This is a genomic window from Streptosporangium becharense (assembly GCF_014204985.1).
In the GTDB taxonomy this organism is placed as follows: Bacteria; Actinomycetota; Actinomycetes; order Streptosporangiales; family Streptosporangiaceae; genus Streptosporangium; species Streptosporangium becharense.
The window spans coordinates 5,273,630-5,504,315 of sequence record NZ_JACHMP010000001.1 but is presented as its reverse complement, the minus strand read 5'-3'; the positions used below and the strand labels follow the sequence as shown (position 1 = coordinate 5,504,315).

The window sequence follows — 230,686 nt, the reverse complement described above, 5'->3', positions numbered from 1 at the left end:
CGATCCTCTCCGACGAGCTGGGCATCGACCCGGGCCCGGCGCTGCGCAAGCTGGAATCCGACATCCTGGCGCAGGACCCGGGGTTGGAACTGGCCGCCCCGCCGCCCGCGCGGCTCCGGCCACCGGTGGCCGCCGACTCCTGGCCGCCCCGGCCCACGGTGGCCCCGGTGGAGCTGCCCCCGCTGGAGCCGGAGCCGTTCGTCGGCCGCGACACCGAGCTGGCCAGGCTGACCTCGGCCGCGTCCAGGGCCGGCCGGTTCACCGTCGCGGTCGTCAGCGGCGACGCGGGCGCGGGCAAGACCACCCTGCTCCGCCGGCTCATCCGGCAGCTGTCCGAGGAGGGCTGGAGCGTCTCCTGCGGCGCCTGCCCCGACAGCAGCGCCACACCGCCCGGCTGGGCGTGGGTGGAGATCCTCCGCACCCTGGTCAGCGCCGTCGGGCCCGGCGAGTACGCCCAGTTGCTCGCCCCGCTCCTCGACGACACGGCCCCCGAGCCTGACGACGAGGTCTCCGGCGGGTTCCGGCTGCACCGGGCGGTGGGCGGCTATCTGGCGGCCGTCGCCAAGGAGACGCCGATCCTGCTGACCCTGGAGGACCTGCACTGGGCCGACGACCAGACCCTGGCGCTGCTGCGCGCGCTGCCCAGCCTGCTGGCCACCAGCCGGGTGCTGCTGGTGGTGACCTGCCGTGACAGCGAGCTGAGCGACCAGCAGGCCGACGTGCTGGCCGCGCTGGCCAGGCTCGGTCCCGTCCGGGTGGGCCTCACCGGCCTCGACACCAAGGCGGTGGCCGAGCTGGTCCGGGCGACCTGCGTGCGCGAGGTCGACGAGGACGCGGTCAACACCATCGTGGAGCGGACCGGCGGCAACCCCTTCTTCATCCGCGAGACCGTGCGCCTGCTCGACGCCGAGGCGGTCAGCGACCGCGCCACGGCCGCCGAGGTGATCTCCGGTGTGCCGTCCGGGGTCCGCGACGTACTGCGCCGGCGGATCGCCCGGCTGCCCGGACCGGCCCAGCAGATCCTGCTGCAGGCCGCGGTGATCGGCCGCGACGTCGACGTCGACGTGCTGGTCGACGTGTCCGGCGACGAGGACGCCGTCGTCGACGCGGTGGAGGCCGCGCTGCTGGCCGGCCTGGTCACCGAGCCCGGCCCCGGCATGCTCCGCTTCGACCATGACCTGGTCCGCGACACGCTGTACTCCGACGCCTCGCGCCTGCGCCGCTCACGCCTGCACGCCGCGGTGGCGTCGGTGATCGAGCACCGGAACCCCGGTGACGTGGCCGCGCTGGCCCACCACTACGACGCGGCGGGCACCGCCGACACCGCGGCCAAGGCGGTGCACTACGCCGGGCTCGCCGCCGAGCAGGCCGAACGGCGCTTCGCCCACCGTGAGGCCGCCACGCTGTGGGAGCAGGCGATCGCCGCCTTCGACCGTTCCGGCGTCACGCACACGCCGGAGCGGACGAGGGAACGGCTGCTGCTGACGCTGCGGCTGATCAAGTCGCTGGCGCTCTGCGGTGACATGGCGGCGGCCCGCAGGCGGCGGCGGGAGGCGATGGACGCGGCGCTGCCGCTGGGCAACCTGGAGCTCACCGCCCGGGTGGCGGCTTCACTGGCCGTGCCGCACAAGGGCATGGCCCGTGACTTCACCCGCACCGCCTGGGAGATCGTCGACGTCGCCGAGCAGGCGCTGGTCGAGCTGCCTCCGAGCGAGCAGTCACTGCGGGCGAGCCTGCTGGCCACGCTTGCGCTGGAACTGGAGGGATCGGCCACCCCGCGGGGCGAGCAGGCTTCGCTGGAGGCGGAGGAGCTGGCCCGGCGGAGCGGTGACCCCGCGCTGCTGGCGACCGCGCTGAGCGGTCGGCTGCGCCAGTCGTACGGCATCACGCCGGTCGGTGAGCGCGAGGTCATCGGCCGGGAGCTGCTGGAGGTCGGCAGGACGACCGGGCAGGTCGCGGTGCAGGCGCTGGCGCACCTGGTGCTGATGGAGTGCGCCGCCGCCTCCGGTGCGTTCGCCGACGCCGACGCGCACGTGGCCGCCGCCGAGAAGCTGGCCAAGCAGTACGGCCTGTCGGCGCCGGCCGCGGTGGTCGCCTGGTACGCCGGGCAACGGCTGATGATCGCCGGAGACTTCGCGGGGGCGGAGCGCGCCTACCGCGACGCCGCCCGGGTGACCGCCAAGGCGGGCATGCTGGAGGGCCGCCAGGACCTGCCGCTGATCACCGCGTTCTGCCTGCACCTGGTCAACGGCCGGTCCGCCGAGATGGTGGAGCCGCTGGCCGAAGCCCACCAGCGCGGCGCCAAGTGGACGACCGACGCCTACGCGGTGGCCCTGGCCTCGGCGGGTCACCCGCGCGACGCGAAGGCGGTCATCGCGGTGAAGACCCCGGTGCGTCCCGACTTCCTGTACGAGCTGGCGATGGTCTGGCGGGCCCTGGCCGGGATGCTCCTGGACGACCGGGAACGGATGACCGAGGCGTACGACACGCTGAAGCCGTTCGCGGACCGGATCGCGGGGGCGGGCACGGGTGTGGTGGCGTTGTGGCCGATCTCGCTGACCCTGGGCGACCTGGCGCTGCGGCTGGGGTTCGCCGACGCGGTCAAACCGCACTACGAGAACGCCCTGGCGGTCGCGGAGCGGGTCGGCGTCCCCCGGTGGGTGGAGGCGGCGCGGCGTTCCCTCGGCGACTGACCGCCGCCCGGCCGGGCGGCGGCGGGGTCAGCAGGTGACGCGGAACTTCTCGCTGCGCAGCGGGTCGCGCTCGCCGGAGACCGTCAGCACCGCCCGGTACCAGCCGGGGTTGTCGACGATCCGCGGCTGCCACTCGACGGTCTGACTGCCACCGGTGAAGCCGGAGCTCGCGGTCAGGTAGGTCCGCCAGGCGCGGCTGGCCGGGCTCCAGCGCTCCAGGCGCCAGTCGTAGGAGACCGCGGCCTTGGGGTCGGCGTCGCCGACCACGCTCTGGATCCGGTACGGCCGGTCGCACGAGCCGGAGACGGTGAGCTCGCTGACGGTCACCACGCCCTTCGCCGGGACCTGCGCGGCCCGGCCCGCCACCACCTGCTCGGCGGCCTGCTCGACGGCGACCTGCTCGGCGGGCGTCGACTCCGACGACAGGGCCACCGTGTGCACCGGGGCCCGGGCTGCCGAGATCTGGGCCGCCGGGGCTCGCTCGCTCCGCTCGGAGGCGCCGTAGGTGCTCTCCACTCCCAGGTAGGCTCCGGTGAAGGCGAGCGTGGCGACGAGCAGCTTGACGACGCTCGTGGTCCCACTCGCCACCATCGGCGTCACCCTGTTACGCGGATTCATGTCAGACACCTTCCTTCGTCGCATACAGGTGTACGCCGCAGTTCTTGATCTCTGGTTGACGTCCGCTTGCAGCCGATGGAAGCCCGCTTCGGGCTCCCGCCGTCCAGGGTGAGGTAAGGCGGCCCTAATATCGGGACAGGACAGGCGGAACGACCGTGGCGGTGATGTTCGGAATGCGACCTGTTGCGTCGGCGGCCCCCGACCCCGGATCCACGTCCTTTCTGGGGATATCCGCGTGGCTCTGGCCGATGATCCTCGGCGGCATCGGCCTGTTCGCCGCCTTCCAGGCCTACTACTGGATCGGCCACCGGCTCGGCCCGAAGATCTACGCCTCCCGCCTGGGGCGGAAGATCCCCGAAGACAAGATCCTCAAGGTCGAGGCCGCCGTCCGGAAGTGGGGGGCGCTCGCCGTCTACGCCTGCTTCTGGGTGCCGGGTGTGCGCCACACGCTGCCCTGGGTGGCCGGTGTGCTGCGGATCTCCTATCCCTGGTACGTCGTGGCCAGCGCGCTCGGCTGCCTGACCTGGGTTCCGGTGACGTATCTGGGCCTCTACGCGGTGATCTGGGGCTGGCTGGAACTGGCCGCGCAGTCGCCGCTGCTGGCGGTCCTGGCGGCCCTGGTGGTGCTGGCCGTGGTCGCCGGCTTCGTGCGCCGGCGCCGCCGCAGGGCCGCCGCCCGCCGGGATTCCGAAAAGCTCACGACGCCCTGAGCGCCTCCCGGGGCGACCGTCCGCCCCGGGCACCGGTCCGGATGGGGGTGCCTTGTCCGTGCTCCTGGCCATAAGACCACTGCTGCCATCTTTCGGGCGGCCAAAACCTCAGAGTCGACATATCGCCGGTGGATTCTGTCACCATGGCTCCCATGCAAACCGGGGGAATCCACCTGATGACCTGCGCCGCAGTGGCCGCGGCGATCACCTTTCCCGCGTCGTCCCTCCAGACCTCCGCACCCGCTCCGACCGTTCCGCGCGCCGCACCCGCCGTGCCCGTGCTCACCGCGTCCGTCGTGCCCGCGCCGACCGCCGCACTCACCGCGTCCGCCGCACTCACCGTGCCTGCCGCGTCCGCCGCACCCGCTGTGTCCGCTGTGCCCGTTTCCGCCGGGCGGCCGGCCCCGGCGGTCCCGGTCGCCGGACCGGCCGTTCCCGTCTCGGCGTGGGACGCCCGGGACTCCGCGCCGGCGGCACCGGGACGGGCCGTTTTCCTGTACGAGCCGGGTACCGGAACGGTCCATCTCAGTAAGCAGGCGGCGCGCCGGATGCCGGTGGCCAGCCTCACCAAGGTCATGGCGGCGTACGTCGTGCTGCGCGAGGCCCGGCTGGACGACACGGTCACGATCACCGCGGCCGACGTCAAGCACGCCGCGCGCAACGGCGCGACCCACGCCTCGCTGCGCGCCGGGGAGCGCCTGACCGTCCGGGACCTCCTCTACGGGGTCATGCTCCCCTCGGGAGCCGACGCCTCGCACGCCCTGGCCCGCGTCTACGGTCCGGGCAACGCCAGGTTCGTGGCGAAGATGAACACCATGGCCCGTTCCCTGGGGCTGACCGACACCTCCTACGCCAACGCCGACGGGCTGCCCAAGCCGAAACCCGGCTACTCCACCGCCACCGACCAGGCGAAGCTGGCCGAGATCGCCCTACGCGACCCGACGATGCGGATCATCTCCGCCACCAGGCGGCACGTCGTCCCGAAGACCAAGCTGCACCGGGCCCACGTCTGGACCAACAGCAACAAGCTTCTCGGCAAGACCCCCGGCGCGCTGGGTGTCAAGACCGGTTACACCGACGCCGCCGGTTACTGCCTGTCGTTCGCCGCCGATCGCGACGGCCGCCGGATCGTCGGGGTGATCCTTGGCGAGTCCAAGTCCGAGCGGCGTTTCCAGACCGCCACGCGCCTGCTCGACTGGGCCGAGGAGCTGGCTCCAGTCCCGGCCGTCTGACCTCGGGCACCGGCGGGGAGAGGGACCGCACCGTCCCGTGTCACGGCCACCGTGTCACGGCCACCGTGTCACGGGCGGCGTCCCCGCCGGAGCCGCGTCCGCCGTTCCGTCCCGTGTCACGGGCACGTCCCCGCCAGGGCCCCGCATCAGGCCCGTTCCGTCCCCTCTCCTCCGGCCTCGCAGCGGCAGCGGGGCTCGAAGCGGTGGGCCAGGCGGATCTTGATGTCGTCGTTCCTGAACTGGTACAGCACGCCCTCCCTGCGCAGGATCTCCCGCGCGCACAGCCGGTCGGCGAACCGGATGAACCTCCAGGGCAGCTTCCGGGTCGTCGCAAACCACGTCAGCGACATGAAGTAGGCGATGCACGCCGAGTTGAAGCTCGCCACAACCACTCCGATCGTCAGGCCGAACAGCAGCCCGTCCTCGATCCCCAGCCGCAGCCGCGAGACGCGCACGACCACGTCGAGCAGGCAGGACATCGGCCCGAGGAGCGCGGCCAGGGCGAGCGTCGCGGCCAGGCCGACCCCCGCCACGCTGACCGCGAACGTCGTGACGTCGTCGCGGAGGAGACTGCGGGGGCTGGCGACGGCGACCGCCTGCCCGCGCCGGGGACCGCTTCCCGTGACGCCCGCCCAGCTGACGAGACCTCCCACGATCCCGACCGGGACGCCCGCCGTGAGCCCGAAGGAGAAGGCCAGGGCCACGCCGTAGGCCAGGTCGTGCCGGAACGCGCCGGTGATCCCGCCGGCGAGGCCGACCGGCGTCGCCGCGACGACGCCGGCGACGATCCTTCGCGGCCCGTGGACGCCCCGGCGGAGCCGGAAGCCCACCCGGGCCGGGGAGAGCGCCGCACGTCCCGGGATCAGCAGGCGGGCCGCCAGCACCGCGACGCCGATCCCCAGGGTGACCGCCAGCAGCACCCCGGTGAACCGGCGGTCGACGTGGCCGTCCGCCACCAGCCACCGTTGCGTGACGACGGTGGCCGCGGCGGAGAGCGTACCCGCGGACGCGACGAGCAGCACCGGCCGCACCACTCCCTCCAGGACCTTCGCCTTGCCGAAGGCGACGATCGCGATCGCGGTGCCGCACTGGACGGCGTCCGCGACCGCGACCCCGGCGGGCAGCACCCCGCGACCCAGCAGGAAGACCACGAGACCCGACACCAGGCCCATGGTCGCGGCAGGCCCCGCCCCGAAGACCGTGCCGCGGGTGGCACCGAGGATCACCGCCGTCGTCGTGCCGATGGCGAAACCCCGGGTGAGCCCGTCGGGCATCCGCAGCGCCAGCTCGTAGGCGGGGCCGACGGCCAGTCCGAAGAGCGTCGCGATCCAGGCGGGTGGGACGGCCTCGTGGACGCGCCACCAGGTGAAACCGCTCAGGCCCCGCGCGTGGAGCTGGTAGGCGAGGAACCCGAGATGGCGGCCGTCCCTGCTGTGCAGCAGTTCCCCGTCGACGGAGAGTGCGCTCTCCACGTGGCGGTCGATGAGGAAGTCGCGTAGTTCGTGCGGCGAGGAGTCGGCCGGGGCCAGGAACTCCTCGGGCCGCGCCGTCCCCGAGGCGACCAGCCGCCGGAACAGGCTCAGGTAGAGGGGGGTGCTCAGCACCCGCGCCTGGTTGGAGCCCGGATCGACCCGCACCCCGCCCGTGGTGGACAGGGCCAGGTAGCGGTGGATCGTCTCGGTGGTGAGGGGCAGGATGTCGTAACCGGCCCAGTTCTCCGGCCCGGGGAACTGCCCGATGCGCCGGCGCGATCCGCAGAGCACGATCACCGTCACGTGGGAGGGTATCCGCTCGGCGATCTGCCGCATCGCCTCACCGGCCGTGCCGCGGGGGAGCTCGTCGAGCCCGTCGAACACGAAGACCGGTTCGGTGGTGAAGACGAGCTGGTCGAGCAGCCGCGTGACGTCCTCGACGCCCCGGACGCTCTCGTAGGCGTTCCTGAGCTGCCTGCCGAGCCAGGAGTCGAGCGGTTCGGCCGGGTCCCAGGAGGCCAGGGAGAGCGGGACGGGCAACCGGGCGGGGTCGTCCAGCAGCCCGCGCGCCATCAGCAGGGCGAGGGTGGTCTTCCCGCCGCCGGTGGTCCCGTAGACGACGGCCCGGCGCAGGGCACCCGCGGTGACGAGCGCGGCGGCGGTGGCGCCGAACTCCCCGGCGGTGACCGGGGTGCCGTCGGCGGGGCCGATGTGCAGGTCGGGGTGCCGCCCGCCGTCCCTGCTTCTGAGCACCACCGGCAGGATCCGGGAACCGAGCAGCCGCCGCCGGTGCGCCTCCCTGCCCAGGATCACCCGCATCTCGGTCCGCAGCGGACCGGTGATCTGGGCGATGTCACCCGTCGTCCGGCGCGGGGGTGCGAAGAAGCCGAAGGTGGCGAGCAGGGTGACCAGGGCGGTCAGGATGCTGGATACCTCGTCGGCGTCGTTCTGCGATCTGAGGAGCAGGACGTATCCCAGGTAGCAGAGCCCCGTCAGGGCGATCACCGCGGAGACCACCCGTTGCGTCCGCCGCCCGCTCACCGGCCTTCTCCCGGCGGCCGGGGGGAGGATCCCCACGCACGGAAGGAGGGGAGGAGGAGCACTGCCGACGTTGATGTGACGCTCACATTGGAATCGACGCGCTCTCCATAAACGCGGTTCACCATTTCCGGAGGATTTTACGATAAGAATCGTCGTGCATTTAATACTTTTTTTCGGTGCATTATCGGCGATGTGATGATGCTGATAATCGAGCTGCCGCCTGCGGAGACGATCGGTAGCCTCTGTCAGCATGGATGATGATCTGTCGGAAATCCGGGCACTCGTGGAGGCCGGAGACGTCTCCGAGGTCGTGCGGCGCCTGCGGTTCAGCGCCGAGGAACTGCCCCTCACCGAGGTGGCCCGCCTCGCAGGCTGGGCGGCCACCGAGACGGGGTTCGAGGACCTGGCCGACGCGTCGGCGAGGGTCGTCGCCGACCCGCTGGACCCGAAGGCCCTGTTCGACTTCGGCTACGCGTGCATCGAGCGCGGGGTGTCCGCCCTCGCCGTCCCGGTGTTCCGGGAGGTGCTGCGGCTCGCACCGGCCTCGTCGCTGGTCCTGGGTGAGCTGGTGACCGCGCTGGAGGACGAGGGGCGTCACGGTGAGGCGGTGGAGGTCCTGGAGCGGCACGAGGCGACCCTCCACGACTGGCCCGACCGCTACCTGCTGGTCTACAACTCCATCATGAGCGGGGACCTGGAGCGGGCCGGGCGGAACTACGCCCGCCTCTCCGAGCCGGACGACCCGCGCTGGCTGCCCGCCTGGGCCCGGGGCGGACGCATGCTCGCCCGGGCGGAATCGGCGCGGCGGGTCGCGCCGCTGGACTGGCAGGACCTGCGCGGCTGGCACTTCACCCTGACCGGCGGCGTACTGGGCACGCTGTCGCCGTACGGCTTCGTCACGAGCATGAACGGCCGCTACGCGTACTTGCAGGACGACATCGGCGGCTGCCTGCGGGGGCTCCTCCGGCTCCGGCTGATCATCGACGCGGCCGGGCTGCGGCCGCGGACGGTCTCGCTGCTGCCCGACCGGTCCAGCCGGATCCTGGGCCTGGCCGCGGCCGAGGTCCTCGGTGTCCCGGCCGAGCCGTTCACGCCGGACCGGCCCGACACCGTGGTCGTCGCCTACAGCCTGGACGAAGTGGACGGCGACGTCCTGGCGGACCTGTGGAACCGCGTCCCCGGCCAGGTGCTCTACGAGCACGCCACCTGCTGGACCGATCCGCCCGCGCTGTCCGCCGACGTGAGCACCCTGCTCCGCCAGCACGGCGCCTCCCCGTGGGGAGGCAAGCGCATGTGGTTCAAGACGGACGGCTCGCCCGCACAGATCTCCCTGGAGGACGCGTGGTTCGAGATGGACGGCTTCTCCCCGGCCGACAGGCCCGCCGAGGACGTGGCGGCCGAGATCGTCCGGGCCGACCCCACGCCCGACCCCGGCGACGGCGAGACACCGGCGGACCCCGACGAGGGCCTCGCCGCCTTCGTCGCGGGCATCCGCGACCGGTGGCTGGACGGCCCCCGGGAACGGGTCAGGGCATCGGGCCCCGTGCTCTCCTTCCGTTTCGCGTGACGGGAGCAGGAGTGAGGCGCGCTCACCGGTCGCGGGCGGCCAGTTCGTAGCAGGCGATGGAGGCCGCGGCCACCACGTTGAGGGAGTCGACGCCGCGGGCGGTGGCGCGCGGGTCCATGCCGATCCGCACGGCCTCGTCCGCCTCGTGCAGCCAGCGCGACGACAGGCCGTCGCCCTCGGTGCCGAGCATGAGGGCACACCGCTCCCCCAGGTCGACCTGGCCGAGGGGGGTGGCGTGCTCAGCGGGGGTGAGCGCGAGGAGACGGTGACCGGCGGCCCTGATCTCGGCGAGGCCGCCGTACCAGTCGGTCATCCGGGCGTACGGGACGCTGAAGACCGCCCCCATCGAGACCTTGACCGACCGCCGGTACAGCGGATCCGCGCAGCGCGGCGAGAGGATCACCGCGTCGACCCCGAGTGCCGCGGCGCACCTGAAGATCGCCCCGACGTTGCCGTGGTCGACCAGATCCTCCAGGACGAGCAACCGGCGCGGGCGGGAGGCGTCCCGGGCCGGCGTCCCGGCGTCCCGGCGTCCCGGCCCGGCGTTCTGGGCGTCCCGGGCCGGCGTCCCGGCGTCCGGGCACGGCGTCCCGGCGGTCCGCTCCGGCGTCCCGGCGTCCCGACCCGGCGTTCCGGCGATCCGGTGGCCGGCGGGCTTCTCCGGCGCCGTGCCGGACAGGATCTGCCCCACCGTGGGCGTGGGGAGCCGTTCCATCGCGGCGAGCGCGCCGCGGTGCACGGGGAAGCCCGTGATCTGCTCGACGGCGGCGTCGTCGAGCAGGTGGACGCGGTCTGCGAGCCCTTCGAGGAGGTCGGCGAGCGACTCGGCCCAGCGGGGGGTGAGCAGGACGGAACGCACCGGGTAGCCCGCCGCGACGGCCCGGCGGATCACCTTCTCCCCCTCGGCGATGAACAGGCCGTGCTCGGCCTCCATGCTCTTGCGCAGCTCGACGTCTCGCAGGTTGGCGTAGTCGGCGAGGCGGGGATCGGTGAGTTCAGGCACCTTCGAATACTGCCATGGCCCGCCTGAGCTGCCATATCAGCGCGTACCCGAACAGCAGCGCGCAGCAGCCGACGAACACCCCCGCACCCACCCTGGTCACCAGCTGGGCGGCGGTCTGCGCCGGGAACGCCATCGGCCAGGCGACGGCGCCGAGCAGGACCGACACGACGGTAGCGATGAGCACGGCGGCGCGTTCCCCGGCCGGCAGGGCCAGCCGCTCCGGCAGCTCGCGCGCCTCCATCCTGGACAGGCCGCGCAGCACCCACCAGACGACGATCACCAGGCCGGCCACCGTGGAGACGTACTGCAGCAGGCGGAACAGGGAGACGACCCCGGCCACCCGGGTGTCCAGCCACGGCCAGCCCCACATCGCGGAGCTGTAGGAGTGGGTGAAGGAGTCCCAGACCTTGTGGGTGAGCGCTCCCACCACACCCCCGGCGACGACGGCCGGCAGCCTCCGCAGGCCGTACATGCCGGGGCTCACCGCAGCGGCCCGCCCGGCCAGCGAGGGGGGCAGCAGCGCGGTCAGCGGGTCGCGGAGCACCAGGTGGAAGACCGCGAGGAGGACGACGACGGCGAGCGGGTCGATCGTCAGGACGCCCCGCAACGAGTGCCAGACCCTGTAGTCGGGCAGGAAGGGGAAGAAGATCGGCAGGTCGGGCACCATGGCGCCCAGGGCCAGTGCCCAGGGGTCGAGCACCGCGCGGATCCGCCGCGAGGAGATCAGCGGCAGCACCGCGGCGACATGGCTGGGCGTGAACGGCACGGATTCCCCCCGGTTCGACGACATCTGCATCTGGCGGCACGTCCGCCTCGCGAGACTACGCCCCTGTTGCGGCCCGGGTTTCACAGCTTTCCGGCTCGACCGCATTCCGTCACCGGTAGATTACCCAACGATGTCGACGGGATCGGGAGGCACGGTGGCCGAGCGGACTTCGACCGCGGTACCGCCGCGGGCGGCGAGCGCCGCGTGGCTGCGTGACGCCCGCAGGGCACGCCTCCTCTCCCTGGCCACCCTGGTCTGGCTGGGGGCGGAGAGTCTGGCCGGGGTCGCGGCGGGGCTGGCGGCGCACTCGGTCGCCCTCATCGGCTGGGGCGTGTCGGCCCTGGTGGAGGCGGCGGCCAGCCTCATCGTGGTCTGGCGGTTCACCGGGGCCCGCACCCTCTCCGCCGACGCCGAGGAGAAGGCGCGCAGGGCGGTGGCGGTCAGTTTCTGGCTGCTCGCGCCTTATCTGGCGCTCCATGTGGCGCATGACCTGGACGCCGGCCACCGGGCCGCGCCGAGCATGCTGGGGATCGCGGTGACGGCGGTCAGCGTGGTCAGCATGCCGGCTCTGGGGCTGGCCAAACGGCGGTTGGGGGCCCGGCTGCACTCACCGGCGACCGCGGGCGAGGGCACCCAGAACCTGATGTGCGCGCTGCTCGCCGCGGGGGTGCTGGCCGGTCTGGCACTGAACGGAATCGGCTGGTGGTGGGTCGATCCGGCCATGGCGCTCCTGGTGGCGGCGGTGGCCGTCCGGGAGGGCCGCCGGGCGTGGCGCGGGCGTCTCTGCTGCCACTGAGAGGGTTTCCCGCCCGCTCTGATCAGGGGAACGCGACGCTTCGACGCATTTACTCTCGGTGATAACAGCAGCAAAAGGGGTGTTTTCCCGAAATAACCGCACACAGTACAGTTCACGAGAATTGCGGCGGTCCCCGGCACGACGGCCCGCCGGCTCCCCTGGCATCGACACCGAAGAGGGCATCGTGGGCGGACGGCACCGGACGGATGATCTCGAGGACGACTATCCCCCGCGCCGGCAACCGCCCCAGCGACGGCGCGGGGGGCGAGGCGCGGTGCTGGCGCCGCTGGCCGGATCCGTCGCCCTCGCGGTGCTGCTCGGCGTCGCCGCCTTCGTGGTCGTCAACCGCGACCGCGGATGCTCGGGGGACGCGCTCCCGCTGCGGGTGACGGCCGCACCGGACATCCAGCCCGTCCTGTCGCGGATCGCCGCGCGTTTCAACGAGGCGGCCCACGAGGTCGACGGCAGGTGTGCGGTCGTCACGGTGACCAAGGCCCTTCCGGCGATCGTGACCTCGTCCCTGGCCGGTGTCGGCGGCAAGACCTCGCCCATGCACGTGTGGATCCCCGATTCCAGCCTGTGGCTCTCCAGCCTGCGGGCGGACAGGGCGGACGTGCCGACGGAGGGCACCTCGGTGGCCCGGTCGCCGATCGTGCTGGCGGCCTCCGGCTCGGTGGTCCCGAACCTGAAGAAGAGCCTGGGCGAGATCCGGTGGAGAGGCGTGGTCGGCGCGGCGAACGTGGCCAACGTCGACGGGCCGGGCCGCAAGGTGCGCGTGCTCATGCTGGACCCCTCGCTGAACGCCACCGGGCTCGGTGCCCTGCTGTCCGCCTCCGCGGCGGTCGGGCCCGGCGGCGCCGGGCAGGAGCAACTGGTGGGTGCGCTCAAGAGCCTGTCGGGGTCGAGTGCGACGCTCCGCGACCAGGAGGCGCTGCTGTCCAGCCTCGGCGTCAAGGGTGCCAAGGCCCCGGTGGGCGTCGCCTCCGAGCAGAGCGTCTGGGCCTTCAACACGACCAGGAAGCCCGAGGTGCCCGTCGTACCGCTGTATCCGGCCGAGGGGACGCTCAGCCTCGACTACCCGATGGTGGTCGTCACCGAGCAGGCCGCGGAGCGCGCCGCCGCCGAGGCGTTCCGGAAGGAACTGGAGGGCGAGGCGTCCCGCGAGGCCCTGCGAAGCGCGGGGTTCCGCACCCCGGACGGCAGGGGCGGCAAGGCGATCTCCGACTCCGGCGGCTTCCGGGCCCAGGCCCCGCAGGCGCTGAAGACGCCGGACGCCAGGACCGTGGCGGGGATGATCCAGACCTGGTCCCGGATCAAGCTCGGCAGCAGGCTCGTCACGCTCCTGGACGTCTCGGGGACGATGGCCCTGCCGGTGCCCGGCACCCGACTGACCCGGATGCAGGCGATCAGCAGGATCGCCATCGAGGGCATGAGGCTGTTCCCCCTCAAGAGCGAGATGGGCCTGTGGGAGTTCTCCACCCACCTCGACGGCCGGGGCGTCGACTATCGCGAGACGGTCCCGGTCGGCCCGCTCACCGAGAACCTGGACGGGGTCCTGCGCCGGGATCTGCTCAACCGGAAGCTGGCCGGCGCCCGGGCCAAGGAGACCGGTGACACCGGGCTCAACGACGCCCTCGCCGCCGCCTACGAGCGGATGACCGAGGAGTACCAGAGCGACAAGATCAACACGGTGCTGGTCCTCACCGACGGGGCGGGCAACGACGATCCCGACGGAGGGATCTCCAACCGGGAGATCCTCACCAGGCTCAAGGAGCAGTACGACTCGGAGAAGCCGGTCAGCGTGCTGATCATCGCCTTCGGTCCCGACGCTCCCCGGGGCCGGCGCCAGATGGAGGCCCTGGCCAAGGCGACGGGCGGCGAGGCCTACATCGCCAAGGACGTGCTGGAGGTCCGCAAGTTCTTCCTGGAGGGCATGAAGCGTCGCCTCTGCGCACCCAACTGCTGACCCTTCCGGCATCTTCTTCCCCGCTGATGGCCGCTGTCACATCAGCATCAACCATCACTTTTACCCCAATTCATGCCGTATCGGCATGGGGTACGGCTTTCCGTCAACCGGGTGCGGAGGGGTGACGTCCTACGCGTGCGGGGCCTGGAACGGGCGGTGGTGACGCCCGTGAACGAGTCCGTCCTGCGGGGAGGAATGTCCGTGCCCGGATGGCCGGCCGTCGGCCGAACCGACGACCAACAGCTCGTCGCGGCACTGCGGCGTGCCGACGTGACGGCGCCTGCGGGGCTGTACGACTTCTATGCCGAACGCCTCAACGACTACGCCTACTCGCTGCTGGGCGACCGGGACGCCGCCGCCGAGGCCGTGCACGACGCCCTGGTGACGGCCCGGGACCACGTGGACCGGCTGCGCGAACCCGCGCGGCTGCGCGCCTGGCTGTACGCGCTCACCCGCTTCCGGTGCGGGACCGGGACCCGCGGCCCGCGCGGACCCGAGCCGGGGCTCGGGCCGGACGCGTACGGCGACCCGGGGGAACGCGAACTGGCCGCGCTGGTCCACGAGACGCTGGCGGAGCTGGCCGCGAGGGAGCGGGAGATCCTGGAGCTGGCGCTCCGTCACGGCCTCGGCGCCGGCGAGGTGGGCACGGTGGTCGGGCTGGGCTCCCGGCAGGTCGCGGCCAGGCTCGGCCGGGCCCGCGACCACCTGGAGAACGCGGCCGGCGCCGTGGTGCTCGCCAGGGTCGGCCGCGCGCACTGCCCCGAGCTCTCGGCGATGGTGGACTCGTGGGAAGGCCCGCTCAGCCCGGCGCTGCGCGGGCGGCTCGCCGCGCACATCGGGCGTTGCGAGGTCTGCGTCGAGCGCAGGAACCTGCACGTGCCGGCCGGACGGCTGCTCGATCTGGTGCCGATCGCCTTCCCGCCGCTCTCGCTGCGCCGCCGGGTGATCGAGACCTGCCTGACCCCGGACCCGCGCGGCACCCGCGCCGCCGGAGGCACCGTCCGCCTCGACCGGGCGGGATTCCCCCCGGTGATGGGATCGCGCACGCGAGGGCGTCCCGTACGGGAGACCGCGGTCCTGCCCGCGCGACGCGGACGGCGCGGCCGCGGTCCGATCGTCGCGGATGATCGTGCCGTCCTGCCCGCACCGCGCGGACGGCGCCGCGCGGACGAAGGCTCAGCGCCGGAGACCGCGGTCCTGCCCGCACCGCGCGGGCGGCGCCGCGCGCGCAGGGGGCCCGTGGTGCTGGCGGCAGTGTGCGTGCTCGCGGCTACCGGGGCCGCGGCCGTGGTGGGGGGCCGGGAACTGGCCGGAGGCGAGCGGGGGGACCTCCGGGGGGCGCCCGGCACCGGCACCGCTCCGACCGCGCTGGAATCCGGCCTCGGCCGGGACCCGTCGCCCCGACCTCCGGCCGGCCCGGACCCGGACCCCGGCACGGATCCCGACCCGAACCCGGCCCCCGGCATGGACCCGGACCCGGACCGCGGCGTCGGCACCGGCGCGGACCCGGCGGCCGGGCCCGCGCCGGACCCGGCCCCCACCCGCGGGAGACCCCTCGATCCCCCCGCGTCCGTCCCCACCGCCACGGCCCGGCCCTCGGCCCGGCCCTCGGTCCGGCCCACGGCGACCAGGCGGCCCGGGACCGCCCGGCCCCGCCCCACCCGCGAGACGACCCCGGCACCCGCGACCGGGAGGCTGACCGTCTCGTGCCCCCCGGAGATCGGGGAGGACGCCGGCCGGATCCGGCTCACCGCGAGCGGAACCCCGATCTCGTGGTCGGCGACCGCCTCCGCAGGGCTGGAGGTCCGCCCCCGGAGCGGACGGCTCAAGGCCGGGGCGAGCGGCGTGATCTGGGTCACTGCGACCGATCCCACGGAGGGCGGGGCGGGACGGGTCGCGTTCAGGTCCGCCGGGGGTGACCCCAGCTGTGCCATCCGATGGGAAAGCCCTGCACCCGAGGCTTCCGACCCCCCGGAGGACCCGCCGCCGGAGCCGGATCCGACCCTCTCCGCGGCCCCCGGGACGGAGGCCGACGAGAGCTGACTCTTGCCTCCGTTTTACCCGACACGAAGACTTCTCTCAGGGATCCGGTAAACCATGGACTGGTGCCAAGCGTCGGCATTGACGTCCATGCTGAGTGATTGGTCACATGAAGGCCCGATCAATCACCCCATTACCAACCCGGGAGTTCGGAGATGTCGATCAATCGCAGGGTGCTCACATGGGCGCTCACCTTCGCATGTATCGCGGGGGCTGTGATCGCGTTACTCGACATCGACACCCCGCTACGCCTGATTCTCACCCCAATGTTCCTTTTGGTAGTCCCTGGGGTCGCGGTGGTAGGACTGTTGCGTGATCGTGACCCTGTTGCGGCACTATCAGTTGGGGCAGCGGCAAGCCTGGTCGTGAACGTTCTCCTGGCCGCTGCCATGCTGACTTTTGACGCATGGTCGCCTCGCGCCGGAGTCGCGACGGTCGCGGTGCTCGGCGGCTTCATATACGTACTACGCGTGTTGTACCGGGGGAACGCAAACATGCAGACTGAACAGGGGGTCAGGTCAAGGTGAACATCGTCGTTGTTCGCCCGGGGGACCTCGGGGAGTCCGAGATCTCCCGATGGCGGGAGTTGCAGGTGGCCGACAAGTCCCTGGACAACCCCTTCCTCTCCGTGGAGTTCGCCCTGGCCATGGGCCGTCTGCGCAGCTATGTGCGGGTCGCGGTCATCCAGGACGGCGGAAAGATCGTGGGCTTCTTCCCGCACGAGCGCCACAACTTCGGCATCGGCAAGCCGCTGGGCGGCTTCCTGACCACCTGCCACGGCCTGATCTCGGTCCCCGGCCTCAGGCTGGACGTACGTGAGCTGCTGCGCGCCTGCAAGCTGTCGGTCTTCGACTTCGACCACCTGGTCCCCGGCCAGCCCACATTCTCCCCGTACGAGTCGGACGTCCGCCCGGCGCCGATCATGGACTTCAGCGGCGGGTTCGACGCCTACATCGCGCAGGTCAAGGCCAACTCCCCGAAGAACCTCAAGACCGTGCGCTACAAGGAGCGCAAGCTCGGCCGCGAGCAGGGCGAGCTGCGCTTCGACTGGGCCTCGGCCGACCCCGCCACGCTCCGCACGCTCACGAACTGGAAGTCCAACCAGTACCAGCGGACGGGCCGGGTCGACCGGTTCGCCCAGCCGTGGATCGTCCGGCTGATCGAGGAGATGCACGCCGCGGACTCCGAGAGCTTCGCGGGGATCCTCACCATGGTCTACGCCGGGGACACCCCCGTCGCCGGGCACTTCGGCCTGCGCACCGCGACCACCCTGGTCGGCTGGTTCCCCGCCTACGATCCCGAGTTCGCACGATACTCACCCGGCATCGTGCACCACCTGCTCATGGCGGAGCGCGCCGCGGCCGCCGGGTTGCAGCAGGTGGACATGGGCAAGGGCGGACGTGAGTACAAGAGCTGGCTGAAGAACGGTGACCTGTTCGTCGCCGAGGGCCGCGTCTCGCGTCCCTCCCCCGCTGCCGCGGTGCACTGGATGGGCCGCACGCCCGTCAACAAGGCCCGCACGCTCGTCACCGACAGCCCGAACCTGTACCGGATCGCCGACCGCGTGCTGAAAGGTTTCGGCCGCATGCGCTCCACCGCGCAGAACCAGTCGGAGGCGCCGGTCGCGAAGGAACCATGGGGAGTGGGTTAGGCCGCTCCCGTCACCGCACACCATCTGCCAGGACCCTTGCATGCATCCCTCAACGCATTCGCCATTTCCCCCGATCGTCCCGATCACCAATGGCTCCGGGTCCGTCCGCCAGTCACCTTTGACGACCGACCGCCCGGAAGGACATCCGACATCATGAGTCCCGACATCATCAAGCAGTTCAGCAACAAGCACTTCAACGGCAAGCCACCCTTGCGCGCGGTTCCGCCGATCGAGCGTTTCACCCCGATCACCCCGCACATGGCGATCTCGCCCACCGTCAGCGTGGTGGTTCCGGCCATGAACGAGGCGGAGAACCTCCCGCACGTCTTCGCGACGCTGCCGCAGTGGATCGACGAGATCGTGCTGGTCGACGGCAACTCGGTGGACGACACCGTCGCCGTGGCCAAGAAGCTGCGTCCCAACGTCCGCGTGGTGACCCAGACCGGCAAGGGCAAGGGTGACGCGCTGGCCGCGGGCTTCGCCGCCTGCACGAGCGACATCATCGTGATGATCGACGCCGACGGGTCCACCGACGGCCGCGAGATCATCCAGTTCGTGGGTGCGCTGGTCACCGGGGCCGACTTCGTCAAGGGCTCGCGCTACGCCTCCGGCGGCGGCAGCGACGACCTGACCTTCAACCGCAAGTTCGGCAACAAGGTGCTGACCACGCTGGTCAACAAGATGTACGGCACCAGCTACACCGATCTCTGCTACGGCTACAACGCCTTCTGGACGCGGCACCTGGACGTGCTCAACCTCGACTGCGACGGGTTCGAGGTCGAGACGCTGATGAACATCCGGGCCGCCAAGGCCGGGCTCAAGGTTCACGAGGTCCCCAGCCACGAGCGCTGCCGCATCCACGGTGAGAGCAACCTGCACGCGGTCCGTGACGGCCTCCGGGTGCTGCGCACGATCATCCGCGAGTGGCGCAGCAAGCCCGTCCAGGTCGTCCGCGAGGCCGCCAAGACCACCCGTGCGGCCGACCAGGGCGCCGCGTAGCCATGAAGAGCAGTGTCGTCATCTGCGTCTACACCGAGGAACGCTGGGAGGACATCCGCGCAGCCGTCGAGTCGGTCGAGAACCAGCGGCGCAAGCCACACGAGATCATCCTGGTCGTCGACTACAACCCGGATCTCCACCTGAGGCTCAAGCGGGAGTACCCCCACGCGGTCGTGGTGGAGAACACCCAGGAGAAGGGGCTGTCCGGCGGCAAGAACACCGGTGCGGCGATCGCCACCGGCGACATCGTGGCGTACCTGGACGACGACGCTGTGGCCGAGCCGGGCTGGCTGGAGGCGCTGGAGGAGGGCTTCCAGGACCCGTCCGTCGTCGGGGTGGGCGGGCTGACCAGGCCGCTGTGGGCGAGCGGGCGCCGTCCCGGCTGGTACCCGCACGAGTTCGACTGGACCGTGGGCTGCACCTACCGGGGCATGCCCACCAAGCGGGCGCCGATCCGCAACGTCATGGGCGGCAACGCGGCCTTCCGGCGGCAGCTCGTCGGCGACGTGGGCGGGTTCCACACCGGTATCGGTCGCAGCGTCCAGGGACGCAAGCCTCGCCCGCTGGGCTGTGAGGAGACCGAGTTCTGCATCCGGCTGTCGCAGCGGATGCCGGGCTCGATCATGCTGTTCGAACCGCGCGCGGTGATCGGCCACAAGGTGCCGGCCGTCCGCGCCACGTTCGCGTACTTCCGCTCCCGGTGTTACGCCGAGGGCCTGTCCAAGGCGCTGGTCACGCAGAGCGTGGGAGCCGGCGACGGGTTGGCGAGCGAGCGGGCGCACGCGCTGAAGGCGTTGCCGCTGGGTGCGCTGCGCGGTGTCGGGGACGCCCTGCGGGGCGACCCGTCGGGTCTGGGCAGGGCCGGCGCGATCGTCGTCGGCCTGGCCTGGACCACCTGGGGTTATGTCGTCGGTTCCCTCCGTCTGAAGCGGGTGCGTTCATGATCCGCGTGCCGATCCTGATGTACCACTCGGTCTCCGCCCGGCCCAACGCCGAGACGAAGCCGCTGGCGGTGCACCCCTCGGCCTTCGCCGACCAGCTGGCCTACCTGGCGGACCGGGGTTTCACCCCGCTCACGGTGGCCGACCTGGTGGCCACGCTGCACAAGAACAACGACCGCTCCCTTCCGGAGCGGCCGATCGTGCTGACCTTCGACGACGGCTACGCCGACTTCCACAGCGAGGCGCTGCCGGTGCTGGAGCGCCACGGTTTCCCCTCCACGGTCTTCCTGACCAGCGGGTGGGTGAGCGACGCCGGCAAGGACGCGGCGGGACGGCCCCTCGACACGATGTTGTCGTGGGCCCAGGCCCGTGAGGCGGTCTCGTGCGGGGTGGAGATCGGCGGGCACAGCCACAGCCACCCCCAGCTCGACCAGCTGCGCGACGACGAGCTCCGCCAGGAGCTGCGCCGCAACAAGGCGCTGCTGGAGGACAAGATCGGGTCGCTGGTCTCGACGATGGCCTACCCGTACGGTTACTCCAGCGCGCGGGTGCGCCGCGAGGTGCGCAGGGCGGGCTACTGGGCGGCCTGCGCGGTGAACAACGCCATCGCCGCCGACCGGCACGACGTGCTCGCGCTGCCGCGCCTGACGGTGGCGCAGGGCACGTCGATGAAGATGTTCAGCCGGGCCGTCGAGGGCAACCAGATCCCGCTGATCTACGCGAGGGAACGCGCTCTGACGAAGGGTTACGCCGTCGTCCGGCGCACCAGGTACGGTCTGCGCAGGGTTCGCGGGCTGGCCTGACGGGCATCGCGGCCGCCTCCCGGGCCTGACCGGTCCGGGAGGCGGCCGGTGCTCTCCGTCCCGGTCCGCGGGTTCACCCGCGCCCGGGACGGCCGGTTCCGGCGGGCCGGAAAGAGGCGCGGACGGGTCGTCTCCCGGCCGCCGGCCCGTCCGCCGCGTGCCCGGCGCCGCCCGGCACGTGTTCCCCGGCGGAGGCGCCGTCGTTCCCCGGCGGAGGCACCGGGCACCGTCTCCCCCGCGGGAACGGTGCCGCCGCGACGGACGGCACCGCTTCGGCGGGAACGGAGAACGGCGGTCGTACGCCGCCGGTGAGCGGCTCTCCGGCCGCCGTATCGATTTTCACCGGTCTGCGCGGGACGCCTGATCGTGGCGAATCCGAACGTTCGTCTGTCACGCTCACGTCCGCGTAGCCGCCATGATGTTAGACGTGAGGCAACGGGCAGGTAATGACGTGACAACCGAGGCGGCGAGCACCGCCGAGGTCGGGGATACCGACTCCACCACCCCCGTGCCTTCGGACGGTACACGGGCCGGGTCCGCTGACAACACGGCCGCCCCGACGCCCTCCGAGGCACGCTCCGGGGTGCCTTCCGAAGCGTCCTCCACGGCGCCGGAAGGCCCGTCCGGCGAGGCGTCCGGCGACGGCGACCCCGAGCGGACCGCCGCCATCCGGATCCCCGGCAAGGCGGGCGGTCCCGGCAAGGCGGGCAGCGCCGACGAGAAGGGGGCTCCCGGCAAGGCGGACGCCTCTCCCGAGGACGGCACCGCCGGGAAGGGCACCCCCCGTGACGGGGGCGACCCGGATGCGGGCGACGCCCACGTCACGGGCGGCGACGCCGGCGCGGACGACTCCCGTGACGCCGCCGACGGGGACGACGGGGACGACACCGCCGACGGGGACGACACCTCGGCCGCGGTCTCCGGGGCGGCCTCCGCCGGGGCGACCGGCGAGACGTACGAGACCACGGTGCGGCTGCGCCTTCCCGCGGCGCCGCCGAAGCCCGACCGGAAGATCGCCGGTCCGGGCATGGCGAAGGCCCCCGGATCCGGCGCCGGACCGGGCAAGCGTCCGGACACCGGGCCCGGGGCCGGTGACGGTGCGGTCCCAGGCGGCCCGGAGAAGGCCGTACGGGCCCCGGCGACCCCACTGGCCGCACCTGTACCGCCCGCCGCCTACGGAGGCTCACCGGCCGGTTCGAGACCGCAGGGAGTGGTCGCACCGGCTCCGGCCCCGGCCAGGCAGTCCCGCCGGGCGACGCTGATGCAGTCGGCCGCCACGTGGCTGCCGCCGCTGCTGACGATCGAGGGCCTGGTCATGTACGTGCTGGCGCTGCGTGCGGCACCGGGACCGCTGCGCGGCGTCGACCTGACGGAGATCGACGGCCTGGGGCTGATCTCGGCTCTGCCGGTCACCGCGTTCGCCGCGATCATCCTGATGCTCGTCGCGTTCTTCGTCACGGTCGCGCAGAACACCGACCGCAAGTTCCTGCTGTTGTTCCAGATCGCCGCGATCACCTTCGCCCTGCACGGGGCCGCGGCCCTGATCGAGGACGAGGCCCGCTTCCCCACGGCCTACGTGCACGCGGGCTTCGTGGAGTACATCAACCGCACCGGTGAGGCGTCCCCGATCCTCGACGCCCGCTTCGCCTGGCCGGGGTTCTTCGCGCTGGTGGCCTTCGTGACGAAGGCGGCCGGGGTCACCGACCTGTCGCTTCTGATGAAGTGGACCCCGCTGCTGTCCAACCTGCTCTACCTGCTGCCGTTCGTGGTGATCCTGCGCCAGGTGGTCGCCACCACCCGGGCCCGCTGGTTCGCCGCGCTGCTGTTCGTCATCGTGCAGTGGATCGGCCAGGACTACCTCTCCTCGCAGGGCTTCACCTACGCGATCTACCTGGCCTTCGTGGCGATCGTGCTGCGCTGGTTCGGCAAGGTCGAGCCGCGTGACAAGCCCATGCCGGCCAAGGGCCGCATCCGGAGGCTGCTGGCCAGGCTGGACGGGCTGACCCCGGGCGAACTGCCGCACGCGACCGGCGTCTACGACCGGTCGATCATGCTGATCGTGCTGATCGGCCTGTTCGTCACCGCGACGGCCTCGCACCAGATCACGCCGTTCATGATGCTCGGCGCGCTGACCGGGCTGATCCTGCTGCGACGCTCCTCGGTGAGCTGGGCGTTGCCGTTCTTCCTCGGCCTGGTGGTGCTGTCGTGGATCAGCTACCAGACGGTCACCTTCTGGAGCGGGCACATCGACCAGCTCTTCGGCGGCCTGGGCCGGATCCTGGAGAACCTGCAGAGCAACACCGGCGACCGGATCGACGGCAGCGACCCCAAGCACGCGCTCGTCCTGTCGGCCCGGCTCGGCATCCTCGTCGCCATCCTGTCGCTGGCCGCCGTGGGCCTGCTGCGCCGCCTGCGGCGCGGCGTCGGCGACCGGGCGGCGCTGCTCCTGCTGTGCATCCCCGTCCTCGCCCTCGGCCTGCAGAGCTACGGCGGCGAGATCGGCCTGCGGATCTACCTGTTCGCGTTGCCGGGCGCCTGCATCCTGGCCGCGTACGCCTTCTTCCCCAACCTCCCGGCGGGCACGGAGGACGCCTCGGAGGAGACGGTTCCGATCCGCAGGCGCAACATCCGCTTCAACCCGCAGCTGACCCGCCGGATCTCACTGCTGCTGGCCTCCGGGTGCGCCGTGGTGCTGGCGATGGCCTTCCTGGTGGCGCGCTACGGCAACGAGCAGTTCGAGCGGGTCTCGGCCAGCGAGGTCGCGGCGATGCACTACGTCTACGACCACGACGACCCGAGCGCCCGCATCCTCTACCTGGTCCCGCTGATCGGCCCGGAGGTCACGCCGATCATCCCGTGGGGTGAGCGCGACTTCGACAAGATCTCCTACGAGCAGGTGCTGGTCGACAAGAACCCGGAGCAGCTCTCCTCGGTGATCGACAAGCTGCGCGTCTCACCGCCGAACACCTTCCTGGTGACCACCCGCGGGCAGGCGGCCTACCTCCAGCTCAACCACGGTTACCCGGCGGACTGGGCACAGCGGTTCCGCGCCGCCCTCGACGCCCACAAGGAGCTCAAGCGGGTCTTCACCGGTGATGAGGCCGCGGTCTACACGCTGAAGACCTATCCGAAGAACGCGGAGATCCCCGAACGGGGGTCGCCGACCGGCGGCAACGACCCGACGTCCCCGTGGACGCCGGTCGGCCTGGCCGCCCTGGCGGTGACGTGGATCGCGCTGTTCACCTACGAGGCGTTCCACCTGCGGGGGGCCGAGCGGACGGTCAGAGCGCGGCGGCGCGTCCTCTACCTGGCGGTACCCGCGTTCCTGGTGGCCGTGGGCGTGATCGCCGAACGGTTCATCGTCATCGGCTACCAGATCCAGTAGCCGCCCCGGCGACGACGAAGTCCCCCCGGTGATCCCCGGCTTCACGCCATACTCTTCACCGTTCACCGGGGGGACGCACGCCTCCGGCAACGGGTCCGAAGGACGGTCAGATGCGCAGAGGCGAACCCCGCGACGTCGAGGAGACGTCGGCTCCCGCACTTTCCACGCCCCCGGGGCGGCTCGCCGCCGTCGACGCCCTGCGCGGGTTCGCCCTGCTGGGCATCCTGGTGGTGAACATCACCTACTACGCCTCCGGCTACCGGATGGCGGGCCTGGCCACCCCCTGGTTCACCTCCCTGCTCGACTGGGAGGTGCGCGCGGTCGTCGCGGTGCTCTTCGAGAACAAGTTCTACCTGCTCTTCGCCTTCCTGTTCGGTTACAGCTTCACCCTCCAGGTCGACTCGGCCCAGCGGGCGGGGGCGTCGTTCGTCCCCAGGTTCCTGCGCCGCCTGGCGGGGCTGTTCCTGCTGGGCATGGCGCACGCGATCTTCCTGTTCCCCGGCGACATCCTGGCCACGTACGCGATGGTCGGGCTGGCGCTGCTGGTGCTGCGCGGGCTCACCCCCCGAGCCGCGATGATCCTGGCCGTCGCGCTGACCGCGGCGCTCGCCGCGGGCATGCTGCTGCTGGCCGGTCTGGCGATGGCGGGCGGCGGAGACGCCTTCGGGGCGGTGGCCGAAAGCGCCGCGCAGGCCGAGCAGGCCGACCGCGCGTTGCACGGCTCGGCGGGGATGATCATCAGCGAGCACGTGCACAAGCTCGGCAGGATCTTCCTGCTCCGGGTGTTCGTCCAGTGCCCCACGGTCCTGGCCGCGTGCCTGGTCGGGCTGGCCGTGGGCAACAGACGGCTGCTCTGTGACGACCCATCGGAGCACCTGGCCGTCCTGCGCCGGCTGCAGTGGGCGGGCTTCACCGTCGGCCTGGCCGGGGCGGGGGTCTACGCGCACGCGACCTGGTCGGGCGGCGGCGGCGCCTACCACATGCTCGGGCAGTCGGTGAACCTGGTCACCTCGCCGCTGCTGGCCGCGGCGTACGCCGCCACGCTGCTGCGCGTGCTGCCGGCGGTGCCGCGCCTGGCCGCGCTGTTCGCGCCTCCCGGACGGATGGCGTTGACCAACTACCTGGCCCAGTCGCTGATCTGCTCGCTGATCTTCACCGGCTACGGGCTGAGCCTCGTGGAGACGCTCAGCCCGCTGCCCGTGGTGTCGATCGGGTTCCTCCTGTTCGCGGCACAGGCCGCCTACAGCCGCCTGTGGCTCGCCCGGTACCGCTACGGGCCCGTGGAGTGGTGGCTGCGCTGGCTCACCAACGGACGCAGGCCCGCCTTCGTCCGCCCTCCGCGCCACACGGCGCTCCCCGGCGTCAGGCGCCGCCGCGCGCGCTCCACTTGACCTCGTACGCCTTGAGCTGGAACTGCTTGCCGTCCACCGTGGTGGTCACGGCCGTGTCGGCGGTGTTGACCATCACGAGCTGGCGCGCCTGGGCGAGGACCTTGACCCTGGTGTCGGAGGAGGTGACCGTCTCCAGCGCGACGTCGGCGGGGAACCACTTGGTGAAGCCGCTCATGATGCCCGCCATGGGCAGCTCGGCGCCGGTCTCGGGGTTCCACAGGCAGCCCTGGCACTCGTCGGCGTCCTTGCGCTGCGGGCTCCAGTAGAGCGAGGTGGCGGCGCCGCTGGCGGCGAACTCCATCATCGCGGCCGTCTGGACGGCGATGCGACGGTCTTCGGCCCAGTCTCTGCTGTTCGGCTCGACGTACCACTCGGCCCACCAGACCGGCAGGCCGCCGCTCTTCTCCCTGAGCCAGGTGGTGAGAGCGCTGAACTTGCCGAGGGCGGTGAACTCGTCGGGGTAGGCGCCGGCCTCCTTGGTGACCGAGGCGCCGTCGACGATGATGAAGTCGGCACCCTTCTTGTTCTTGATCCAGTAGGAGACGGCGTCGAGGTCACGCTGGTCGACGACTCCCCAGGCGCCCTTGACCTCGGAGGTCCTGCCCTCCGCCGGGGGGCTGCTGCCGACCGAGACGTACGGCCCGCCGACCTTGATGTCCTTGTTCACGGCCTTGAGAGCGGTGTAGACCTTGTTGTACAGCTCGGTGTAGCCCTCGATGTCCCACCGGTTCTGGGCGGTGTTCCAGAAGCCCTTGAGCTCGTTCCAGACCATGTAGTGCTTGACGGTGGGGTAGCGCTTGGCGACCGTCGCGGCGAGCTTGGCGTAGGCGTCGAAGTGCTCGCGGCGAGGCGCGGTCTCCAGCTCCGCCCAGTCGGTCCGGCCCGAGGTGCCGCCCTTCATCCAGTCGGGTGCGCAGCAGAGCGTGATGATGGGAACGGCCTTGGCCTGCGCCATGAACTGGAGGCGGCTGTCGAGGTCGCGGAAGTTGTACTTGCCCGCCACGGGTTCGGGGTTGTCCGCACCCCAGCCCATGATGTGCTGGTTCTGCAGCATCGGGACCCGGCCGAGGACGTGCGCGGCGGCCCCGCTGACCTCGCTGGTGGCGTTGTCGGCGCTGAACTCGGTGTGGGTGATGCCCCAGCGCGGCCAGGCGTCGACGACGGGCGGTGCCTCCAGCACGGGTGCCGGCTGCGGCGGGGGAATCGTCACGACCTGTCCGCGAGGAATGTCCGGTCTGCCGGCGAAGACGATGATTCCCACCAGGAGAACCACCGTCACAGCCGTCGCCGCGAGGGCGATCGGCCAGGCCGGGCGTCGCCGCTGGTGCCGTCCGTTAGTGGGTATCACCGGGTTCCTCAATCTTCGCAGGTCATCCAATGTAGCGTTCCACAGTAACGGCGCCGGATACCGTGCCCGGGGCACGGTTCACAGGCAAGTGTTACCCGCCGCGCGTTCCAGCCTAGGAAGGGCGACTTGCAGATCGCTTGAAACTTCTACCGCAGTTTTCGGCCTGCTTCGCACCCCTTCCTACCCCTGCCGCCGGGGCCGCCCGGCTTCCCGCCCGGTGGTGGTTCGCGGTGGTCCGCACTGGTTCGCACTGGTTCGGGCAGACCGCCACTGTTCAAGCGGACCGCAGTGGTCCGGGCGGTCTCCGGTGGTCCGGGCGGTCTGCGGCGGGCCGCGGTGGTTCGGGCGGTCCGCAGTGGTCCGCGGCGGGCCGCTCAGCCGTCGAGCACCCGGTGAGCCCGCTCGACGAGGGTGGGAACCGCCGCGCCGATGTCCTCGAACCCCTCCCCCACGGTCTTGCCCTGCTTGAACCTGGCGTGGATGCCCTCGATGATCACCGCGAGCTTGAAGTTCCCGAACGCCAGGTAGAAGTCCAGGTCGGACAGGTCGGCGCCGGAGATCTCGGCGTAGTGGGCGGCGAACTCCCGGGCCGTGAGGAACCCGGGGGTGACGGTGACGCCCGCCGCGACCGGGATCGAGGCGCGTTCCAGGTCGCCGGGGTCCTGCCAGTAGGTGAGGGTCAGGCCCAGGTCGGCGAGCGGGTCGCCGAGGGTGGACATCTCCCAGTCGACGACGGCGAGGATGTCCGGGGCGGCGGAGATCTCGACCAGCGTGTTGTCCAGCCGGTAGTCCCCGTGGACCAGCGTGGCCGCGGACCGGGCGGGCAGCCGCTCGCGCAGCCGGGCCGCCAGCCGGTCGTACTCGGGCAGCTCGGCGGTCTTCGACCGCTCCCACTGCTGGCCCCAGCGTTCCAACTGGCGGGCCAGGTACCCCTCCGGACGCCCGAAGCCGCCCAGCCCGGCCGCCTCGTAGTCGACCGCGTGGATCGCGGCGAGCACCTCGGCCAGGCGCTCGGAGAGCCTGCGGGCCTGCTCGGGGGAGAGCCGCGCGGCGTCCTGCCGGCTCCGCACCGCGACGCCGTCCACGTGCGCCATGAGGTAGAACGGTGCCCCGATGACGTCCGGGTCACCGCAGAAGGCGACGGGCTCGGGGACGGGAACCGGGGTGGGTGCGAGGGCTGAGATCACCCGCCATTCACGCCCCATGTCGTGGGCGGTCGGCAGCACGTGGCCCAGCGGCGGGCGGCGGAGCACCAGGCGGCGCTCCGGGGTCTCCACGACGTAGGTGAGATTGGACCTGCCGCCCGCGATCAGGGAGACGCCGGTCGGCTCCCCGGCGTCGGGGACGTTGGCGGCCATCCATGCGGTCAGGCGGACCCGGTCGATCCCAGGGATGCTCATGGCCACCAATTAGAACGCCACTCGGGTTTGGGGCGCCAGCAGGAGTGGCAGGAGCGGATGAAGATGGGAAAGGTATGGGTTAAGGGAGACATACCGCTAATGACGGAACATGGCCGGACGTGGCCGCGAAACTTTACGCCGACTCCGGGCTCTGGCCCTTCCCCTTCCTTTATCGTTACATTACGTGTCTCCCAGCATGCTTGGGCTTACGGTGTCCCTCCCCGTCCGGGGCGTCGTAGGGGAAGCCGCACACCCCAGTAGGAGCTCATGCGCGTCTCAATCGTTCAACCCCGAGACCTCGGCAAGACCGACATCGACCGGTGGAGGGCACTGCAGGCTTCCAACCCCGTCTTCGACAGTCCGTTCCTGTCGCCCGAGTTCACGACCACCGTTGGCGCGCTCCAAGAACGCGTCCGGGTGGCGGTGCTGCACGATGGGCCGGACACCGTAGGGTTCTTCCCGTTCGAACGGCATCCGATGGGCATCGGCATGCCGGTGGCGGCGGGGTTGACCGACGCGCAGGGGCTCGTCCACGCCAAGGACGTGGAGATCGACCCGCACTGGTTGATCAAGGCCTGTGGTCTGGCAGTCTTCGAGTTCGACCACCTGGCTCCCGGCCAGCCGCTGCTCCAGGCGGGGCACAGCCGGCACCCCTCACCGATCATCGACCTGCGTGACGGCTTCGAGTCCTACATCGAGACGGTCAAGGTCAACTCCGGCAAGACCTACCGCTCGACGGCGTACAAGAGCCGCAAGCTGCAGCGTGACGTCGGCCCCGTCCGGCACGAGTACGGCATCAAGGACCTGGCGCCGCTGCGCACCCTCCTGGGCTGGAAGACCGAGCAGTACCGCCGCACCGGCCGGACCGACCGTTTCGCCCGGCCGTGGATCGTGAAGCTGGTCGAGCGGCTGCTCGCCACCGACAACGAGCACTTCGGCGGGGTCCTCGACATGCTCTACGTCGACGACCGGCCCGTCGCCGGCCACTTCGGGCTGCGCACCGGCACCACGCTCGCGGGCTGGTTCCCCGCCTACGACACCGCGTACGCCAAGTACTCCCCCGGCCTGATCCACCACCTGGCCATGGCCGAGAAGGCCGCCGCGACCGGCATCCAGGTCATCGACATGGGCCGCGGCGAGAAGGAGTACAAGGAGAAGCTCAAGAACGGCGAGTACGAGGTGGCCGAGGGCCGCGTCGCCCGGCCCAGCGCCGGCGCCGGGGTGCACTGGATGCTCCGGGTCCCGGTCCGCAAGGCGCGCGGCACGGTCCTCGCCCATCCGATGCTGCGGACCACCGCCGACCGGGCCCTGAAGACGTACGGCCGCCTGCGCACAACGATCATGTCCTGAGCGGGGGCGACGGCCGGCCGATCAGCCCGGCGACCGTCGCGACCCCGCGTCTGAGGTCCGCCAGCGAGGCGGAGCCGTAGCCGAGCACGAGGCCGTGCCTGCGCTGCGGCCCGTGGTGGTGGCGGGCCAGCGAGTCCAGCAGCACCCCGCGCCGCCGGGCGGCCTCGACCAGGGGCCCGACCTCGTGCTCGGGAAGCTCCACCATGACGTGCAGCCCGGCGGTGTCGCCGGTGACCCGGTCCCCGAGGATGTCGACGACCGCGGCGCGGCGTCTGGCGTACTCCAACCTCATGCGGCGCAGATGCCGGTCCAGATCCCCCCGTTCCAGCAGCACGGCGACCGCCTGCTGAGCAGGGCCACTCGTCCGGTCGGCCAGATCGTCCCTGGTCAGGGCGACGGCGGCGAGCAGGCTCGGCGGGGCCACCAGCCAGCCGACGCCGATGTCGGGCGTCAGGGCCTTGCTCAGGCTGCCCAGCAGCACGACCCGCCCGGGGTCGATGCCGTACAGGGCGGGCAGCGGGGCCACGTCGTAGCGGAACTCGGCGTCGTAGTCGTCCTCCACGACGACCGCCCCGGTGGCACGGGCCCAGGCCAGGAGCCGCTCCCGCCGCGGGACCGGCAGGCGCCCGCCCAGGGGGAACTGGTGCGCGGGGGTGGTGTACAGCAGGCGCAGGTCAGCGGGGAGGTCGTCGACGACGACACCGTCCTCGTCGACCGGACAGGGCACGACCTGCGCACCGCGTCCGGCGAAGGCGTTCCTGGCGACGCGGTAACCGGGCTCCTCCACGCCCGCCCGGTCGCCGGGCCGCAGGAGGGTGGCGGCGACGAGGTCGAGGCCGTTCCCGGTCCCCCGAGTGATCATGACGTTCTCGGGCCCGACGGGGATCGCCCTGGTTCTGCGGAGATGTTCGGCCAGGGCCGTCCGCAGCCGCGGAAGGCCGTAGGGGTCGGGGTCCGCCGCCGGCGGCAGGTCCGCAGCACCGCGCCAGGCCCTGCGCCAGGCCGCCCGGTCGTAGTCGAGGACCCACGGCTGCCCTGGACGCAGGTCGACCACTCCCTCCGCCCCCCGCACGGCCTCCACCGGCCGGGACCGCGCGGAGGTCCGGACTCCGCCGGCACCACCCGGCGCCGCGTCCCCGCCGGGACGGGACACCGGGCACCCGTCCGCGGATCCGTCCCGGCCCCCCGGCGAGAGGGCGGCCGCCCCGGGAGCCGGTCCGGGAGGCGACCCGGAAGCCGGTCCGAAAGCCACCCCGGGAGCCGGTCCGGTCGGCGGCAGGTGGACCACCATGTCGGCCACGTAGGTGCCGGAACCGTGCCGGCCGTCGAGCCAGCCCTCCGCGTACAGCTGCTGGTACGCCTCCGTGACGACGGTACGGCTGACCGCCAGCTGGCGGGCGAGTGCCCTGGTGGAGGGCAACCGCTCCCCCGGCTTGAGGGTGCCGTCACGCATGGCCGTCCGCAGGCGGTCGCCGAGCTGGACGCACAGGGCCGTACCGGCCGCACGGTCCACCGACAGCGGGAGGTCGACGGAGTGGCGCGACAAAGTGGTCTCCTGAAACAGGTTGAAAGTGGCCGTGTATTAAGTATCCACTTCTTTTCTACGTTATGGACCATGCTCTCTACGACTCCCCGCACCACGCTCGGCCGTTCCAAGCACCGGGCCCTCAGCCGCCGCGAGGACCTGTACGCGGTGCTGGACGCCGGGATGGTCTGCCATCTGGGCGTCGTGGCGGACGGCTCTCCCATGGTCGTGCCCACCTGCTACGGCCGGATCGACGACACCCTCTACCTGCACGGCTCCACCGGCGCCGCCTCCCTGCGGAACACGGGCGAGGTCTGCGTCACGGTGACGCACCTGGACGGGATCGTGCTGGCCAGGTCGGTCTTCAGTCACTCGCTCAACTACCGCTCAGCCATGATCTACGGCCGGCCGCGCCGGGTGGAGGACCCCGAGGAGTGCCTGGCCGGTCTGCGGGCGATCACCGAACAGCTCGCCCCCGGCCAGTGGGACGTCGCCCGCAAGCCGACCCGCAAGGAGCTCGCCGCGACCACCGTGCTCGCCCTGTCGCTCGCCGAGGCGTCGGTGAAGGTGCGCCAGGGTCCTCCGAACGACGACGAGGAGGACCGCGCGCTGCCGATCTGGGCCGGTGTCCTCCCGCTCCACCAGGTGTGGGGGGCTCCGGAACCCGACCCCACCATGACGGCGGAGCTGCCGGTGCCCGCGCACATCGCGTCGCGGACCGCGCCGGCGCGATAGGACCCCTCCGGTGACCGACCTCACACACGAGACCAATTTGTGATTAATGAGCGGAATTTAATGATCTATCGCTAAGCTACGGTCCGTCTTTCGCGGGTGGGGGCCCAGACAAGAGGAGACCGTTATGCACGGCACGTCATCCGCCTGGCGGGTCCCCGGTTACAGCGAGGTCCGCGAGCTGGGCGCCGGCGCGGCCGGACGGGTGGTGATGGCGCGGCACGACGCCGACGGCGTCCTGGTGGCGATCAAGTATCTGTCCGACGAGCTGCGGAGCGACGTCGGGTTCGTCGCGCGCTTCCGGCACGAGGCGCGGCTGCTGCACACGCTGAGCGGCCCGCATACCGTGCAGCTGTACGACTACGTCGAGTCGGGCGCCGGCGCCGCCATCGTGATGGAACTGGTCAACGGCGTCGCCCTGCGGTCGCTGCTGCGCTCGGAGGGGCCGACCGGCCCCGAGGCGGCGCTGGCCGTGCTGAAGGGCTCGCTGCTGGGGCTGGCCGCCGCGCACGCGGCCGGCGTCGTGCACCGCGACTTCAAGCCCGAGAACGTGATGGTGGACGCCGACGGGACGAGCAAGCTCGTCGACTTCGGCATCGCGTTGCGCTCCGGTGACGGCGACGCCCCCGCGGGCACCCCGCCGTACATGGCCCCCGAGCAGTGGCTGGGCGGCCCGGCCGGCCCGGCCACCGACGTCTACGCCGCGACCGTCGTCTTCTTCGAGTGCCTGACGGGCACCCGCCCCTTCCGCGCCACGAACATCGCCGCGCTGACCCGCCAGCACCAGAGCATGCCGCCGCCCGTCGAGGAGGTGCCGCCGGCGCTCCAGGGGCTGATCGAGCGCGGCCTGGCCAAGCATCCCGCGGACCGGCCGCCGACCGCCACCGCCTTCCTCACCGAACTGGAGGCCGTCGCCGCCGACGCCTACGGGCCCGACTGGCAACGCCGGGGCCTGCGCCGCCTGGCCTCGATGGCCACGCTGCTGGCGCCGTTCTTCCCGCTGGACTCGCCCGCTCCGCGGGCCGACACCTCACTCGCCCGGACCGACCTCGGCTCCGGCACCCGCTCGGACACACGATCCGGCACCCGCTCGGACACGCAATCCGACCTGGACCTGGACCTCGACGACAGGGACCCACCGTTCGGCAGGCTGGGCATCAAGATCCTCGCCGCCATCGGCTGCATCGCGGTGATCGGCGGCGTGACCGCGGCCCTGATCAATGTCGGCGGCGCCACGGAGGCCCGGTCGCAGAGCTCCGTCAGCACGCAGGATCCCACCCCGTCGGAGATCCTGCTGGACGACCCGGCCCTCCCCGTGGACGAGACCGAGGAACCCGAGGAGACACCGTCGGCGGAGGACACCCCCACCAAGAGCCCCACCGAGAGCCCCTCGACCACCGCCCCCGCCACCGTCCCCACGGTCGCGCCGACCGCGGCCAGGTCCACCCCGACGCCCACGGCCTCGCGCACACCCACCAAGAAGCCCACCACGCGACCGACCACCCGGCCGACCGCCCGTCCGACGACGCGGCCCACTGCCGAGCCGTCGCCCACCCCCTCGTCGGAGGACAGTTCCGTCATCGACCGACCGGACTCCCCGGCAGACAGCCCGTCGTCCGCGCCGACGGCGGCGCCCACCAGGACGGCGAACGAGCCGACGACGGCGCCCACCGTGCCCGGCGACCCTCCCACCTCCGACCGCCCCGAGCCGACGCAGGGCACCCCCCAGGAGCCGCGCCTGACCATCGGCCCGGCCACGCCCCCCGTGGAGACGGCCCCCGCCACGCTCCTCGCGCTGGGGCTGGTGACGAGCGGTACCGTACCGTTCACACTGGCCGTCAAGCGCGGCGTGACGGGACGGCACCGCAGACGGCGGTAGACGGAGGAACGAGGCCACGATGAGCGTTGGGCGGCAGGACGTGGCCGGATTCCGGCTGGCGGGCCGCGTGTGGGCCGACGACCTGGGCACCTGGTCCTCCGCCGTGACGCCCGGCGGGCAGCCGGGCGGCGTGCTGAGGTTCGAGCCGGGGCTGGTCACCGACGCCGCGGCGCGCGAGCGGCTGGTCGCCGCCGTGCTCACCGACCGCGGGCTCGCCCGGGACGGCCTGACCGGCCTGCTCCCCGTCGCCGACCTGGTCACGGCCCAGGGTGAGGTGTGGCTGCTCACCGCCGCGCCGGCCGGGCCGACCGTGGGCGACCTGCTGTCCGGCGTCCCCGGGTCCGACGGACCCGGCGCGGACGGCGCGGCCGCCGTCCTGATGGAGACCGCACGGACGCTGCTGGCCGTGCACGCCGCCGGGCTGACCCACGGGGAGCTGCATCCCGGCAATGTGGTGATCGCCGCGGACGGGTCGGCGCTGCTCGCCAAGCGGGGCCTGACCGACGCGCTGTTCGGCCGCCCGCCGGCGCCGGAGCGTGACGTGGCGGCCTGGGCGTCGCTGGCCCGCGGCCTGGCAGCGACCTGGGCCGCCGGCGAACCACAGACCGCCGCCCTGTTCGAGCGGGTGGCGGCGACGGCCTCCCTGCACGGCCTCGCCACGGCCCGCGACACCCTGCTCTCCGGACTGGACCGGCAGCCGCCCGGCCTCACCGGGCACGCCGGCCTCGCCGAGACCGTGCGCCTGTGGTCGGCGTACGCCACCCCCGGTGCGGCGAACCCGGCGGCCTCCCCGCCCGCCTGGGCGAACCCGACGGTCTCCACGCCCGCCCGGACGAGTCCGGCTGCCTCCGCCTCCGGCTGGACGAGCCCGGCGGCCTCCACGCCGTCGGGCCGTGACGAGGGTGAGGTCGTCACGATGCTCCGTGTCCCCGCGGCCGGCGAGCCCCGCGCCGAGGACGTGGCACTGCGCTTCGGCCCCGGGGTGCCGCCGGACACCACCGCCGCCCAGGTGTGGCGGGCCGGCCGGGGACAGCAGGAGACCGAACTGGCCGGTGACCGGCTCAGGAGAGCCGCCGCCCGCCCACCCTCCCTCTCTCCCGCCCGCCGCCGCGGCCGTACGGCCCTCTCCGCGGTGATCCTGTCGCTGATGGTCGTGGCCGGGGTGGCGGTGTGGTTGTTCCGTGATCCCGCCGCGTCGCTGGAGGTGACGAAGGTCGACGCGCGCGCGCCGAAGAAGACCCAGGGATGCGACACGACCGTCAAGATCACCGGCGTGTTCTCAACGAACGGTTCCGCGGGCGAGATCCGCTACCGGTGGAGGCGGAGCGACCGCGAGGAGCCGATCGAGCAGAGTGACCGGATCCCGCCCGGAACGACCTCGCACCGGGTGACCCTGGAGTGGACGGTCAAGGGCGAGGGGAGCTTCCGGGGCACCGCCACCCTGGAACTGGTCTCCCCGCTGCCCGTGGGGAAGAAGCTCCAGGACAGGACGAGCTTCACCTACCGGTGTTCATGACGTCCCGCCGGCCCCGCGATGCACCGCCAGGCGGTTCTCACTACTCTGACGGCCATGACCACGCAGACCCCATCCGGCTGGTATCCCGACCCCTACGGCTCACCACATCTGCGGTGGTGGGACGGGAGCCAGTGGACCGATGCCACCCACGCGATGGAATCCCTCGCGGGGCAGACGGCGTCCCAGGGGCCGCAGACGGGCTCCGTCCTCCTCCAACCGCAGCCTGCGGAGACCGCCCCTCAGCAGGCGGATCCGATTCCGGGATCCGGCGGCCCGGCCGCACCCGGCGGCTCGACGGCCCCCGGTAACCAGGCGGGGTTCGACGATCCGGCCGCACCCGGCGACCCTGCGGCGGGGGGTGACGGGCCCGCCGTCCGGCACGGGGACTCAGACGCGGAGCAGCCGCAGGAGAGCGGCCCGCAGGGGCCCGGCACGGAACAACCCCGGTGGACCGGCCCGCAGGGTTCGGATGCGGAGCAGCCCCGGTGGACCGGCCCGCAGAACTCAGGCCCCGGTGGCGGACCCCAGGAGCCGGGTGCCGGTCAGCCACAGTGGGCCAGCCCACAGGACCCGGGCCCCGGTGGCGGACCCCAGGAGCCGGGTGCCGGTCAGCCACAGTGGGCCAGCCCACAGGACCCGGGCCCCGGTGGCGGACCCCAGGAGCCGGGTGCCGGTCAGCCACAGTGGGCCAGCCCACAGGACCCGGGCCCCGGTGGTGGGCCGCAGGGCCAGGGTGCCGGTCAGCCACAGTGGAGCGGCCCGCCCCCGCACGGTGCTCAGCCACAGTGGGGTGCCGGGCAGGGCGGCGTCACCATGCAGTTGCCCTCCCCGCAGTTCGGCGGTTACCCCGCCGGCCCCCCGCCCCGCAGGAACAGCCCGCTGCCGTGGATCCTGGGCGGCAGCGGTGCGCTGGTCCTGGCCGTCGTGGTCCTGATCGGCGTGATCTACCTGGTCGACGTCAACCGTACGGACAACGCGGGCGGCCCCACCGGGTTGCCCGCCCCTGTTCCCACGCTGAGCCGCCGGCCCTCGGCGCCGCCGACCCCGGAGGGGACTCCCTCGCAGCAGCCGAGTTCCGGCGCGGCGCCCCAGCCGCAGGACGGTCGCGTCACCGACCCGGTGACCGGGCTGTCCTTCGAGGTCCCCGGCGGCTCGTGGCGGGTTCCGGCGAATCTCGGCGGCTCGCTCGGCATCAAGTGGACCAGCGGGGTCGTGGCCGTCGCGCAGAGCGACTTCGACGGCCAGGGCAACGACTGGCTGGGCAACGTCTTCACCGGTGAACTGCCGACCGCGTACGGCTACAACGGCCCCGCGAGCATGCGTTCGACCGCCGCGACGTTGCTGCAGGTGGTCGAACCCGCCTTCTACAGCCCGCCGCACCAGCGGAAGATCGTCGAGGACAAGGCCATCAAGGTGGGCGGCAGAGACGCCTGGCTCCTCATGATCGATCTCGACTTCTCCGAGCAGTCCGCGGCCAACGGCTGGAAGTGGAAGCGGGAACGAGCGGCGTTCGTGATCGTGGACCGCGGCGCGGGAGCCACCCCGGCGCTGGCCTACGTCTCCGTACCGGACAATCTGGGCCTGTCGGTCGCCGACCAGGTCATCAAGTCCCTGAAGCTCTCCTGAGGAGGAGGACTACCCTGAAGGCTATGAGTGACCTGCTGGTCTGGATCGACTGTGAGATGACCGGGCTCGACCTCGGCCGTGACGCCCTCGTCGAGGTGGCCTGCGTGGTCACCGACGGCGAGCTGAACCAGCTTGACGAGGGCGTGGACGTGGTGATCAAGCCTCCGCCCGAGTCGCTGGAGCAGATGTCGGACGTGGTGCGTGAGATGCACACCGCCTCCGGCCTGCTGGAGGCGCTGGCCGCAGGCGTGACGCTGGCCGAGGCCGAGTCGATGGTCCTGGGCTACATCAGCCGTCACATCCCGGAACCGAAGCGGGCCCCGTTGTGCGGCAACTCCATCGCCACGGACCGTTCGTTCCTCTCACGCGACATGCCCGCAGTGGACGCGTTCCTGCACTACCGGATGATCGACGTGTCGTCGGTCAAGGAACTGGCCCGGCGGTGGTACCCGCGGGTCTACTTCGCCTCGCCCGAGAAGCAGGGGGGTCACCGGGCGCTGGCCGACATCGTCGAGAGCATCCGTGAGCTGCGCTACTACCGTGCGGCGATCTTCGTACCCCAGCCGGGCCCCGACTCCGTCACCGCCCGGGGCATCGCCGAGAGTGTGATTACCGGCACAGTGTGAGCGGCTCGCCGAAAACCAGGTGCGAAACGACTCCCAAAGCCCGCTACACTTTTCATGTGCTGCTGCGGCGGCGATGGTGGGTGTAGCTCAGTTGGCAGAGCGCCAGGTTGTGGTCCTGGATGTCGAGGGTTCAAGTCCCTTCACTCACCCCACGGGAACGGCCGGTCCTCACGGACCGGCCGTTCTGCGTTGTCACCTCATCCACCAAAAACGGATATCGCGGGTTATGCTCGCAGCTATCGCTACGCCGTGAGCTCGGGGGTTCGGCGACCTGACCGTGTTGCAACCACGGAGGCCGGATGAGAGTCGACGACGTCCCGTTCGACGCGGACCCGAAAGTCGTGGCCCGCCTGAGCAGGCGGGAGACCGAAGTCATGGAGTTGATCGCGGCCGGTCGTTCCAACGGGCAGATAGCCCAGCACCTGTTCCTGAGCGAGAAGACCGTGAAGAACCACGTCAACCGCATCTACGCCAAGCTTGGCGCCGACTGCCGGGGCACCGCGATCGGCGTGTGGCTGAAGCGGGTGTCCGGGGAGAAACCACCCGACCACCGACCCTGCGCCTGACCCCGGTCACGGGCCGGCGAGGCGGACCGGAACCGGGGCCTGGACGCGGAGACCAGGGCGGGGCCGGCGAGGCGGCGCCTGGACGCGGCGGCCGAGCCGGACGCCCGGACCGGGACCTGGACGCGGAAGTCAGGGATGACTGCCCGAACCGGGGCGGGGCCGGGGTGCGGCGGCTAGGCCGAAAGGCGCAGGTCGCGGAATGCCGTCAGGACGCGGCCGATGGCGGCGACGCCCTCCGACAGTTCGTCGGAGGTGACCGACAGCGCGGGACGCAGCCGTACCGACCGCTCGCCGCACGGTAGGGCCAGCACGCCCTCATCCTCCCTGAGCCGGGCCACCAGCAGATCACGCTCGACGGCGTCCGGCAGGTCGAAGGCGCACATCAGGCCGCGTCCCCGGGCGTTCTCCACCAGGTCGGGGAAGCGCTCCTGAAGCCCCAGCAGACCGGTGAGAAGCTCGGTGCCGAGCCTGCCCGCCCGCGGGATCAGGCCGTCGCGCTCCACGATCTCCAACATCCGGCGTGAGCGGACCATGTCGACCAGCCCGCCTCCCCAGGTGGAGTTGATCCTGCCGCTGACCTGGAAGACGTTGCCGGGCACCTCGTCGACTCTGCGTCCGGCCATCACCCCGCCGACCTGGATCTTCTTGGCGAAGGCCACGATGTCGGGGTGCAGGCCCAGCTGCTGGTACGCCCAGGGGGTGCCGGTGGTCCCGCCGCCGGTCTGCACCTCGTCCATGACGACAAGCGCGTCGTGCTCGTGGCAGAGCCGCTCCATCGCGAGCAGGAACTCGGCCCGCATGTGGTTGTCACCCCCCTCCCCCTGGATGGGCTCGGCGATGAAGCAGGCGATGTCGTGCGGGTGGCGTTCGAAGGCCGCCCGTGCGGCGGCCAGGGCCCGCTCCTCGGCGGCCTCGACGTCGCCGAAGTGGATCGCCGGAACCTCGATCCTGGGCCAGTCGAACTTCGGGAAGCGGTCGGTCTTGACCGGGTCGGTGTTGGTCAGCGAGAGGGTGTAACCGCTACGCCCGTGGAAGGCACGGGTGAGGTGGAGCACCCGGGTGCCCAGCTCCGGCGAGCGGCCGGCCGCGGCGTTGCGGCGGCTCTTCCAGTCGAAGGCGCACTTCAGCGCGTTCTCCACGGCCAGTGCGCCGCCCTCCACGAAGAACAGGTGCGGCAGCTCGGGATCACCCAGCACCCGGACGAACGTCTCGACGAACTCGGCCAGGTGGCCGGTGTAGAGGTCGGAGTTGGCCGGCTTGTTGGCGGCGACCCGGCCGAGCAGCGCCAGGAACTCCGGGTCGTCGTCGAACGGGTTCACGCCGAGCGGCGCGGAGGCGAAGAAGGTGTAGAAGTCCAGATAGCTCCGGCCGGTGTGGGCGTCGACGAGCCGGGAGCCCCGGCTCCGATCGAGGTCCAGCACCAGCCGGTAACCGTCGACGAGCAGATGACGAGCGAGACGGCCGTGCACGTCCATGTCCCCTCCACAGCGAGTCGGGCAGATGATCCCCCGTCTTTCGCGTGCTAACACGGAGACATTACGCTTTAAGTCCAGTTATTGTGAATATTTTCCTGCGATAGATGTCCGACACGCACATGCGGGACCACCCGGCCCATGGTCACGGGCCGGGCGTCGGAACCCGCACGGCGCGAGACCGCGGGAAGCCGGGCGTCAGTCGCGCATACGACGCGACGCGGATGCCAGGCACCCGCACAAGGCGGACATCCGGCACCCGCACGAGGCGAGAGTCGGGCTCTCAGGCCGCCCGGGGCGTACGGCCGGGGGCGCCGGGGCTCCGCATGCCGAGGCCCCGCAGCCGGAACGCCAGCATCAGCAGGGCAACGCCGTAGACGATGGCCATCGTGCCGATGAGCCAGATCATGGCGAGCGCGCCGGCCGCCGGCCAGGCCAGCAGCAGAAGGCCGAACAGCACCGACAGCACACCGCTGACGATGAAGGTCCACTCACCCTCCATGACCTTGCGCAGCCGGACCGCCGCCACGATCTCCAGGATGCCGACGGCGATGGCCCAGGCCGCGATGAGGACCAGCAGGGACAGCGCGGTGATCCCCGGCCAGAGGAGGACCGCGACACCGGCCAGGATGCCCACGACACCGGCCAGGATCATCCAGGCCCGAGATCCTCCCCGCCCGGCGTTGAACAGCGAGAAGACCCCGTTGACGACGGCGAAGGCGCCGAAGACGACGACCAGGGCGTAGAGCGTGATGTCCGGCCAGACGACGGCCAGCAGGCCGAACAGGATCGCGCACGCACCCCGGACCAGATACACCCACCAGGTGCGGGATAGCTCGTCCACTTCCGCCCCCCTTCTTTGTCGCTTGACTGTCTCCTTTCCGTAGGACCCCCTACCGGACACCACAAAAGGGTCAAATCGGACTAGCTTTCGACGCGTCATGGAGTGCCGTGAACGCCCCGGCGCGTCCTGGAGCCCCGCGCGCTCCGGAGCGTCAGGCCGCCGTGTAGACGACCAGGGACACCGCCACGTACTGGGCCACGTAGGCCGCGATGGTGAAGGCGTGGAAGACCTCGTGGAAGCCGAACCAGCGGGGGGCGGGGTCGGGACGGCGCATGGCGTAGACGATCCCCCCGGCGGTGTACAGGACGCCGCCGACGAAGACCAGCGCCACCGCTGCCACGCCCGCCCCCGCCACCAGCTGGGGCAGGACGAAGACCGCCGTCCAGCCCAGGACGATGTAGAGCGCGGTCGACAGCCACCTGGGCGCCCCGGTCCACACCACCCGGAACAGCACCCCGGCGATCGCGCCGGCCCACACCACCCCGAGGACCGCCGCGCGGGCCGTCCCCTCCAGGGCGAGCAACGCGAAAGGGGTGTAGGTGCCCGCGATGATCAGATAGATGTTGGCGTGGTCGAGGCGGCGCAGAACCGCCTCCTGCCGCGGGGAGAGCGTGCTCCGATGGTAGGTGGCGGAGATGCCGAAGAGCAGGCCGGACGTGATCGCGTAGACCGCGGCGGCGAGCCGGGCCTGCAGGGTCGGGCCCAGCGCGACGAGGACGAAACCCGCAACGAGCGCCACGGGCAGCGCTCCGGCGTGCAACCAGCCGCGGAGACGGGGTTTGACGGTCTCCGCGAGCCTGTCGGTGACGGTCGAGGTCATGAACCTACGGTATCGTAACTTACTGGATCGTAGGTTGTGACCCTTCCTACACCACCGCCACCGAGGCCGCGGAAGGAGACACGACCGCCGGCCTCGGGGCCGGCGACAGGAGCGGTGAGCACCCGGCTGCGCATACGGTTTGTTCCGGGGGTTTCCCCGGGGTGGGTCAGCGGAGAGAAGAGGATCAGGGCGATGGCCAGGCGGGAACCGCGGGAACCGATGCCGGGCCGATACCCGGTCACCTTCGGCGAGGTCGACCTGTTGCAGGACCTCGACCGCTCCTCCGGCTGGGTGATCTCCAAAGACGGCGTCCCGCAGTCGTACGTGGACCTCGACGACCCCACCTACCTCGACTTCGAGTACGTACGGCTGATGGCCGACGTCGTCGACCTCCTCGACGAGGGGCCGCTGGACGCCGTGCACGTGGGCGGCTGCGCCTGCACGCTGCCCCGTTACGTGGCGGCGACCCGCCCCGGCTCCCGGCAGGTCGTCGCCGAGCCCGACGGCGGCCTGGTCCAGCTCGTCAGGGACCAGCTTCGGCTGAAGTCCGTGCCCAGGCTCAAGGTGAAGATCCTCGACGGCCGCGCCGCCACCGCCGAGCTCGCCGACGCCTCGGCCGACCTGCTCGTGCTGGACGCCTTCAGCGGTGCCACGATGCCGATCGAGCTGGCCACCACCGAGTACATGGGAGACGTCGCCCGTGTGCTGCGTCCGGCGGGAACCCTGCTGGTCAACGTCGCCGACGGCAAGGGCCTCGCCTTCGCCCGCAGGGTGCTCGCCACCGTCGGCGGGGTCTTCCCCCGGGTGGCGCTGCTGGCCGAGCCCGGCGTGCTGCGGGGCCGCCGTTTCGGCAACCTCATCGTCATCGCCTCCCGCGCGGCGCTGCCGCTGCCCGCGCTGACCCGCAGGGCCGCGGGCGGTCTCACCCAGGCCCGCTGCGTGCACGGCGAGGACCTCGTCAAGTTCGTCGCCGGTGCCCGGCCGCTGAACGACGGCGACGCGGTGGTGGTCCCCGTCCCGCCCCCGGCGGTCTTCGGCTAGGTTCTGTCCGGCGGATCAAGGCGTCATACACTCCAGAACATGCACAGCACCCTGACGGAGCACGCCCGGTGTCTCTACGGAGACGAGTACCGACCTACGCCAGAGTGCGACCTCGACCATCAGGAGCGCTACTTCCTCGAGGAACTGACCTTTGCCGGCGCGGATTCGATCCTGGCCATGCTGCGTGAGCTCTGCCCGCACGTGGTCGACGGCCATCTGCCGGTCTGGGCCTGCAACTTGTCCTATCGGCTGGTGCTTTTGCAGCGACCGGACGAGCCGGCGCTGATGCGAAAGGCCGCCGAGAACCTGTGGTTGCACGGACCGGACTGGGACGACATCGCAGCAGACCTGACGCGGCGGGCAGACGCTCTAGAGGCGGGCTGATCATGGCTTGAGCCAGAGGCGGGTCGAGGCCACGGTGACGGTGCCATGGAAGACGTAAGCGCGTTTGTCATACCGCGTGGCCACGACCCTCGAGTGTTTGAGCCGGTTGATCGTGCGCTCAACTTCGTTCCGGCGCTTGTACAACTCCTTGTCGAAACCGACGGGCCGTCCGCCCCGGCTGCCCCGGCGCCGGCGGTTGGCCCGCTGATCCCTCGGCTCGGGGATGGTGCGCTTAATCTGCCGTCCGCGCAGGTAGCGACGATTGCGGCGGGAGCTGTAAGCCTTATCGCCACCCAGGTGATCGGGGCGCGTGCGCGGACGGCCACCGCCCGGTCGCTTGACCCGGATGCGTTCAAGCACCGGGATCAGCTGCGGACTGTCGCCCCACTGGCCAGGCGTGACCAGCAGGGCCAGCGGCCGACAACCGCCCTCCCCGGCAAGGTGGATCTTGCAGGTCAGACCACCCCGGGAGCGTCCGAGTCCTTCGTCGGAGCGGTGCTGCGAGGTGTCGATCTCCTCTTCGGAAGCCGCGGTGCTCTGCGCGGCGCCCCGGCCGCATGCTGGTGGGCCCGGCACGAGGTGGAGTCGACGCTCACCATGCCCCAGTCCACCCGCCCTTGGGTATCGGCATCGGCTTGGACCGCCTGGAGGATCCTGTCCCGGGTGCCGTCCGCGGACCACCGACGGTGGCGCTCATAGATGGTCTTCCAGCTCCCGAACCGCTCCGGCAGATCCCGCCACGGGATGTCCGTGCGGATCCGGAACAGAATCCCGTTGACCACCTTGCGGTGGTCGCTCCAAGGACCACCCCGGCGCCCGGACTTCGGCAGGTGCGGCGCAAGTCGCGCCCACTCGTCATGTGTCAGATCGCCCCGCCCCACGACCGGAATAATGACCCCAAGGCAAGACGGTCACATGATCCGCCGGACAGAACCTAGCCCGGCCACCGCCGGAGGCGGCCGTGGCGCCGTGTCCAGTGAATCGGGAGCGGTCGTGGCGCCGTGCGCGACGGGCCGGGAGCGGTCGTGGCGCCGTGTCCGGTCAATCGGAAGCAGTCGTGGCGCCGCATCCGGCGGGCCGGGAGCGGTCGTGGCAGCGCGCGTACGACCAGAACCGCCCGGCGGCCCTTCCGGAAGCGGCTTCCGGTTTCGGATCATGGTCATCGGAAAGGTAGTCAGTCCTCCGTGAAACCTTGAGATCCCTCGTGTGAAGGAGAGCCCATGCGGTTGCCGTTACGACCCAGGCACCTGCTCACCCTCGCCCTGGCTGCCGCGGCGGTCCCCGCGGCAGCGGTTCCCGCGGTGGCGCTCACCGCCCCGGACGCCGCCACGGCAGTGGAGGTGTCGGCCGTCCCGGAGATCCCCGACAGCCCCGCCGGGCGGCAGCTGCGCTGGTTCCTGGAGGCCCTGTCGCGGACCCCGATCGCGGAGAGCGAGCTGCGCGAGCACTTCAACGCCGACGCGCTGGCGTCACTGACGGTCGAGGGCTTCAACGACTTCGCGAAGCAGGTGGCCGGGTACCAGCTGGAGAAGCTCACCACGGTGACGCCCACCGCGCTGGAGGGCACCGGGACCCTCGGCGGGCAGCGGTTCACCCTTCAGCTCGGCGTGGACGGCGAAGGAAAGATCAATTCGATCGCCATCAGATCCCCGCAGCCGCAGATCCCGGCCGCGCCGAAGAGCTGGAAGGAGCTCGACGCCCGGCTGCGCGAGGTGGCGTCCAACGTGGGCTTCCTGGCCGCCGAGATCGACGCGGACGGCCGGTGCAGGGTGGCGCACACGGTCGCGCCGGACAAGGTCCAGCCGCTGGGCTCGATCTTCAAGGTCTACGTGCTGGGCGCCGTGGCCGAGAAGATCCGCGCCGGTGAGCTGAGCTGGAACACCGAGCTCACGATCAAGCCGGAGTGGCGGAGCCTGGGTGCGGGCGGGCTGAACGGCAGGCCCGACAACAGCACCACCACGGTCCGCGAGGCGGCCCGGCTGATGATCTCCATCAGCGACAACACCGCCACCGACCTGCTGATCCGCACCGTCGGCCGCGAGGCCGTGGAGACCACGATGCGCCGCTGGTCCAAGCACGACAAGCGGAACATCCCCTTCCTCACCACCCGGGAGATGTTCCTGCTGAAGGGCGTGAACTACCCGGATCAGGCCCGGACCTACCTGGACGTCGACGTCGCCGACAAGCGCGCCTACCTGGAGGAGACCCTCGCCAAGCAGACGCTGGAGAGCTTCTCCATGTGGGACAGGCCCCGCGAGATCAACACGGTGGAGTGGTTCGGCTCGCCGCGCGACGTCTGCCGTGCCTACGCCGGGCTGGCCACGCTCGACGGTGAGCAGGTGGACGAGGCCATGTCGGTCAACGACCTGAGCATCGGCCTGGACCGTGAGAAGTGGCCGACGGTGTGGGCCAAGGGCGGCTCCGAGCCCGGGGTCCTGAACCTGTCGTACTTCGCCCGTTCCGCCAAGGGCAGGACGTACGTGGTCACCGTGCTGGCGAACGACCCGGCCAGGGCGTTCGACGAGTCGAAGGTCGTCTCCGAGCTGATCTCGCTGAGCCGGGGCGGGTTCACGCTGGCCACCGGGAAGTAGGGCAGCAGGCCCGTCCCCTCCCCGGTGACCGGCCCCGTCCCTGTCCCTGGTGGCCCCGTCTCCCCGATGGCCCCCGGCGGTGGAACCGGGCAGGCCCGCCCGGTCGCGGCCTCAGCGTTCGGCCAGGGTGACGCACGCGACGCGGGGGCCCGCGTCACCGGCCCTCGCGCCCGAGGCCCGGGTGGCCTCGGCGTGGATCACCAGGGAACGGGGCGGCCGGCCGGGGAGGAACGCCCAGTCATGGCTGGTGGTGGCGGTGGCCCCGCCCCGCGCGTCGGTGGTGACGTCCAGCCACACCTCGGTCTGCGCGCTCGCGTGGGAGTGGGAGTGGGACTGCCGGTAGTGCGGCCCGGCGTCGTCCGGCCGGAAGCCGCACGGGTTGACGTGCAGGTGCGCTCCGTACGTGCGATGGGGGAGCATGCCGCTGACCGTGAGCGTGGAGGTGGCGAGGACCGCCCCGGACTCGGCCGTGACCCGGACCGCCGCACCGGCGGGCACCAGCGCGGTGTCGTAGACGACGGCGGAGGCGCGAGGTGCGGGCGGGGTGAGCGTGCCGCCTCCGACGAGGCGAACCTCCGGGGGGAGCGACGAGGCGGCAGCGTGCCCTGCGGGATGCGGGGCGGCGCTCTGCTGGCCGCACCCCGTGCCGAGCAGGACGACGGCTGCGGTGAGAGCTCCCAGGGTGCTGCGCATCGGCGATCTCCTCGGCCGGGCCGGACAAGAGCAGCGCCACCATAGCGAGTAATCGTATGATCACGCATGGTGTTCACCGCTTCCGGCAGGACGCACGGAACGTCCCGCGTCCCGCGTCGAGACACCCCGCAGGTCACGGGACCGGTGGCCGTCACCCGCGCACCGGCGGCACCCGCTCGCCGGCCCTCTGGGGGCTCCCGCCACCGACGGCAGGAGTTCCCCGAACGCCACCGGCGCGTGCTTCGCACGCGCCGGTGGCGGATCTCCTCCGTGTCGTCAGTGGGCGGCGGCGATCTCGTCGATCCGGGAGGCCAGCCTGAAGTCCATCTCGGTCAGGCCGCCGGCGTCGTGCGTGGTGAGCGCCAGGTGCAGCCTCCGCCAGCGGATGTCGATGTCGGGGTGGTGGTTGAGCTTCTCGGCCTCGACCGCGATCTCGTCCACGATGCGGATCGCGGTCGGGAAGTCGGAGGCGGTTATCGTCCGGCGGATCTCGTCGCCCTCGCGCCGCCACTCGGGCACGGCGGCGAGCTTCTGCTCCACCGCGGAGTCGTCAAGCAGGTCCATCGGACCAGGAGAGCATGTTCCCGGCGAAGACGCCAAGCCCCTGCAGGTTTCCCGCGCGGCGAGCCATGGCCAGGACGCCGCGGGCCATCGACGTGGCGTGGCCGCCCTCCTCCAGCAGCGGTTCCAGCTCCGGTAACAGCTCAGGCAACCGGCCCAGGCTCCAGTCGTGCCAGGCCGACAGGCGGGTGCCGCCGCCGTCGGGGTCTTCGGCCCGGTAGGCGGCCAGGACCGGGCACTCCCGGTGGATGTCCAGCAGCCACGACTCGATGGCGGCGTTGAGCGCAGCGACCCGTGAGGGGGCGGCGTACAGCCATCCGTCGTCGCCGATCCGGTCGTTCTCCCCCGCGGCGAGGGGGTAGGTGCGCACCAGCGCGCCGTGCAGGAACAGGCCGCTGGCCACCATGAGCTGGCGTCCCCCGCACCAGCTGACCGATCCGCGCAGCGGGGGCGGGACGGTGTCCTCGATGACCGCGCGCTGGGAGGTGGTGGGCTGCCGGCCGAAGCGCACGTGCACCTCGGCCCACATGTAGTAACCGGCCTCCCCCGCCCCGAAGAACGGGAAGGGGAAAGCCTCGTCGGGGTGGGCCATGAATCGGGTCTCCGTGGGAGGGGGGCGGGAGTCGTTTCCGAATATGAACGACTCCCCGCACCCCTCCCGGGATTACGCGCCGAGCCCCGAGGTTTGGCCGGATGCGGTCACTTGACGGCGCCGGAGGTGAGACCCGACTGGATCTGGCGCTGGAAGACGATGTAAACGATCATTACCGGGACGATGGCCATGCTCAGCGCGGCGAACAGGCCTGGCCAGTTGGCCTCGTGCCCGGCGCTGACGGAGATGTTGGCGATGCCCTGGGTGATCAGCCACCTGTCCTCGACGTTTCCGGTCAGCAGCACGAGCGGCAGCAGGTACTGGTTCCACTGGCCCAGCACGTTGAAGATCGTGATGCTGATCAGGCCGGGCTTGGCCATCGGCATCATGACCTGGAAGAACGTCCGGGTGTGCGAGCAGCCGTCCATCATCGCCGCCTCGGCCACCGAGGTGGGCAGCGTCCTGAAGAACGCCGTGAGGAAGAAGACGGTGAACGGCAGCGAGTAGGCGATGTAGACCAGGATCACGCCGAGGTGGGTGTCGATCAGGCCGAGGTTGCGCACCACGAGGAACAGCGGGACCAGCGCGAGGAAGACCGGGAAGGTCATGCCCGAGACGAACAGGAGGTAGATCGCCCGGTTGCCGGGGAAGCTGTAGCGGGCCAGCACGTAGGCGGCCATCGACCCCAGCAGCATGGTCCCGGCCGTGCTGCACGCCACCACGAAGACGGTGTTCAGCATGTACCGCCCGATGCGAGCCTTCTCCCAGGCCCACCCCCAGGCGTCCCAGCCGAAGGAGGCGGGCAGCGTGATGGGGTCGCCGAAGATCTCGGTGTTGGTCTTGAAGGAGGCGAGGAACGTCCACAGGATCGGGCCGATGATCAGGATCGCCCAGACCAGCAGCGCGAGGTGGGACAGGGTGCCGAAGACCCCCGGCGTGTTCCCCGTCCCGGCGCGCGGGCCGCGTGCGGGGGCCGGGGCCCGGACGGCGGCCTTGGGTTCGGTGTCCGTGGCCATCAGAACTCGATCCTCTCGCGCCGGGTCACGCGCAGGGTGAGCGCCGCGAACGTGATGGTCATGAAGAACAGCGCCACGCCCATCGCCGACGCGTAGCCGAACCTGAAGGGGCCGAACGCGGTGCGCCAGATCTCCAGCGGCAGCACCGTGGTGGCGTTGTCGGGGCCGCCGAGGTTGACGGAGAGCACCTGGACCAGGGCGAATCCATCGAAGGCGGCGATGCCCAGGTAGACCCAGGCGACCTGCAGGGTGTCCCACAGCAGCGGCAGGGTGATCCGGAAGAACAGGGTGAACCGGCCCGCGCCGTCGAGCGCGGCGGCTTCGAAGACGTCCTTGGGGATGGACGACATGCCCGCGGAGAAGAGCACGACGTAGAAGCCCACGCCCTGCCAGACCATCACGCCGATGATCGACCAGAGGGCGAGATCCGGATCGATCAGCCAGCCGACCGGTTCGATCCCGGCCTTGGCCAGCAGCCCGTTGACGACGCCGGTCTCGTCCGGGCGGTAGATCGCCTGGAAGAGCGCGCCGACCACGGCCACGGCCAGGACCTGGGGCATGAAGAAGATCACGCGGTAGACCTTCGAACCCCAGATCCCGGTCATCCGGCCGCCCCGCTGCCCGCCGCCCACGTTGAGGAGGAAGGCGAACAGCAGCGCGATCACGATGGTCGCCGGCGGCATGGCGAGCAGCAGGACACCGTGGTGACGCACCGCGGCCCAGAATGCCTCGTTGTCGAGGAGCCTGGTGAAGTTCTCCAGGCCGACGAACCGCGGGGTCGCCGACAGGCCCTTCCAGTCGGTCAGCGCGATGTAGAACGCCTGGAGGTACGGGCTGATCACGAAGACCACGTAGAGGAGCACCGGCGCGGCGAGAAAGCCGACGACGAACGGATACCTGCCGTGCCGCATGGTCGGCTACACCGTCCGGTTCTGCTTGGTGATGGAGGAGTCGGCCTTGGTCTTGTCCGCGGCGGCCTGCATCTTGGCGCAGAACTCGTCGGCGGAGATGCGGCCGAACATCAGCGCGTTGGTCTGCTTGCGCAGCTCGGTCTCGAACTCCTTGTACCAGTTCTCGAAGCTGCTGTAGGTGACGATGTTCTCGCCGGCCGCGCTCTGCGCGGCGTTGACGCTCGCGTTGCCGGGCGACAGCTCCAGGCCGTCGGCGGCGCCGGTCACCACGGTGATGTTGCCGGACTTCTCGGTGAAGCCGCGCGCACCCTCCTTGGAGAGCATGATGCGCAGGTACTCCAGGCCGCCCTTGGGGTTCTTGCCCTTGGCCGGGACGATGTACGCCTCCCCGGCGGTGGCGCGGATGGCCTCGTACGGCATCTTGTCGGCCGCGGTGACGCTGGGGGTTGGCGCCAGGGCGTACTTGAAGCCCTCGGGCGTCTGGCTCTTCTGCTCGTTCTCCAGCCAGGAGCCCGACGGGTAGAGGGCGACCTTGCCCTGGTTCTGCCGGAGCTGCACCTCGGTGTGGATCAACCCCTCGAAGGACTTGTCCATGTATTTGCCGATCTCGGCCCAGGCGGCGGCGGACTGCTTCATCGACTCGCGCTGCCAGACGCCGTCGGCCAGGTTGTCGACGTCGATCAGGAGCTGGTTGCCTTCGATCTTCGCGGCGGAGATGAGGATCATCCAGTACGCGTAGTAGGCGGCGTTCTTGCCCGCGTACGCGAACGGGGTGATCCCGGCGGCCTTGGCGGTCTCGGCGAAGGTCTTGAACTCGGCGAAGGTCTTCGGCGGGGTCCAGCCCTTCTCCTGGAAGAGCGCGGAGTCGTACCAGAGCCCGTACGCGGAGAAGACGTAGTTCATCAGGTACGGCTTGCCGTCGATGTAGCCCGACTCGACGGTGCCCGGCGCGACCGTGTCGCGCACCTTCTTGCTCGGGTCGTCGACGGAGGGGGCGTCCCACAGCTCGGTGAGGTCGAGGAGCTGGCCCTCCTGCTGGAGCGCGCCGTTGTCCATGAGGTTGGTGCCGGAGTTGGCGATCATGTCGGGGACGTCGCCGCCGGCGAAGCGCGGTTGCAGGGTCTGGGCGATCTGCTGGGTGGCGACGTGCTTGATCTTCGCCTGCGGGAACTTCTTGTTGTACAGCGGCTCGTGCACCTCCAGGGCGTAGCCGTCACCGAGACCGCCCTTGAAGATGACGACCTCCAGCGGCGCGTCCGCGGCGACGCCGAACGGGTTCGCCGCGGAGACCGCACCGCCCGAGGCGGTGGCCGTAGGGGCGGCCGAAGACGCGGAGGGGCCTCCGACGGCGCAGGCGCTGAGCAGCCCGGCCCCGGGACCGGCGGCCAGGACGGTCATGCCGAGCCGGCGGAGCATCTGCCGCCGAGTGATGTCTCCGGGCGTACGAGCCGAGTTGGACATGCAACCCTCCTGGGCCGGAAATCAATTAGGAAAGTTTCCTAAACGTGCGCCCGAACGTACGTATCCCCAGATTCGTCGTCAAGAGGTTGCGACCGGTCTAGACCGAGCCGTGATGTCCCCGCGACACTTCCGGTAGCAACCCCGCGACGAGAAGCAGAATGACGCGGTGGAAGGGGATGAATTACCCCGTTCTTCCCGCTGACCGTTGACATCACGGCCCCACCGGGATCGGGGAATCACACCCTCCGGCCCCCAGGAGATGCGGGGCGGTCTAGACCAGATAATGAAGTTTGCCGCCCGATACCGCAACCCCCTACTTTTGACGTCATGTTGCTGGCGGAACAACGTCGCATGTTGTGCGATTACGGTCATCGGGCCGCGGCGCTCGGACTGGTCGTCGGGACCGCGGGCAACCTGAGCGTACGCTCAGGCGACCTGGTCGCTGTCACGCCCAGCGGCGTCTCCCTGGAGCGGCTGGAGCCCGAGGCGTGCCCGGTCGTCGACGTCGGCGGCCACCTCGTCGAGGGCGACCTTCAACCCTCGTCCGAAACCCCCATGCACCTGGCGATCTACGCGGCCACCACCGCGGGCGCCGTCGTGCACACCCACTCGACCTTCGGCACCGTGGTCGCCACGACGATGACCGAGCTGCCGCCGATCCACTACACCGCGCTGCTGCTGGGCGGGGCCGTCCGGGTGGCCGAGTACGCCACCTACGGCACCCCCGAGCTCGCCGCCTCCGTACGGGCCGCGCTCAAGGACAGGCGCGCGGCGCTGCTCGCCAACCACGGCGGGATCACGATCGGCCACGACCTGGACGCCGCGTTCGAGGCGACCAGGCTGCTGGAGTGGCTCTGCGAGGTCTACGTGCGCGCCAAGGGCGTCGGTGAGCCCAGGGTGCTCACCGAGGAACAGCTCGCCGCCGTCGTCCAGCGCGCCTTCGACCCGCCCACGTTCCCCCGTCGTGAGGACTGACCCGATGCCCCTGCAGCTCACCGGCACCCCGAGCGACCCGGACCTCATCCGCCTCCCCTGGGACGTCCCCCTGGAGCAGTGGCCGGAGCACCGCCTGGTCTCCCTGCCCAGGGGCATCTCCCGGCACGTGGTGCGCTTCGCCCGGCTCTCCGGCAGGGTCTACGCGATCAAGGAGATCAGCGAGTACTACGCAAAGCGGGAGTATCGCCTGCTGTGGGACCTGAGCCGGCTGGACACCCCCTCCGTCGAACCGGTGGCCGTGGTGACCGGCCGGACCGACGCCTCCGGCGAGCCGCTCGACTCCGCGCTGATCACCCAGCATCTGCAGTTCTCCCTGCCCTACCGGGCGGTCATGTCGGGGACGGTCCGGCCCGAGACCCTCAACCGGCTGCTCGACGCGCTGGCCGTGCTGCTGGTCCGGTTGCACCTGACCGGGTTCTACTGGGGCGACTGCTCGCTGTCGAACGTCCTGTTCCGCCGGGACGCGGGCTCCTTCGCCGCGTACCTGGTCGACGCGGAGACCGGTGAGCTGCACCCCATGATCAGTGACGGTCAGCGGTTGCACGACATCGACGTGGCGCACACCAACCTCTTCGGCGAGATGCTCGACCTGGAGGCGGGCGGGCTGCTGCACCCCTCCATCGATCCCGAGCAGGTCGCCGACTCCGTCTGCGCGCGCTACCACCGGCTCTGGAACGAGCTCACCTCCGACGACATCATCGAGGAGGTCGACTGGCACATCATCGACCAGCGGATCCGCCGGCTGAACTCACTCGGCTTCGACGTCGCCGAGATGATGGTCCGCCGCAAGGCGGGCACCGGGCGGCTGATCGTGCGGCCCAAGGTCGTGGACGCCGGGCACCACCAGCGCAGGCTGCTCCGCCTGACCGGCCTGGACGTGGAGGAGAACCAGGCCAGGCGCCTGCTGAACGACCTCGACTCCTTCCGGGTCTCGCGCGGGCTGCGGCACGAGGACGAGGCGATCGTCGCCCACCACTGGCTGGCGGAGGTCTTCCAGCCGACCGTGGAGGCGGTCCCGGAGGAGCTGCGGGGCAAGCTGGAGCCCGCCCAGTTCTTCCATGAGGTGCTCGACCACCGCTGGTTCATGTCGGAGCAGGCCGGGCAGGACGTCGGACTGCCCGCCGCAGTGGAATCGTATGTGAAGAATGTCCTTGTTTTTAAGCCGGATGAAAAGGCGCTTATAGCCGAGGAATAATAGAAATCTCTCCACCTGGGGTGCACATTCTTCTACCCGGTAGATGAAACCTCTTCCGGTTTTCACCGGAAGCATGGTGAAGACAATGGATTTCTGAGGGTTTTCCCTACGCTTGCCCAGCGACGCGTTGGAAGTCGGCGGCGAGGGAGAGCCCGTGCTCGGAATCGAAGACTGCCTCACTGCGGTGATGGCCATCCCCGGCGCGCTGGACGCGATCCTCATCGATCAGACCAGCGGGACGGCCGTGGCGACCGGTGGCGGAAGCCGCCGGCCGGATGCGGAGAAGTCGGCCGCCGGCCTGAGCGAGACCCTCCGCGCCACCCTGGACGCAATCGCCGTCGCCTCCCCCGGAGGAACGGTCCGCCTCAACGACATGATCATCACAACGGACGGCGGCTACCATTTACTGAAACCGCTGGAGACCGTTTTCAACGGCCCGCTGGTGATTTATGTCCGGCTCGACCTCGAACGCTCGAACCTGGCGCTGGCCCGGCACCGCCTGCAGGCACTCTCCGGCGATCCGATGACGACGTGAGCCCATGTCGAGCGTCGAGGCCATCCTCAACGAACTCGCCGGCGGCCACGCCACCGGGTCACTGCGTCTCGGCGAGGCCGGGACCTTCTACCTCGTCGACGGCCGCGTGACCCACGCCGAGAGCGCGGTCGCCCCCCGGGTGGAGGACCTGCTGGTCACCGGCCTCGGGCTCCCCGCCCCGACGGTGCACCGGGCCAGGCAGGAGTCCACCGCGGAGGCGTGCGGCGGCGAGCTGCTGGTCCGCCGGGGTGCGCTCACCAGGGGCGAACTGGAGCTCTGCGCGCTGACCGCGGTGCTCGACGCCGCGTTCTTCCTACTCGGCCCCGGGCCGGGTCCGGGAACCGGAACGGGGCCGAGAACCGGGACGGGGTCTGGTCCGGGAACCGGGACGGGGTCTGGTCCGGGAACCGGCTCCGGGATGGCTCCGGGTTCCGGATCGGGGGCCGACCTGAGGCCCGGTTCCGGAACCGGCTTGAGCGGGCGCCGGCCCCGGTTCCGGCCGGGAGAGCGGCACTGGCTCGGAGCGCAGCGGTACGTCGAGGTGACCGGGTTGTTCCGGGAGTGCGCACGCAGGAGAACCCAGCTGGAACAGGCCTGGCCGCACACGGACCTGGACACCTCCCCCGTCGTCCCGGTACGGCGCGTCACCGCCCAGCGGGTGGTGCTGACCTCGCTCCAGTGGGAGGTGCTGATCGGCGCCGACTCCTCGGCCACCCCTCTCGACCTGGCCCGGAAGCTGGGCCGCCCCGCGTATTCGGTGCTGCTCGCCGTACGCCGCCTCGCGTCGTCCGGCCTGCTCCGCACCCCGGACCCAGCCCCCCTGGGCGGAGGCCACCCCGCACCCGGAGGCGCTCTCACCCCGCGCGACGCAGGTGCCCCGCCCTCCGAGGGCCCGCGCGCCGCAGGCGCCCCCGCGTCGCAGGACCCACCCGAGCCGCGTGCAGAAAAGACGGTGCCCCCCTCGGTGCCCCCCTCGGTGCCCCCCTCGGTGCCCCCTTCGGTGACCGCCTCCTCTGCCGTGCCCACCATGCCCACCGTGCCCACCATGCCCACCGTTCTCGCCGCGCTCGTCATGACCGCGGCACCCCCCGTGGCGAGCACCGCGGCACTCAGCGGGTCCGCCGGTGGGTCCGCCGCAGTGTCCTCCATGGAGCCCGCCGCACCTGCCGTGGCGGATCCGCTGCCCAGACGGGCGAGGGGGGCCACGGAGATCCCGGCAGCCGGGACGGGCTCTCCGGTACGGGCGACGGACCGGCTTCCCCGGGCGACCGGGGACCCGACCGACGTGAGCCTGCTCATCCGGCTCAGGAACGCATTGGAGGCACTGACGTGACCCTGGTCCGATGCCGATAAGGCTGCGGACGCTGAAGCTGATCGGAAGGAGGACGCCGGTGGAGTTGCGCGAGGAGGTGCTCCGCGAGATGGCGCTGCTGCGGGAGCGCATGCCCGACGTGAACGGGAGCATCGCGTGCAGCGTCGACGGCCTGACGATAGCCAGCGACCTGGAAGGTGACAGCGAGCAGACCGGCGCCCTCTCCTCCGCGCTGCTGGCCCTCAGCCGCCGGATGACGGACATGGCCGGCAAGGGCGCCTTCGAGGAGACGCTGATCTCCGGAACCAACGGTTACGCGGCCTGCTACGCCGCCGGCCCCAAGATCGTCCTCACAGTCCTCGCACGCCCCGGGACGAACCTGGGCCTGCTCCGGCTGGAGGGCCGTAAGACGGCGGCGCGGCTGGCCGCCGTCGCATCCCGTATATCGCTGACGCACTGATCGGAGACACCAATGGGCAACATGGACATCTCTCTCAAGGAGATGTTGGCGATCGACGGCTCCATCGGGGCGGTCGTCGTCGACTACAACAGCGGGATGGCGCTGGGTGCGCTCGGCGGCTCCAAGGATCTCGACCTTCAGGTGGCCGCCGCCGGCAACACCGAGGTCGTCAAGGCCAAGATGCGGACCATGGAGTCACTCGGCCTCAAGGACGGCATCGAGGACATCCTCATCACGCTCGGCACCCAGTACCACATCATCCGTCCCATCAGCGGCCGCGGCGGCAAGGGGCTCTTCCTCTACCTCGCGCTCGACCGGAACCGGGCCAACCTCGCACTGGCACGCCACACCCTGCGCGCCATCGAGGAGCGGCTCGAAATCTGATCCTCCGGTACGGCCCGCACCCCGGGAGGCGCGGGCCGTACCGGAGCTCACCGCTCGGCGGCGGCGGTGAGCGCGTCGATCTCCTCGACGAACCTCGGCCAGAGGGCACGGGGAAGGTCGTGTCCCATACCGGGGAAGGTGACCAGCCTGGCGCCGGGAATCGCATCGGCGGTGGCGATCCCCCCGGAGAGCGGGACGAGCTGGTCGTCCTCGCCGTGCAACACGAGCGCGGGGATCCTGAGCTCCTTGAGCCCCGGAGCGCGGTCGGCGGAGGCGAGGATGGCGGCCAGCTGCCGGGAGGTACCCGCCGGGTCGTAGGAGCGGTCGTAGCTCAGCCCGGCCACCCGCTCGATCCGCTCGTGGTCGAACGGGTAGCCGGGTGAGCCGATGACCTTCCAGGTCTCCAGGGCCCGCCGGATCGCGGTCTCCCGGTCGGGCGACGGCGGCGACATCAGGGCCGCCATCGCCGCGTCGGTCGGCGGGGCGGCCTGCGGACTCGGCGTGGACATGATCGAGGTGAGGCTGCGCACGCGGTGCGGGTGGCGGATCGCCAGCGACTGGGCGATCATGCCGCCCATCGAGACGCCGACCACGTGGGCCGCGTCCCAGCCCAGCACGTCGAGCAGCCCGGCGGTGTCGTCGGCCATGTCGTCCAGCAGGTACGGCACCCGGCCGCCGCCGCCCAGGACGGGGGCCCCGGCCTCGTGCAGGTGGGTGCTCTCGCCGATGTCGCGGTTGTCGAAACGCACCACGTGGTGCCCGCGGCCGGCGAGGAGGCCGCAGAACTCCTCATCCCAGTGGATCATCTGGGAGCCCAGCCCCATGACCAGCAGAAGCGGGCGTCCCCCGGGGGAGCCGAAGGTGTCGTAGGCGATCTCGATGCCGTTCGCCGAGGCTCGCAGAGTCATGTCCCTCCCACTGTGCGGATCTCGCAGAACAGAATCTCATTCTGTAGAGAGGGGGGCAAGCTCGGAGGTCATCCGGCCGAGGGGGAACCGGTCAGCCGGGCGGGGGACGGCATCCGCGGAGGGACGGCCTAACCTTGCGGCACGCCCTCGTCGCCTCGGCACGTGTCCGGGCATGAAGGTACGAAGGAAGGTCCCGTGTTCGCGTTCCCCGCCCCTCGCCCGTCCCACCGGTCACCACGTCCGCGCGCCGCCTCCCGGAGGCGCCGAGCCGCCGCGGCGGTGGCCGCGCTCGTCCTGGGTACGGTGCCGGCGTGCACGTCCGGCACACCTGACACACCCGGCGCGGGCGGCGCCCCGGACACGGCTCCCGCCGGGAACGTCCACCGCCTGACGATCCCCCCGGCGCAGAAGGCGGGAAGCGTGCGCCTCGACGGCATGTGGCCCTTCCTCACCCGCGAGGAACTGATGGAGCGACGCCCCCACGTCCCCGACCTCGCCGTGCAGAACGCGGTCCAGATACGGTACGAGGAGATCAAGAAGGCCAAGGGCCAAGACTGGACCCGGAACCTCATCTTCACCGGCTACGACGTGACCATCCGCGCCGACCAGCAGGCGCCGGTCGTCGACCGCATCCTCGACGACTTCGTCGAGGGCGAACCCGACCGGGAGTTCACCGTCCCCACCGGCTCGTTCGGCGGTCACGCCCGCTGCGTGGGGGAGGAGATCTCCCTCAGCGAGACCGGGATGTGCGTCTGGGCGGACGACGGCACCGTGGGGGTGGTGCTCGGCGCCATCTTCACCGCCGCCGAGCTGACGAAGCTGCTCCCCGGCTTCCGCGCCGCCGTCGAACGCCGACCGTGAGGGCGGTCGGCGTTCGGCGCGACGTGGCAGCGCGGGGTGGCACGGGGCGACACCGTACGACACGTGGCGACACCGTACGACGCGCGGCGTAGCGGCAGCGGCAGCGGCAGCGGCAGCGGCACAGTACGACGCTCGGGGTGGCGCGGCGTGGTGCAGCGCGGCCAGCGCGCGGCGTGGCGCAGGTGCGGCGTGGTGCAGCGCGGCCGGCGCGCGGCGTGACGGAGGTGCGGCGCCGGACCGTGGAACGTGTCAGATACCCCGGCGGCCGGTGGAGCGGCGCAGGCGGCCGGTGACCAGGTAGGCGCCACCGCCCACGACGGCCAGGCCGGCCAGGACCACCGCTACGGCACCGGTCGAGTCGGAGGGGGAGGTGGCGGCGGCGTTGGCGGTGCCGGCCAGGTTCCGGGCGTCCTTCTCGGCCGCCTCGGCACCGGTGGCGGGCACGACGTTCGCGGACGCGCCGGCCTCCGGCGCGGCGACGGGCTCGGTGGAGGACTTCGCGGCGGGCTTCGCGGCGGACTCGGTCTCGGCCTCGGGCCTGACGGCCTGCTTCGGCTCCGCGACCACCTTGGGCTCCTGCGCCTTCTTGGGGGCGGGCTTGGCGACGAGCGGCTTCGGCGGGGTGGCCGGGTTACGGTCCTTGCGGCCCCAGGCACCGGTGGAGAAGGCCACCGGGTGGTTCTTCCTGCCCACGCCGTCGCCCCACTTGGTGATGACGTACTGGACCTTGATGTGGCCCATGCCGCCGTTGCCGTTGACCATGAGCGTGCGGGAGTTGAACGTGCCGCCGGTCAGGTCGGCGAAGGTCTTGGCGTCGAGGTCGAGCATGATGCCCCGGTTGGAGGGCTCGCCCGGACCGCGGTCGCCGACGAAGAACTTGGCCTTCTTGCCCTTGTAGATGACGTAGCCCTCGGTGAACAGGGGCCAGCTCGGGCTCGCGGCCATGCCCTTCTGCATCGGCTTGCCACTGGCGGGCAGACCGGTGTCGCCGGCGCGGCCGGAGGAGTCGTCCCAGAAGTAGGAGGCCGTGGTCGATCCCTGGAGCATGACCCTCTCACCGGCGGCCTCGGGCGTGTCGGCCACCGGGGCGGTGTGCACGGCCGGGACGGCGGGGGCGAGGACCGGGGTGGCGGCGGAGGCGGGGAGCACGGAGGTGACACCGGCGGCCGTCAGCGCGCTCGCACCGACGAGGACTGCCGCCGCGAGGCGGTTGCGGTACGGGCCGAAGGAGAAACGCATGGGAGAAGGGGCTCTTTCGCGAGGGAACAGGGCGGCCTCGTGCGGCACACGGCGGAGGCACGGGCGAGTACGCGCTCGACGAGAAAGGCGTAGCGGGATCTACCGGGAGCTACGCGGAGCGCGGGTGGGAGCACACCGCGATCGGACGCGGTGAAAGAGGTCTGGTGAGCTGACGACGGCGGCCCGGGGAACCGGCACGCGAAGGGCCACGGGGGCGGGACGTGCGGGGTCCGGGACGGAACGCGCGGGTCTACGGGACCGGTACGGCCACGGAACGCGCCGACACGGTGACGCGGTGATCCATGGGGATCTCCTCTCCATCTCGTCTACCGGGTTAGCTGACGGGTTCGGGCGGTGGAGTTGCCCTACCGCCGCGGGGTCGCGGCGGATTCACCCCGGGAAGGTGGGTCCCCGGCTCCCGGGGCCTGGCGGCCCTCGGGACTCGACGTCGGCCGGCCGCTCCTTCTTCTGCCGAAGGGCAGGTCACCGACCGATAACAACCAGGACACTACCCAGTGCAATCGGACAAAGCAAAGCAAACCCCACGAAAAGCCCAGAAGATCTACCTACTACCTTCAAGAAACCCTTACCCCGGGACGCTCCCCGGGAGGCCGGAACGGCTGTCACACGGCCGTCCCGGCGTCCCGTCCCGAACCTGTTCCCGAGCCCGTCCCGGCGTCCCGTCCCGAGCCCGTCCCGAGCCCGTCCCGACGTCCCGTCCCGAACCTGTTCCCGAGCCCGTCCCGCCGTCAGTCCCACCAGAACGACCAGGCGTTCCTGCCCTTGATCTGCTCGGCGTAGTCGATGAGGGTTCCGGCACCCTGGATGATGCTGTCGGGGCAGAACGTCCAGTGCTCGGCCGCGACGTGCAGGGCGTGTTCCGAGGTCGTCGGCGGCGCGGCGACGCTCAGGTCGAGGGTGTTGAACCCCATGCCGACCACCCTCGCCCCGAACCTGTCCTCCCAGCTGCGCACCACGGCGGCCAGCGGGACCATCCACTCGTTGTGGTTCAGCGCACCCTGCCAGCCCATGACGGCGAGCGCGTCGGCGCCCCGTTCGACCGCGACCAGACCGAGCGGGGTCCTGCGCTCGGCCACCAGGCCGGCGTACCAGTCGGCGACCACACCCGGGTCGGCGACCAGCCTCCCCGGCGGCGCGGGCCCGGGGCATTGCGGGCCGAAGGGGTCGAGCAGGTCGATCTGGTCGGCGTGGGCCTTCGCCACCCAGTCGGACCAGACCTCGGTCATGAACGCGGCGGCGTGGTAGTTGTCGATCTCGGTAGGGGCGTCCGGAGCGATCTGCCCGGCCGCCCAGGGCTGGACGGAGTCTTCCAGCAGCACCGGCCAGAGGCCGGAGTGCTCGTGCTGGGCACGCAGCAGGGCCCAGTACTCCCCGGACACCGTCACCTCACTGAGCCAGAAAGCCGGTCGGACGCGGATCGACAGCTGCGAATAACCCGGGTCGGGCCAGACCACGTCACCGGGCGGCAGCTCCACGGGGAGCCACCGGCCTTCGCCCCCGTCGGCGAACAGCTGGCCCAGAAGTGGCGGAAGGTGCCCCCGCTCGCAATCGTCCATCTCTACCGATCCGATCCTGACCACGGATCAATTTTGGCCTGTCAAGCGTCCCAAGGGACAGTTCTGCCCTGGCACCGGCAAAAATTATCGGTACAGAAGAGTACGAAACCGGGCGGGGGGCCGCCTCCTCACGTCGCACGCCGGACACCTCCCGCTCCGGGCCCGGACACCTTCCACTCCAGACCCGGACGCCTCCCGCTCCGGGCTCGGGCACCCGGAGTTCCACCCCCGGACGCGCCGGAATCGGCCCGCGCCGGGACCGGTCCGCGCCGCCCCGCGCTCGCCGGTCGCCGGAGACCGGCCGGCGGACCTTCACAGTTCGTCTCCCTGTCGGCCGCGGCCCCCGGAAAGCACCCGATCGCAGCCGGGAGGACAGGATGGCCGTGTTGTGCAATGCACAACCTTGTGCTGCAGATGTCCACAAAGCATCTGCTCTCCCCTACCTTGATCTGTGTGTTCGAGCAATCAGATCGTCGCGGAACACCACGATGAACGACTCCGCCCCGGGACGTGACCGGCCCACGGACCTGGACCGCTCCCTGGAACCGAACCCGTCTACCGGCCCGGACCGCTCCCCGGAACCGGACTCGTCCGCCGACCTGGACCGCTCCCGGGAACCGGACTCGTCCGCGGAACCGAACCGGCCCACGGAACCGAACCCGTCCGCCGACCTGGACCGCTCCCCGGAACCGGACCCGTCCGCGGAACCGGAACGGCCCGCGGAACGCAACCAGTCGGCTTCGCTGCGGCGAGCCCTCGCCGTGCTGGAGTACGTACGCGACCACGCGGGCCCGGGTCACGGGCTGCCGCTCACCCGGCTGGCCGAGGCGCTCGGCCTGTCCAAGAGCACGGTGCTCCGGCTGACCGTTCCCCTCGTCGAGTCCAGGCTCCTGGAGCGCGACCGCCGAACCGGGGCCTACCGCCTGGGCAACGGTGCCCTGCGGCTGGGCCAGGCGTACCTGGCCACGCTCGACCTGCGGACGGTGGCCGCCGAGGAGTCCCACCGGCTGATGTCGCAGGTGCGGGAGACCGTCCACCTCGTGGTGTACGACCCGCCGGACGTGGTCTACATCGACAAGGTGGAGAACGAGACCAACGTCCGCATGGCCTCGCGGATCGGCAGCCGGGCGCCGCTCCACTGCACGGCGGTGGGCAAGGCCATCCTCGCCTGGCAGCCGGACGAGTCCGTCGAGGAGGTCGTGGCCGCCGGGATGCCGCCCGTCACCCGGCACACCATCACCGACGCCGCCCGCCTACGCGCCGAGCTGCGCCGCGTCCGGCAGCGGGGCTACGCGGTCGACGACCGGGAGAACGAGCCCGAGGTGCGCTGCGTCGCCGCGCCGATCTTCAACCACGGTGACGCCGTGGTCGCGGCGATCTCCGTGTCCGGTCTCACCTCGCGGATCACCGCGGCCCGCGTCCGCGACCTGGGGCCGTTGGTGACGGAGACCGCACTGCGGATCTCCAGGAAGCTCGGCTCGACCCGGTGACCGACCGCATGACCCCGATCCCGGCCCCGGTGACCGACCCATGACCTCGATCCCGGCTCGGGCGACCGACCGCATGACCCCGGCGGCCGACCGCCCGAGCCCGATCCCTATTCCGGCGGCCGACCGCCCGAGCCCGACAAGGAGCTGTTTTCAATGATCGATCTGGTAACGCTCGGCGAGAGCATGGCGTTGTTCACCGCGCGGCGCACCGGTCTGCTCAGGCACGCCCGCGACTTCGGCCTCGGCGTGGGCGGCGCGGAGTCGAACGTGGCGATCGGCGTCGTCCGCCTCGGTGCGAGCGCCGCCTGGATCGGCAGGGTCGGCGCCGACGAATTCGGGGAGCTGCTGCGCTCGACGCTCTCCGGCGAAGGCGTGGACGTCCGGGGGATGCGGGTCGACCCGGAGGCACCCACCGGCCTGATGGTCAAGAGCAGGCGCACGGCCGAGGTCGTCGACGTGCGCTACTACCGCTCCGCGAGCGCCGGGTCCCGACTCCGCCCCGCCGACCTCGACGTCACGCTGATCCGCTCGGCGCGCGTGCTGCACGTCACGGGGATCACTCTCGCGCTGTCGGCGTCCGCCGCCGACGCGGTGCACGCCGCCGTCGCCGAGGCCCGCGCCGCGGGCGTGACCGTGTCGATGGACGTCAACTACCGGCGTGCCCTGTGGACGCCTGAGCGGGCGTCCGCCGCGCTTCGCGAGATCGTCCCCGCCGTGGACGTGCTGTTCGCGACCGAGGCCGAGGCCCGCCTGGTCGTCGACGGTGACGACCCGGTCGCCCTGGCCCGTGCCCTGTCGGACCTGGGCCCCTGCCACGTCCTCATCAAGCGCGGCGCGCTCGGCGCCGTCGAGGTGTCCGACGGCACCGTACGGCACGCGGAGCCGTACCCGGTCACCGAACTCGACCCGGTGGGCGCCGGCGACGCCTTCGCCGCCGGATGGCTGGCCGAGACGATCGCGGGGGCGGACCCCGAGCGGCGCCTGGCCACCGCCTGCGCCGCGGGAGCCTTCGCGGTCACCGCCGAAGGCGACTGGGAGAGCCTGCCCCGCCGGTGCGACCTGGACCTCCTCAGCCCGGCGGACGCGGTCAGCCGCTGACCGCTCCGCGAAGCCTCCGGCCCGCCCCGAATCCGCCACCGGAGCCCGGGGCGGAACCTGCGGAGCCCGGGACGGGCCCGCCAAAGCCCGGGGCGGGTCCGGCGACGTCGACGACGGAGGTCTGTCACCGGGCCCGCGTCCGGCACCGGCGACGGGCCCCGTCACGGTTCCGGGTCGAACAGCACCAGTGGATGCCGGCGGGCCAGCTCCAGCACCGCACGGCACACCTCCCCGGCCCGCGGGAAGACCGCGTTCATCAGCACGAAGTCCTCGCTCACGGTCAGCGGCTCGGACCACGGCGAGGTCCCGTAGTTCTCCGCGGTGAGATCGGGAAAGACCGAGGTCAGCTCGTCGTAGAAGGCCGCCGTCTCCGGGCTCGGCTCGCCTGGGACGGCGTCGCCGTCACTCCACGCGGCATACCTGCGGAAGGCCTCGTCCGCCGTGATCGGTCCGGCCCCGACCCAGACCCCGAGATCAAAACTCACGTCGCGTCCTCGCATTCACCCCGGCTGCCCGGCTGTCGGATTTTATGTGTGTGGCGGACGTCCGCGGCCGTTCTTTCCGCCGGCAGATGATGCCGGCTTCAGGGCCTCCACGAAAGCCGGCGCGGTTCATCCTCGGGTGACAGACGCAGCGCCGCCACTCCCGGACGCCAGGCCGGAGTCACCGCTCCCTGCCGGCAAGCCCGATCGCGCACTCCCGGAGAGGAAGCTCCAACGAGGCCCCTCCCCCTCCCCTGCACAGAACATCGTTCCGAACCTTCGACATGTTCGTTCAAACCTGCTAGATGTTAGAAAGTCGATCGATCAAGAGCATCGTGATCGTTGATGGATGAGAGGGCTCATCGCCGACCAGTCGGGGGCACGTGTGAAGTGGGTCGTCGTTGACTACGCCGGAGTCGTCAGCCTGGCACCGCCCGAGCAGGCGGGCGCCCTGCTGCCGCGTGCTCTCGGCGTCGCGTCGCACGAGTTCTGGCCGGTCTACCAGCGGGAGCGGCGACCCTACGACGTCGGCGAGGTGGAGGCGTCCCGTTTCTGGAGCGCCGTGGGCGGGCGGCTGGGCAGAACCGTCGACCCCGATCTCCTTGAGGTCCTGGTCACCCTGGATCTCCGGGCCTGGACGCACCCCAACGAGGAGACCCTGGCGCTCCTGCGGGAACCGACCGGTTCCGGCGCCGCGCTGGCCCTGCTCTCGAACGCCCCGGCGGAACTGGCCCAGTTGATCGACGACCAGCCCTGGGCACGCCTGTTCCGGCACCGGTTCTTCAGCGCCGACCTGGGCCGGGCCCAGCCCGATCCACAGGTGTTCTCGCAGGTGTGCGCGAGGCTCGGCGCACGCCCGGACGACCTGCTGTTCGTCGGCGGCAGGCGGGAGAACGTCGCCGCGGCCCAGGCCCTCGGCATCGAAGCGGTGCTGTTCACCGGCGTTTCCCAGCTCCGCTCGGACCTCACCGGGACGGGCGTGAGCGCCGGGGCGGCGGGCGTGCGCGGAACACCGCCGGTCCGCCGCACCCCGCCGGTCCGGCGGAAGGCTCCGGAAGCCGTGCTCCCCCGGTGACGACTCCGGGTGCCTCCGATCTCGCCCCGACGCCCTCGGGCGAGGGCCGATCGCCGTGCGGCCGATCGTGGATCACGGCGCGTGCTCAGCGGCCCGGATCCGTCACACCGAGGGCTTCCGGGGTGAACAGGTAGCGCTTGAACCAGTGGTGCATCCGGTGTCGCAGAGCCCGATCCCCGTGCACCCGCACTCCCGGCTGCCGCAGCAGTTGCTCCCAGGACAGGTCACCGAGCCACCACCCGGTCACCGCCGCGGTCGGCGCGGTGAGCCAGACGTCGACGGGCGCCCCGGTGTCCTGCCGGCACAGGTTGACGCTCGCCCGGGACAGGTGCAGCCAGTAGTTGCCGTCGGACGGCATACGGTCGGTGAACTCGATCGCGAGCACGACCGTGCGCTCGGGCAGCGCGCCGACGTCGACGCGGCGTCGCATGTCCCAGGTCAGCGCGGCGGTGTCGAGATGGTCATCGGTCAAGGCGGCGCTGTCCGTGGCGACGGCCCAGCGGGCCAGTTCCCGCACCACCGGGGCCAGCGCGGTGCCCGCCTCGGTGAGCCGGTAACCGTCGTCGACGATGCCCGCGGCGCGCAGTGTGCGCAGCCGCGCGGACAAGGTCGCCCGTGGGATGCGGGGCAGGCCGTGGCAGATGTCGGTGAAGGTCGCCGCGCCGAGCAGCAGTTCCCGCACGATCAGCAGTGTCCACCGCTCACCCAGGACGTCCAGAGCCCGCGCCACCGCGCAGAACTGCCCGTATCCGCTCACCGGTGCATGGTACGCGGAGGTGGGCGGCTACGCCGGTTCAAAAGTTGAACTGGTGACGGCGGTGCGACCGGTCGACGATCGAAGCGTGGACAAGGGCATCGAAAGAACCGGTCAGATCATGGACATGGGTGACGGCGTGCTGACGGCGATCGGAAACACGCCGCTGGTCAGGCTACGCAGGGTCGTGCCGGCCGGGTGCGCGGAGATATTCGTCAAGGTCGAGGGCCAGAACCCGACCGGCAGCATGAAGGACCGCATGGCGCAGGCGATGATCGCCAGGGCCGAGGGCGACGGGCGGCTGAGGCCCGGTGACACCGTCGTCGAGTACACGGGCGGCAGCACCGGTGCTTCCCTCGCCCTGGTCTGCGCGGTGAAGGGATACCGCCTCCGGATCGTCAGCTCGGACGCGTTCAGCGAGGACAAACTACTCCAGATGGCGGCGTTCGGCGCGGAGCTCAGCCTCGTCCCGAGCGAGGGAGGAATGATCACGAAAGCGCTCATCCGGCGCATGATCGAGACGGCCGAGGGGTTCAGCCGGCAGCCGGGCACCTACTGGACCAACCAGCTCGACAACACCGACAGCGTCGCCGGTTACCACCCGATGGGCGAGGAGATCTGGGAGCAGACAGGCGGGCGGGTCGACGTGTTCGTCCAGTCGGTCGGCACGGCGGCCTCGCTGCGCGGAGCGACGACCGCTCTCAAGCGTCACCGTCCAGAGCTCCGGGTCGTCGCGGTCGAACCGGCCGAGTCCGCGGTGCTGTCCGGCGGCCGGCCCGGCGCCCACCGCATCGAAGGCATCGGCATCGGTTACCCGCCGCCGATGTGGGACCCCGCCCTCGCGGACGAGATCGTTCCGATCGCCACCGCCGACGCCGAGGAGATGGCCCGGCGCCTGGCCCGGGAGGAAGGGTTGTTCGCCGGGACATCGTCCGGTGCGAACGTCCTCGCCGCGATCCGGGTCGGGCAGCGCCTCGGCCCGGCCACCAGGATCGCCACCCTGCTGGTGGACTCGGGGCTGAAGTATCTCAGTACCGACGTGTACCGATGCTGATCACTGACCATGCGCTCCGAGGCCGGAGCCGGAACGGAGATCGCCCGGCGCAGGCGACGACGCGCGTCGTCCGCCCGCCCGGCGCGGCAGCGGAGGCGGGTCGTCTACCCGGATGAGGACCCGGCACGGCGGAGTCGTCCGGCCCGGTCAGACGCGCTGCCGGTACGTGTCGAGCCTGGCGAGTCTGGGGAGGTCCTTCAGCGGTTCGGGCAGGTCGGCGAACCGGTTGCCGCTCAGGTCGAGCCTGGTGAGGTTGACGAGGTCACGCACCGACTCGGGCAGGGCGGCCAGTTCGTTGTCGCTCAGGTCGAGCCAGGCGAGCTTGGTCAGGTCACCCAGCGACTCCGGCAGGGCGGTCAGCCGGTTGCGGCTCAGGTCGAGCCTGGTGAGCTTGACGAGATCGCCCAGCGACTCGGGCAGGGAGGTCAACTCGTTGTCGCTCAGGTCGAGCCTGGCGAGCTTGGGGAGGTGGCCCAGCCAGTCAGGCAGGGCGGTCAACCGGTTGCCGTTCACATCGAGCCTGGCGAGCTTGGCCATGTCCCCCAGCCAGCCGGGCAGGGCACCCAGCCGGTTGGAGGACACCTGGAGCCGGTTGAGCTTGGGGAGGCGTGCCAGCGACTCCGGCAACAACGTCAGCCGGTTGCGGCTCAGGTCGAGTTTGGTGAGGTTGACGAGGTCGCCCAGCGACTCCGGCAGGGACATCAACTCGTTGTCGCTCACGTCGAGCGCGGGCAGGGCGGTGAGGTCGCCCAGCGACTCGGGCAGGGAGGTCAGCCGGTTGCCCCTCACCTCGAGGTCGACGAGGTTGACGAGGCCGCCCAGCGACTCCGGCAGGGAGGTCAACCGGTTCTGGCTCACGTAGAGCCTGGTGAGGTTGACGAGGCCGCCCAGCGACTCGGGCAGGGCGGTCAGCTGGTTGTTCTCCAGGAAGAGCGCCTCCAGGGCGGTGAGACCGCCCAACGACTCCGGCAGGGAGGTCAGCCGGTTGTGGCTCGCGTTGAGCCAGGCGAGGTCGGGTAGGTCGCCCAGCGAGTCCGGAAGTCGGGTCAGCTGGTTGTCGGCCAGGTAGATCCAGGTGACGCCACGGAGGTCGCCCAGCGACTCCGGCAAAGAGGTCAATCGGTTCTTGCCCGCCATGAGCATGGTGAGCTCGGTGAGGTTCACCAACGACTCCGGCAAAGCGGCCAACTGGTTGTGGAACAGGTCGAGGGCGGTGAGGTTGACGAGGTCGCCCAGTGACTCGGGCAGGGAGGTCAACCGGTTGTGGAACAGGTTGAGCGCGGTGAGCCTGGTGAGGTTCCCCACCGACTCGGGCAGCGAGGTCAACCGGTTGGCCCGCAGGTCGAGCTCGGTGAGGTTGACGAGGTCGCCCAGTGACTCCGGCAGGGTCGTCAGCCGCTGGTTCTGGCTCACGTCGAGCTTGGTGAGGTTGACGAGGTTGCCCAGCGACTCCGGCAGAGCGATCAGTGATGGGCTGAAGTGCACGCGGAGCTCGGTCAGGTGGGTGAGGTCGCCGATCGATTCGGGCAACGTCTTCTGCCCGGTCAGGGAGAGACTGAGCGTGGTCGACCCGTCGCGCAGGCACCTGTCGATCTGTTCCTCGACATGCTTGTGGTCGTTCCAGGTCATGATCTCTCCTCAGCGTCGCCCACCTGCCCGTGCCCGCACCTCGCACTCCGGGCACCGGAGCCGCGCACGATGCTAGGGGCCGATACTTGGGAGCGGCTTGCAGGTCGGTGAGACGCCCCGCGCGGCCGGCCGCCCTCCGCCGCCGGGTGGTCACGCCCCTCTTCGGCGCCGGATGGTCACGCACCGGAGCCGAGCCGGAGGCTCCGCCGCCGGGTGCGCCGCCCGCTCAGGTGAGGGTGTGACGGCGCCGCCCTCAGGTGAGGGTGTAGCGGATCGGCAGGTGCTTGAGGCCGCCGACGAAGGTCGTGGCGCTCAGCTCCGGGTCGCCGGCGAGCTCGATCGAGTCCAGCCGGGGCAGCAGCTCGGCGAAGAACGCGCGGGTCTCCATCCGGGCGAGCGCGGCGCCGAGGCAGAAGTGGACGCCGAACCCGAAGGCCAGGTGCCGGTTGGGGTCGCGGCCGACGTCGAAGCGGAACGGGTCGGCGAAGACGTCCTCGTCGCGGTTGGCCGACGGGTACGACAGCAGCACGGACTCGCCCTCGGCGATCGGCACCCCGGCGATGTGGGTGTCGGCGGTGGCGGTGCGCATGAACCCCTTGACCGGGGTGACCCAGCGGATCATCTCCTCCGCCGCGGCCGGCAGCAGGCCGGGGTCGTCCCGCAGCCGGTCGAGCTGGTCGGGGTGGTCGATCAGGGCGTGCAGCCCTCCGGCGATGGTCGCGCTGGTGGTGTCGTGCCCGGCGGTGGCGATGATCACGTAGTAGGAGGCGGTGTCGACGTCCGACAGCGGTTCGCCGTCGACGCGGGCGTTGGCGATGGCCGAGGCCAGGTCGTCGGTGGGGGTGGCCCGGCGCGACTCGGTCAGCGCGCGGAAGTAGGCGAAGAAGTCCATGAGTGTGGCGATCTGCTCCTGCACCCCCGCACCGCGGCGCAACTCCTCGTCGGCGCCGCCGAACAGCTCCTGGGTGAGCTTGAGCATGCGCGGGAAGTCGGACTCGGGCAGCCCGAGCAGCGACAGGATCACATACAGCGGGTAGTGCACCCCGATCTGGGTGACGAAGTCGCACGCGCCGCCGTGCTCGACCATCCGGTCGACGTATCTCCTGGCCAGCTCCCGCACCCGCGGTTCCAGTGCGCGCATCGCCTTGGGCCGGAACCAGTCGGCGCCGATCGCCCGCACCACCCGGTGCTGCGGGTCGTCCATGTGGACGAGGGTACGCAGTTCCCTCCCCGTCGCCCGCTGCTCCCGCCGGATGGCGTCGAACTCCGCCGTCGTCAGCAGGGGGCGGGGGGCGTTGACGAACAGCGTGTTGTCCCGTTCGACCTCCATGACGTCGGCGTGCCGGGTGATCGCCCAGAAGGGGTTGTAACCGGGTGACTCGACCCGGTGCACCGGGGCTTCGCGGCGCAGCAGCGCCAGGGCCGCGTGCAGCCGGGCGTCGTCGGCGTAGGCGGCCGGGTCGGCCAGCGCGCGGCCGGCCTCGTCGACGGACAGGCTCATGCTCATGCTCACCGGATCGACTCCTCAAGCGGCGTGGTGGGGCCGGTCAGCCCGCCGGGTGTGCGCGTGTGTCCATGCCGCCGACCGTAACCTTTCCCGCGGCGCGATGCACGATCCGTACCGGATACGGATCGTCTGGGGCAGGCGAGAGCGCTTCCGGTATACGGCACCTTCAGATGTAGCAATTCGCACATGCCGGAATTCGGCCTCCCGTTGCGCGATTCGCCTACCTCCCGGGTTGGGAACGCATCTTCCGATCAATGGACATATTCTTTATCCAATACCCTTCTTGCGCTTCCCCGTAGACCACCCGGCGAGTCGCCGGGAAAGTGGGCCGAATGACAGGAAAGTCAGATCGAATGTCCCATTTAAGGGACATGGTGTGGTTTATCCCAGCGTGCATCGCGACCTGTTTCTTGGGAATCGCCTTGCTCGCTCAGGGTGCCAAGGGCGCCGAGATCTCCCAGACCCTGTCGTTCGTGATCGCCACCGTCGCGATGCTGATCGCGGTCCTCTTCCGCCCCCGGGAGCCCCAGCCGCACGTGCGGGGGTGGCGGCTCTCGCTGGCGCTGTCGATCGCGATAGCCCTCAGCCTCGGTCTCGGTCTGGCGACGACGTGGTGGTTCCTCTTCCACAAACCCGACCTGAGGGTCACGGACCTGGTCGGGGTCTCCGGCGGCCGTGACATGCGCGATGGAAACCAGGCCGTCCTGCACGTCCCCGGCCGGCCGCCCGCACGCGAGAACCTCGCCCTCACCCTCACCCTGGTCAACCAGGGGCCGACCGGAAACTGCGTCCTGCCGGCCGCGCTCGACGTCGTACCCGTGATCGACGGCGGCCGGGGCACCCCGGTCGAGACCCGGTCCGGCAGAGAGATCCGGCTGCCCCTGACCGGCGCCGAACGCCAGGCACTCCTCCTGGTCACCCTCAGCGTGAACGACCCGGCTTGCGAGCTCACGCTGGACGTCTCCGAGGCCGTCCTCTACAACTAGGAAGCCCCCGTGAACCGAACCCTGCGGCAGGCCGTTCTCGCCGCCTGCCTGTTCACCACCGCCTGCCAGCCGGCCGCCTCCCCGGCGTCCACGGCCAAGGCGACCCCACGCCCCGCCTCCCTCGTCTCCGGTGAGGTGGTCTACGTCGGCGTCACCACCGACCACCCCGCCTGGTCGACCCACGAGGAGGGCACCAACGTACGCACCGGATTCGACATCGAACTCGTCGACTGGCTCAGCAGCAAACTGAACGTCAGGCGGCAGTACGTGGACGTGACACTCAGGGAGCGGATGGCGGCGCTCGAGGAGAAACGCGTCGACCTGGTGGCCGCCACCCTTTCCATCACCGACAAGCGCCGGGAGACAGTGGATTTCGCCGGGCCGTACATGATCACCCGCCAGGGAGTCATGGTCCGGGACGGCGACGACCGGATCAGAAAATACGACGACCTGGTGAACGGAGGAAGAAACGTCTGCGTGGCGGACCACACGACGTCCCATGAACAGCTCAAGGAGAAAGACCCGAGAAAACTCACGCTCACCGTCGAGACCGCGCTGAAAGACTGCGTCCGGCGGCTGCTCGACGAACAGGTCGACGCCGTCTCGACCGACCAGCTCGTCCTGTACGGCTTCGCGCGGGCCAACCCCGGCGTCCACGTGCTGCCCGATCTGACCTTCGGCGCGGAGGAGCAGTACGGCATCGGTCTTCCCGACAACTCCGGCGCCGACTGCCGGATCCTCACCGGAAAGCTGCGCGAGTTCCTCGCCGAGGGAGACTGGGCCGAGTTCTTCGCCCGGCACTTCCCCGGCGTCGTCCCGGACCGGCACAAGCCCACCGACCTCGACAAGTGCGAGGACGACACCTGAGCCCGGCCCCCGTTCCCCTCGGCGGGGAGCCGCCCGGTTCGTCCCTCGGCGGCGGACACGGCAGGGGCGGTGAGGCCGGGAGAGACACGGCTGCGCGGGACGCGGCTCAGTTGTCCCAGATGGCGTGCTTCAGGATCCTGTCGAGGCCGGGTGTGGCCCACTGGTCGACGATGAGGATCTTCTGTTCCGGCAGGTACCACTCGCGCTGGTTGAACGTCGACTTCTGCGTGCCGTCGTCGTACGTCACACACCGGCCCGGCCACACCCGGTACTGCGCCGGGTGCGCCACGCCGACGCCACGGTTGCCGACGGCGATCGCCTTGCCGAGGACCTGGCCGTACTTGGGGTTCCGCGCGCACGGCATCACGTCGACCGCCGGGTAGAAGGGGCCACGGTTCGGGTTGTAGGGCGTGAACCCCTCACCGCCGGCCTTGAGAGCCTTCGGCCCTATCACCCAGAAGCTGTCGCACCGGGGCTCGGAGTAGGGGCCCTTCGGCCGCTTGCAGGAGCCGGTCACCACCCGGAGCTGGTCCTCGGTACCGTACACCCGCCACGAGTTCGGGATCTCCAGGGTCAGCCCGTGGCGCAGACGCAGCAACGCGATGTCGGACGCCCCAGAGGGCGTGAGGAGGCCGGCGGCCGCGGGAAGGGCCGGGACAGCGGGAAGGGCTGAGGCCGCAGGAAGAGCCGAGGCCGCGGCGGACACGGGGGCCGGGGAGACCTCCGACGCTGCAGACGCCGGTACCGGCGTGATCAGTGCGGCGGCCCCGGCCGCGACCGTCAGAGCGATCAATCTTCTCGTCACGGCGGCGATCCTAGCCACCCGCCCCGAGGCCCGGAGACCGGCGGGCAGACCGCGCGGCCGTTCCCCCACGGCCGTTCCCCCACGGTCCGGAAACGGATCGACGGACGGCGACGGCCGAGGCCGCGAGTCACGCACGGGTCACGGCGCACGGATCACGGCGTACGGGTCACGCGGACCCTTCCCGGAAACGGAACGGGCACCCTCACCTGAGGTGAGGGTGCCCGTCTCATCGGCCTGAGCCATGGTGCGCCGCCAGGGACTCGAACCCCGGACCCGCTGATTAAGAGTCAGCTGCTCTAACCAACTGAGCTAGCGGCGCGTGAAGCCCTTGAAGAATAGCGCACATCGGACGGGACTTCGAATTAACGGACGGCCAACGGCTAGGCTAGAACAACATTCGGTAATGATTGGGAGCACACATGTGGTTCGCCTCGCCCGCCGACGTCCGCGAACGGCTCGGCGCCGTCGACTACCTCTCCGACGACTCCATCGCGACCTCGGTCTTCCTGGCGGGAGCGCTCGGCAAGCCGCTGCTGGCGGAGGGGCCCGCCGGAGTGGGCAAGACCCAGCTGGCCAAGGCCGTGGCGACGGCGACCGGGGCACGGCTGATCAGGCTGCAGTGCTACGAGGGCCTGGACGAGGCCAGGGCCCTGTACGAGTGGAACTACAAGAAGCAGCTGCTGCGCATCCAGGCCGGGCAGGGCGAGAGCTGGGACGCCACCCACGACGACATCTTCACCGAGGAGTTCCTGCTGGAGCGGCCCCTACTGGCCGCCATCCGGTCCGAGACCCCGGTGGTGCTCCTCATCGACGAGACCGACAAGGCCGACGTGGAGGTCGAAGGGCTGCTGCTGGAGATCCTGTCCGACTACCAGGTGACGATCCCCGAGCTGGGCACGATCGCCGCTGTGCGCAGGCCGTACGTGGTGCTGACCTCCAACGCGACACGCGAGCTGTCCGAGGCGCTGAAGCGGCGCTGCCTCTACCTGCACCTGGAGTATCCGACGCCGGAGCGCGAACGCGACATCGTGCTCGCCCGGGTGCCGGGCATCGAGGCGGACCTGGCCGAGCAGCTCGCCCGGACGGTCGCCACGATGCGCTCCCTGGAGCTGAAGAAGGCCCCCTCGGTCGCCGAGACGGTCGACTGGGCCAACACCCTGATCGCGCTGGGCCGGACCGAGCTGGACGAGGAGGCGATCGGCGCCACCCTCGGGGTGGTGCTCAAACATGCCTCCGACCAGACCCGGGCACGCAAGGAGCTGGGTCTGTGAGCCTGCTCGACCGGCACGTGGGGTTCGTGCACGCGCTGCGTGAGGCCGGGCTGCCGGTGTCCCCGGCCGAGGGGCTGGACGCGGTCGAGGCCCTGCGGGTGATCGATCTGACCGAACGGGAGTCGCTGCGCGCCGCGTACGCGGCCACGCTGGTCAAACGGCCCTCGTACCGGCCGGGCTTCGACATCCTCTTCGACCTGTGGTTCCCGGCCACGACGAGTGACCCGGGAGCCGGCCGCGGTACCGCTCCGGCGGACGGGGAGAACGAGCAGGGCGGGGAGAACAGGCCGGACGGGGGGAACGCGGGCGGCGGGGCGGGCGGGCCGGATCTGGAGAACGCCGCGGTCCCCGAGCTGCGCGACCGGCTGGCGGAACTGCTGCTCGGCGCCGACGGGATGGACGGGTTCGCGCGGGCGATGGTGGAACGCTTCGGGCGCCTGCCCGCGGGTACCGGCAGGCAGAAGTGGTTCTCCTTCCCGGTGATGCGGACGCTCTCCCCGGAGACGCTGATGGCCCGGCTGCTCGCGGAGGTTCTGGGCGGGCGAGAACGTGGCGGGCTGGCCGAGAAGGTCGCCCGGCAGCGGATCGGTGAGAACATCAGGCGGTTCGAGGACGCGGTCGGCACCGACGTCCGCCGCCGGATCGCCGAAGAGTCCGGTATCGAGCCGATAGCCCGCTCCTCGGTGCGTCCGCCGCTGGAACAGCTCGACTTCCTGCGGATCACCCGGACCGACCTGGCCAGGCTGCGCCGGGAGGTGCACCCCCTCGCCCGCCGCCTGGCCTCCCGGCTGACCGTCAAGCACTGCCTCGGCCACCGCGGCAGGCTGGACTTCCGCCGGACCGTACGGGCCTCGCTGTCCAGCGGCGGGGTGCCGCTGACCACCTTCAACCGGCCGCGCCGGCCGCACAGGCCCGAGCTGGTGGTGCTCTGCGACGTCAGCGACTCGGTCGCCTCCTTCGCCCACTTCACCCTGCTGCTGACCTACGCGCTACGCGAGCAGTTCGCCAGGGTCCGCGCGTTCGGGTTCGTGGACACCGTGGACGAGATCACCCGCTTCTTCGCGCCGGGTGCCGACGTGGTCGAGGCCATGACCCGGCTGACGAAGGAGGCCGACATGGTGCGGTTCGGGCGGACCAACTACGGCTACGCGCTGGAGCGGTTCGCCGAACGCTACGGCGACGCCGTCGGACCGAAGACGTCCCTGCTGATCCTGGGTGACGCGCGGTCCAACTACCAGCCGCCCGCGCTGGAGACACTCGGGCGCCTGGCCGGGGCCGCCCGGCACGCGTACTGGCTCAACCCGGAGCCGGTCGCCCAGTGGGACACCGGCGACTCGCTGGCGACGGCGTACGGCGGGGTCGTCCCGATGCGGGAGTGCCGCAACGTCACGCAGTTGGCCGCCTTCGTCGAGGACCTCGCCTGAGCCCTGGGCCCGGCACCGGATCAGGACCTCGCCTGAGCCCCGGGCCCTCGCCCGGGCCCGACACCGGATCAGCTCATCCGGCGCAACACCCGGGCGGCGGTCCGGGCCAGCAGTTCCACCTGGGCGTCGTCGTACTCGGCCCGCGGCCCGTTCAGGATCCAGCGCGCCACCAGGCGGGGCTTGAGGAGCGTGATGCCCTCCGCAGTGACCGACCGCCTCAGCTCGCCGCCGTGCACGGCGAGCAACGGCTCGATGGTGACGGGGACGCCGGACTCGCGGGAGAGCACCTCGGCCAGCGACTCGGAGACGTCGACGAGCGCCTTGGCCACCTTCGAGCCGTATTTCTCCCCCAGGAACAGCCGATCGCCGTACCGGGCGATCTCGGTCTCCGGGTCCCACGCCTCGTTGTCGACCACCCAGACACCGCCGGGGCCGATGACGAGGTGGTCGACGGACGCCTTGCCCGGAACAGCCCGGCCGTCGAGGATCTGATAGCCCCGTCTGGTGAGCCTGCGGCGGAGCAGCTTGCGGGTGATGTTCTCGCCGCGACGCCGGCCACGCCAGACCGCCGTGGCCTCGTACGACCGCCAGGCCCAGATCGCGTCCCCGGCGGCGACGAGCGCGGCGCCGACGATCGCCATGATCGGCACGGACAGCCCGAACCGGTAGGCCAGCGCGACGCCCACGGCCAGGCCGCCCACGGCCTTGACCGCGCGCATCTTCCTGCGCTCACCGGCCTCTTTGATCCAGAACTGCTCGTACATGACCTGCGGCGACAGGCCGTGGACCTGGTCGTCTGGCGTCACGTAAATGGATCCGCCTGGCACAGCGCACCCCCGGAGGCTCGGACGGTCGGACAAGGAACGAAGGGGGATCTGCCTCGCTGAAGATCCTTAGACTATGAAATACCCAACCAAGGATCCCGGGTATCTTCTCCCGGCGAAGGTGATGCAAGTAACACATATCCGCCAGTACCCCTGGTTCACCCCTGACCGTCGTCGACGCGACCGACCAGTCGGTATGCTTTCCCCACCACACCTTGGGGGAATGATGACTCAGGACCAGGAGCCGGTACGCCAGCGCCTGCTCAGCGAGGCCACGCGGCTGTTCGCCGAGCGGGGCTTCGAGAGCACGTCGGTGCAAGAGGTCGTCTCGGCCGCGGGCGTCACCAAGGGCGCCATGTACCACTACTTCGACTCCAAGGACGACCTGCTCCACGAGATCTACGGACGCGTGCTGCGCATGCAGATGGAGCGCCTCAACCACTTCGCCGACGGTCCGGGCACGGTGACCGAACGGCTGCACGCCGCCGCCGCCGACGTCGTGACCACCACGGCGGCCAACCTGGACGACTCCAAGATCTTCTTCCGCTCGATGCACCTGCTCGCACCCGACACCCGCAAGAGCGTCCGCGTCGAACGGCGCCGTTACCACGAGCGCTTCCGCGACCTGGTCGCCGAGGGGCAACGCGAGGGCACCTTCAGGTCCGACATCCCCGCCGACATCGTCGTCGACTTCTTCTTCGGCTCGGTCCACCACCTGGGCAGCTGGTACAAGCCGGAGGGTGCGCTCTCCGGGCCGGAGATCGGCAGGCACTTCGCCGACCTGCTCCTCGCCTCCCTCCGCCCCGCTTAGGAGCCCCCCTCATACGGGACCCGCGCGGCATGGGCTCCACGCGGCATGGGCTCCACGCCGCACGGGCCCCACGCGGCATGGGCTCCACGCCGCACGGGACCCATGCGAAAGCCCCGTCCACTCAGGCCGGTCCTCCGAACCCGGTCCTCCTCCGAACCCGGTGCCCCCGATCGGGCAGGGGGACGGTCAGGCGACCGGGCCCGGCAGGTCGGCGAGGACCGCCACCGCGTCCCGGTGCACGCCCGGCGTGCCGAGTGCGATCTCACCGGCCTTGGCACGCTTGAGATAGAGATGCACCGGGTGCTCCCAGGTCATCCCGATGCCGCCGTGAAGCTGCACGCTCTCCTCGGCGACGCGCAGCGCCACCTCCGAGCACCAGGACTTGGCCACCGCCACCGCCAGCTCGGTGTCCCTGCCGTCCTGCCCGTCCCGGCCGTCCCGCTCGTCCTGCCCGTCCCGCTCGTCGCCTCCGACTGCCGGGCCGGTCGCCCCGGCCAGCAGGTGAGCCGCGTTCCTCGCGGCGGCGCGAGCGCGTACGACGTCCAGCCAGAGATCGGCCATCCGGTGCTTGATCGCCTGGAAGGATCCGACCGGCCGGGCGAACTGGTGACGCTCCTTGATGTAGGCGAGCGTCGTGTTCAGGCACCATTCGGCGACGCCGAGCTGCTCGGACGCGAGCAGACCCGCACCGGTGAGCAGAGCCCGCCGCACGTCACCGCCGTCCGCACCCTCGATCCGCCGGCCCGGGGCCGACGACAGCGTCACGGTCGCGATCGGCCGGGTCAGGTCCAGTGACGGGACGACCTCCACCGTCGCGTCCGCCGCGTCCACCGCGTACAGCCCACCGCCCGCGGGCACCAGCAGCACGTCGGCGACGTCGGCGCCGGCGACGGCGCGCACCTGCCCGCTCAGCACGCCGTCCCGTACGGTCGCGGTCTCGGCGAACCGATACGGCGAGACCGCGAACGGCACCACCAGCGCCGCCGTGGCCTCCCCCGCCGCCAGCGCGCCGAGCAGCCCGTCGCCGGAGCCGAGCAGCGCCGAGACGGCGAGCACCGAGCTGGTGAGGAACGGCAGCGGCGCCACCGCCCGCCCCAGCTCCTCCAGCACCACCGCGGTCTCCCGCGCCGACGCCCCGGCACCGCCGTGCTCCTCCGGCACGAGCAGGCCGGCCACCCCGATCTCCTGGGCCAACGTCTTCCACAGCTCCGCGTCGTACGGGGTCGCGGACTCGACCCGCCTCAGCACGACGCCGGGCCCGCAGCGGTCCGCGAGCAGATCCCGGACGGAGGCCCGGAGATCCTCCTCGATCTCGGTGTAAAGCAGCGTCATCGGTCGCTCACCACTCCTCGTTCACTACGCGGACCGCTCGTCCCTCACGACCCACTCCGCTCACCGCGTCGGCCTCGCTCCGCGTCATCGGTCGCTCACCACTCCTCGTTCACTACGCGGACCGCTCGTCCCTCACGACCCACTCCGCTCACTGCGTCGGCCTCGCTCCGCGTCATCGGGGGAGTTCCTTCCAGGGGACGTCCTTGTCGACGCGGGGCTCGGAGGGCAGGCCGAGCACGCGCTCGGCGACGATGTTGCGCAGGATCTCCGAGGTGCCGCCCTCGATGGAGTTGCCCTTGGCCCGCAGGTAGCGGTAACCGGGACCGCGGCCGAAGAAGTCGACGGCGTCGGAACGGCGGAAGGTCCAGTCGTCGTAGGCCAGGCCCTCCTCACCGCGCATCTCCACGTCGAGCCCGGACAGGGCCTGGTTGAGCGAGGCGAAGGACAGCTTCATCCCGGAGCCCTCCGGGCCGGGCTGCCCGGCGGCCAGCTGCTCGCGGAGCCGGGAGCCGGCCAGCCGGGTGACCTCGGCCTCCACCCACAGGCGCAGCAGCCGTCCGTGCAGGTCGTGGGTGCGCAGCTCCGGCCGGGCCCGCCAGGTGTCGGCGACCAGGCCGATCATGCCGCCGCCCCGCCGGACCGGCCCGCCGCCGATCGCCACCCGCTCGTTCATGAGCGTGGTCTGGGCGACCCGCCAGCCGTCGCCGACCTCCCCCAGCCGCAGGTCGTCGCCGAGCCGCACCCCGGTGAGGAAGACCTCGTTGAACTCGGCCTCACCGGTGATCTGCCGCAGCGGCCTGACCTCGACCCCGGGGGCGTGCATGTCGCACACGAAGTAGGTGAGCCCCCGGTGCTTGGGGACGTCGGGGTCGGTCCTGGCGACCAGGATGCCCCATCTGGAGTGGTGGGCCCCGGAGGTCCACACCTTCTGCCCGTCCACGATCCACTCCTCGCCGTCCCTGACCGCGCGGGTGGCGAGGGTGGCCAGGTCGGATCCGGCGCCCGGCTCGCTGAAGAGCTGGCACCAGATCTCCTCACCCGTCCACAGCGGACGCAGGAACCGCCCGCGCTGCTCGTCGGTGCCGAACGCCAGGATCGTCGGCGCCGCCATGCCCAGGCCGATCGTCTGCAACCCGTGGTTGATCTGCGGGGTGCCGGTGAACTCCCGCTCCACGACGTTCTGCAGCTCGCGGGGGGCACCCAGCCCGCCGAGCCCCTCGGGAAAGTGCACCCAGGCCAGCCCGGCGTCGAACCGGGCCCGCAGGAACTCCAGCCGGTCACCCGCCGGGTCGTGCCCGGCCAGGAACGCGGCCACCCGCTCCCTGACCGTCTCTTCGTCCAGCGCCACGAACGCTCCCTTCGTCGATGCCTCGTGCCGGCGCGATCCGCGGGCCGGTCACATGTGCTTCTTGAGCTCCCGGTGCGCCAGGGAGCGCTTGCGGACCTCGTCGGGCCCGTCGGCGAGCCGCAAGGACCGGGCGGCCGCCCACAGGCCGGCCAGCGGGAAGTCCTGGCTGACACCTCCGGCGCCGTGGCACTGGATGGCCTTGTCGAGGATCCACTCCACCTCGCGGGGGGTGGCGATCTTGATCGCCTGGATCTCGGTGTGGGCGCCCCGGTTGCCCACGGTGTCCATCAGCCAGGCGGTCTTCAGCACGAGCAGGCGGAGCTGCTCGATCTTCACGCGCGACTCGGCGATCCAGTCCTGGACCACGCCCTGGCGGGCGAGGGGCTTGCCGAACGCCGTCCGCGACAGCGCGCGGACGCACATCAGCTCGACGGCCCGCTCGGCCATCCCGATGAGCCGCATGCAGTGGTGAATCCGCCCGGGTCCGAGCCGGGCCTGGGCGATGGCGAAGCCGCCGCCCTCCTCACCGATCAGGTTGTCCGCCGGCACCCGGGCGTCCTCGAACACGATCTCGGCGTGGCCGCCGTGGTCGGCGTCGGAGTAGCCGAACACGTGCATGCCCCGCTTGACGTGCACGCCGGGCGTCTCGCGCGGCACCAGGACCATCGACTGCTGCCGGTGCGAGGACGCCTCGGGGGCGGTCTTGCCCATCACGATGAAGATCTTGCAGGCGGGGTTCATCGCACCGGAGGCGAACCACTTGCGTCCGTTGATCACGTATTCGGCGCCGTCCCTGATGATCGACAGGGTGATGTTGGCGGCGTCGGAGGACGCGACGTCGGGCTCGGTCATCGCGAACGCCGACCGGATCTCGCCGCGGAGCAGCGGCTCCAGCCACTCCTTGCGCTGCCGGTCGCTGCCGAACATGGAGAGGACCTCCATGTTGCCGGTGTCCGGGGCGGCGCAGTTGGTCGCCGTGGGGGCGATCCGCGGTGAGCGGCCCATGATCTCGGCCAGTGGCGCGTACTGCAGGTTGGTCAGTCCCGCGCCGTGCTCGCCGGGCAGGAACAGGTTCCACAGGCCGCGCCTGCGCGCCTCCTCCTTGAGAGCCTCCAGCAGCGGCGGGCCGGCCCACCCGCTCTCCGCGACCTGAGCCTCGAAGGCCTCCTCCGCCGGGTAGACGCACTCGTCCATGAAGGCGAGCAGCCGCCCGCGCAGTTCCTCGGTCCGGGCGTCGAACGCGAAATCCACCGGCCCCTCCTCACGGTCCTCCAGGAGCGTACCGACCGGACGGTATGAGTGTCGACACGCCTTCTATGCTCGACCCATGGATCCCACCTATTTCGTCACCCCGGAAGAGTTCCGCACCTGGCTGGAAGAGCATCACACCATCGCGACGGAACTACTGGTCGGGTTCCACAAGAAGGGCACCGGCCGTCCGAGCATCACCTGGTCGGAATCGGTCGACCAGGCCCTGTGCTTCGGCTGGATCGACGGCGTCCGCCGCAGTCTCGGCGCCGAGAGCTACTGCATCCGCTTCACCCCACGCAGACCGGGCAGCACCTGGAGCGCGGTGAACATCGCCAAGGTCGCCGAGCTGACCGATCGGGGCCTGATGCACCCCGCGGGGCTGCGGGCCTTCGAGAAGCGCACCGACGCCAACTCCGCCATCTACTCGCACGAGCGGCGCGATGACCCCGTGCTGGACGAGGAGCAGCGGCGGCGTTTCCAGGCGGAGCCGGACGCCTGGGAGTGGTTCCAGGCTCAGCCGCCCGGCTACCGGAAGACCGTCGTGCACTGGGTGACGAGCGCCAAGAGGCCGGAGACGAGGGAGAAGCGCCTCGCGCAACTGATCACGGAGTCGGCGCGTGGACGCAGGCTCTCCTGATCCGGCCGCCGAGTGGTCTCCCCGAAGACCCCCTGAGTGGACCTTGGGCCAGGTCCACTCGGGCCCGTAGGGTCACCGGCATGACCACGCGCATGCCCGCCCCCGCCGTCCTGCACGGCGACGTCGTCCGCCTGGAGCCGCTCGACCCCGGCCACGTCCCCGACCTGTTCCTGGCCGGCGGCGGCGACGAGGAGGTATGGCGCTGGCTGCCCGCCCCGGCTCCGCGGACCGAGGGCGAACTGGAGGCGCTCGCGAAGGGCCTGATCGACGACCCCGACCACGTGCCGCACGCGGTGATCCTGCGGGAGACCGGCCGCGCGGTCGGCTGGACCTGCTACCTCGACACCCCCGGTTACGCCGACAGCATCGAGATCGGCTGGACCTGGTACGGCCGGGCCGTGTGGCGCTCGGCGGTGAACACCGAGTGCAAGATCCTGCTGATCGATCACGCCTTCGACAAGCTCGGCGTGAACCGGGTGCAGCTCAAGACCGACATCCTCAACACCCGCTCGCAGACCGCGATCCGGCGCATCGGCGGCGTCTCCGAGGGCGTCCTGCGCCGCCAGCGCCGCCGCCCGGACGGCACCTGGCGGGACACCGCCTACTTCAGCATCCTGGACGACGAGTGGCCCGCCCACCGGGCCCGGCTCACGAGCCTTCCCCGCTGAGCACGAACCGGGCCCGGCTCACGAGCCTTCGCTGAGCACGAACCGGACCCGCCGCCTCACAGCCCCTCCCCGCTGAGCACGCGCCGGGTCCACCTCACGGACTCTCCTGCTTGAACACGCCACCGTGCCCGCCTCACGGGCTCTCCCCGCCGAGCATGCCGCGCAGGAACTCCCTGACGCCGAGGCGGAGGTCGTCGAGCGTCGGTTCGACGCCGGCCCCCACCCCGGCGTCGAACATCACTCCCTCGCAGAAGGCGACGACCTGGCGGGCGTGCCGGACGGGGTCGGAAGACCCCGCGGCGGAGAGGATCGCGACCGCCGGCTCACGGAAGCGCTCACCCGACCGGTCGTAGATCCTGCGCAGCTCGGGACGGCGGGTCGCCTCCAGCGCCAGCTCGTAACGGGCGATCGTGTGGCGACGGCCGACGGTCAGCTGGAGGTGGAGCACCTGGGCGGCCATCTCGGCGAGGGCGTCGAGGTCGCCGGGCCGGGCGATGTCGAGGATCGGCTGGAAGGCGGCCGCCTCCAGCTGGGTGAGCCGGGCGAGCGCCAGCTCCAGCAGGGCGGACCGGGTGCGGGCCAGGTTGGACGTGGAGCCGGCCGGCAGACCGGCCACCTCGTCCACCGCCCGGTGGGTCAGACCGCGCATCCCCCGCTCCACCAGCAGGCCGATGGCGGTGTCGGCGACGAGCTCGGCACGTTGGGACTTCACCCTTTAATACTACATTTGTAGTTAAACCGCATACGCGCTAGCATCCCACTACATCTGTAGTGAGGAGTGGCCATGACGCGGGCAGTGGTGATCGGGGCGGGCATCGGCGGCCTGACGGCGGCGGTGGCGCTGCAACGGTGGGGGTGGGAGGTGACGGTGCTGGAGAGGGCGGCGTCCCTGGAGCCGGTCGGCTCCGGGCTCGCGGTCGCCGCCAACGCGCTCAGGGCACTCGACACGATCGGGGTCGGCGACGAGATCCGCGCGCTCTCGGCGATCCGCGGCGAGGGCGGCATCCGGCGTTCCGACGGCAGGTGGCTGGTGCGGACCACCGAGGAGGCCGCCTCCGCCCGGTACGGCGACTCCGTGGTGCTGCTGCGTCGCGCGAATCTGGTCGACGCGCTCTCTTCCCGCCTCGCCCCCGGGACGGTCCGGCTGAACACCGCGGTCACCGGCGTCGACCCGGAGACCGGCCGGGTGGCCTTCACCCACCGGGGCCCTTCCGGAGACGGCGGAAGCGTCAGCGATCCCCCCGGCGCCGGCGGCGGCTCCGCAGTCGGCGGAAGCGGTGACGGTTCCTCCTCGGGGCCCGGCACGTCCCCCTCGGGGACCGATACAGAAGGGGCCGGTACGGAGGTGTCGGAGCCCGGTACGGAGGGGACCGGCACGTCCTTTTCAGGGCCCGGCACGTCCTCCTCGGGGCCCGGCACGGAGGGGTCGGTGGAGGCGCTCCTGGTGGTGGCCGCCGACGGCATCCACTCCCCCACCCGGGCCACGCTGTTCCCCGGCCACCCCGGCCCCCGCTACGCCGGGATCACCAGCTGGCGGGTGCTCGTCCCCGGCGGGGGCGTCCCCGGCCGGACGTACGAGAGCTGGGGCCACGGAAAGGTCTTCGGGGTGATGCCGCTCGCCGAAGGCGTGGCCTACTGCTACGGCACCGACACCGTCCCAGCGGGCGGCGGGGGCGGCGACCGGCGGGCCGAGCTGCTGCGGCGGTTCGGCGACTGGCACGACCCGATCCCCGCGCTGCTCGCCGCCGCCGCGCCGGAGAACGTGCTGCGCAACGACGTCTACCATCTTCGGACCCCGCTGCCCGCGATGCACCGGGGCAGGGTCGCCCTGCTGGGCGACGCCGCGCACGCGATGACCCCCAACCTGGGGCAGGGGGCCTGCCAGGCGATCGAGGACGCCGTGGTGCTGGCCCACACGACCTCGACGGCCCTGTCGGCACCGACCGGCAGGTTCCCGGCACACCCCGACACCGGCGTACGGGCCGGGCTGGCCGCCTACACCGCCGCCCGCCTGGGACGGACCTCCAGGATCGTGGCCAGGTCGGCCGCGGTCTGCCAGGCCACCCGGTTGCGCAACCCGCTGGCCGCGGGGCTGCGCGACACGCTGATGAGCCTCGGCTGGCGGCTCGCCCCGGCCCGCACGACCGCCGCCATGGACGAGGTCCTCGGCTGGACGCCCCCGGACCTGGTCGAAGGGGCCCTCCACCGCTGAACGGCCCTTCGCCGGATGACCGGCCGCCCACCGGATGAACAGGCGTTATGACCAGGCACTCACCGGGTGACCGGCCGCCGCCGCACCCGGGGAGCGACTACGACGCGACGGGGGTCTTCACCTGCTCCCGGATCTCGGCGGGGACGCCCTTGTCGGGGGCGAGACGGGCGAGAGTGATCGTTCCCCAGATCAGCACGGCCGCCGCGAAGAGGGCGGGCACCACGTTCGACCAGCCGCTCGGCATCGCCTCGTCGAGCAGGAGCGCACCGGCGAGGATCGACGTGATCGGGTCGACCACCTGGACGGCGGCGTAGGCGATTCCGAAGTAACCCACCTCGTACGACTTCTGCAGCAGCACGACCGCGCAGATGAGCAGGATCGGGACGGCGAGCGAGAACCAGGTCAGCAGGTTGGCGAAGTCGCCGTGGAAGTTGCCGCCCACCACGCGCACGAACGTGGAGACGCTGGCCGTCACCGCCCCGGCGGCGACCGACAGCAGCAGGACCTTGGGAATGCCGGTCGCCTTCCGCCCGGCCAGGTGGGCCAGCAGCACGACCGCCCCGACGGTGCCGAGGAAGGCGAACGCCTCCGGGTTCGTCATGTGCGGGGTCACCGAGTGCGTCGGGACCAGCAGGAGCAGGCCGAGCAGACCGGCGGCGACCGCGATCGACCCGACGAGCTCACCCCGGTGCGGGCGCCTGCCGTGCAGCAACGCCGCCAGCGGCACGGCGAACACCAGCGTCAGCACGCTGATGGGCTGGATCGCGACCAGAGGCGCGAAGCTGAGGGCGACGGCGTGCAGGGACGCGCCGGTGAACCCGATGACGCCGCCTATCCACCACCGGGGCCGCCGCATCAGTTTGAGCGAGGCCCCCTCCGAGACCGCCTCGAACTGCTGGAGCGCGGCCCCCAGGGCGTAGCCCAGCGCGCCGACCAGGGCGATCGAGACACCGATCCAGGTCATCACCACCCACCCGGGGGGACGGGACGGTCGATGTGCAGCGATTCTCTGGTCATCTTGCAAGCTTAGAGCGCCGGACAAACGGGTAGGCACTGATGTTCGCCCGCAAGCGTGAATTGCACCCGTCCACAACGTGTACGACGGGCCCCGGCCGGATCGCCCGTCCACAATGTGTACGGCGGACCCGGTCGGATCGCCGCTCCGATCCCCCGTCCGGTGACGCGCCGGGTATCGGTCAGTCGCGGGCCGGGCAGACGCAGAACAGGTGGCCCTCCGGGTCGGCGAGCACGACCCAGGCGCCGTTCCCCGGCTGGAACTCGGGCTTGGTGGCGCCGAGCTCCAGGTAGTCACGGACGGCCGTCTCGACGTCGGGGACGCGGACGTCGAGGTGGAACTGCTTGTCGGGGCCGGGCCAGGCGGCGGGCTTGCGGTCGTGGTTCTGCTGGAAGTAGATGGTCATCGTGCCGTCGCCGATGCCGGCGTAGGTCTCCTCGGCGTACTGGATCTCGTAGCCGAAGACTGCGGCGTAGAACTCGGCCAGGCGGCGGGGCTCGGCGCAGTCGATGTTCACGGCGAGGAACGTTGCGATCGTCGTCATGGGTGCCAGCATTCCGCCCGTACCTGTCAGGTGCTGTCATGATTGCCGAACACGGTGATCCGATGCCCGGACAAGTGCTGGCATACGGGATCTTCTTCGTCGTCCTCGCCACGGTCCGGGCCACGACGGCATCGGCGGTCTCCCCCGCAGGGCCGCGCGGCACCTCCCTCCGGGCCACACCCTGTCCGCGCCACACCCTGTCCGCGCCACACCCCGTCCGTGCGGCACCTCTGGCCGGGCGGCACCTTGGCCGGTACGCGCCGGCGACTGACCGCCGACCGGCCGCGACTGCGAATTACCCTAGGTAATTCGTATTAGCGTGTTGACCAATCACTTGCTCGTCACCAATCTTTGTGATCACCGCCGCATCGCACGAGGTGTGAGACACGAAGGGACAGAGCATGTCCGAACCGGTCCTCAACCGCCGCACCCTCCTCCGCACGGCCCTCGGCACCGGTCTCACGGTGGCCGTCGGCGGCCACGTGATCACCACGACCCGGCTGGCCACCTCCGCCGACGGCATCGACTTCACCTACCACGGCGTGGTGCTCGACACCTCGATGGTGCCGGGGCTCTCCGAGGCCTCCTACGCCCGCGTCTTCGACCACTCGATCCCCGCGCTGGGCAGCCGGTACGTGATGGTCTTCATGGGCTACCACGGAGGCAAGCGGAAGATCTTCTGGGGCTGGTCCTCCGACGCGCTGACGTGGCGGTTCGACCCCTCGCCCCTCGTCTCCCCCGCCGGCGACGGGCTGAACGACATCAGCGGGCCGCACGTGCTCCGGCGCAACGGGACGACCTACGTCGTCTACCACGGCGGCGACGGCAGGATGTACCTCACCGAGGTCGGGAACGCCTTCGACAGGGAGGTGCATCTCGGCGTCTTCCACGCGTCGCTGCGCGGCGCGCCGGACAACGGGAGGTCCGCGGCGCCCGCTTTCGGCACCGACCGCGGGGTGGAGTACATGTTCTACGAAGCCGGCCAGCGGGGGTCCACCACCATCGCCGTCGCCCGCGTGACACCCTGATCCGGCGCGGACGCTCAGTCGAACAGGTTGGGCTCGGTGGCGACGATCTGGTCGTGGAGGGGCTGGAAGTTGATCCAGCCCACCAGGTCGTTGCCGATCTGGCCGTGGGTGAGCTTGGCGTTCTCGTGGCTGATCGGCACGGTCGGGCCGGCGGCCTTGGCCAGGAGCTGGGCCTGGCAGGAGCGCTCCATCGTGATGAACCACCAGGCGGCGGCGTCGACGCTGTCGCCGACGGTCAGCAGTCCGTGGTTGCGCAGGATGACGGCCTTGTGGGAGCCGAGGGCCTGGGCGATCCGGCGGCCCTCCTCGGTCTCCACGACCACGCCGGTGTAGTCGTCGAAGAGGCCGTGGTCCTCGTAGAAAGCGCACGCGTCCTGGGTGAGCGGCTCCAGCAGGGTGCCGAGCGACGACAGGGCCTTGCCGTGAACCGAGTGGCTGTGCGCGGCGGCGACCACGTCCGGCCGGGCCTGGTGGACCATCGAGTGGATCGCGAACGCGGCCTGGTTGACGTGGTACCTGCCCTCGACCACCTGGCCGTCGTGGTTGACGAGGATCAGGTCGCTCACCCTGATCCGCTTGAAGGACATCCCGAACGGGTTGACCCAGAAGTGGTCGGTGTGCTCGGGGTCGCGGACGGTGATGTGACCGGCCACGCCCTCCTCGAAGCCGAACCTGCCGAACAGCCGCAGTGCGGCGGCCAGGCGTTCCAGACGGTGGCGGCGCTCCTGCTCCACGGTCTCGAACTTCTCCGGGAGCCGGAAGGTGAGCCGATCGGCGGGGACCGGCTGCAGGTCGGACAGGCTCATCGTGCCTCCAGGGCGGTGGTCGCACGCGCGGGACGGCCGCCGCCCGCACGTCGTGCGGGACCTCGGCCGGACCCGGCCGATGCCCGTACGCCGTCCGGCGTCCGGTCAGGCGTCCGCACCCGTCCGGAGCCCCGCCGCCGCCCACGCCTGCTTCTGGAATCGAATTCTGTTTACTGACTGGTAACACGATAACCCGGCGACCTTCCCTTTCCCAGGGCCCGCGCACGTGTCCGGACCCGTACACCGGCCGCTCTTTCCACCACAATGTGCGGCAGGAACGGAACGCGGGCCTGGAAACGGGCGTTGGAGGGAACGTGGGCTCGATAACTCAGCGGATCAGGCGGTTTCTCGAACGCCCCGGCACCCTCGACCTGTCGCGGTTCGAGCGGACCGTGGCGGAGGCGGGGGCCCGCGAGGAGCGGATCCGCGGGCTCGACGAGCTGCCCGTGCCCCCGTCTCCGGCCGACGACGCCGCCGAGTTCTGCGCGGTCGCCCGGGAGGCGGCCCACCGCACGCTGGGGCTGCGTCCGTACGACGTGCAGCTGGTCGGCACGCTGGCGATGCTGTCGGGCAGCGTCGCGGAGATGGCCACCGGGGAGGGCAAGACCCTGTCCGGGGCGATGGCCGCCGCCGGGTACGCCCTGCAGGGCAAGCGCGTCCACGTGATCTCGGTCAACGACTACCTGGCCCGGCGCGACGCCGAGTGGATGGCCCCGCTGTACGAGGCGCTCGGCGTCTCGGTCGGCTGGATCGGCCAGAGCTCCACGCCCGGCGAACGCCGCGCGGCCTACGCCCGGGACGTGACGTACGGCTCGGTCAGCGAGATCGGTTTCGACGTGCTGCGCGACCGGCTCGTCACCGACGTGGCCGACCTCGTCGTGCCGCCGCCGAACGTGGCGCTGGTCGACGAGGCCGACTCGGTGCTGGTCGACGAGGCGCGGGTGCCGCTGGTGCTGGCCGGGGCGAGCGACCCGGGCGGCGCGGTGCCGGAAACGGCCGCGCTGGTCCGGCAGCTGGTCAAGGGATACCACTACGAGATCGACGACCAGGCGCGCAACGTCCACCTGACCACCAAGGGCATCGACACCGTCGAGAAGGCGCTCGGCGTCGCCCTCTACGACACGCCGGAGACGCTGACCGAGGTCAGCCTCGCCCTGCACGCCCACGCCCTGCTGACCAAGGACGTCGACTACATCGTCCGGGACGGCAGGGTTCACCTGATCAACCCGTCCCGGGGCCGGGTGGCGCTGCTGCAACGCTGGCCGGACGGCCTGCAGGCCGCGGTGGAGGCCAAGGAGGCGCTGCCCGCGTCGGAGACCGGCGAGGTCCTCGACTCGATCACCGTCCAGGGGCTGATCACCCGCTATCCCGAGAAGTGCGGGATGACCGGCACCGCGGTCGCGGTCGGCGACCAGCTGCGGGAGTTCTACGACCTCAAGGTGGCGGTGGTCCCGCCCAACCGGCCGTGCGTGCGCGTCGACGAGCCGGACCGGCTGTTCGAGTTCCGGCTGGAGAAGGACCTGGCGCTCGCCGACGAGATCGCCGAGGTGCACGCCACCGGGCGGCCGATCCTGATCGGCACCCTCGACGTGGCCGAGTCCGAGCGCCTGGCCCTCACCCTGAGCGGCCGGGGGCTGGAGTGCGTGGTGCTCAACGCCAAGAACGACGCGGAGGAGGCGGAGATCATCTCCCGGGCCGGTGAGCGCGGCGCGATCACCGTCTCCACCCAGATGGCCGGGCGCGGCACGGACATCCGCCTCGGCGAGGGCGTCGAGGAGCTCGGCGGACTCTACGTCATCGGCTCCGGCCGGCACGCCGGCAGCCGCCTGGACGACCAGCTCCGCGGGCGTGCCGGCCGGCAGGGCGACCCCGGCGGCTCGGTCTTCTTCGTCAGCGGCGAGGACGAGCTGATCGCCCACTACGTCGCCGACGAGTACGCCAAGGGTGTGCCCGAGCGGTCCCTGGTGGGGCACGCGCAGCGGGTCGCCGAGGGCGTCGACATGGAGATCCACCGCAACACCTGGCGCTACACCCGGCTGCTGGAGCGCCAGCGCTCCCAGGTGCTGGAGCGGCGCGACCGGGTCCTGCGCGGCCGGGTGGCCGGGGACGCCCTGGCCGCCGCGGTACCGGAGCGGTGGGCGGAACTGGTCGACGACGTCGGCGAGGAGACGCTGCACGAGGCCGCCCGCCAGATCGTCCTGTTCCACCTCGACCGCTGCTGGGCCGAGCACCTGGCCTACCTGGCCGAACTGCGGGAGGGCATCCACCTGCGCGCGCTCGGCCGTCTCAACCCGATCGACGAGTTCCACAAGGACGCCGTCCCCGCCTACGAGCGGCTGCTCGCCGAGATCGAGTCGCGTTCGGTGGAGTCCTTCCGGACCGCCGCCGTCACCGCCGACGGCCTCGACCTCGACGGCTCGGGCCTCAAGCGTCCCACCGCGACCTGGACGTACCTGGTGCAGGACAACCCCTTCGGCACCGAGTGGGACCGCATCCTCAACCGCCTGTCCACCAAGCTCCGCCGCCGCTGACCGCACCGCGCCGCGCCGGGTGGGCTCCCCCGCGGCCCCGCCGGGCCCTCCCGGCCGTCCCCGCTCCGGCGTGGGGGGCTCCGGTGCGGGGGGCTCCGGTGCGGGGGGCATCGTGGCCGCCGGGGCGGCGCTGAGGTCGGCGTCAGGCGGGAACCGGCGTCAGGCGGGGTAGGCGTGCGTCTCGGTGGCCTTGAGCGCGGCCCAGACACGCTCGCCGGGACGCAGGTCCAGCTCGGCGACCGCGGCGGCGGTGACGTCTGCGGAGGCTTCGAGCGGGCCGCCGAGCAGCACCCGCGCGTGGTCGCCGTGCCGCTCGACACCGCCGATCACCGCCTCCCACAGGTTCCTCGGGGTGCCGTCGGGCCGGGTGCGGTAGAGGGCGACGGCGGTCGGCGGGAAGGCGAGGAAGACCGGGCCGCGGTGCGACTCGGCCGTGTTGAGGGTGATGCCCTCCAACCGCACGGCGTGCCCGTCGGCCTCCCCCCGGTAGAGGTTGAGGCCGACCAGCCGCGCGACGTACTCGGTGCGGGGGTGACGGGCGACGGCCGGCGGCGGCCCCTGCTGGACGACGGCGCCGTCCTCCACGACGACGAGCCGGTCGGCCAGGACCATGGCGTCCAGCGGGTCGTGGGTGACCAGGACGGCGGCGCCGTCGAAGTCACGCAGGTGATGGTGGAGCCGGGCCCGGATGTCGAGGCGGGTGTGGGCGTCGAGCGCGGCCAGCGGCTCGTCGAGCAGGAGCATCCGGGGCCGTACGGCGAGAGCGCGGGCCAGGGCGACGCGCTGGGCCTGGCCGCCGGAGAGCTCGTGGGGCCGGGCGGCGGCGTACCCCGCGAGGCCGACCCGCTCCAGCCATTCGGCGGCGAGCAGACGGGCCCGCCTCTTCGGGGTGCCGTGGCAGCGCGGCCCGAAGGCCACGTTGTCCAGCGCCGACAGGTGCGGGAACAGCAGGTAGTCCTGGAAGACCATGCCGACGGGACGCCGGTCGGCGGGGGTGTCGTGGATCGGTTCCCCGTCCAGGCGGATGTGCCCGCCGGTGACGGGCACCAGCCCGGCCAGGGCACGCAGCGCGGTGGTCTTGCCCGCGCCGTTCGGGCCGAGCAGCGCGACGACCTCGCCCGCGGCGACGTCCAGTTCGACGTCGAGGCGGAACCCGGGGCGTTCGACGACCAGCCTGCTCTCGATCACGACGTGCCCGCCCAGCGTTCGCGGAGACTGGCCAGGACGAGCACGGAGACCGCCAGCAGCACCAGGCTCAGTACGATCGCGGCCTCCGGGTCGGTCTCCAGCGCCAGGTAGACGGCCAGCGGCATGGTCTGGGTCTGACCCGGGAAGTTGCCCGCGAAGGTGATCGTGGCCCCGAACTCGCCCAGGGCCCGTGCCCAGCACAGCACGGCACCCGCCGAGACGCCCGGCGCGACCATCGGCAGGGTGACCCGGGTGAAGACCCGCCACCGGGACGCCCCCAGGGTCGCCGCGGCCTCCTCGAACCGCTGGTCGGCACCCTTGAGCGCGCCTTCCACGCTGATCACCAGGAACGGCATGGCCACGAACGCCTCGGCGACCACGACACCGGCCGTGGTGAACGGCAACGACACCCCGAACGTCTCGTACAGCCACCGTCCGGCCAGCCCGTTACGGCCGAGCACCAGCAGCAGCGCGACGCCCCCCACCACCGGCGGCAGCACCAGCGGCACCGTCACCAGGGCCCGGACCAGCCGCCGCCCGGGGAGGTTCCCCCGGGCCAGCAGCCAGGCGAGCGGCACGCCGAACAGCAGGCAGACGGCGGTCGCGACGGTGGCGGTGACCAGGGAGAGACGCAGCGCCTCCAGCACCAGGGGCTCGGCCAGCCGCTCGCCCATCGTGGACCACGGTGCCCGCACCAGCAGCCCGGCCAGGGGCAGCACCAGGAAGACCAGGCCGGCGACCGCGGGGACCGTCAACGCCCAGGGCATCCGCCCCTTCACGGCGTTTCGAACCCCGCCCCGGTCAGCACGACCCTGCCCTGCGGGGAGGTGACGAGGGCGACGAAGCGGCCGGCCAGGTCACCGGACGGGGCCTTGGCCAGCGCGGCGATCGGGTAGTCGTTGACGGCCTGGGCCGCCTCGGGGAAGGGCAGTCCCTGCACCTTGCCCACCGCCGCGAGGACGTCGGTCCGGTAGACCAGGGCCGCGTCGACCTCGCCGAGGGTGACCTTGGTGAGGGTCGCCTTGACGTCCTGCTCCAGGGTGACGGGGACGATCTTCAGGCCCGCCGCGGCCAGGGCCTTGGCGGCTGCGGCCCCGCAGGGCACCTGCGGAGCGCACAGGGCGACCTTCACCCCGGGGCCGGCGAGGTCCGCGAGGTCGTCGATCTTCGCCGGGTTGCCCGCGGGCAGGGCGATCTCCAGCCGGTTGCGGGCGAAGACGACGGGGTTCGCCGCCAGGGAGGCGTCGGCGACGGTCTTCATGGTCGCCGGGCTGGCCGCGGCGAAGACGTCGGCGGGGGCACCCTGCACGATCTGCTGGGCCAGGGTGGCGCTGGAGCCGAAGTTGAACCTGACGTCCACGCCCGGGTTGGCGGCCTCGAAGTCGGCGCCGAGCCGGGTGAAGGACTCGGTCAGCGAGGCGGCGGCGAACACCGTCACCGTGCGGGCCGCTCCCCCGCCGGCACCGGCCGGGCGCCCGCCCTCGGCTCCGGCGCCCGCACCGCATCCGGTCACGGCCAGCAGGGCGGCCAACGCCACCGTCGGGAACAGGCCACGCACCACCCGGCGGGACTCCCGCGCCGCGGTGATCGAGCGTGAGATGAGTCGCAAATCCAGCCTCCAGGCTCAGGAGTTGTCGGGAACGCTCAGGAGTTGTCGGGAACGCTCAGGGGTTGTCGGGAACCTCGACGACGACCGTGGTGGACTTCACGACGGCGACCGCGACCACGCCCGGTTCGAGACCCAGCTCGTCGGCGGACCGGCGGCTCATCAGCGACACCACCCGGAACGGCCCCGCCGCTATCTCCACCTGAGCCATCACCGTGTCCTTGACCACCTCGGTGACGATCCCCCGGAAGCGGTTGCGCGCCGAGGACATGCTGCCGTGCTCGTCACGCGCCGACTGAGAACGCGCGAACGCGGCCAGCTCGGCCCCGGAGATCAGACGATGACCGTGGTCGTCGCGCCGGGCGGGCAGCCGACCGGTGTCGACCCAGCGGCGCACGGTGTCGGCGCTGACCCCCAGCAGCGATGCCGCCTCACTGATCCGGAACGTCGTCACGAACCATCACCATACCTCTCGCTTATTCCACCCTCTAAGGGGGATAGGTCTTGCTGTTGCCAGTGGGAAAATCCGATGCGGGTCGCATGAGCGACGCCGATCCCTCGGACCGGACATCACGCCACGCGCTACGCGCACGGTAATGGTTTTGGCAAAACACCCCCGTTATCGTGGTGTCCGTGACCTCCACCAGCGCATCCCGTCCGGTAGGCGAGCTCCTGCGCCAGTGGCGGGAGCGCCGGCGAATGAGTCAGATGGACCTCGCGATCCAGGCCGACATCTCCACCCGGCACCTGAGCTTCGTGGAGACCGGCAGGTCGAAGCCGAGCAGGGAGATGATCCTGCACCTGGCCGAGGAGCTGGACCTCCCCCTGCGCGAGCGCAACCACCTGCTGCTCTCCGGGGGTTTCGCGCCGCTCTACTCGGAGACGCCGCTCAACTCCCCGCACATGGCGTCCGTGCGGGAGGCGCTGGGGCAGGTGCTGAGCGGGCACGAGCCGTACCCGGCGGTGGTCGTCGACCAGCGCTGGAACCTCGTCGACCGCAACTCCGCCACCGGGCTGCTGCTGCGCGGGGTCGCGCCGGAGCTGCTGGAACCGCCGGTCAACGTGCTCCGGCTCAGCCTGCACCCCCGGGGCATGGCGCAGCGGATCATCAACCTGGGCGAGTGGCGGGCACACCTGCTGCACCGGGTCCGCCGCCAGATGAGCCTGACCGCCGACCCCGAGCTGACCTCGCTCTGGCACGAGCTGGAGGGCTACCCCTGCGACCAGCCCGAACCCGAGATCGAACGCCCCGGGCCGGGCGACATCGTCGTGCCGCTCCGGATCCGCCGCGGCTACCGGGAGCTCGCCTTCTTCAGCACGATGGCCACCTTCGGCACCCCGCTGGACATCACCGTGGCCGAGCTGGCCATCGAGGCGTACTTCCCCGCCAACCCGGAGACCGCCGCCTACCTGCAACACCAGCACCACCCCGACTGAGGCGGCACCCGCCGCCCCTTTCGCCATCGGACTCCAAGTGGGAGACAAGCGGGACACCCGACCATGGGGGCCCGTACCCGAGACTCACGGGGGTCCTCACATGGGCGTCACCGACTTCCTTTCGGCCAGGCGGCTGCGCACCGGGCACGCGCTGCTGCTCGGCTACCGGCCCGATCCGGCGCTGCTGCTGGAGACCGTGCGGCGGTGCAGCCCGGTGGCGCGCGCGGACCGCAAGGGGATCCGGGTGACCCGGAAGATGCGGCTGCGCGGCCCGATCGACATCACGCCGGCCATCGAGTCGCGGGCGGGCCTGCCGACGGGGTGGCGTACCGCCTACGTGCTGGAGGAGACCGGACGCGACATCGGCGGGCCGTACTGTGCCCCCTGGAACGTGGTCGAGGGGCTGGCCCGGCTGCTCAACGGGGCCGCGCACCCGGAGCCGGGCCCCCGGGACGCCCTCGCCTCGGTGGTCGGCTGCCGGGAGGAGATGTCCCCCGACCGTCTCGTGGAACTCCTGGCCGGGGTGATCCCGGATCTGCGAGTCCACGAGTGGGCCGACGACGAGACGCTGGTGTTCCGGAACGGGACGAGCCCGATCCGCGTACTCGCCATCCGATACCACAGCGAACGCGAGGGCAGGACGAACATCGAGTACGAGATGGACGTCGAGGATCCGGCCTCGCGCACGCCCGACCTGTTCATGACAGGCGAGCTGGCGGCCCGGCTGATCGCCGGGGAGACGGGCGGCGTCGCGCAGGATCGTGACGGTTTCCGCCTTCCGGACCGGGACACCCCGCCGCACACCCCGGATCTGTGACGTCTCCCCGGTCGTCCCACCCCCGGTGCGGTGACCCGGCGGCCCCGCCCGCCGTGCGCCGGGTGGGAATCGGGGCGGTGATAGCCTGCCGGGAATCCCCCTTTTTCGAGGGTGGAGGCACGAATGGGGGAATGGTTCGCGACGGAGATCGTGGCGGCGGGCAAGCTCCGGCTGTTCTGCTTCTTCGTCTTCTTCATCGGCACGTTCGTCTTCATCCGGATCAGCGTCCGGCTGATCCGTGCCCGGGTGAGATGGTGGCCGGGGAACGTCACCTCCGGCGGGCTGCACATCCACCACGTCGTGTTCGGCGTGGTCTTCATGTGCGTGGGCGGCGTCAGCGGGCTCGCCGTGCAGGACGTCGCCTCCGCGGCGGCCGGGCTGCTCGCCGGGCTGTTCGGTGCCGGCACCGCGCTCGTGCTGGACGAGTTCGCGCTGGTGGTCCTGCTGGACGACGTCTACTGGAAGGAGCAGGGCCGCCTGTCGGTGGACGCCGTCTTCGTGGCCGCCGCGATGTGCGGGCTGGCGCTGCTGGGTGCGAGCCCGCTGGAGCTCGACGACGTCCTCAACCCCGGACCCGACGACGACCTGCTGTCCACCGGGCAGATCGCGTTCGTCGTGGGCACCAACCTGGCGTTGTCGGTGGTCGCCCTGGGCAAGGGGAAGATCTGGACCGGCCTGATCGGGATCTACATCACCCCGCTGGCGCTGGTCGGCGCGATCCGGCTGGCCCGGCCCGGCTCCCCGTGGGCACGGCGGCGCTACAAGCCGGGATCGCGGAGTCTGCGCAGGGCCGAGTGGCGGGAGCACAGGATCCACCAGCCGATCGAGCGGTTCGTCGACGGGCTCCAGAACCTGGTGGCCGGGCGCCCGTCGCCGAAGGCGTGACCGGCGCCGGCCACGGAAGCGGGAGGCGGGCCACAGGGAGCCGGGCCACGGCCTGACCGGCGCCGGAGCGCGGACGGGCCGCACGGCGTGTGCCCGCGTCCCGGCCCTCTCAGCCGGGTACGCCGACCCTCGGCCGCCTCATCCGGGCACCCTCGGCCGCCTCATCCGGGCACGCCGGTCCCGGGCCTCCTCGCGCGGGCCGCGGCGATCCTCGCCGACACGACGTCGACCAGTAGGAAGGCGGCCAGCGAGACGCCGAGCAACGGCAGGAACACCCCCAGCGCGATCACCACGGCGGCCACGGGCGGCACCACCGCCCAGGGCAGGCGCCGCAGGCCGCCGCGTCCGTACGGGGTGCCGAAGCCCCGGGTCGGGCGGCGCAGCCACCACATGCGGTACCCCCACACGATGAGGCAGATCAGCGCGACGGCCAGGGCACCGAGGAGGATCTGGTTGGGCAGTCCGAACAGCAGGCCCATGTGCCCGTCGATGCCCCAGCGGGTCAGCTTGGCGGCGAGGGGGTAGTCGTCGAAGCGCAGCTCGGCGGTGACCCGCCCGCTCGCCGGGTCGACCGCGACCTGGTCGTTGCGCTGCGGCCAGAGGCGGTCCATCTCCTTGACGACGTACGGATCCCCGGGGCCGGCCGGCCAGACGATCTCCAGGGGGCCGGACAGCCCCGCGCCGGTCGCCGCCCGCACCACCTGGTCGACGTCGACGGGAGCGGAGGCACCGTGTTGCCCGTGTCCCCCGTGTTGCCCATGGCCTTCGGATCCCTCGCCGCTCCCGGTCCCGCTCCCGCTCCCGGTTCCGTGGGTGCCGTGGCCGCTCGCGGCCGAAGAGATCGACGGAGTGGACCAGCCGAGCGACGACTGGAGCACGTCGACGTTCGCTCCCGCGTACTTCGACCAGGTCAGGCCGGTCGCCGACAGGAAGAGCAGACCGGCCAGCACCCACAGGCCGACCGAGCCGTGCCATGAGAGGGTCCGCCGCAGGCCACGGGTGCCGCGCTCCGGCGCGACGGCCAGCCGCAGCTGCCGTCCGGCCCGGCGCCGACGGGTCAGCCAGAGCACCACACCGCCCAGCGCGACCACCCACAGCCAACTGGCAGCCAGCTCGCTGTAGAGACGCCCCGGCTCCCCCAGGTGCAGGTGCCGGTGGAACTGGGAGATCCACGTCCGCACGGGCAGGGCCCCCGAACTGCCGTAACTCTCCAGGGCGCCCCGGACCTCGCCGGTGTGGGGGTCGACGAAGACCGCGAGCCGGGTGCTCTCCGCCAATCCCGGGACGTCGAGCAGCACCCGGGTCGTCCGGCCGGGCTCGACAGCGGTCCGCACGGCGCCGACGGTCCCCTCAGGGTGCGCGGCGGTCGCGGCGGCGACCTGCCGCGCCAGCGGCAACCCGAACTGACCGGGCTGACCAGGCTGCGCTGACCGGCCGGTCGGGACGGGGGCGGTCAGCTCATGGGAGTGGACGATCTCCTCCAACTGGAACGAGGCGGCGTACAGCAGGCCGGTCGTCGCGGCCACCAGCAGGAACGGGGCGACGAGGATTCCGGCGTAGAAATGCAGGCGGAGCAGGAGCGCGCGCAGCGTCGCCCGGGTCGAGGGGACGGGTGGCACGGCGGGTCCGGTCTCGGGCCGGACACCGGTCTCGGATGTCATGGGGTTCTCCGTTCACGGGGACGCGCACGGCTGGGTGCGCGTCACCTCGGGGGTCGTGTGAAAGAGCGCCGGTGGCAGGGCGGCACGGAGGGCCACCGTGGCGAGCGGTGCACAAGGCCGCCGTGGCGAGCGGTGCACAAGGCCGCCGTGGCGGAGGCGGCGCGGAGGACCGCCGTGGCGGCACGGCAGCACCGGGCCCGCCGAGGGCAGGCCGGTACGCGGGCGCGACGGCCCGATCGGGTGGATTCAGACGACGGAGAACGGAACCGGCGGACCGCGCCGGGAGACGGTGGCGGCGAGGAGCCGGGTGACGAGCGGAACACGCTCACAACGGGCGGGGACGGCCGTCCGGCGGGCCGTGACGGGGAGCCGCCACAGCAGCACGGTCAGGATCGAGGCGACGAGCAGGCGCAGGAGCAGGGCCAGGCCCGACTCCCCGCGCTCCAGCCAGTACGCCGACAGCAGTGCCGTCGCGGCGTGCACGAGGAGCATGAAAAGGCCGGCGGACAGGCCACCCGCGTGCGGGTGCCCCTGCGCCGGAGGCGGTTCCGCGCCTGCGGAGAACCACAGGTGCAGGCCGTACTGGGTGACGAAACCCGCACCCAGCAGCATGCCGAACCCTCGCCTGCGGCGGGCCAGCAGGAAGGCCCCGGCCGTCACCGGCAGGGCTGCCGGGACCAGGACGTCCGGCCCCACCGGGGAGCCTCCGGCCAGCACGTGCATGGCCAGCGACGCCGTCACGCACGCGACCGCGAACACGGCGGCGCGGAGAAGGCGAAGGGCATGCATGAGGAAATGGTGACAGAAAACAGGGGAGCCGCCACCCCCAGTCCGTTGCCGGGTGCAAAGCGACGGGGGCGGAAACGCCGGAGGGAGACGGCGCGGGCGGGGGGCGCCGTACCGGACGGCAACCGGAGTGAGGGAGGCGGACCGGACGACGACCGAGGTGAGGGAGGCGGACCGGACGACGACCGGGCGGGGAGAGCGGACCGGACGACGACCGGGCGGGGAGAGCGGACCGGACGACGACCGGGCGGGGAGAGCGGACCGGACGACGGCGGGGGGCGGGGAACGCCGTTCCCCGCTCCCCGCCGCGCGGTTACCGCTCGACCAGCTTCGCGATCTCCGGGTCCACCGCGTCGGCGACGGTGATCTTCCGGTCGATGAGGCCGTTGGCGTGGAAGAGGTCGGCGGCGCGCTGCTGTTCGGCGACGAACTCCTCGGTGACCGGGTGGAGCCCGAAGGGACGCTTGCGCAGCGCGTTCTCCCAGTGGTCGACGTCACCGCCGTCGTCGGCCGCGAACAGCTCGGCCGCGGCGCGGTGGTTCTCCTGGATCCAGGCGTCGGACTCCTGGAGCGCGGCGACGATCACGGCCAGCTGTTCCGGCTGCTTCTCGGCGAAGTCGCGGCGGGTGAACCAGAGCGAGCGGTGGCTGAACAGCCCGTCGGTGGCGACCAGCTCACGGACCTCCGTGGCCGCCTCGACCTTGCTGAGCGCCGGGTACGAGCCGACCCAGGCGTCCACCTCGCCGCTGAGGAACAGCTCGGAGGCGTCCACCCCGGCGTCGACCGGTTCGATGTCCTTCCAGCTCAGCCCCACCTTGTCGAGGGCGAACAGCAGCAGCGTGGTCTGCCACGAGCCGTGCCCGAGCGCGACCCGCCCGCCCTTCAGGTCTTCGAGGGAGGTGATCGGCGAGTCGCCGCGCACGACCAGCCTGCCGTTCTCGTGCCGGGGGCCGGAGATCGCGACGTAGACGATGTCGTGTCCCTTGCCCTGGGCCGTCACCGGCGGCGTGGAGCCGGTGCCGATGAAGTCGTACCCGCCGTCGAAGAGGTGGTCGCCGTGGAGCGAGGGCAGCCCCTCGGTCGCGGCGGGCCGCACACCGGAGGGCAGCGAGCGCAGGTCCACCCACTCGACGTCGGAGATCGCGCGCTCCAGGATGCCTCGGTGACGCAGCACCCACAGGGAGTTGTTGCTGGGGAAATAGCCGACGCGGAGGCTCATGAGAGGGTTCCTTCCAGTAGAGGGGATTCGATACGGAGGTCGTGGCCGCGGAGCAGCGGGAGCACCCGCTCGCCGACGCGGTAGGCCTCCTCCAGGTGCGGGACGCCCGCGAGGATGAAGGCGCCGACGCCGAGGCCGATGAGTTCGTCGAGTCGCTGCGCGACCTGCTCGTAGCTGCCGACCAGGCCGAACGCGGGCCCGCCGCGCAGCAGGTGGAAGCCGCCCCAGACGTTGGGCGTGACCTCCAGGTCACGGTGGTCGGTGATCCGCCCGGTGACGAACGACCGGCTGCGCTGCCAGCCGATGGAGTCGCCGGTGGCGTCCCGGAGGACGGAGGGGTCGATGTTCTCCCAGCCGCGGCGGATCTCGTCCCAGGCCTCCTCCTCGGTCTCCCGGGCGAGCACGTCGATCCTGACGGCGAACCTGGGGTCGCGGTCACTGGCCGCTCTGACCCGTTCGAACTTCTCGGCCAGCGCGTGGAAGGGCTCCAGCCACGACAGGTAGTAGTCGGCGTGCCGTCCGGCCGCCTCGATCGCCGCGCCGGACGAACCGGAGAAGTAGATCTCGGGGAACGGCTGCCCCCTCAGCGCCGGGGGCAGTCCCGCTCTCTCGACCTGGTAGAAGCGGCCGTCGAAGTCGAACGGTCCACCGTCCCAGACGCCCCTGAGCACGTCGAGGAACTCCGAGGTACGCGCGTAGCGGTCGTCGTGGTCGACCCTGTCGCCCCACCAGAGCTGGTCGGGTCCGCCCCCGCCGGAGATGACGTTGTAGACGACACGCCCCCCGGTGGCCCGTTGCAGGCTCGCCGTCATGCGGGCGGCCTGCACCGGGTGGAGGAACCCCGGCTGGAAGGCGATCATGAACCGGTAGGTGGTCGTCTCCCCGGCCAGGGTCGCCGCGGTCGCCCACGGGTCGTCGGTGTTGGGGAACGACGGCAGCAGCCCGCCGACGAACCCGGAGATCTCCGAGGCACGGGCGACGTCGCCCATGTGCTCGACGTAGCTGTAGCCGTCCCGTTCCCCGTCGCGGACGCCGGGTGCCAGGCTGCCGGGCACCACGGGTGCCCACCCCCCACGGCTGGCCGTCCTGCGCCGGAGCGAGGGCTGGTCGCCGTGCGTCCCGATCCGCCAGTAGATGTCAACGGACATGGGTCCTCTCCTTTGCCAGCAGCGGCAGCAGCCGCTCGCCCAGGCGGTAGGTCTCCTCGATGTACGGCGTCGCCTCCAGGAAGAAGACGCCGACACCCCGGTCGATGTAGTCGCGGATCCCGGCGGCGACGGTCTCGAACGACCCGACCAGGCCGGGCCCGTACGACCGGCTCCGGCCGCCGGGACCGTCCGCAGCCCGCCGGGGGAACCCGTGCCACAGGCGGGTCCGCGGGTCGGGGTCCGGCAGCGTCCCGGCCGCCTGGCCGCCCGCCGTCCACAGGCGGCGGGCCGCCTCCCACGCCTCGCTCTCGTCGTCCCGGGCCAGGACCGGCAGCCGCACCCCGTACGCGACCCCGGGCAGCGGCGCCGCCTCGATGTCGTCGTCGGGGTCGAAGACGTGCACGTCGGCGTGGCGGGCGGAGAGCGCGTACGCCTCGGGTGAGGTGCCCGACAGGTGGACCGCCGGGAACCTGTGCCCGGACAGCGGCGGCGTGAAGCCGCCCGCGAGGACCTGGTAGAAGCGTCCCTCGTAGGTGTAACCCTCCTCGGACCAGACCCCCTTGGCGACGGTGAGGAACTCCTCGGCCCGCGCGTACCGGTCCGCCCCCTGTAGGAAGTCGCCCTGCGCGCGGGCCACGGCCGGGTCGAGGTCGACGTCGAGCCACCAGTCGAGGCGGTCGGCGGAAAAACGCTGCAGGGAGGCGGTGACCTTGGCCGCGTAGACGGGTGTGGCGACGCCCGGGTGGAACCCGGCCGTCAGCCGTGTCCAGCGGCTCCGCCGCAGCAGTCCCGCCGCGACGACCAGCGACTCCTCGCCCTCCGGGTCGAACGGGACGAACGCCCCGCCGAACCCGGCGATCTCCGCGGCCCTGCCCGCCTGGGCGAGGTGGTCGGACGGCCCGAAGGCCCGCCGCAGGTCGGTGACGAACCCCGGAAAGTCCGGCCGGGGGCCCCGCCCGCCGTCTCCCCCGATGGGCAGTGTGATCAGGAACCTGGCCATCAGAGCACCGCCGTCCGGGCCGCGGCGAGCCGCTCCCCGGTTCCCGCGGTCTCCGCGGCTTCCCCGGTTCCCGTGAGCTCCCCGGTCTCCCCGGTCCCGGCGTTCTGGGCGTTCTTCGTGTTCTCGGCGGCGAGCCGGGCACGGGCCGTCGCGAGCGGCTCGTGCGCCGCCCACGCCTCGACGTCGACGTCCGCCGCGAGGAAGCCGTGCAGCAGCAGGAAGTCCTTCTGCACCCGGAGCAGGTCCAGCCGTTCCGCCGACAGGTCGGGGTGGAGATGACGGTGGAAGTCGCCCCGGTAGGCGGTGGCGACGCCCTCCGCACCGGAGCCGGTCTCGGCGGCCAGCACGTCGCGCACGGCCTCCAGGTTGCCCGCCGCCCAGTCGGCGGCGCGCAGGGTCCGGACGAGGAAGGCGACCACGAGGTCCGGGTGCTCGGCGAGCAGGTCCTCGTGCACGGTGATCGGCCGCGGGGTGCCGTTGTTGACGCGGGTGCGGCGGTCGGGGTGGGCGTCCAGGTCGACCGCGACGACCGCGCCGAGCTCCCGGGCCTGCTCGGCGGAGCGGGCGCCTTTGACGTAGACCGCGTCGACCACGCCGTCCGCGAGTTCCCTGAGCCCCGGCCAGGTGCGCGAGCGGCCGGACGCGTCCCGTCCGACCCCGGTCTCGGGCTGCTCCACCTCGACGAACGTCACGTCGTCGAGGGTGAGCCCGGCCTGGGCGAGCGCCCCCTTGACCCCGTGCAGGGCCATCGCCCGGGGGAAGCTCCTGGCTCGGGTGCCGGCCCAGCGCGGCAGGGCGACCCGCGCGCCGCGCAACCCGGCCGCGTCGGTGACGCCCGACTCCGGGCGGACCAGGATCGACTGCCACTCCTCGATCCAGGTCAGCCCGATCAGCCGGGTCCGCGCGCCTTCCGAGCGCGCGACCAGCGCGGGAACGTTCCCGCCCTCGCGGAACAGGCCCGGCAGCCGGTGGTCGAAATGTCGCCCGGCCAGCTCGGGACCGGCGTCCTGGAGGACCCCGACCTCGCCGAACTCCTCGTCCAGCCAGCCCAGGCTGAGGGCCAGCCCGCTGGCGGTGGGCACCGGGCAGCGGGTGAACCAGATCTTCTCAACGGTGGACACGTGACTCCTTGTCAGCGTTCGTCGGTCGTCGTCATGGGGTGTGCCGGTACCACTCGTCGGGGCCGTCGTCATGGGGTGTGCCGGTACTCGCCGGCGGACCCCGCGGTGACACCCGACCCCGCGGTGACACCTGACCTCGGGGTGACACCCGACCCCGGGGTGACGCCCAGGTGGGACAGCAGCAGGCTCCGGTGGGCGATGAAGGCGGGGTCGTCGCGGTCGCGCGGGGCGGGGAGGTCGATCGGCTGCTCGACGGCGAAGGACCCCTCGCGCAGCACCACGACCCGGTCGGCCAGCCGCACGGCCTCGTCCACGTCGTGCGTGACGAGCACCACGGCCGGACGGTGCCGCGCGCACAGCTCGGCGACCATCTCCTGCATCTGCAACCTGGTCAGCGCGTCGAGGGCGGCGAACGGCTCGTCGAGCAGGAGCAGTTCCGGGTCTCGGACGAGCGCTCTGGCCAGGGCGACCCGCTGTGCTTCTCCGCCGGAGAGCGTGGCCGGCCACGCGGTGCCGTACCCCTCCAGCCCCACCTCGGCCAGCGCGGCGAGACCCGCGTCCCCGGCGCTCCGGGGCAGGCCGAGGGTGACGTTGGCGAGCACCCGGCGGGCCTGGACCAGGCGCGGCTCCTGGTAGACGGTCGTGCGGCGCGGCGGGGCGAGGACGGTGCCCGCGTCGGGGAGTTCCAGCCCGGCGAGGATCCGCAGCAGGGTCGTCTTGCCGGTGCCGCTCGGTCCGAGCAGGGCGAAGAACTCCCCGCGCCGGATCTCCAGGTCGATCCCGTCCAGCACGGTCTTGGCCCCGAACGCCTTGCGCAGCCCTTCGATCCGCACCGCGGTCACCGGGCCGCCACCTGCCCGCGCCACGGCATCGCCAGCCGCTCCACGCCCCGGATCAGCAGGTCGATGACCAGCCCGAGCACCGCGTAGATCAGGATGCACAGGACCATGTAGTCGCTGCGGTAGTACTGCTGGGCGAGGGTGACGAGGTAACCGATGCCCTCGGTGGCGCCGATCTGCTCGGCGGCGATCAGGCCGGTGAGCGAGACCGACAGGCAGATGCGCAGCGCCATCAGGATGTTCGGCAGCGCCGTCGGAATGATCACCTCGGCGGCCAGCCGCGCACCGCGCAGCCCGAACCCCCGGGCCGCCTCGACCGTCTTGCGGTCCACGCCGCGGACGCCGAGATAGGAGTACGCGTACATCGGACCGACGGCGGCGACCGCGATCAACACGACCTTGAACGTCTCCTCCACGCCGAACCAGGAGATGAACAGCGGCACCAGGGCCAGGAAGGGCACGGCCCGCTTCATCTGCATGGTCGGGTCGATGAGCTCCTCGCCGAGGGCCGACAGCCCGGCCACCACCCCGAGAAGCAGCCCGAGCCCGCCGCCGACCAGCACCCCGAGCCCGGCCCGGCGGGCCGACGCCAGCAGATACTCGCCGAGCTGCCCGGTGGCGACCAGCTCGCCGAACGCCCCGGCCACCGCGCCGGGCCCGGCGAGCACGTCGGGGGGTACGGCCCCGCTGTCCGTGCCGTACCACCACGCGGCGAGCAGGAGCAGCGGGACCAGGACGCGGACGGCCGCGGAGACGGCCGGGCGCCGGCGCCGGGTGCCCAGGTAGCGGGGCGTCTCCAGAGCCGGGGACGCCGACGGTGCCTTCGGAGCCGGTGCCTGTGATGACGGTGTCTGCGGTGCCGGTGTCTGCGGCGAGAGTGTCTTCGGTGTCGGCGCCTTCGATGACGGCGCCTCCGGTGCCGGTGTTATCGATGGGGGCGTCAGCGGTGACTGCGGCGCCTCCGGAGCGGCGGCGGGAGGCCGGGCCACGGACTCTGCGACCTTCTCCATGGTCATGACGCGGGCTTCAGCTCGAAGATGACGTCACCCGGGTCCACCTTCACCGAGGCGGGCAGCACCCCGTACTTCTCGAAGACGGCCGCCACGTCGGTCACGAACGCCCCGTCGGCGGCGGTGGCCGGACGCGGTACGTTGGCGTACTTCGTCTTGGCGATCTCCTCGGCCAGTCGCGGTCCGGAGACGGCGGTGGGCCCCTGGCTGAGGAAGACGTTCTGGAACTTCTCGGGGTTCCTCTTCGCCTCCTCGGTGAGCTCCCGCAGGACCTCCAGGTAGACGCGGACCGCCTCGGGGTGCTCCTCCAGCAGTTCGGTACGGGCGGCCTGCATGGTCAGGTCCTGGTCCTTCAGGTCCCGGCCGTTGACGAGGACCCTCGCTCCCTTGGCCACCGCCTCCGGATACGCCCTGACGATCGCCCACCAGGCGTCGACCTTGCCGGTGGCGAAGGCCGAGGCGCCCTGGTCGGGGTTGAGGTAGACCCGCTTGACCTGGTCGACCGGGACACCGGCTTCCTGGAGCGCGAGCAGCAGCAGGTACTCGCCCCGCCCGCCCTTGTTCACCGCGACCTGCTTGCCGGCCAGGTCCTTGACGCTCTTGATCGGGCTGTCGGGCCGGACGACGAGGCCGTCGGTCTCGGGGGCCGCCGGGTCGGTCACCCGGTCGGTGAACGAGAAGATCTTGATGTCCCTGCCGTTGGCCAGGTAGCCCAGGACGGGCGAGATGGCACCCTCCAGCACGTTCACCGACCCGGAGCGGACCGCGTCGATCGTGGCGGTGAACGAGGCGTACGTCCCGCCCCACTCGACCTTCGCCCCGACCTCGGCCAGGCGTTTCTCCAGGATCCCCTCCTTCTTCGCCACCGCCAGGGGCCCCGCGTTCCCCGGGTCCTTGATCTTGAGTACGGCCCCGCCGCCCTCACGCCCCGCCGCCGCGGCGGCCTTACCGGTCTCGGCGCCGCCGCAGGCGGCGGTGAGCGCCGTCAGCGAGAGCAGCGCGGTCACGACCGCGGCGCGCGTCCGCCGGCCGGATCGACCCGGTCGCCCTGGTCGCCCTGGTCGCCCTGGTTGACGAGATGTCCACATGGTGAATCGGTCCCTTAGCAGGTCGGAGAGGTGGAGAGACGCGCACGCCACAGGGCTGCGCGGTGGCACCGGCGGCGCATGCGGTCACGTGGTCGCGTGACCATGTGATCGCGCGGTCGCGTGACCACTTGGCCGTTTGGCCGTTTGGCCGTGTGATCGTTTAGCTGCCCGGTCACGTGGTCACGTGACCGCTCGGTCACGTGGCGGAGCGCGGAGGAGGAATCCGGGAACCTCCCGGTTCCGGGCAGATGAGAGCAGACGAGAGGAGGGGGAGTCGGAAGGGCGGCGCCGTGGGGAGACGGCACCACGGGAGGCGATGGCTCGGCGCGGTCGCGACGAGGCACGCCCTCACGAACAGAGACTGCCGTCCAGGCGCATGTAGTCGACGACCCGCCGGAGGGTCAGGGGGACATGCGGCATATTCCCCATATTTCAGGTAGGTTTAAGTCAAGTCAAGTCCGGATCGCGTGCCGAGACACCAGAACCCCGGCGCCACGGCCACCCGCCCGCCTTCCCCGGCGGGCCCCCGAAGTAGTACAAAGGTCGGCGTACACCGGCATACGGCGGAAGCAGGAGAAGCGTGACGGCAGGCCCTCCCCCCGGCGGCGTACCGGGCGACCACGGACACGTGCGGGGCGGTCAGGGGCACGCACCCGACCAGCACGGACAGGCGCCAGGCCAACACGGACAGGCGCCAGGCCAACACGGACAGGCGCCGGACCAACACGGGCGGACACCGGATCACCGCGGGTGGACCGCGGATCACCGCGGGCGTGTGCGGGGCTGTCTCCTGGGCGGTGCCCTCGGCGACGCGCTGGGAGCCCCGGTCGAGTTCGACTCGATCGACCGGATCCGCACGGAGTACGGCCCAGAGGGACTGACCGGGCTCGTCCCCGACCCGCACGGTGAGATCGGCCTGATCACCGACGACACGCAGATGACCCTGTTCACCGTCGAGGGCCTGCTCCGCGGCGGCGACGTCACCGCCGTCCACCACGCCTACCTGCGCTGGCTGGACACCCAGCAGCACCCCTCCCCCGTCGCGGCGACCGGAGCGTTCCGTACCGGCCGGCTCCGCGAGCAGCGGTGGCTGTACTCCAGGCGGGCCCCGGGCAACGCCTGCCTGTCCGGCCTGCGCCACCGCGGTACCCTCGTCCCCGCCCCGCCCGGACTCCCCGGCCCGGTCAACCCCGGCTCCAAGGGCTGCGGGACGGTCATGCGCTCGGCCCCCTTCGGCCTGCGCGCGCCAAGCCCCCGCCACGCCTTCGAGCTGGCCGCCGCGTGTGCCCAGACCACCCACGGCCACCCCACCGGTGCCCTCGCCGCCGGTGCCCTCGCCGCCCTCGTCCACTTCCTGGTGGGGGGCGGCCCGCTGGACGAGGCCGTACGAAGGTCGATGGCCCTGCTGGCGGCCTACCCCTCCCACGAGGAGACCTCCCAGGCCCTGGAAGCCGCCGTGTCCCTCGCGGCCGAGGGCGGGCCGTCCCCGGAGAAGGTCGAGTCGCTCGGCGGCGCCTGGGTCGCCGAGGAGGCCCTCGCCATCGCGGTCTACTGTGCCCTCACCCACCCGGAACCAGACGGGTTCCGGGCGGCCCTGCTGCTCGCCGTCAACCACTCCGGCGACAGCGACTCCACCGGCGCCGTCTGCGGCAACCTGCTGGGGACGCTCCACGGGGAGGCGGTGCTGCCGCGCGACTGGCTGAGACACCTGGAGGGCCGCGAGGCCATCGCGGAACTGGCCGACGACTTCGCGGCCCAGCCGGACGGGGACCGATAGGTCACCGCCGCCCGCCCGCTTCCCGGGCCGCGACCCGGGTACGCACAGCGGATGGGGGAAGTCATCATCAGCCGGGTGTACGACGCGGAACCCGCCGAGGGAGCGGTGTTCCTCGTCGACGGGATGTGGCCCCGGGGCGTCCGCAAAGACGGTCTCACGCTCGACGGGTGGGCACGCGATGTCGCACCATCCCCGGAGCTGCGGCGCTGGTTCGGCCACCGCCCGGAGCGTTTCGCCGAGTTCCGCACCCGCTACCGGCGGGAACTGGACCGGAACCCGGACGCCGTGCGTCCGCTGCTGGACGCCGCACGTGCCGGGACGGTCACCCTTCTCTACGCGGCGAAGGACACCGAGCACAACAACGCCGTCGTGCTGAGGGAGTACCTGAGGGACTACCTGCGCGACCGCCTCACGACACCCGCATGACGGCGGCGGACCCGCCCGCCACCTCGTCCGTTGACATGTGCGCCGTATGTCGAAATGATCACGCGTCCCAGAGGGATGAAACGGTCATCCCGATCGCCGAATGATGCCCGGCACTATCAGGAGAGGACGCTGGTTGACGGTGACGGACCAGGAGCTTGTCAGCGAGCTTCGCGAGCTTGCCGATCACCGCCATCTGGCGGCCCGCCGGGACCAGCTCCACGACCTCGCCGACGCGATCACCGACCCGGCCGAGGCCGAGCGCTGGTGTGAGATCGATCTCTTCGCGGCCTTCTCCCCCGACGACACCATCCTGGTGGACGGGGAACCGGCCGAGACCGCGCGCCGGGCCGGGAGGCCGGGGCGGCGCCGGGGCCTCAGCGCCGCCATCGGCCCCGCCCTCGTCTTCGTGCCGATCTTCGTCACCTGGCTGGGCCTGATGATGGCCACCGGCGCCTACGGCGACGTCCTCGACGCGGGCGGGCTGGAGGCGGCCCGGCGGCCCTTCCTGGAGATGTGGCAGCAGGGCTTCGACGGCCGGCTGCCCGCGTTCTTCAAGTTCGACAACATCGCGCTCTGCACGCTCGGGGCCATCTTCTGCCTCATCGTCTGGACGGTGTACGAGAACGTCACGCGGGACACCCGGGAGGACACCGAGGAACGGGAGCTGGCGGCCCTCCGGGTCCGGCTCCGCGCGGCGCTGACCGAGGCCAGCCTGGTGCTCGGCCAGGTCCGCCTCTCCTCCCCCGAACGGTTCGGGGCCGAGCTCAGCAAGGCGGCGGCCGACATCGGCTTCGTCGGCACCACGGCGCGCAAGGTGCACACCGAGCTGGTCGAGGTGCTCACCCTGACCCTGGAGGCCACCCGCAAGGCCACGGACGCGCTGGCGGGCAGCGCGATCGACGTACGCGACGCCGTCGACCTCCTCGGCGAGCACCTGACGGCCATCAACAACACCTGTGACGACCTCGCCGGGGCGGTGGCGCGGGCCTCGGCCGTGATCGACAACGCCGGTGCCGCGACCGGCCGGGCCGTCACCAGCGTCGGCGACCGGCTGTCGACGACGATCTCCCAGACCACCCTGGACATGCGGCGCGCGTTCAACGACGAGCTCGTCCGGTCCATGAAGTCGGTGCAGGGCACGGTCTCCGGCCTGGACATCCGGATCGGCGAGCTGGTCGGCGCGACCGCGGGCATCGGCCACGCCGTCGACCGCGCGGCCGTCTCGATCGACGCGGTCGGCTCGTCGACGGAGAAGGCCGTCGACCTGCTCGGCGAACGGGTCGCCGACACCCTCACCGGTGCGACCAGGGAGTTCCACCGGACCCTCGGAAGCACCGGTACGGAGATCCGGGAAGCCCTCGGCGAGTGGTCGGCCACCGCCGGGGCCCACGTCTCCCTGGTCGAGTTCGTCTCCGACACCTCGGGGAAGACGGTCGTCCTGCTGGAGGAGACCCGGGAGACGCTCGACCGGCTCCCCGCGGCGCTCGCGGACGTGCTGGCCGACCTGCCGGTCCGGGTACGGGAGCTCGCGGGCGGCGAGGTCGCGGAGCTGCGGCAGGCGATCACCCGGCTCCAGCTCGCGGTCGACCGGGCGGCCGACGTCCTCAGGGCACCCGCCTCCCGTGGCGGCGACGCTCCCGAGAACGGCGGCGGCGCGGAGAACAGCGACGGCACGCAGAGCGACGGCGGCACGGAGCACCGCCACGGCACGGAGAAGAGTGACGGCACGGAGAACGGCCACGGAACGCAGAGCGGTGACCGTGCGGGCGACCGTGAGGGCGGGGGTGACCGTGAGAGCGACCACGACCACGACCGCGACCGCGACCGTGAAGGTGACCGTGAGAGCGACCACGACCGTGAGAGCGACCACGACCGTGAGAGCGATCCGGACCTCCCGCAGAGGACCTCACGGTGACCGCCCGCCGCAGAACACCCGCCTCGACCCTGCTGGCCGGCTGGCTCTTCGCGGACCTGCTGCTCGGGCTCACGATCATCATGCTGGGGGCTCAGGCACCGCCGCCCGTCCCCACCCCGTCTCCCGTGGAGGCCGTCCGGCTTCCGCCCGGTGCCACCGGGGCTCCGGACGACGGCGGCCGGCCCGTGCCGGACACCGTCCCCTCCCTGCCGGGCGTCCCCCTGCCGTCACCCGCCCCGGCCCGCCCCTTGACGGAGGACGAGAGCCCGTCGCGTTCCCCGGAGGACGACGAGGACCCGGCGAACTCCCCGGAGCAGGACGACGACCCGGCCCCCGCCCGGTCCGGCCCCTCCCCGGCCCCGTCCCCCTGTGCCGGCCGCGTCGGGGGTGTCCGGGCGAAACCGATCACGATCGCCTTCCGGGTCACCCCCGGCGCCACCGACGACGTCCTGGCCGCCCAGGTCCGGCAGGAGGTGGGCAGGCACCGGGACCGCCTGGCCGGGCAGCACGCGGGCATGGTCCTGACCTTCGGCGCCGACGCCGGCACCGGTAACGGCGTCCACCTGGCCACCCGGGTCAACGAGGCCGTCCGCGAGGCGTACCCGGGTATCTTCGGCACGGCCGTCACCCGTAACTTCCACGATCTCGCCGCCCCCAGCGGCTCGATCTCCATGGAGATCTACCCTGTGACCTACGGTTGCTCCCCCACGCCCGAGGCACCCGGCGAGTGAACGGACGTTCCCGCCCGGACCGCGTGGCAGGACCACACCGCGTCCGGCCGGCCCGCCGGGCGTACGTTCACGGCGGGCAGAGGCGTTCCCGGTGAGCAGGGGGTATTCACGGCGGGCAGGGGGCGTTCACGGCGGGCAGGGGGCGTTCACGGCGGGCAGGAGGTGTTCCCGGTGGGGAAGCGGAAGGCGGTGCGGGCCGGGGCACCCACCAGGTTCTCCCAGAACCTGCGCGGGGTCAGCGGAGCCCTCGTGGCGTCCAGCAACTCCCGGAACCGGCCGCCGGCCAGCTCGCCCCTGACCCGCTCCACCTCGGCCCGGAGCCGGTCGTCGGCCAGGTGAGCTCCCGGGGCCATGTAGTCGGCGAGGACGTACTCGTCGGGAAGCGGTTTCTCGTGCCCGGCCCGCTGCCCGCAGGCCAGTGCCATGTGGCTGCCCAGGGCGTTGGCCAGGCCGAGCTGGTCGACGACGAGGACGTCCAGCGGGAACGGCGCGCTCACCGTGCCCAGCACCCGGCCCGCCACGGCCAGGCGGGCGGGCAGGTCGGCGCGGAGCGGCACCGGTTCCAGGCCGGGCAGGTGCAGGCCGGTGGCGCCGCCCGTGCTCAGCGGGTCCGGACTGGATCGGGCGTAGGACTCGGCGGTGACCGGATGCGGATCACCGGTCCGCAGCACGTAGAAGCCGCGCTCGTCGGCGATCCCGTCCGGCCCGACGGCCTGTGCGTACGGCACTCTCAGCGCCACGGCGCACACCACGGCCCACAGTCCCACGGTCGCGCAGGCGACCGCGGTGACGGCGTGCAGTGGCAGGACCATGGCGGGCAGCAGCAGGAGCAGCAGGGCCGGCAGCATCATCCGGCCGTGCATGAAGTCACCGCCGACCCGCAGGACGTACAGCAGCATCAGCACCCCGGCGGCGAGCGGGGCCGCCGCCACGAGGAGGTCACGGCGTCCGCGGCAGGCCCACAGCGACAGCGGGACCACCGCCAGCATGGGGCCGATGAGCTGGTAGGTCAGCATCGTGTCCCCGGCGTAGAGCAGGCCGCGTGCCCACCGGCTGTCACCGGCCTCCTTGGCGAGGGCGGTGTTGGGCACGAGCAACCCGTAGTAGCCCATCCGGAAGACCTGGTAGGCAACCGGCAGAGCCGCCGACAGCGCGACCCAGCGGGCGGCGGCACGCCACCCCGGCCACCGCAGCATGAGCAGCACGCCGAAGAAGACCGGGTAGACCAGGGCCAGCTCCGGCCGGACCAGCGGCGCCAGGCCGAGGACGAACACCAGGGGCAGCACCGGCCCCTCCCGGGCCGCCCGGACCAGCAGCCACCACGACAGGCCGATCCACAGGAACGTCAGCCCGGTCTCCAGGCCGGAGGTGGCGAAGTCCCAGAACGGCGGCAGCGCGAGGACCACCGCCACCCCGGCGGGCAGGAGCAGGCGTGGACCGCCGTGCAGCCGCACGGCGCCGGTCACCGCGAACACCACCGCGCCGACCGTGCACGCCAGACCGAGCAGCACCGCGACGTAGGCCACGTCCCCCCGGCTCAGCCAGGAGACCGCGGCGACCAGGTAGGTCCACGCCGTGCTGGTGTTGGCCTCGACCCGCTCACCGGCGTTGAAGACCGGCCCGTTGCCCGCGAGCAACTGCCGGACGGTCCGCACCGCGATCAGGCCGTCGTCGCTGATCCACCGGTTCCGCCACCCGGCGAAGGCCGTCACGGCCGCGGCGGCCACCGTGACCGCGTGGTTCCAGATCCGCGTCCGCCGCGGTGATCGCACGGCGACGGGAACCCGATCGACGTGCACGAGCGCTGCCACGGCGTCCTCCATACTGATCGCGTCGTGCTCGCCGCCGCCCCGGGTACCGGCCGTGCTCGCCGCCGCCCCGGCCGCCGGAGGGGGAGCACCCGCGGTTGCGGGCGGAACCAGGCTACCGAGTCCGCGCCATCCCTTGATCATCTGGGCGACCGCGGCGCGGGAGGCGAGCTGGGCGATCCAGGTGGACGTGGGCGGACGTCAGTTGCGCGGTCAGCCGGCCGTCTCCCGCTCGTGTCTCCCGCCCGGCGCTCGCGCGGTCAGCCAGCCGTCTCCCGTCCGGCGCTCGCGCGGGCCGCCCGGCCGGAGCGCAGCACGTCGAGCGCCAGGCCGGCGAGTTCCTCGTTCAGGTGTGCCCGGGACCGGATCAGCGGCAGCCGTACCAGATCGTTGATCAGGGTGAGCGCGCCGTGCACCAGCGCCAGAGCCTCGGGCTCGGACAGCTCCGGTCGCTCGGCCCGCAGCAGGCGGGTCCATTCGGCGACGTACCGGTGCTGCTTGCGGCGGTTGGCGTGCCGTTCCTCCGGCGGGAGGTAGGTGATCTCGGTGATCAGCACGCCGATGAGATCAGGATGGCCGGCCGCGAAGTCCACGTACGAGGCCACGACGGCGGACAGGGCACCCGCCTGGTCGGACGCGTGCGCGAGCGCCCGGTCGAGCGCGAGCTGGAGCGCCTCCTCGCCGCGGTTGAGCGCGGTGAGGAGGATCTCGGTCTTGCTGGCGAAGTGTTTGTACACGGTGGGCCCGGTGACGCCGGTCGCCGCGCCGATGTCGTCGTTGGACACCGCCGCGAAACCGTTCCGGCTGAACAGGCGGGTGGCCGCCGCGAGGATGGCCTCCCTCCTGGAGGCGCGGGTGGCCGACGCCTCCGGGGGGACCGGCACGGGCGGCGCGGCGATCAGGCTGGTGCTGTGGGCCACCGCCGCGACCATGGCCCGCAGCAGCCCCGGGTAGCCGGCCGGTGCCGCCCGGTGGTGGGACGGGCTGCTCACGAGCGCGGTGATCCCCCACGAGAGCAGCAGCGCGTCGCGCTCCCCCAGCTCGGGACGGGCCCGGCGGAGCAGCTCCGCGTCGCGTTCCGCGTTGCGCCGCAGCCGGTGGCGGAACTCGGCCCGTTCCGGTTCGTTGAGGTTGCGCGACTCCCGCTGCCACAGCACGCCGAGCTCACGCCGCTCCAGCGCCAGCGCCACCATGGCGTCGAGCAGTTCCTCCAGGTCGCCCGCCGTCACCGACTCGAACCCGGCCATCCCGCTGTCGATGGCGTGCCAGAGCAGATCGTGTTTGCCGCGGAAGTGCTTGTAGAGCGCGGGGCCGGAGATGCCGACCACCGCGGCGATCTCGCCGACGCCCACGCCGTGGTAGCCGCGCTCGTGGAAGAGACCGGCGGCGGTGCGAAGGATCTGCGCTCTGCGATCGCGTGGCCTGGCTCGCACCGTCGCCTTCCCGTTCACCCGAGCCATACTAGACGGCGGTTCATCTGACGCGACGATCTGCTTCCTCCCAGTACGGCCTGCGCAGCTCGCGTTTGAGGATCTTTCCGGCGGCCGACATCGGAAGCTGCTCGACGAACTCGCAACTGCGCGGCGCCTTGTAGCCCGCGATGAGCGACTTGCAGTGTTCCCGGATCTCCTCGGGCGACGCGGTGGCTCCGGGCTGGAGCACGATGACCGCGTGCACCCGTTCGCCCCAGTCGGGGTCAGGGACGCCGATGACGGCGCACTGGGCCACGGCGGGGTGGGCGGCCAAGACGTTCTCGACCTCGGCGGAGTAGACGTTCTCACCACCTGTGATGATCATGTCTTTGATCCGGTCGACGATGTAGAGATACCCGTCCTCGTCCATGTAGCCGCCGTCGCCGGTGTGCATCCACCCGTCGCGCAGCGCCGCGGCCGTCTCCTCCGGCTTGTTCCAGTAGCCGAGCATGACGTTTCCGCCGCGGACCACGACCTCGCCCACCTCCCCGCGCGTGAGCTCCCGGCCGTCGTGGCCGACGACGGCCACCTCGGTGTGCGCCGCGGCCCGGCCGGCCGAGCGCAGCCGCGTGCCCTCCTCGTGGTCGCGCGGGGTCAGCATGGTGGCGATCGGTGCGAGCTCCGTCATCCCGTACGCCTGGACGAAGCCCCCTCGGGGGAACACCTTCATGGCCCGGCGGAGCAGGGTCTCGCTGATCGGCGACGCGCCGTAGACCACGCTCCGCACGCAGGACAGGTCGTGCTCGGCGGCGAGCGGGTGGTCGAGCACCATCTGGATCATCGTGGGCACCAGCATGATGTAGCTCACCCGGTGCCGGGCGATCGTCTCGATGACCTCACCTGGGTCGAAGTACGGGGTGATCACATGTGTGCCGCCCACGGCGAGCTGCGTGTACCAGGCGGCCAGCGCGGCCATGTGGAACATCGGCGCGGCCAGGAGCGTCCTGCCGCCCGGCAGCCCGGACGGGGTGACGGCCTGCGCGCCGAGCGTGGCGACGCACAGGTTCGCGTGGCTGATCATCGCCCCCTTGGGGAAGCCCGTGGTGCCGCCGGTGTAGAAGACTCCGAGCAGGGCGTCACCGCCCCTGCGCGCGTCGGGGATCGGCTCGTGCGCGGCGATCAGGTCCTCGTAACCGAGCATGCCGTCCGGTGCCGGCCCGTCACCGAGGTGGATGACGGTCTTCAGGCCCGGGTGGCCCTGCGCCAGCGCGGGAACGTACGGGGCGAACCGGTCGTCCACCATCAGGATGCCGGTCTGACACTCGGCCAGGGAGTAGGCGATCTCCGCCGTGCTCCAGCGGATGTTGACGGGGTTGAGCACGCCGTCGGCCCACGGCACGGCCAGCAGGGCCTCGGCGTATCGGTCGGAGTTGAGGGCGAGGATACCGACGCGCTCCCCGTCGGTGACGCCCAGCGCGCGGAGCGCCGCGGCCAGGCGGGACACCCGGCCGGCCTGCTCGCGGAAGCTTCGCACCCGCTCACCGAAGATCGTGGCCGGGGCGTCGGGGTTCTGCTGCAGTGAACGGTGCAGCCCTTGGGTCAGGTACACGGCACTCCTAACGGGCTTACAGGGATCGAGCGATGAGCTCCTTCATGACTTCGTTCGCGCCGCCGTAGATCTTCTGAGCGCGCGCGTCGGCGTACATGCGGGCGATCGGGAACTCCCGCATGTAGCCGTATCCCCCGAACAACTGCAGGCAGCGGTCGACGACCTGGCACTGCACCTCGCTCAGCCACCACTTGGCCATCGACGCGGTGGCCGAGTCGAGTTCACCCCGCAGGTGCCGCTCGACACACGAGTCGGCGAAAACCCGTCCGGCATGGGTGAGCGTGGCGCACTCGGCCAGTTCGAACCGGGTGTTCTGCTTGTTGAACAGCGGCTCGCCGAAGACGTGCCGCTCCTTGACGTAACGGACGGTCTGCTCCAGCGCCTGCTCCGCGGCGGTCACCGCCATGACGGCGATGATCAGCCGCTCCTGGGGAAGCTGGCGCATGAGCTGGACGAAGCCCTGGCCCTCGACGCCACCGAGCAGCGCGCCGACCGGCACGCGGACCTCGTCGAAGAACAGCTCCGCGGTGTCGGCGCCGTGTTGCCCGATCTTGTCCAGGACGCGTCCCCTGCGGAAACCGGGAGTGTCCGCGTCCACGAGGAACAGCGAGATCCCGCGGGCACGCCGTGGCGGGTCCGTGCTGGCGACCACGACCACCAGATCGCACGAGCCGCCGTTCGTGATGAACGTCTTGGCGCCGTCGATCACATACTCGTCGCCGTCCCGCACCGCCCTCGTGGTGATCGACTGCAGGTCCGAACCGGCCCCGGGCTCGCTCATGGCGATGGCCGCGACCACCTCGCCGGACGCCATGCCGGGCAGCCAGCGCAGCTTCTGCTCCTCGGTGCCGAAGGACGCCAGGTAGTGCGCGACGATGCCGCTGTGCACGGGGTTGCCGAAGCCGTGCTCCAGCGCTCTGGCCTGTTCCTGCAGGATGACCAGGTCGTGGGCGAAGGTGCCGCCACCGCCGCCGTACGTTTCGGGGACGCCGGCGCACAGCAGCCCGATCTCGCCGGCCTCGCGCCAGAAGCCGCGGTCGACGCACCGCCGGGCCTCCCATTCGGGCTGTCTCGGTACGGCCTCGGCGGCCAGGAAGCGCCTGGCGGTCTCGCCCAGCAGGGCGACGTCGCCGATGATCCAGGGGGACGCGTAGCTCATGATCTTCCTACACCGACAGGCCGCCGCCGCAGACGACCACCTGGCCGCTGATGTAGTCGGACTCCGGCAGGCAGAGCAGGTACACCGCACCCGCCGCCTCCGCCGGGCTGCCGGCCCGGCCCAGCGGGATCATCGCCGTGGAGGCGGCGAGGAAGTCGGTGCTGATGCCGACCTTGATCTGCCGGCCCTCGACCTCGATGGTCTCCGCACCCGACACGGCCACGGTGAGCCGGGTCTCGATGAGCCCGAACGCGACCGCGTTGACGTTGACCTTCAGCCGGCCCCATTCCTTGCTCAGCGCCTTGGTCAGCCCGATGACGGCGGCCTTGGCGCTGGAGTAGTTGGCCTGGCCGGGATGGCCGCCGATGCCGGACACCGAGGAGATGTTCACCACCTTGCGGTGGTGGTCGACGGGATTGGCCCTGATGTACGGCTGCGCCGCGCGGAGGACGCGGAACGGCGCCTTGACGTGGACGTCGTGCATCGCGTCCCACTGTTCGTCGGCCATCTTCTGGATGACGTTGTCCCAGGTGTATCCGGCGTTGTTGACGATGATGTCCAGCCCGCCGAAGCCGTCGACCGCCTCGGCGACGAAGCGTTCGGCGAAGCCGTCGTCGGTGACGCTGCCCACGCAGGCCAGTGCCTCGCCCCCCGCCGCCTCGATGGCGGCCACCGTCTCCGCCGCGGGCTCCCTGTCGAGGTCGTTGACCACGACCCGGGCGCCCTCGGCGGCGAGCTTGACGGCGATCTCCCGTCCGATGCCGCGTCCGGAGCCGGAGACGATCGCGACCTTGCCTTCGAGTTTCACAGCTCTCCTTCGATGATCGCTTGCCCCTGGAGGGTGACCGTGCCGTCGTCCAGGGTCATGGTCAGGTCGAGATGGGTGAGGCCGTCCTCCACCCTGCCCCTGACCGCCGTGCAGGTCGGCCGGGCGTGCACGGGGGTGACGGCGGTGAACCGCACGCCGTAGGAGCGGATGCGCTCCTGCGGGACCAGGTCGGTCAGCAGCCTGGCCAGGTACCCCATGGAGAGCATGCCGTGGGCGAACACGTCCTCCAGTCCGGCCGAGCGGGCGACGTCCAGGTCGATGTGGATCGGGTTGTGATCGCCGGAGGCGCCCGCGTAGAGCGCCAGCGTGGTCCGGCTGATCGGCGGGATCTCCAGCTTCATGAGGTCATCACGATCGTGCTGTTTCATGAGGTCACCACGATCGTGCTGCTGAGGTCGGCGACGGGCGTGCCGGCGCGGGTCACCCGCGTCGTGCGGATGAGGAAGGTGAGCTTTCCGCCCTTCTTCCGGTACGCGTCGGTGATCCGGGAGGCGAAGGTCAGCGTGTCACCCGCGTACGCCATGCCGCGGTAGTCGAACCGCTGCTCCCCGTGGAGCACCTTGCGCAGGTCGACGCCGAGGTCGCGGATGTAGGCCAGCGGGTCGCCCGGCTGTTCCATCTCCAGGCAGAACAGGAACGTCGGCGGTACCGGCAGGTCGCGGTGGCCCGCCCGGGCGGCGGCGTCGACGTCGACGTAGACGGGGTCCTCCTGGCCGGTCACCTTCGCGAAGAGCCGCAGCCTGCCGCGCTCCACCACCACGTCGTGCGGGGGGAAAACGACGCCCAGCGCGTCCTGGAGTCTCATGACACCTTCTCGTAGAGCGTGACGACGCAGGCACCGCCGAGCCCCAGGTTGTGCTGGAGCGCGAGCCGCGCACCCTCCACCTGGCGGGCCTCGGCCCGCCCGCGCAGCTGCCAGACCAGCTCGGCGCACTGCGCCAGCCCGGTGGCCCCCAGCGGGTGGCCCTTGGACAGCAGGCCGCCCGACGGGTTGGTGACCACCCGGCCTCCGTAGGTGTTGTCACCGTCGAGCACGAACTTCTCCGCCGTGCCCTCGGGGGTCAGTCCCAGCGCCTCATAGGTGATCAGCTCGTTGGCGGTGAAACAGTCGTGCAGTTCCACCACGGGGATGTCCCCGGGGCCGATCCCCGACGCCTCGTACACCTGCCGGGCGGCCTCGCGCGTCATGTCGTAGCCGACGACACGCGTCATGTCGCCCGACGCGAACGTGCTCGGGGTGTCGGTGGTCAGCGCCTGGGCCCGGATCGCCACGTCCGCGCTGAGGCCGTGCCGCCGGGCGAACTCCTCGCTGCACAGTACGGCCGCCGCCGCCCCGCAGGTCGGGGGGCAGCACTGGAGCCTGGTCAGCGGCCCGTAGACGTGCGGTGAGGCCAGCACCTCCTCCTCCGTCACCGGATCGCGGAACACCGCGTACGGGTTGTGCGCCGCGTGCCTGCGCGCCTTGACGGAGATCTTGGCGAACGTCTCCTTCGCCGTGCCGTACCTCGCCATGTACGCGGCGCCGGCTCCGCCGAAGAGCTGCGCGGCGAGCGGGGCGTCGGCGGGCTCCTGCGCACCGGCCATCGCCTCGGTGAAGCGGTCGAACACCAGGGGCCTGTCGTTCCACACGTTCTGCAACGCGCCGGGCTTCATCTGCTCGAAGCCCACCACGAGCACGCACTCGGCGGCCCCGTGCTCGACGGCCTGGCGGGCCAGCCAGAGCGCGGAGGACCCGGTGGAACAGTTGTTGTTGACATTGACGACGGGAATCCCGGACAGACCCACCCCGTACAGGGCCTTCTGGCCGCTGGTCGAGTCCCCGTAGACGTAGCCCACGTAGGCCTGCCGGACCAGCTCGTACCCGATGCCGGCGTCCTCCAGCGCGGCCCGTACGGCCCGCTCTCCCATGGAGTCATAGGTGTCACCCGCACTGGGTTTCGTGAACGGAATCATCCCGACCCCTGCGACGCGTACCCGGCGTTCCACGGCTCTCCTCCTCCGCCACGGCCCGCTGGGGACCCCGCGGGCATCTACCCTCAGGAAGTTATTCCATGTTAACTTAAAGGCGCAAGACCTCGTCTTGAGCGGTAAGTATCGAGTCAAGATGGTTGTTGACGATTAACCGACGGGATCGGTGAGTAGGACGGAGTCCGGCATGAGAGTGGGCCTGCTGCTTGACGCGCCGAACAGGACGAACGCGCTCGACGAGCTGCACGCGAAGGTGGACCGCGCCGCCGAGGACGGCTTCGCGTCCGTGTGGATGCCGCACATCCTCGCGCTGGACGCGCTGACCGCGCTGACCGTCGTGGGGAGCCGGGTGCCCGGGATCGAACTGGGCACCGCCGTGGTCCCGACCTACCCCCGGCACCCGGCGGCACTGGCACAGCAGGCGCTGACAGTGAACGCCGCACTCGGCGGGCGGCTGACCCTGGGCATCGGCCTGTCCCATCGAGTGATCATCGAGGACAAGTTCGGTTACAGCTACGACCGGCCGGCCCGGCACATGCGGGAGTTCCTGTCCGTGCTGATGCCGCTGGCGAGGGGCGAGAAGGCCGACTTCGACGGGGAGACCATCAGGGCCCACCTGAACCTCACGACACCCCGCGTGGACGACCTGCCCGTGCTCGTCGCCGCGCTGGCCCCGCGGATGCTCCGGTTGGCCGGCGAGATGGCGGACGGCACCGTGCTCTGGATGACCGGCCCCAGGACCGTCGCCGACTACGCGGTCCCCACGATCACCGCGGCCGCGCAGGGACGCCCGCGACCACGGGTGGTGTGCGCTCTCCCGGTGTGCGTCACCGACGACGTCGCAGCCGGCCGTGCCCGCGCCGCCAAGGTGTACGAGGTGTACGGCAGGATGCCGTCCTACCGGGCGATGCTCGACCGCGAGCAGGCCGGCGGACCCGCCGACGTCGCCCTGGTGGGCGACGAGAAGGAGGTGGCCGCGCAGATCCGGCTCCTGGCCGACGCGGGCGTGACGGACTTCGTCGCCTCCGAGTACGCCACCGGCGACGACGCCGTACGCACCAGGGAGTTCCTCAAGACCCTGCTGTGACCATCCGCGCATCGGTCAGCACAGGCGGGGGTGGGCGTCGGAATGGGACACCGGCCGACGCTCGCCTCGCCCTCGACGGCCAGATGGAGGGGCGTGCCGAGCGACCACAGGTTTGACGGCGACCCGGCGATCTCCAAGTGGAACCACTCAGACGCGACGTGACCGGGCGAGCCGACCAAACTCCTTGTCGTCGCTTCCGCGCCGGGGTGGGGCAATGCCCAAGTCCGTGAGCATCACAGCCGTCCGCGTCGAGGAGGACGGCGGCCGGATTGACGTTACGGTGCAGGATCACGTGGACATGCGCCGCCGTTGGAGCGGCCCACACTGCCCGACTGATCCGGGTGACCCACCGAGTGGACAGCGATGTTCGAGGCCGGCACCGATCCCGGCCACCCGGATGGGCGACTGCGAGCCGCCGGCCCGTCACCAGGACCGCGGCCGTGCAGCCGCTCCATGACGATCCGCGGCCTGCCATCCTCCGTCAGCACGTCGTGCGCGGTGACGATCATTGGGTGACGCAGCCGCGCCATGATGTCGGCCTCCCGCATAACCCTGGCGATCAGCTCGGCGCAGCCCTGCTCGCCGATGTTTCCGAGGATGCGCATTCCCTTGACGGACGGCCTCACCACCGAGCGTCTCCTCCTTCACCAGCCACACGGTTCCCATGCCACTGGCACCGAATGGACAAAAAAGATAGCAAAAAGTCAGCTTCGCCTACAGCGGATCGGTCTTTGCGCAAGAAGAGACATCTGTACGACATTTTTCCCGCCCAGCTTGAGGCCGTAGGAAACGGTCAGGATTCGCGCCGCCGTGACGCACCGGCATTCCATCCCACCAGTCCGTATCGGCCAGTGAGGCGCACCCAGGGGTCAGCCGGGCGGGGTTCCGGATATGGATCTGACCGGAAATCCGGACGAAAATCCCGCCTGGAAGACGGTCGGAGATCCGGCCGGAAAGACGGCCGACGACCGGCGCCAGGCCGAGTCAGTGCGCGGCACGCATACACAGGATGATGTCCGCGACCTATCGCCATGGACGTCCCCACAGGCAGGCCGACACGAGGAGACGACGACTGCACACCCACGAAAATCACCCAAAAAGGAAAAATACGTCAATAGCCAATAAATCAATTATGGTGTTGTGTCGTCGATTCACGCCATGGTTCACTGACCTCCTTAAATTCGCTTGACGGCCGCCGTCGCATTTTCCCGAATTCCCCCGAAAGTGAGCTTTGTCGTGTACGAAAACCAGCCACCACAGCCCGGCCAGCCCCATCCCGACCCCTCCCAGCCCGGCTACCAGCAGTCCGGCCAACCTCAGCCCGGTCACCCGCAGGCGGCGCCGGTGCAGAAGAAGCGTGGTGGCTGCCTGCGCATGTTCCTCGCGGGCACGGCCGCACTGGTGGCCCTGGTGGTCATCGCCGTCATCCTCAGCGGAGGAGATGAAACCTCCGGCACCCCGGACGGCACGACCGCACCCGGCACCTCGGCCCCGTCCAGCGGGCGGGACGATCAGAGCGAGCGGAAGCCGCCAGGGATCGGCGACGTGGTCAAGGACGGCAAGTTCTCCTTCGAGATCACCAAGATCGAGAAGGGCCTCGCCCAGGTAGGCCAGGGCTTCGCCGCCTCCAAGGCCCAAGGCCAGTACGTCCTCGTACACGTCACCGTGCGAAACATCGGCGACGAGGCTCAGCTGTTCGACGGATCGGCACAGAAGCTCATCGACAGCGAGGGCAGGCAGTACGACACCGACTCGGGCGCCGCCCTCGGCCTGGAGGGCTCCAACGCTTTCCTCAACAACATCAACCCCGGCAATTCGGTGAGCGGGATCCTCCTGTTCGACGTCCCCAAGGACTTCAAGCCCAAGGCGATCCAGCTCCACGACTCCATGTTCTCCGGCGGGGTGGAGGTCAGACTGCGGTGACCGCCCGGCTCACATACCGGGCGTGCAGCTGTGAAGGTGGCCGTAGCACTTCTGGGTGATCCGCATCAGCTCGCTCATGTCCCTGATCTTCCCTTCCCGGACCTCCGCTCTCCCTCGTTGCCGATTGTGACGATCACCGCCAGCCGGAGCATCCGGCGAGCACGGAAAGCGCGTGGGCCCTGGCTGCCGCCGCGGAGTCGTCAGAGCGTCTCGGCGAGGGTGACGAGCCGGTCATGCGCCGTACCCCAGCCCTCGCCGAAGCCCGTGTCCACGTGCCGCTTGTTGTCCTGCGGCGTCTGGCGCATGCTGCACGAACGCCCTACCAGAACCGTCATCCTTGAGAAGGCGGAAGATCTCCACTGCCGGGATTCACAGGCCCTCCTGTCGGGCGACTGTGATCCCAGGCAGTGTTGAAGAGAAGTAGTGCGTAGTCGTACATCAGCCCAGGACGGCGCGCGACCATACACGGCGAGTTACGGCCGTGCTGTGTCTGTCGGTAGATGGTGAGGTAGGCGACCTTGTCGGTGATGATGACGCGGTGCATGTTGGGCAGGTCGTAGAACCGCAGTGAGACGGCGTGACGGTGCCGGGCGACCTCGTTCACATAGGCGGCGTTGACCCGCACCTGTTCGGCGAGCAGACCGGAGGAGAAGCCCAGATCCACCCGGCGCATCTCCTCCTCCCGCATGGAGAGCCATGAGCCAGGGCCGAGGTCCGCGTCGGGCAGGAGGACCTGCACGAACTCCAGGCGCCTGCCCGCGGCCTCCCAGACGGCGGCGAACCCATCGCGCGTCAGCTCGTTCCCACGCCCGGCGAGAACACGCACCCAGCGCGCACGTGCCAGTTCGACGGCCAGTTCCGAAGAGGCCAGGTGCTGCCGGGCGAACACACGACGGACTCCCAGCCCCGTCAACCGGGAGAGCAACGCGACCGGCCACTGGCGGGAACGCATGGAGAAGAGCCAGCCCCCGGCGACGGTGAGGGCGGTGGCGAGGAGAGAGCTCACCACGCCGAGCACGAACGCGTCCACGTCTCATCCCCTTCGTCGAAGACCACGGGAAGCTGGGATGTCAGGTCCTGCCGATCACCAGATAGGGGAGGATGCTGCGCAGGACAGTCGCCGCATGCCAGGCGGCGGTGTCGTGATGGGCGTCGTTCTTGTCCCAGTCGGCGTCGTCGGAGATGCCCCGTACGACGACCCAGCCGCGGACGACCTGGGGGCCGTCCTGCTCGTGGAACGCCTGGGTCAGACCACCGGCTTCCATGTCCACGGCGAGGATCTTGTCATTGAAGCCCTTCAGGTATCGGATGATCTCTGATTCCGCATCCGCGATCACCGCTTCGCCGGAGCCGATCGGACCGGTGAGCACCCGGTAGTCACGTATGACACCGTCGGTGCCGACGGTGGAGACTTTGGCCGGCTCGCCGTGATCGGTGAAGAAGGACTGGACGGCACGGCCGATCACCGCTGGCGTTTCCCGCTCGTCTCCTCTGCGTCGCCGCCCGTCAGCGGTTTCCTTACGGAGGTCGTAGTAGACGACCTGGGTGGCCACGACGACGTCGTCGATCGCGACGTCCCTGTGGATGCCACCGCCGATCCCGGCGAGGACGACGACGGCGGGGTTGTAGTGCCGGCGGAGGTTCTCGAAGGCCATCACGGTCGATCTCTGCCCCTGGGACAGGGCACGGACCGCGGCGACCCTCGCGTCCACGCCCCGGACGCTCACAGTTCCCTCGAAGAAAGGAATCTCACCGCTCCGGACACGTTCCAGACCGAGCGCCTTGTGAACCGCCCTGGCCTCCTCAGAAAGGATGGTGACCACCCCGACATCGGCGCGTCTGGCGTGTTCTGCTTTTTCTGCTTCCTTCTCCCGGGCGGCGGACACGTTGACCGTCGCGCCGTGCCCGAACGCGGACTGGCTGATCTCCATGGACCCTCCATAGCTCACGACGCCACTGTTACCGTTCATGATTTCCTCCTCATTCCGCCGGTGAGTCTCCGTGGTTTCCGTCGGGCTCTCGGACGTCGACGCGCACATGCGCTTTGGCACCGACCGCCGTCTGATTCATATCTATCTTTCCGCCCATGTTGAGCACACCCATGTTGACGATGCTGGTCGCCTTCTTATTGAAGGCCGAGACGTCGATTTTCTTTGAATTAAGGAATTCCTCGGTCGCTTTCAGAAGCCGCTGCTCGATGAGCTTCATGTAGTCATAGATGGTGGTCCTGTCCAGCTGCGCCTGATTCCAGGGAGTCGACTTCTCCTCCCTGACGCTCAACTGAGCGCCGATGACCGCTCCACGGCGGCGGACGAGCAGACGGTTCTTCCGCGCTTTCACGGCACCGGCCAGAAGCACGGGAGCCTCGGCCATACATCGCACCCCCGCCAGCTCAGCCGGGAGGTTGACCAGTCCGCGCAGTGCGGAACGCAGCACCGCACCCGCGCCGTCCTCGCCGAAAGCGTCGAGCAGGTGATACTCGACGGGCGTGCGGGTCAGCGCGCAGGCGGCGAAATCGAGGCTGAGAGCCCGCCCTTTGACGCTCACCCGCAGGAAAACCGTGGTCACCACCTCTCCGGTGACGCTCGCCCGGATCTCCAGGAAGTGATGGACGATTCCGTGAGGGTCGTCGATCACCTCGTCGATGCCGTATCGGCCGGGTCGCTCCCGCAACCAGTCAGGGCCGGGCCGGACGTCGGTCTCCGCGATGTAGAGCCGATCGTTTCTCTCGAAACCTCGCAGCCTGGTCGGATCGTTGACGTCCCCCATCGGCTCCATCGCCTTCTTCAGATGCGCCACGAGTTCGCACGCCCTGAACGGCGAGGCCAGCCGCTCGCGCTCCTCCATCGAGCCGTCCGCCCTTTCGGTGCTCAGAAGCTGGATGGTGAGCGGGGGTTGCCAGCGGTGCACGAGTTTTCCGCTCCCTATGAACGGGCTCGTCTCGCTGTCCAGCAGATCGAAATCAAGCTCCCCCGGCTTCTCCTCGGTTTCCCTGGGTGAAGGTCTGCGATACACCACATAGGGGTGGAACTGCTGATCGTTGATCGCCTGCTCACGCCTGGTCAGCTTTGACGGCGATAGCGAGTCGGCCCTGTACATGCGGTTGAGGCACAGCTGATGAACCGCACCCCTTCCGGCCACTGCGAGGACGACGAGCGACGCGAGGAGCATCGCCGTCGCCGCCATCTCACCCAGCGGCACCCGGGAGATCTCCGCCAGCAGCGGCGGTGCCACGATGAGGACACCGCACCCCATGCCACTGAGGCGGAGAAGACGTTCCTGTTCCCGTAACTTGTCCACCTCGCTTCGCCACCGCGTCCGCCACAACCACCTGTCCACCACCTTTTTGGCTCGGAGCGGGAGCACCACCCGGGCACTCCTGATCACCAGGCGGGACAGGCACCACAGTCCGATCCCGCTGACGACGGTGAGAGCGGCCGGCGGGTTGACCCAGAAGCCGGTCACGAACACCGCCAGAACGCACACGTGCTGGCCCGTCTCCAGGGCCCACGCCTTCCAGGCGTGCCTGACGACCGGAACGAGATCGAATCCGTAGGACGGGGCGACCATGCGTTTCGTGTCGTTGTGCACCTGACGGAGGACGATGCGCCGGAAGGCGGGGTCGAGGTACACACCCGCGCAGAGGTGCCGGGTGGCCATGTCCTGCCTCAGGGACTCGCGGTGTTCCCCTTCGCCTCGTGTTGCCTCGGATCGGGCCATGCCACGCTTCCTCCGCCTTCCCTTTAGGTCCACTTGACCATAAGTCGCCGGACGGTTTGAGTCAAGGTGACCTTTAGTTAAAGTGTTCACGTGATGGAAAGATCCGGCCGGAGCCGAGCGTCGGTCACCGTGACGGTCGATCTAGTGATCTTCACTGTCCGGCGGAGCCGGCTACAGGTCTTGCTGATCGAACGCGGCAACCAGCCGTACCTGGGACAGCCGGCGTTGCCGGGGGGGTTCATCCGCGACGGGGAGACCCTGGACGAGGCCGCCCTGCGGGAGTTGAGTGAGGAGACCGGGCTTGACGGCCGCACACTGCATCTGGAGCAGTTGCGCGCCTACAGCGACCCGGACCGCGATCCACGGGGCAGAGTCATCACGGTGGCCTATCTCGCACTCGGCCCCGATCTGCCGCTGCCCGTCGCGGGTACGGATGCCGCGGCGGCACACTGGGAACCGGTCTCCTCGGCTCTCGCCGACGACACGTCACTCGCCTTCGACCATGCCGCGATACTGCGTGACGGGCTGGAACGGGCGAGATCGCAGCTTGAGCACACGACGGTGGCCGCGGCGTTCTGCCCCGAGCCTTTCACCGTCGGCGACCTGCGCCGCATCTATGAGGCCGTGTGGGGCTTCAGCCTCGACCCCAGCAATTTCCGCAGGAAGGTGACACGGACGGAGGGGTTTCTCAACCCCACGGGTGAGCGCCGCTCCTCCGAAACCGGCAGGCCCGCGGCCCTCTACCGGCGGGGGGCCGCGTCGCTGCTGATCCCGCCGTTGCTGCGATCAGGTGAGGTGTCCTCCTGACCCGGAGCGTGCGGCGGGTTCCGTTTGCGGGGGCTCGGGATCCGGGCCGAGCGGGATGTGCCCGCGCAGCCCGGACCCGTCACAGCCCCGGTCACCAGCCGCGAATCTTGCGACCGTGCTCGGTGTCGGGATGCAGCAGGGCGTCGGCGACGCGTCCGCCGGAGTCCTTGGCCCCGCCGCCGAAGTTGAGAGTCCCCTGGGCGTTCGCACTGGCGGCGACACCGTCCCAGTAGCGGGCCTCACGCTCCCAGCGCACCGAGTCCAGCAGCTCGGTCAGCTCGTCCTCGGTCAGCGGCCGACCCGAGGTGGCCCAGCCGGTGGCCTGGTGCGCGGCGATGCCGATCCCGGCGAGGACGGCCGGCGCGGAGACGGCACCACGTGCGGCGAAGTGGGGGTAGAGCCGCGCGACCAGCGCCGACAGCAGGGGGACGAGCCGGCGCTCGGACTGCTCCGCGGTGACCCCGTCGGGCAGGTCGCCCTCGTGCACGGTCGTGGAGGACAGGGCGAGACCGGCCCGCCCGTGCAGCGCGGTGATCACCAGCACTCGCAGGGCGGAGAGGGTGACGAGCTCGGGATCGGTCTTGGTGAGCTGGCGCTTGCGCGACTGCACCAGCTTGGCGAACGGCATGATCTTCCCGTCGTGGTCGACCTTGACCGCACCGGCGACACGGTGGGCGAGCTGAGTGCCGATGTCGCGCTGGTCCATGGACATCGCCAGGTTCTTGGCGACCGGCACCCCCTCGACGTTGCGGTCGTAGAAGATCTGCCGGGCGTCCTCGACGCTCAGCCCGAAGTACAGCTCGAACGGCACCCGCACCCTGCCCAGCCGGTCGTACGTGGTCCCGAAACGCTCCGGGTCGTCGTACAGCTCGTGCCAGGCGGCGACCTGGGTCTCCCCGTCGATGGCCACCACGGGCGTGCCCGGAGTCATCGTGACGGTTCGGATGCCACTGCCGGGGATCAGCTCGTCGCCGACCGCGCCGAGCTGCCCGTCCAGCCATAACGTGATCGGCGGGGTGGACCAGCCGGCGCCGTACTCCCCGTTCACGGCAGAGGCGATGTAGGAGGCGTACGAGGTGACGTTCCGCCCCTTCTGAGTGGACTTCAGCATCCGCTGCACGAGACTGCGGACCTCGGCGTGCCGGCGCAGAGCACCGGGGGCGTACTTCAGTGCCCGCTTGTCCTCCTCCGTCTTCGGGGAGGGCACGAGCTGGAGCAGCGTCGACAGCCCCATCGTCCCGATCACCGCGTCCGGGCGGAACGGGGTCACGGTCAGCTGGATTCCTTCGACGGTCGTGGTCGGCATGGTCAGAGTCATGGTCCGGGGGCTCCTTCTCGACACGGAACGGCCGGGACGGCGGGGATTCGCGAGGCCCGGCGCACTGCTGTGATGTTGCGAGTCGAGAGTGACCTCTTTCACTCTCCCAAGCAATCGCAAAGTTGATAACCCGGGTTATCAAGATTTCTTCAATGTCGATGCCTGAGTGTGCGTAGAGTGCGGTGCACCGCGATTGGGCGGCGATTCCGAGGAAGGAGAGCCGGCGGATGTCACACCTCCGGTCCACGCCTCCCGGAACGCCCGACCTCTGCCCGGCTCCCCTGGTCTCCATGGCCGAGATAGCCGCGATGGCCCAGGTCAGGCGGCCCGTGGTCTCCACCTGGCGCCGCCGGTACGACGACTTCCCCGCCGCGGTGCCCGGAAGCGCCGGACGGCCGCGGTTCCACAGCCGGGAGGTGGTCGACTGGCTGATCACCTCGGGCCTGGGCAACACCGACCCGGCCCGCCTCCGGGCCGAGCCCGCCCTCCACTCCATCGCCGCCCACGCGGACCGGTTCGGCCCGCGCCGGCTCGTCGAGATCGTCGGCAGCCTGCTCTGCCTGCGTCACCTCGACGAGAAGCCGCTGCTCCCCGGCGCCTCGGACGACCCGCGCGGAGACGCGCACCTGGACCCGGACGAGACGTGGGCCGCCCTCCGGCGCCGCGCCGAGCGGATGGACGCCGAGGACGAGCTCGTCCTGCGGGAGCTGCGAGCCACCGACGGCTCGGCCGTACCCCTGGCCCGTCTCGCCGAAGACCTGGTCGAGGCGGCCTACACCCCGGCAGGCGCGTACGAGCAGCTCCTGGCGGCACGGGCCCGCCTCGGCCTGGCCGAACTCACCGCCGACGCCCTCACACCCGAGCTCCTCCGGCTGCTCGTCCGGCTCGCCGACCCGCGATCCGGGGTGGAGCGGCACGGCACGGTCACCCTCGCCGATCCCCACGCCGGAGCGGGAGACCTCCTGGCGGCGCTCGTCCGCGCGGTGGAGGATCCCACGATGATCCGCGCGCTGGCCGCGGAGCCCGACGAGTGGCTCGCCCGCCTCACCCGCCGCCGGCTCCTGCTCGGCGGCGTCGACGAACTCGACCTCGACGTGCGTGTCGGCGCCGACCTGGAGGAACGACTGGCCGACCTGGATCTCATCGTCACCCGCCTCCCCTACCGGGCCGGGGAGACCCGGTCGAAGCTGGCCGCGCTGGAGGCCGTCGAGCGGGTCTGCGACCTGCTCGGCCCGGGCCGCACCGCCGTCGTGCTCGGTCCCGCCGACGCCCTCGTCGGCGCACTGCCCGACACGCAGGAGGCCCGGTTCCGCTCCACTCTCCTGCGCAGCGGCATCGTGGAGTCCGTCGTCACCCTGCCCGGCGGCGTGACCCCGTACCGCCCCGGCTACCGCTGCGCGTTGTGGACGCTCACCCGCGACCCGATCACGGCCGTGCGCGGCTTCGTCCTCCTCGCCGACCTCGGTGCCGAAGCACTGGACGAGCGCGTCCGGGCACGGCTGGCCGAGGACGTCCTGCTCTGGCGCGCGGAGGGGCGCCGCTCCGACGGGCACGACCCCCGCTACGGCCGCATCGTCCCCGTCGCGCGGCTCGACGCGGAGTTCGGCGGCCCGCTCGTCCCGATGGAGCCGCCCGTCTCCCACGTCCTGGCCCGCACGGTGACCGAGCGGCCCGCGCTGATCGCCGAGGCTGAGGGACGGCTGGAGCAGGCCGACGAGCACGCCCGGCGATACACCGGCGAGTACGGCCGCCTGCGCGGCGGCGTCGTACTGCGCACCGGCGAGCGACCGGGGCTCACCACGGTCGGCGCGCTCATCGCGGCGGGACGCGTCACGAAGGTCAGTGGGCACCGCCTCGACGCGCGGCACCTGACGGCCGAGGGCCACCACCCGGTGCTCGGCCCCGAGGAGGTCATCGGTGACCTCCCGGCCGGCGCGCGGCGCATCGACCGCGCAGTGCTCGCCGGCTACGAGTACGCCGCGTTCACCGAGCCCGGTGACCTCGTCTACACCCTCACGCCCCGGCTCGGCTTCACCGTCGACCACGAGGGCACGTGCGTGGTGGCGTTTCCCGCCCGCGTCCTGCGCGTCGCCCCCGCCTCCGAGCGTCCGCTCACACCCCGCGTCCTGGCCGCCCTGCTGAGCGCGGCCAGGAACACCGGCCGCAGCCGCGGCGCGGTACGGCCCGCGCGGCGGATCGAGGACTTCGTCCTCCCCGACCTCGACCCGGCGGACGCGGCGCGGCTCGACGCCCTGCTCGCCGAGGTCGAGCGACGGCGGGAACTGCTGCGCGCGCAGGACGACGCCCTGGAGGAGATCCGCCGCCTGACCGTCGCGGGTTTCGCCGACGGCACTCTGACCATCGACGATTCCTGATACACCACCATCTACCGCCACGATCCCCGTACGCCCCTCGCAGAAGAAACACGTCCCCCTCGCAGAGGAAAGAGGAACGATGCCTCCACGCAGACGAGCGACCCCCGGCCAGGGCGAGTTGCCCGGCGTCTCCAGCACCAAGGAGATCCAGGACATCCTGTGGAAGGCTGCGGACAAGCTCCGCGGCTCCATGGACGCCGCCCAGTACAAGGAATTCGTGCTGGGGCTGGTCTTCCTCAAATACGTCTCCGACGCCTTCACCGAGCGCCGCGACGAGCTCGCCGCGGACCCGGAGCTGGCCGAGCTCCCCGAGCACCGCCGCGCCGCCTTCCTGGAGGACAAGGACGAGTACACCGAGAAGAACGTCTTCTGGGTGCCGCCGGCCGCCCGCTGGGACCACATCGCCGCCAACGCGCAGAGCGCGGACAGCGGGGTCGGCGCGCTCCTGGACGCTGCCATGGACGCGGTGATGAAGTCCAACCCGACCCTCACCGGCGTCCTGCCGAAGATCTTCAACCGGGACAACGTCGACCAGAAGCGGCTCAAGGAACTCGTCGACCTGATCAGCGACGCTCGCTTCACCGGCCACGGCGACCGCCCCGCGCAGGACGTGCTCGGCGAGGTCTACGAGTATTTCCTGGAGAAGTTCGCCCGCGCCGAGGGCAAGCGCGCCGGGGAGTTCTACACCCCCGCGAGCGTGGTGCGGCTTCTGGTGGAGGTACTGGAGCCGTACGAGGGGCGGGTGTACGACCCGTGCTGCGGCTCGGGCGGCATGTTCGTGCAGTCCGGCAAGTTCGTCACCAACCGGCGGGGCCGCGACCACAGCCACGACATCGCGGTCTACGGGCAGGAGGCCAACGAGCGCACCTGGCGGCTGGCGAAGATGAACCTCGCCATCCACGGCATGGACCCCAAGGGCGTGGGCGACCGGTGGGCCGACACCTTCGCCGAGGACAAGCTGCCCGACCTCAGGGCCGACTTCGTCATGGCCAACCCGCCGTTCAACATGTCCGACTGGGCACGCAAGGCCGACGACCCGAAGTGGCGGTACGGCGTGCCGCCGCAGTCGAACGCCAACTACGCCTGGCTCCAGCACATCATCTCCAAGCTGGGCGATCGGGGCAGCGCGGGTGTGGTGCTGTCGAACGGGTCGATGTCGTCCAAGTCGTCGGGCGAGGGCGAGATCCGCGCGGCCATGGTCCAGGCGGACCTGGTGGCCTGCATGGTGGCACTGCCCGGCAACCTGTTCCGCACCACCGCGATCCCTGCCTGCCTGTGGTTCCTGACCAAGGACAAGACCCCGCAGGGCGGCAAGGCCCTGACCGACCGCCGCGGCGAGGTGCTGTTCATCGACGCCCGGAACCTCGGCACGATGGTCGACCGCACCGAGCGTGTTTTGACGGACGAGGACATCGTGAAGATCGCCGACACCTACCACGCCTGGCGCGGTACGAAGTCGGCGAAGGAGAAGGGGCTGACGTACGAGAACGTGCTCGGCTTCTGTCACTCGGCGGCGTTGAAGGAGATTCGCGAGCACGACTTCGTGCTCACGCCGGGGCGGTACGTCGGCGCGGTAGAGGTCGAGGAGGACCCGGACGCGGAGCCGGTGCAGGAGCGGATCGCCCGGCTGACGAAGGAATTGTTCGAGCACTTCGAGGAGTCGGCGCGACTGGAGAAGGTCGTGCGGGAGCAGTTGGGGAGGATTGATGTCTGAGTGGCCTACGGTCCGATTCGAAGAACTCGCAGCGGCAGAGAAAAGCGCATTCTCAAAGCCTTACGGGTCTGCGATCACCAAAGAGGACTACATCCCCCAAGGGATTCCAGTAGTCCGCGGAGTCAATCTCAGCAAAGGCGTGTTCCTTGATGATGAATTCGTGTTCATCAGCGGCGAGAAAGCTGATCAGATACCTGGAGCAAACTTAGCACCCGGCGATTTGGTCTTCACTCATCGGGGCACAGTAGGACAGATATCAATGATCCCTCGCACACCCCGATACCATCGGTACGTCCTTTCAACAAGCCAGGTTAAAGCCCGTCTTGACCCTAAACGGTCCCTTCCGGAGTTCTACTACTACTGGTTCTCATCCCCGGACGGCCAGCATGAGCTCCTCCAGAACGTATCAACCGTTGGCGTCCCCGGCCTGGGGCAGCCGGTAGCGACAATCAAGTCGCTTCGGGTTCCAAGCCCTCCGTTAACTATCCAGAAATCTATCGCAGCAGCGCTCGGGGCACTGGACGACAAGATCGCGGTCAACGAGCGCATCACATTGACAGCGCTTGAGTTGTCTCGTTCCATCTATAGGAATTTTTCTGCAGATGCAAGCACCTCTTCCGAACTAGGGAATTTCGTATCCCTTAAGTACGGTAAAGCACTTCGAGAGGCAGAACGCCGGGAAGGTGCTACACCCGTCTACGGATGCACCGGGCAGGTAGGTTGGCATGACACGCCACTGACATCCGGTCCGACTCCTGTGGTCGGAAGAAAGGGAGCAAATGCTGGCTGGGTTTCCTGGTCACCCAAGCCTTGCTGGGTGATTGACACAGCCTTCTTCGTGGATATCAACGCAAAGTTCATATCTCCTGAAGTTGCATTCCTCATACTGGAGACCGCAAACCTTCCCGCACTCGTGGGCGACTCAGCTGTGCCCGGGTTGAATCGAGATGCTGCACATAAGCAGCTCATCAAGGTCTTGGAACCGGCTGCGGCGGCTGAGGTGTCCGAACGCGTACGACCACTTATGACTCAAGCAACACGGGTGGAGCAGGAGTCTCGCACCCTCGCCGCCCTGCGCGACACCCTCCTCCCCCAGCTCATGTCCGGCAAGCTGCGCGTCCGGGATGCGGAGCGGATCGTCGAGGACGCCTTATGACCGGCGGCATGCACAACGGCAAGATGACCGAGGCCGTCTGGGAGAGGCTCGCCCTGGAGGAGCTCGGGAAGCTCAGCTGGGAGCCGGGAGAGGGCAAGGGGATCGCACCCGGCTCCGGTGGCCGTGTCACGTGGGACGACCTGGTCCTCCACGACGAGCTGCGGGCCGCGATCGAGCGGCTCAACCCCGAGTTGCCGCCCGCCGCCGTGCACGAGGCCCTGGGGGTCGCCACCACCCCCAAGTCCCGTGAGGCGTTCGCCGAGAACCGGCTCGCCCACGAGCATCTGATCTCCGGCATCCGGGCCGTCACCTACACCGACGAGTTCGGCGCGGAGCACACCCCGACCGTCCGCCTCGTCGACCTGCGCGACCCGAACAGGAACACCTACCGCGCCGTCAACCAGGTCACCGTCATCGACGGCGAGCATAGGCGCCGCTTCGACGTCGTCCTCTACGTCAACGGGCTGCCGTTGGCCGTCATCGAGCTGAAGAGCGCCGCCGACGAGCACGCCACCCTCAAGGACGCGCACGCCCAGCTCGGCACCTACCTCGACGAGTTCCCGCTCGCGTTCCGCTACAACGTGCTCTGCATGGTCTCCGACGGCGTCACCGCCAAGTACGGCACGCCGTTCACTCCGTACGAGCACTTCGCACCGTGGAACATTGTCGAGAACGGCGAGCGCGTCGACACCGGCGCACTCGGCTACGACGGCGAGGAGGCGATGTTCCTCGCCCTGCACGGCCTGTTCGGGCAGCGGCGCTTCCTGACCCTCGCCGAGAACTTCGTCAACTTCACGCCGACCGGCAAGCGCATCGCCAAGCCGCACCAGTATCACGCCGTCACCAGGGCCGTCGCCTCCATCGTCGAGGCGTCGCGGAGCAACGGGCAGGCCGGCGTGGTCTGGCACACCCAGGGTTCCGGCAAGTCGGAGGAGATGGTGTGCGTCAGCGCGCTGGCCTCCCGGCAGCCCGCGCTCAACAACCCGACGATCGTCGTCATCACCGACCGCAACGACCTCGACGACCAGCTGTTCGGCACCTTCACCGACAGCCAGGTCCTCCTGGGGCAGACCCCGGTCCAGGTCCAGAGCCGCGAGGAGCTCCGCGACGAGCTGACCCGCCGCCGCACCGGCGGGATCGTCTTCACCACCCTGCAGAAGTTCGGCCGTACCAAGCAGGAGAAGGAGGCGGGCATCGACCACCCGCTCCTGTCCGATCGGCGCAACATCCTGGTCATCGTGGACGAGGCGCACCGCAGCCACTACGACAGCCTCGACGGCTACGCCCGCCACCTGCGCGACGCCCTGCCGCACGCCACGCTCATCGCCTTCACCGGCACGCCCATCTCCAGGGCCGACGTCAACACGCGCGAGGTGTTCGGTGAGTACATCGACGTCTACGACCTCAAGCGGGCCGTGGACGACGAGGCGACCGTCCGGGTCTACCACGAGCCGCGGCTCATCCCGGTCTCGCTGCCTCCGGACGTAGACCCGGAGACCATCGACCAGAAGGCCGACGCGCTGACCGCCAACCTGGACGACGCCGAGCGTCGCCGGGCCATGCAGTACGCCGCCCAGATGACCAACGTCTACGGCGCACCCGACCGGATCAAGACCCTCGCCGAGGACCTGGTCGCCCACTGGGAGAAGCGGTCGGAGCTGATGCGTCCGCAGATCGGCGGGCCGGGCAAGGCGATGGTCGTCTGCGTCAGCCGGGAGGTCTGCGTCAGGCTCTACGACGCCCTCGCCGACCTGCGGCCCGACTGGGCCGACGAGGCGGTCGACAAGGGCAAGATGAAGATCGTCTTCCACGGTGATCCCAGCGATCCAAAGCACCTGCGCGAGCACGCCCTGCGTCCCTCCCAGCACAGGGCCGTCCAGGCCCGCGCCAAGGACCCCGACGACGAGCTGGAGCTGTTGATCGTCCACTCGATGCTGCTCACCGGCTACGACGCGCCGCCGATCCACACCCTCTACATGGACCGGCCCGTGCGGGGTGCGAACCTGATGCAGGCCCTGGCCCGGGTCAACCGCCGTTTCCGCGGCAAGCAGGACGGCCTGCTCGTCGGCTACGCCCCGCTCACCGAGAACCTGAAGAAGGCCCTGGCGGAGTACACCCCGAGCGACCAGCAGGACCAGACTCTGGGCAAGGACATCGACCGCGCCATCACCGAGGTCCGCAACGAGTACACGACCATCTGCGGCCAGCTCGCCGGTGTCGACTGGCGGGCGTTGCTCACCGACACCTCTCACCCCGAGCCGCGCCTGCACACCCTGCGCCGAGTGACCGAGTATCTACGCAACCCGCGCACACCCGGCAACCAGGTGGAGGGCGACGCCAAGCCGCTCTCCACCCGTTTCAAGGAGAGCGCCACCCGCCTGGAGCGCTTCCACCGGCTGTGCGCGATGAGCCGGGAGATCTCCGAGCGCTTCGAGGACCTGAAGACGTGGCGCCGAGACATCGCCTTCTTCGTCGAGGTGCGGGCCCGGATGGTGAAGCTGGACGTCGCAGACCGCGAGGCCGCCGGCAAACCGGTGGCCGACGAGGTCAACCTCTACCTGTCGCAGCTGGCCGCCTCCGTCGTCGACGCCGAGGAGATCACCGACCTGTACGCCGAGGCCGGCATCGGGCTGCTCGACATCACCCGGCTCAACGATGAGCACCTGCGCAGACTCCAGGAGTCGGAGACGCCGCACCTGGCCGCCGAGGCCCTGCGCCGGTTGATCCAGCAGAAGATGCGTGAGGTGACCCGGCACAACATCGTCCGCCGGGAGAGCTTCACCGAGCGCCTCGAAGACCTGATGATCCGGTATATGCGGCAGCAGCTCAGCAGTGCAGAGCTGATCGCCGAGCTGGTCGCCATGGCCCGGGAGGTCTCCGCGGACGCCCGGCGCGGCGAGCGCTTCGACCCCCCGCTCAACCACGCCGAACTCGCCTTCTACGACGCCGTGGCCCAGCACGGTATGGCCCGGGCCCTGATGGGCGACGACACCCTCGCCGAGATCGCCCGCGCGCTGGTCGCGGACATCCGCAAGAACCTGAGCGTCGACTGGCTCTCCCGGGAGCCCGTACGGGCCAAGCTGCGCACCCGCGTCCGGCGGCTGCTGGCGAAGTTCGACTACCCGCCGGAGGAGGAGCGCCAGGCCGTGGACCTCGTCATCAAGCAGATGGAGACCTTCGCCAACGAATGGGCACCGAAGGCGTAGCGGCGGGTGCTCATGCCTCCGTCTCCGGATGCCACCGGACTATCGTGCCCATCCGGTGGCATCCGGAGACCCGGGTCACACATCCCCGCGCTCGTCTCACCCTTCCCCACCGGCGGCGGGGAAGGGTGAGATCGCGAGCATCTGGACGATCAGGCCGGATCGGTGAAGGCACCGCCCTTGATGCCGGTGATGAAGGCGTCCCATTCGGTGGGGGTGAAGGACAGGACCGGGCCGTCGGGGTCCTTGGAGTCACGGACCAGGAAGAGGTGGTCGGCGTCGGTGGTGGGTTCGGTGGTGGTGGAGGCGGTGTCGGCGAGCATGACTTCGACGCAGTCTGGGCCGTTGCCACTTAGGGAGCTCTTACGCCAGATACCAACTTCCACGCAATTAGAACCGTTACCGCTAAGACTGCTCTTAAGCCACACGATGCGAGACACGTCCACTTTGGAGCCTAGCCTTTCCGATCAAGTAGAAGCTATTTCTCAGGAGGACTTCTCGGCCATCTCTGAGATCAACGCTCTCGACTCGTCGGGGCCGAGTGCCACCGCCCGAAGGTGGTCAAACGCGAGCGTATACCAGTACATTTCAGCATCTTTTTCTACATACAGACTACTCGTCATGCTCTCGACGTACACCACGTCAGGGTCGTAAGGCTCACGAAACTCCATGATGGCGAACGTCCCAGCGGTGGCGGGGTGAACTCCTGCGCTGAACGGCAACACCTGGATCGTGATGTTGTCTCGGCCAGCGAACTCAGCAAGCTTGGCGTACTGGCCGCGCATGGTCTCTGCTGAGCCGACCCGTCGAGCGAGGACAGCCTCATCAATCACCGTCCAGAACCGAAGAGGGTTCTCCTCGCGCAGCAGGAGGTTCTGGCGAGTCATACGAACTTCGACACGTCGATCGACCTCTGCAGGTGGAGACAGAGCCATGAGAGCCGAACGAATGACCTCCCGGGCGTAGTCCTCAGTCTGGAGCAGACCATGGACGAGCATGCCGTCGAAGCTGCGGATGAACGCGGCCTCCGCCTCAAGCTGAATGTAAGTCGCATAGTCGCTGGGCAGAGAGTCGGTGTAGGCGTCCCACCATCCCTTCGTACGCGCCGTTCTCGCCAGCGCATGCAGGACGGTCCGCTTGCCCGCGTCAAGTTCGTACAGATCGAGCAGACGAGTGAGATCTGGGGATGTGATCCCGACTCGGGCCGTCTCAATCCGCGAGACCTTCGCGGTGGACCAGCCCACACGCTCAGCAGCTTCCTCGATCGTCAGCGCTTTGCGCTCACGCAGCCTGCGTAGTTCGCTGGCCAGCCGCCGACGTCGAACAGTGGGGCCACGCCCTCCTGCCACATCAACCTCCCCAGATGACTACGGACAGTGTGCCGTTCGACACCATTCCGTCGCACTGGAACTCCAGAAAGAATCGAACGGTAACTTTGCAGAATCAGTTGCTAACTGAGCGTACTCGATGAAATATCTGGTGGTGTTGCAATGCCAACAGTCGTAGCGGCACGCAAATCAGGACGATGCGTGACCAAACACCACAGGCGGAAGGGTAGGCGAGCGGATGAAGACACGTGATCTCGAAGGGTGGGATGGACGGTTGGTGGAGCTGGCCTGGGAGTTGAGTGCTCTCGGGTTCGACTCCGTGGTCCGGTTCCCGTCCGACGAGCCACCGAGCGTGCAGATCTTCCTGTCACCGGGCCGGCCCAGGGCTACGACCGCGCAGCGGGGCCGTACCTCGGTGTTCACCTGGCCCCGGTACTGTGCCCAGCCGAATCGTGATCAATGGGGCCGTACCAAGATGCGGGTGGCGGCCGAGCGGATCCTGGAGGCGGCGCGGTGAGAGCGCTGGGATTACTGGGACAGGTCGACCTGCCCGCCGAGGTCGCGGCCGTCCCCCGTGCCCGGCGCTATGTCCGCGACCTGCTCAAGGGCGTCGACCACGCCCGCGCCGACGACGCGCTGCTGCTCGTCAGCGAACTCTTCACCAACGCCGTACGCCACTCCGACTCCGGCCGCACCCCCGGCGGGAGAGTGATCGTGGCCGTCGCCGACCATCTCGGAACGCTCCACGTCGACGTGATCGACGGCGGATCGACCGAACGTCGTCCTCACGCCCGCCCGGATGTGAGCCCCGACAGCGGCGGCGGTCGCGGGCTGTGGCTGGTCCAGGAGGTGGCCACCGCCTGGGGCTGGTACGAGACCTTGTCCGGCCGCGTGGTCTGGTTCCAACTGGCGAAGCCGTGAAGCGGTCGAGTGCGTCATCTGACCCCTGTCAGGTCACGCCGGATCACCTGACGAGGTTCCCGACGCCCGCGCAGGGCGAACCCCTCCCCTCGGCAGGCGATCCCGCGTTCGCATCACACGGAGCGCGATCACAGATACCCGGCCGCTTCGTTCGCGTTCCGGATCGAGGGTGTCAAGGCTCTCGAGCTACTCACCGGGCGTGCACTTGTGGAGCCGGCCGTAGCGCTTCTGCGCGATCCGCATCAGCTCGATCATGTCCCTGATCCCGTCCCGGCCCTTGGCGATCTGGGCGAGGTAGAGGTCGAGGATCCGCTTTTTGCCGCCACAGGAGAACCCCGCGACCACCCGGTAATGTTGGTCTTCGGCCTGAACAATCGGGAAATACGCCGCGTAACCCTCGCCGAGGTCCCCAGGCAGCTTCGTCGCCCCATACCGCGTGAAAACGGCACGCCTGTCATCCATGAGGAAGTCGATATGGTCGCGCTTCGTCTTGGCGGTTTCCTGTGTCCACGCCACTCGTAACGAGTCAGGTAGAGCATCCTGTGTCCAACAACTACCGGTCTCCTTACTACCGGTGCTCTCCTCGTTCAGTAACGTCTTTACACCACTGACCAAGCGAAGCCCCTGTTCGGGAACAAGCCCGCAAAGATAGGGGGCCGAATCGACAACCGGGATGACAGGAGCAGGCGTGGAAACGATCGCCTCATCTGGCGTACAAGCCGAGATGAGAAGCATGACAGCAGCCAGTACGCCACCTCGCCGGAGAAGCTTCACTTACCGTCTCCCTTGGAGGATGGGATCTGAAGGCTGAGATAGTCATCCACCTCGCTGGTTATACGGAATGTCCCCCTAAATCGCTCAAGCAGGTCGGCACTTCCACTGTTCTCATTAACCCACTCAAGGAATTCTTTATAGTCACCTGGACTCATCTCAGTGAAAGACTTGATCTTCGGCGGGGCTCCAACGAAGAAAGATTGACCTTCGAGTTCGACGTCATCCAGCATCCCCTTCTCCAGCATTGCCGTGGCGATCATCTGTTCCGCCAGTCTCTCCACCCCGATCCGGTCGTTCGCCAGCGTCCGGTATGACTCGTCCAGCTTCGGCGTGCCCTCCGCCGCCAGTCGTGCGGCCTGCTTGGCGCCTTCGTCGTAGGCGATCCCCCAGGTCTTCTCGTACACGTTGGTCATCAGCTTGCTGAGAGCGCCTTCGGCCTGCGCGCCGACCCACCGGGAGCCGGGAACCGGGAGCACCCCGACCGCGTCGCGCACCATGGTGCGCAGTGCCTCGGACGCCTTCTTGTCGTCCAGTCCCTCGGCGATCAACGCCTGGCGGCGGATCTCCACGATGTGTGAGAAGGGACGGGCCTCGGAGACGATCCTGTCGACGAGGAACTGCCTGACGTCGTCCTTGCCGACCTTGCCGTCGTCGTCGAAGTCGAACTTCTTCAGGTCGGCCTCGGTGAAGCCGAGTTCCTTGAGGTTCGACTTCTTCAGGCCGAGCGGGGGCACGGTGGCGAGTGCCGCCTTCATGTGCTCGGTCTGGGCCCGGACCAACGCCTCGAAGCCCTTGTCGTCCCGGGCGGCCAGGGCCAGCGCATAGGACAGGTCGGTGGCGTCGGCCTTGTCGAAGGTGCCGTGGTGGATGAGGAGTTCGGAGAACTGGTCGATGTTGGCCGCCATGGCACGGGCGAGCGGGTAGCGCAGGAAGTCGTGCCGGTCGAGTTCACCCCTGTTGGTGATCGCCAGGTTGCCGGTGTCCGCCTTGCCGAAGGACTTGCGGATCTCCCCGCCCAGGGTTTTGATCATCTCGGCGGCCAGCTTCTTGGAGGTGGCGTCCTGGTCCGTCGTGGTGTTCAGCAGCACGTTGACGAACGTCCCGTAGGAGCCGGTGTAGCGGAAGGCACGCAGCCGCGTCGTCAGCAGGTGGGTGAGCACGGAGTGCTTCCAGCCGGGCGGGGTCCGGCTCAGCAGGGCCTGGGACGACTCCTTGCTGGTCGACGCTATGTGGAGCAGATCTTCCAGTACCGCCGGCCTGACCTTCTTGGTCGCGTCTCTCCACGTCTTCTGCCCGGTGTGCAGTAGGGTGCCCAGGCCCAGCGCCGCACCCAGGTCGAACAGCGGGACCTGGCGGCCACCGCCGATCACCTCACCGAGCACGTCCTTGCTCGCCGCCCACCGGTTCTTGTACTGCTCGTGCTCGTAGGCGACCACGTCGCTGCCGACCACCTCCATGAACCGTGCGGAGAACGGCGGTTTCCCCTCGTGTGCCCGCCAGATGAGCGCCTGAGCCTGGTATCCCCCGTACTTCGTGTCACCGAAGGTGTGCTGTGCCCTGCCCTGCGCCGCGAGTTTCTTGAGGAAGTCGTCGCCCATGTACGCCTTGTTCTTCGGGTCCGTCCCCCGGGCGAGCGCCGCGCTCAGCAGGCGCAGGGCGTCCTTGCCCTGCGCGGAGAGGCGGTCCACGCTCGCCGAGTCGCCGTGGTTGAGGCGGTCGCGCAGTTGCGCCGCGAGCGAGCCGGGGAGTTCGGTGATGCCCTTGGCCCCCAGCTTCCGCAGGAACGCCTTGACGAACTCCGGGTCACCGGCCCGTTTCGCGTACTTCTGCAACTGGGCGAGTGCCTTGGCGTCGCCGCCCGCGGCCAGCAGCGCCGCGTTGGACGCCACCGTTCCGTCCAGCAGCCCCTGCGCCGCGTCGAGCCCGTCGGGCATCTCCAGGAAGGAGCCTTCGGGGCGGGAGGTCCCGAAGCTGACCTTCTGCTGCTCCATCTCGCGGATCAGCGTCTGCCGGCGCCGCAGGTCCTCGGCCTGCTTGCCGACCCGGCCGGCCAGCTCGCGGATACGCAGCGCCGGCGCGGTGTCCAGCCCGGCGCGCTGGAGTTCCGCGTACAGGGTCTGCGCCAGCCGTTCCAGTTGCCCAGCCGCCTGGGTGTGCTTGCCGGTCATCGTGTCGAACTCGGGTTGCTTGACCCCGCTGAAGCCTGAGCCGGTCATGTCGTCTTGTCCGGCAGTGACGCCAGCTTCCGCTGAGCGCTGTGCACCGCCCGGGCGAGCTGGTCGCGCAGCTCGCGCTGGTCGGCCTGGACGTCGGTGCCGAACTTGCTTCCCGTGGGCCCCATCCACGCGTTGTCCGCCATCAGGCGGCAGGAGTGGTCGAGTGCCCACCAGTGTTCGTCCGACAGCCGTTGGATCCGTTCCACCACCGCTCGCATCGCTTCGCGATCGAGGTCGGCCACGAAGATCTCCCCGTATGGCTCGCCGTACAGAAACAGATCAAGAGGCGGCCCCCCGGCCCCTGCGACAGGTTAATCATCGGCGCCTCCGCCGAACAACCCTCGACATTCCGAAATACGAGAAACACCTGATACGGTCCGAGCAGCGCCATATTAAAGAGTTCACAAAAACCGCCGGAGCGTCCCGAAAAGGTAGACCCGATCGCCTCGCACGGGATACGCGGTCATCAGACCTCACCCTTTTCGGCCCGCCTGTAAAGCGGTATCACGGAGCGAGGGATTTTCCGGGCGGGAAGCCGGACCCATCGCCCCGAATCCGGCCCCGGTCCACCACATCTTCCTGGTTTCAGGTTCCGCCGCGTCACTCCGGTTTCCGGTTACCTACCGGGTGGCGGATTCCCACTGTTGACACCACCGCCAGGTTTATCTAACTTCCAGGTGTTCTTATATGTGAAACCTTTCCGCATATGTGACACGGGAGTGTGACCATGTCGCCCCAGAGCCCGTTGTTCGGCCGGCGTCAGGTGCTGGCCGGAGCCGCGACCACGGCCCTCGGCCTCGCGCTCGTCCCGGCCACCGGAGCGGCGGCCGGAGCGGCGGCCGGGACCGCCCACCGGCGTCCCTTCGGGCGGTACGGGTCACCGCTCCGCAGGCTGAACGAGCGCACCCTGTACGTCGACGCCCAGGGCCGGGGCGACCACACCACCGTCCAGGCGGCCGTCACCGCGACGCCGGACGCCCCGGAGCAGGGCTGGACCCTGGTGATCGCGGCCGGGACCTACCGCGAGACGGTCCTGGTGCCCCAGGCCAAGACCGGCCTGACCTTCGTCGGCGCCACCCGGGACGCCCGCGACGTCGTCATCGTCTTCGACAACGCCGCCGGGACGCCCAAGCCCGGCGGCGGCACGTACGGCACCAGCGGCAGCGCCACCACCACGGTCCAGGCCGACGGCTTCACCGCCTCCCACGTGACCTTCGCCAACGACTGGCTGCGCGCCGACCACCCGGAGATCACCGGGACGCAGGCCGTCGCCGCGAAGATCATGGGTGACCGCTCCGCCTTCTGGTCCTGCCGCTTCCTGGGCCACCAGGACACGCTGTACGCCGACACCCGCGCTCTCACCTCGTTCGCCCGGCAGTACTACCGCGACTGCCACATCGAGGGCGACGTCGACTTCGTCTTCGGCCGCGCCACCGCCGTCTTCGACCGGTGCGAACTGCGCGCGCTGCCCCGGGACGTGACGTTCAGGCCCTACGGGTACGTGTTCGCGCCGAGCACCGCCGGCGCCAACCCGCACGGCTACCTGGCGAGCAGGTGCCGCGTCACCGGTGACGTCCCCGACGGCTCCTACGGCCTCGCCCGCCCCTGGCGACCGAGCAGCGACCCCACCGCCGTCCCGATGCTGACCGTACGCGAGACCCGGATCGGCCCCGCGATCGACACCGCCGCGCCGTACGTGAACATGAGCTCCGGCTACCCCTGGCAGGAGGCCAGGTTCGGCGAGTACCGCAACTCCGGTCCGGGAGCCGCGATCCCCGTCCCCGAGAACAGGCCCCAGCTGACCGCCGAGCAGGCCGCCGAGCGAACCGTCCGGACCCACCTCGGCGACTGGACGCCGTCGCCGGCCGGCACGCACCCGTTCGGGTGAGACGGCCCCAGGGGTGAGACGGGCTCCGCAGCGCGGGCCGACCGGGGCAGGTCACCCGTGCGGCGTCTCGATCCAGAGCCGGGCCGTCCCGGCGGCGTCGGCGGCGGCCAGCAGATGCCCGGCGGGATGGAAGGCCAGCGACGTGACGGCACCGGGATGCCCGATGAGGGGAGCGCCGACGGGTTCGCCGGTGGGCAGGTCCCAGAACCGTATCGTTCCGTCACCGTGGCCGGTGGCGAGCAACCGGCCGCCGGGATGGAAGACCGCCGCCTCGACGCCGCCGCACTGCCGGTCGGTGGCGAGGGTGCCGACCCGTTCACCGGTGAACGGGTCCCACAGCCGCACCTCGTCGGCGTCGCCGGTAACGGTGGCGGTGGCGGTGGCGAGCAGATGGCCGTCGGGGTGGAAGACCACCGTGCCGGGCCTGCTCCCCGGCTCGTAGCCGGTGCGGATGGGCACGCAGGCGGGTTCCCCGGTGAACGGGTCCCACAACCGCACCGTGCCGTCGTCCTCGGTGACGGCCAGCCATCGGCCGCCGGGGTGGAAGGTGATCTTTCGGATCCCCCGGCTCATGGGGAGGCCGTCGACGAGCTCACCGGTGTCCACGTCCCACAGCCACACGATGTCGATGTGATCAGCCCAGATGAGGTCGGTGGTGGCGAGCAACCGGCCGCCGGGCTGGAATGCGATCCGTACGGAGACGTGGGGAACGTGGCCGGCGAGGGGTGCTCCGATGGGCTCGCCGGTGACCAGGTCCGACAACCGCACCGTTCCACCGGTCTCGTCGCTGTAGGCGGTCGCGAGCACTCGGCCGCCGGGGTGGAAGGCCACCGCCTCGGCACGCCCGACAGGGGGCACGGTGACGGGTGCGCCGGTGGCCGGATCCCAGAGCCACACCGTGCGGCTGTCGATCACGGCGGCGAGCAGGTGGCCGTCGGGGTGGAAGGCCAGTCCGCGGACGCTCTCCCCATGGTGGACCAGTGGCGCGCCGACCGGTGCGGCGACGAGGGTCCACTGCTGCACGTCGGTGTCGAAGTGACTGCCCGTGGCCAGGACGTGGCCGCCGGGATGGAACGCCACCGTACGGACGTGGTCGGGCTGGTCGTACAGGCCCGAGTACAGGGCCTGGTGGGAGCCGGTGACCGGGTCCCACAGCTGCAACCGGTAGTTGAGGTACCGCCAGTGCTTGCCGCCGACGGCGAGCAGCCGGCCGTCGGGATGGAAGGCCATCGCCCAGATCTCCTCGCAGGGAGACTCGAACGGGTCGGCGACGGGCTCACCGCTGCCTACGTCCCACAGCCGCACCGTGCGGACCTGGTGCGGCCGGAGCGGGTCGTTGACGGCGGCGGCGAGCCAGGTGGCGTCAGGGTTGAGGGTCGCCAGGACGATCTCTCCGGCCTGTCCGGTCAAGGGACGGGTGACGGACTCGCCGGTGTCCAGGTCGTGCAGCCGCACCACCGCACCGGCACTGCCGGTGCCGTCACCGTCTTCGCCGGCGCCGTCTTCGCCATCGCCCTCGATGCCGTCGGTGGCGGTGCCGTCAGTGCCGTCGACGCCGGCGGTGACCAGCACCCGCCCGCCCGGGCGGAAGGCCAACGCCCACACCTCTTTCCTGGGACAGGCGAACGGGTCCGCGGCGAGGGCCCCGGTGGCCGGGTCCCACACCCGCACGGTGCCGTCGGAGCAGGCCGCGGCCAGCAGGTGCCCCTCGTGGTCGAAGGCGATCCGCCGGACACCACCCTCGTACAGGACGGGAACCGCACCGGCCGGGTCGCCGGTGACCGGGTTCCACAACCGGATCGTCCAGCCGTCGGCGCTGGCCAGCAGGTGGCCGTGCGGGTGGAAGGCCAGCCCGGTGACGAAGCCGCCGTGTCCGGTCAGCGCGGCGGTGACGGGTTCGCCGGTGACCGGGTCCCACAGCCACACCTCCCCCTCGTCGTTCCCGGTGGCCAGCAGGCGGTCGTCGGGGTGGTAGGCGATCGCGTAGACGGCGCCGCAATGGCGGATGTGCCTGCCGGGAAAGTACTCGTGGCCGCCGGCGTCGGGCACCCTCGGCCCGTCGGGGACCTCGTAACGGCCGATGGCCGGATCCCACAACCACAGCGCCGGGTCCCGTGAACGGTCGCCGCGGCCGGTGACCGGGTCGCCGCCCACCGGCCGGTACAGGCCCTCTGCCACCGCCCGCTCCGGGGAGACCTCGTAGGCGGCCTCCCACACCGGCCGCACCGCCTCGGCCTGCCCGCCCAGCACCCGCACCACCTGCTCCACCTGCGGCCAGCTGGGCAGGATGCGGCAGTGCAGCACCGTGTGCACCGTGGCCGGACCGACCGCGTCCTCCCCCAGGCGCTCGTTGATCCGCACCGCCAGGTCGTGCAGGCTCGGCCGGCCCGCTTCGCGGTGCAGCTCCCGCAACCAGGTGCTCAGCGCACGCAACGCGGCCTGCGCGGGCGACAGGTCCCGGCGCCGCTCGGGCAACGCGGTCAGCCGGTTGCCTTGCACGTTGAGCCAGGTCAGCCGGGGAAGCCCGCCCAACGACTCCGGCAGGGCGGTGATCTCGTTGTCCCGCAGATCGAGCTTTTCGAGGCCGGTGAGGCGACCCATCGAGCCGGGTAGCGTGGTCAACCGGTTACCACCCAGATACAGCCGGATCAGGGCGGCGAGGTTCCCCACCGACTCGGGCAGCTCCGTCAGCCGGTTGTCGTTCAAGTTCAGGTCGATGAGGGCGGTGAGGCCGCCCAACGACTCCGGCAGGGCGGCGAGCCGGTTTCCGCCCAGGTCCAGGTCGGTGAGAGCGGTGAGGCCGCCCAGCGACTCGGGCAGGGCGGTGATCTGGTTGTCCCGCAGGTCGAGCTTTGCGAGGCGGGCGAGGTCGCCCAGCGACCCGGGCAGCACGGTCAGCCGGTTGTTCCGCAGTTGCAGTGTGCTGAGATTCGTGAGGCCGCCCAGCGACTCGGGCAGGGCCGTCAACCGGTTGTCATGGAGTTCGAGCCTGTGGAGGCTGCCGAGGCCGCCCAGCGATTCGGGCAGGGCGGTCAGCCGGTTGTCCCACAGTTCGAGTCTCTTAAGACGGGTGAGATCGCCCACCGAGTCGGGCAGGGTGGTCAGCAGGTTGCGGTACAGGTAGAGCCAGGCCAGGCTCCTGAGGCCGCCCAGCGACTCGGGCAGGGCGGTCAACCGGTTGCCGTGCAGGTAGAGCGTGTCGAGGCGGTCGAGGTTGCCCAGCGACTCCGGAAGGGCGACCAGCCGGTTGTCCTGCAGATCGAGCCGCTCCAGAGCGGTGAGGTTTCCCAGCGACTCCGGCAGAGTCGTCAGCCGATTTTCCCGCAGATCGAGCTTTTCGAGGTGGGTCAGGTCGCCGATGGAGTCGGGCAGCGTCTCCAGGCCCAGCCCGCCAAGGCCGAGCTCGGTCGACCCCTCCCGCAGACACTCGGCGATCCGCGCATCAGCGGTCGCCCGACCGTTCCCCGAACCCGCCACGATCTCTCTCCTCGGCGTCTTTCATATGCTGGACCGGCCTTCCCGCCTCGCGTCGCACCGGATGTGGAGGCCGAGAACGAGGGTAGAGATCGGAACTGGCGAACGGCTTGTCGTTCGTTTGAGGGGGCTTGGTCGGTCCGACCGGCCCCTCCACAGCGGGCGGCGACGCCACGCGGCGGTCTCGTCGGCGAGTCGTATGACCCCCCTCCTCGCGAGCCGGGGGAGCACCCCGGGGAGACCGCCGCGGCCCTTTCAGCCGCCGAGCTGGCGGGTGATCGACGGGTCGGTGATCGTCGTGTCGGCGGCGAGCAGGAACGCCTTGGACAGGATGACCGACAGCATGCCGCCGTCCTCCTCGAAGGGCAGGAAGACGGACGCGGCGTCACGGTCGTGGGTCGGGACGATGCACAGGTAGGCGTCGTTGGGCTCCATCAGGATGTTGCCCGACCCCAGGTGGATCCGGTAGGTGCGCAGGTCGCCGCGGACCCGCAGGAACCGGTCGGTCAGTTCCGCCCGGCCGGCGATCCTCAGCCGGGGCAGCAGCCGGGCGAGCGCGTCGCGCCGGGTCTTTGCGGTCTCGGTGAGTTCGCCGAACCCGTAGGAGTGCCAGTAGTCCTCGTGCCCGCCGGTCGCCTGCTCGTCGAGACCGACCGAGGTGACGCCCACGGCCAGGTCGGCGTCGCGCAGCACCTCCGACAGCACCAGCGGTGGCACCTCGGTCAGCGGCACGCCCTCGCGATAGGCGTGGTCGTAGCGGCTGAGCGTGTTCCCGGCGGGGTGGAAGGCGATCTGCTCGGTGGCGCAGAAGGAGGCGGTGCCCCAGCCGTCGGTGCCCGGATCGCCGACCACGTGCATGCCCCAGCGGGCCTGCCAGCCGGACAGCTCCTTGACGGCGTCGCCCTGGTCGCCTCCGCACTCGTAGTCCCAGTGGCCGATCGACAGGTCGGTCCAGCCGCGCTGGTTCAGCAGGGCCTTGGCCTGGCCGTAGCGCAGCACGTGCCCGGCGAACCGGTTGGAGAAGGTGCCGGTGCGTTCCTCGGCGGGGGTCAGCAGGTAGACCTCGCGGAACGCCTGCTTGTACGGCTGGCGGATCCCGTGCTCCAGCAGGTGGTCGCGCCAGGCCCGCACGTCCTCGGCCGCCTCGCGGATCGGGTGCCAGAGCAGGACCGGGGTGTCGGGGGACGGCTGGATGCGGCGTCCCCGCGGGTCGGTGAGCTCCCAGCCGCCGGCGGTCCGGACGGGGATCCCGGCCGGGCCCTGGAGGATCTGCCAGATGAAGTTGCGGGCGTACCGGCCGGTGACCGGGTGGTCGAGGAAGAACTCCTCCACCTGGTGCCAGCGCCACATGCGTTCTTCGGCCAGTGCCCGCTCCAGCCGGAACCGCTCGGCCGGCAGGGCCTGCCTGAGTTCCTTGAGCGTGGTCTTGAGCTCGGCCAGCGCCGGGTCCTTGCGGATCGCCTGCGGGGCCGCCTTGACGGTCTTTCCGGCGGCGTTGACGAACCGCAGCGCGCTGCCGTCGGCACACAGCCGTACGAGGCAGTCGCCGATCCTCTCCTCCCGGACCCCGTCCGGGCCGAGCCCGAAGGTGGGCACGGTGCGGTCCAGCAGCTGCTCGCGGGTCAGGCCCGCCTGGTCGGCAACCGCGTCGAGGGTGCGCGCCACGCCCGCCAGCACGGTCTTCTTGCGGACCTTGACCTGGATCCGGGCCAGCGGCGCGACCGCGTCCAGCCCGCCGCGGCGGGCCAGGACGCCGACGGCGGCGTTGGCGAGCTTCTCGCTGCGGCAGTTGGCTCCCGACCCGCCGATCCCGACACCGCAGGTCAGGGCGACGTCACCGAGGAGCGAGGCCACCCACGGCTCATCGATCAGCTCGCACGTCCACACCATGCCGCGCACGGGTACGGCGGTGCGCTCGTGCAGGAAGACGGTCTCAGCCCAACCGTGGCCGTTCTCGACGGGCTTCTCCCGGTGGGCCGCGACCCGGGTGAGGATCTCGCGGACGAGACCGGCGGCCTCGGGCGTCAGCAGTATCCGAGCGGTCTTCAGCCACCTGTCGCTGGGCTTGGCGGACCGGGCGGTGTTCCAGTGGTGCAGCAGCGGCAGGACGGCGGGGCCGGCCAAGCGCGGGCCGTACTCCTCGGCGAGCATGCGGGCGAAGGAGTCACAGTTCCAGATCACGTTGCGGATCAGGGCGGCCGGGCCGTTCTCGGCGGGTTCGGTCAGCACCTCCTCCAACTGCTCGTGCACGGCTTCCCAGACCGGCCGGTGGTACCGGCGGAACCACTCCGGTGTCCCCTCCAGGACACGGCGGCGGTCGGCGTAGTCCAGGCGCCGGACCGCGGCGAGCGGGATCCGGTACAGCTCCGGGTAGTTGGTGTGCCTCCAGGTCATCAGCGCGTGGGCGGCCGACCAGAGGAACCTGACGTCCTGGACCGTCCAGGGGATGCCGGTCTCGGCGACGGAGCGGGTCAGGCGCAGGACACGCTCGTCGTGATCGTGGCCCCCGTCCGTGCCCAGGCTGAGCCGCATCTGTGCCCAGCGGCCGAACAACCGCAGGTCGTCGTCCTCGCCGGGGAGCCGCCGTCCCTCGGCGAAGGCCGTGTCGAAGCGGGCGAAGACGTCGCGGGCCGGCAGGTCGACCTGGCGGATGACGTGGTCGTGAGCGCATGGGAAGTCGGCGAGGACACCCATGTCAGCCCCCGACCAGCGGGACGAGCTTGATGAACGACACCACCGGGTCACCGGTCAGGTCGATCACCTCGGACAGGTCCTCGATCTGCCGCTCCCCGATCAGCAGCACGAAACCGTTGCGCTGGAACGCCCGCTCCGCGACGTCCGCCTGCTTCTCCCAGTCGATCCGCCGCCTGGCACCGCCCATCCGGTAGCCGTTCAGCTCAGCCTCGGCGTCCGACGGGCGGACCAGGCCGGTGAACCGGGAAGAGGGGTCGGCGTTGTGGCGGGCGACCTCCTCACGGACGCGAAGCCGCACCAGTTCTCGGGCGGAGATGCTCTCCGGCAGGTCGGGGAGGGTGAACTCCTCTATCGGTCTTCCCGTCGCGGTCTCGTCCCGGAAGGTGACTGTCGCCATGCCGCAGCTCCACAAATCTCGGAATCATTGTGGTGGCCATCGATATCAGCCGAGTCCGACAGAAATATGGCGCCGACCTGCAGCTTTCCTCCGAGAGCCGACCAGGCCGACCGCGGCGAGAACGATGTGGTTCGGAAACGCCACCCGCAGAGCCTCCGGTAGCCATCATCCCGAAGCGGAGGACGGCAGAACAGAGGACGGCGGTACGCATGATCGTTCGCGGACATGTCGGCGTCACGACGCCTTCACGAGAGAAGTGCCCGCGAACCGGCTCGTACAGACCCCGGAAGGGTCCGCTCTCCCCAGGACCAAGGGCACTTTTCTCGTGGGTGATCGAGTTTTCCGAGATCCGCGCGAAAAATCGAGGTCAACCGGATTCAGCGGGACGGCAGAGCGTGGCCGAGCTTTTTAAGGTCATGTTCCGGCATTGCCAGTGCGAACGACCCCCTTCCACGCCAACGGCGGACGACCACCACACCGTGCCATACCCGGTCTGCTGCCCGCCGCCATTCGAGGAGCACGGCTCCCGGGCGCCAGTCAGCGTCGAGCCACACAAGACACCGTCGGTACTGGGGACTGCTGACGTATCGCTCGGAGCACATCGGGCAGACGGCGTAAGCCTGACACGCCTGGCGGAGCTCGACGGGGACGACATCGAGATCATGCCCGAGCCTCCGGGTCAGTTCGAGCGTCCGGAGCAGAGCCTCGCACGTGAGAGAGGTGTGGAAAGCGGACTTCCGCGCACCCCCGGGGACGATGTAAGCCGTTCCCCAGGAACTGGGCCTCAGCACGTGACTGTCGTAAAGCTCCGCGTTGGGGTTCCGCGGCGCCTGGGAGTCGAACCGGCGAGTGAATTTACGCACCATCGTCACACCTTTCGTAGATGTTGCGACTTGCTTCATTCGCAGCGATGCCGCCGCCACATGCAACGGTTCGCGATGCCGAACGGTTTCGAAGAGACAGGGTGCGTCAACGTGCGGTGGCGCCGACGCGAACCGGGCTGTCAATCTGCTCTGGGAGGCGTTATGGCAGGCCATGACACGGGAAGACGATTTCGAAGGGCTGCTTTCCTCCGGGATGTCTCATCGCGCGGGCAGCTCCATGATCGCATTAAGACTATAACCCCGACCCCCAGTACTTGCGCAAGTCATTTAATGCGGTTACAGCGGGAGACAGATCTCACACAATCGGTGGCCCAAGAAGAGCACCCGGCCTGGATCGCTCTATCCTGGCAGCAGGATCGTCACCGTCCGCGCAGCGAGCAATGATTCCACCCTCAGCCGAATTGCCACGGACGAGCGGGTGGGTCTATCGATTCACAGTCCCCGGAAGGCGCTGCCCACCCGCGGCCCAGCGACCATTGTTCGTTCTACCCGACCACCCAGCGGCGCATGAGTTCTCGCGTACCCCCTGTCAATACTCGCAGGGGATGCTCACCCGACCGGTTCTTGGTGCTGGACACGACCGCCGCATGGCTCCAGCCGGCGACGCCGGTCGCTCGGGAAACGCAGCCGAGATGCTCCTGGACGAAGAGCAGAAGAAGACTGAGGAGAACGGTCTGGCTTCTCAGTGAGGGGATCGCGCCTTGTAAGCGATGAGATTGTGCGCGTGCTGTGCCCCCTTTATCGCGTAGGAGACGGGCACCACGACGTCGGCGACCCGTGACCCCGCCGGCTCCACATGCCGCTCACACGGGTGGCACCGGCTCCAGCCGGGGTTCATGCGACCTCGGCACACATGACAGACAGAAAGCGAGGGACCAAGGGGATTGCGAAGATAAAGGGCCTGCTGAGCGGCTCTGCACGAACGGAATGCCAGGGATCAGCCGGTTTCGACAAGGTAGGCGGTCTCCGGAAGCGCATCAGGGCCGGTGTGCAGATCCGAGATCGATTGCTCCACCACCGAAAGTAGCTCTTCGAGGCTGGAAGCCACGTAAACTCCGGGCTTCTCCGCATATTCTCGCGTCCAGTCGTGCTCCAGGAGCTGATCGGGCATCACGACGGAGCGGCCGTGCTCCAGAGCCAGACGGGCTTGGATACGTGCACCGCTCTTCCAAGGCGCCTCCACCACCACCGGGGCCGCCGCGTAACCGCTCATCACCGCGTTGCGCATCGGGAAGCTCTGCTTGACAGGCGGGGCATCCGGCCAGAACTGACTGATCACCGCGCCTTCGTGAGCAATCCACTGCTGCAACGTCCGGTTCTCGCCCGGGTAGAAACGGTTGATGCCCGTCCCGATGACAGCCGCGGTCCGGCCACCCGCTTCGAGTGCCGCTCTGTGCGCGGCGGTGTCAATGCCCTTGGCGAGGCCGCTGACCACGGTCACCTTGTGCAGGGCCAGTTCTCTCGCCACGATGGACGCGGTCCGAAGACCCTGCTCGCTCGCCTGCCGTGTGCCCACGACGGCTATCGCGCGGGTCCTCGATGAGGGCGCCTCGCGAGAATAGCAGCGGGGGCATCTGGTGGATGCTGCGCAACTGACTCGGGTAATCGTTGTCGAAACAGGCGTGGATGCCGATGCCCGCCACCTCCCAGGCGGCCAGGGATTCGGCGGCCCGCGCGACGGCGGACACCACGGGATCCGTCTCGGGGAACAACGCGTCCTGAGGCCGGAGTTCTCTCTCAAGCACGGTCACCGCACTACCGGTCCCAAGCACGTCGAGCGCGATGTCCTGCCACTTGGCGCCAGGACGCTGCAACAACGCCACGAGTGCGGCGCGTTCACGCAGTTCCTGGAGCATGTCCCCGATGCTATCGAGGCAGCAGGAGCATCCCCAGGGACTTGATGTATCGGATTCCAAAAATCGAACTGTTCGAATCAGTGGACACCCGGCCCGCTCCGCAAGAGGACATCGCCGGAGCCGCGAACGACACGAGCCCGGCGGCCTCGCAGGCCTTCCGAGAGCGACGACCTACGACGTGGCCGTCATGTCAAGGTGCTGGAGGAAGGCTCCGGTGTCCCGTTCGGCCAGATGCGGCACGACGAAAGCTCCTAGATTCAGCACGTCGCCGTTGCCGGTTGCCGTGATCGGGAGCAGGAAGTCATCAGGCTTGGGACGGGCAGTGAGCCTTTTTCATCCTCGTTCCACGGACGGTGATGGCCTTGCACATGTCCCGGTTTGGCCACGGCCCGACCGGTGCTCCCCCGCCGACCCAGGCGTTCGACACCATGCACCGCATGCACGAGTCGAGCATCGGAACGTGGTCCTGCGCGAGCCCCACGACCCGTGATAACGCAGCCTCCAGTTCCGCTGTCGCATTCGCCGCCACAACGCACAAGAGTTACACACGGGATATAAGGCGATCAAGATTATCCATTCGCGCCGGTTAAATATGAGATTAAGGTCGAGGCATATCATCAATCGCCGACTCCGGCTCCGGGGTGTGCGGGTCGATGAATCCGGGATACACGGGCCCATGAACCAGCTCGCCCGCGGATTCGCATAGCGGATTCGCACCACCCCTTTCTAATATGGCCGTGGGGGACGGGGTGAAAATCGAAAACAGGGGGAGGGAACAGTGGACCCGATATCTTCGGCGACAGGGCCTTCGTCACCGCACTTCACCGGAATCGATCCCGACCTGATGGACGGCTTCGTCAACGCGCTGGAGCGCGGTCGCGGCGTGATCGGCGAGCAGTCCGAGCGGATTCGGCGGTTGCTCACGTCCGCCGAGGTGTCGGCGGTGGGGCTGCAACCGATCAAGGAGATCGAGGGCTGGGTCGGCGACGAGCTCCCGACGCTGCGCAAACGCCTGCAGACGATCAACCAGGACCTTCCTCTCCTCGGGACGGGTCCCGGCCTCCCCGGGAAAGGCCCGACGTCGGCCGGCGGCGGGCTCCTCGACCCGGTCAGATGGGGGCTGCTGCCCTACGACGAGAAGACGGGGAAGTCCCCGGCGGGCAACGCCCGGAAGGGCACCGAGCTGGCCTTCGAGTTCGGCCGTCTTCCTTCCTCCCCTCTCGGCCTGCCCACCGCCGCCTACGACCGGATCCTCGGCAAGCTCGCCGACGGGCAGAAGGACCCCTACCTCACCGCCGGGTTCTTCCGGATCATCGGCCCCGAGGGCATGATCTCCATGGTCACCCGCCTGGAGAGGTACGACAAGAAAGCCGCCGAGAAGCACCGGAAGGTCATCGGCAACGCCCTGGCCACGGCGGTCGGCGCGCAGCCGGGCCTCCTGGGTTCGGCGTGGAAGGCGGGCGACATCAAGAAGGCGTCGGGGAGTGAGCTGGCGATCCTGCTCCGGCACGGCATGTTCCCCACCGCGTGGCTCACCGAGATAGCACGGAGCAGGGTGGGGAAACCGGTCGGCGGCGACGGCAGCCGCCCCCGGCGGTGGAAGACCGACCTCGTCCCGCTGCTGCCCGCCCTGGCGAACAGCCCCGACGCGGCCAGGGGCCTGTTCAACACCATGTCACGCGAAGACCTCAGGGACCTGTTCACCGAGCTCAATCGCGTGGAAACCCCCGAGCTCCCCTTCCAGCGGCCGGCGGGGATGGACTTCGACGCCGGCGCTGAGTTCGGCCGGATGCTCGCCGCCGCGGGCGGAGCCTACGAGGAGGGCCCGCACAGCCCGGAAGCCGCGAAGTTCGCCTTCAACACCATGATCATCATGGGGGACCTCAGGGACACCGACGGCACCAAGGACTCTCCGGGCACACCCATGCAGGTCGCGCCGAGGGCCAGGCCCTTCATGGCGGCGCTGGCCGGCGCCTACGCCGCCGAGATCACCGAGGGTGCGAACATCGGCGACTCCAACATGACCGAGGCGAGCACGCTGAAGCCCTTCACCTCGGCCTTCGGCACGACGGCGGCGTTCACCCTGAGCCCGAGAGACACCCTCCGCTTCCTGAAGACCTTCGCCGACTCCGCCAAGAACCTCGCCCCGTTCGACCAGGGCATGGGCCGCTTCTCCCAGAAACTCATCGCCGACGCCTCGGCGGCGGCCCGGCGCACCAAGGACATCGACCATCTGGACCGGGTGTTCACCGCCCTGGGCAACGTACGCGGCTTCGAGCTGGCCGCCGTCGAGAAGGTCCAGGGCAACCTGGACATGATCGACAAACAGCAGCAGGACGTGGTGAAGTTCCTCCGCGACGCCTCCATCGGGCTGACGGGCACGCTTTTCTCGCCGACGCTGGGGGTGGGGTTCGGCTGGCTGGCGCTGAGCACTTCCCTCTCCGCCGAGGACAACTTCGGCAAAGATGACGAAACTCGGATGGACCGGGTGAACAAGGGGGACAGGACGGAGACCCTCGGCCGCCAGCACACTTACGCCCAGGTGCTCATGGCCAACGGTTTCACCCCGAAGGTGACACCCGCCGAGTTCCAGGCCGCCCACCCCTCCGACGTGGCCATCACCGACGCCAAGGGCAACCTCAAGCCGTTCTCCGAGCTGATCAAGCACGGCAACCGGGGGCTTGAGGCATTCGAGAAGTGGGCGGTGGCCAACGGGATGGGCGGCGACGAAGAGTTCTTACTGGGAGAGCTGTCCAGCAGAACAGCACTCCGGTTCGATGGCGGCAACAAACGGGGCCGCGATCGCGCATTGGCCTATGACAGCTAGCTCACGAAACCGGAAGACACTCGGTCTCACCCCGAACCGCATACTGCCCTTCGGCCGGAGACTCCAGGATGATCACTGTCTTGTACTCGCCATTGGCGAGCCGGATAGGAGCGTTCCCTCGGTCTTCGACGATCCGGTAAGGGGCAACCGAGGAGAGCACACCAATCAGATAGGTATTAAGTCCGTCTGGATCACTCCGCTCTGCGGAGTCCCTGCCTGCGGCAGCGAAGGTCCGCTTCGCCTTACCTTCACCACAAGGGATATCACGCCCACCAGAATCAGTAATACGGACGTCTAGAACATGGCCCTCCTTCATCAACTCCGTGATGTGCGTTTTGAGAGTCTCGCCGGCTTCTGCCGCCGTAGGGCCGCTGTCGGCGCATCCGGACACCGCCAGCAATACCGCCGCGCAAACCGCCACGCCACGCCGTGCAGAACATGCCATGAATTCCTCCGGGGCTGGCCGATGTGTTGTAGACCTAATAATGTCCATTAAATCTGCCGGTGTATCCACGTCCGAAGAGGGGTTTATGAGTCCTCATCCGGAGGATCTGGTGCCCAACCCGCGGCGTCAGGTGCTGGAAGAGACGTTGGCGGAGGTCAAGACGCGGGTCGCCATCCTGGAGACCGCGCTCGACTCCGCCCACGACCAGTTCACCGGTCAGCCGGTGTGGGTGGGGCCGACGGCCCGGCGGTTCGCCGAAGACCTGAGTGCCCGCCGGGCACGGCTGCGCCAGGCGGCCAGGGCACTCGTCGACGCGCTCGAAGGGGAGCTCCGGTCCGTCCCGGAGAAGGTCCCGCCTTCCGCCGCGCGGCACTGACCCGCCCGGCCGGGGGCCGCCCCCGCGACGGCGGTCATTCCGTTCCCTCCCGGGGGGCGGCGGGGCCGCCAGGGCACACCAGACGATCTTTCCGCCCGACGCCGGCCAGTAGTAGCCCCACTCCTTCGCGATCAGGTCGACGAGGTAGAGGCCGCGTCCGCCCTCGTCGTCCGGGTCGGGGTTTCTGAGGACGGGCGGGGTGCGGCCGGCGTCCCAGACGCGCAGCACGACCGTCTCATCGGCCCGGTAGAGGTCCATCCAGATGTGGTCGGGGCTCGCGTGGGCCGTCGCCTCCGTGGCGGCGAAGAACGAGGCGTGTGCCTTGATCGCGTTGGACACCAGCTCGGAGACGACGAGCTGGGCCGTCTCGATCAGGTCGTCCCGCCGCCACCCCTCCAGCACGCGCTGGACGTGGACGCGGGCGTAATAGGGCGAGGTCGGGAAGACGGAAAGCCCCAGGTAGTGCTCGCTGGTGGTGACACCGGTCATTTTCCCTCGATCCTGGTCGACACGTGAGGCCCGCAGGACCGGCACCGTTCGCGGCCGGGGGCACCGCTCTCCCCACGGGGGACGGGGACACGGTGCCGGTCCTACGGGAGGTACGGCCGGAGGCGTGTGGGGACCGCCGCCGGCCGTACCGCTGGAGCCGGACGGACACCCGACAGGGGTGGGCCGCATCGGGAGGGAAGGTCGTCCGCCCGGCCGTCTGGGGAAATCACATGTTTTGCCTTCCAGGAGGAGTCCAACCTGGAAGGCTTACACAGAGAGCATGCACCATCACTGTAAGTAAATGCAATGCAGGAATTTACACTGCCCGCATAATTCAGAAAGGCATTAAAGATGGAGGAGAAAGAGGGTATGGGCGAAATCGCACCTCTGTCGCCGGTCAGGCGTCAACCACCTACAGTGCGCCTGCGCCGCCTGGCGGGCGAACTACGCCGCCTCCGTCAGGAAGCCGGACTTTCGCAGGCTGAGGTCACCGAGAAGACCGACGTCAACCTCGCTACGCTTCACCGAATCGAGACGGCCAAGACCAAGCCGCAGCTCCGGACACTCAATGCCCTACTCGACGCCTACGGTGTCACCGGCGACCGTCGCACTGATCTGGTGACTTTGCAGAAAGAGGCCAAACAGCGCGGCTGGCTGCACGGTCTCGAAGCAGAACTTCCCGGCCCGTACAGCACCTACATCGGCTTGGAAGCCGAGGCTCAGCAGGCCATCAACTACGAGTCACTGTTCATCCCCGGCCTACTACAGACCGAGGACTACGCTCGGGCGGTGGTCCGCGGCGTGGTACCGACCGCCACCGACGCCGAGGTCGAGAGTTTCGTCACCGCTCGGATGCGGCGTCAGGCACTGCTGGATAGCGACACGCCTCTACGGCTATGGGCGATCGTGGACCAGGCCGCGCTGTCGCGGACAGTCGGCAGCGATGCCATCATGCGTGCCCAGCTCGCACATATCGTCCAGCAAGCTCAGCGTCCGCACATCACCGTTCAGGTCATCCCGTTCTCCGCCGGAGCCCATCCGGGCATGCCCGGCAGCTTCATCGTCCTGAAGTTCGGCGCGGATGGTCCCGACGTAATTCACATTGACAGCATGGTCGGTGATCTGTTCCTTGAGAAGGAGGCGGATATCCGGCTCTACAACCACATTTGTGAGCATCTTCGCGCGATAGCGCTCAGCCCTGCCGCCACGGCCGCGCTACTCGCATCCCTACGCGAAGATCACTAGCGGAAGGAAATGGGATGCAGCAGCACGATCTCTCCAGTGCGCGGTGGCGCAAGAGCAGTCTCAGCGGTACCGGTCCGAGTTGCGTCGAAGTGGCGTTCGTCGCCGACGCCGTCGCCGTCCGCGACACCAAGAACCGTGAAGGCGGCACGCTCACGTTCCACCATGACGAGTGGACGGCCTTCATCGGCGGCATCAAGAGCGGCGGCTTCGACGACCTCACCTGACCACGAAGGCCGGCCCGCCAAGAACGGGTTCGTCCTCTGGAGGATGCGTCCTCCAGAGGACGAACCGGCGAGTAGAACGCAGATGCAGACCGCTGACTGCCGAGCCACCGTTTCCTCTTCCCACTGATCTCGCTGGAGTCAGCCCTCCTCCCTCGCTCGACGGACCGCCCGGCTTCTCCGTCCGTATCGAGTGGCCCGGCTGATGAGCGCCGACCGCATCGCGAGCACGTCCGTGCTCCTCGACCGGCACGCCGACTACGGAGCGGCCGAAGGGGAGGAGGTGGTGGGACGCATACACGGCGAATCCACCCTCAGAAGAAGTTCCTTGGTGGTGATAGTGGTGTCGAGGGCGAGGCCGAAGCCGTCGCTCGTCTCCCCAGAAAGCCGAGGCTCTCCGGACTCGAACATGTGGGCCATCGTTATCTTGTGGCCAGCCTGCTCCCAGTTGTCCCGGATTTTCTGCCCAGCTTCTGAAAGACGATCTTTGGGTAGACTCTTCAGGTAATAGGAACGGATGACGTATATCTTCCCCGTTGAGACGCTTCCTTCATTCGCAATGCACGGATGCTCGGCCAGGCTCGTGGGAAGGAGATCCAACTGTGGCTCGGGGGTGATCCCGGCGACCACTTGGCGGACCAGCTCCTCGACCCGGGCGACCGCCTCAGCCTCGGTCAACGAAGAATCATCGCTCATCTGGGCACTCTCCCCTGCGCAACCGCCGATCCCAGCGAATATCAGCAGCGCGGCGATTAGCACTGACGTCCGAAACCGTTGTGTCATCGTGCTCCTTCGAAAGCCGACCGGTCACTCCGAAGGCACCGGCTGTTGCAGGTAGTACAGAAGAGCCGGGTCCGGTTCCAGAGGTGGATTCACCTTTCCATATCCACCAGCGATAATGTGACCGATGTTACGCAAGGATTCCGATCTGTCCTTCCAATAGTTGGAGTGACCTCCGGGCGCGACCTGGAAATGCTTGGCCCCGAAGCTCGGTGCGTAAGGATTCCCTCCGAAACTCTCAAGGTCGGCGACCTGATCGTCGGGAGCCGCGCCGACCCACACACGCGACGGATCTACTCCCAGATCGCGGGCGTGCCCGACGCCGAGGCCGGGGCTGCCGACGAACACGAGGTCATCGGCCAGCTTGCCGAACGGGCGTTGCACGGCGGCCTTGGCCGTGGTCAGCGAGCCGTAGCTGTGCCCGACCATGGTCAGGTTGGCCGGAACATCGGGCTGGTGGGAGGCGCGCAGCCCATCGACGAAGGAGACCAGTTCCTTGGAGCCTTTCTCGGCGGCCTTGTCGGAGGCCACCGAATGGTCGGGCATGAAGACCTGGTTGATCTGAGGTGCGTCATAGCCGAGCCAGGCGATGGACGCGGTCCGCTTGCCGGGAGCCAACCCGTCAACCTGGTCCCAGGTGGACCGGGCACGTTTGAAGTCCTCACCGTCCCCCTCGACCGTGGTGGTGAAGCCGGGCACATAGGCGGTGACGTGGTGAGCCGTGTCCGGGTCGCCGTACGAGACCACGGCCCGGCCCTGCCCGTTCACGTCGAAGCCCAGCAGCAGCGCCGGAGGCCGGCCGTTCCGGCCCCCTTCGGCGAGGGCCGCCTTCACCGCCTCGACACGGGCGAGCATGGTGGAGTATTTCTCCAGCTCGACCTCGATACCGGGAACGGTCCCGGATCTCCCGTAGAGACCGGGCAGCCGGAGATGCTCGTCTCGTTTCTTGACCAGGTCGGCCTTCGCGTCCCGCAGCCGCTTCTCCTCAAGAGACAGGAAGGCCCGGTTCACCGAATCGCGGGTGGCGGAGGGCAGGCCGTTGAGGGAACCAACCGCACCCGGCGCCTTGTCGATCAGCCCTTGGCGGGCGGCCGGGTCCAGCATCCGCCACCAGGCGCTGACCCGCCCGGCCAGACCGGCGTCCTTGCCTTCGCGCTGCAACGCCAGCACCTTGCCCAGCGCCTCGGTGTCACCCGTCTGCGCTCGGGCCAGCAGTGCTCCGGCCCCGTTGCCGTCCGGGGCGAAGCCGCCGAACAACCCGTACCCCACCAGCCCGGCGGCGGCCAGGTCCGCACCCACGCCACCGGCTCCGCCCGTGCCGCCCGCCGCACCGGCGAAGGGGGCCGGGCCTTCCTTCTTGAGGAGCTCCATGCGTTTGCGCAGGTCTCCGGCCTGGCTGGCGGCCCAGGTGCCCGCCTCACCGACCGTGCGGCCCGCTGTCGCGGCCACGCCCACTGCCACGCATTCGGCGTTCAGCTTCGATCCCGCCTCCGGCAGCGAATGACCGGTGCGGTCCAGTTCGGCCACCAGCCGTTCCATCGCCTCGATGTCCATGCCGGCGAACGCACTGCGGGCCGCGGTGGCGACCGTGATCGGTGAGACCAGACGGGGCGGCCGGGGCGGGTTCTCGCCCTGCCTGGTGATCAGATCGGCGATCTCGGTGAGCGCCTGCTCGAAGGCCGCCTGCATCCGCTTGCGCCGTTCCATCAGCTCGTCGCCGAACCTGGGTGCGCCGCCGCCCACCCAGGCGCTCGTGGCCATCGTCCGGGCTGCTTTGTCCAGCGCGGGAGCGTGGGTCTCGGCGAGTTCGGTGACTTTGCGGTACGCGGCGAGTAACGGTGCCGCCGTGGAGGCCGTACCCGGGGTCGTCACCCGGCTATTCCAGCAAAAGGACACCAAATGATCAACGGCTGCTCATTAACGAAATGAGAGCGGCGAAGAAGGAGGGCATTTTCGGCGCTCCCTCGTTCGAGATCGCCATGTCCGAAATCGGTCCGCATATGACAACACCGCATCTCAGACGCCTAGCGCAGCACTCACATTACGAACAACCCGCGATGCCAAGTCGCTCCGGGATCGGTGAAGACCCTACGCGTTGAATCCGGCCGCACGTTGCAACCGGATTCAACACATCGAATGGCTTCGTCGGCGCGTTGCCCGTGACGGCACCGACACCGCTGGTGAAGACGTCGACTCCCGCCAGGAGCAGGCGGGCGGTATGGGAGAACGAACGCCGACTGTCAGAACAGGTCTTCCTGATCGGTATTCACCACACCCTTGGGTCTGCTCCGCACGCCTTTCCTGGGCTTCTTGTCATGGAGGCCCTTGGCGACCTCTTCCGCGTAGCGGGCGTGGTTGAGCTCCAGCAGGCGATCCACGAGTTCACGCTGAACACCGGGGCCGACCGTGTAGCGGGTCTCGCGGCCCACGTTGTGGTGGCCGTGATCGAGTCGGCCGATCAGGTCGTCCCAGCCGTAGGCACGGCAGACCGCCTCGTCGATGGCCCTGTGGATGCGGCGAAGCTCGACGATGTCCCTCTCCTGGCACGTGGGGTCGTTGACCAGGTTGTAGGTCGCGGTCAGCCCGGCCTGGCGGGAGAGCATGAGGTCTCGACGGAAGGTGTCGAGCCGGTCGCCGAGGTCTCGCATCTCCTGGGTGAGTTCGGGGAGGGGCAGTGTCTCGAAGACGTCTGACGGCGTGTAGCGGAGGTCCCCCTTCATCGTTGACGCCCGGGTGAGCGCCCACCAATAGTGCGGTGCGCTCGACAGCAGCGTCAACATCGCCGTGTCATCCGTTACGAATACGACAATCGCCTCACTTATAACTTGGCCAGTTGACACCATTGCTGGCATCACAACCTTGCTCACCCGAGTGATCGCGATGACTCGCTTCAGCCCCACGATGGCCCGGTACAGCTCAGGCCTTGAGCGCTGATACTTCCACCAATTTTCTCTGGTTCGACTCTCCCCATGAACAGCCCTAAAAGGCCTGACTAGTCGAAACACCTGACCATAAGGCCCGTCGTAGGTTCTAGCTTCCGCCTCGCCCAAATCCTTGAAATTGATAACCCAGCGACTACTGGAACAATCCGGGCGAGAGTTGAGATCTTGACCATTAAGGTAAGGGAAAAGCACATCGGCATTACGAGGATCATCTTCAATCAACGATCGAGCCGCATCGATTTCTAAAGTGAAGCCAATGCCATCTAATTTTGACCCTTGAAACGACATCCTAATATTTGACGCCAGCCGTTCAGGGTTGCCTCCAACCCTAGATTCAGCGTCAAGCGAAGGCGTGATGCCCGAAACCGCCACACCATCAGCAGTCCGCTCCGCATGCTCACCGAGCACAGAGCGGCTAGTCCAGACTGCACAATACTCCAGAACTGCACTTTTGGATGGCCAGGGACGACTCTTGACTGCTCGACGTATCGTCACACCAGTCGCAACGATTTGATCAAGGCTAACCTCTCGTGTATCACCCTGAGCAAGAGTGTTAGTAGCGATCAAACCAGCCTGACCACCACTGGTGGTAATCGCATGAGCACGTAAAACAAAATACCCGGCCAAATCGCATCGACCGCCAGCCCGCACTCCAGACGCAACCGCCTCGACTAGGTACTCCCGGTAAGCGGCCCCCAGCGGGCCCGCGATCTTCGTACCACCGAGAAATGGCGGGTTTCCGATTACAGCATCAAAGCCGCCTTGTTCGAAAACTTCAGGAAAGACTAGTGGCCAGTGGATCGGATGCCGGTCGAAGTTGCCCTCCACCTGATCGGCCGCCAGCCACTCCTTCCGCGTCTCCCGGGCCTCCAGCTCCCCCTTCCCCTCATGCACGTCGTTCGCCAGCTTCGCCGCCCGCTCCGACCCGGCCCTGAGCCCCCGTTCCCCCTTGCCCGCGTACGCCAGCGCCGCACCCGCCGTCAGGTCGGCGAACAGCCGGAGCTGGGCCGAGGCTATGCCGATCTCCTCAAGCCGGGCCCGTTTGCGGCCCAGCCCGGCCAGCTGGTCCTCCCCCAGCTCGATGTCGGCGATCGTCCGGCGGCGCGCGGCCAGTTCGGTGATCTTCTCCCGCACTCCGGACGTCCAGTCGAAGAGGTCCTCGTGGATCGCCCGGCCCTTCTCCGGGTCCATGTGCATGTATTCGAGCTGCTCGATGGACGTGATCCCCAGCAGCGAGTCTCCGGCCACCAGCCGGTCGTCCACGAAGGTGAACGGCCGGGACGGGTCCATGGAGACGAGCCAGAGGGACAGTTTGGCCATCTCCACGGCCATCGGGTTGATGTCCGCGCCGTACAGGCAGTGCTCGATGATCTGCCGGCGGGCCTCGATGACAAGCGGGTCGGCGTCCGCGTCGGCGTTCGCCCTGTGCTCCGAGGCGGTCTTCAAGTAGGCGACGGCGGCGGCGTCGCCCTCGCGGGACCAGGCGTCGACCAGGGCGTCCCCGAGGTAGCGGGCCGCGGCCACCAGGAACGCGGCCGAGCCCATGGCGATGTCGGCGACCTTGAGCGCCAGCAGTTCCTGCGACGTCTTCGGCTTCCACCGCGTCCGGTCGGCCGTCTGCAACGGGCCGACCGTGTAGATCAGCGGTTCCAGGGCTCCGGCGACGACCTCCTCGGCGAGCTTGCGCGGCGTGTAGTGGGTGCCGGTGTTCCTGCGCAGCGGCGACTCGGTGACGTACAGCGTGCCGGGCAGGATCACGACGGGCAGGCCGCGCAGGTCCTCGCGGAGGATCCCGTAGAACGGCAGCAGCCGCCGGGCCAGGTCGGCGTCGCCGTCGGTGGCGGCGAGGAGCTTCCGGGTCGCCTCCAGCTCGGCCGCCGCGTCGAGCGGGGCCAGGCGCCGGGCGAGCGCTCCGGGTGTGCCGATGCCGGTGTCCTTGTGCAGCTCGGCGAGCTTCGCCGCGAACCTGTCGCCCGCCGCACCACCGGACCCGCCGGGACCACCCGGCCCTCCGGAACCCCCGGGACCGCCGAAGCCGAACCCGAAGTCCGCAGCGAGGCGTTTGAGGTCGGCCAGCTCGACCTCCGCCTCCCGGCCGGGCTTGCCGACGAGCCCGACGACGGTGTCCGCCGCACGGAACCCCTCATACGACAGCAGGCCCTCGTAGACGTAGCCGATCTGCTCGACGTCGAGGGAGCGGAAGCTGAGCCTGCGGCGCTCGCGGTTCTTCCCGGTGCCGACCTCGACGTACTGCACGGCCTTGAGCATGTGCAGGACGGTCCGGTCGTCGATGGTCAGCGGCATCCAGGTGAAGGTGTGCGGGTCGAACAGCGACCCGTCGTGCGGGTGCATGGTCAGGCGGGGATGGTCGACGCCCTGGTAGACGGCCTCGAAGACGGCGAGCAGCCGGTGCCAGGCGCCGTAGGAGTTCTCCAGCTCCTCCTCGCTGCCCTCACGGGCCCGCCGTTCCAGCTCGGCGCAGAGCAGGCCAGCCGAGTAGGAGGTGGCGTAGACCTCGTTCCCGGCGGGCAGCAGGCCGCGTTCCTCGGCGAACAGCAAGAAGACGATGCGCATCATCACCGCGACCGAGCCCCGGTAGACCTCGTGGGCCCCGATGTCGTCGCGCACGCCCGCGCGGCCGATCGCGGTGACCAGCAGTTCGACGGCCTGGCGGACCTGGACGCCGAGGGCTTCGGTGATCTCCTCCTGGTTGTCGACGCTGGCGGCCAGCAGGGCGGGCAGCCGCTGCCCCTCCGGCACGGCGAAGAAGCGGTCGACGTCGAGCAGCGAGACGAACGCGCGGACGACGTCGCGTTCGGCGGCCTCCGGCCAGGGGACGGCGTCGAAGACGGCGACCGTGGTGGCGCCGCCCCGGGGTGCCCAGACCAGGGCCCACCAGCGGCCGTCGGTGACCAGGCCGAGCTCGACGCGGTGGTGGCGGCAGAGCCGGGTCATCCGGTCGACGGGGGTCGCGGCCCATCCGGAGGTCCGCATCCGGGCCGTGGGGTGGCCGCTGGTGATCATCCCGAGCAGACGCACGTCCTTGAGCGCGTCCGGGTCCTGCGACGCGCCGGACACGGCCCGCTCCCCCGGCTCCCCGGCGTCTCCCGGTCGGCCCAGGTCCCCGACTTCTCCCGGTCGGCCTGGTTCCCCGGGCTTCCCGTGCTCTCCCGGTCGACCCGGTTCCCCAGCCTCTCCGGGCCCCCCGGGCTCTTTCGGCACGCACAGCGCGAACGATGGGGTGAGGGAGGTGTCGTGCTCGGGCACCTCGACAGTCAGCGCGTCGAGCCCGCCGATGCGGACGGCGTCCTCCCAGCGGAGCAGTTCGCGCAGGACGTAGGAGATCCACGCTCGGCGGTCGCCGCCTGCCTGCCAGGTGGCGTGGTGGAGGCGGAGCCGGTCGCGCCGTGACCTGTCCAGCGAGTCGAGCGTCGGCCAGGTCTCGCGGAGCACCGGCAGGCTGAGGAAGGGGCCGGAGACGTCCACCAGGCTCAGCCAGCCCTGGTGGTGCCGCGCGGAGTCGTGGACCCGGCCGGAGGGCCGGCCCGGTGACCTGTGGGAGGACCTGGCGGAAGCGGTGGCGGAACCGGTGCGGCTGCTCATCGGGTCGCCTCCCGCTTCGGCACGACGAAGACCACGGCCACCGGGAACCGGTGCGGTCGCGGGTCGCGGTAGCGGGCCGCGATGGCGTCGAGCTCGCGGTCACGTTCCTCGGCGAGGCGGGACAAGCGTTCCTCCCAGGATCTGCGGTCCTTGCGGTACTGGTCGAGCTCCTCCCTGCTCCGGGTGGCCTCGATGCGGCTGAAGAGGGCGTCGTCCTCCTCGTTCTCGGCGAGCTTGGCGCGCAGCGCCGCGCCGAACTGGTCGAGGTTGGCGACGACCCTGGTCTGCTCTGCCTCCATCCGCTGGGCGAGCTTGCGTTCCAGCTGGTGGCGCTTCTGCTCCTTGCCGTCGACGCGCCAGTCGATCGACTGCACGACGGCGTCGCCGATCCTCGGCCAGAGGGCGGCCAGGCGGTGCCGTACCGGGGCGGAGGCGGAGGTGCCCTGGGCGAGAGCGCGGCCGAGGATGCCGCCGAGCGCGGTCAGGTTCTCCAGCCGCCGGAACCGGCCGGTCTCCGGCACCCAGCCCCCGGCGTGCAGGACCTCCTCGTGCAGCCGGACGCCGTCGCCGCCGACCAGGACGAAGCGGAAGAACGCCCCGACCAGGGTGGTCTCCAGGGCGGGGTCGTCGCTGACGACCGCGGCGACCCGGTGCAGGCCGATCTCGGGGTTGGAGACGGCGGCGCGCAGCAGCCGGGTGGACATGGCGACGAGCGGGTGGCCCAGGTGGGCGAGGACCACGTCGTCGCGGACCCGGCCCTCCGGGTCGAGGGTGGCCGCGGCGTCGAACGTGACCGGACGCTGCCGGGGCGGCTCGCCCGACTTCCTGAGCTTGGCGGCGAGATCGGCCGTGGCGCGTTCCCAGGAGCCGGTGAGCGGCGGCACGTCGTACAGCCCCTCGGCGAGGTGTTTCTGATCCAGGTGCGGGCGGAGCGGCTGCTGGCGGGCCAGGGCGAGCGCGGTGTCGACGACCCGTTTCACCCCGGACGGGGTGATGCCCAGCTCGCGCACGGTGTCGTCGAGGTTGGCGCGGAGCCGGCGCACCTGCTCGCCGACGTTCGTCTCGGCCTGCACGGTCCGCCGCGCCTCGCGGGTCTCGCGGGCGGCGCGCTCCACGTCGTAGTCGGGGATGTCGCCCAGCATCCGCCGCTGCACGGCGTCCGCCAGCACGGCGTTGACCGAACCGAGGTCGTCCTCCATCTGGGCGACCTTCTTCGCCACCCGGGAGAGGAACTCCAGGTCGGCCTCGAAGGAGTCGACCGCCCTGTCCCAGCCGGTGCCGACGAAGTGGCGGACGTCCGGGTTGCGTTTCTGGCCCCAGCGGTCGATGCGGCCGATCCGCTGCTCCAGTTTGTTGGGGTTGAACGGGATGTCGTAGTTGACCAGCCGGTGGCAGTGGTTCTGCAGGTCGATGCCTTCGCTGGCGGCGTCGGTGGCGAGCAGGATGCGGACGGGGTGCTCAGCCGGGTCGGTCTGGAAGGCGACCCGGAGCTGCTCGCGCTCGTCGGCGGCGATCCCGCCGTGCAGGATCGCCAGCCGGTCTCCGGCCAGTTCCTCTTGACGGAGCAGCTCGGTCAGCCACTTCTGGGTGTCGCGGTACTCGGTGAAGACCACGACCCGCTCGTTGGTCCAGTGCCCGCCGGGGCGGCATACGGCCTTGAGGTAGGTGATCAGCTCGCGGGCCTTGGCGTCGGGGGCGGCGGCGTAGTCGAGTGCCCAGCCGCGCATCCGCCGCAGCAGGGTGATCTCGGCCTCGGTGGCGGCACCCTGGAGCGGGGCGGCCATGCCGAGGGCGTCGTCCTCGGCCGCGGCGAGCGGCTCGTCGTCGAGGACGGCCGTCTGCTCCCAGTAGTCCTCCATCCACTCGGGGATCTCGTCGTCGTCCGGCGCGGCGGCCTGGGTCGCGGACGCGGCAGAGGCGGAGGTGCCGGTGGCAGTGCTGGTGCTGGTGCTGGTGACGGTGCTCAGGTAGACGCCGACCGTGTGGGCGAACGCGGCGGGGCTGGAGAACAGACGTTTCTTCAGCAGCAGCGTCACCAGGTCGGCGGCCTTGCGTCCCTTCCTGCTCCGGTTGAGCCTGGCGCGGCGAAGCCGGGCGAACTCCTTCAGCAGGTCGTGGATCTCCCGCTCGTCGTCGGGGTAGCGGACCGGCATGGCGTGGGCGGCCCGCTCCAGGAACCGCTTGGTGCCGTCGGCGTTGACGATGTGCCGTTTGAGCCGGCGCACCACCGCCTCCCCGACGGCCGAGGGGTCGGGCTCGACACCGCGGGCGAAGCGCTGGTCGTCGAGGATCTCCAGCAGCGCGGTGAAACTGGCCTGGTAGCCGTTGTGCGGGGTGGCCGACAGGAAGAGCCGGTGGGTGAAGTGCGGGGCGAGGCGGCGGATCAGCTTGGTCTGCTGGGAGTCGACCGCGTAGACCTGTTTCGGCGCGGCCGGGGCGACGTGGTGCGCCTCGTCGAGGATCAGCAGGTCGAAGCGGCGCTCCAGCCCGGAGGAGTCGAGCACCTCGTCGAGGAGGCGCTGCGCCTTCGGCCCGCGTAACCAGGGCAGGCTGACGATGGTCAGCGGGTGCACCTCGAACGGGTTGGCGGCGCTGCCGTAGGTGCGGCGCACGATCGCGCAGCGCTCGGTGTCGACGATCGTGAAGTCCAGGCCGAACTTCTCGGCCATCTCGTCACGCCACTTGAGGGTGAGCCCGGCCGGGCAGACGATCATGACGCGGCGGGCCCGGTGGCGCAGCAGCAGCTCCTGGGCGACGAGCCCGGCCTCGATGGTCTTGCCGAGGCCGACGTCGTCGGCGAGCAGCAGGTTCACCCGGGGTGCGTCGAGCGCGCGGGCCACCGGCTCCAGCTGGTAGTCCTCCACGGCCACCCCGGAGCGGAACGGCGCCTGGAGCGTCTTGACGTCGGCGCTCGCCACGGCGGACCAACGGATGGCGTCGAGGAAGGCGGCCAGCCGCTCGGGCGGGTCGAACCCCTCGGGGGTCACGTCGGGCAGCGAGCCGCTGGGCAGGACGCGGCGGCCCGGCTCGATCTCCCAGACGACGTCGAGCCGGTCGCCGTAGCGGCCGTCCTCGACGCTCTGCAGGCCCACCAGGGTGCCGGCGTTCCCGGTTTCGATCTCGCTGACCACCCAGCGCTCCCCGCGGACCGTCACCAGGGCACCGATGACCGGTTCTTCCTCTTTCAAGGAAGAAAGGTTTCTTTTGGGGGATGTCGCGCTCAGGGGGATCGCGCCCGTCACCATTCACTCCTCGCCGGCGGCTTCTCCGCAGCACCCGCACAGGGTGCGCCACTCCGTGGTCGCGGAATACGTGATCACGGAGGGAAGGCGCGATCGGACGGGGGCTGGCGGGGGTCGAAGATCTGCGAAGTCGATCGCCCCGGGCCGTTCGGCCAAGGGCGTGAATGGGACTGTATGTTATTTGGTCGTTTTAGGTCTACACAGAAAAAATATTCGCCCGCTTAGTTCGCACTTCGTGGCATATGACTTAACGCCCAGTAGGAGGTCGCGGTGACCGTCCGATCGGATTACGGAGCGGCGCCGCTCCATGCCGATCGGCCGTAAACCACGCTTCCCACCTGGGAAGGATTCGCCCCCGCCGGTCACCGGTGGGCAACGGGCCCGCGGAGAACACGAACCTCGTCCTCGTGCAGCTGTGATCGACAGGGAACAGCGCGCCGCGACCACGCGCACGACGGCGGGTGGGCCTGTCGCCCACCACTTATCGTGAAGGGCTCAGCGGTAGCGGCTGGCCAGGAAGCGGCGCCAGTCGGGGTCGGTCCGCGCGAGCGCGCGCAGCGAGGCCGGAACCCGGGGGCGGGGGTCGTTGCCGTCCAGGCGCAGCTCGGTGAGCTCGGTCAGCTCACCCAGCCACTCCGGCAGCTCGGCCAACCGGTTTTCCCGCAGCCCGAGCCTGGTCAGGGAGGTGAGAGCCCGCATCGACTCCGGTAGGGCGGTCAGCCGGTTCTTGTCCAGGTGGAGGGAGGTGAGGGCGGTGAGGTTCCCCATCGACTCCGGCAGCTCGGTCACCTGGTTGTCCCACAGGCTGAGGGAGGTGAGGGCGGTGAGGTTCCCGATCGACTCGGGCAGGGCGGTCAGGTGACCGCCCGCCAGGCCGAGGTGCGTCAGAGCGGTCAGCTCGCCCAGCCACGAAGGGAAGTCGGCAGGCTTGCCGGCCGCCCTCAGGTTGAGCCTGGTGAGGGCGGTGAGGTTGGCCATCGACGCCGGGAAGAAGCAGGCCGACCCGGCATACCACACCTTGAGCTCGGTGAGCCGGGTGAAGTTGCCGATCCACTCGGGCACCCCCTCCGAGTCATCACGGATGATGCTCAGGTTGAGTTTCCTGAGTCCGGTGAGCTCCCCCATCGAGTCGGGAAGGCGGTGCAGCCTGGTCGCCAAGGCGTCAAGGCTGGTGAGCCCGGTCAGCTCGCCGATCCACTCGGGCAGTTCGGTCAGCGTGCGGTTGTCCGCGAGGTTCAGTTCGGTCAGCTCGGGCAGGTCGGTCAGGAACCGGGGCAGCTCGGTCAGGTGGTTGCATGCCAGTTTCAGCATCCGCAGGCCGGGAATCTCGGTCACCTCCTCGGGCACCCGGACCAGCCCCAGACTCGACAGATCCAGCGTGTCCGACCCCTCACGCAGGCACTTGTTGATCCGTCGCCGAACGTTCCGCAGCACAAGGTTCGCCGCCGCCATCCTGATTTCCCCCTGCCGTCACCATGAATTGACCGGAGATCACCGTAGCGACGGGAACTTGCGATCCATTTGTGGATCATTGGCGCAGATTGTCCCGGGCATCGAGGACACCTGGCCGTGATGCCCGGCCGGTAGGGGGTACGGCCGCGCCCGAGCGAGCGCAGCGATGACGGAGTACGGTCGCCGGGGCCGGCCGACCGGCGTCCCTGGCGCGCCTTCCCTCATTCGACCATTCGACGAGCATTCCGCGACCGCGGCTCCGCGGTGTCCGCGGCCCCCAGGGCGAGCCCTCGGGCCGGCTGCCCACGTCCACGTGTCCCCCGCTACCCCCATGTTCCATCACCGGTAGGGACCGTCGGTCTCCTCACCCGCCAGGAGAAGCTCAGCGGTTGCGGCTGGCCAGGAAGCGGCGCCAGTCGGGGTCGGTCCGCGCGAGCGCGCGCAGCGAGGCCGGAACCCGGGGGCGGGGGTCGTTGCCGTCCAGGCGCAGCTCGGTGAGCTCGGTCAGTCCGCCCAGCCATTCCGGCAGCTCGGCCAACCGGTTCTCCTGCAGGTCGAGCCTGGTCAGGGAGGTGAGGGCCCGCATCGACTCCGGTAGGGCGGTCAGCCGGTTCCCGCTCAGGATGAGGGAGGTGAGGGCGGTGAGGTTCCCGATCGACTCCGGCAGCTCGGTCAGCCGGTCGCCCCACAGTCTGAGGCAGGTGAGGGCCGTGAGGTTGCCGATCGACTCCGGCAGAGTGCCCAGCGGGATGGCCCCCAGGTCGAGATATGTCAGGCCGGTCAGCCTGCCCAGCCACGGAGAGAGGTCGGCGGGCCGAGCATAGCTCGCTTCGAGCCTGGTGAGGGAGGTGAGATCACCCATCGCCTCCGGGAAGCAGCCCGGCCCCGCGTACCACATCTTGAGCCGGGCGAGCCGGGTGAGACCGCCGATCCACTCGGGCACCTCCTCCAGGTCGTGGAGGTTGCTCAAGCCGAGTGTCACCAGGCCGGTGAGCTTGCCCATCGGGTCGGGAAGGCGGCGCAGCCCGGTCACCGAGACGTCGAGGCCGGTCAGTCCGGTCAGCTCGCCGATCCACTCGGGCAGCTCGGTCAGCGTGCGGTTGCCCGTGAGGTGGAGCTCGGTCAGCTCGGGCAGGTCCGTCAGGAACTGAGGCAGCCCGGTCAGGTAGTTGGCCTTCAAGTCCAGTACCCGCAGATGGGTAAGTCCGGCCACCTCCTCAGGCACCCGGACCAGTCCCAGATTCGACAGATCCAGCGTGTCCGATTCCTCGCGCAGGAACTTGTTGATCCGCCTCCGGGCATTCCGGAGCGCGTGGTTCACCACCGTCATCGTGTTCCCTCATTCTCTTCCAACGCCGGGTTGTGATCGGTGACCACCGTAGGAGGGGGAACTTGCGGTCCGGTTGTGGGTCATCGGTACGGCAACCTCACGGCTGGTTTTCACACTCGCGTACGTGCGCCGTCCCGAGCAGCCGCACCGCGGATACGGCTCGACCATGGCATCGGTGGCAATGGCAATGGCGCCCTGGTCACTGGTCTCGACGGTGACCAGGACGCCGTTGCCGGACGGGAAGAATTACTCATTCGCCGAAGAACGGATCCTCCAGGGGTCCTCCGTCCCGACCGGGGCCTCGCCCAGGAGGGCTTCTTCACCCATGACGAGAAATGTGTCGTTCGACACCTGAACCGCATCGATGAGTGTCGCGCTGACGCTTACCATTCACGGCCATGTCCAAAGCTCCGGCTCGGCGAACGCTCACTCTCCAGATACCTCCGGCGTTCGTAGAGGCCACAAAGACCTCGGACGCCGAGGCGTGACCCGCGTCACCGGCCAAAGTCGCCTCGTGACACTGGGTCAGAATATCCAGCAGGAAGCCGCTCCATCGAGGGCTTCTTGAAGCATTGCTTGTACAAATCTTATATGCAAGTCATACGATGACGATCGTAGGCTGCGGGAGATTCGAAAGGGCGGCGTCGTTTCGCAACCATCCTTATGACTATGGAATACGCCCAGGGGGAAGAGGATCCCCCGCGAAGAATTCCGGTGTGAGCAACAGCACCCGGCGGATTGCGGCCGGCCTCGCCACCGTGATCGAGAACGCCGGCGTAACCGCGACTCTCGCGGCCGGGCCGGGATCGGCGATGCCGACCTGCATCAAGCACGGGGGTAAGACCTACGGCAAGGTCGACTGCACCGGCATGGGTAAGCGGAGGGTGTGTGGGACTGCACCCGGCACCGGACCCGGCCGACCGAGAGGCCGGGTCCGGTGCTCCGCCTTGACGGACGAGCAATGAGAGAGGTTTCACGTAATGCCTGGTCTCGAAGCCGTAGGGCTGGTGCAGAGTTATGGCTCGCGCACCGTCATCTCCGGCCTGACGATGCGAGCCGACGCCGGTGTCGTCGCACTGCTGGGACCGAACGGCGCGGGTAAGAGCACGCTGCTCAAAACACTCGCGACCGTGACGCCGCCCGGCGGCGGCGAACTGCGCCTGCTCGGCAGGAGAATCACCGGCGAAAAGGATGTGCGGGAGGTCCGGAAGAAAATCGGTTACCTTCCGCAGGAATTCGGTTATCATCCGAACTTCTCCGTCTACGAATTCGTACGCTACTGCGCCTGGTTACGCGAGGTTCCCGACCGCAAAGCACACGAGGCAACCCTGAGAGCTCTGGAGCAGGTAGGACTCGCCGACAGACGCAAGAACCGGATGCGGGAGCTGTCCGGGGGCATGTTACGCAGGGCGGGCATCGCCCAGGCGATCGTGGGCGACGTCGAATTGATACTTCTCGATGAGCCGACCGTGGGCCTCGACCCTGAACAGCGGCTCGATTTCCGGAGACTCATCAGGACCCTGGCCTCCACCGCGACCGTGGTGCTCAGCACTCACCTGGTGGAGGACGTGGCGGCGGTCTGCACGTGCCTGCACGTCATCACGGACGGCAGGATCGTCTTCTCGGGAACTCCCGCCGAGCTGGCGGCGAACGCGACCCCCGACACACCGGGTGACACGCCACTTGAGTCCGGATACATCTGGGCGTTGCGTTCGGCGGCGGTTCCGGCATGAGAACGATGTTCGGCATCGAGCTGCGCCGCTCGATAATGCTGTGGCTTCTTCCCCTGACCCTCGTCGCAGGCGCGCTGGTGGCATGGGGGTGGTCGGAGACCTGGCTGGTCTGGCCGGAGGCGAGCGCCACCACCTCGTTCGCCGCGACGCGGTTCTCGGTGGTCATCCTCGCCGGTGTCGCCGCATGGTCGGCGCAACGGGACCGACGCGCGGGACTGCAAGATCAACTCGTGGCGGCCTCCCGGCCTGCCTGGCAGGTAGAAGCCGTGCACCTGCTGGGCACGATGGCCTACGCGTGGATCGGGCTTCTGCTGACGACGGCATCGATCCAGTTCCTCGTCATGTCGAAGATCGGTACGGGCTTCCTCTGGCCCAGTTACCTGCTCCTCAGCCTGACCACGCTCACATTCAGCGTCGCTGTCGGCCACCTCGCGGGCCGGCTCTCCGGTTCGCGGCTCGTCCCGCCTCTCATGGGGACGGCCATGCTCGTGGCCGGCTTCCTCGCTCCTCCGAACTCCCCTTTCGATCTCTCGGTCGTCACAGGACCCGCCAAACTGGAACTGAGCCCTGCGGTCCTGGCAGCGAGATCGATGTTCGCTGTGGCGTGCGTGATGATGGCGATCATCATTCCCGCCACCAGGGTTTCGTCCCGCTCCACGCGGCAGGTGACGCTTCCTCTTCTCGCGGGAGTGGTCGCCCTCGGCTGGTTGGCCGTGTCAGGCCCGCTGCAGGTGCCGCGCGCTCCGGTGGCCCGGCCCCTGTGCGGGGAATCCGCAGCGGGCGTGCCGCAGGTGTGCGTGTGGCCTGAGAACCGCGCCTATCTGAACGACGCCACACGGGCGTCGCGGCTGATCGCGAGCGTCGCCGGAGGCGTGGTTCCCCTACCCGCCACCTACTACGACGAAGGGTTGACCGAGGGCAAACCGACGTTCACCGCGCTCAGCGCGATCAAACCCATGATCGCCGACATGGCGATCGCAGCCATGCCCTCGTTCCGTGGATGCGCCGACGCGTCCGAGGCTGAGGCGGAGGAACGGACGACGGTCGGAGGCAAGGTCTGGGTGTGGCTGACGGCCAGAGCGAGCGGCCTGACGTCTGTGACGAATGATCCGTCTTTCCTGCTTCCCGGCGAGGTCGGGCGTGACGTCGACGCCGCACTCGCCAAACCGCACGCCCAGCAGCTCGCCTGGGTCAAGCAGCAGGTCGCGAGAACCTGGGAGGGCTGCGGTGGATAGGCCGGCGGTCGTCCCGATCACGCGGGAAAGGACACGAACGCCGGAGGAGTTCGTGATCCGTCGCACCTTCGCCCGGGCACGCGGTCTCGCCCCGCTGGCCGCCTCGCTCGTGGTGCTGAGCGTGGCGACCGCGGCTTGGGGCCGCCTGTCGGTGAGTTTCCCGCAGGCGTGGAATCACCTGCCCACGCCGGTTCCCGTCGCGGTGCTGATGCCGATTCCGTTCGCCTGCGTCGCCGTGATGAGCCTCCACAGTCGGATGGCCGGCTTCGAGTCCGTCGCCGCACGCCCCATGGCCCGGATCGACCTCTGCCAGTTGAGCGCTTTCCTGCTCGCCGGAGCGGCCGGGCTCACCGGAGGGTTGTTCATCGGTGGAAGCTCCGAGACGGTCAGTGCCGCCCTGCGGAATCTGCTGTGGTGGGGAGGGATCGCCTGCCTGTCGGGGCGGTGGTTCGGCCGCCGGTTGGCCTGGGTGCTGCCGCTGGCGACGGCGGTCCCGATCTACGTGTTCGGGGTGGCCGACGACGAAGTGATGGTGTGGGCCATCCCGAAGCTGGACGCGGACGTCCCGCATTCGTGGACGGTGTCGGCCCTCGTCCTGGTGATCGGGGTGTCGTCGTCGATCAGGAGCGCGCGCCGGCAACGCCGGCGCATCCGCTGATGTACGCACCTGAACACCGTGGCTGGTCAGGATAGACCGGCCGGACCGGGGTCCGGCAGGTGTGCCACGACACAATGGCCCTTATGGATGCCCGTATCGCGATAGCCCCTTCCCCGGAGATGGGGGCGGCCTACGACCGTCCCAACTCCCCCGCTCTCGGCCGCCTGCGTGCCCGGGTCGAGGAGGCCGTCGCCGCCGGGGGCGGGGCCGTCGTCGCGCCGGGTGAGGCGAACGGGCTGGTGTGGCTCATCCCCGGCGAACCGGAGCCGCTGCGGTCGCTCCTGGACGACCACCCGGGGATCGGGTGGGTGCAGTTCCCCTGGGCCGGGGTGGAGAGGTTCGCGGTGACCGACGTGTTCCACCGGCCGGTGACGTTTACCTGCGCCAAGGGGTCGTTCGCCGGGCAGGTCGCCGAGCACGCGCTCATGCTGATGCTGGCCTGCCTGCGCAACCTCGCCCGGCAGGCGCGCACCCCGCGCTGGCACCCGATCGATCCCGTGTCCCTGGGCGGGCGGCGGGTGACGATCCTCGGCGGGGGCGGCATCGCCGCGGAACTCGTCCGGATCCTGCGACCGTTCGACTGCCGCCTCACCGTGGTCCGCAGGCGGCCCGAGAAGGTCGAGGGGGCCGACGAGACGCTGTCGTCCTCCGCCCTGCACTCCGTGCTCCCCGAGACCGACATCCTGGTGCTGGCCCTCGCGCTGACCGCCGAGACCAGGCACGTCGTCGGCGCCGCCGAGCTGGCGCTGCTGCCTCAGCACGCCGCCGTCGTCAACGTCGCCCGCGGCGCGCACATCGACACCGGCGCGCTCGTCGAGGCACTGCGCGCGGGAACGATCTCCGCCGCCGGGCTGGACGTGACCGACCCCGAACCACTCCCCGAGGGGCACCCGCTCTGGGACGACCCCAGGGTCCTCATCACCTCGCACTGCGCGGACTCCGCCGAGTACGTCACCCGGATGTTCTGCGAGCGGGTCGAGCGGAACGTGCGCAACCTGCGGGAGGGACGGCCCTTGGAAGGGGCGATCGACCCGGCCGCGGGGTACTGACCGCGCGGCCGGGATTCCGGCGGGTGGCGTTCCCCTTCCCGTGTCCGGGCCCGATCACGGCTCGGGCCCCCGAAGCCGATCATCACCGGTCGCGCGGCGAGCAGAGCGACCCGCGCGGCGAGCGGTGGCTCATGCGGCGAGCGGTGGCTCATGCGGCGAGCGGTGGCTCATGCGGCGAGCGACGGCTCATGCGGCGAGCGGCGACGGGCACTCCGTCACGCTCCGGTGAGGGGCACGGTGCCGGTCGCGGTGGCGACCAGGTCCTCGTAGACGTCCGGGTCGGTGGTGAAGTCGCCCAGCCCGATGGTCTTGTTGGTGCCGTGGTAGTCGCTGGAGCCGGTCACCCGCAGCCCCAGGTCGCGGGCGAGGGAACGGATGTGCGTCCGGTCGGCCTCCGCGTGGTTCATGTGGTCGGCCTCGATGCCCCACAAGCCGGCCGCCGCAAGCTCGGCGATCGCCGTGTCGGGCAGGATACGTCCCCGGCTGCTCGCCCTGGGGTGTGCCAGCACCGGCACGCCGCCGGCCTCGCGTACCAGGCGGATCGCGGCGAACGCGTCGATGTCGGCCTTGGCCAGGCGGTAGCGACGGCCCAGCCACTCGGGGGTGAACGCCTCGTCGACGGTCGCGACCAGGCCGCGCCGGATGAGCGCCCGCGCGAGGTGGGGGCGGCCGACGGTGCCACCGGCGGCGTACTCGCGCACCTCGGAGACCGTGACGTCGATGCCGTCGGCGTTCAGCAGCGCCACCATGCTCTCCGCCCGTTCCTCCCTGGACCGGCGCACCCGGCTCAGCTCGGCGGCCAGCGGCTCGTGGCCGGGGTCGAACAGGTAGGCGAGCAGGTGCATCTCGATCGCGGCCTCCTCCCCGTACCACCGGCTCGACAGTTCGGCGCCGCGCACCAGCGTCAGGCCCGGGGGCAGCGCGGCCCCGGCGGCGTCCCAACCGGTGGTCGTGTCGTGGTCGGTGAGCGCCACCGCGCCGAGCCCCGCCCAGGCCGCCTTCTTCACCAGGGCTTCGGGGGAGTCGGTGCCGTCGCTGGCCGTGGAGTGAGTGTGAAGGTCGATCCGCATGCCGCCAGCCTGCCAGTGACGCCGGGGAACGGTGGAACCGGTACCGCCTCCAGACCGGCGGGCAGCGGTGGAACCGGTGCCACCCCCAGACCGGCGGGGAACAGTGAAACCGGTGCCGCCTCCGAGCGCCGGCGCACCCGGTAGGTTCGCCCGTATGTCCGAAGATCTCCCGCGTGTGCTGGCGGGCCGGTACCGGCTGCTGTCTCCGCTCGGTGAAGGCGGCACGAGCACCGTCCGACGAGCCTGGGACGAGTCGCTCGACCGGGCGGTGGCGATCAGGGATGTGGTGCCGCCCGCCTGGATGCCCGCCGAGAGCCGTGAGTTGTGGCTGCGGCGTATCCCTCTCGAGATGCGTCCGATGACCAGGGTGAAGAGCCATTCCGGCATCGTCGCGGTCCACGACGTCGTCGAGGAGGACGGCCTGCCGTGGATCGTCATGGATCTCGTCGAAGGGCCGTCCCTGGCCCGGGTGATCGAGACCGAGGGCCGGCTGGACGAGGTCAGGGTCGCGGAGATCGGGCTACAGGTGATCACCGCGTTGGCCTGGATGAGCGAGACGTACGGCATCCTGCACCAGGATGTCAGACCTTCCAACATCCTCTTCGAGGACGGCCGGGTGATGCTGACCGGTTTCTGGATCTCCGCGGTCGTCCGCGGGGTCATCGACTGCTCATTCGAGCATCTGACCGACGTTCTCCCCTACCTCGCGCCCGAACGGATCCTCAGCCAGCGCCCCTCCACGTCCGCCGACCTGTGGGCGATGGGCGTGACGCTGTACGAGGCGGTCGAGGGCCGCAGGCCGTTCGAGGAGGAGAGCACAATGGGCACGCTCGCGGCGGTCGTTTTCCGACCGCCGGCCCCCACCCGGTACGCGGACCGGCTCCGGCCGGTGATCGAGGGCCTGCTCCGGAAGGACCCCGCCGAACGGCTGACGGTCGCCCAGGCGACGGCGCTGCTCTCCCAGGTGGCCACCGAAGCGCCACTGGACGGCCCCTCAGAGGTGGCCACCGGAGCACCACCGGACGGTCCCTCCCAGATGACCGCCGAGACCCCACCGGACCGTCCCTCCGAAGCGGCCACCGAGGCTCCAGCGGGCCGTCCGAGGAGGCTCCGGCTCGGCCGGCCGTTCTCGCGCGGTGCCGGCCGACGGCCGGGTTGGCCCTGACACTGTGGCAGGGCATAGAACAGGATCATGGACAACCGAACGCTCACCGACCGTCTCGCCCGGATCGTCGAACAGGGCCGGGTGCCCGGCCTGCATGCCGTCGTCGCCGCCCGGCACGGCGAAGTGATCCTCGAACACTACGGTGAGGGTGAGGACTTCAGGATGGGCGAGCCGCTCGGGCACGTGCGGTTCACCCCCGACACGCTCCATGACGTCCGCTCGGTCACCAAGAGCGTCGTCGGCCTGCTGTACGGGATCGCCCTGGCCGACGACCGGGTGCCGGAACCGCACGAGCCGCTGCTGCGGCACTTCCCGGAGTATCCGGACCTGGTCGGTGATCCCCGGCGTGCCGCGCTGACCATCGAGCACGCGCTCACCATGACGCTCGGCCTGGAGTGGGACGAGAGTGCCCCCTACACGAGCCCGGCCAACAGTGAGATCGCGATGGAGCTCGCCCCCGACCGCTTCCGCTACATCCTGGAGCGGCCGGTCGTGGAGGAGCCCGGCACGCGCTGGTCGTACTGCGGAGGCGCGTCGGCGCTGGTGGCGCGGCTCGTGGAGAGGGGCACCGGGCTGGTGTTGGAGGAGTTCGCGCGCGCCAGGCTGTTCGAGCCGCTGGGGATCGAGCGCTTCGAGTGGTCGACCGGCGCCGACGGGGTGGCGCTGGCCGCCTCCGGCCTGCGGCTCACCCCGCGCGGTCTCCTGGCGGTCGGGCGGCTCGTGCTCGACGGGGGCCGCGACGTCGTGCCCGCGTCCTGGCTGGCGGAGGCGCTGTACCCGCGCGTGCGGACGGACAGGGGTTCCGGCTACGGCTACCAGTGGTACGTGGGTGACACATGGGTGGGGGCGTTCGGCAACGGCGGCCAGCGGATCTACGTGGCACCCGAGCTGGACCTGGTGGTCGCCGTCACCGCGGGGCAGTACAACTTGCCCGAGCAGCCGACCGCCTCGGTGGTACTGGAGGAGGTCGTCCTGGCGGGATGCTCGGCAAGCTGATCCCGGTGGAGCGCCTGACAGGCTGATCCCGGCGGGGTGCTCGACAGGCTGACCCCGGCGGGATGCTTGCCGAGGACTCCGGCGGAGCGCTCGGCGAGCTGACCCCGGCGGGGTCCTCGGCGGGTTGCCCCGGCAGAGCACTCGGATGCTCATCGCGATCCCGTCTGATGAGTCACTTGACTTAACCGAGTCGCCTGTCTTGGATCGGGATGTCAGCTCGCGTAGGAGGCTGCGATGAGTGACTCCGTGCCCGAATATCCCTTCCGGAACCCCACCGCGCTGGAACCTCCGCCGGAGTGGGCCCGGTTGCGGGAAAGCTGCCCGGTGGCGCCGATCCGGCTGGCCAGTGGGGACGAGGCGCTGCTGCTGACCCGCTACGACGACGTCAAGCAGGTGCTGTCCGACCCGCGTTTCACCCGGCAGCTCGACGCCGGTGACGCCGCCCGGGTGACGGCCAATGAGTCCGGGGGCGTGTTCGGCGCCGACCGCATGGGGGTGGCCGCCGCCGGCGGGGAGGCGCACCAGCAGTGGCGGCGGCTGATCGGCCGGTCGTTCACCGCCAAGCGGGTGACGGCCATGCGGCCACGCATCGAGGCGATGGCCGAGCAGCTCGTCGACGCGATGACGGCGCAAGGCGCGCCCGCCGACCTGGTCGGCGCGCTGGGTTTCCCGCTCCCGGTCTGGGTGATCTGCGACCTGCTGGGCGTGCCGGACGCCGACCGCGACCGCTTCTCCTACTGGTCCGACACCATGCTCAGCCTCACCCGCTACGAACAGGCCGAGATCGACCGGTCCGAGGCCGCCTTCACCGCGTACCTCCAGGAGCACATCGCGGCCAAGCGCGAGCGGCCGGGTGACGACCTGCTCAGCGAGTTGATCACGATCGTGGACGCCGCCGACGGCCGGCTGACCGAGATGGTGATGCTGGGCACCGCCCGTGCGCTGCTGGTGGCCGGGCACGAGACCACCGCCAACATGATCGGCAAGATGACGGCGATGCTGCTGGCCGACCGTACGCGCTGGCAGGAGTTGCTGGCCGACCCGTCCCTGGTGCGTACCGCGGTGGAGGAAGTCCTGCGTTTCGACGCCAACCCCGGTTTCGGCATGCCCCGCTACCTGTCGGAGGAGATCGAGGTGGGGGGCCGCAGGCTCCCGGCGGGCACCACCGTGGTGTGCAGCATGGCCTCGGCCAACCGCGACGAGCAGACCTTCGACCGGGCCGACACCATGGACCTGCGCCGTTCGCCGAACGCCCACCTGGCCTTCGGCGTCGGCCCGTACGCCTGCCTGGGGCAGGCCCTGGCGCGCACCGAACTGCAGGCCGTGCTGGCCGTGCTGCTGCGCCGGCTGCCCGGCCTGGAGCTGGCCGTACCCCCCGGTGAGCTGCCCACCCGGGAAGGGCTCGTCGTCGGCGGGTTGCGACAGGTCCCGGTCCGGTGGTGACGATGGTCCGCACCACCACGAAACCCGAACGCGGACCCGGCCCCGAACGCGGGCACGAACCCAAGAGCGACCCCGGCCTCGAACTCGGACGCGGCACCGAACGCGAACGCGCTCTGCACGAGAGCCACGAGAACGTCACCACACCGCGAGTCACCTGGGATGACGCCGCGACCGGGCTGATCGACGCGATCGTCGGCCTTCGGGCCGCCCCGGTCACCCTCCCGCGGTGACACGCCCCGGCCCGACCGGCCCCCACGCTGACACATCCCGGCCCACCCGCTCCCGCGGTGACACACCCTCGCCCACCCGCTCCCGTGATGCACACCCTGGGCCCACCCGGTCGCCTCCCGGGGGACCCGATCTGCCCGCCCGGTCACCCTCCCCGGGTGACACCACACGATCGGAGGACGCATGCGTGGTCTGACCGGAAAACGGATCGTGATCTGCGGAGGTGCCACCGGCATCGGAGCCGCCACCGCCGTACGGCTCGCCGAGGAGGGGTGCCGTGTCCTGATCGGTGACGTCAACGTCGCGGGAGCCGAGGAGACCGCCGGGCGGATCATCGCGGCCGGCGGCACGGCCTTGGCGGCCGGGTTCGATCTGTCCGACGAGGCGTCCGTGCGCACCCTGATGGACCGGGCGGTCTCCGATCTCGGTGGGGTGAACGGCCTGTTCAACGTGGGCGCCGACCTGTCACCCGGCACCATCGGCCACGACGGCGACCTGTCGGCGATGGACGCGGCCGTCTGGCGGCGCACCCTGGAAGTGAACCTGATCGGCTACGCGCACTCCTGCCGGGCGGTGATCCCGCTGCTGCTGGAACGCGGCGGCGGGGCCATCGTGAACACCTCCTCGAACGCGGCGTTCGTGGGTGAGCCGCTGCGCCCGGCCTACGCCGCGTCCAAGGCGGGCGTGAACGCGCTGACCCGGCACGTCGCCTCCCGCTGGGGCAAGAAGGGCATCCGCTGCAACGGCGTCTCACCCGGCATGGTGCTCAGCGAGACCGGCATGACCCACATGAGCGAGGAGTTCCTGGCCGCCGGGCTGGTCGGCACCCGCAGCACCCGTCTCGGCAGGCCGTCCGACCTGGCGGCCGTGGTGGCCTTCCTGCTGTCCGACGACGCCGAGTGGATCAACGGTCAGACCTGGTCGATCGACGGCGGCGGCTCACTGCGCGACTGACGTCCGCGGAGCCGCGCCCGGGTGCTCTCCCCGGCACGGCCGGCGTCGGGAACGCAGCTCGCTCCCCGACACGGCCCGCGTCAACAACCCGGCCCACCCCCGGTACGTCCCGCATCAGGAACGCAGTTCGGCGGTGATCTCGTCGGTGCGGGCCTTGCTGCCCCAGAACCACTCCACGTGGGCGTGGCGTCGGTGCTCCTCCAGCCACTCGTCGAAGATCCGCCTCTCGACGAGCCCGCGGGTCACCCCGTCGAGCACCGCCGGTTCCACGACCAGCACGTACGCGACGCAGAAGCCGCCGTCCGGGAGCCGCACGGGCCCGAGCACCGCACCGGCCCGCGCCTCCGCCGCCGGAGCGCCGAAGAGCGCGGTCAGGTCACCCCTGCCGTTCGCCTCCATCCGGCAGGTGGCCACACCCGCCAGCACCTCCCCGGTCGCCAGCGCGACAGGGTCGGCGTCCTTGTCCACCCCGTCGGGCGGCGCGCTTCCGTCGCGCAGGAAGGCCGCGACGGCGTCGGCGCGGCCGGGGTCGGCGTACCGCAGCCTGACCACGCGCAACCGGTCGAACTCCTCGCGACGGGCGGCGAAGAAGTCCTCCACCGGCTGCTCCTCGACCACCTCACGGCGCAGGTCCGCCACCGCCGCCTCGCCCGCCACGATCTCCTCCAGGCGGGCGTGGCTCACACCGCGCTCGGCCATCCACCGCCGCGTCGCCTCGGCGGTCAGCAGCCCCCGCGCCCGGCGGAAGGCGTCCATGGCCTGCTGGAGCCGGTCGGTGGACAGGTCGGTCTGCCGGGTGGCCAGGACCTGGTCGACCAGGGCGGCGTTCACCAGCCGCCGGGCCAGGTCGGCGTCCTCCCACAGCACGTCCAGGGCCGAGACGGCCTGCCCCATGGTGATGTCGACGCCGTTGACGCGCAGCACGAGTTGCTCGCCGGAGCGCTGGCCTCCGCGCAGCGGCCAGGGGATCACCCGGTCCGGGGCGAAGGCCAGTGAGACGGTCCCCTCGGACGAGGGGAGCAGCAGGTCGTAGTGGTACTCGTCGACGGCGGCCTCGCGCTGCCACAGCAGTCGCATTCGCACCCCGGGATGCCGTTCACGCAGCTCCGGCAGCCACTCGCGGGCACGTTCCGGCGGCACGCCGTCCAGTCCGCGCAGCCATTCCAGGGCGTCGTCGAGAAGCCCGGGGGGCACCGTCTCGGACACGTCAGGCTCCTTCCAGCAGCAGGTCGCAGACCGCCTCGCTGATCGGCAGGCCGGTCAGCTCCTCGATCCACAGCCACTGCCCGTTGGGGTTGATCTCCAGGAACACGTACCGGTCGTCCGGGGTCAGGACCAGGTCGAAGGCCCCGTAGGAGAGCCCGAGACGGTCCGTCATCGCCAGGCACCGCTCGGCGACCTCGTCCGGAAGCCGGTGCACGAGGTGTGGGGTGCCTCCCAGGTCGTAGCGGCGCCAGTCCACCATCGCCCGGTTGCTGTCCTGGGAGTGGATCTCGGCCGCGAACACCCGCCGGCCGACGACGGTCACCCGCAGTTCCAGCCGCTTGGGCACGTACTCCTGCACGATGACCGGGCAGAACCGCAGCGCCTCCGCGTACGCCAGGTCGCGGGCCGAGACGAAGTCGCATTTGCGGATGACCGTGTGGCCCGCCGCGAGGTTCTCCACCCGCGGCAACCCCAGGGTCTTGGTGACGATGCGCCCGTCATGGCGGTTGTGGAAGTCCCACAGGGCGTCCGCCTGGGTCGCGATCAGCGTCTCCGGGATCTCGAACCCCAGCTCCGCGGCCAGGGTGAGCTGGGACGGCTTGTGCTCGGCCCGCTGGAACACCGACTCGCGCGCGGGCACCATGCGGCACGTCAGGTGCTCCCACAGGTCGCTGATCAGGTGCACACCCTCCCTGACCGCGTACTCGGCCACCGAGGGGTCGGTGATCGCCGGGTGGGCCTCCGGCCACCCGGGGCGCCGCCACCACAGCGCGGTCAGCGAGTCCAGGTCGAGCGTGCCGGACTCGGTGTGCAGCAACCGCCGGGCCAACCCGCGGGCTGTGTACGCCAGCTCCACGTGGGCCCGGAGGAGGTAGTCCCGATTGTCGAAGACGGTCGTGCGAGCGCCGCGCCGGTCCAGCAGGCGCCGCACGTGGTCGGCGTGCGGGTCGTCGTCACATGTGAGGACGAGAACATGCGGAGGTGACACGGATCTCCTTCGAGAGCTGGCTGCGCGGGTCCCGGGCCCGCCGCGGGGAATCCGCGGCGGGCCCGGGACGACAGGGTCACCGGACGCGGGAACGTGCGCCGTCCCCGTGTCCGGTGAGATCCGTCCCCCTCAAGCAGGGACAGCCGTCACCACGGCACCTTCGACGGAGGCTTGTCGTCCTGGCACCAGCCCGGCGGGTCGAAGTACTCCCCCGTGACGATCACGGGGCCCGCACCGCCGCTGATGGCGCCCAGCGCGCTCTCGTCCAGCTCCATACCGACCGGGGCGATGTCCCCGAGTTCCGTACGCGGTGTCGCGCTCATGAAGCCTTCCTCCTTTCCTTGTGAGAAAGTGATCTCACGGCGAATATCGCGCTCTTTCCTTGTGAACGTCTGGTGAAGCTTGAAGTCGCATGTCGTGATCGACTTCGCTGGGGCTTGTCATGCGTCAGGGAACGACCACGATGCCGGGCCCGTCAGGGGCCCACCGAGAGTTGCGCACGGACGAGACCCGCGTACAGGCCGGCCGAGTCGATCAGCGTGTCGTGCACGCCGCTCTCGACGATCCGGCCACCGTCCAGCACCAGGATCAGGTCGGCGTCCCTGATCGTGCTCAGCCGGTGGGCGATCACGATCCGCGTCTGCGGAAGGGTGCCGAGGCTCGTGCTCAGCGCCGCCTCGGTGTCGGTGTCGAGGTGACTGGTGGCCTCGTCCAGCAGCAGGAACTCCGGACGGGCCAGTATCGCCCTGGCCAGGGCGATCCGCTGGCGCTGGCCGCCGGACAGTCCCGCCCCCTCGGTGAGCGGGGTGTGGTACCCCATGGGCATGGCGGCGATGTCGTCGTGGACGCACGCCAGCCGGGCGGCCTCCTCCACCTCGTCCGGGGACGCGTCGGGACTCGCCAGCGCGATGTTGTCCGCGATCGAGCCGGTGAACAGGGCCGGCTCCTGGGTGACCACCCCGAAGCGGCGCCGCAGCCGTCCCCGATCCAGCCGGGACACCGGCACCCCGTCGTAGCGGATCTCACCCTCGACCGGTGGGAACAGCCCCAGGAGCAGCCGCGCCAGGGTGGTCTTGCCCGACCCCGACCTGCCGACCAGTGCGACCTTCTGCCCCGGGGCGATGCTCAGGTCGATCCCGCGGACGATCCACGGGCTTTCGGGCGCGTACCGGAAACCGACCCCCCTCATCTCGATTCCGCTCCCCCGCGCCGTGCCGCCGAGACAGCCGTCAGCCGGGGCCGGGGCCGGGGGGGATGTGCGCGGAGCCGCACCCTCATCACCCGTCGCACCGTCACGGACACCGCAGGAACCACCGCCGGAAACACCGCCGGAAACAGCGCCGGAACCACCGTCGGAAGCAGCGCCGGAGACGGCCTCGGGAGCGGTCTCCCAGATGTCGGCGAGCCGCTCGGCCTGGGCACGGGCGGTCTGGAGACCCCGCAGGCTGCCGGTCAACGACGCCAGCGGCGCCAACGCGGCGGCGGCCAATGCCAGTACACCGAGCATCGCACCCGCGGTGAGCCGGTGCTCCACCACCTGCCACGCGCCGACCCACAGCAGCACCAGCGGGGCGGCGAACCTCAGCGCCGCCAGGACGGTGTCCTGCATGCCCTGGGCGAACGAGCTTCGCCGCACCCGCCGCATCTGAACGTCCAGCAGGCGGGTCCACCGTCGCAGAACCTGAGGCTCCGCCCCGGCCGACTTGATCGTCTCGATGCCCTTGACGGCCTCGATGAGCTGTCCCTGCGCGTCATTGCGCGCCTCGTGCTCCCGGTGGACCAGGTCGCGGATCCGCTGCCGGGTGAGGAGGACCACGAGGAACTGGGCACCGGCGAAGAGGGCGAGCACTCCGCCGAGCAGCGGCGACCGGACGGTGACCGCGACCAGGTAGACGACGGCGAGCGGGACGTCGAGCAGGGCCGACAACACCTGGCCGGTGAGGATCTCCCGCAACAGACTGGCCCCGGTGATCCGCGCGACCAGGTCGGCCGAGCCCCGGTGGGCGAAGAAGCGGAACGGCAGGGCGAGCAACCGCCTGGCCAGATCGTCGAGCAGGACGGTGTCGGCACGGGCTCGCAGCACGACCAGTGCCCAGGCCCGCACCGCTCCCAGTGCGAGATGGGCGAGCACCGCCGCGACCCCGGCCAGCCCCAGCAGGGACAGCAGGTCGATCTCCCCGCGTCCCAGCACCCGGTCCACGATGCTCTCGGTGACGGCGGGCAGGACGAGCCCGAGCCCCTGCAGGACGAGGCTGAGCAGCACCAGCACGGCCAGGATGCCCCGGTGGTTCAGGACGCTGAACCGGATGTAGCGCGACCACCAGGAGCGCTGCTCGCCGAAACGTCCCCGCTCGAAGTCAGGGGAGGGGGCGAAGGTGAAGGCCACACCGCTGTAGTCCTTCGCGAACTCCTCCCGGGTGAGCTTGAGCCGCCCGATCCCCGGGTCGACGATCGTGATCCGTTCCCCGGCCACCCGCTCCACCACCACGAAGTGCCGGGATCGCCAGTACGCGACGGCCGGCAGGGGGATCGCGTGCACCTGCTCGGCCGGCAGGGAGAACGCGCGAGTGGTCAGCCCGCGTGCCCGTGCGACGCGCACCAGGGTGAGCGCGCTGACGCCGTCGCGGCCTATGCCCATCTCGTCGGCCAGGGCACGCATGGAGAGGTGATGCCCGTGTGCGCCGAGGATCATCGCGAGGCAGGCGGCCCCGCACTCTGCGACGCTGTGCTGAAGTACTACTGGAACCCGCATGGGGCGTCAGTGTCCACCCCTCCCCTTTGAACTTGGTTGTGATCGGTTGGCAGCCCGGTCTCCCTGCGCCGGATGACCCGCGATCCGCCGCTTTCCGGGAAGCACCGAGCGCAAGCTCACCCCCTGTGAGCAGCATGGACGTCCGCGGACGGCGGCGCCCACGCCCGCGGCGGCGGACCCCGGCGGACCACAGTGACTCACAAGCCTCCTCCAAGAAGGTTCCGCCATGATCGATCCCGGAAAGAGGTGCGGAGATTGCAGGCACTGAAGACACGGAACGCGAAGTCCGGCATCGCATGTCTGCTGGCGGCGTCCATGTGCGAGCTGGTGAGCGCGACACTGGCCCTCGGTCTCCTGATCCCGCTGCAGGTGGGGCTGGCGGTCGACGCCGACCCCGACATCGACCTGCTGGAGATCGCGGACAGCCTCCGGCACTTCGTGTGGGGCTACGCCGTGGCCGGTGCGCTCATGGCGGCGCTGGCGGCCCTGGTGTGGCGACGGGGCGGCAAGACGTGGGCCCGTATCGTCACGGCGTCGGCCCTCGCGCCGTACACGGTGTTCCACCTCGCCCTCGGGCCGGCGGACCCGCACCCCCTCGACCACCGGTACACGGGCTGGTACGTGGAGACGACCGGCTGGCTGATGGGCACAGCCGGGCTCCTCCATCTCGTGGGGACGGTCCTGGTCCTCCTGACCCCAAGCACCCGCCAGGATGGGCACACCGCCGTCGCGGAGAACAGCACCGCCGCGGAGAACACCGGCGTCACGGGGAACATCGGCGTCCCCCTACCCGAGATGACCAAGCACCACTAGGCGACGGGGACGCGTGCGCGGGCGAGCACGGACAGTTCGAACGGGCGGAGCGAGTCGGTACGTTCCCACTCCGCAGGGGGGATCGTCTCGCGTTGCCGGACGGACTCGACCGGTTGGAGCCGGTGCTCGAGCAGGAGGGTGTTCATCTGCTCGGCGCTGAGGAAGGTGCGCCAGGGCTCGCCATGCCCGGCCGCCGCGGCCATGACCAGCTCCGCGTAGGACTGGCCTGCCTCGTCGCGGAGTTCGGCCGGCAGGAGGTGCTCCACGACGAGCTCGGTGCCGGGTGCGAAGCCGCTGATGACGTCCAGGGTCTGCCCGATGGCCTCCCGGGTGAGGTACATCGTGACTCCGAGCCAGCTGACCAAGGCGGGCCTGCCTGGATCGAAGCCTGCTCGGACGAGGTGGTCGGCAAGTGATCGGGCGGACTCCTGCTCGAAGTCGACCGGGACGAAGCAGGTGGACGGTGGCACCTCTGTTCCCGTCTCAATCAGCAGTGCCTGCTTCCAGCGCTGGGTCGCGGGCTGGTCGACCTCGAACACCCGGACGCGGCCGACCGGCTTCGACCGATAGGCGAAGGAGTCCAGCCCTGCGCCGAGGATCACGTACTGGTCGACGCCCCGGCCGGCCAGCTCGGCCAGCCGATCTTCGGTGTAGCGGCTGCGGGTGACGGCCGTCGTCCGCGCACCGGACAGGACGGGGTGGCCGCCATAGGACCGGTGGTAACCAAGGAGTTCCTCGGCGCGCTCCCCCAGGAAGGTCCGCGCCAGGGTGTCGGCGAAGATCGGAGGGGCGTCATCGACAAGGAGATGTGCCGCACGCGCGGCGGCCGACATGAGAGCCGTCTGGCTCGGCTGTCCGTTGTTCACCATGACAACAGACACTATTGGCATAATTTCAGCACTGCCGACATGGTAACACAGAAATAAAAATATCGGAAGTGCTTTCAGATTGCAATTCGACAATGAATTCGAGGCCGTCGAGTGAACCGCTCCGGCTGCGGTGGAGGCTCCCGATGTTCCCCGAGTTGCGTGGAGCTCGCTTACTTGACTGTCATGCCGACTGGTTGTTCGCGTAGAGGATCTTGTATCCGATCAGGGTGCGCATCCCCAGGGCGCTATGTCGTCGTCGATTGTGGAAGGTCTCCAGGTAATCGAAGATCGCGTTGGCGGGTTCGATGCGGGTCTTCCACCGTCGGTGGTTGAGCAGCCCGGTCTGCATCCGACCCCAGAACGACTCGATGACGGCGCCTGCGAAGCAGTCGCCGACCGACCCCATCGAGGAGACCAGCCCAGAGACCTCGGCCCGATCGGTGAACGCCCACGAGGTCTACTGCACCCGTGATCGGAGTGGATCACCGCCCCGAACTGCGAGGTTCGGTTGTGAACGGCCATGCCCAGCGCGTTGGCGACCAGGGCCGCGGTCTGGGTGGGGTCGACGGACTCCTGTCGTGGCGGGACTCCCCGGCCCCCCTTGCCGTTTCCTAGTGACCTTTGAAATGCCTTGAACAGTCGTCCCACAGCACCCGAACCACAAGCGCCGTGCCACGCCGTCTCTGTTGCAGCCTCTCCGCACGTCCCAGCCTCCACGCGGCCTGCGGCGGGAGGACCGTAAGCGCCCCTTGCCGAGTCTTCGGCCGATCACAAGGCAACCCCAAGCGATCCGGATGATCCTATTCATGGATCTTCTGCCATCCGTAAATTCCTGATCCGATACAGGACGTAGGTGATGTCAGCCAGAGGTGATGGGGCCACCCGTAAGGGACCGCTTTCCGGAAAATCCTCCATAACGGATAACCACACGGAACTCAATGTGGAGCTCTCGATACGTTCTCCGCTTCGGAGGAGAGCCGACCGGATTCCTGCTTCGCGACGTCTACGAGTGGACCGTCTGCGTAGCGACCTACTCCTACTCCTACTAGACGCGACCACCAGGTCACCGAGTCCGAGACCGGACACGCCGGCGCCATCCCCGAAGGAGCCCGGGCCGGGAGACGTGACCCGGTGAAGACGAACAGTGATGGTCGCGATCGATTACCACCGTTCCGCCTGATCGGTGAACGCGGCGCGACGTCGCGCGAGACGGACCGCGGGCGAACGAGACCGGCACGGATCCAGTGAATTCGAAGATCAGCGTTATGCAAGCGACTGCCGTGTGATCGGCCTGATCGGCAGTCGGCTCTGAGAACCAAGGGAGTACATCGTGACCAGCACAACGGAACGCGCCTCGTCGTTCTCCACGGGCGACTCGAAGCGAGAGGGCGCCGGGGCCAAAGACCGGTTTCTCCAGATCATCGGTGATCCGTGGTATGCGCTGCTCACCGAGGTACAGGACCTCGTCACCCAGAACACCGTCGAGATCTTCTCGGCGGCGGGCCTTCGTAACCTGCACCTGCCGATCACGACGCACTCCATCTCCAGCCCCATGGGGTTGGGAAGCGACTCGCTGCCCGTGGAGATCGAGTTGTTCAACGTGCGAACCTATCTCGCGGATTCGATGCAGTTCATGCTCGAGTACGGATGCCGCCTCAACCAGGCGGGTGCCTACTACCTGATGCCGAGCTTCCGCGGTGAGGACGCCGACGCGACGCACCTGTGCCAGTTTTTTCACAGCGAGGCCGAGATTCCCGGCGGGATCGACGACGTCATGGCGCTTGTCGAGCGCTACCTCCGTACGATGACCGCCAACATCTTCAAGAAGCTGGGCGGCAGGATCAAGGGCGGCACCAAGCACATCACCGACTTCCTGGAGTCGGACCACATCCCGCAGATCACCATGGACGAGGCGGTGGAACTGCTGGGTGCCGACGACTCGCTGGTCCGATGGCACGAATCCGGTTTCCCCGTGCTCACCCGTGCCGGTGAGAAGGAACTGATGGGCAGGCTCGGCGGGTTCTGCTGGGTGGTCAAGCCCGACCACCTGTCGGTCCCCTTCTACCAGGCTTTCGCGGACGCCGACGGGAAGAAGGCGCTGGCGGCCGATCTCCTGATCGGGATGGGTGAGACCGTCGGCTCGGGCGAACGTCACACGACGGCCGAGGACGTTCGTCTAGCGCTCAAGCGTCACGGCGTGGACCCTGCCCCGTACGAGTGGTACATCAAGATGCGCGAGCAGTTCCCGATGCGGACGTCCGGATTCGGTCTCGGCGTCGAGCGTTACATCTGCTGGTTGCTCAACCATGCGGACATCAGGGACAGCCAGCTGCTCGAGCGGTACAACGGCGTTGTCACGATCCCCTGACGGATGGGCCCCGTTTCCAAGCCCGTACATCTTGTTAAGGAGAACACCGTGACGGACACCGACATCGACCTCCCCATCTTCCTGGGTGGGCGGCCGATCTTCCTCGCCCCCGACCGCGAGGCGCATGTCCTCAGCTACGAGACCGCGGCCCGGGCCCGGATCCCGGTCATCACGCAGGCGGAGATCGCCCAACTCGAAGCGCACGACAGGTTCGGCCTCGCGAGACTGCACATCCAGGAAATCGTCGCCTTCCTCCAGAAGGTCGGCCGGTTCTGGGCGATCGAGAACATGGATCACCCACTGTACCGACGTGCGCTCGATCAGATGTCGGCGATCTCCGGCATGAGCCGGAAGATGGCCCAGCGTGAGTTCAACCTCATCCATGTCCTGTGCACCTATGGCGCGGCCCTGTACGACATGCTGGACGCGGAGATCGGCAGCCGCTTCTACCTGGACGACTGGCTCGTGCGGAACGACGCACTGGTCCACGCGCATCCGTGGGGAAACGCGCTTCACGTGATGGTGGGGAACGTCCCGGCCTCCAGCATCATGTCGCTCATCCGGGGCATCATCACGAAGAACACGACCATCGCCAAGCTGCCGAAGCGCGACCCCATCACGGCGCTGTACTTCGCGCTCTCGATGCACGAGATCGATCCCGACCACCCGGTGACCCAGTCGATGAACGTCCTCTACTGGCCCGGCGGCGACCCCGCTGAGGAGAAGTTCATCAGGTTGGCGGACGTGGCCTGCGTCTGGGGCGGCGAGAAGCCGGTGAAGCGGGTCAAGGAACTGGTCCGCACCGGTGTCAGCGTCCTGGAGTTCGGGCCTAAGAGCAGCTTCGCCCTGATCGGCGCGGAATCCGCCGGGTCGAAGAAGGTCGCGATCGATCTCGCACACGACATCGCCATCTACAACCAGGAAGCCTGCTTCTCCCCGCAGATGGTGTTCGTCGAAGGGCGGGAGAACACGGCGGGTTTCACCGCCAACCTCATCGAAGCGCTCAACCTCTACGACCGGCTGCTGCCGAAGGGCTTCGTCTCCGACGACGCCCACGCCCTGGTGTCTCGGGCCCGGCTCGAAGCTCTCTACTCCGGAAACGACGTGCACACCTCACCCGAGGGCGGCACTGCCTGGACCGTCACGGTCGTTCCCGACCCCGGCCACATCAACGAGCATCCGCTGAGCCGCACGATCTATGTGATCCCCGTCGACGACATCGGCGACGCGGTCAACCACTGCACTCCGGACACACAGACGATCATCATCTCGCCGTGGAACCGCAACCCCGAGATCCGCGACGAGGCGACGCTGCGCGGCGCCTCCAAGATCACGGAGGTCGGGCTCGCCGAGTGGCACCGCATCGGGATCCCGCACGACAACATCTATCCGATGCACAGCCTGCTGCGCTGGGTCGGCGTCGAACGCGGGCTCGATTACTGGGGCAAGTACATCGAGAACGGCCCGATCGACACCACAAAGTTCCTCATGGTGCACGAGACCCTGACCGAGGACATCGACACGCTCCCGGCGGCCGACGGCGCCGGCTTGCCCGAGACCGCCGTCACCGGCTGAAGCCCGCCACGTCGGACGGCCCGACGACACGACAAGCACTCAGATCGAACGGAAAGCGGTGCCCATCCATGACTTATGACCTCGCCTACGAGGACAGCGTCAAAGAATACTTCGCCGACAAGGCCGAAGAGTACGACCTGGTGGACCAGCAAGAATACTGGAACCTGTCCGACCGCCTGTTGTGGTCGGTGTTCAGCAGGACGCTTGACGAGTTGCCGGAGGACTTCCGCTTCCTGGACGCGGGAGGTGGGACGGGACGCTGGAGCTCGAAAATCCTGGAAGCGTACCCGAAAGCGCGGGGCGTCCTGTTCGACCTGTCGGTCGAGATGTCGCAGAAGGCCCGCGAGAAGGCCGAGCGGAACGGCTGGTCAGACCGGTTCGAGGTCGTCAACGGGCGCCTTGAGGAAATCGACTGCTCACCCGTCACCGGGCCCTTCGACATCGTCTTCAACTTCCACAACGTCCTCGGGTTCGTGCAAGACGTGGAGGATGTGCTCAGGCGCCTGAGCACTCTCGTCGCCCCGGGCGGCTATCTCCTGTCGTTCGTCCCCAACCGCTACCACGTGATGTTCTTCAACATCATGACCCGTCAGCTGGACGAGGCGGAACATCCGACCGTCAGCCGCCGGGGCCGGTTCACCACCACGATGCCCCACATGCACGTCTTCACCCCGGCCCAGTTGGAGAACGTCTACCGGCGGCTGGACCTGGAACCCGTCCTCACGACCGGTTTCCCCAACCTCATCTACCCCGGATACCAGGAGACGCAGCTTCGCGGGCAGACCGAGACCCTCGCCAGCATCCTCGGTGACGCGGACTCCTTTGAGCGGATCTACCGGCTTGAGCGCGCGGTCCTGGAAGAGCCGGGAATCGCCCCACGGAGCAACAACCTCTACGTGCTGGGAAGGAAGCTGGCCAGGTGAACGAACCCATCACGCGAGACACCGGGGCATCCCTTCTCTGGGACCCGCTCGAAGCGGTGAGCGTGCTCGACGACTGGGTGTTCCAGCGGAGTGACATCTACCACGCCTCGGCCGCGGAGATCGAGACGCTGAAGCTCACGATGGCACGCAACGCGGTGGACCACCATTTCACACACAATCCCACCTACCGCCAGTACTGCCAGAAATCCGGCTTTGAGCCCGACCAGCTGAACACTCTCCAGGACCTGGCCCGCATCCCGCTGATCACGTCATCCCAGTTCAAGATCAGCCAGGTGCGCACCGGCCCAGAAGAAGCGATCGTGAAGGTCTGCACCAGCTCCGGTACCCAGGGCTCGATGAGCCTCGTCCATCGCGACGAGACGACACTGTGCCGGTTCCTCGGCTCGATCCAGGGGAGTGTCGACCAGCTCCTGGGCCTCGACGACGCCTTCTGCCTGCATCTGGGGCCCTCCAAGGAAGAGGCCGGAGACCTGTGGTTCTCCTACGCCATGGCCGTCACGGACATGCTCTTCCCGACCGAGAACTTCGTCGTCGACGGCGTGTTCGACCCGGCGAAGGTCGTCAGGCGGATCCAGGAGGCGCGCGGCGACGCTGAGAACGTCCTCCTGGTCGGCGCTCCGATCATGTTCCTGCACCTGGACGAGTACATGACGGAGAACGGCATTCTCCTCGAAGACTGCGAGAACCTGTTCGTCATCACGGCGGGCGGCTGGAAGCGGTTCCGCGGCTCCTCCATCCCGCGCGAGGAGTTCGTCGGCCACCTGACCAAGAGGTTCCAGGGGCTGGACCCGAGCCGCATACGGGACTTCTTCAACATGGTGGAGCTGAACAGCATCCTGGCGGAATGCGAATTCCACGTGAAGCACGTTCCGCCGTGGATCCACGTCCTCACGCTCGACCCGCGGACGTTACAGCCGGTCGCCAACGGGCGGCAGGGACTGCTGGCGTTCGTGGACCCCACCGCGACGAGCTATCCGGGATTCATCCTGACCGACGACTACGCGCGCACCGTACTCGACGGGGAGTGCCGGTGCGGGCGGCGCGGTCAGGGAATCGAGTTCACCCGTCGTGTCGAGAAAGTCGAGTCGCGCGGCTGCGCGCTCAAACTCGACCGCGCACAGCTGAATAGGTGATCCAATGCACGCCGAGTATCAGGAAGAAGTCTTCGAGGTCAAAAGCCCCGAGGGCAGGCGGATCCACTGCGTTCACAGCATCGCGGCACCGGACGCACCGATCATCGTCATCGCACCCCAGTTCGAAGGCACCGTACGGCACGGCCTGCTGCCGATGCTCTACCTGGTCAGCAACGGATTCCAGGTCGTACGGTTCGACTACACGAACCACCGGGGCAACAGCGAGGGCGAGTTCGATCGTTTCACGGCCTCCTCGGCCCGGTCCGACCTGGCCGCGGTGCTGGGCACCGTCAGCAAGTCGCTCGCCTTCGGGAACGGCCTGTCGCTGTTCGCGGGAAGCATCAGCAGCCGGATCGCCCTCCGGCACCTGGCCGAGCAACCGGCGGGGGTCGACGCGCTGGTCTCCATGCTCGGGGTCGTCGACATGGGCTCGACCGTACGAGCGGCGACGGGACAAGACATCGACCTGCTGATCGACGATCCGGATCACTTCTACGGCCGGCAGAAGGCGCTCAACTACATGATCGACGGGGATTCCTGGATGCGTGACCTCCTGCAGAACGGGTGGCACTCCCTGTCCGGAACGCGGCAGGACATCGACCGGATGACCACGCCGACCTACCTGATCGTGGCCGAGGCGGACGACTGGGTCGACATCGACGACTACTCGGTCGCGTACGGCGGAAATCCCGGAGTCCTACGTCACACCTACAGAATCCCCGGCGCCGGCCACGAGCTGCACAAGAACCCGGAAGCGAGCAAGTCCGCGCTGCGCGCCGCGACCCGCGCTCTGCGCGAGTTCTACGGCATGAGCGACCAACCCCTGATGGAACCCACCATCGCGGAACTGATCGCAATCAACGGCCGTGAGCGCCGGCGTGAGACGCGATACCGGCTGGAACCGGCGGGCTGATCGGTATTCCTCGTTCCGCGTGGGCACCACCACGGGAACGAGGGACCTTCCCGAGGTGTGAATCACCGGTAGCCGGAACGACCACACGAAGGTTGGGCAATGCCACGGATCTCCTGGGAGGAGCTGCCCCCAGGTCTACGCGCGTCCATCGAGAAGCGATCGGGCACACGGGTAACCACAGCTGACGTCGCCCACGGCGGATTCTCCCCGGGCTTCGCGGGCGTACTCACCCATGCGGACGCTCGGAAGTCGTTCGTGAAGGCGACGTCCAGCGGCCTCAACGCGTACGCCAGGGATCTCTACCTTCAAGAGGCCCGCGTACATCTCTCCCTCCCGGCGGAACTGACGGGCCCGGCGCTGTCATGGACGCTGGAGTGGGAGAACTGGGTGGTGCTGGCCTTCCCCGTCGTCCCGGGCGGGAACCCGCCCACCCCATGGTCCACGGAGGACGTCGACGCCGTCCTCCGTGCCCTGGACGCCATGCGGGGTCAGCGGTTGGACGCGTCCTACGACCTGCCCGAGGCGGACGTGCACTTCGCCGCGGCGTTCGAATCGTGGCGGTCGCTCTCCGCACTCGACATCGGCGTTCTGCACCCCTGGTCGGCCAGATGGCTCGATGCGCTGATCGACCTCGAACAGCGGGCCGTCAAGCTCCTGCGAGGCTCCCAGCTGCTTCACGCTGATCTGCGCTCCGACAACATCATCGTGACGCCTGGGAGGCCGCCGGTATTCGTCGACTGGGCTTACGCGTGCCGCGGGAACGCTCTGGTGGACGTGGTCTACTTCTTGCTCAGCGTGGCCGCCGACAACGGCACGGCACCGGAGGACGCGACTCGCCGGATCACGTCGGACTACGCCGCGAACCCCGAGGACGTCACCGCCATAATCGCCGGCTTCGCCGGCTGGTTCTCCTCGATGGCGCGTCAGCCCAGCCCGGTGGGACTGCCGACGCTACGTCCCTTCCAGGCGCGGATGGCCGAAACGGCGCGCGCGTGGACGGAGCAACGAACGGGGTGGCGCTGATTCCCCGCCGACGACACGGCGGAGACCAGTCACCATGAAACGAGACGGTGGGATGAACGTTCTACTGATATCAGGACTCGGCCCGACACTGAAAAACTCGGATTACCTCACGGGTACCTTCCTCGAATCGAGGAACGGTGATGCCGTGGCTGCGGAATACCTGGCGGGGACGGCCCTGGAAGGCTTCCGACTGGGCCGCCTCGCCTTCCATCACCAAGGTGACGACTACCCTCTGCTCCGCCCGCGTTACTACAACGTCCCGCACCTGACGACCTTCACTCTGGAACGCATCCTCGAACGCGCGGGTGTGACCGCCGAGCACTACGACACGACTCAATTGTGGGATACGGAGACACCGCCTCCACTGCGACACGGCGCCTATGACGCCGTGCTGCTCTCCACGAGCTTCATCTGGAGCGATCGCGACCTGCAGCGGGTCGTCGACTGGATCGGCTCGGCACTTCCGGACGTCCCGCTGATCCTGGGCGGCCAGTACAGCAACTTGAAATACGCATCGATCATGCGGAGCATGCCGCGCGTCGACTTCATCGTCCGGGGTGACGGGGAGGAGGCGCTCCCCACCCTCCTGACAGCCCTGCGCAAGGGCACGGACCTCGGCGCCGTACCGAACCTCGTCTATCGCGAGCCCCGGGACCTCATGGGCTACCGGGTCAACCATTTCGCCTACTTGGATCTGGAGGGGTATCCATCGCCCCATCCGAACGGGAAGTGGCGGGTCATCCCCTACGAGTCCATGCGCGGGTGCCCGTTCAGCTGTAAATTCTGCTCGTTTCCGGCGGCGAGCCCGAAGTGGAGGTACAAGTCCGCTACGAAGATCCGCGACGACTGGGCGTCATACGCGGAGATAAACAACGCGACGTACATCTCGGCGATGGACAGCACGTTCACCGTGCCTCCGACCCGGCTGCGTGAACTCATGAAGCTGCTGCCCGACGTCGGAGTCGGGTGGGAGGCCTACAGCCGCGCCAACGTCCTGAAGACGCCGGAGCTGATCGACCAGCTGGCAGCGAGCCACTGCCAGTTCCTCTCGATCGGTTTCGAGTCCATGAGCGACAGCACGCTGAAGCACATGAACAAGAAGGTGACGCGCAATGACAACCTCCGTGCGTTCCGCCTTCTGACGGAGGGAGGGCTGGGTTACCGCTGTTCCTTCATGGCCGGATACCCCGGTGAGACGCCCGACGACTTCGCGCTGACCCGTGACTTCCTCGCAAACGAGTACGCGGGCCACTTCATGCTGAGCGTCTTCAGCATCTCGGACGAGACGATGCCTCTGTGGGAGGACCGGGAGCGTCTGAAGATCGAGGTCCATGACCCCGACAATCCCGACTACTCGTGGTCGCACATCGGAATGGACGTCCACGAGGCGCGCAGGCTCAACCACGACACGCTCGACCTGGTCCGCCATACGAACGACCGCGCCGTACTGCGCCTGTGGCAGGCCGAGTACCAGCATCTGCTCATGCCTCAGCTCGGCAGGTGGGAGAACATCGCCGTCGAGAAAGCGGTCGAGCGCATAGGGATGACACCGAAGGATTTCCGCGACGTCGACCGCGGGGTCGCCAACATACGGACCCAGCTGGACACGCTCGCGAAATACGGTGTCTTCGTGGCCGGCCCGGAGGCCCGCATGACCGACCGACCACTGTTCCACCAGTGACAAATCATTCTTCCCCACACAAATACGAAAAAATGACTTCATTTTCAACCAAGCGAATATCAGGGGCAAGGGTGATAATGTGGGAATAACTGTTCTGCGTTCGGACCCGTGGCTGTGGCCGTCGTTTTCCGACTTCTCCTCCGGAACGCTGGATCGCTCCCGGTTGGAAGCGCTCATCGCCGACAAGAGCATCGGTGCCGGACTGCTGACATGGTCGCCCGTCGGGTTGCGGATACGCGAGGCGCTGTGCGACCGGCTGCGGTACGAGATCGCGGCGGCCCACTTCCAGGAAATCGAGTTCCCGCTCCTCCTGCCGCCGGAGCTGTCACTGGAGGTGGAACGCCTGCGTCCGCACCAGCACCAGATGTACAGAGCGCAGGCGCCCATCAGCGGGGTCGTCGGCCTGGGCGCGACATACGAGGAGACCTTCGAGCACTGGATCGCCGGCCGAGGTCTGTTCACCCGCGACGAGATCCGGCTGTTCCAGATCGGACCGAAGTTCCGGCACGTCGACAGCCCCAAGCGGCTAATTCGGCTGCGCCAGTTCATCATGTGCGACCTCTACGCCTCCGCCCGAACCCGGGAGGACCTGCGAAAGATACATGCCGAGGTGGAGGGAACCTTCGAAAGGTTCCTCGACTGGATGGGCATCCCCTACGCGCGAGTGGAGGTGCTGGAACGCGATCTCGCGTACGTGCAGTTCGTCGTACACGACGCGGGCGGCGAGGAGCGGCTGGACGAGCGCGGGGTGTCCATCCGCGCTTCCGAGTCGTTCGGTGACCTTCGTGACGTCGGGCGGACCAGCACCGTTGCCATGTACATGGAGGTCGCCACCTCCCGGCAGGAAGAGCACGCGATCGCCGGCTCCTACGGGTGGGGTATCGAGCGCCTGATCAATCTTGTCCTGGACCGCGCGTGCGGAACGGGTTTCCGTTCGATGCCCGGTCCGCTCAGGCCGTTCCAGTTCGCGGTTCTGGCCCACCCATCCCTCAGCAGGGACGAGATCAGCGGCCTGCGCGACGTCCTGGGACGCACCCTTTCGGGCGACGTGGCGTGCCTTCTCGATGATGCGGTACGGCAGAGTTTCGGCATGAGGGAGGATCGGGCCGTCGCGCTGGGTTGCGACCTGGTGGTCGTCATCGGCAAGAGAGAGCTGGAGGAGGGGACGGCGATCGTCGTCAGATCTCCCCTGGACGGACCGCAGACCGTCTCTCTGGGAGATCTGCCCGGCATGCTTTCCGGCAACGGGATGTGAGAGACCGATGAACGAGCTGATACGACGTGGCGAGCACGACCCGGTACGACGTCCGCCCCGGCTACGTCCGGGCGACCACGTGCGAGTGGTATCACCGTCTTGGGGCGGAGGCGACGTCTTCCCCCGGCGCTTCGCGAGGGGCATCGCGAACGTGCGCGGTGAGTTCGGCCTACGGGCCGAGGCCGCCGACCGGAGGACAAACTCCATGGAGTGGCGCTCGGGAACACGACGAGAACGTGCGCAGGAGTTCAACAACGCATTGCGCGATGAAGGCGTCGCCGGTGTCCTCTGGGCGGTGGGCGGTTACGCGGCCACGCACATCCTGGACCTGCTCGACTACGATGCCTTCCGCCGCAGCCCCAAGGTCATATGTGGTTACTCGGACGCCACGGTGCTGCATCATGCCCTGTACGCGGTCAGCGGCTGCGTGACGTTCTACGGCCCGGCGGTCCTCACCCAGATGGGGGAATGTCCCGCACCTCATCCGTTCACGGTGAACGAGTTCAAACGTGTGGTCATGGAGGCGGGACACGGCCTCTTCCCGCGATGCGAGGACCTCATCGAGGAGTACGTGGATTGGGCACTCGACTCCACGCAGCCCCGGCGGGTGGACACCGCACCGCCGCGGGAGGCCCTGCGAGGCGGAACGTCGGCGGGGCCCCTTCTCGCCGGCTGCCTTCCAAGCGCGCTACAGCTGCTGGGCACCCCCTGGCAGCCGGACTACCGCGACCATGTCCTGGTGCTGGAGTTCCCCGACGTCGACTACGGCCCCGCGCAGGCCGACAAGGATCTGTGGCAGCTGCGACACGCCGGCCTTCTCGACGGAATCGCCGCCCTGGTCGTCGGCCGTCCTCGGCTCTGGAAGGCCCATGCCCGTGAACAGCTGCGGGTGATCCTCGGCGAGGTGCTGGAGGGGACGTCATACCCCGTGGTGACCGAGTTCGAGACAGGTCACACGGACCCCATGCTGACCCTGCCCATCGGCGTGCCCGTCGAGGTCTCCGGCACCGACGTCACACTGCTCGAACCGGCGGTCTTCTGATCTCGGGAAACGCCCGCGATACCGGCCGCCGGACGCCGATCCGGCCGGTCTCCGGTGAGACCGGCCACGACGGCGGGCCCGCACGGAGACTGTGCGGTCGCACCCGCCGACCATGAAGCTCAGCCCTCATGAGGTCATGGAAGGGCCGCCCGAAAGCCATGCGCTCCGAGCGGCTCAGGCGACGGCACCCGTGTCCGCGCCGATGACGCGCGCCGCACCCAGGTAGGCGGCGAGCAGGCTCTCGGCGACCGCCGTCACGGTCTCGTCGCCGGGCAGGAAACACGGACTGTGCAGACCCGACGCCGTGTCCGTCCCCACGAACATCATCAGGGACGGAACGACCGTGGCGAAGTGCGCGAAGTCGTCGGCGCCGCAGGAGCGGAGGGTGGCCGGGTCGTGGTGCACGACGTCGGTGAGGAAGCGGGCGGTCTCCTCGGCGAGGCGGGCGTCGTTGACGAGGACCGGCTCTCCGAGGGAGACCTCGACCTCGGCCTCACAGCCGTGGGCACGGGCGATGGCCTGGGCGATCTCGCGGAACCGGTCGTGCAGGTCATGGCGCCACTCCTCCGACATCGTGCGGATCGTGCCCCGGGTGACGGCCACGCCGGGGGTGGCGTTGGGGGCGGTGCCCGCGGTGAGCGTGCCGAACGTGACCACGGTGGGCAGCATCGGGTCGGCGTCACGGCTGACGAGCTGCTGCGCGGCGACGACGGTCTGGGCGAGGGCCAGGATGGGGTCACGCGACAGGTGCGGGTAGGCCGCGTGCCCGGCGCGGCCCCGTACCGTCAGCGTGAACTCGTCGGAGGAGGCGTTGACCGCGCCGGGGTCGCAGGAGGTCTCGCCCGCGCGGAGCACCGGCTGGACGTGCGCCGCGACCATCGCGCCGACCCGCTGCCGGGCCAGCGCGCCGGACGCGACGACGTCGCGGGCGCCGGAGGGGTGCTTCTCCTCGCGGGGCTGGAGCACCGCGACCATCGGCACCGGCGGCCGTACGCGGTCGACGGCCCTGGCCAGGGCGACGAGCGCCGCGAGGTGGACGTCGTGGCCACAGGCGTGCATGGCGCCGTTGCACGAGGCCCACGGGACGTCCGTCTCCTCGATGATGGGCAGGGCGTCCAGCTCACCGCGTACCCCGACGGCCGGGCCGTCGCCGCCGACGCGGAGGACCGCGCCGGTCTCCGCGACCCGCTCCAGGGCGTCACCGGGGGGCAGGGCGTCGAGCACGGTCTTGAGGGTCGGCTCCTCACTGCCGGACACGCACGGTTCGGCGTGCAACTCCCGGCGCAGCTCCCAGGCGGCGGGCAGCTCGGCGTGCAGGGCGGCACGGAGACGTTCGTACAGGGCGGCCATCTCGTACGGGGTGGTCATACAACCTCTCCGGGTCGGGGGACGTTCGCATCTTCTCCGGGTTCCCCGAACGGCGTGGTTCACGCGGACATTTCGGTCATGCGTGATCATCGGGATGGAACGCGGTGCTGAGGCTCCGGCCTTCCGAGGGGTCGCCCTCCCATCCGCGATCACCGTTTCCTCCGGGGTCGTCCTAGGTCACCCCGTATCCGGTTTCAGCCAGGATCGTCCTGGGTCCTCCCGGGGCACTCCGGGGTCCTCCCGGGGCACTCCGGGGTCCTCCCGGGGCACTCCGGGGTCCTCCCGGGGCACTCCGGCGCCTCTAGGCCGTAGACGCGGCGGGCGTTCTCCGCGCCGACCATGACGGCCACCCGTACCGCCTGCTCCTGGCTCCACTCACCGTCCGTGACGAAGCCCGCCAGGACCCGGGTCATCGCACGGCGCCACAGCAGAGCACCCAGATGGTGCAGCTCCGCCGGGCCCCAGGCGTCCGAGGAGAAGAGGACCTTCGCGAACGGCGCCGTCTCCAGGCTCTCCGCGACCACGGCCACACTGCGCGCACCGGTGTGGTTCACGCCCAGCCCGACGTCGAAGTAGACGTGCGGGTAGACCTGGGCGAGGAAACCGGCATGGCGGTGGAACGGGTAGCAGTGCAGCAGGAGCAGCGGGACACCGCTCGGCTCGGCGAGCTCGATGAGGCCGCGCAGGAGCAGCGGGTCGGCACGGCGGAGGTCGACGTCGGGGTCGCCGAGTCCGGCGTGGAACTGAAGCGGCAGCGCCCGGTCGATGCCCGTCCAGATGAGGTGGCGCAGCAGCACCGGGTCGTCGACGCGGACCGTCCCGGCCCGCGTCCCCGTCCCCGTCTGTTCGGCCGTCCCCGTCCGCTCGGCTGCCCCGGCCCGCTCGGCCGCCCGCAGCAGGCGACCGGCCGCCCGTGTCACTTCGGCCGGGGCGGGCCGGGTGGGGTCGAGGTCGAACCCGTGGCGGTAGGCGACGACGGTCTTCAGGGCACGTGCCTCGCGGGTCCGCTCCCACAGGGCGGCCTCGAAGCGGGCCGCGAACCCGGCGGCGTCACCTCCCTCGGCGGCGACCCGCTCGGCCACCGCCTCCAGCCGGACGACCTCGTCGGCGGGGCAACCGGCCGCGGCGGCCATCCGCGCCGGGCCGAGGACCTCCTCCCCCCGGTAGCCCGTCTCCACCAGGAGACGGCCGAACCCGGCGGCGGTGAGCAGGCGCCGGTTCACCTCCCCGGCGCCGAGCTCGGCGCGGCGGGCGAGGTACGCCCCGGGGTCGGGGTGCGGGTCGAGGCCGAGGACGGGCGCGCAGTGCCGCAGGACGGCGAAGCCGAGCTGGGAGTCGAACTGGGTCATCCAGGCGGGCACCGGCCGGTCGGACTCGGTGATCAGCTCCTCGAACTCCCCACGCGGAAGATCACGGGAGGTGGCCCCGTGGACGTGGTGGTCGACGAGGGGAAGGGCCCCGATCGCCCGCTCCAGGGCCGCGTGCCCCGACCGCTCCGGCCGCTCCAGAACCGCCTGTCCCGACCGCTCCAGAACCGCCTGTCCCGACCGCTCCGGGACCGCCTGCCCCGGCCGCTCCAGGGCCCCGTGCCCCGGCCGCTCCGACTGTTCCGGCCGCTCCGTGACCGCGTGCTCCGTGACCGCGTGCTCCGGGACCGCCTGCTCCGACCGGCCGGAACAGCCCGGAGGCGGGCGGTCCGGTGGAACCCCGGCCGCCCGCCCCGCGGAACTCAAGCGGTTCCCACCAGCTTCCCCACCGAGTGCATGCGGCCCTTGCCGGAGGAGAACGTGTCCTTCACGATGCCCCGGAACACCTCACCCGGCCGCTGCTGCTCCCCGTGCAGGGAGGTCAGGACGACAAGAGCGCCCGTGACCCCGGGGATGACCCACTGGAGCACGCTGAGCTGCTGCTGTGCCTTGGCGACCTCCTCGGGGGTGGCCTCGTCGGGCTTGGTCGCACCCTCGGCGATCACCTCGCCGGCCTCCTCGATCTTGGCGCCGAGGACCCTGCTGTAGGCGGTCGCGGCCAGCGCCACACCGGTCAGCACCGTCTTGGCGACGGTGTTCGCGGCCACCCCCTTCTGGTGCCCCACGCGTCCCCTGTTGGCCAGCAGCAGACCGACCGAGCCGACCAGATGCACGGCGATGCCCGCCGCGTTGACCGGTGTCCACATCTTCCACCCGGTGTTCGCCACCTGGGCACGCTGCCGCTGGTCGTTCACTGTGGAGGCGGCGCCGTTGAGGCCGACCGCCCCCATCAGCGAACCGCCGAACCAGATGGCGAGCCCGACGTCGTGCATGCTGCGCACAACGGTGTTGCGTCTCATGCGTTCTCCTTCTGTCCCCCGATGATGGATACGCAGTACCGCGATGAACGTTGTCCCTCTGTCACCTCTATGGGCGATTGACTACCCCCTGGTCACACGCGGAACGCCCTCTCCGGGGCAAGATTGGGGCGGCGAGCGTCCAAGAGCCTCCCGGTCAGGCACCCAAGAGCCTCCCGGTCAGGCGAGCTGCACGCCGACGTCGACGTTGCCCCGGACCGCCTTGAAGTACGGGCAGTGCTCCTGCGCCTGCCCGGCGAGACGGGCTGCCGTGTCCCGTTCCGCCTCCGGCAGGTGGACCGTCACGTCGACGGCGATCGCGTAGTCGTCGCCCTTACCGCGCTTGCGCAGCTCCACGGCGGTGTCGACGCGGGCCCCTGAAGTGTCCACCCCGGACCGACCGGCGATCAGTTCGAGGGAGCTGTGGAAGCAGGCCGCGTAGGCGGCGGCGAGAAGCTGCTCGGCGTTGGGTGCGCCTCCCGGGCCACCGAGCTGCTCCGGGGCCCGCACCTCCAGGTCGAGCTGCCCGTCGTCGGTCGTCACGCGGCCCGTCCGGTCACCTCCGGAGGAGGCCCGCGCCGTGTAGAGGGTTTCGTAGTCTCCGGCGCCGGAACCGGTTCCGGTGTCGGGTCCGGCACCGCGGAGCTCGGCCTCGACTCCGGGCCCCGAGTAGTCCGGGCCCACGCCCCGGCCCTGCACCTCGGGTGCCGTGGTCCCCCGCTTCTCCGGTCCTGTTCGCGCATCCTGGCCCATGAGTCCGTCCCCCGGTTCCCCTGCGGGCACGCGGCTCCCGGTGCGTCCCCGTCCCGGTGCCGCGTCAACCATGATCTGAAAGCCCTGGATACCTACCCGGCAGGGCAGAAGCGACACGACTCCGGGATCTCCCCGACCGCCCGGACCGGCGGAACGGCCTCACGGCGCGGGACGAGGGCCCCCGCCCGTTCCTCCGCCGCATGTCCGGAGCGGGGTTCCTCACCAGGCTCCTCCCCGGGCTCCTCCCCGGGCTCCTCCTCGGGTTCCTCACCAGGTTCCTCATCGGGCCTCGGCGGCGGTCTCCTCATCGGGTCTCGGCGGTGGTCTCACCGGCCGGAAGACCGGTCGTACGCCGGGAACGGATGCCGTACGCCAGCGCGACGGCGGCGACGGCCAACGGGAAGACGGTGACCACGAGGAGCCCGGTGCGCAACCCCGAGCCGCCGTCGCCGGGAAGCGCCGCCGGCAGACCGCCCAGGAACCCGTCGGCGGTCGCGGCGGCGTCCGCGACGGCCCCGGCGACCCAGGGTCCGATCGCACCACCGGCGTCACCGAAGACGGCCAGCACCCCGAACATGGCCGCACCCCCGAAGGGGAAGCGGGCGGCGGCGAGGCTGAAGGTTCCCGGCCACAGGAGGCTGACGGCCAGGCCGCACACCGCGCAGCCGACCAGACTGACGACCGGATTCGCGGACAGGCAGACGACCAGGTAGCAGACGGTCGCCAGGGTCCCGCAGGCGGCCATCGTCGGCGCCAGCGGGATCCGCTCGCCCCACATCCCGTAGGCGAAGCGGCCGACGCCCATCAGAACCGCGAACAGGCACGGGCCCGCCAGGTCACCCCAGACCTTCGACACGCCCAATCCCTCCTCAGCGAACAGGGACGACCACTGCGACATGGTCAGCTCGGCGGCACCCGCACCGAGCATGAGCACGACGGCGGCGACGAAGGCGGGAGCGGTGAAGAGCGCCCGCAGCGTCGTGCGGTGCTCGTCGGGCACGGTCGCGGGCAGCGGAACCCGTAGGAAGGCCACCATGTTGACGAGCGGGACGGCGGCCCACACCAGGGGCAGCACCTGCCAGGCGTCCTGACCGATCCAGGCCAGCAGCAGCGTGCTGCCCGCCACCACGGCGACCTGGCCCCAGCAGTAGAAGGAGTGCAGCAGGCTCATCGCGGCGGCCTTGCCCTCCTGCGGGCTGGGCAGGGCGTCGACCACCGGGCTGACGAGAACCTCCAGCAGGCCGCCGCCGACGGCGTAGATCACGACCGCGACGCACAACCCCAGGTACGGGGAGGGCAGGATCGCCGGCGCCGCCGACAGCAGCGCCAGCCCCAGCACCGACAGGACGTGGGCCAGCACCAGCGGGATCCGGTAGCCGATCCGGTCGACGAACCGCACCGCCACGATGTCGGTGACCAACTGTGTGGCGAAGTTCAGCAACACCAGGCGGCCGAGCATCTCCACCGGCACCTGGTACCGGGTCTGGAAGACGATGAACAGCAACGGGGCGAGGTTGTTGACGATGGCCTGTGTCACAAATCCGGTGTAACAGGCACGACGGGTGTGGTCGAAGGTCGTCATGGGGGTGCGCGCCTCTTCCTGCGATCATGTTCTGCGATCAGCCGGGGCACGCCCGCAGCAGTCCATGACACGCCGGGACGGTCCGCCCCGGCCCTCGCCTCCATGACGCGGCGGGACGCCCCGTCCCGGCCGTCGCCTCCCGTATCGGGCAGCAAGCGTACGGGGAACGCGGACGAGTGACGGCACCGGCCCCACGACGGCGGATCACCGCAGGACGGCACGCAGGGACGTGCCCCCGCCACCGACGGACTCGGGGCCGGCGGGCTTCGGGGCGCCGCCCCGGACGGCGGACCCATCGCCGGCGGGCTTCGGATCGGTGACCCGGACGGCGGCGGACCCGTCACCGGTGGTCCGGGCGGCGGCGGACCCGTCGCCAGTGGGCCGGGGGGCGGTGTCGAACCGGTGGGCCACCGCCACGAGGACTCCGGCGGTCACGGTCAGCCCCGCGGAGACGGCGATCACCGCGGGCCACCCTCCGGCCTGCCACCGGTGGGTGGCCAGCGTGCCGAAGACGGAGCTGCCGGTGTAGTAGGCCAGGAGGTACAGCCCCGAGGCCTGACCGACGCCGGCGCCGAGCCGGTGGGCACGGTCGGAGACCCAGCCGCTGACCAGGGAGTGGGTGCCGAGGAAGGCGAAGGTCAGCACACCGAGCCCGGCCACGATCAGCGGCAGCGGGGAGGGGGCGGTGAGCAGCACCCCCGCGAGCAGGAGCGCGACGCCGATCAGGGCGACCCGGCCTCGCCCGAGCCGGGCGGCGAGGCGACCGGCGGCCAGCGGCGCGGCCACGCCCACCGGGTAGGCGAGGAACACCAGCGCCGCCGCACCGCCCAGCAGGTAGGGGGCGGCCTCGAGGCGGAACGCCATGGCGTTGTACAGGCCGACGAAGGCTCCCATTCCGGCCGCCCCGACCAGGAACAACGCCACCAGGGCCGGGTCCCGGAGGGTCAGCCGGGTGGTGCGCAGCAGTTCCCCCGGCCGCGGGCTGGAGCGTACGAACCGGCGGGAGGGCGGCACCAGCACCCACAGGCCGCCGGCGCAGGCCAGGGTGAGTCCGCCGACGACGAGGGTCGCCCCCTGCCACCCCCACAGGGCGTCCAGCGGGCCGGGGAGCAGCCTGCCCGCCGCCCCGCCCAGCGCCGTGCCGGTGATGTAGGTGGCGTTCGCGCGCAGGTGGGCGCCGTGGTGCATCTCCTCACGCAGGTATGCCAGGGCGACCGCGGGCAGGCCGGCCAGCGCGACGCCCTCCAGGCCCCGCAGGACGAGAAGGCTGTGCCAGGTGGGAGCGAACGCGGACGCGATGCCCAGCACGGCCGAGCCCACGAGGGAGACCCGCATGATCGTCACCCGCCCCACCATGTCGGAGATCGGACCGACGAACAGCATGGCGACGGCCATGGTGACGGTCGACAACGACAGCACCGCCGACGAGGCGGCGGCCGAGACGTGGAACTCCTCGGCGACGCGGGGCAGCAACGGCTGGACGTAGTACAGGGCCACGAAGTTGGCGAGCCCTCCGAGCATCAGGCCGTATCTGATCCGGCGGTAGGCCCCGTCTCCCGGCCGGTACCCGGAGACGGCGGCCGGCTGCGTACCGGCAGGCGGCCGGCGTCCGGCGGACGGTTGGAGCCCTGCGGCAGGCTGCGTCTCGGCGGTCCGATGCGTACCGGCGACCTGGCGCGTCTCGGTGGTCCGGCACGCGTCGTCGGCCTGGTGCGTCTCGTCGGCTCGGCGCGTATCGGCGGCCCACGGCGTGAGGAGCGAAGTCACCGTTCGATGCTGACCTCACGCCCCTGATGCTCAAAATGAAGTATTTGACGGAGCTGATGCGCAGAACGCATCATCGCAGGGTGGACGTGCAAACCCTGCGCTGGTTCCTCTCACTTTGTGACACGGAGAACATGCGCGACACGGCGGCGCTGGAGGGCGTCCACCAGTCGACGCTGTCACGGTCCCTGGCCCGGCTGGAGGCCGAGCTCGGCGCCGAACTGTTCCACCGGCACGGCCGCAGGCTCGCCGTCAACCGCTTCGGTGCCCTGTTCCGTGACCACGCCGCGCGGGCCGTCGGCGAGCTCGACGCGGCACGCCGTCGCATCGACGCCCTGGCCAACCCGGGGACGGGCCTGATCCGCCTCGGGTTCCTGTACTCGGTGGGACGCTGGCTGGTCCCCGAGATCCTCCGCGACTACCGGGCCGCGAGACCGGGGATCAGGTTCGAGCTCCACCAGGGCCTCGGCCGCGACCTGTACGCGTGGCTGGAGCACGGCGACATCGATGCCGCGCTGGTCACCCCGCCGCCGGAGGGAGCGAACGCACGCTGGCACCTGCTGCGGGAGCAGCAGCTGTGCATCGCCCTGGCGGCCGGGCACCCGCTGGCCGGCGCCACCGAGCTGACGCTCACCGACGTGCGGGACGAGCCGTTCATCGCGTTCGCCTCCACCACGGACCTGCGCCGGGTCGTCGACGTCCTGTGCCGGGAGGCCGGTTTCACACCGGTGATCGCCTTCGAGAGCGAGGAGATCGCCACCATGCGGAGCCTCATCGGCGCGGGCCTCGGCGTGGGCGTGCTGCCCCGCCCCACAGTGCTCGAACACGACGACCCCGTCTACCGCCCCCTCGGCCCGTCGCAGCGCCGTCCGATCGGTCTCGCCTGGAACCCGGCGTCGGCCCAGACCCCGGCAAGCGCCCGGTTCCTCGAACACCTCGTCCCGCAGGAGCGGCGGCCGTGAACGCGGCTGCCGGGAGCCTTCCGGGGGACGGCCGATCCGACCTCCCGACGGACGGCCGGTCCGGTCTCCCAGGGGACGACGGGTCCAGTCTCCCGATGGGCGGCCGATCCGCTTTCCGTCCGCGACCCCGCCGGGAAGGCACCGGGAAGGCACCGGGAAGATCCCGCCCCTATTCGCCGCTGTGCCGGGGGACGGGGAACATCGGGGGGCGGCGGAACGGGCCGGGGAGGGTGAGGACGAACCACACGGTCTTCCCGCCTGCGGCGGGGTGGGTGACCCCCCAGTCGTCGGCGAGGGAACCGACGATCTGGAGTCCCCTGCCGCCGGTGGCCTCCATGTCACGGACACGCACGCGGGGGGTGCCCGCGCCGGGGTCGAAGAGCTCGCCGTGGACGAAACCCTCGCCGCCGCGGATTCTCAGCGCGCACGCGGCTCCTCCGTGCCGAATCGCGTTGGTGACCAGTTCACTGACGATCAGCACGCAGTCGTCCACCAGGTCGTGGGCTCCCCACATGGAGAGTTCCCGGCGGACCAGCGAGCGGGCGGCGCGGACGCTCGCGGGGGCCGCGGACAGCAGGCACTCGGTCGCGTACTCGGGGGCCACGTCCAGAGGGGCCATCGGTGAACCGTGGTGGAGAGACACTGCGCCTCCTCAATATGGGAGCGCTCCCACAACTAAATGTAGAACATTTGCCTAGTGGTGTGAATCCAATATGGCGTAATTGTTGCCGCTACGTCTCACAGGTACGACGGGAAGCCGCCTAGCCGGAGACCGCATCCCGGAAGGGCTGAACCGGCCCGGCCCTCCAGAACCGGGCCGACTTCTCGAAACCAGCTCGCCCCCTCGAACCTGCGCGGACCCGGAGGCCGTGTCCCGGACGGGCCGGACCGGGCCGGTCTTCCAGCACCGGCCCGGCCATGACCCGCGCCTGCGGCCCGGGGAGACGTCCACCTCCATGCGCACCGTCAGCGCAGCTGCGGCAGCACCTTCGCGCCGAAGGCGTCGATGAAGGCGCTCTGCTCCTGCCCCACGTGATGCAGGTAGATCTCTTCGAAGCCCAGTTCCGCGTACTCGTTGAGCAGCGCGGCGTGCCGGCCAAGATCGAAGGAGACGTTGACCACCCGGGCGACCCGGTCCGGCGGGACCTCCGCGGAGACGGCGTCGAAGAGTTCGGCGGTGTCGAGGTCCCAGCAGACCGGCGGCGGAAAGATGTTGCTGCGCCACTGCTCGTGGGCGATGGCCGTCGCCTCCTCGTCGGTCTCGGCCCAGCTCAGATGCACCTGCAGGGCCGCCTTGCCCCGGCCGCCCGCGTCCCGGTAGGAGCCGAGGACCTCGCGGAGCCGGTCGGCGGGGGCGTTCACCGTGATCAGACCGTCCGCCCACTCCGCGCACCAGCGCGCCGTCTCGGGGCTGACGGCGGCGCCCACCAGCTTGGGCGGGGTCTCCGGCCGGGTCCACAGCCGTGCCCGGTCGACGGTGACCAGGCCTTCGTGACTGACCTCCTCCCCCGCCAGCAGCGCCCGGATGACGTCCACGCACTCGCGCAACCGCCGGGTGCGGAGGTCCTTGCGCGGCCAGCGGTCACCGGTGATGTGCTCGTTGCTCGCCTCACCGGTGCCGAGGGCGGCCCAGAACCGCCCCGGGTACATCGCGCCGAGGGTGCCGATCGCCTGAGCGATGATCGCCGGATGGTAGCGCTGGCCGGGGGCGTTGACCACGCCGAACGCCAGATCGGTGGCCTGGAGCGCCGCTCCCAGCCACGACCAGGCGAACCCGGACTGTCCCTGCCGCTCACTCCACGGCGAGAAGTGGTCCGACGACATCGCCGCCCCGAACCCCGCCTGCTCGGCCCGGACCACCGCCTTCAGCAGCTCTGCCGGATGGATCTGCTCATGTGATGAGTGGAAGCCGTAGGTCGTCATGTCTCCCGGCTACCCGCACGGCGCCGGTCCAGTCGGGACGCCGGACGGTGTTCCCGAGCGGCGCTCCCGGACGGACGTGTGGCGGGAGACGCGGCCGCGTCTCCCGCCACCGGATCCCGTGGCGGGCGGGTCGTCATCCTCGGTCCCCGGCCGTCACATCCGGTGTCGCGCCGGTCGTGCGGCCGTCATGTTCGCGGGCCGCCGGACAGCGGCCACGACACCCCGTCCGCGTGCTCTAGAAAGCCGAGGTGTAGCTGACCAGGGACGTCCGGTCGACCCTGGTGGTGGCGTTGTAGCAGATGACGTTGCGGACGATCGCGTTGCCGCTGGTGTTCCAGAGGGCACCCAGGTTGCAGAACTCCGGCCCGGTTCCGTACGCGGTGACCTGGACGTGGTCCTGCAGCACACCCACCGCGGGGAAGACGATCAGGCGCTGGCCGGTACCGGCGGTCTGCACGGTGTTGACGCCGCCCAGCGAGTTGTAGTTCAGCGGCGCGGGCAGCGGGGCGTACGGACCGGGGTTGGCCGGGCTGTTGTCGAAGGTGTAGGCGAAGTTGTTCGGCGGGAGCGCCGCCCCGATGACGGAACGCTCACGCTGGTAGGTCAGGGTCCACCCGGTGTTGAGCGGAGCGCTCGTGGCGTTGTGGCAGCGTACCTGGACCGTCTGCCCGCCGGGCGCCGAACTCCAGCCGCCTACCTTGCAGCGGGCGGGCTGGTTGGGGTCGACCGCGGTGACCTGGAGGTTTCCGGCCGGTCCCGTCGAACCCAGGCCGGGCAGGGTGACCGTCCAGACCCCGCCGCCGCCGGCGACGACGTTCGCGGCGCCCGCGGAGTTGAACTGGGTGACCACCGCCGCGCCGTTGTAGTGCACGTAGCCGAACGCCTTCGGCGCGGGCAGCGTGCCGCTGCTCGTCTCGAAGAGGACCGAGTACGGGGTGAAGACCGGGGCCCCGCCGTACCGGTAGCACTGCACCGCCACCATCAGGTCGGTTCCCGACGGTCCCCACTTCTGCGCCTGGCACCAGTGGGCGTTCTGGGAGATCGCCGTGACGTGCACGACCCCTCCGGCGGTCGCGATCTGCGGGAACCTCACGAACGTCTGACCCGCCACGCCGGGGGAGACGCTGACGGTGAACCCGGGTGCCCAGCTGCCGGCCTGGTGGTTGGGGTCGGGGACGCCGGAGGTGACGTCGACGACGGCGAAGCCCCACTTGTCGGGGACCGCCGCCTGGGCGCCCGGCGCCACCGAGGCGAGACCGGCCAGGAGCATCATGGCGACGAAAAGCAATCTGGACATCACTCTTGGTAACTGACGCATGCCGTTCTCCATCGGCTCGGGGCGGCGGGGCGGCCGGACGCGACCGCGGCGCCGGCGACGGAAGAGGGAAGACGGGCGCACGGGCGGGGGTCCGGAGTCTCGATCCGTTCTGAGCCTTTGATAACCCCTCCGCCACCCGCTGAGAAGACCCAACATCACATTCGATATTGACTCGGTGTTCCTGACTGTGTCAGGGTTCCGCCCAGTCGCGTTCCAGGGCCCGGCCCGGTCCGCCGAGCGCTTCCGGTCGCCTCACGCCACGAGATCATCGGCGTGTTTCGCCACGTACGGTGTGAACATGGACGGGCTGATCCGTCGAGATCCACAAGAAGGGGTGTAAGACCGTGCCGGAGTCCGACTCCTCGAACATCCCCCGCACCATGTGGCAGTTGCTGGAGCCGCTGCACGCGGTCATCCACTTCGCCCCGGAGGGGAAGGCCGCGGCCGACGCGGTGGGCATGCGCGGCTTCTGGATGGGGTATTTCGCGATGCGGGCGGCCCCGCTGGGGCCGGTCGGCCCCGACGTCGTCATGGCGGCCTTCCACGGTTTCCCCCGGGCTCACGTCGCGCGGGCACTTCCCGACGCCTGGACGTTCGCGACGCCCGGCGACGTTCTGCGGGCCCGGCTCGACGGGGCGGGTGCTGCGCTGCGACGCCTGCTCACGGATGCGGCGGTCGAGTCGGACGCCATGCGCGCCGCCGCCGACCTCGCCTGGGAGGCCGCGGGACACACCGACATCGCGGGCCGGGTGCTGGCCGCGGCGAACCGGGCACTGCCCGACCCCGGGGAGCCGCACCTACGGCTCTGGCAGGCCGCGACCACGCTGCGCGAGCACCGCGGCGACGGCCATGTGGCCGCCCTCGTCGTCCACGGGGTCGCCCCCGTCGAGGCGCACCTGCTCAAGGTGGCGGCGGGCGAGACCGGCCTGGCCCATCTGCGGCTGGCGCGGCGCTGGGACGACGAGGAGTGGGACGCCGCGGCCGTCACCCTGCGGGAGCGGGGCTGGACCGACGGTTCGGGCCGCCTGACGGCGGAGGGTGCCCGATGGCGTGACCGGATCGAGCGGCTGACCGACGAGGCGGCGGCGGAGCCGTGGCGGGCCCTGGGTGAGGAGCGCACCGCGGCGCTCGCCCGGCTGCTGCGTCCGATGACCCAGACGATCATGGAGTCGGACGCCTTCCCGCCCGCCAACCCGATCGGCCTGCCACGGCCGTCCGCCGGGGACGCCAGGGAGGCCAGGGATGCCGGGGGCCACCCGGTGAACGGCGGCGTCCGCGAGGCCCGTGACACCGCCGGAGAGGCGGTCGACGCCCCGTAGGCCGGTGACGCCCCGGCACGGCCCGGAGCAGGTCCGGCACGGTTCCGGAGACCGCCCCGGGTCCGGGTCCGAAGCCGGGGCGGCCCGGAGCCGGTCCCGGCCCCCGGAACCGGCCCCGGAACCGAGGGCGGCCCCGGTTCCGGGATCAGCCGAACGGGAGCCTCACCAGGGACCTGTCGCCGACGCCGAGGGTGGTGGTGCCGCCGCCGATGGCGTTCCACACCTCGACGCGTACCCGGCCGCCGGACAGGTCGCCGAGTGTCCCCGAGGAGGAGTACAGGCCGGCGGCCTGGGTGTAGTGCTCCCAGCCCGCCACCGGATCGGTGGCGAAGTAACGGTAGGTCTCCACCCTGTCCCAGCTCCCGTCACCGGTCAGGTCGTACGAGATCCGCGCCTGGGTGCCGTTGGCGACCGTGGTGCCCGCGTCCACGAAGAGGTCGAAGGCGGTGGAGCCGCCGCGGTAGGGGGCGGTGAGGCCGGCGGTGGTGAACACCTGGGCGTTCACCGGGGTGCCGTCGTGGTTGCCGTTGGCGGCGGCCACCGTGACACCGCCCGGTGTGCCCGCCGTGCCCGGCAGCGTCCCGTCGGACCGCAGGTAGCGCGTCGCCGCGAACGGTCCCGAGGTCGGCGTCGGAGAGATCGTCGGGGAGACCGTGGGGGTGGGCGACGGCCCCGGACCGCCGGAGGCGTTGCCACCGCTCCAGGTGTGGGCGCCGGAGGTGACCGTCTTGCCGGCCGGCACGTTGAGGACGGTGCCGTTGGAGAAGGTCACCGTGAGCGGCCCGCGGGTGGTGTTGGACGCCGCGTAGGTGCGGGCGCCGTTCTTGACGAAGACCTTGGCCAGCGGATGGTCGGCTGTGACGGAGGTGTCGACCGTGCCGAGCGCGGCCAGGTTGCGGATCCAGTGGAAGGTGTGGGCCCGGCTCTCCCCCTCCTCGGGGGTGAAGCCGCCCCCCGCACGGAGGTTGGCCAGCGCGGCGTCCCCGTCGCCGAGCGCCAGGAACTCCCAGATGATGTCCTGCCACACCGTGGGCGGGCCGCCGTTGTTGCGCACCAGTTCGTTGTAGTTGGTGAGCACGTAGCCCGGGTTCTCGCCCAGGTAGAAGTGCCCGCCGGTGACCGGCAGCATGTTGATCCCCTGGATCATCTCCGGTTCGGCGCTGAACCAGGTGGCGTAGGCGCCGCCGTCGCCCCAGACCATGCCGACCGTGCGGTGGCCGAAGGCCGCGGGGAAGTTCTGGTCGCGCACGTCGAACCAGTACTCGCGGATCGCCGCCGCCTGGGTCGTGTAGATGAAGACGCCCGCGTCGCGGACGGCGGTGTCGCCGGTGGCCTGGCCCCACTGGATGAGGGCGTTGGCGAAGTTCATGCCCTCCGACGAGGACTCCTGGTTGTTGCCCGCGCCGAACGCCCCGTGCCCGGAGGCCCAGTCGTGCCCGGCGTAGATGTCGAAGTCGCGCAGGTAGGGGAAGCGGGTGTCGGAGCGGTCGTAGTTGTTGGCGTCGCGGATCAGCAGGTCGACCATGCCGCCGTACTGGGCGGGCTTGGCCCAGGCCGGGTCGAACTTGGCGAGTGTCGCGGCGGCGGCGATGTAGTAGCCGTAGTGGAAGTGGTGGTCGTTGAGCTCCTGGTCGGAGCCGTAGGAGGCCGGGTAGCCGATCAGGGTGCCCCACGCCTGGTCGAGGTGGAAGAGCCGGCTGGTCTCACCCGGCGAGGCGGTGAACCAGTCGTTGAGCCGGCCGCGGATGGCGTTGAGCGCCGCGTCGCGCACCGACGTCAGGTTGAGCTGGTCGGCGATCTCCGCGATGCGGGCGGCCCGGCCCAGGCCCTTGCCTGTCCAGTAGGTGTCGTCACCGCGGATGTCCAGGGGGTCGGCCAGTTCGGCGTTGAGGTGGCCGGTGATCGTGGCGAGGTCGGCGCCGGAGCCGTCACCGACCGCGGGGACCTCCGGCAGTACACCGGTGTACTTCATCGACGTCCTGAACTGGGTACCGGTGATGATCTTCATCGGGCCGCGCGCCGAGACGTACGTCTGCGCGAGCGGGGTCGAGCCGGTCAGGTGGTTCCACTGGTGGGGGTAGAGCGCGATGACCGTGCCGGTCGCGCCGCCCTGCCTGGCCGTGGTGGTGAAGGCGTACGTCGTGGTGAGCGTGGCGTTCGACGGGGTGTAGGAGTACGAGACCCGGGTGCCGGTGACGTGCGCGTGCGCGTACTGGCCGTAGGTGTTCGCCAGAGCGGCCCGATCGCCCCCGGAGGGCAGCACCGCCACCGAGAAGAAGCCCCGCCCGGCCAGGGACGAGCGGATCGTCGTCCCGCTGACCGTCCAGGTCGCGCCGGTCGGGGCGTAGGCGACGTAGTCGTGACCGCCCGCGGTGAAACCGATCGTCGCGCCGCCGTTGGACCACACCGCGGGGCTCCCCGACGTGGTGATCTGCGCGTCGCCCCCGGTGACCTGGAAGTACGCGAACGGCAGCCCGTGGCCGATGGTGGCCTTCATCGTCCGCCCGTTGCCGCTCCAGTAGGGCGTGACGGTCCAGTCGCTCCAGCCGTCCACCTTGACGTCCGGCGAGTTCAGGCCCGTGACGCCGACGCGGATGTCCTGGACGTACGGGTAGTGGAACTCCCCGACCCCGGTCGCGGAGCCGCTGATCGCGGGGGTGGTGGTGTACGAGAAGCCGAGACCGTCGCCGAAGGTGTCGTACGAGACGGGGTGGGCGTGCAGCGGTTCCCCGTACGCGCAGTCGGTGCGCTTGAACAGGATCGACGACCACCAGTCGTTGGTGGGGACGGCCCCTGCCGGGGCGTTGGCGGTGACCCACTGGCGCGGGTTGGTGGTGACGGACCCGCAGCCGGTGGGCAGCGAGCGCCCCGCGGGGAGCGTGTCGGCGTAACCGCCCGCGCCGACCACGGCGGCGTCGGCGGACCGGACGACGCCGAGGCCGAGCAGCCCGGCCGCCACCGCGACGATCACCGCGACGGTGAGACCTCGCCGGCGCAGGAGGCCGGGGGGCCGCGCTCCGCGGCGGGAGGGGCTCGGTGTTTCACGAGGGTACGGGTTGTCCGGGCCTGCGGTCCGGATCGAGGGGTCCATGGGGGGTGCCTCCGAACGGAAGGGTAGGGATCCGAGGCGGACCGATCCGAGAGAGCGCTCTCTGAGCCAGAAGGTAACCGGCGGCTTGGTGGTCGTCAATATTTCCCGTCGGCGGCGAGGAGGGGGAGGGAGTGAGGGAAGACGATTACGGACGTGGGGAAATCAGGGGTTTTCACTTAGCCCGAAGTCCTTCGTGCGCCACACGGCACAGCTTTCCCGGGCGAGCGCACGCAGGCCCGACGACAAGCCCGCCCGCAGAAATGTGAGAGCGCTCTCCGGCAGCTCGCACTCCGCACGCCGACCCCGGCCCCGGTCCCGGTCCCGGTCCCGCGGATCGCACACACTCCGCACGCCGACCTCGGGCCCCAGCCCCGCGGATCGCACATCACCTCGACCCGGTGGGTCGCACTCCCCCAGGCCCGGCGGGTCGCACACAGCCCCGGCCCCGGCCGCGTTCACCCCGCGACCCCGCACGCATGCCCGGCCGAAGAGCCGGACGCAATCCACCTCGCGGCGGCAAAACCAGGACTGGACACCGAGCGTGATGTTACTTTTACTTTCAGTGACCAGATCGGCACCCTCAGCCCCAGGAGGCAACATGCGTCACAGGAAGCCCATGACCTTCACGGCGATCGCCGCGGCCGTCGGGCTCGCCGGGTTCGCGACGATGACCGTCGCCGCCTCGGCGACGGTCTCGGTGCCCGCGCCGGTTCCGGAGGCCGCAGCTCCCGCCGCCGACTTCACGGGGTACCAGCTCATCAAGCTGCCCAACGCCAATGTCCCCAACTTCCAGCGCCGCACGGTGCGGTGCCCCTCGGGCAAGAGGGCCATCGGCGGCGGCGCCGAGGCCCAGGGGAACGAGGCCATCCTGGTCGGGTCCTTCCCGACGGACGACGGCCTCGGCTGGATCGGGCTCGGCCGCCAGCCCGGTCACAACGACGTCGGCATCAGCGTCTTCGTGATCTGCGCCAACGTCAGCTGATCCCACCCATACGGGGCCATCGGGCCCGGCCGGCCGACGAGGGCCCGGCCGGGCCCCTTCCCTGTCCGCCGCCAAGCGTGTTCGCCGGGCATTCCCGCTGACCGCTCCCGTCAGGTATCCGCCGCCGAGCACGACCGCTCCCGTCAGGTATCCGCCGCCGAGCACGTTCGCCGGGCATCCCCGCCGGACCGCTCCCCGCCGGGCATCCCCGCCGGACCGCTCCCCGCCGGGCATCCCGCCGTCACTCCCCGCCGGGTATCCGCCGCCAAGCGTGTTCGCCGGCCCGGACGTCCACGATCACATGACATCTCCACCCGCCTCCCACATGCTCGAAGACGACGTCGTCGGCTACGGGAGCCGCCACGGGCAGCACGTTCACCTCCGCGACCTGCACCATCACCATGACCAGGGTGACGCCTCCGTCGGCATCCTCCACGATCTCGATGTCCGCGGGCACCTGCCCGCACGTCTCCAGCCGTGTGATCACCCGGCGTAGCGCACCCGCCAGGAGGTCCGGATCCGACTCCGGTCTGATCCACTCGACGGTCTGCTCGCAGGGTGCCGTGACGCCGGACCGTACGACCCCCTCGACCAGCCCGCGCACGGCCTGCGCCACACACTCGGCCCTGTTGGGCGACCAGGCGTCCAGCACGAGGCGGTCGTCGCGAAAACGGACCCGGTATCCCACCGCCGCGGCCCGGTCCCCTACCTCTCCGTTGCCCATGCCGTCCCCCTCGACCCGCACAACGTTGGAGTCCACTCTGCGCCGGATTTCGTTTCTCCGGTAGAGCCGGGGCCCGCCGGAGACCGTCCCGAAGGACCGGACCTTCACCCGGGAGAACCGAAGGAACCGCGCCGAACGGGAACTCCGGCCCGGAGGGCAGGAAACCCGGCCGGGAGAACGGGAAGCCCGGCCGGGAGAACGATGACCTGCGAGGGTGTGGGACGCCCGTGAGACCACGGGCGCCCCGTTGGGGAGGTAGGTGGGGCGCCCGCCGGGAAGACCGAGCGAGCCGTCGCCGTGGAAGGTGACTGCCGTGGGACGGTGCGTTCGGCCTTTCAGCCTCCCCCGGTGGGCGCCCGAACACAATGATCACGTCACGAGCCCGCCCCCGGCAGGGCCGTTCGGCCCTCTGACGAGTGGTCTTTGGACCCGACCGGTCGGGGTGTCATGTGACCGGCAGCCCCCGTGCGGGCCGGAGCCCGCCGCGCGGCCGGGAGCATCCCGGGGCCGGGAGCGTCACGCGGCCGGGAGCGTCCCGGGGCCGGGCACTCCGGGAGAATGCGGAAACCCCAGGCCGGACCTGCCGACCTGGGGTTTCCTGTGGTGCGCCGCCAGGGACTCGAACCCCGGACCCGCTGATTAAGAGTCAGCTGCTCTAACCAACTGAGCTAGCGGCGCTTGACCTCGACAAGACTACCGGACTCGATGACATGGTCCGCACATCGACTGGTTGAGGTGTGATGACCGGAACGTCGGCAGAGTGGTCCGTTTAACGATGTTCTCCTGGGTAGTGCACTCGTCGACCAGAGAATCAAGCCAAAGGGAGATGTCAACCATGCAGCCTGAGCTCTGGAACTACCGTGCCGACGTGTACGGCGACGGCAAGACGCTCGATCTGGCCGGATACCACGTCGAGGCCACCGACGGGAAGATCGGTAGCATCGACGAGGCCACGTACGAGGTCGGTGAGAGCTACATCGTCGTCGACACCGGGCCGTGGATCTTCGGCAAGAAGGTCCTCCTCCCGGCGAGCACGGTGACCCAGATCGACCCGCAGGACAAGAAGGTCTACCTCGCGCGGACCAAGCAGGAGATCAAGGACGCTCCGGAGTTCGACGAGGCGACCTTCAAGGAGCCCGCCTACCGTGACCGGGTCGGCGAGTACTACGGCCGCTTCCCCTTCGGCGGGGGGCCGGGCACGTACTGATCCGGGCACGTACCGGCAGGGTCCGATCTGATCGGACAGGGAGGGTCCCGCCACTCGGCGGGACCCTCCCCTGCTTTCCGGTTCGGGGCCGGTTCCTCCGGACCGGTTCAGGGCCAGGAGGGATCGCCCGAGGAGTCGAGCGGGCCGGGGACGACATCCAGGCGTTCCAGCAGGACGAGGAATGTCGCGGCGTACGGGGAGTCCTGGACGACCGCGGCGACCCGGTTCCAGTCGACCTGCTCGCGCAGCGCTCTGACCTGGGGCAGCAGCCCGCTGTAGTCGCAGCTGTGCTCCGAGAGCGGCATCAGCCAGGAGATGACCAGGTCGGTGGCTTCCAACACGGGCAGGATGACCGCCGAGGCCTTCAGCGGTTCGGCACGCTTGAGCAGCTCCGGGGTGACCGGGCGATCGCATATCCGGAAGATCAGATCGACCAGCCTGCCCTCGTCGTACGCCTTGACCAGCCAGTCCTCCGGAGGCTTGGCCGTCTTGAACCCCAGCTTGTCCAGTGCTTCAAGCGCGAGCGGCACATCCTCCTGCGGAAGGACGAAGTCCACGTCGTGCAGGGAGGGAGCGGCTCCCCGCGCGTACGCGGCGCATCCCCCGGCGAGCGCGAACCTGACGTCCGCGTCCTTCAACCCGGTGCTTGCCTTCTTGAGCGTTTCCAAGATGGCGTCGGTGACCTCATGGCTGTGGCTTCCCATGAGCAGACGCCTACCCCGCAGATCCCCAGGTAGGCATAGCAAACCCCGGCCGGGGTAAACGGAGCTCATGATTCACCCTGAACCCACCCAAATGGAAGAGGGACAGCCCGGCGAGAGCCACAAGGAACGTGTGGACCGGGAACTCGGTGAACTGCTGCAGGGGTTACGCGTGGCGGTCACCGGGGTGCAGGTGCTGTTCGCCTTCCTGCTCACCGTGCCGTTCGCGCCGGGTTTCACCAAGGTGGACTCCCTGGGGCGTTGGCTGTTCTTCATCGCGCTGCTCAGCGCCGCCCTGGCCTCCGTCTGTTTCATCACCCCGGCCACCCAGCACCGCCTGCTGTTCCGGACCGGGCTGAAGGAGAAGATGCTGCACCGCGCCAACGAGATCGGCGTCGTGGGAGCCATCGGGCTCGCCATCTCGATGACCAGCTCGGTCGCACTCGTGGCGGAGACCGTCATCAATGCCTGGCCGGCCGCGTTGTTCGGCGGAATCGTGGCACTGACCAGCGCCTGGCTCTGGTTTATCCAGCCGATTATTGATCTGTACCGGATCAAGCACCAAAAGGATGTTAAGTAGCGGAAAGTGAGGGCAGTCCCGGGTTATGGCTACTTTGCTCTGGATCATCGCAGTGGTTCTCGTCATCGCCGGGATCTACGTCATCCTGGCCCGTCGCGACCTCCTCTGGGGGATCGTCCTCATCGTTCTCGGATTCCTCGTCGGCCCGGGGGGTGTGAGCATCTTCAATGTCTGACGCGGGTTCACCACCCGCCTACCGTCGTCCGGCGCGAACGCCGCCCTGTCGGATCCGGCGCGGACCTGAAGCCCGTATCCGGCATGTCACCATCGGCCGTTCCGCAGACCATCCGGTCCGGGCCTCGTGCCCGCGACCCGAGACCGAAACCGGCCAAGTGCCCGGAAAACCTCCGGCGAAGGCGAACAGCCACCGCCGGAAACAAAAGTCGCCCCGAAAAATCACAAAAAAGAAGCTTCGCGGGCCGGGTTTCCCGGCCCGCTTCTTCTTGCATCGAGCGGCCCGCTTCTCCTTGGCTCCCGGCTCTCCCCGATTCCGGGTGGCGTTCTCCTCTTTCCCTGGATTCCGAGGCCGGGCTCCCCGGGTTCCGGAGCGGGGTTCCCGGGTTCCGGGGCGGGGCTCCCTCGGATTCCGGGGCCGAGGCGCCGCGGCGTCACCACGGCGCCCTCGGAGGCAGTGCAGCACCCTGCGGGGGTGTCGTCGTCGATTTCGCCCGTGGCCACCACGGCGTCCTCAGAGGCAGTACACCCCGTACGCCCGGCCCAGCACCGGCAGCGCCACGTTGCGCACCCGGATGCCGCCCGGGGTCATGCCCTTCTCCGTTCCGGCGTGCGCGTGCCCGTGGACGATCAGGTCGGCGCCTTCGGCGTCGGCCGCCTCGGCCAGCAGGTAGCTGCCGAGGAAGGGGTAGATCTCCAGCGGTTCCCCGTGCAGCGTGTCCTTGACCGGGGAGTAGTGGGACAGCACCACCCGCCGGTCAGCCTGCAGTTCCTTCAGCGCCACCCGCCAGCGGTCCGCGATGCGCTTGGTGTGGCCGATGAACGCCTTGATCTCCCGCTCGCCGAAGTCACTGGCGCACTTTCCGGCGTACCCGCCGCCGAAACCCTTGCCGCCGACCACGCCGAGCCGCACGCCGTCGATGTCCAGCACGGTCGCGTCGTCGTGCAGGACCTGGATGCCGGCGTCGCGCAGCAGGGCGGCGATCTCAGCGGGTCTGTCGGAGTGGTGGTCGTGGTTGCCCAGGACGGCGACCACGGGCACCGGCAGGTCGCGGAACTCGTCCGCCACCACCTTCGCCTCCTCCAGGGTGCCGTGCCGGGTCAGGTCTCCGGCGAGCAGCAGGACGTCGGCCCGGTCCTGGATGTCGCGGAGCCGTTCGCGATAACTCCCCCTGAGGCTCTCGTCCAGGTGTACGTCTCCGACCGCCGCGATCCGCAGCTCTCTCACAGTTTCTCCTCCCCCACCGGTTCGCGGACGTCCACGACGTCGATCTCGTTGTGGATCACCAGCCCCGGAGCCGCCTCGCGGGCCACCTCGGTGATCAGGCGGCAGCGTTCGGCGCAGTTGACCTGGCCGCGCAGGTAGAGCTGGTCGCCCCGGACATCCACCCGGATGCCGAGTTCCGTGGTTCTGTCATCCTCGGCGAGCGCGCGCTGGACGCGCGCCGCGATGTACTGCGGAGCCTCCATCGTCGAACTCCTTCCATCCAAAACAGATCGCCTTCCCGTGATGTCCGAGGTGAAACGCGGTTGACCCGGCGCGGAACGTGTTTGAAAAAGTGGCCGGGGGAATGAAACCCGATCGGATGCCTAGGACGCAGGCACGCTCTCTTCCACAGAGTCGGCGGAGCCGTGCCTATGAAGATCGCAATGGTGTCCGAGCACGCCAGTCCCCTGGCCACCGTCGGGGGAACCGACGCCGGGGGTCAGAACGTCCATGTCGCCGCGCTGTCCCTCGCACTCGCCGCGCAGGGCCACGAGGTGGCCGTCTACACCCGCCGGGAATCCCCCTTCCAGCAGGACGAGGTCGTCTTCGCACCCGGCGTGACCGTGGTGCACGTCCCCGCCGGGCCCGCCATGGTACTGGCCAAGGACGACCTGCTCCCCTGGATGCCCGACTTCAGCCGCTGGCTGGCCACCCGCTGGACGGCCACGCCGCCCGACATCGCCCACAGCCACTTCTGGATGAGCGGGCTGGCCGCCCTGGCCGCCGCCCGGGACACCGCGGTGCCCGTCGCGCACACCTTCCACGCCCTCGGCACGGTCAAGCGCCGTCACCAGGGAACGGCCGACACCAGCCCGCGCGAGCGCGTCGAGATCGAGACGTTCCTCGCCCGGCACGTGGACGTGGTCGTCGCCACCTGCACCGACGAGGTGGCCGAGCTGGACCGGATGCGCGTCTCCCGCAACCGTACAGCGATCGTCCCGTGCGGGGTGGACGTACGCGCCTTCACCCCGGTGGGCCCGCGGGAGGAGCTGGGCCCGGGGCCGGTGCTGCTGTCCATCGGCCGCCCGGTGCCGCGCAAAGGGGTGGAGACCGTGATCCGGGCACTGCGCCACGTCCCGGACGCGACTCTGGTCGTCGCCGGCGGCGAGCCGGGCGACCCGGAGGTGAACCGGCTGTCGCGGATCGCCGGGCACCACGGGGTGGTGGAGCGCGTCCGCTTCCTCGGCAGGGTGGGCCGCGACTCCGTCCCCGCCCTGATGCGCGCGGCGAGCGCGGTGGTGAGCGTGCCCTGGTACGAGCCGTTCGGCATCGTGCCGCTGGAGGCCATGGCCTGCGGTGTCCCGGTGGTCGCCTCCGCCGTGGGCGGGCACCTGGACACGGTGCTGCCGGGCGTCACCGGCCTGCTGGTCCCGCCGCGCGACCCGGAGGCGCTCGGGTGCGCGTTACGGCACCTGCTCGCCGACCCGCTGCTGACGGCGGCGTACGGCGCCGCCGCCGCGGAGCGGGCACGATCCCGTTACGGCTGGGACGGGGTCGCCGCCGAGACCCTCGCCGTCTACGCGGACGTGCTCTCCTCCCGGGCCGGGACGCGGCGGTCACGCCGCGGCCGGACGCGGGCAGGCGCCGCATGAGCCTCTCCCGAAGCGAGCCCGGTGAACAGACCTGACGGTACGAGAGGGCCTCACACACGAACGGACGGCACGGGACGGCGCCACACACGAACGGACGGCACGGGACGGCGCCACACACGAACGGACGGCACGGGACAGCGCCACACGCGAAGGACCCCGGCCCCTCATGGGGCCGGGGTCCCGGTGTGCGCAAACCCGGGGGCGGGTGCCCGGAAGTCCTGGAGCTCCGGCGTCCGGAAGTTGCGACGTCCAGAAGCTCCGGCGTCCGGAAGTTCGGAAGTTTCGACGTCCGGGAGTTCCGGCGTCCCGGTGTCACTTACCGGTGGCTCTGTGGATGCTGCGCGCCGCGGAACGGTCGATCGCCGCCTTGACCACACCGAAGATCGCACCCTGGATGGCCGAGGCGAGCAGGATCTCGCGCCACCCGTACTCCTCCGATGTCGCCTGCGGCGCGTCGTCCTTGCCCGACACGACCTTCCAGATCTGCTTGAAGATGGCCCCGGCGATCGCACCGCCGATCATTCCGCTCACGGCGCTCGCACTTCGGGATACGGCCCTGCTCAACGTCCCGTCCTCCATTCGCGTCTACCAAGGGGGCACGACTACCCGTCAGGGGTGGGCTCTAACGGATTCGCCTGTGTCCGGGGAGCCGCGGGCGGCGTCCGTAGGCGGACGCGGCTCCGGCGTGATTGCGACACTGCTCCGGCACTGCTTCGGCACTGCTACGACACAGTGTCGACCCTGTTCGTTCTCGCGTGGGGTGTCCCGCGGTCACATCACCGGCGGGTCGTTGTAGTGACGCTCCTCGTAGACGCGGCGGTGGGTCACCGGATCCTCGACCACGGTGGTGGGCTCCACGGCCCGGCGGGCGATCCTGAGACGGTAGATCGCGAACGAGAGCCAGACGAGGCCGCCGAGCATCAGGATGACACCGACGATGTTGATGTCGAACCCGGCGATGTCGAACTCGACGGCCCACGCGAGAATGGCGCCGAGCATGATGAGAATGATGCCGCCTGCGATGGTCATGGGATTTCCTCCTTCGAGCCAACGCATCACCCCTATCCCCCATACGAATCTCAAACGTCACCCGCCGGAGGCAGCAGTGGAGTATGACCGCCCGATCGTCGTCACGGGCCTGATGGGCTCAGGAAAGTCATCCGTGGGGCGGCTGCTGGCGGAGGAGCTCGGCCGCGAGCTCCGCGACAGCGACCCCGACATCGCGGCGCGGTACGGCGGTGCGACGGCGGCGGAGACCGTCGCGAGCGAGGGGGCCGGGGTGCTTCACGCGCGTGAGGCCTCGCACCTGCGGGAGTCCCTGGCCGAGCGTCCCCCGGTGGTGGTCGCGGCGGCGGCGAGCGTGGTGGATGATCCGGAGAGCCGGGCCGCGATGGGCCCGGCGCTGGTGGTGTGGCTGGACGCGCCACCGGCGGTGCTGGCCGAGCGGATGCGCTCCGGCGCGCACCGGCCGCATTTCGAACCGGACCTGGAGGCGATGCTGACCAAGCAGCGGACGCGCAGGGGACCGCTGTTCGCGGAGGTGGCGGACCTGACGTTCGACGTGTCGTCGACGTCCCCCGAGGAGGTGGCCGCCGCGGTGCTCTCGTCCCTCGACGAGCGGTGACGCCTCACGAGCACCCGGCGGGCGCCTCCTCCCGGCGGCCTCTCACTGGGCGGGCAGCACCGCACCCTTGTACTTGTCCTCGATGAACTTCTTGACCTCGGGGCCCTGAAGGACCTCGGCGAGCTTCTTGACGCGCGGGTCGCCGACCTTGGCGGGCACCGTCACCAGGCCGTTGGCGTACGGGTTGTTCTCGCCCTTCTCCAGGAGGAGGGAGTCGGTCGCGGGCTGGAGCCCCGATTCCAGGGCGTAGTTGCCGTTGATGACCGCGGCGTCGACGTCCTCCAGGGAGCGGGGCAGCTGGGCCGCCTCCAGCGGCTGGAACTTCAGCTCCTTGGGGTTGCCCGCCACGTCGCGCTCGGTCGCCTTGACGCCGACGCCCTCTTTGAGGGTGATCACACCATTGTCGGCCAGGAGCTTGAGCGAGCGGCCGAGGTTGCTCGCGTCGTTGGGCAGGGCCACCTGGGCACCCTGGGCGAGCTCGCCGATGCTCTTGATCTTCTTGGAGTAGAGGCCCAGCGGCTCGATGTGAACCGGGGCGACCCAGCTCAGCGTGATGCCCTTGCCCTTGGAGAACTCCTCCAGGTACGGGATGTGCTGGAAGTAGTTGGCGTCCAGGTTTCCCTCGTCGAGCTGGGTGTTGGGCTGGACGTAGTCGGTGAACTCGACGATCTCCAGGTTCAGCCCGGCCTTGGCGGCGAGGTTGTCCTTGACGTACTTGAGCACCTCGCCGTGGGGCACGGGGTTGACCCCGACCTTGATCGGTGCGTCGGCCGCCGGGGTCGCGGAACCGGCCTGTGTCGCGTCGGTCGACGCGCCGCCGCACGCGGCGAGGGTCCCGGCCAGAACCAGTCCGGTGACGACCCCGAGGAACTTACGCATGACTCTCCCCTATTTCCCTTATGTCAGGTAGGAAATATCTCACAGGGGGGAGTCAGTGGACAAACCGTTATCGGCCCAGCAGGCCGATCATCTGCGAGATCTGCGCCGTACGCGAGGCGTCGACCCTCCCGGCCATCTCCCTGACCTGCGAGTTCAGCCCACCCGCCAGCGCGGCCCTGGCCATCTGGGCGGCGTCGTCCTGCTGGGCGATCAGCATGTTGAGGAACCTCCTCTCGAATTCGGCCGGCGGCGCCCCGGTGAGCGCCGCAATCTCCTCCTCGCTGATCTCCGGCATCCCGCCGTGGGCGGCGTGCTCGTCATCCTCGGCCGTGGCGGGCCGGCCCCAGGTACGCAGCAGACCGGCCATCGAGGCGGCCTCATGCTCCTGGGTGGCGCCGATCGCCTCGGCCAGTCGCCGGACCTCGGGGCGGACCGGCCGTTCCCGGGCCAGCCGCACCAGCTCCACCCCCTGGCCGTTGTGGGGCACCATCATCTGCAGGAACATCACATCGGCGGCGTTGAACACCGCCCCCGCGGCGGTCCGCACGGGCGAACCGGGCGGCACGCCACCGTGTTCCCCGTGGCCGGTGCCGGCGGACGTCCCCCGACCGGCGGCGCCGTGCGCTCCGTGACCGGCGCCACCGCGCAGCTCGTGGATGCTGTGGGCACCGCAGCCCGCGAGCAGCAGGACGCCCAGGAGCGCCGCCGGAACCATGCGTCTCATCGTGACTCCTCGGGCGGGGCCGTTCCACCCGGAACGACGTGGGTTCTTCCGGGTGGAAGGGCATGGGCCTTCAACAGGAACGACGCAGGCCGTTCCGGCCGGGGTGGGGCGGGCCGCCTCGGCCGGAACGGTGCGAGCCGTCGGACCGGGACCGCGCGGGCCGTCCCGGTCGGCACTCATCGGGTCAGACGGCTTCCCACAGCGCTGCGACGGCCGGCGGCTCCCAGCCGGGCAGGGAGGTGTGCGCCTGCCGGCACCGGTAGGTCACGCCGCCGTAGGTGACCAGAGCACCCACCTGGTAGGCGGTGTTGGCCGCCCAGGTCCCGCTCGGCTGCGTGGGCGTCACGGTCGGGGTGGGGCTCTGCGTGGGGTTCTGCGTGGGCGTCACGGTCGGGGTCGGTGACGGGCCGGGGTTGTTGCCGCCGCCGAAGTCGACGTCGGAGCAGGTGTAGAAGGCCTCGGTGCTGCCCACCACACGCTGCCAGATGGAGTAGAGGATGTGGCGTCCGCTGCGCTGCGGGAGGTTGATCGTCCAGTTGGTGAAGGTGGTCGGGTTCTGGTTGGTGAAGGTCCTGATGTGCTCCAGGTCGGACCAGCGCAACGGCTGGGACGGGTCGTAGCCCGCCCTGGTGATGTAGAACTCGAAGTTGCTGTTCGCGTGTGGCGCGGTCGCGTGGTAGGTGATCGTCAGCGCGCCGGGGGAGACCCTGGTCGCGGGCCAGTCGGTCCGGGTGAGGTTGAGCCCCCGGTACTTCTCCCGTCCGGCGCCGCACAGCTGGCCGTCCGGGATGATCGCACGGTGGTTGCCGCCGGCCTCCAGCCGGGACACCTCGTGCCAGTCGTAGAAGGCCTGGGTGCCGCCCGCCGCGATGGCCGCCTTGCACGCGGCGGACTTCGGGGTCTCCGGGCCTTCGCTCTTGCAGACGTAGGCCCGGCTCGGCGGGTTCGACATGGAGCCGTGGGCGACGGCCGGCGCGGACGGCAGCAGCGCCAGCACGGAACCCGCGGTGATCGCGGCGGCGCCGACGGCGGCCGCCCTGTGTCGCTTGTGCACGTGGACTCCTCCTTAGGGGGAAAGGGAGGCGGAACATGTCCAACGGCCGACGGATAGCACGTTATTAACAAGAAACCTTACTAAGAATTAAGGCGGTTTGACCAGACCCCAGCCCGATTCGGCACATCGCGGCCCGGTCCCTCACCCGGTCGTGAGCACGACCTTGCCACGCCCGTGCCGGGTCTCGACCTCGCGGTGGGCGTCCGCGACCCGGTGGAGCGGGCAGGTCCGCCGGACGGGGAAGGGGGTAGAGGCGCACCTGCCCCTCGGCCGCCTCAGGGATCGTCACCTCACACCGAAGACACCGAAGACACCGAAGACGCGGAGGACACGGAGGACACCGAAGACGCGCGGACGGACCGGCGGGCGACCCGCACCCAGGGGGTGCGCGCGAAGGCCGGGCGCCGCGGGGGCGGCACCCGGCCTCGCGAGGGCGGACCCGGTACGGGTCAGCCGATCAGGTGCTTCATGATCTTCTTGATGGTCGCGGCCCGCTCCGCCGGGTCCGCCACCTGCTCCAGGCCGAAGCCGAGGAACACGCTGTCCTTCGTCGAGACGGCCGCCGTCTTGTCGGCCCGTGCCCGGGTGAAGTCACCGGAACCCGCCGGGCTGCCCTGCGGCGGCCCGGGCACCGACCAGGCGCCGAGGCCGGACTCGAAGCCCTCGGCGACCGGTTCGCCGCCGGTGGTGGTGACCCTGGTGTCGTCCACGAACACACCGGCACCGCCGGTGGCCGGGTCGGTCACGTAGCTCACCGACACCTCGACCTGCCGGCCCGCGTACGCGGACAGGTCGAAGGCCACCTGCCGCCAGCCGCCCGAGTCGCCGGTGAAGGCGTTCCACGAGCCGCTGGTCCCGGTCGCCGTGCACGGGGTGCCCGGCGTCAGGTAGCGCAGCAGCCACGGGTGCCCCCGCAGCAGGTAGCCGGCCGCGCAGTCGGCCGGGACCGCGGTGGAGGTCCGGCCGTTCAGGTCGGGCAGCGTTGTCCAGTCGTCCTGCCCGGTCGTGTGCGCCTCGACGATGACGTGGTCGTACCCCTGCTCGGTGTCGAAGGAGAGCTGGAACCCGAGCTTGGGCTGCTGCCCCGCGGTGACCGACGTCAGGTCGATCGTCCGCGTCAGCCGCATGTAGGCGTCGTCGGTGTGCTCGCCGGCCATGTGCCATTCGCCCTCGACGGGGTCGAATGGCCCGGTCGCCCCGATGTACTCGGCCGACGCCTCGCTCCTGAACTGCGGGAACCTGTCCGGCGGCAGGGTGTCGCTCGTCACCTGCAGGCTGCCCGCCTCGTTCAGCGGGTTGTCGGCGACCGCGGGGCCGCCGAAGGTGCCGCCGGTGCCCTTCAGCACGTCTCCGGTGCCGGTGAACCCGGTCGGCCCGTTGCGCGGGCTGCGGCCGTCGACGCCCAGGTAGTACTGGGCGAAGTCGTCGGCCAGGATCAGGCACTCCTCGTAGAAGCCGGCCGAGGTGGTGATGACGCAGTCGGCGTCCGGGGCACCGTCCAGACCGTAGTAGACGCCGCCCAGCGTGTCGCCGAGCAGGCCGAAGTATCCGGCGGTCTCGCCGGTGTGCAGCAGCTTGCCGCCCTCGTTCAGGTAGTCGCGGACCGAGATGGTCAGGTCCTGCTGCGAGCGTCTGACGTCCAGGTCGGGCAGCGGGCCGAGCGGGGTCTGGGTTGCCACGTCCTGGGTGTCCATCGCCAGCCGGTCGTCACCGAGGTACCACGCCACCGCCTTGAAGTGGCTGAGCACCCCGAGGTGGTGCGGCACGCCCTGGGCGTCGACGTCCCATGTCTCGGAGGCGTAGCCGGCGCTCTCCAGCGCCTGCGCGTACTGCGCGGCGTACTTCGGCGCGGTCACCGACGGCGGGTAGTCGGGGTTGAGGCCGGTGTAGTCCTCGTTGGCCAGGACGAGCACCCCGGCCTTGGACTTCTTCTCCAGCTTGTACGTGAAGCGCTCGCTCTCCACGGTGCCGGTGCCGGCCCTGCGACCGGTGAACCACACCTCGACCTCGTCGCCCGGCTCGGCGCCTTCGACCCTGGCGCGGTACTCGGCGAAGTACTCGTCGTTCTCGTCGCCGTACCTCTCGCCACCGTTCCACTCGGTGAGCGCGCGGGTCCGCACGGGGCCGCCGTTGACGCGGAAACGCATCCGCTTGGCCGACAGGGAGCGCCGGGCGACCACGGCGACCGGCTGCGGGTCGCCGTACGAGACGGAGAAGGTGTCGGGGTCGAAGTCGGGGACGGTGCCGCCGACCGGGGAGACCGGCCGGTCGGGGGTCTTCACCGACGCGGCGGTGGCGACCGCGAGCGGGATGTTCTTGGCGAACTCCGCCTGGACCAGCGCCTCGCTGTCGGGGAAGGTGAAGCCGAGGCCGCCCTCGCAGTCGGCGAGCGTCCACTCGTCGTCCGGGACGCTCTCCACCGCGACCTCACAGGTGCTCATCTCCGGCGTGACCGCCAGGATGTGCCGCCTGTTGGTCATGTGGCCGTCGGTCTCACCGTTGGTGGTGTAGAGCTCGGCGCCGAGGTCGGGGTCGTACCCGGGGACGGCGGGTTTCGCGTCGTCCCCGAGCAGCGCCTCGAAGATCAGGTCGTCGGGCGAGGGGGTGGCCTG

The 230,686-nt window shown here is 70.2% G+C and carries 198 protein-coding genes, 3 tRNA genes and 1 riboswitch (2 of these 202 cut by a window edge); of the genes, 92 read left to right on the top strand and 109 right to left on the bottom strand.

What is annotated here, in order from left to right; all coding sequences use genetic code 11:
• A protein-coding gene (locus F4562_RS24135; RefSeq protein ID WP_311733952.1) for an ATP-binding protein crosses the window boundary here: on the top strand, positions 1 to 2,693 show its 3' portion. 688 nt of this gene lie to the left of the window's left edge; only the last 2,693 of its 3,381 coding nucleotides appear in the window; the start codon falls outside the window, past its left edge; it ends in the stop codon at positions 2,691 to 2,693.
• Between the two features lie 27 nt (positions 2,694 to 2,720).
• On the opposite strand, the gene F4562_RS24130 is transcribed toward F4562_RS24135, so the two are convergent.
• A complete protein-coding gene (locus F4562_RS24130) occupies positions 2,721 to 3,311 on the bottom strand; it encodes a hypothetical protein (protein WP_184541016.1) in 591 nt (196 codons plus the stop codon).
• Positions 3,312 to 3,475: 164 nt separating this feature from the next.
• Here F4562_RS24130 and F4562_RS24125 point away from each other — a divergent pair, with 164 nt between their 5' ends.
• Both F4562_RS24125 and F4562_RS24120 read left to right on the top strand, forming a co-directional pair.
• Positions 3,476 to 4,021: a DedA family protein gene (locus F4562_RS24125; protein WP_246473541.1), complete on the top strand. Its 546-nt coding sequence runs from the start codon at positions 3,476 to 3,478 to the stop codon at positions 4,019 to 4,021.
• A 143-nt stretch (positions 4,022 to 4,164) separates the two neighbouring features.
• Positions 4,165 to 5,253, top strand: a complete 1,089-nt coding sequence (locus tag F4562_RS24120; RefSeq protein WP_246473540.1) for a D-alanyl-D-alanine carboxypeptidase family protein — start codon at positions 4,165 to 4,167, stop codon at positions 5,251 to 5,253.
• 146 nt (positions 5,254 to 5,399) lie between these two features.
• Here the strand turns inward: F4562_RS24120 and F4562_RS24115 are convergent, their stop codons facing one another.
• A complete protein-coding gene (locus F4562_RS24115; protein WP_184541017.1) occupies positions 5,400 to 7,766 on the bottom strand; it encodes an NACHT domain-containing protein in 2,367 nt (788 codons plus the stop codon).
• Positions 7,767 to 8,016: 250 nt separating this feature from the next.
• On the opposite strand from F4562_RS24115, the gene F4562_RS24110 reads away from it, so the two are divergent.
• Positions 8,017 to 9,333: a tetratricopeptide repeat protein gene (locus F4562_RS24110; RefSeq protein WP_184541018.1), complete on the top strand. Its 1,317-nt coding sequence runs from the start codon at positions 8,017 to 8,019 to the stop codon at positions 9,331 to 9,333.
• 22 nt (positions 9,334 to 9,355) lie between these two features.
• Here the strand turns inward: F4562_RS24110 and F4562_RS24105 are convergent, their stop codons facing one another.
• Together F4562_RS24105 and F4562_RS24100 are read right to left on the bottom strand one after the other, a co-directional pair.
• Positions 9,356 to 10,336, bottom strand: a complete 981-nt coding sequence (locus tag F4562_RS24105; protein ID WP_311733953.1) for a TrmH family RNA methyltransferase — start codon at positions 10,334 to 10,336, stop codon at positions 9,356 to 9,358.
• On the bottom strand, positions 10,329 to 11,102 hold the full coding sequence (locus F4562_RS24100) for a DUF4184 family protein (RefSeq protein WP_184541019.1): 774 nt from the start codon (positions 11,100 to 11,102) through the stop codon (positions 10,329 to 10,331). The genes F4562_RS24105 and F4562_RS24100 overlap by 8 nt, the downstream gene beginning before the upstream one ends.
• 154 nt (positions 11,103 to 11,256) lie before the next feature.
• Between F4562_RS24100 and F4562_RS24095 the strand changes: the two genes are divergently transcribed.
• The 9 genes from F4562_RS24095 (at position 11,257) to F4562_RS24055 (ending at position 25,074) form a co-directional block, all read left to right on the top strand.
• Entirely contained in the window at positions 11,257 to 11,898 is a 642-nt protein-coding gene (locus F4562_RS24095; protein WP_312872161.1) for a cation diffusion facilitator family transporter, read from the top strand.
• 274 nt (positions 11,899 to 12,172) lie between these two features.
• The gene (locus F4562_RS24090; RefSeq protein WP_184541021.1) at positions 12,173 to 13,864 is read left to right on the top strand and encodes a substrate-binding and VWA domain-containing protein; all 1,692 of its coding nucleotides are present in this window, start codon (positions 12,173 to 12,175) and stop codon (positions 13,862 to 13,864) included.
• 201 nt (positions 13,865 to 14,065) lie between these two features.
• Positions 14,066 to 15,907, top strand: coding sequence for an RNA polymerase sigma factor (locus tag F4562_RS24085; protein ID WP_184541022.1), 1,842 nt, complete (start codon positions 14,066 to 14,068; stop codon positions 15,905 to 15,907).
• Between the two features lie 520 nt (positions 15,908 to 16,427).
• On the top strand, positions 16,428 to 17,555 hold the full coding sequence (locus F4562_RS24080; RefSeq protein WP_184541023.1) for a GNAT family N-acetyltransferase: 1,128 nt from the start codon (positions 16,428 to 16,430) through the stop codon (positions 17,553 to 17,555).
• A 153-nt stretch (positions 17,556 to 17,708) separates the two neighbouring features.
• Positions 17,709 to 18,554: a glycosyltransferase family 2 protein gene (locus F4562_RS24075; RefSeq protein ID WP_184541024.1), complete on the top strand. Its 846-nt coding sequence runs from the start codon at positions 17,709 to 17,711 to the stop codon at positions 18,552 to 18,554.
• A 2-nt stretch (positions 18,555 to 18,556) separates the two neighbouring features.
• Positions 18,557 to 19,498, top strand: coding sequence for a glycosyltransferase family 2 protein (locus tag F4562_RS24070; RefSeq protein ID WP_184541025.1), 942 nt, complete (start codon positions 18,557 to 18,559; stop codon positions 19,496 to 19,498).
• Complete coding sequence (locus F4562_RS24065; RefSeq protein WP_184541026.1) at positions 19,495 to 20,298, top strand: polysaccharide deacetylase family protein; 804 nt, start codon at positions 19,495 to 19,497, stop codon at positions 20,296 to 20,298. Before F4562_RS24070 ends, F4562_RS24065 begins: the two co-directional genes overlap by 4 nt.
• A gap of 583 nt (positions 20,299 to 20,881) precedes the next feature.
• On the top strand, positions 20,882 to 23,683 hold the full coding sequence (locus F4562_RS24060; protein ID WP_184541027.1) for a hypothetical protein: 2,802 nt from the start codon (positions 20,882 to 20,884) through the stop codon (positions 23,681 to 23,683).
• A 110-nt stretch (positions 23,684 to 23,793) separates the two neighbouring features.
• Complete coding sequence (locus F4562_RS24055) at positions 23,794 to 25,074, top strand: DUF418 domain-containing protein (protein ID WP_184541028.1); 1,281 nt, start codon at positions 23,794 to 23,796, stop codon at positions 25,072 to 25,074.
• Here the strand turns inward: F4562_RS24055 and F4562_RS24050 are convergent.
• Positions 25,046 to 26,353 carry a GH39 family glycosyl hydrolase gene (locus tag F4562_RS24050; RefSeq protein ID WP_311733954.1) on the bottom strand — a complete coding sequence of 436 codons (1,308 nt, stop codon included), beginning with the start codon at positions 26,351 to 26,353 and terminating at the stop codon, positions 25,046 to 25,048. The two genes, F4562_RS24055 and F4562_RS24050, sit on opposite strands and share 29 nt — an antisense overlap.
• 443 nt (positions 26,354 to 26,796) lie before the next feature.
• Positions 26,797 to 27,822: a phosphotransferase family protein gene (locus F4562_RS24045; protein ID WP_184541030.1), complete on the bottom strand. Its 1,026-nt coding sequence runs from the start codon at positions 27,820 to 27,822 to the stop codon at positions 26,797 to 26,799.
• A 267-nt stretch (positions 27,823 to 28,089) separates the two neighbouring features.
• Between F4562_RS24045 and F4562_RS24040 the strand changes: the two genes are divergently transcribed.
• Positions 28,090 to 29,172, top strand: a complete 1,083-nt coding sequence (locus F4562_RS24040; protein ID WP_184541031.1) for a GNAT family N-acetyltransferase — start codon at positions 28,090 to 28,092, stop codon at positions 29,170 to 29,172.
• Here F4562_RS24040 and F4562_RS24035 read toward each other — a convergent pair.
• Complete coding sequence (locus tag F4562_RS24035; RefSeq protein WP_184541032.1) at positions 29,162 to 30,718, bottom strand: aminotransferase-like domain-containing protein; 1,557 nt, start codon at positions 30,716 to 30,718, stop codon at positions 29,162 to 29,164. The genes F4562_RS24040 and F4562_RS24035 overlap by 11 nt on opposite strands.
• A 69-nt stretch (positions 30,719 to 30,787) precedes the next feature.
• Between F4562_RS24035 and F4562_RS24030 the strand changes: the two genes are divergently transcribed.
• From F4562_RS24030 to F4562_RS24020, 3 genes are all read left to right on the top strand, one after another.
• Positions 30,788 to 31,432, top strand: coding sequence for a pyridoxamine 5'-phosphate oxidase family protein (locus F4562_RS24030; RefSeq protein ID WP_184541033.1), 645 nt, complete (start codon positions 30,788 to 30,790; stop codon positions 31,430 to 31,432).
• Between the two features lie 124 nt (positions 31,433 to 31,556).
• Positions 31,557 to 33,308 carry a serine/threonine-protein kinase gene (locus F4562_RS24025; RefSeq protein ID WP_184541034.1) on the top strand — a complete coding sequence of 584 codons (1,752 nt, stop codon included), beginning with the start codon at positions 31,557 to 31,559 and terminating at the stop codon, positions 33,306 to 33,308.
• A 19-nt stretch (positions 33,309 to 33,327) separates the two neighbouring features.
• The gene (locus tag F4562_RS24020) at positions 33,328 to 34,824 is read left to right on the top strand and encodes a hypothetical protein (RefSeq protein WP_184541035.1); all 1,497 of its coding nucleotides are present in this window, start codon (positions 33,328 to 33,330) and stop codon (positions 34,822 to 34,824) included.
• Positions 34,825 to 35,328: 504 nt separating this feature from the next.
• On the opposite strand, the gene F4562_RS35205 is transcribed toward F4562_RS24020, so the two are convergent.
• A complete protein-coding gene (locus F4562_RS35205; protein WP_246473538.1) occupies positions 35,329 to 35,595 on the bottom strand; it encodes a hypothetical protein in 267 nt (88 codons plus the stop codon).
• 42 nt (positions 35,596 to 35,637) lie between these two features.
• Between F4562_RS35205 and F4562_RS35200 the strand changes: the two genes are divergently transcribed.
• The 4 genes from F4562_RS35200 to F4562_RS24000 all read left to right on the top strand — a co-directional run bounded on the left by F4562_RS35200 (position 35,638) and on the right by F4562_RS24000 (position 37,642).
• On the top strand, positions 35,638 to 36,450 hold the full coding sequence (locus F4562_RS35200) for a hypothetical protein (protein ID WP_246473537.1): 813 nt from the start codon (positions 35,638 to 35,640) through the stop codon (positions 36,448 to 36,450).
• Positions 36,451 to 36,473: 23 nt separating this feature from the next.
• Positions 36,474 to 37,076, top strand: coding sequence for an oligoribonuclease (gene orn, locus F4562_RS24010; RefSeq protein ID WP_184541037.1), 603 nt, complete (start codon positions 36,474 to 36,476; stop codon positions 37,074 to 37,076).
• Positions 37,077 to 37,152: 76 nt separating this feature from the next.
• Positions 37,153 to 37,228: transfer RNA gene (locus F4562_RS24005), tRNA-His, on the top strand.
• Positions 37,229 to 37,375: 147 nt separating this feature from the next.
• Complete coding sequence (locus F4562_RS24000) at positions 37,376 to 37,642, top strand: helix-turn-helix domain-containing protein (RefSeq protein WP_184541038.1); 267 nt, start codon at positions 37,376 to 37,378, stop codon at positions 37,640 to 37,642.
• 173 nt (positions 37,643 to 37,815) lie between these two features.
• Here the strand turns inward: F4562_RS24000 and lat are convergent, their stop codons facing one another.
• From lat to trhA, 3 genes are all read right to left on the bottom strand, one after another.
• The gene (gene lat / locus F4562_RS23995; RefSeq protein ID WP_184541039.1) at positions 37,816 to 39,117 is read right to left on the bottom strand and encodes an L-lysine 6-transaminase; all 1,302 of its coding nucleotides are present in this window, start codon (positions 39,115 to 39,117) and stop codon (positions 37,816 to 37,818) included.
• 280 nt (positions 39,118 to 39,397) lie between these two features.
• Complete coding sequence (locus tag F4562_RS23990) at positions 39,398 to 39,958, bottom strand: HdeD family acid-resistance protein (RefSeq protein WP_311733955.1); 561 nt, start codon at positions 39,956 to 39,958, stop codon at positions 39,398 to 39,400.
• 151 nt (positions 39,959 to 40,109) lie between these two features.
• Positions 40,110 to 40,778: a PAQR family membrane homeostasis protein TrhA gene (gene trhA / locus F4562_RS23985; protein ID WP_184541041.1), complete on the bottom strand. Its 669-nt coding sequence runs from the start codon at positions 40,776 to 40,778 to the stop codon at positions 40,110 to 40,112.
• 192 nt (positions 40,779 to 40,970) lie between these two features.
• Here trhA and F4562_RS23980 point away from each other — a divergent pair, with 192 nt between their 5' ends.
• Both F4562_RS23980 and F4562_RS23975 read left to right on the top strand, forming a co-directional pair.
• Positions 40,971 to 41,819: a spermidine synthase gene (locus tag F4562_RS23980; protein WP_246473536.1), complete on the top strand. Its 849-nt coding sequence runs from the start codon at positions 40,971 to 40,973 to the stop codon at positions 41,817 to 41,819.
• Between the two features lie 39 nt (positions 41,820 to 41,858).
• Entirely contained in the window at positions 41,859 to 42,203 is a 345-nt protein-coding gene (locus tag F4562_RS23975; RefSeq protein ID WP_184541042.1) for a hypothetical protein, read from the top strand.
• Here the strand turns inward: F4562_RS23975 and F4562_RS23970 are convergent.
• Positions 42,204 to 43,084, bottom strand: a protein-coding gene (locus tag F4562_RS23970) for an IS5 family transposase (RefSeq protein WP_311733956.1) whose coding sequence is annotated in 2 segments (ribosomal slippage) — positions 42,204 to 42,703 and positions 42,703 to 43,084 — 882 coding nt in all. Because the reading frame shifts where the segments join, the coding sequence is not laid out codon by codon here. It abuts the gene before it with no gap.
• 339 nt (positions 43,085 to 43,423) lie between these two features.
• Between F4562_RS23970 and F4562_RS23965 the strand changes: the two genes are divergently transcribed.
• On the top strand, positions 43,424 to 44,794 hold the full coding sequence (locus F4562_RS23965) for a serine hydrolase (protein ID WP_184541044.1): 1,371 nt from the start codon (positions 43,424 to 43,426) through the stop codon (positions 44,792 to 44,794).
• A 111-nt stretch (positions 44,795 to 44,905) separates the two neighbouring features.
• Here F4562_RS23965 and F4562_RS23960 read toward each other — a convergent pair whose 3' ends face one another.
• The 6 genes from F4562_RS23960 to ngcE form a co-directional block, all read right to left on the bottom strand.
• Complete coding sequence (locus tag F4562_RS23960) at positions 44,906 to 45,487, bottom strand: superoxide dismutase family protein (RefSeq protein ID WP_184541045.1); 582 nt, start codon at positions 45,485 to 45,487, stop codon at positions 44,906 to 44,908.
• 276 nt (positions 45,488 to 45,763) lie between these two features.
• The gene (locus F4562_RS23955; protein WP_184541046.1) at positions 45,764 to 46,051 is read right to left on the bottom strand and encodes a 4a-hydroxytetrahydrobiopterin dehydratase; all 288 of its coding nucleotides are present in this window, start codon (positions 46,049 to 46,051) and stop codon (positions 45,764 to 45,766) included.
• Complete coding sequence (locus F4562_RS23950; protein ID WP_184541047.1) at positions 46,038 to 46,640, bottom strand: hypothetical protein; 603 nt, start codon at positions 46,638 to 46,640, stop codon at positions 46,038 to 46,040. The genes F4562_RS23955 and F4562_RS23950 overlap by 14 nt, the downstream gene beginning before the upstream one ends.
• 107 nt (positions 46,641 to 46,747) lie before the next feature.
• Complete coding sequence (locus tag F4562_RS23945; RefSeq protein WP_184541048.1) at positions 46,748 to 47,656, bottom strand: carbohydrate ABC transporter permease; 909 nt, start codon at positions 47,654 to 47,656, stop codon at positions 46,748 to 46,750.
• On the bottom strand, positions 47,656 to 48,567 hold the full coding sequence (locus F4562_RS23940; RefSeq protein ID WP_184541049.1) for a carbohydrate ABC transporter permease: 912 nt from the start codon (positions 48,565 to 48,567) through the stop codon (positions 47,656 to 47,658). The genes F4562_RS23945 and F4562_RS23940 overlap by 1 nt, the downstream gene beginning before the upstream one ends.
• 6 nt (positions 48,568 to 48,573) lie before the next feature.
• On the bottom strand, positions 48,574 to 50,028 hold the full coding sequence (ngcE, locus tag F4562_RS23935; protein ID WP_184541050.1) for an N-acetylglucosamine/diacetylchitobiose ABC transporter substrate-binding protein: 1,455 nt from the start codon (positions 50,026 to 50,028) through the stop codon (positions 48,574 to 48,576).
• Between the two features lie 327 nt (positions 50,029 to 50,355).
• On the opposite strand from ngcE, the gene F4562_RS23930 reads away from it, so the two are divergent.
• The 6 genes from F4562_RS23930 (at position 50,356) to F4562_RS23905 (ending at position 54,910) form a co-directional block, all read left to right on the top strand.
• On the top strand, positions 50,356 to 51,003 hold the full coding sequence (locus F4562_RS23930; protein ID WP_184541051.1) for a class II aldolase/adducin family protein: 648 nt from the start codon (positions 50,356 to 50,358) through the stop codon (positions 51,001 to 51,003).
• Between the two features lie 4 nt (positions 51,004 to 51,007).
• Entirely contained in the window at positions 51,008 to 52,219 is a 1,212-nt protein-coding gene (locus tag F4562_RS23925) for a DUF4032 domain-containing protein (RefSeq protein WP_184541052.1), read from the top strand.
• A 154-nt stretch (positions 52,220 to 52,373) separates the two neighbouring features.
• The gene (locus F4562_RS23920) at positions 52,374 to 52,754 is read left to right on the top strand and encodes a roadblock/LC7 domain-containing protein (RefSeq protein WP_184541053.1); all 381 of its coding nucleotides are present in this window, start codon (positions 52,374 to 52,376) and stop codon (positions 52,752 to 52,754) included.
• A 4-nt stretch (positions 52,755 to 52,758) separates the two neighbouring features.
• Positions 52,759 to 54,087, top strand: a complete 1,329-nt coding sequence (locus F4562_RS23915; RefSeq protein ID WP_184541054.1) for a hypothetical protein — start codon at positions 52,759 to 52,761, stop codon at positions 54,085 to 54,087.
• A 10-nt stretch (positions 54,088 to 54,097) separates the two neighbouring features.
• Complete coding sequence (locus F4562_RS23910; protein ID WP_221206776.1) at positions 54,098 to 54,526, top strand: roadblock/LC7 domain-containing protein; 429 nt, start codon at positions 54,098 to 54,100, stop codon at positions 54,524 to 54,526.
• 12 nt (positions 54,527 to 54,538) lie between these two features.
• Positions 54,539 to 54,910: a hypothetical protein gene (locus F4562_RS23905; RefSeq protein ID WP_184541055.1), complete on the top strand. Its 372-nt coding sequence runs from the start codon at positions 54,539 to 54,541 to the stop codon at positions 54,908 to 54,910.
• A 47-nt stretch (positions 54,911 to 54,957) separates the two neighbouring features.
• On the opposite strand, the gene F4562_RS23900 is transcribed toward F4562_RS23905, so the two are convergent.
• Positions 54,958 to 55,818 (bottom strand): alpha/beta fold hydrolase, encoded by an 861-nt coding sequence (locus F4562_RS23900; protein ID WP_184541056.1) that lies wholly within the window; start codon positions 55,816 to 55,818, stop codon positions 54,958 to 54,960.
• A 195-nt stretch (positions 55,819 to 56,013) separates the two neighbouring features.
• Here F4562_RS23900 and F4562_RS23895 point away from each other — a divergent pair, with 195 nt between their 5' ends.
• A complete protein-coding gene (locus F4562_RS23895; RefSeq protein WP_184541057.1) occupies positions 56,014 to 56,679 on the top strand; it encodes a hypothetical protein in 666 nt (221 codons plus the stop codon).
• 249 nt (positions 56,680 to 56,928) lie between these two features.
• Here the strand turns inward: F4562_RS23895 and F4562_RS35195 are convergent, their stop codons facing one another.
• On the bottom strand, positions 56,929 to 57,918 hold the full coding sequence (locus tag F4562_RS35195; RefSeq protein WP_246473535.1) for a hypothetical protein: 990 nt from the start codon (positions 57,916 to 57,918) through the stop codon (positions 56,929 to 56,931).
• Between the two features lie 308 nt (positions 57,919 to 58,226).
• Positions 58,227 to 58,376: riboswitch (cyclic di-AMP (ydaO/yuaA leader) on the bottom strand.
• 291 nt (positions 58,377 to 58,667) lie between these two features.
• Positions 58,668 to 59,519, bottom strand: coding sequence for a DUF4253 domain-containing protein (locus F4562_RS23885; protein ID WP_311733957.1), 852 nt, complete (start codon positions 59,517 to 59,519; stop codon positions 58,668 to 58,670).
• 464 nt (positions 59,520 to 59,983) lie between these two features.
• Between F4562_RS23885 and F4562_RS23880 the strand changes: the two genes are divergently transcribed.
• Both F4562_RS23880 and F4562_RS23875 read left to right on the top strand, forming a co-directional pair.
• The gene (locus F4562_RS23880; RefSeq protein WP_246473534.1) at positions 59,984 to 60,985 is read left to right on the top strand and encodes an IclR family transcriptional regulator domain-containing protein; all 1,002 of its coding nucleotides are present in this window, start codon (positions 59,984 to 59,986) and stop codon (positions 60,983 to 60,985) included.
• Between the two features lie 153 nt (positions 60,986 to 61,138).
• The gene (locus tag F4562_RS23875; RefSeq protein ID WP_184541058.1) at positions 61,139 to 62,083 is read left to right on the top strand and encodes a sugar kinase; all 945 of its coding nucleotides are present in this window, start codon (positions 61,139 to 61,141) and stop codon (positions 62,081 to 62,083) included.
• A gap of 161 nt (positions 62,084 to 62,244) precedes the next feature.
• Here F4562_RS23875 and F4562_RS23870 read toward each other — a convergent pair whose 3' ends face one another.
• Entirely contained in the window at positions 62,245 to 62,568 is a 324-nt protein-coding gene (locus F4562_RS23870; RefSeq protein ID WP_184541059.1) for a hypothetical protein, read from the bottom strand.
• Between the two features lie 346 nt (positions 62,569 to 62,914).
• Here F4562_RS23870 and F4562_RS23865 point away from each other — a divergent pair, with 346 nt between their 5' ends.
• Entirely contained in the window at positions 62,915 to 63,640 is a 726-nt protein-coding gene (locus F4562_RS23865) for an HAD-IA family hydrolase (RefSeq protein WP_184541060.1), read from the top strand.
• An 85-nt stretch (positions 63,641 to 63,725) separates the two neighbouring features.
• Here the strand turns inward: F4562_RS23865 and F4562_RS23860 are convergent, their stop codons facing one another.
• Positions 63,726 to 64,397: a winged helix-turn-helix transcriptional regulator gene (locus tag F4562_RS23860; RefSeq protein WP_184541061.1), complete on the bottom strand. Its 672-nt coding sequence runs from the start codon at positions 64,395 to 64,397 to the stop codon at positions 63,726 to 63,728.
• Positions 64,398 to 64,449: 52 nt separating this feature from the next.
• Between F4562_RS23860 and F4562_RS23855 the strand changes: the two genes are divergently transcribed.
• Positions 64,450 to 65,448, top strand: a complete 999-nt coding sequence (locus F4562_RS23855; RefSeq protein ID WP_221206777.1) for a PLP-dependent cysteine synthase family protein — start codon at positions 64,450 to 64,452, stop codon at positions 65,446 to 65,448.
• A 147-nt stretch (positions 65,449 to 65,595) separates the two neighbouring features.
• Here the strand turns inward: F4562_RS23855 and F4562_RS23850 are convergent, their stop codons facing one another.
• Together F4562_RS23850 and F4562_RS23845 are read right to left on the bottom strand one after the other, a co-directional pair.
• Positions 65,596 to 67,077, bottom strand: coding sequence for a leucine-rich repeat domain-containing protein (locus F4562_RS23850; protein WP_184541062.1), 1,482 nt, complete (start codon positions 67,075 to 67,077; stop codon positions 65,596 to 65,598).
• Between the two features lie 253 nt (positions 67,078 to 67,330).
• Positions 67,331 to 68,584, bottom strand: a complete 1,254-nt coding sequence (locus F4562_RS23845; protein WP_184541278.1) for a cytochrome P450 — start codon at positions 68,582 to 68,584, stop codon at positions 67,331 to 67,333.
• Between the two features lie 422 nt (positions 68,585 to 69,006).
• On the opposite strand from F4562_RS23845, the gene F4562_RS23840 reads away from it, so the two are divergent.
• Positions 69,007 to 69,570, top strand: coding sequence for a hypothetical protein (locus tag F4562_RS23840; protein ID WP_184541063.1), 564 nt, complete (start codon positions 69,007 to 69,009; stop codon positions 69,568 to 69,570).
• A gap of 9 nt (positions 69,571 to 69,579) precedes the next feature.
• Positions 69,580 to 70,437 (top strand): transporter substrate-binding domain-containing protein, encoded by an 858-nt coding sequence (locus tag F4562_RS23835; protein ID WP_184541064.1) that lies wholly within the window; start codon positions 69,580 to 69,582, stop codon positions 70,435 to 70,437.
• 106 nt (positions 70,438 to 70,543) lie between these two features.
• On the opposite strand, the gene F4562_RS23830 is transcribed toward F4562_RS23835, so the two are convergent.
• Both F4562_RS23830 and F4562_RS23825 read right to left on the bottom strand, forming a co-directional pair.
• Positions 70,544 to 71,242 carry a hypothetical protein gene (locus F4562_RS23830; RefSeq protein ID WP_184541065.1) on the bottom strand — a complete coding sequence of 233 codons (699 nt, stop codon included), beginning with the start codon at positions 71,240 to 71,242 and terminating at the stop codon, positions 70,544 to 70,546.
• Between the two features lie 242 nt (positions 71,243 to 71,484).
• Positions 71,485 to 71,561: transfer RNA gene (locus F4562_RS23825), tRNA-Lys, on the bottom strand.
• Between the two features lie 100 nt (positions 71,562 to 71,661).
• Here F4562_RS23825 and F4562_RS23820 point away from each other — a divergent pair.
• Complete coding sequence (locus F4562_RS23820; RefSeq protein ID WP_184541066.1) at positions 71,662 to 72,513, top strand: AAA family ATPase; 852 nt, start codon at positions 71,662 to 71,664, stop codon at positions 72,511 to 72,513.
• Positions 72,510 to 73,937, top strand: coding sequence for a vWA domain-containing protein (locus F4562_RS23815; protein ID WP_184541067.1), 1,428 nt, complete (start codon positions 72,510 to 72,512; stop codon positions 73,935 to 73,937). The genes F4562_RS23820 and F4562_RS23815 overlap by 4 nt, the downstream gene beginning before the upstream one ends.
• A 68-nt stretch (positions 73,938 to 74,005) precedes the next feature.
• On the opposite strand, the gene F4562_RS23810 is transcribed toward F4562_RS23815, so the two are convergent.
• Positions 74,006 to 74,743 carry an NERD domain-containing protein gene (locus F4562_RS23810; protein WP_311733958.1) on the bottom strand — a complete coding sequence of 246 codons (738 nt, stop codon included), beginning with the start codon at positions 74,741 to 74,743 and terminating at the stop codon, positions 74,006 to 74,008.
• A gap of 244 nt (positions 74,744 to 74,987) precedes the next feature.
• Between F4562_RS23810 and F4562_RS23805 the strand changes: the two genes are divergently transcribed.
• Positions 74,988 to 75,572 carry a TetR/AcrR family transcriptional regulator gene (locus tag F4562_RS23805; RefSeq protein WP_184541279.1) on the top strand — a complete coding sequence of 195 codons (585 nt, stop codon included), beginning with the start codon at positions 74,988 to 74,990 and terminating at the stop codon, positions 75,570 to 75,572.
• A gap of 186 nt (positions 75,573 to 75,758) precedes the next feature.
• Here F4562_RS23805 and F4562_RS23800 read toward each other — a convergent pair whose 3' ends face one another.
• The 3 genes from F4562_RS23800 to F4562_RS23790 all read right to left on the bottom strand — a co-directional run bounded on the left by F4562_RS23800 (position 75,759) and on the right by F4562_RS23790 (position 79,503).
• A complete protein-coding gene (locus F4562_RS23800) occupies positions 75,759 to 76,904 on the bottom strand; it encodes an acyl-CoA dehydrogenase family protein (RefSeq protein ID WP_184541069.1) in 1,146 nt (381 codons plus the stop codon).
• Positions 76,905 to 77,076: 172 nt separating this feature from the next.
• The gene (locus F4562_RS23795) at positions 77,077 to 78,252 is read right to left on the bottom strand and encodes an acyl-CoA dehydrogenase family protein (protein ID WP_375782466.1); all 1,176 of its coding nucleotides are present in this window, start codon (positions 78,250 to 78,252) and stop codon (positions 77,077 to 77,079) included.
• A gap of 48 nt (positions 78,253 to 78,300) precedes the next feature.
• Entirely contained in the window at positions 78,301 to 79,503 is a 1,203-nt protein-coding gene (locus tag F4562_RS23790; RefSeq protein WP_184541070.1) for an acyl-CoA dehydrogenase family protein, read from the bottom strand.
• Between the two features lie 76 nt (positions 79,504 to 79,579).
• On the opposite strand from F4562_RS23790, the gene F4562_RS23785 reads away from it, so the two are divergent.
• Positions 79,580 to 80,140, top strand: a complete 561-nt coding sequence (locus F4562_RS23785; RefSeq protein ID WP_184541071.1) for a YdeI/OmpD-associated family protein — start codon at positions 79,580 to 79,582, stop codon at positions 80,138 to 80,140.
• Positions 80,141 to 80,220: 80 nt separating this feature from the next.
• Positions 80,221 to 80,808: a GNAT family N-acetyltransferase gene (locus F4562_RS23780; RefSeq protein WP_184541072.1), complete on the top strand. Its 588-nt coding sequence runs from the start codon at positions 80,221 to 80,223 to the stop codon at positions 80,806 to 80,808.
• Between the two features lie 133 nt (positions 80,809 to 80,941).
• Here F4562_RS23780 and F4562_RS23775 read toward each other — a convergent pair whose 3' ends face one another.
• Positions 80,942 to 81,520 (bottom strand): TetR/AcrR family transcriptional regulator, encoded by a 579-nt coding sequence (locus F4562_RS23775; protein ID WP_311733959.1) that lies wholly within the window; start codon positions 81,518 to 81,520, stop codon positions 80,942 to 80,944.
• Between the two features lie 72 nt (positions 81,521 to 81,592).
• Here F4562_RS23775 and F4562_RS23770 point away from each other — a divergent pair, with 72 nt between their 5' ends.
• On the top strand, positions 81,593 to 83,020 hold the full coding sequence (locus F4562_RS23770) for an FAD-dependent monooxygenase (protein WP_184541073.1): 1,428 nt from the start codon (positions 81,593 to 81,595) through the stop codon (positions 83,018 to 83,020).
• Positions 83,021 to 83,117: 97 nt separating this feature from the next.
• Here the strand turns inward: F4562_RS23770 and F4562_RS23765 are convergent, their stop codons facing one another.
• Positions 83,118 to 83,984: a DMT family transporter gene (locus F4562_RS23765; RefSeq protein ID WP_184541074.1), complete on the bottom strand. Its 867-nt coding sequence runs from the start codon at positions 83,982 to 83,984 to the stop codon at positions 83,118 to 83,120.
• A 232-nt stretch (positions 83,985 to 84,216) separates the two neighbouring features.
• Entirely contained in the window at positions 84,217 to 84,579 is a 363-nt protein-coding gene (locus F4562_RS23760; RefSeq protein WP_184541075.1) for a VOC family protein, read from the bottom strand.
• 401 nt (positions 84,580 to 84,980) lie between these two features.
• Between F4562_RS23760 and F4562_RS35190 the strand changes: the two genes are divergently transcribed.
• A complete protein-coding gene (locus tag F4562_RS35190; RefSeq protein WP_184541076.1) occupies positions 84,981 to 85,607 on the top strand; it encodes a hypothetical protein in 627 nt (208 codons plus the stop codon).
• Between the two features lie 14 nt (positions 85,608 to 85,621).
• Here the strand turns inward: F4562_RS35190 and F4562_RS23750 are convergent, their stop codons facing one another.
• Complete coding sequence (locus F4562_RS23750; RefSeq protein ID WP_184541077.1) at positions 85,622 to 86,413, bottom strand: class II aldolase/adducin family protein; 792 nt, start codon at positions 86,411 to 86,413, stop codon at positions 85,622 to 85,624.
• A gap of 323 nt (positions 86,414 to 86,736) precedes the next feature.
• Here F4562_RS23750 and secA2 point away from each other — a divergent pair, with 323 nt between their 5' ends.
• On the top strand, positions 86,737 to 88,944 hold the full coding sequence (gene secA2, locus F4562_RS23745) for an accessory Sec system translocase SecA2 (protein WP_311733974.1): 2,208 nt from the start codon (positions 86,737 to 86,739) through the stop codon (positions 88,942 to 88,944).
• A 159-nt stretch (positions 88,945 to 89,103) separates the two neighbouring features.
• Here the strand turns inward: secA2 and F4562_RS23740 are convergent, their stop codons facing one another.
• The 4 genes from F4562_RS23740 to F4562_RS23725 all read right to left on the bottom strand — a co-directional run bounded on the left by F4562_RS23740 (position 89,104) and on the right by F4562_RS23725 (position 92,192).
• Complete coding sequence (locus F4562_RS23740) at positions 89,104 to 90,132, bottom strand: ABC transporter ATP-binding protein (protein WP_184541079.1); 1,029 nt, start codon at positions 90,130 to 90,132, stop codon at positions 89,104 to 89,106.
• The gene (locus tag F4562_RS23735; RefSeq protein ID WP_184541080.1) at positions 90,129 to 90,899 is read right to left on the bottom strand and encodes an ABC transporter permease; all 771 of its coding nucleotides are present in this window, start codon (positions 90,897 to 90,899) and stop codon (positions 90,129 to 90,131) included. Before F4562_RS23735 ends, F4562_RS23740 begins: the two co-directional genes overlap by 4 nt.
• An 8-nt stretch (positions 90,900 to 90,907) precedes the next feature.
• The gene (gene modA / locus F4562_RS23730) at positions 90,908 to 91,732 is read right to left on the bottom strand and encodes a molybdate ABC transporter substrate-binding protein (protein WP_311733975.1); all 825 of its coding nucleotides are present in this window, start codon (positions 91,730 to 91,732) and stop codon (positions 90,908 to 90,910) included.
• A gap of 64 nt (positions 91,733 to 91,796) precedes the next feature.
• Positions 91,797 to 92,192 carry a TOBE domain-containing protein gene (locus F4562_RS23725; RefSeq protein ID WP_184541081.1) on the bottom strand — a complete coding sequence of 132 codons (396 nt, stop codon included), beginning with the start codon at positions 92,190 to 92,192 and terminating at the stop codon, positions 91,797 to 91,799.
• 170 nt (positions 92,193 to 92,362) lie between these two features.
• Between F4562_RS23725 and F4562_RS23720 the strand changes: the two genes are divergently transcribed.
• The 3 genes from F4562_RS23720 to F4562_RS23710 all read left to right on the top strand — a co-directional run bounded on the left by F4562_RS23720 (position 92,363) and on the right by F4562_RS23710 (position 94,877).
• Positions 92,363 to 93,175 (top strand): helix-turn-helix domain-containing protein, encoded by an 813-nt coding sequence (locus F4562_RS23720; protein WP_446697321.1) that lies wholly within the window; start codon positions 92,363 to 92,365, stop codon positions 93,173 to 93,175.
• Positions 93,176 to 93,275: 100 nt separating this feature from the next.
• The gene (locus F4562_RS23715; protein ID WP_184541082.1) at positions 93,276 to 93,992 is read left to right on the top strand and encodes a hypothetical protein; all 717 of its coding nucleotides are present in this window, start codon (positions 93,276 to 93,278) and stop codon (positions 93,990 to 93,992) included.
• Between the two features lie 123 nt (positions 93,993 to 94,115).
• Positions 94,116 to 94,877, top strand: a complete 762-nt coding sequence (locus tag F4562_RS23710; RefSeq protein ID WP_184541083.1) for a hypothetical protein — start codon at positions 94,116 to 94,118, stop codon at positions 94,875 to 94,877.
• A 161-nt stretch (positions 94,878 to 95,038) separates the two neighbouring features.
• On the opposite strand, the gene F4562_RS23705 is transcribed toward F4562_RS23710, so the two are convergent.
• The 9 genes from F4562_RS23705 to F4562_RS23665 form a co-directional block, all read right to left on the bottom strand.
• A complete protein-coding gene (locus tag F4562_RS23705) occupies positions 95,039 to 96,538 on the bottom strand; it encodes a PepSY-associated TM helix domain-containing protein (RefSeq protein WP_184541084.1) in 1,500 nt (499 codons plus the stop codon).
• 246 nt (positions 96,539 to 96,784) lie between these two features.
• Positions 96,785 to 97,327, bottom strand: coding sequence for a hypothetical protein (locus tag F4562_RS23700; RefSeq protein WP_184541085.1), 543 nt, complete (start codon positions 97,325 to 97,327; stop codon positions 96,785 to 96,787).
• Between the two features lie 310 nt (positions 97,328 to 97,637).
• Positions 97,638 to 98,543: an ABC transporter substrate-binding protein gene (locus F4562_RS23695; RefSeq protein ID WP_184541086.1), complete on the bottom strand. Its 906-nt coding sequence runs from the start codon at positions 98,541 to 98,543 to the stop codon at positions 97,638 to 97,640.
• Positions 98,540 to 99,691 (bottom strand): LLM class flavin-dependent oxidoreductase, encoded by a 1,152-nt coding sequence (locus F4562_RS23690; RefSeq protein ID WP_184541087.1) that lies wholly within the window; start codon positions 99,689 to 99,691, stop codon positions 98,540 to 98,542. Before F4562_RS23690 ends, F4562_RS23695 begins: the two co-directional genes overlap by 4 nt.
• The gene (locus tag F4562_RS23685) at positions 99,681 to 100,691 is read right to left on the bottom strand and encodes an LLM class flavin-dependent oxidoreductase (protein ID WP_184541088.1); all 1,011 of its coding nucleotides are present in this window, start codon (positions 100,689 to 100,691) and stop codon (positions 99,681 to 99,683) included. Before F4562_RS23685 ends, F4562_RS23690 begins: the two co-directional genes overlap by 11 nt.
• On the bottom strand, positions 100,691 to 101,812 hold the full coding sequence (locus F4562_RS23680) for an ABC transporter substrate-binding protein (RefSeq protein WP_311733960.1): 1,122 nt from the start codon (positions 101,810 to 101,812) through the stop codon (positions 100,691 to 100,693). The genes F4562_RS23685 and F4562_RS23680 overlap by 1 nt, the downstream gene beginning before the upstream one ends.
• A gap of 68 nt (positions 101,813 to 101,880) precedes the next feature.
• Complete coding sequence (locus F4562_RS23675; RefSeq protein ID WP_311733961.1) at positions 101,881 to 102,654, bottom strand: ABC transporter ATP-binding protein; 774 nt, start codon at positions 102,652 to 102,654, stop codon at positions 101,881 to 101,883.
• On the bottom strand, positions 102,651 to 103,661 hold the full coding sequence (locus F4562_RS23670; RefSeq protein WP_246473531.1) for an ABC transporter permease: 1,011 nt from the start codon (positions 103,659 to 103,661) through the stop codon (positions 102,651 to 102,653). The genes F4562_RS23675 and F4562_RS23670 overlap by 4 nt, the downstream gene beginning before the upstream one ends.
• Positions 103,662 to 103,663: 2 nt before the next feature.
• Positions 103,664 to 104,668, bottom strand: coding sequence for an ABC transporter substrate-binding protein (locus F4562_RS23665; protein WP_311733962.1), 1,005 nt, complete (start codon positions 104,666 to 104,668; stop codon positions 103,664 to 103,666).
• A 661-nt stretch (positions 104,669 to 105,329) separates the two neighbouring features.
• Here F4562_RS23665 and F4562_RS23660 point away from each other — a divergent pair.
• The 4 genes from F4562_RS23660 to F4562_RS23645 all read left to right on the top strand — a co-directional run bounded on the left by F4562_RS23660 (position 105,330) and on the right by F4562_RS23645 (position 109,598).
• A complete protein-coding gene (locus tag F4562_RS23660) occupies positions 105,330 to 106,526 on the top strand; it encodes an ADP-ribosylglycohydrolase family protein (RefSeq protein WP_512700836.1) in 1,197 nt (398 codons plus the stop codon).
• A gap of 51 nt (positions 106,527 to 106,577) precedes the next feature.
• Entirely contained in the window at positions 106,578 to 106,952 is a 375-nt protein-coding gene (locus F4562_RS23655; protein WP_184541092.1) for a DUF488 domain-containing protein, read from the top strand.
• A 133-nt stretch (positions 106,953 to 107,085) separates the two neighbouring features.
• The gene (locus tag F4562_RS23650) at positions 107,086 to 108,867 is read left to right on the top strand and encodes a hypothetical protein (RefSeq protein ID WP_184541093.1); all 1,782 of its coding nucleotides are present in this window, start codon (positions 107,086 to 107,088) and stop codon (positions 108,865 to 108,867) included.
• Positions 108,864 to 109,598, top strand: coding sequence for a dihydrolipoyllysine-residue succinyltransferase component of 2-oxoglutarate dehydrogenase complex (locus F4562_RS23645; protein WP_184541304.1), 735 nt, complete (start codon positions 108,864 to 108,866; stop codon positions 109,596 to 109,598). Before F4562_RS23650 ends, F4562_RS23645 begins: the two co-directional genes overlap by 4 nt.
• 146 nt (positions 109,599 to 109,744) lie before the next feature.
• Here F4562_RS23645 and F4562_RS23640 read toward each other — a convergent pair whose 3' ends face one another.
• From F4562_RS23640 to F4562_RS23605, 8 genes are all read right to left on the bottom strand, one after another.
• Positions 109,745 to 111,409, bottom strand: coding sequence for an arabinofuranosyltransferase AftB family protein (locus tag F4562_RS23640; protein WP_184541094.1), 1,665 nt, complete (start codon positions 111,407 to 111,409; stop codon positions 109,745 to 109,747).
• Between the two features lie 257 nt (positions 111,410 to 111,666).
• The gene (locus tag F4562_RS23635) at positions 111,667 to 112,857 is read right to left on the bottom strand and encodes a TetR/AcrR family transcriptional regulator (RefSeq protein WP_184541095.1); all 1,191 of its coding nucleotides are present in this window, start codon (positions 112,855 to 112,857) and stop codon (positions 111,667 to 111,669) included.
• A gap of 22 nt (positions 112,858 to 112,879) precedes the next feature.
• Positions 112,880 to 114,427: a long-chain-fatty-acid--CoA ligase gene (locus F4562_RS23630; protein WP_184541096.1), complete on the bottom strand. Its 1,548-nt coding sequence runs from the start codon at positions 114,425 to 114,427 to the stop codon at positions 112,880 to 112,882.
• A gap of 16 nt (positions 114,428 to 114,443) precedes the next feature.
• Complete coding sequence (locus F4562_RS23625) at positions 114,444 to 115,586, bottom strand: acyl-CoA dehydrogenase family protein (protein WP_184541097.1); 1,143 nt, start codon at positions 115,584 to 115,586, stop codon at positions 114,444 to 114,446.
• Positions 115,587 to 115,593: 7 nt separating this feature from the next.
• The gene (locus tag F4562_RS23620; protein ID WP_184541098.1) at positions 115,594 to 116,394 is read right to left on the bottom strand and encodes an SDR family NAD(P)-dependent oxidoreductase; all 801 of its coding nucleotides are present in this window, start codon (positions 116,392 to 116,394) and stop codon (positions 115,594 to 115,596) included.
• Complete coding sequence (locus F4562_RS23615; protein WP_221206780.1) at positions 116,391 to 116,783, bottom strand: MaoC/PaaZ C-terminal domain-containing protein; 393 nt, start codon at positions 116,781 to 116,783, stop codon at positions 116,391 to 116,393. Before F4562_RS23615 ends, F4562_RS23620 begins: the two co-directional genes overlap by 4 nt.
• Positions 116,780 to 117,220 (bottom strand): MaoC family dehydratase N-terminal domain-containing protein, encoded by a 441-nt coding sequence (locus tag F4562_RS23610; RefSeq protein WP_184541099.1) that lies wholly within the window; start codon positions 117,218 to 117,220, stop codon positions 116,780 to 116,782. The genes F4562_RS23615 and F4562_RS23610 overlap by 4 nt, the downstream gene beginning before the upstream one ends.
• A complete protein-coding gene (locus tag F4562_RS23605; protein WP_184541100.1) occupies positions 117,217 to 118,401 on the bottom strand; it encodes a lipid-transfer protein in 1,185 nt (394 codons plus the stop codon). Before F4562_RS23605 ends, F4562_RS23610 begins: the two co-directional genes overlap by 4 nt.
• A gap of 169 nt (positions 118,402 to 118,570) precedes the next feature.
• Here F4562_RS23605 and F4562_RS23600 point away from each other — a divergent pair, with 169 nt between their 5' ends.
• Positions 118,571 to 119,470, top strand: a complete 900-nt coding sequence (locus F4562_RS23600) for an LLM class F420-dependent oxidoreductase (RefSeq protein WP_184541101.1) — start codon at positions 118,571 to 118,573, stop codon at positions 119,468 to 119,470.
• A gap of 275 nt (positions 119,471 to 119,745) precedes the next feature.
• On the opposite strand, the gene F4562_RS23595 is transcribed toward F4562_RS23600, so the two are convergent.
• A complete protein-coding gene (locus F4562_RS23595) occupies positions 119,746 to 120,099 on the bottom strand; it encodes a hypothetical protein (RefSeq protein ID WP_184541102.1) in 354 nt (117 codons plus the stop codon).
• Between the two features lie 607 nt (positions 120,100 to 120,706).
• Between F4562_RS23595 and F4562_RS23590 the strand changes: the two genes are divergently transcribed.
• The gene (locus F4562_RS23590; protein WP_184541103.1) at positions 120,707 to 121,393 is read left to right on the top strand and encodes a DUF4352 domain-containing protein; all 687 of its coding nucleotides are present in this window, start codon (positions 120,707 to 120,709) and stop codon (positions 121,391 to 121,393) included.
• Between the two features lie 200 nt (positions 121,394 to 121,593).
• On the opposite strand, the gene F4562_RS35955 is transcribed toward F4562_RS23590, so the two are convergent.
• Genes F4562_RS35955 through F4562_RS23575 form a run of 4 tightly spaced genes read right to left on the bottom strand, consistent with a single transcriptional unit; the run spans position 121,594 to position 125,053 of the window.
• Positions 121,594 to 121,728 carry an SRPBCC family protein gene (locus tag F4562_RS35955; RefSeq protein ID WP_260315923.1) on the bottom strand — a complete coding sequence of 45 codons (135 nt, stop codon included), beginning with the start codon at positions 121,726 to 121,728 and terminating at the stop codon, positions 121,594 to 121,596.
• Positions 121,725 to 122,423, bottom strand: coding sequence for a hypothetical protein (locus F4562_RS23585; protein ID WP_184541104.1), 699 nt, complete (start codon positions 122,421 to 122,423; stop codon positions 121,725 to 121,727). The genes F4562_RS35955 and F4562_RS23585 overlap by 4 nt, the downstream gene beginning before the upstream one ends.
• Before the next feature lie 40 nt (positions 122,424 to 122,463).
• A complete protein-coding gene (locus F4562_RS23580) occupies positions 122,464 to 123,363 on the bottom strand; it encodes a 5'-methylthioadenosine/S-adenosylhomocysteine nucleosidase family protein (protein ID WP_184541105.1) in 900 nt (299 codons plus the stop codon).
• 10 nt (positions 123,364 to 123,373) lie between these two features.
• Positions 123,374 to 125,053, bottom strand: coding sequence for an AbeC-like domain-containing protein (locus tag F4562_RS23575; protein ID WP_184854793.1), 1,680 nt, complete (start codon positions 125,051 to 125,053; stop codon positions 123,374 to 123,376).
• Between the two features lie 153 nt (positions 125,054 to 125,206).
• Here F4562_RS23575 and F4562_RS23570 point away from each other — a divergent pair, with 153 nt between their 5' ends.
• Positions 125,207 to 125,920 carry an NUDIX hydrolase gene (locus tag F4562_RS23570; RefSeq protein WP_184541286.1) on the top strand — a complete coding sequence of 238 codons (714 nt, stop codon included), beginning with the start codon at positions 125,207 to 125,209 and terminating at the stop codon, positions 125,918 to 125,920.
• Between the two features lie 91 nt (positions 125,921 to 126,011).
• Here the strand turns inward: F4562_RS23570 and F4562_RS23565 are convergent, their stop codons facing one another.
• Complete coding sequence (locus F4562_RS23565) at positions 126,012 to 127,238, bottom strand: DNA sulfur modification protein DndB (protein WP_184541107.1); 1,227 nt, start codon at positions 127,236 to 127,238, stop codon at positions 126,012 to 126,014.
• Between the two features lie 227 nt (positions 127,239 to 127,465).
• Between F4562_RS23565 and F4562_RS23560 the strand changes: the two genes are divergently transcribed.
• The 4 genes from F4562_RS23560 (at position 127,466) to F4562_RS23545 (ending at position 135,689) form a co-directional block, all read left to right on the top strand.
• Entirely contained in the window at positions 127,466 to 129,613 is a 2,148-nt protein-coding gene (locus tag F4562_RS23560) for a hypothetical protein (protein ID WP_184541108.1), read from the top strand.
• Positions 129,614 to 129,692: 79 nt separating this feature from the next.
• Complete coding sequence (locus F4562_RS23555) at positions 129,693 to 131,327, top strand: type I restriction-modification system subunit M (RefSeq protein ID WP_184541109.1); 1,635 nt, start codon at positions 129,693 to 129,695, stop codon at positions 131,325 to 131,327.
• The gene (locus tag F4562_RS23550; protein WP_184541110.1) at positions 131,320 to 132,483 is read left to right on the top strand and encodes a restriction endonuclease subunit S; all 1,164 of its coding nucleotides are present in this window, start codon (positions 131,320 to 131,322) and stop codon (positions 132,481 to 132,483) included. Before F4562_RS23555 ends, F4562_RS23550 begins: the two co-directional genes overlap by 8 nt.
• A gap of 8 nt (positions 132,484 to 132,491) precedes the next feature.
• Entirely contained in the window at positions 132,492 to 135,689 is a 3,198-nt protein-coding gene (locus F4562_RS23545; protein ID WP_246473529.1) for a type I restriction endonuclease subunit R, read from the top strand.
• Between the two features lie 149 nt (positions 135,690 to 135,838).
• On the opposite strand, the gene F4562_RS23540 is transcribed toward F4562_RS23545, so the two are convergent.
• The gene (locus F4562_RS23540; RefSeq protein WP_312872160.1) at positions 135,839 to 136,072 is read right to left on the bottom strand and encodes a DUF397 domain-containing protein; all 234 of its coding nucleotides are present in this window, start codon (positions 136,070 to 136,072) and stop codon (positions 135,839 to 135,841) included.
• A gap of 99 nt (positions 136,073 to 136,171) precedes the next feature.
• Positions 136,172 to 137,035, bottom strand: a complete 864-nt coding sequence (locus tag F4562_RS23535; protein WP_184541113.1) for a helix-turn-helix domain-containing protein — start codon at positions 137,033 to 137,035, stop codon at positions 136,172 to 136,174.
• A gap of 217 nt (positions 137,036 to 137,252) precedes the next feature.
• On the opposite strand from F4562_RS23535, the gene F4562_RS23530 reads away from it, so the two are divergent.
• Together F4562_RS23530 and F4562_RS23525 are read left to right on the top strand one after the other, a co-directional pair.
• On the top strand, positions 137,253 to 137,531 hold the full coding sequence (locus F4562_RS23530) for a hypothetical protein (protein ID WP_184541114.1): 279 nt from the start codon (positions 137,253 to 137,255) through the stop codon (positions 137,529 to 137,531).
• A complete protein-coding gene (locus F4562_RS23525) occupies positions 137,528 to 137,935 on the top strand; it encodes an ATP-binding protein (RefSeq protein ID WP_184541115.1) in 408 nt (135 codons plus the stop codon). Before F4562_RS23530 ends, F4562_RS23525 begins: the two co-directional genes overlap by 4 nt.
• Before the next feature lie 186 nt (positions 137,936 to 138,121).
• Here the strand turns inward: F4562_RS23525 and F4562_RS23520 are convergent, their stop codons facing one another.
• From F4562_RS23520 to F4562_RS23510, 3 genes are read right to left on the bottom strand one after another with little or no spacing between them, the layout of a single operon-like run.
• Positions 138,122 to 138,709: a hypothetical protein gene (locus F4562_RS23520; RefSeq protein WP_184541116.1), complete on the bottom strand. Its 588-nt coding sequence runs from the start codon at positions 138,707 to 138,709 to the stop codon at positions 138,122 to 138,124.
• Entirely contained in the window at positions 138,706 to 140,925 is a 2,220-nt protein-coding gene (locus tag F4562_RS23515) for a hypothetical protein (protein ID WP_184541117.1), read from the bottom strand. Before F4562_RS23515 ends, F4562_RS23520 begins: the two co-directional genes overlap by 4 nt.
• Positions 140,922 to 141,167 (bottom strand): hypothetical protein, encoded by a 246-nt coding sequence (locus tag F4562_RS23510; RefSeq protein ID WP_184541118.1) that lies wholly within the window; start codon positions 141,165 to 141,167, stop codon positions 140,922 to 140,924. The genes F4562_RS23515 and F4562_RS23510 overlap by 4 nt, the downstream gene beginning before the upstream one ends.
• A gap of 485 nt (positions 141,168 to 141,652) precedes the next feature.
• Between F4562_RS23510 and F4562_RS23505 the strand changes: the two genes are divergently transcribed.
• Positions 141,653 to 142,813: a pectinesterase family protein gene (locus tag F4562_RS23505; protein ID WP_184541119.1), complete on the top strand. Its 1,161-nt coding sequence runs from the start codon at positions 141,653 to 141,655 to the stop codon at positions 142,811 to 142,813.
• A gap of 51 nt (positions 142,814 to 142,864) precedes the next feature.
• On the opposite strand, the gene F4562_RS23500 is transcribed toward F4562_RS23505, so the two are convergent.
• From F4562_RS23500 to F4562_RS36440, 5 genes are all read right to left on the bottom strand, one after another.
• Positions 142,865 to 146,290: a leucine-rich repeat domain-containing protein gene (locus F4562_RS23500; RefSeq protein ID WP_184541120.1), complete on the bottom strand. Its 3,426-nt coding sequence runs from the start codon at positions 146,288 to 146,290 to the stop codon at positions 142,865 to 142,867.
• A 252-nt stretch (positions 146,291 to 146,542) separates the two neighbouring features.
• Positions 146,543 to 148,981 carry a DUF4132 domain-containing protein gene (locus F4562_RS23495; RefSeq protein ID WP_184541121.1) on the bottom strand — a complete coding sequence of 813 codons (2,439 nt, stop codon included), beginning with the start codon at positions 148,979 to 148,981 and terminating at the stop codon, positions 146,543 to 146,545.
• Position 148,982: 1 nt separating this feature from the next.
• Positions 148,983 to 149,378, bottom strand: a complete 396-nt coding sequence (locus tag F4562_RS23490) for a hypothetical protein (RefSeq protein WP_184541122.1) — start codon at positions 149,376 to 149,378, stop codon at positions 148,983 to 148,985.
• 1,821 nt (positions 149,379 to 151,199) lie between these two features.
• On the bottom strand, positions 151,200 to 151,778 hold the full coding sequence (locus F4562_RS34305; RefSeq protein WP_221206782.1) for a DNA-processing protein DprA: 579 nt from the start codon (positions 151,776 to 151,778) through the stop codon (positions 151,200 to 151,202).
• Positions 151,669 to 152,118: a hypothetical protein gene (locus F4562_RS36440; protein ID WP_221206895.1), complete on the bottom strand. Its 450-nt coding sequence runs from the start codon at positions 152,116 to 152,118 to the stop codon at positions 151,669 to 151,671. The genes F4562_RS34305 and F4562_RS36440 overlap by 110 nt, the downstream gene beginning before the upstream one ends.
• A 778-nt stretch (positions 152,119 to 152,896) precedes the next feature.
• Between F4562_RS36440 and F4562_RS23480 the strand changes: the two genes are divergently transcribed.
• Positions 152,897 to 154,945 (top strand): hypothetical protein, encoded by a 2,049-nt coding sequence (locus F4562_RS23480; RefSeq protein WP_184541123.1) that lies wholly within the window; start codon positions 152,897 to 152,899, stop codon positions 154,943 to 154,945.
• 1 nt (position 154,946) lies between these two features.
• Here the strand turns inward: F4562_RS23480 and F4562_RS23475 are convergent, their stop codons facing one another.
• Together F4562_RS23475 and F4562_RS23470 are read right to left on the bottom strand one after the other, a co-directional pair.
• Positions 154,947 to 155,390 (bottom strand): hypothetical protein, encoded by a 444-nt coding sequence (locus F4562_RS23475; RefSeq protein WP_184541124.1) that lies wholly within the window; start codon positions 155,388 to 155,390, stop codon positions 154,947 to 154,949.
• Between the two features lie 34 nt (positions 155,391 to 155,424).
• The gene (locus F4562_RS23470; RefSeq protein WP_184541125.1) at positions 155,425 to 156,255 is read right to left on the bottom strand and encodes an ATP-binding protein; all 831 of its coding nucleotides are present in this window, start codon (positions 156,253 to 156,255) and stop codon (positions 155,425 to 155,427) included.
• Positions 156,256 to 156,624: 369 nt separating this feature from the next.
• Between F4562_RS23470 and F4562_RS23465 the strand changes: the two genes are divergently transcribed.
• Together F4562_RS23465 and F4562_RS23460 are read left to right on the top strand one after the other, a co-directional pair.
• Positions 156,625 to 157,500, top strand: coding sequence for a helix-turn-helix domain-containing protein (locus F4562_RS23465; protein WP_184541126.1), 876 nt, complete (start codon positions 156,625 to 156,627; stop codon positions 157,498 to 157,500).
• 14 nt (positions 157,501 to 157,514) lie between these two features.
• Positions 157,515 to 157,724, top strand: a complete 210-nt coding sequence (locus F4562_RS23460; protein ID WP_184541127.1) for a DUF397 domain-containing protein — start codon at positions 157,515 to 157,517, stop codon at positions 157,722 to 157,724.
• 255 nt (positions 157,725 to 157,979) lie between these two features.
• Here F4562_RS23460 and F4562_RS23455 read toward each other — a convergent pair whose 3' ends face one another.
• The 6 genes from F4562_RS23455 to F4562_RS23430 all read right to left on the bottom strand — a co-directional run bounded on the left by F4562_RS23455 (position 157,980) and on the right by F4562_RS23430 (position 171,070).
• Positions 157,980 to 158,399 carry a hypothetical protein gene (locus tag F4562_RS23455; RefSeq protein WP_184541128.1) on the bottom strand — a complete coding sequence of 140 codons (420 nt, stop codon included), beginning with the start codon at positions 158,397 to 158,399 and terminating at the stop codon, positions 157,980 to 157,982.
• 129 nt (positions 158,400 to 158,528) lie between these two features.
• Complete coding sequence (locus F4562_RS36435; protein WP_184541129.1) at positions 158,529 to 160,373, bottom strand: alpha/beta hydrolase; 1,845 nt, start codon at positions 160,371 to 160,373, stop codon at positions 158,529 to 158,531.
• A 368-nt stretch (positions 160,374 to 160,741) separates the two neighbouring features.
• Positions 160,742 to 165,046, bottom strand: a complete 4,305-nt coding sequence (locus F4562_RS34295; RefSeq protein ID WP_221206783.1) for a collagen-like triple helix repeat-containing protein — start codon at positions 165,044 to 165,046, stop codon at positions 160,742 to 160,744.
• Positions 165,043 to 168,234, bottom strand: coding sequence for a DISARM system SNF2-like helicase DrmD (gene drmD, locus F4562_RS23440; RefSeq protein WP_246473527.1), 3,192 nt, complete (start codon positions 168,232 to 168,234; stop codon positions 165,043 to 165,045). Before drmD ends, F4562_RS34295 begins: the two co-directional genes overlap by 4 nt.
• Positions 168,235 to 168,783: 549 nt before the next feature.
• A complete protein-coding gene (locus F4562_RS23435) occupies positions 168,784 to 169,740 on the bottom strand; it encodes a leucine-rich repeat domain-containing protein (protein ID WP_184541131.1) in 957 nt (318 codons plus the stop codon).
• Between the two features lie 382 nt (positions 169,741 to 170,122).
• Positions 170,123 to 171,070, bottom strand: coding sequence for a leucine-rich repeat domain-containing protein (locus tag F4562_RS23430; protein ID WP_184541132.1), 948 nt, complete (start codon positions 171,068 to 171,070; stop codon positions 170,123 to 170,125).
• 980 nt (positions 171,071 to 172,050) lie between these two features.
• Between F4562_RS23430 and F4562_RS23425 the strand changes: the two genes are divergently transcribed.
• The 4 genes from F4562_RS23425 to F4562_RS23410 all read left to right on the top strand — a co-directional run bounded on the left by F4562_RS23425 (position 172,051) and on the right by F4562_RS23410 (position 175,745).
• Entirely contained in the window at positions 172,051 to 172,803 is a 753-nt protein-coding gene (locus F4562_RS23425; RefSeq protein WP_184541133.1) for an ABC transporter ATP-binding protein, read from the top strand.
• Positions 172,804 to 172,808: 5 nt separating this feature from the next.
• A complete protein-coding gene (locus tag F4562_RS23420) occupies positions 172,809 to 174,038 on the top strand; it encodes a DUF7224 domain-containing protein (RefSeq protein ID WP_184541134.1) in 1,230 nt (409 codons plus the stop codon).
• Between the two features lie 52 nt (positions 174,039 to 174,090).
• Complete coding sequence (locus F4562_RS23415) at positions 174,091 to 174,696, top strand: hypothetical protein (RefSeq protein WP_184541135.1); 606 nt, start codon at positions 174,091 to 174,093, stop codon at positions 174,694 to 174,696.
• An 83-nt stretch (positions 174,697 to 174,779) separates the two neighbouring features.
• Positions 174,780 to 175,745 carry a D-isomer specific 2-hydroxyacid dehydrogenase family protein gene (locus tag F4562_RS23410; RefSeq protein ID WP_184541136.1) on the top strand — a complete coding sequence of 322 codons (966 nt, stop codon included), beginning with the start codon at positions 174,780 to 174,782 and terminating at the stop codon, positions 175,743 to 175,745.
• Positions 175,746 to 175,960: 215 nt separating this feature from the next.
• On the opposite strand, the gene F4562_RS23405 is transcribed toward F4562_RS23410, so the two are convergent.
• Positions 175,961 to 176,815 (bottom strand): PHP domain-containing protein, encoded by an 855-nt coding sequence (locus F4562_RS23405; protein ID WP_184541137.1) that lies wholly within the window; start codon positions 176,813 to 176,815, stop codon positions 175,961 to 175,963.
• A gap of 154 nt (positions 176,816 to 176,969) precedes the next feature.
• Between F4562_RS23405 and F4562_RS23400 the strand changes: the two genes are divergently transcribed.
• From F4562_RS23400 to F4562_RS23380, 5 genes are all read left to right on the top strand, one after another.
• Entirely contained in the window at positions 176,970 to 177,980 is a 1,011-nt protein-coding gene (locus tag F4562_RS23400) for a serine/threonine-protein kinase (protein ID WP_184541138.1), read from the top strand.
• Between the two features lie 27 nt (positions 177,981 to 178,007).
• Positions 178,008 to 178,976 carry a serine hydrolase domain-containing protein gene (locus F4562_RS23395; RefSeq protein ID WP_184541139.1) on the top strand — a complete coding sequence of 323 codons (969 nt, stop codon included), beginning with the start codon at positions 178,008 to 178,010 and terminating at the stop codon, positions 178,974 to 178,976.
• A 234-nt stretch (positions 178,977 to 179,210) separates the two neighbouring features.
• Entirely contained in the window at positions 179,211 to 180,419 is a 1,209-nt protein-coding gene (locus F4562_RS23390) for a cytochrome P450 (RefSeq protein WP_184541140.1), read from the top strand.
• Positions 180,420 to 180,421: 2 nt separating this feature from the next.
• Complete coding sequence (locus F4562_RS36430) at positions 180,422 to 180,649, top strand: hypothetical protein (protein ID WP_221206785.1); 228 nt, start codon at positions 180,422 to 180,424, stop codon at positions 180,647 to 180,649.
• 181 nt (positions 180,650 to 180,830) lie between these two features.
• Positions 180,831 to 181,601: an SDR family NAD(P)-dependent oxidoreductase gene (locus F4562_RS23380; protein ID WP_184541141.1), complete on the top strand. Its 771-nt coding sequence runs from the start codon at positions 180,831 to 180,833 to the stop codon at positions 181,599 to 181,601.
• A 114-nt stretch (positions 181,602 to 181,715) separates the two neighbouring features.
• Here F4562_RS23380 and F4562_RS23375 read toward each other — a convergent pair whose 3' ends face one another.
• The 4 genes from F4562_RS23375 to F4562_RS23360 all read right to left on the bottom strand — a co-directional run bounded on the left by F4562_RS23375 (position 181,716) and on the right by F4562_RS23360 (position 186,547).
• Positions 181,716 to 182,807, bottom strand: a complete 1,092-nt coding sequence (locus F4562_RS23375; protein WP_184541142.1) for a TIGR04500 family putative peptide maturation system protein — start codon at positions 182,805 to 182,807, stop codon at positions 181,716 to 181,718.
• A 1-nt stretch (position 182,808) separates the two neighbouring features.
• Positions 182,809 to 183,795, bottom strand: coding sequence for an MvdC/MvdD family ATP grasp protein (locus F4562_RS23370; protein WP_184541143.1), 987 nt, complete (start codon positions 183,793 to 183,795; stop codon positions 182,809 to 182,811).
• A gap of 146 nt (positions 183,796 to 183,941) precedes the next feature.
• Positions 183,942 to 184,118 (bottom strand): hypothetical protein, encoded by a 177-nt coding sequence (locus tag F4562_RS23365; protein WP_184541144.1) that lies wholly within the window; start codon positions 184,116 to 184,118, stop codon positions 183,942 to 183,944.
• A 152-nt stretch (positions 184,119 to 184,270) separates the two neighbouring features.
• A complete protein-coding gene (locus tag F4562_RS23360; RefSeq protein ID WP_184541145.1) occupies positions 184,271 to 186,547 on the bottom strand; it encodes a peptidase domain-containing ABC transporter in 2,277 nt (758 codons plus the stop codon).
• Between the two features lie 255 nt (positions 186,548 to 186,802).
• On the opposite strand from F4562_RS23360, the gene F4562_RS23355 reads away from it, so the two are divergent.
• Positions 186,803 to 187,360 (top strand): hypothetical protein, encoded by a 558-nt coding sequence (locus tag F4562_RS23355; RefSeq protein WP_184541146.1) that lies wholly within the window; start codon positions 186,803 to 186,805, stop codon positions 187,358 to 187,360.
• Here F4562_RS23355 and F4562_RS23350 read toward each other — a convergent pair.
• Positions 187,357 to 188,229, bottom strand: a complete 873-nt coding sequence (locus tag F4562_RS23350) for a class I SAM-dependent methyltransferase (protein WP_246473526.1) — start codon at positions 188,227 to 188,229, stop codon at positions 187,357 to 187,359. The two genes, F4562_RS23355 and F4562_RS23350, sit on opposite strands and share 4 nt — an antisense overlap.
• Positions 188,230 to 188,410: 181 nt before the next feature.
• Positions 188,411 to 188,635, bottom strand: coding sequence for an integrase core domain-containing protein (locus F4562_RS23345; RefSeq protein WP_184541147.1), 225 nt, complete (start codon positions 188,633 to 188,635; stop codon positions 188,411 to 188,413).
• A 924-nt stretch (positions 188,636 to 189,559) separates the two neighbouring features.
• Here F4562_RS23345 and F4562_RS23340 point away from each other — a divergent pair.
• The 9 genes from F4562_RS23340 to F4562_RS23300 all read left to right on the top strand — a co-directional run bounded on the left by F4562_RS23340 (position 189,560) and on the right by F4562_RS23300 (position 200,163).
• On the top strand, positions 189,560 to 190,597 hold the full coding sequence (locus F4562_RS23340; RefSeq protein WP_184541148.1) for an amino acid--tRNA ligase-related protein: 1,038 nt from the start codon (positions 189,560 to 189,562) through the stop codon (positions 190,595 to 190,597).
• Between the two features lie 48 nt (positions 190,598 to 190,645).
• Positions 190,646 to 192,172 carry an acyl-CoA reductase gene (locus tag F4562_RS23335; RefSeq protein WP_184541149.1) on the top strand — a complete coding sequence of 509 codons (1,527 nt, stop codon included), beginning with the start codon at positions 190,646 to 190,648 and terminating at the stop codon, positions 192,170 to 192,172.
• A 68-nt stretch (positions 192,173 to 192,240) separates the two neighbouring features.
• Positions 192,241 to 193,095, top strand: a complete 855-nt coding sequence (locus F4562_RS23330) for a class I SAM-dependent methyltransferase (RefSeq protein ID WP_184541150.1) — start codon at positions 192,241 to 192,243, stop codon at positions 193,093 to 193,095.
• Positions 193,092 to 194,249, top strand: coding sequence for a LuxE/PaaK family acyltransferase (locus F4562_RS23325; protein ID WP_184541151.1), 1,158 nt, complete (start codon positions 193,092 to 193,094; stop codon positions 194,247 to 194,249). Before F4562_RS23330 ends, F4562_RS23325 begins: the two co-directional genes overlap by 4 nt.
• A gap of 4 nt (positions 194,250 to 194,253) precedes the next feature.
• On the top strand, positions 194,254 to 195,162 hold the full coding sequence (locus F4562_RS23320; protein ID WP_184541152.1) for an alpha/beta fold hydrolase: 909 nt from the start codon (positions 194,254 to 194,256) through the stop codon (positions 195,160 to 195,162).
• A 255-nt stretch (positions 195,163 to 195,417) separates the two neighbouring features.
• The gene (locus F4562_RS35950; RefSeq protein WP_184541153.1) at positions 195,418 to 196,185 is read left to right on the top strand and encodes a phosphotransferase; all 768 of its coding nucleotides are present in this window, start codon (positions 195,418 to 195,420) and stop codon (positions 196,183 to 196,185) included.
• Between the two features lie 145 nt (positions 196,186 to 196,330).
• Complete coding sequence (locus F4562_RS23310) at positions 196,331 to 197,866, top strand: B12-binding domain-containing radical SAM protein (RefSeq protein WP_184541154.1); 1,536 nt, start codon at positions 196,331 to 196,333, stop codon at positions 197,864 to 197,866.
• Between the two features lie 79 nt (positions 197,867 to 197,945).
• Entirely contained in the window at positions 197,946 to 199,121 is a 1,176-nt protein-coding gene (locus tag F4562_RS23305) for an aminoacyl--tRNA ligase-related protein (RefSeq protein WP_184541155.1), read from the top strand.
• A 7-nt stretch (positions 199,122 to 199,128) separates the two neighbouring features.
• Entirely contained in the window at positions 199,129 to 200,163 is a 1,035-nt protein-coding gene (locus F4562_RS23300; RefSeq protein ID WP_184541156.1) for a S66 peptidase family protein, read from the top strand.
• A 174-nt stretch (positions 200,164 to 200,337) separates the two neighbouring features.
• Here F4562_RS23300 and F4562_RS23295 read toward each other — a convergent pair whose 3' ends face one another.
• The 6 genes from F4562_RS23295 to F4562_RS23270 form a co-directional block, all read right to left on the bottom strand.
• Positions 200,338 to 201,531, bottom strand: coding sequence for a M20 metallopeptidase family protein (locus F4562_RS23295; RefSeq protein WP_221206787.1), 1,194 nt, complete (start codon positions 201,529 to 201,531; stop codon positions 200,338 to 200,340).
• Between the two features lie 194 nt (positions 201,532 to 201,725).
• The gene (locus tag F4562_RS23290) at positions 201,726 to 203,264 is read right to left on the bottom strand and encodes an amidohydrolase family protein (protein WP_246473523.1); all 1,539 of its coding nucleotides are present in this window, start codon (positions 203,262 to 203,264) and stop codon (positions 201,726 to 201,728) included.
• On the bottom strand, positions 203,261 to 203,857 hold the full coding sequence (locus F4562_RS23285; protein ID WP_184541157.1) for a hypothetical protein: 597 nt from the start codon (positions 203,855 to 203,857) through the stop codon (positions 203,261 to 203,263). Before F4562_RS23285 ends, F4562_RS23290 begins: the two co-directional genes overlap by 4 nt.
• Positions 203,858 to 204,034: 177 nt before the next feature.
• On the bottom strand, positions 204,035 to 204,607 hold the full coding sequence (locus F4562_RS23280; protein WP_184541158.1) for an Ohr family peroxiredoxin: 573 nt from the start codon (positions 204,605 to 204,607) through the stop codon (positions 204,035 to 204,037).
• A 304-nt stretch (positions 204,608 to 204,911) separates the two neighbouring features.
• Positions 204,912 to 206,189 (bottom strand): MFS transporter, encoded by a 1,278-nt coding sequence (locus tag F4562_RS23275; RefSeq protein WP_184541159.1) that lies wholly within the window; start codon positions 206,187 to 206,189, stop codon positions 204,912 to 204,914.
• Between the two features lie 204 nt (positions 206,190 to 206,393).
• Complete coding sequence (locus tag F4562_RS23270; RefSeq protein ID WP_184541160.1) at positions 206,394 to 207,956, bottom strand: MFS transporter; 1,563 nt, start codon at positions 207,954 to 207,956, stop codon at positions 206,394 to 206,396.
• Between the two features lie 80 nt (positions 207,957 to 208,036).
• Between F4562_RS23270 and F4562_RS23265 the strand changes: the two genes are divergently transcribed.
• Positions 208,037 to 208,915 (top strand): LysR substrate-binding domain-containing protein, encoded by an 879-nt coding sequence (locus tag F4562_RS23265; protein WP_184541161.1) that lies wholly within the window; start codon positions 208,037 to 208,039, stop codon positions 208,913 to 208,915.
• A gap of 169 nt (positions 208,916 to 209,084) precedes the next feature.
• Here F4562_RS23265 and F4562_RS23260 read toward each other — a convergent pair whose 3' ends face one another.
• From F4562_RS23260 to F4562_RS23250, 3 genes are all read right to left on the bottom strand, one after another.
• Complete coding sequence (locus F4562_RS23260) at positions 209,085 to 209,534, bottom strand: ATP-binding protein (RefSeq protein WP_184541162.1); 450 nt, start codon at positions 209,532 to 209,534, stop codon at positions 209,085 to 209,087.
• A gap of 347 nt (positions 209,535 to 209,881) precedes the next feature.
• Positions 209,882 to 210,838 (bottom strand): TIGR03885 family FMN-dependent LLM class oxidoreductase, encoded by a 957-nt coding sequence (locus F4562_RS23255; RefSeq protein ID WP_184541163.1) that lies wholly within the window; start codon positions 210,836 to 210,838, stop codon positions 209,882 to 209,884.
• 235 nt (positions 210,839 to 211,073) lie between these two features.
• Entirely contained in the window at positions 211,074 to 212,135 is a 1,062-nt protein-coding gene (locus F4562_RS23250; RefSeq protein ID WP_184541164.1) for a hypothetical protein, read from the bottom strand.
• 365 nt (positions 212,136 to 212,500) lie between these two features.
• On the opposite strand from F4562_RS23250, the gene F4562_RS23245 reads away from it, so the two are divergent.
• Complete coding sequence (locus tag F4562_RS23245) at positions 212,501 to 213,475, top strand: SCO6745 family protein (RefSeq protein WP_184541165.1); 975 nt, start codon at positions 212,501 to 212,503, stop codon at positions 213,473 to 213,475.
• Positions 213,476 to 213,620: 145 nt separating this feature from the next.
• Here the strand turns inward: F4562_RS23245 and F4562_RS23240 are convergent, their stop codons facing one another.
• The gene (locus F4562_RS23240) at positions 213,621 to 216,446 is read right to left on the bottom strand and encodes a glycosyl hydrolase (protein ID WP_311733963.1); all 2,826 of its coding nucleotides are present in this window, start codon (positions 216,444 to 216,446) and stop codon (positions 213,621 to 213,623) included.
• Between the two features lie 718 nt (positions 216,447 to 217,164).
• On the opposite strand from F4562_RS23240, the gene F4562_RS23235 reads away from it, so the two are divergent.
• On the top strand, positions 217,165 to 217,548 hold the full coding sequence (locus F4562_RS23235; protein ID WP_184541167.1) for a hypothetical protein: 384 nt from the start codon (positions 217,165 to 217,167) through the stop codon (positions 217,546 to 217,548).
• Positions 217,549 to 217,789: 241 nt separating this feature from the next.
• Here the strand turns inward: F4562_RS23235 and F4562_RS23230 are convergent, their stop codons facing one another.
• Both F4562_RS23230 and F4562_RS23225 read right to left on the bottom strand, forming a co-directional pair.
• Entirely contained in the window at positions 217,790 to 218,308 is a 519-nt protein-coding gene (locus F4562_RS23230; RefSeq protein ID WP_184541168.1) for an archease, read from the bottom strand.
• 565 nt (positions 218,309 to 218,873) lie between these two features.
• Positions 218,874 to 218,950, bottom strand: a tRNA-Lys gene (locus F4562_RS23225).
• 157 nt (positions 218,951 to 219,107) lie between these two features.
• On the opposite strand from F4562_RS23225, the gene F4562_RS23220 reads away from it, so the two are divergent.
• A complete protein-coding gene (locus F4562_RS23220) occupies positions 219,108 to 219,479 on the top strand; it encodes a PRC-barrel domain containing protein (protein WP_246473522.1) in 372 nt (123 codons plus the stop codon).
• A gap of 107 nt (positions 219,480 to 219,586) precedes the next feature.
• On the opposite strand, the gene F4562_RS23215 is transcribed toward F4562_RS23220, so the two are convergent.
• A complete protein-coding gene (locus F4562_RS23215) occupies positions 219,587 to 220,183 on the bottom strand; it encodes a nucleotidyltransferase family protein (protein WP_184541170.1) in 597 nt (198 codons plus the stop codon).
• A 67-nt stretch (positions 220,184 to 220,250) separates the two neighbouring features.
• Between F4562_RS23215 and F4562_RS23210 the strand changes: the two genes are divergently transcribed.
• Both F4562_RS23210 and F4562_RS23205 read left to right on the top strand, forming a co-directional pair.
• The gene (locus F4562_RS23210) at positions 220,251 to 220,760 is read left to right on the top strand and encodes a DUF6328 family protein (protein WP_184541171.1); all 510 of its coding nucleotides are present in this window, start codon (positions 220,251 to 220,253) and stop codon (positions 220,758 to 220,760) included.
• 25 nt (positions 220,761 to 220,785) lie between these two features.
• Positions 220,786 to 220,935 (top strand): GPGG-motif small membrane protein, encoded by a 150-nt coding sequence (locus F4562_RS23205; RefSeq protein ID WP_175593845.1) that lies wholly within the window; start codon positions 220,786 to 220,788, stop codon positions 220,933 to 220,935.
• A gap of 513 nt (positions 220,936 to 221,448) precedes the next feature.
• Here the strand turns inward: F4562_RS23205 and F4562_RS23200 are convergent.
• Positions 221,449 to 222,162 carry a metallophosphoesterase family protein gene (locus tag F4562_RS23200; protein ID WP_311733964.1) on the bottom strand — a complete coding sequence of 238 codons (714 nt, stop codon included), beginning with the start codon at positions 222,160 to 222,162 and terminating at the stop codon, positions 221,449 to 221,451.
• Complete coding sequence (locus F4562_RS23195) at positions 222,159 to 222,404, bottom strand: BON domain-containing protein (protein WP_184541172.1); 246 nt, start codon at positions 222,402 to 222,404, stop codon at positions 222,159 to 222,161. Before F4562_RS23195 ends, F4562_RS23200 begins: the two co-directional genes overlap by 4 nt.
• Before the next feature lie 168 nt (positions 222,405 to 222,572).
• Here F4562_RS23195 and F4562_RS23190 point away from each other — a divergent pair, with 168 nt between their 5' ends.
• Positions 222,573 to 223,793, top strand: a complete 1,221-nt coding sequence (locus tag F4562_RS23190) for a glycosyltransferase (protein WP_184541173.1) — start codon at positions 222,573 to 222,575, stop codon at positions 223,791 to 223,793.
• Between the two features lie 312 nt (positions 223,794 to 224,105).
• On the opposite strand, the gene F4562_RS23185 is transcribed toward F4562_RS23190, so the two are convergent.
• Both F4562_RS23185 and F4562_RS23180 read right to left on the bottom strand, forming a co-directional pair.
• Entirely contained in the window at positions 224,106 to 224,324 is a 219-nt protein-coding gene (locus F4562_RS23185; protein ID WP_311733965.1) for a DUF4235 domain-containing protein, read from the bottom strand.
• A gap of 240 nt (positions 224,325 to 224,564) precedes the next feature.
• Positions 224,565 to 224,822, bottom strand: a complete 258-nt coding sequence (locus F4562_RS23180) for a DUF6458 family protein (RefSeq protein WP_184541175.1) — start codon at positions 224,820 to 224,822, stop codon at positions 224,565 to 224,567.
• 76 nt (positions 224,823 to 224,898) lie between these two features.
• On the opposite strand from F4562_RS23180, the gene F4562_RS23175 reads away from it, so the two are divergent.
• Positions 224,899 to 225,417, top strand: a complete 519-nt coding sequence (locus tag F4562_RS23175) for a shikimate kinase (RefSeq protein WP_311733966.1) — start codon at positions 224,899 to 224,901, stop codon at positions 225,415 to 225,417.
• 42 nt (positions 225,418 to 225,459) lie between these two features.
• Here F4562_RS23175 and F4562_RS23170 read toward each other — a convergent pair whose 3' ends face one another.
• From F4562_RS23170 to F4562_RS23150, 5 genes are all read right to left on the bottom strand, one after another.
• The gene (locus tag F4562_RS23170) at positions 225,460 to 226,296 is read right to left on the bottom strand and encodes a MetQ/NlpA family ABC transporter substrate-binding protein (RefSeq protein WP_184541176.1); all 837 of its coding nucleotides are present in this window, start codon (positions 226,294 to 226,296) and stop codon (positions 225,460 to 225,462) included.
• 67 nt (positions 226,297 to 226,363) lie between these two features.
• A complete protein-coding gene (locus tag F4562_RS23165) occupies positions 226,364 to 227,020 on the bottom strand; it encodes a DUF305 domain-containing protein (protein ID WP_184541177.1) in 657 nt (218 codons plus the stop codon).
• Positions 227,021 to 227,204: 184 nt separating this feature from the next.
• The gene (locus F4562_RS23160) at positions 227,205 to 228,074 is read right to left on the bottom strand and encodes a lytic polysaccharide monooxygenase (protein ID WP_221206788.1); all 870 of its coding nucleotides are present in this window, start codon (positions 228,072 to 228,074) and stop codon (positions 227,205 to 227,207) included.
• Positions 228,075 to 228,215: 141 nt separating this feature from the next.
• Complete coding sequence (locus F4562_RS23155) at positions 228,216 to 228,353, bottom strand: zinc-binding dehydrogenase (RefSeq protein WP_246474290.1); 138 nt, start codon at positions 228,351 to 228,353, stop codon at positions 228,216 to 228,218.
• Between the two features lie 170 nt (positions 228,354 to 228,523).
• A protein-coding gene (locus F4562_RS23150; protein ID WP_221206789.1) for a M14 family metallopeptidase crosses the window boundary here: on the bottom strand, positions 228,524 to 230,686 show its 3' portion. It continues 816 nt past the right edge of the window; 2,163 of the gene's 2,979 nt are visible here — the last part of the coding sequence; its start codon lies beyond the right edge, outside the window; it ends in the stop codon at positions 228,524 to 228,526.

What these genes read in the sequence shown, in the direction of transcription:
- F4562_RS24130 (WP_184541016.1), bottom strand. Translation starts at nt 3,311, where the DNA reads ATGAATCCGCGTAACAGGGTGACGCCGATGGTGGCGAGTGGGACCACG.
- F4562_RS24125 (WP_246473541.1), top strand. Translation starts at nt 3,476, where the DNA reads ATGTTCGGAATGCGACCTGTTGCGTCGGCGGCCCCCGACCCCGGATCC.
- F4562_RS24120 (WP_246473540.1), top strand. Translation starts at nt 4,165, where the DNA reads ATGGCTCCCATGCAAACCGGGGGAATCCACCTGATGACCTGCGCCGCA.
- F4562_RS24110 (WP_184541018.1), top strand. Translation starts at nt 8,017, where the DNA reads ATGGATGATGATCTGTCGGAAATCCGGGCACTCGTGGAGGCCGGAGAC.
- F4562_RS24075 (WP_184541024.1), top strand. Translation starts at nt 17,709, where the DNA reads ATGAGTCCCGACATCATCAAGCAGTTCAGCAACAAGCACTTCAACGGC.
- F4562_RS24070 (WP_184541025.1), top strand. Translation starts at nt 18,557, where the DNA reads ATGAAGAGCAGTGTCGTCATCTGCGTCTACACCGAGGAACGCTGGGAG.
- F4562_RS24065 (WP_184541026.1), top strand. Translation starts at nt 19,495, where the DNA reads ATGATCCGCGTGCCGATCCTGATGTACCACTCGGTCTCCGCCCGGCCC.
- F4562_RS24055 (WP_184541028.1), top strand. Translation starts at nt 23,794, where the DNA reads ATGCGCAGAGGCGAACCCCGCGACGTCGAGGAGACGTCGGCTCCCGCA.
- F4562_RS24045 (WP_184541030.1), bottom strand. Translation starts at nt 27,822, where the DNA reads ATGAGCATCCCTGGGATCGACCGGGTCCGCCTGACCGCATGGATGGCC.
- F4562_RS24040 (WP_184541031.1), top strand. Translation starts at nt 28,090, where the DNA reads ATGCGCGTCTCAATCGTTCAACCCCGAGACCTCGGCAAGACCGACATC.
- F4562_RS24030 (WP_184541033.1), top strand. Translation starts at nt 30,788, where the DNA reads ATGCTCTCTACGACTCCCCGCACCACGCTCGGCCGTTCCAAGCACCGG.
- F4562_RS24025 (WP_184541034.1), top strand. Translation starts at nt 31,557, where the DNA reads ATGCACGGCACGTCATCCGCCTGGCGGGTCCCCGGTTACAGCGAGGTC.
- F4562_RS24020 (WP_184541035.1), top strand. Translation starts at nt 33,328, where the DNA reads ATGAGCGTTGGGCGGCAGGACGTGGCCGGATTCCGGCTGGCGGGCCGC.
- F4562_RS35200 (WP_246473537.1), top strand. Translation starts at nt 35,638, where the DNA reads ATGCAGTTGCCCTCCCCGCAGTTCGGCGGTTACCCCGCCGGCCCCCCG.
- orn (WP_184541037.1), top strand. Translation starts at nt 36,474, where the DNA reads ATGAGTGACCTGCTGGTCTGGATCGACTGTGAGATGACCGGGCTCGAC.
- F4562_RS24000 (WP_184541038.1), top strand. Translation starts at nt 37,376, where the DNA reads ATGAGAGTCGACGACGTCCCGTTCGACGCGGACCCGAAAGTCGTGGCC.
- lat (WP_184541039.1), bottom strand. Translation starts at nt 39,117, where the DNA reads ATGGACGTGCACGGCCGTCTCGCTCGTCATCTGCTCGTCGACGGTTAC.
- trhA (WP_184541041.1), bottom strand. Translation starts at nt 40,778, where the DNA reads ATGACCTCGACCGTCACCGACAGGCTCGCGGAGACCGTCAAACCCCGT.
- F4562_RS23980 (WP_246473536.1), top strand. Translation starts at nt 40,971, where the DNA reads ATGGCCAGGCGGGAACCGCGGGAACCGATGCCGGGCCGATACCCGGTC.
- F4562_RS23975 (WP_184541042.1), top strand. Translation starts at nt 41,859, where the DNA reads ATGCACAGCACCCTGACGGAGCACGCCCGGTGTCTCTACGGAGACGAG.
- F4562_RS23965 (WP_184541044.1), top strand. Translation starts at nt 43,424, where the DNA reads ATGCGGTTGCCGTTACGACCCAGGCACCTGCTCACCCTCGCCCTGGCT.
- F4562_RS23960 (WP_184541045.1), bottom strand. Translation starts at nt 45,487, where the DNA reads ATGCGCAGCACCCTGGGAGCTCTCACCGCAGCCGTCGTCCTGCTCGGC.
- F4562_RS23955 (WP_184541046.1), bottom strand. Translation starts at nt 46,051, where the DNA reads ATGGACCTGCTTGACGACTCCGCGGTGGAGCAGAAGCTCGCCGCCGTG.
- F4562_RS23950 (WP_184541047.1), bottom strand. Translation starts at nt 46,640, where the DNA reads ATGGCCCACCCCGACGAGGCTTTCCCCTTCCCGTTCTTCGGGGCGGGG.
- F4562_RS23945 (WP_184541048.1), bottom strand. Translation starts at nt 47,656, where the DNA reads ATGGCCACGGACACCGAACCCAAGGCCGCCGTCCGGGCCCCGGCCCCC.
- F4562_RS23940 (WP_184541049.1), bottom strand. Translation starts at nt 48,567, where the DNA reads ATGCGGCACGGCAGGTATCCGTTCGTCGTCGGCTTTCTCGCCGCGCCG.
- ngcE (WP_184541050.1), bottom strand. Translation starts at nt 50,028, where the DNA reads ATGTCCAACTCGGCTCGTACGCCCGGAGACATCACTCGGCGGCAGATG.
- F4562_RS23930 (WP_184541051.1), top strand. Translation starts at nt 50,356, where the DNA reads ATGTTGCTGGCGGAACAACGTCGCATGTTGTGCGATTACGGTCATCGG.
- F4562_RS23925 (WP_184541052.1), top strand. Translation starts at nt 51,008, where the DNA reads ATGCCCCTGCAGCTCACCGGCACCCCGAGCGACCCGGACCTCATCCGC.
- F4562_RS23915 (WP_184541054.1), top strand. Translation starts at nt 52,759, where the DNA reads ATGTCGAGCGTCGAGGCCATCCTCAACGAACTCGCCGGCGGCCACGCC.
- F4562_RS23910 (WP_221206776.1), top strand. Translation starts at nt 54,098, where the DNA reads ATGCCGATAAGGCTGCGGACGCTGAAGCTGATCGGAAGGAGGACGCCG.
- F4562_RS23905 (WP_184541055.1), top strand. Translation starts at nt 54,539, where the DNA reads ATGGGCAACATGGACATCTCTCTCAAGGAGATGTTGGCGATCGACGGC.
- F4562_RS23900 (WP_184541056.1), bottom strand. Translation starts at nt 55,818, where the DNA reads ATGACTCTGCGAGCCTCGGCGAACGGCATCGAGATCGCCTACGACACC.
- F4562_RS35195 (WP_246473535.1), bottom strand. Translation starts at nt 57,918, where the DNA reads ATGCGTTTCTCCTTCGGCCCGTACCGCAACCGCCTCGCGGCGGCAGTC.
- F4562_RS23880 (WP_246473534.1), top strand. Translation starts at nt 59,984, where the DNA reads ATGAACGACTCCGCCCCGGGACGTGACCGGCCCACGGACCTGGACCGC.
- F4562_RS23875 (WP_184541058.1), top strand. Translation starts at nt 61,139, where the DNA reads ATGATCGATCTGGTAACGCTCGGCGAGAGCATGGCGTTGTTCACCGCG.
- F4562_RS23865 (WP_184541060.1), top strand. Translation starts at nt 62,915, where the DNA reads ATGAGAGGGCTCATCGCCGACCAGTCGGGGGCACGTGTGAAGTGGGTC.
- F4562_RS23850 (WP_184541062.1), bottom strand. Translation starts at nt 67,077, where the DNA reads ATGACCTGGAACGACCACAAGCATGTCGAGGAACAGATCGACAGGTGC.
- F4562_RS23845 (WP_184541278.1), bottom strand. Translation starts at nt 68,584, where the DNA reads ATGAGCATGAGCCTGTCCGTCGACGAGGCCGGCCGCGCGCTGGCCGAC.
- F4562_RS23820 (WP_184541066.1), top strand. Translation starts at nt 71,662, where the DNA reads ATGTGGTTCGCCTCGCCCGCCGACGTCCGCGAACGGCTCGGCGCCGTC.
- F4562_RS23805 (WP_184541279.1), top strand. Translation starts at nt 74,988, where the DNA reads ATGACTCAGGACCAGGAGCCGGTACGCCAGCGCCTGCTCAGCGAGGCC.
- F4562_RS23800 (WP_184541069.1), bottom strand. Translation starts at nt 76,904, where the DNA reads ATGACGCTGCTTTACACCGAGATCGAGGAGGATCTCCGGGCCTCCGTC.
- F4562_RS23785 (WP_184541071.1), top strand. Translation starts at nt 79,580, where the DNA reads ATGGATCCCACCTATTTCGTCACCCCGGAAGAGTTCCGCACCTGGCTG.
- F4562_RS23780 (WP_184541072.1), top strand. Translation starts at nt 80,221, where the DNA reads ATGACCACGCGCATGCCCGCCCCCGCCGTCCTGCACGGCGACGTCGTC.
- F4562_RS23770 (WP_184541073.1), top strand. Translation starts at nt 81,593, where the DNA reads ATGACGCGGGCAGTGGTGATCGGGGCGGGCATCGGCGGCCTGACGGCG.
- F4562_RS23765 (WP_184541074.1), bottom strand. Translation starts at nt 83,984, where the DNA reads ATGACCTGGATCGGTGTCTCGATCGCCCTGGTCGGCGCGCTGGGCTAC.
- F4562_RS23760 (WP_184541075.1), bottom strand. Translation starts at nt 84,579, where the DNA reads ATGACGACGATCGCAACGTTCCTCGCCGTGAACATCGACTGCGCCGAG.
- F4562_RS35190 (WP_184541076.1), top strand. Translation starts at nt 84,981, where the DNA reads ATGTCCGAACCGGTCCTCAACCGCCGCACCCTCCTCCGCACGGCCCTC.
- F4562_RS23750 (WP_184541077.1), bottom strand. Translation starts at nt 86,413, where the DNA reads ATGAGCCTGTCCGACCTGCAGCCGGTCCCCGCCGATCGGCTCACCTTC.
- F4562_RS23735 (WP_184541080.1), bottom strand. Translation starts at nt 90,899, where the DNA reads ATGCCCTGGGCGTTGACGGTCCCCGCGGTCGCCGGCCTGGTCTTCCTG.
- F4562_RS23715 (WP_184541082.1), top strand. Translation starts at nt 93,276, where the DNA reads ATGGGCGTCACCGACTTCCTTTCGGCCAGGCGGCTGCGCACCGGGCAC.
- F4562_RS23710 (WP_184541083.1), top strand. Translation starts at nt 94,116, where the DNA reads ATGGGGGAATGGTTCGCGACGGAGATCGTGGCGGCGGGCAAGCTCCGG.
- F4562_RS23705 (WP_184541084.1), bottom strand. Translation starts at nt 96,538, where the DNA reads ATGACATCCGAGACCGGTGTCCGGCCCGAGACCGGACCCGCCGTGCCA.
- F4562_RS23700 (WP_184541085.1), bottom strand. Translation starts at nt 97,327, where the DNA reads ATGCATGCCCTTCGCCTTCTCCGCGCCGCCGTGTTCGCGGTCGCGTGC.
- F4562_RS23695 (WP_184541086.1), bottom strand. Translation starts at nt 98,543, where the DNA reads ATGAGCCTCCGCGTCGGCTATTTCCCCAGCAACAACTCCCTGTGGGTG.
- F4562_RS23690 (WP_184541087.1), bottom strand. Translation starts at nt 99,691, where the DNA reads ATGTCCGTTGACATCTACTGGCGGATCGGGACGCACGGCGACCAGCCC.
- F4562_RS23685 (WP_184541088.1), bottom strand. Translation starts at nt 100,691, where the DNA reads ATGGCCAGGTTCCTGATCACACTGCCCATCGGGGGAGACGGCGGGCGG.
- F4562_RS23670 (WP_246473531.1), bottom strand. Translation starts at nt 103,661, where the DNA reads ATGGAGAAGGTCGCAGAGTCCGTGGCCCGGCCTCCCGCCGCCGCTCCG.
- F4562_RS23655 (WP_184541092.1), top strand. Translation starts at nt 106,578, where the DNA reads ATGGGGGAAGTCATCATCAGCCGGGTGTACGACGCGGAACCCGCCGAG.
- F4562_RS23625 (WP_184541097.1), bottom strand. Translation starts at nt 115,586, where the DNA reads ATGAGCTACGCGTCCCCCTGGATCATCGGCGACGTCGCCCTGCTGGGC.
- F4562_RS23615 (WP_221206780.1), bottom strand. Translation starts at nt 116,783, where the DNA reads ATGAAACAGCACGATCGTGATGACCTCATGAAGCTGGAGATCCCGCCG.
- F4562_RS23610 (WP_184541099.1), bottom strand. Translation starts at nt 117,220, where the DNA reads ATGAGACTCCAGGACGCGCTGGGCGTCGTTTTCCCCCCGCACGACGTG.
- F4562_RS23600 (WP_184541101.1), top strand. Translation starts at nt 118,571, where the DNA reads ATGAGAGTGGGCCTGCTGCTTGACGCGCCGAACAGGACGAACGCGCTC.
- F4562_RS35955 (WP_260315923.1), bottom strand. Translation starts at nt 121,728, where the DNA reads ATGACGGTTCTGGTAGGGCGTTCGTGCAGCATGCGCCAGACGCCGCAG.
- F4562_RS23580 (WP_184541105.1), bottom strand. Translation starts at nt 123,363, where the DNA reads ATGAACGGTAACAGTGGCGTCGTGAGCTATGGAGGGTCCATGGAGATC.
- F4562_RS23575 (WP_184854793.1), bottom strand. Translation starts at nt 125,053, where the DNA reads ATGGCCACCCGGCACCTCTGCGCGGGTGTGTACCTCGACCCCGCCTTC.
- F4562_RS23570 (WP_184541286.1), top strand. Translation starts at nt 125,207, where the DNA reads ATGGAAAGATCCGGCCGGAGCCGAGCGTCGGTCACCGTGACGGTCGAT.
- F4562_RS23565 (WP_184541107.1), bottom strand. Translation starts at nt 127,238, where the DNA reads ATGACTCTGACCATGCCGACCACGACCGTCGAAGGAATCCAGCTGACC.
- F4562_RS23560 (WP_184541108.1), top strand. Translation starts at nt 127,466, where the DNA reads ATGTCACACCTCCGGTCCACGCCTCCCGGAACGCCCGACCTCTGCCCG.
- F4562_RS23555 (WP_184541109.1), top strand. Translation starts at nt 129,693, where the DNA reads ATGCCTCCACGCAGACGAGCGACCCCCGGCCAGGGCGAGTTGCCCGGC.
- F4562_RS23550 (WP_184541110.1), top strand. Translation starts at nt 131,320, where the DNA reads ATGTCTGAGTGGCCTACGGTCCGATTCGAAGAACTCGCAGCGGCAGAG.
- F4562_RS23545 (WP_246473529.1), top strand. Translation starts at nt 132,492, where the DNA reads ATGCACAACGGCAAGATGACCGAGGCCGTCTGGGAGAGGCTCGCCCTG.
- F4562_RS23530 (WP_184541114.1), top strand. Translation starts at nt 137,253, where the DNA reads ATGAAGACACGTGATCTCGAAGGGTGGGATGGACGGTTGGTGGAGCTG.
- F4562_RS23515 (WP_184541117.1), bottom strand. Translation starts at nt 140,925, where the DNA reads ATGACCGGCTCAGGCTTCAGCGGGGTCAAGCAACCCGAGTTCGACACG.
- F4562_RS23505 (WP_184541119.1), top strand. Translation starts at nt 141,653, where the DNA reads ATGTCGCCCCAGAGCCCGTTGTTCGGCCGGCGTCAGGTGCTGGCCGGA.
- F4562_RS23495 (WP_184541121.1), bottom strand. Translation starts at nt 148,981, where the DNA reads ATGGGTGTCCTCGCCGACTTCCCATGCGCTCACGACCACGTCATCCGC.
- F4562_RS23490 (WP_184541122.1), bottom strand. Translation starts at nt 149,378, where the DNA reads ATGGCGACAGTCACCTTCCGGGACGAGACCGCGACGGGAAGACCGATA.
- F4562_RS36440 (WP_221206895.1), bottom strand. Translation starts at nt 152,118, where the DNA reads ATGCTCCAGGAACTGCGTGAACGCGCCGCACTCGTGGCGTTGTTGCAG.
- F4562_RS23475 (WP_184541124.1), bottom strand. Translation starts at nt 155,390, where the DNA reads ATGGCATGTTCTGCACGGCGTGGCGTGGCGGTTTGCGCGGCGGTATTG.
- F4562_RS23470 (WP_184541125.1), bottom strand. Translation starts at nt 156,255, where the DNA reads ATGACCGGTGTCACCACCAGCGAGCACTACCTGGGGCTTTCCGTCTTC.
- F4562_RS23465 (WP_184541126.1), top strand. Translation starts at nt 156,625, where the DNA reads ATGGGCGAAATCGCACCTCTGTCGCCGGTCAGGCGTCAACCACCTACA.
- F4562_RS23460 (WP_184541127.1), top strand. Translation starts at nt 157,515, where the DNA reads ATGCAGCAGCACGATCTCTCCAGTGCGCGGTGGCGCAAGAGCAGTCTC.
- F4562_RS34295 (WP_221206783.1), bottom strand. Translation starts at nt 165,046, where the DNA reads ATGAGCAGCCGCACCGGTTCCGCCACCGCTTCCGCCAGGTCCTCCCAC.
- F4562_RS23435 (WP_184541131.1), bottom strand. Translation starts at nt 169,740, where the DNA reads ATGGCGGCGGCGAACCTTGTGCTGCGGAACGTTCGGCGACGGATCAAC.
- F4562_RS23430 (WP_184541132.1), bottom strand. Translation starts at nt 171,070, where the DNA reads ATGACGGTGGTGAACCACGCGCTCCGGAATGCCCGGAGGCGGATCAAC.
- F4562_RS23425 (WP_184541133.1), top strand. Translation starts at nt 172,051, where the DNA reads ATGCCTGGTCTCGAAGCCGTAGGGCTGGTGCAGAGTTATGGCTCGCGC.
- F4562_RS23420 (WP_184541134.1), top strand. Translation starts at nt 172,809, where the DNA reads ATGTTCGGCATCGAGCTGCGCCGCTCGATAATGCTGTGGCTTCTTCCC.
- F4562_RS23410 (WP_184541136.1), top strand. Translation starts at nt 174,780, where the DNA reads ATGGATGCCCGTATCGCGATAGCCCCTTCCCCGGAGATGGGGGCGGCC.
- F4562_RS23405 (WP_184541137.1), bottom strand. Translation starts at nt 176,815, where the DNA reads ATGCGGATCGACCTTCACACTCACTCCACGGCCAGCGACGGCACCGAC.
- F4562_RS23400 (WP_184541138.1), top strand. Translation starts at nt 176,970, where the DNA reads ATGTCCGAAGATCTCCCGCGTGTGCTGGCGGGCCGGTACCGGCTGCTG.
- F4562_RS23395 (WP_184541139.1), top strand. Translation starts at nt 178,008, where the DNA reads ATGGACAACCGAACGCTCACCGACCGTCTCGCCCGGATCGTCGAACAG.
- F4562_RS23390 (WP_184541140.1), top strand. Translation starts at nt 179,211, where the DNA reads ATGAGTGACTCCGTGCCCGAATATCCCTTCCGGAACCCCACCGCGCTG.
- F4562_RS36430 (WP_221206785.1), top strand. Translation starts at nt 180,422, where the DNA reads ATGGTCCGCACCACCACGAAACCCGAACGCGGACCCGGCCCCGAACGC.
- F4562_RS23380 (WP_184541141.1), top strand. Translation starts at nt 180,831, where the DNA reads ATGCGTGGTCTGACCGGAAAACGGATCGTGATCTGCGGAGGTGCCACC.
- F4562_RS23365 (WP_184541144.1), bottom strand. Translation starts at nt 184,118, where the DNA reads ATGAGCGCGACACCGCGTACGGAACTCGGGGACATCGCCCCGGTCGGT.
- F4562_RS23360 (WP_184541145.1), bottom strand. Translation starts at nt 186,547, where the DNA reads ATGCGGGTTCCAGTAGTACTTCAGCACAGCGTCGCAGAGTGCGGGGCC.
- F4562_RS23350 (WP_246473526.1), bottom strand. Translation starts at nt 188,229, where the DNA reads ATGGTGAACAACGGACAGCCGAGCCAGACGGCTCTCATGTCGGCCGCC.
- F4562_RS23345 (WP_184541147.1), bottom strand. Translation starts at nt 188,635, where the DNA reads ATGGGGTCGGTCGGCGACTGCTTCGCAGGCGCCGTCATCGAGTCGTTC.
- F4562_RS23330 (WP_184541150.1), top strand. Translation starts at nt 192,241, where the DNA reads ATGACTTATGACCTCGCCTACGAGGACAGCGTCAAAGAATACTTCGCC.
- F4562_RS23320 (WP_184541152.1), top strand. Translation starts at nt 194,254, where the DNA reads ATGCACGCCGAGTATCAGGAAGAAGTCTTCGAGGTCAAAAGCCCCGAG.
- F4562_RS23300 (WP_184541156.1), top strand. Translation starts at nt 199,129, where the DNA reads ATGAACGAGCTGATACGACGTGGCGAGCACGACCCGGTACGACGTCCG.
- F4562_RS23295 (WP_221206787.1), bottom strand. Translation starts at nt 201,531, where the DNA reads ATGACCACCCCGTACGAGATGGCCGCCCTGTACGAACGTCTCCGTGCC.
- F4562_RS23285 (WP_184541157.1), bottom strand. Translation starts at nt 203,857, where the DNA reads ATGAGACGCAACACCGTTGTGCGCAGCATGCACGACGTCGGGCTCGCC.
- F4562_RS23280 (WP_184541158.1), bottom strand. Translation starts at nt 204,607, where the DNA reads ATGGGCCAGGATGCGCGAACAGGACCGGAGAAGCGGGGGACCACGGCA.
- F4562_RS23275 (WP_184541159.1), bottom strand. Translation starts at nt 206,189, where the DNA reads ATGACGACCTTCGACCACACCCGTCGTGCCTGTTACACCGGATTTGTG.
- F4562_RS23260 (WP_184541162.1), bottom strand. Translation starts at nt 209,534, where the DNA reads ATGGCCCCTCTGGACGTGGCCCCCGAGTACGCGACCGAGTGCCTGCTG.
- F4562_RS23255 (WP_184541163.1), bottom strand. Translation starts at nt 210,838, where the DNA reads ATGACGACCTACGGCTTCCACTCATCACATGAGCAGATCCATCCGGCA.
- F4562_RS23250 (WP_184541164.1), bottom strand. Translation starts at nt 212,135, where the DNA reads ATGTCCAGATTGCTTTTCGTCGCCATGATGCTCCTGGCCGGTCTCGCC.
- F4562_RS23235 (WP_184541167.1), top strand. Translation starts at nt 217,165, where the DNA reads ATGCGTCACAGGAAGCCCATGACCTTCACGGCGATCGCCGCGGCCGTC.
- F4562_RS23220 (WP_246473522.1), top strand. Translation starts at nt 219,108, where the DNA reads ATGCAGCCTGAGCTCTGGAACTACCGTGCCGACGTGTACGGCGACGGC.
- F4562_RS23215 (WP_184541170.1), bottom strand. Translation starts at nt 220,183, where the DNA reads ATGGGAAGCCACAGCCATGAGGTCACCGACGCCATCTTGGAAACGCTC.
- F4562_RS23210 (WP_184541171.1), top strand. Translation starts at nt 220,251, where the DNA reads ATGATTCACCCTGAACCCACCCAAATGGAAGAGGGACAGCCCGGCGAG.
- F4562_RS23205 (WP_175593845.1), top strand. Translation starts at nt 220,786, where the DNA reads ATGGCTACTTTGCTCTGGATCATCGCAGTGGTTCTCGTCATCGCCGGG.
- F4562_RS23195 (WP_184541172.1), bottom strand. Translation starts at nt 222,404, where the DNA reads ATGGAGGCTCCGCAGTACATCGCGGCGCGCGTCCAGCGCGCGCTCGCC.
- F4562_RS23190 (WP_184541173.1), top strand. Translation starts at nt 222,573, where the DNA reads ATGAAGATCGCAATGGTGTCCGAGCACGCCAGTCCCCTGGCCACCGTC.
- F4562_RS23180 (WP_184541175.1), bottom strand. Translation starts at nt 224,822, where the DNA reads ATGACCATCGCAGGCGGCATCATTCTCATCATGCTCGGCGCCATTCTC.
- F4562_RS23170 (WP_184541176.1), bottom strand. Translation starts at nt 226,296, where the DNA reads ATGCGTAAGTTCCTCGGGGTCGTCACCGGACTGGTTCTGGCCGGGACC.
- F4562_RS23165 (WP_184541177.1), bottom strand. Translation starts at nt 227,020, where the DNA reads ATGAGACGCATGGTTCCGGCGGCGCTCCTGGGCGTCCTGCTGCTCGCG.